The sequence below is a fragment of the Mesorhizobium sp. NPDC059054 genome (genome assembly GCF_042739215.1).
Lineage (GTDB): Bacteria > Pseudomonadota > Alphaproteobacteria > Rhizobiales > Rhizobiaceae > Mesorhizobium.
Genome location: NZ_JBHYHV010000003.1, coordinates 1 through 228,159, shown reverse-complemented (window position 1 = coordinate 228,159; position 228,159 = coordinate 1). Strand labels below are relative to the sequence as shown.

The window sequence follows — 228,159 nt, the reverse complement described above, 5'->3', positions numbered from 1 at the left end:
TATAGCGGTACCGACGCGAGAAGCGCGACGCGACCACGCCTGAGGACTGGCCGAAGGACAGCCCGAGCAGGATGAAGCCCAGCACCATGAAGGCGATCTCACCCGCTGTGCCGGCGTCGAGGAGCTGCGGCGCGAAGCCGCTGAAGGCGGCGATCGCGATGGCCGTGCTGAACAGCAGCGACCGTCTGCCGATGCGATCGGCGATCAGGCCGGACGCGACGATGGCCAGCAGGCCGAACACGGCACTGCCGGCCTCGATCATAAGGAAACGTCCGGGCCCCTCCTTCGTGAACAGGAAGACCCACGACAACGGGAACACCGTCACCATATGGAAAAGGGCGAAACTCGCCAGCGGTGCGAACGCGCCGACGACGACAAGGCCTCCTTCCGCCTTGATCGTCTCGCGCACCCGTGTCGGCTGGAGCTCGCCATTTTCGAAAAGGCGCGCGAACTCCGGCGTCACGACAAGGCGCAGCCTCGCGAAGAGAGCGACGACGTTGATGGCGAAGGCGACGAAGAACGGATAGCGCCAGCCCCAGCCGAAGAAATCCTCGGCCGACAGGTTGACGACGAAGAAGGCGAACAGCGTGCTTGCCACGATCAGCCCGATCGGGGCGCCGAGCTGAGGCACCATCGCATAGAGCCCGCGCCGATGCTCGGGCGCGTTGAGCGACAGGAGCGACGGCAGGCCGTCCCAGGTGCCGCCCCAGGCGATACCCTGGCCGATGCGCGCCAGCGCCAGCAGCCAGGCGGAGGCAGCGCCGATCGTCGCATAGCCCGGCAGGAAGGCGATGGCCACGGTCGAGGTGCCGAGCAAAAGAAGGGCGACGGTCAGTTTGGCGCTGCGGCCATAGCGCCGGTCGACGGCCATGAACAGGATCGTTCCCAGTGGCCTCGTCAGGAAGGCGAGTGCGAAGATGGCGAAGGAGTAGGCGGTGGCCGTCAGCGGGTCGGTGTTCGGAAACACCAGCTTCGGGAAGACGATCACCGAGGCGATGGCGTAGACGAAGAAGTCGAAGAACTCCGAGGTCCGGCCGATGACGACGCCAACGGCGATGTCGCCCGGATTGACGTCATGGTGATCGTCGCGTGTGTCGCGTTCGGCTTGTGTGGCTTCAGTCATCTCTACGGTGCCGGCCGGCACCCCCAATGCTAGAGCATGATCTCGAACCGAAGGTCAGCGCGGTAAAAAGTTGCTGACTTTTCAGACAGGGACCATACAGTAAAACCAAAGAGAAGGAGCGGAATTCGTTCCGCTCCATCGGCCCCGGAGATTTTGCCGCGGTGCACATAAAGTCTTGATGCATCGCACTCGGCGGGGGGATTGGACAAATTGTCCAATGTCGTGGCCGCGTCCGGCTCGGTTACTCCATGGCATATCTTGCAGTGCACAATGACGGGCGGACGTTTGTATGTCCACACATTGGTTCTCTTTGCGGTTCTCTTCGCGCAGGTTCGGCCGCTGGCTCGGATGCCTGCTGATCCTGCCTCTGGCAGTCATGCTCAGCGGTTGCGATTTCGTGGTCCTTGCGCCTTCGGGCGATATCGCCGCGCAGCAGCGGGACCTGCTCGTGGTGTCGACGGTGCTGATGCTGGTGATCATCCTCCCTGTGATGGCGCTGACGGTGTTTTTCGCCTGGCGATACCGACAGTCCAATGCATCGGCCACCTATAAGCCCGACTGGGACCATTCCACCAAGCTGGAGCTCGTCATCTGGGCGGCGCCGCTGCTCATCATCATCTGCCTTGGCGCGCTGACGTGGCTCGGCACTCACCTGCTCGACCCGTATCGCCGTCTCGACAGGATTGCACCCGGCCAGCCTGTGACGGAAGAACATCGGCCTCTCAAGGTCGAGGTCGTGGCGCTCGACTGGAAGTGGCTCTTCATCTATCCCGAATACGGCATCGCCACCGTCAACGAGGCGGCGGCACCTGTCGGCCGGCCGATCGATTTCCGCATCACCTCGTCCGGCGTGATGAATTCCTTCTACGTCCCGGCGCTCGCCGGCATGATCTATTCCATGGCCGGCATGGAGACCAAGCTGCATGCCGTGATCAATCACGAGGGCAGCTATACGGGCTTCTCCGCGAACTACAGCGGTGCCGGCTTCTCCGGCATGCGCTTTGCCTTCCACGGCCAGTCCGAGGCCAACTTCGACCAGTGGGTGGCGAAGGCAAAGGCGGCCGGCCAGACGCTCGACAGGGCGAACTACCTGGAGCTTGAACGGCCGAGCGAGAATGAGCCGGTCCGCCGCTATGCCACGGTCGATCCCAACCTCTTCCAGGCCATCCTCAACATGTGCGTCGATCGCGGCAAGATGTGCATGAACGAGATGATGGCGATCGACGCCAAGGGCGGGCTCGGCCTGGAGGGCGCCTACAACACCTTGCCGCTCGAATACGACAAGTTCGCCCGGCGCGGCTCGATTCTCGGCCCGAGGCCATCTTATGTCGCATCGATCTGCACGGCCGAGGAAGCGGAAGCGGCATTCCGCGCGGCGCAAGCTGCGGGCGACGACAGCATCGGTCCCAGGGACCATTCTCCGCTCCGCGGCGCCGGCCTGCTTCGGCCGTGGACGCGCCCCGGACTGCCCGGCGTGATGTCGCAACTGGACGTCCCCGCTCTCTCTTCAAGGCTTTGACGTAATGGCTGTTCCCCAACAGGTGGAAACCACATTCCTTTTCGGACGCCTGACCTGGCAGGCATTCCCGCTGCATGAGCCCATCGTCGTCGCGACCTTCGCGGTCGTGGCGCTCGGCGGCGTCGCGGTCCTCGCCGCGCTCACCTGGTTCCGCCTCTGGGGCTATCTGTGGCGGGAGTGGTTCACCTCGGTCGACCACAAGAAGATCGGCATCATGTACATGGTACTGGGCCTCATCATGCTGCTGCGCGGCTTCGCCGACGCGGTCATGATGCGCCTGCAGCAGGCGATGGCCTTCAACGGCTCCGAGGGCTATCTCAACGCCCATCACTACGACCAGATCTTCACCGCGCACGGCGTCATCATGATCTTCTTCGTGGCGATGCCGCTCGTCACCGGGCTGATGAACTACGTGGTGCCGCTGCAGATCGGCGCACGCGACGTGTCGTTCCCCTTCCTCAACAATTTCAGCTTCTGGATGACGGTCGGCGGCGCGGTCCTGGTGATGGCGTCGCTGTTCCTCGGCGAGTTCGCGCAGACCGGCTGGCTCGCCTATCCGCCGCTCTCCAACATCGGCTACAGTCCCTGGGTCGGCGTCGACTATTACATCTGGGGGCTTCAGGTCGCCGGTGTCGGAACGACGCTGTCGGGCATCAACCTGATCTGCACCATCATCAAGATGCGCGCGCCCGGCATGTCGCTGATGAAGATGCCCGTCTTCACCTGGACCTCGCTCTGCACCAACGTGCTGATCGTGGCGTCCTTCCCGGTGCTGACGGCGGTGCTGGCGCTGCTTTCCCTCGACCGCTACGTCGGCACGAACTTCTTCACCAACGACTTCGGCGGCAATCCGATGATGTATGTGAACCTCATCTGGATATGGGGTCACCCGGAGGTCTACATCCTCATCCTGCCGCTGTTCGGGGTCTTCTCGGAAGTGACATCGACCTTCTCCGGCAAGAAGCTCTTCGGCTACACCTCGATGGTCTACGCCACGGTCGTCATCACCGTGCTGTCCTATCTGGTGTGGCTGCACCACTTCTTCACCATGGGCTCGGGCGCCAGCGTCAACTCGTTCTTCGGCATCACCACGATGATCATCTCGATCCCGACGGGCGCCAAGATATTCAACTGGCTCTTCACCATGTATCGCGGCCGCATCCGTTTCGAGCTGCCGATGATGTGGACGGTGGCCTTCATGCTGACCTTCACGGTCGGCGGCATGACGGGCGTGCTTCTGGCGGTTCCCCCGGCCGACTTCGTGCTGCACAACAGCCTCTTCCTTGTCGCGCATTTCCACAATGTCATCATCGGCGGCGTGCTGTTCGGCCTGTTCGCCGGCATCGCCTACTGGTGGCCGAAGGCGTTCGGCTTCAAGCTCGACCCGTTCTGGGGCAAGGTGTCGTTCTGGTGCTGGGTGGTCGGCTTCTGGCTCGCCTTCATGCCGCTCTACATCCTCGGCCTGATGGGCGTCACCCGCCGCATGCGTGTCTTCGACGATCCGTCGCTGCAGATCTGGTTCATCATCGCCGGTCTGGGTGCCGCCCTGATCGCCGTCGGCATTGCCGCCATGCTCATCCAGATGTTCGTCTCCGTCATGCGGCGCGAAAAGCTCGTCGATGAAACCGGCGACCCCTGGGATGGCCGCACGCTCGAATGGTCGACCTCGTCGCCGCCGCCGGCCTACAACTTCGCCTTCACGCCGGTAATTCACGACAACGACGCCTGGTGGGACATGAAGAAGCGCGGCTACAGCCGGCCGCTCTCCGGCTATCGTCCGATCCACATGCCGAAGAACACCGGCACCGGCGTCATCCTGGCCGGCCTCAGTACCGTCGTCGGCTTCGCCCTTATCTGGTACATCTGGTGGCTGGCGGCACTGGGCTTCGTCGCCCTGCTGGCCACCGCCATCGGCCATACCTTCAACTACCACCGCGACTTCCACATCCCCGTCGAGGAAGTCACGCGCACCGAGGAGGCGAGGACTGAGCTCCTCGCGGCAAGGTCGTGAGCGCCGTCGTGGCGACGGCCGCCGAAAAGGCCGTTCCGACCTTCTATGTGAAGGACGAGCACGACCACGCCGAGGGCGGCAGCACCATGCTCGGCTTCTGGATCTACCTGATGAGCGACTGCCTCATCTTCGCGATCCTGTTTGCCGTCTACGGTGTGCTCGGCACCAACTATGCCGCCGGTCCGGCGCCGAAGGACCTGTTCGACCTGTCGTTGGTGGCGGTCAACACGACGATGCTTCTGTTGTCTTCCATCACCTACGGCTTCGCCATGCTGACGATGGAGAAGAACCGCGTCGCCGCGACACAGGCCTGGCTCGCGGTGACGGGTCTCTTCGGCCTCGCCTTCCTCGGCATCGAACTCTATGAATTTGCCCACATGATCCACGAGGGCGCCACCCCGCAGCGCAGCGGCTTCCTGTCGGCTTTCTTCACCCTGGTCGGCACGCACGGGCTGCACGTCACCTTCGGCACCGTCTGGCTGGTGACGCTGATGATCCAGGTCGGCAAGCGTGGCCTGATCGCGGCCAACCGCCGCCGCCTGATGTGCCTCTCGATGTTCTGGCACTTCCTCGACGTGGTCTGGATCGGCGTCTTCACCTTCGTCTACCTGATGGGAATGCTGCGATGAGCGCAAACCACGATACCGCCGCCACCCACGACAAGCATGACGCCCACCACGCGCACGCGGATGGCCATGGGCACGCCACGCTGAAGGGCTACCTGACCGGCTTCGTCCTGTCCGTCATCCTGACGGCGATCCCGTTCTGGCTGGTCATGACCGGCGCGATCGAGAACAAGCAGGCCGCCGCCATCGTCGTCATGGTCTTCGCCGTCGTGCAGATCGTGGTGCACATGGTCTATTTCCTGCACATGAACTCGTCGTCCGAAGGCGGCTGGTCTATGCTGGCGATGATGTTCACCATCATTCTTGTGGTGATCGTGCTGACCGGCTCGCTGTGGGTGATGTACCATCTCAACACGAACATGATGCCTGGGCTCCACGATATGAGCGAGATGCCGTGAGCGCCCGCGAGGGCGCAGGGAGAACCAACGCAGAAGACATCGGATCGGGCGGAGAGAGCCGCACTCGCCGCTCGCCGGTCGTCCGTTTCGTGCTCTTCGCGCTTTCGCTGTTCTGTATCGCCATCCTGGTCGGGCTCGGCGTCTGGCAGGTCGAGCGGCGCGAGTGGAAACTCGACCTCATCGCCCGTGTCGAACAGCGCATCCATGCGCCGGCGACGGCGGTGCCGGGACCTTCCGAATGGCTCGGCGTCACCGCGCAAACGCATGAATACAAGCGGGTGCGCCTGAGCGGCTCCTATATCAACGACCGCGAGACGTTCGTGCAGGCGGTGACAGCCCTCGGCGGCGGTTTCTGGGTGATTACGCCATTCAGGACCGACGAAGGCTTCGTCGTCCTGGTGAACCGCGGTTTCGTGCCGCCCGATCGCAAGGCCCCGGCGACCCGGCAGCCCGACCTCATCGAAGGCGCCACGACAGTCACCGGCCTGTTGCGTATCGACGAGCCGGGCGGCGGCTTCCTGCGCGAAAACGACCCGGCCAACGATCGCTGGTATTCGCGTGACGTGACGGCCATCGCCACTGCGCGCGGCCTGACCGATGCCGCGCCCTTCTTCGTGGACGCGGACGCGCTGCCCAACAACGCAGCCTCGCCGCGCGGTGGCCTGACGGTCGTCTCCTTCCGCAACAGTCATCTCGTCTATGCGCTGACCTGGTTCGGCCTTGCCGCCATGCTCTCGGCCGCACTGGGATTTGTCCTGTTTCGCCACCGGCAAAGCGCCGGGGGCTGGAAGCACCGATGACCTTGACGCAGCAGCCGCGCTGGAAGACACACGCCTCGACCGGGCCCGGTCGAGGGAGAGAGATCATTTTCAATCCGGACGCCACCAACAGGAAGAATCTTCTTCTGCTGATCCAACTGCGCTGGCTCGCGGTCGCCGGGCAGGTGATCACGATCGCGGCGATAGAATGGGGGTTCGGCATCACGCTGCCGCTGGCACAGATGGCTGCCGTCGTGCTTTCGCTGGTCGGCCTCAACCTGGCGAGTCTCTGGTTCCTGCGCATCGCCAGGCCGGTGTCCAATGCCGTTCTGTTCGTGTCGCTGCTGCTCGACATGACCGCGCTGACGGCGCAGCTTTATCTCAGCGGTGGCGCGTCCAACCCCTTCGTCTCGCTTTACCTGCTGCAGATCACGCTCGGCGCCGTTCTGCTGGCGCCCTGGTCGACCTGGATGCTCGTCGCCGCCGCCTCCCTCTGTTTCGTGTTTCTGACGATGGCGTTCCTGCCGATCGAGATGTCGCATCACGGCGGCAATCTCTTCGACCTGCACATCCGCGGCATGTTCGTCTGTTTCGTGCTGGCGGCCGGGCTGATCGTGCTGTTCATGACGCGTATCAACCGCAACCTGCGCGAACGGGATGCCTATCTGGCGGACCTACGCCAGCAGTCGGCCGAGGAGGATCATATCGTGCGCATGGGCCTTCTCGCCTCAGGCGCCGCGCATGAGCTCGGCACGCCGCTCGCCACCATCTCCGTGCTGCTTGGCGACTGGCGCCGTTCCGACGCCATCACGCGCAATCCGGAGCTGCTCGAGGATGTCGGCGAGATGCAGGCGCAGCTCGACCGCTGCAAGCGTATCGTCTCCGGCATATTGATGTCGTCCGGCGAGGCCCGCGGCGAAGGCAGCGTCCATACGACGGTGCGCACCTTTCTCGACGGGGTGGTCACCGAGTGGCGCGATCACAGCTCGCCGGCGCTGCTCGACTACGTCAACGATTTCGATCCGGACGAACCGATCGTCTCGGACGCGGCGCTCCAGCAGGTCATCTTCAACGTGCTGGACAATGCGCTGGAGGCATCCCCGGACTGGGTCGGCATCACCGTCAAGCGACAGGCGCAGGATTTGGTGCTGATGGTTCGCGATCGTGGCAAGGGTTTCGACAAGGAGATACTCGCCGCACTCGGAAAGCCCTATATGTCGAGCAAGGGACGCGAGGGTGGAGGGCTCGGACTGTTCCTGGTCGTCAACGTGATCAGGAAGCTCGGCGGAACCGTCACCGCGCGCAACACCGGCCGTGGCGCCTGCGTGACGCTGACGCTGCCTCTCGATGCCCTCAGAGCATGATCCCAAAAAGTGGGAACCGGTTTTTGGACAAGATCATGCTCCAGCAAAGAATGAGATCAGGATGACGGTTCAACCGAACACCGTCCTGATCCAGGAGATGAAGATGGTGCCTGATCGTTCGCTCGTGATCGTCGAAGACGATGCCGCCTTTGCGCGCACGCTGGCGCGCTCGTTCGAGAAACGCGGTTACGATGTTCATGTCTGCGACAGCGTGCCGGCTCTCACGGACTTTCTCGAACATGACACGCCGGCCTTTGCGGTGGTGGACCTGAAACTCGGCACGGGCTCAGGCCTCGAATGCGTCAAGGCGCTGAGCGCCCGTGACCCGTCGATCCGCATCGTCGTGCTCACCGGCTTCGCCAGCATCGCGACGGCCGTCGAGGCGATCAAGCTCGGCGCCAGCCACTATCTCGCCAAGCCGGCCAACACCGACGACATCGAAGCCGCCTTCGGCAAGGCGGAAGGCGACGTCGACGTGCCGCTCTCGCAGCGCCCGACCTCGATCAAGAACCTGGAATGGGAACGCATCCACGAAACGCTGGTCGACACCGATTTCAACATCTCGGAAACGGCGCGGCGGCTCGGCATGCACCGCCGCACTTTGGCAAGGAAGCTGGAGAAGCGGCCGGTGAAATGAGCCGGCAGCGTCTACCGGGTTGCCCACGCCGCCGAGAGCGTAACGCTGTCCCCTGGCTGCCGTGCCAAGGGACAAGCTCCATCGTCTGCTTCTGGAATTGATTGGCTATCCGTGTAGGCTGTTGTGAGCACGGCCCGGTCCGTGAAGCCGCTGGCGGAGGTGACCCAATGGACGACGACAAAAGGGAATTCGAGAGTGAGATTGCCGGTTATCGACAGCCGATGGTCACGTCCGTCGGCATCGTCCTCGGCTTCCTGCTGGCGTTCCTGGCCAATTGGGCCTCACAGGCCGACGCGTCGTCTCCCGCACTGTATAGCGCTTCCGATTTCATCATCGCACTGACGCTGTTCGGCAGTGCCGTACTCTTCACGATCGTGCTTTTCCGGATGCTCAACAATCGTATCCACGCGGATGCAGCGGCCCGGTATCAGACCACGTTCCGCATCTACATCTGCGGGTTCCTGCTGGCTTTTTCAGGCCTGGCCGTAGCCTTGGTTGTTTGAATGCGTGAAGTCTGACGAGGAAACCATAGCGGTTCCCTCGGCTGGTCGGGGACAGCTACGTCCGCAGATTCAATGACCCGAGAGGACGAGCGTCCGCACCGGCGCCATGACGGCCTGCATGCGCAGGATCATGGCATGCACCATTGCCGTTGCATCGACGGCATGGAGGAAAAGTCCTCTCAGGGTGCCGGCCTTGCCCGAAGCGAGCTCGTCATGATTGGACGTGTAGACGTTGGCGATGCAATTGCTGCCGGGCAAAATATTACCGTACTGGCCGGGATAGAGCGGCTCGAGGACCGCGGTGACGGTGCCGGGCGTCATGAGCTGCTGCGTGTCGATCAACTGGTCGCTGGCCCGCACCTGGCCGCCGGCGATCACAGTCTGCACCTCGGTTACGACCATGGGAATGATGGTGAAGGGTCTCGCGATGCAAGTGACTTCAGAGATCATGCCCACTTTCAGCACCTGCGTTTCGATCTGGCCGAAGCCGGCGATCAGGCGCTCGCGTCCGGCGTCCTCCGGCACCAGCACGCCCGCCGGACGCAGCAGCGGGTTGACGACCTCCCCGACACGCAGTGTGAACTGTTGCAGCGTGCCATCGATGCCAGCCTTCACAAGCGTCTTGTCGATGGCATTCTGCGCCTCGGCAGCCTGCGCCTCTGCGCTCGACTTTTCCGCAGGCAGCAAAGTCGCGATGCGTGTTTCCAGTGTCTGCTTCTGTGCGGCAACCGCCGCAAGCTCGCTTTCCCGACCTGAGACAACGCTCTGCAGACGGTCGATCTCGCGGCGGGCGACGCCGCCGGGATTGCGTCGCTGCAAGTCGAGCTGGGTATTCAGGTCGTCCTTCGCCTGGCCAAGCGCGGTCTCGACCTGCCTGATCTGCGCATCCGCCGTCACCAGCTCGGATTTTGCGACAACAGTCTGCGCGTCGACCTCGGCAATGCGTTTGCGCGCAGTCTCAAGCGTGGCCTGCTGCTTGCTGCTGTCCAGGCGGAACAGACGGTCGCCCGCCTTCACTTTCTGATAGGGCTGGACGTAGACCTCCTCAACCCTGCCGACGATCTCCGGGATAACCGCCACCGTACGATAAGCAGCGGTCACATTCGTCGTCGAGGGATGGAAATAGAAGATCGTGGTGATCAGCGAAACCGTAAGCAGCAGGCAGGCGGTGATGCCCCAGCGCAGCTCGAACCAAACCGAATAGAGCGTGATTTCCTTGCCGATCCGCTTACCCTGGCCGTAGCGCCGGTAAAGATAGTCGGGAAGGATGGTGATCAGGGAACAGAGCAGCGTTTCAAACATCAGTTTGCTCCCTCGCGTGGGGCTGCATCCTTTGGCGGCGCTGGCGGTTCGGTGGTCCTCTCGGGAAGCGTGGGTTCGGCGGCAACTTCAGCCTTGAAGGGCACCTCTGACGCTATCGTCTCGGCTGGAGCTGCATGGGGCTCGGAAGGAGACACAGGCCCTCGGGCCATCCTGCGCAGCGAAGCCGACATGGAGCGCAGCGGCGACAGGAAATCCGGCAGGTCGATCATTGCAAGCAGCAGTGCCGCAATCCAGAAAAGCCTGCTGTGTGTGAACAAGGCGATCAGCGCCAGAACCGCGACGATCTCGAGCTGAACTTTCTGGGTGCGGTGCGCCAGGTGTTCCGGCAATGCGTGCAGCCGCATGTACAGCACACCGGTCGCCAGGACGGCGACCACCATGAAGACGATCACGAAGTTGAACAATACGTCCGTCTGCCCGGGAGCAGTGATAAACGACGGCAGATGATCGATCGCAAGCGGATGGGCAGAAACTTCGGGGGCGTCCATTTTGATCCTTTGGCAAGACACCATGCAAACCGCACAGCATCGCGAGGTGTGGTCGTTTCGCACTCCCAAACCAGGAGATCCGCCCAGCGATCGACCAACCGAAACAAGCCGACAGTTACACCCCAATCCTTGCATCGTCTATCGTGAAAGCGAAGTGCGGGGGTTACGTTGGAGCACTTTGACAAAGCCCGGCGCGTGGTCACACTAAACGCCGGGATATTCGCGGAGGTGACGGTCTTTTGGCAGCGCAGTTTTCCTGGCTCAACGAGCCAAAATCATGGTCCGGCGATGCAGCCGCGCTGAAGCTCAGGACCGAGCCGGATACGGATTTCTGGCGCGAGACCTTCTACGGTTTCATCCGCGACAGCGGCCATGCCTACACCTGCCCTGTCGCCGGGGATTTCTCGGCGGAAGCGACGGTGCTCGGGGCCTATGCCGATCTCTATGACCAGGCCGGTCTTTTCCTGCGTCTGGACGAGCAGCACTGGATCAAGGCCGGCATCGAATACACCGACGGGATGATGCATTTTTCGGTCGTCGTCACGCGTGGCGTTTCGGACTGGTCGGTAATCCCGTTGCCTTCCGCGAGGCCGGCCGATCCGGTCCGTGTCCGGCTGACCCGGCATGACGATGCCGTGCGCGTGCAATATGCGGTCGGCGACATGGCCTGGCAGATGGCGCGACTTTGCCCGTTCCCGGCGGCCGAGGCGCATATCGGCGTCATGGCCTGCTCGCCGCAAGGGCCGGGCTTTGACGTGTCGTTCTCAGGGTTTGCAGTCGGTGAAGCGATCCCGCGCGATCTGCATGCGGCGGACTAGTCCCGTTGACAATCCAGCAACCACGCAGCCATCATGTAACCGTTGCAGTAGGGCGCATCGGCTGAGGCTGAAAGGGCAATGCCCACCTACGATACATGAACCGTAGCTGCGCCCATGCCGAACCTCGAAAACCTCAAGAAACAGGCCAAGCGGTATTTACGCTGGCATCGCGAGCGGTACTATCCAGTCGCTGCCGAGATCAAGGCTGTGCTACCTCGTTTCCAGCATCTTGCCGACGATGCTCAGGTGCTGGAGGCGGAATTCAAGCTCAGCGATGCGCAGGAGCTTGTTGCCCGTAAGCAGGGCTTCGACGGATGGCAGGCGCTTAAGGCAGGAATCCCAGCCATGAGCACCCAACTCAAACCGGCAATGACGGCCCCGTTCCTCAGCGGGACGGCGGCTCTCCTTTACGTCGCAGACGTGGAGGGATCATGCAAATTCTTCACGTCCAAGCTCGGCTTTGAAGTCGACTTTGTCTATGGCGATCCACCATTTTACGGCGCCGTCAAACGCGATCGTGCGCAGCTTTGTTTGCGTCTCGTGTGCGAGCCGGTCTTTGTGGGAGACATCCGCCAGCGTGAACATCTTTTGTCGGCTTCGATCACCGTCGATACGGCGGCGGAGATCAAGCAGCTCTTCCTGGAGTTCCAGGCGGCGGGGGTGAGTTTCCACCAGGACTTGAGGAAAGAACCCTGGGGATCTCGGGACTTCATCGTGCTCGATCCCGATGGCAATCTCATCCTGTTCGCGGGACCCGGCGACTGATCATGCCACCGAAGCGGTTGTATTGGCCCCCGCCTGCAGCGGCCGGCAGGAGTTGCGCACCATCAGCCGGCCTTTCAGCACCAGCCGGCGCGACGGCGCTTCGCGATTGCCGTTCAGGCGGTCGAGCAGCAAGCTGGCGGTCTGTTCGCCGATCGCCTGCACCGGCTGCGCGATCGTGGTCAGCTGCGGGTTGAAGACGTCGGCCCAGGGGAAATCGTCGAAGCAGATGACGGAGACGTCCTCCGGGCAGGATAGGCCGAGGTCGCGGATCGCCTTCATGGCGCCGACCACCATCGGATTGTTGGCGGAGAAGATCGCGGTCGGGCGGTCATGCAGCGAAAGCAGCTGCATGGCGGCGGTATAGCCGTCGGCCTCATGCAGGTCGCCGGAGCGCACCAGGCTCTGGTCGAAGGCGAGCCCCGCGTTGAGCAACGCCTCATGATACCCCGTCATGCGGTCGCGCATCGGCGTGATGTTGAAGGCGCCGGTGATGTAGCCGATGCGCCTGTGGCCGAGATCGAGAAGATAGGTGATCGCGTCGAGGACGGCCTGATGGTTGTCGAGCACCACCCTGTCGCTGTCGACGTCGTCGACCTCGCGGTCGAGCAGCACCACCGGCACATTGGCGCGTTCGACCGTCTCTTTCAGGTAGGCGCCGTCGCCGACGCGGGCGATGATCAGGCCGTCGACCATGCGGTCGAGCAGCAGCCGGATCTGCTCATCCTGGTTGTTCAGGTCCTCGTCGGTACAGCACAGCATCACCGCATAGCCGGCGCGGTCGAAGGCCTGCTGGATGACGGAGACGACGTCGGTGAAAAAGGGATTGGTGATGTGCGGCACCGTCAGCCCGATGGTGCGGGTGGTGCCGATCTTGAGGCTGCGCGCGATGGCGTTGCGCTTGTAGCCGATCTCGCGGATCGCCTGTTCGATGCGGCCGGAAAGTTCCCGGCTCACCGTGGTGGTTCCATTGATATAGGCCGAGACCGTCGCCACCGAAACACGCGCGGCCTCGGCCACATGCAGCATGGTGGGCGCGCCGCTCTTTCGGGATTTTCTGGCACTCGGATCGGTCATTTTCGAAACGTTTTGAAGCGCATCAATTGTCAATACCTATGGAATTCTCCTGTTTTTAGCAAGAATCAAAAAAACATCGCCTCGATCCATCAACTCCAATCTTGACTAATTCGAAACGTTTAGATTAGCTTTTTGCATGACTGGCAGCACGGTAGGGAGGCCGTTCCTGTCATGGCCGACCGCGAAATTCCGTCTGCGCCGGATCATGGCGCCTCATCCTCGGGGCAGCCCGTGCTTGCCGCAAGCAACGTCTCGAAGGCGTTCGGCGGCGTCGTGGCGCTGAGCGACGTCAACTTCGATCTCAGGCGCGGCGAAATCCACGCATTGATGGGTGAGAACGGCGCCGGCAAGTCGACGCTGATGAAGATCGTTTCCGGCGTCTACACCGATTACGACGGAACCATCTCCGTTGCCGGTGAGCCGGTGCGATTCTCCGGCGTGCGCGACGCCGAGGATGCCGGCATCGCCATCATCCATCAGGAATTGAACCTCGTGCCCGAACTCACCGTGGCCGAGAACATCTTCCTAGGTCGCGAAAAGCGGATCGCCGGCCTGATCGTCGACCGCAGGGCAAGCCTTGCCGCATCACGCACTCTGCTCACGTCGCTGGGCATCGACCTCGATCCGGAGGCGCGTGTCGGTGGCCTGCGTGTCGGCGAACAGCAACTGGTCGAGATCGCCAAGGCGCTGTCGAAGAATGCGCGCATCCTGATCATGGACGAACCGACTTCGGCGCTCTCGCCGGCGGAATGCCAGCGGCTTTTCCGCATCATGCGCCAGCTGGCCGCGCAGGGCGTCGCCATCGTCTACATCTCGCACCGCATCGACGAGGTCATGCACCTTGTCGATCGCACCACGGTCTTCCGCGACGGACGCCACGTGCTGACCCGCGCGATGAGCGAGCTGAACGAAGACAGGCTGATTGCAGCCATGGTTGGGCGCACCTTGCTCGACGCGTCCACGGCGATGCGCGCCGCCCATTACGACACGCCGATCCTGACGGTGCGCGATCTTTCCTTCGACAGGGCCGATCGAAGTGGCTGGCGGCAGGTGATCTCCGGCGTCAGCTTCGACCTCGGCCGCGGCGAGATTCTGGGCATCGGCGGCCTGCTCGGTTCCGGCCGCACCGAGATCCTGCAATCGATCTTCGGCAGCGCTCAAGGGCGCGTCGACGGCGACATCCGGCTGGACGGGAAACCGGTGGCGATCCATTCGCCGCGCGATGCCCGCCATCTCGGCATTGCGCTGGTCACCGAGGACCGCAAGGCGGAAGGCCTCTATCTCAAGGCCTCGATCGTCGACAATGTCGCGCTGCCGCTGGTCAGCGCGCTGTCGCGTTTCGGCCTGCGCTCGGTCTCCGCTGAAAAGGCCCTTGCCAATGAGGCGGTCAAGGCGCTGGGCATCCGCTGCAGCGGCATCGACCAGATCGCCAACACCTTGTCCGGCGGCAACCAGCAGAAGGTGGTGATCGGCAAGTGGCTGGCCACCAAACCGCGCGTGCTGCTGCTCGATGAACCGACGCGCGGCATCGACATCGGCGCCAAGCGCGAGATCTATGATCTCGTCTTCAAGCTGGCCGACGAGGGCCTGGCCATCATCGTGGTGAGTTCGGAGATGCCGGAGCTCCTGCATCTGTCGGATCGCATCCTGGTGATGGCCGAAGGCCGCCAGACCGGCATTCTCCCCCGCAACCAAGCCAGCGAGGAACGCATCATGCAACTGGCAGCACCTCGGCATGCCAACGGACGGACGGCGGCATGAACGCGCTGAGGCTCGTGTCGCGCACCAAGCTTTACTGGGGGCTGATCGCCATCTTCCTGATCGGCGTGTTCTCGTCGCCGGTCACCTCCAAGGGCAGCAACATCTTTTTGTCCTATGGCAACCTGCTCGACGTGCTGCGCCAGGTGTCCACCACCGGCCTCATCGCCACCGGCATGACGGCGGTCATCATCACCGGCGGCATCGATCTTTCGGTCGGCTCGCTGATGGCGATCTGCACGGTTGTGACGGCGATGCTTTTGACGATGCCCGGCGCCACGCCTGCCGCCGTCATGGGCGTCCCCGCGGTGGGCTTTGTCGCGCTGTTCATCGGCGTGACCGTCACCCGATTCCTGTTCACCAACCTCGCCAAGTCGGCTGCCGGCGCGCCGCATCGCGCCGCCCAGCTCGATCCGGTGCGCGGCGTGGCCGTGCCCGCCGTCGTCGGTGTCATCCTCTGCGCCCTGGCGCTGTGGTTCCTGCTGCCGCAGGTCGGCTCGAAATTCGGCGTGCTCGGCGTGCTGATCGTGGCGCCTTGCGTCGGCCTGCTGTTCGGTGCCTTGAACGGCGTCATCATCGTCGCGGGCCGGCTGCAGCCCTTCATCGTCACACTGGCCATGATGGTGACGGCGCTCGGCATCGCGCGCCTGACCGCCGGGCAGAACAATGCCGTGCTGCCGGTCTATACCGGGTCCAACGCGACGGAGGAGTTCGAGGTCCTGCGCTCGCTCGCCTTCGGCATCATCCCGATGCCTGGACTGTTCTTCCTCGGCGCCATCATCATCTACGGTGCCGTGCTGCGCTTCACGCCCTTTGGCCGCTACGTCTATGCCATCGGCGGCAATGAGGAGGCGGCGAGGCTATCCGGCATCGCCGCCGGCCGCGTCAAAATCGCGACCTATGCCATGTCGGGCTTGCTCGCCGGCATCGCCGCCGTGCTCTATGTGGCGCAATACCGCCAGGGCAAGCCGGACGCCGGTGCCGGGCTGGAGCTGGACGCCATCGCCGCCGTGGTCATCGGCGGCACCAGCCTGATGGGCGGCCGCGGCAGCCTCGCCGGCACATTCTGCGGCGTGCTGATCTTCGGGCTGCTCTCCAACATCCTGCAGCTGCACAACATCAATTCGAACCTGCAGCTGGTGCTCAAAGGCCTGATCATCATCGGCACCGTGCTCGTGCAGGAGCGCAACGCCACCGACCTCTTTTCCCATTTGCGACTTTCGCGAAAGCGATCGGCGCACACGCCAACGCCCGCGGAGGAGCGGACGACAAAAGAGACGCAGTCTCGAACAATCGGAGGAAACGCAAATGAAACGCCGTGAATTCCTGGGGCTGGCAGCCCTGACGACAGTGCTTGCCGCAACCACAGTGCTGATGCCGGGTCAGAAGGCCTTCGCCGAAGACAAGAAATGGACCATCGGCTTCAGCCAGGTCACCACCATCGAACCCTGGCGCGCGCAGTTCAACAAGGACATCCTTGCCGAAGCCGCCAAGCATCCGAACGTCAATCTCATCATCACCGACGGCGAGGACAAGACAGAGAAGCAGGTCGCCGATGTCGAGAACCTGATCCGCCAGCAGGTCGACGCGCTGCTGATCTCGCCGAAGGAATCGGCAGGCCTCACCGGCGTCGTGCAGAAGGCGATCGAGGCCAAGATCCCGGTCTTCGTGCTCGACCGCAATGTCGAGACCAAGGATTTCACGCAATTCGTCGGCGGCGACAATAAGCTGATCGGCCGCGCGGCGGGCGAATACGCCGTCGAGCTTCTCGGCGGCAAGGGCAAGGCCACCGGCAATGTCGTCGAGATCTGGGGCGGCATGGGCACCGAGCCCGCGCATGACCGCCATGACGGCTTCCATGAATTCACCGACAAGGAGCCGGGCATCAAATACCTGCTCGACAAGCAGTCGGGCGACTGGAAGCAGGACCAGGCCTACAACATCATGGCGACCGCCTTGCGCAACAACGAGAAGATCGACCTGGTCTACGGCCACAACGATCCGATGGCTTACGGCGCCTATCTCGCCGCCAAGGATGTCGGCCGTGAAAAGGACATCAAGTTCGTCGGCATCGACGCCCTGCCCAATGAAGGCGTGCAACTCGTCAACAAGGGCGAGCTGACGGCGACCTTCCTCTACGCCACACCGGGCGCCGAAGGCCTGCGCCAGGCCCTGAAGTTCTTGGGCGGCGAGAAGGTCGAAAAGACCGTCATCCTGCCCACCTTGAAGATCACCAAGGAAAACGCGCCGCAGATATTGAAGGACAACGGCCTGTAATCAGGGGCGACATCGGACAACAGCGGCCGGCAGATGATTGCCGGCCGCTGTTGTGTTTCAGCCTGTTTCGCGGTCATTCGGCTGAGTTCGCGCCTGCTGAAGCCGACTTCCTCCAGCGTTCCGGAATGGATCCCCGACACTCTTCGGTCGCTGCGCTCCCTACGAGGTCGAGGATGACGGAGTTTCTATGCCTCGCGCAAATTGCGAACGCTGGTGCGCATCAGCATTGGTGTCCGCAACGTTGGAGATTGGCCGAAACGTCCCTCAGACCGTCATCCTCGACCTCGTGAGCGACCAAAGGGAGCGGCGAGTGTCGGGGATCCATTCCGGAACGTCAGAGATATGATGCGGTCCAGAACCGGCTATGCGTGCCGAGCAGAATATGCGAGCCGGCCCGACGACATCATGGCGACCACGTCGCAATTCGGCATTGAGTTTTCCCTTCATGTCGAGTAGGTGAGGTCCACCAGGCCGGGCCCCTCTGGCAGCCATCCAGGCTGTGATGTCGGACTGGGATTTCAATCCGGTGGCCTGGCTGAGACGTCCCTGAATTCTGGCAATATGTGTTGATACGCTAGCGCGATCGCGCCAGAGCAGCTCTGAAAGCTACGCCGCCCTGCAGATACAAAGGGTGCCGTATGACTGAAATTCTCCATTCCTTTCTCACGCCCGAAGCGATGACAGCGCTGTTGCAGGTCATCATGATCGATCTGGTGCTGGCCGGCGACAATGCCGTCGTCATCGGGCTTGCCGCCGCGGGCCTGCCCAAGCATCAGCGCGCCAAGGCGATCCTGATCGGGATCATCGCCGCGACCGTCCTGCGCATCGGCTTTGCCGCCGCCACCACTCAGCTTCTCCAGATCGTCGGCCTGCTCTTCGTCGGTGGCCTGCTTCTGCTCTGGGTATGCTGGAAGATGTGGAGCGAGCTGCAGCAGGGGCATGGCCAGGAAGCGCTGGCGCTTGAGGGCGCAGCCGCCGGCGAGGGTTCACATGGTGCCACGACCACCGTGCCGAACAAGACCTTTGCGCAGGCTGCCTGGCAGATCGTCATCGCCGACGTTTCCATGTCGCTCGACAATGTGCTGGCCGTTGCCGGTGCGGCGCGCGAACATCCGGGTGTCCTGGTGTTCGGGCTCGTCCTGTCGATCGCGCTGATGGGCATTGCCGCGAATTTCATCGCCAATCTGCTGCAGAAGTATCGCTGGATCGCTTATGTCGGCCTCGTCGTCATTCTCTATGTCGCCGGCCACATGATCTACCGCGGTTCGCTCGAACTGCTGCCTTATGTGACAGGGGCGTAAGCTTCTCCCGGCGACTGGCGTCAAACGATGCCAGTCGCCGGGCTTGGCATTGTCCTGGAGTGCCTCTCAGCGCGTGAAGCTCTGGGCGTTGCCGGCGTCGACATTGATGATGTTGCCGGTCGACTTCGCCGACATGTCGGATGCCAGGAAATACACCGCCTCGGCGATGTCTTCCGGGAACACCGAGCGTTTCAGCATCGAGCGTTTGCGGTAGTGCTCTTCCAGCTCGTCCGGCTGCATGGAATAGGCAGCCGCGCGCTGCTCGCGCCATTCGCCGGTCCAGATCTTTGAACCGCGCAGCACCGCGTCCGGGTTCACCGTGTTGACGCGGATCTGATGATCCGCGCCTTCCAGCGCCAGGCAGCGGGCAAGGTGGATCTCGGCCGCCTTGGCGGTGCAGTAGGCCGCCGCATTGGGCGAGGCGGCCAGCCCGTTCTTGGAAGCGATGAAGACGATGTTGCCGCCGAGCTTCTGCTGCTTGAAGGTGCGGAAGGCCTCGCGCGACACCAGGAAATAGCCCTTGGCGAGGATGTCCATGTTGCGGTTCCACATCGACAGTTCGGTGTCCTCGATCGGCGCCGAGGAGGAAATGCCGGCATTGGAGACCAGGATGTCGACGCCGCCGAATTCGACCGCGCTGCTTGCATAGGCGGCCGCGACGCCGGTTTCGTCCGTCACGTCGAGCTTGACGGTGCGCAGGAAATCCTTGCCGAAGACCTTGGCCAGGTCATCCTGCGCCATGCCGAGCGCCGGCTTATCGATGTCGGCAAGCACCACGCAGGCGCCTTCGCGCAGAAGACGGATGGCGGTTGCCTTGCCGATGCCGCCGGCGCCGCCGGTGACGAAGGCGATCTGGCCGGCCAGCGATTTCGGTTTCGGCAGGCGCTGCAGCTTGGCTTCCTCGAGCAGCCAGTATTCGATGTCGAAGGCTTCCTGTTCCGGCAGGCCGGCATAGGAGGAGACGGCCGCCGCACCCCGCATGACGTTGATGGCGTTGACGTAGAACTCGGCCGAGATGCGGGCGGTGGCCTTGTCGGCGGCGAAGGTGAACATACCGACGCCCGGCATCAGGTAGACCACGGCGTTGGGATCGCGCATGGCGGGCGAGTCGGCATGTTTGCAGCGTTCGTAATAGGCCTGGTAGTCGGCACGATAGGCATCGAGCGCGGCAGGCAGGGCCGTGGCAACCGCATCGATATCCGGCTTGGCCGGATCGAAACCGATCACCAGCGGCCTGATCTTGGTGCGCAGAAAATGGTCGGGACAGGAGGTCCCGAGCGGCGCGAGCGCCGGCAGTTCGGCCGAGTTGACGAAGTCGAGCACTGCGTCGGAATCGTCGAAATGACCGATTTTCATCGCGCCGGGTTTCGAGATCATGCCGCGCACGATCGGCATCAGCCGTGCCGCGATGGTGCGCCGCTCGGCCGCCGGCAAGGATTGGGTGACAGCCCCGCCGAAGGCCGATTTGTCCTTTGTCTCACGCTCGAACCAGTCGATGGCCTGGTTGATGACGTCGACGGTGGTCGTGTAGCAGTCCTTCGGCGTGTCGCCCCAGGTGAACAGGCCGTGGCTCTCCAGGATGACGCCGCGGGCTTCAGGGTTCTCCGCGCAGAATTTCGCCAGCCACAGGCCCAGTTCGAAGCCCGGCCGTTTCCACGGCAGCCAGCCGATCGTGTCGCCGAAGATCGTCTTCGTCAGCGTCTTGGAGTTCCTGGCGGCAGCGACCGCGATGATCGCGTCGGGATGCATGTGATCGACGAAGGGCTTGGGCACATAGGCGTGCAGGGGCGTGTCGATGGAGGCCGCGCGCGGGTTGAGGTTGAAGGTGCAGTGCGGCAGGTAGCCGACCATCTCGTCTTCATGCGCAACGCCGCGATAGAGGTTCTTCAGCGCATTGAGCTTGTCCATGTAGAGCGTGGCAAAGCCGTCGAGCTTGATCGAGGCGCTGTCGCCGCCCGAACCTTTCACCCACAGCACCTCGACGTCCTCGCCGGTCAGGGGATCTTTCTGCCGGACCTTCGATGACGTGTTGCCGCCGCCGTAATTGGTGATGCGCTTGTCGGAACCCAGCAGATTGGAGCGATAGACGAGCCGTTCCGGCTCGCTCATCGTTGCCGCCTTCCCATCGTTCCACAGATTGGCGAGCCGCGCCGGCTGTTTGTCGAGCATGTCGAAATCCTCCCGCCGGCCTCTCGGGCGCGGCATGAGCGTTAAAATCAGGCCAAGGCATGCAGTTTGTCAATCATGAAAGATTGAAGTCGATCATATTGCAAGTGCTAACTGCTTTATATGCAATGCGATATGAGCGAAGTTTTGCACAAATGGCTTGCGTGATCGTCTATTTTGCGTAACTTGGATCATGACGCTTGGTTTTCGAGCCGTCACGGGAGGATTCTGGCTTGAACGATTTGGTCCGCCATCGGCAGATCATCGAATTGCTGCGCGACCGGCCCTTCGCGTCGGTGCGCGAGCTACAGGAGCGCCTTGGCGTTTCCGCTGCCACCATCCGGCGCGACATCGATAAGATCGACCAGTCCGGCGGCGCCCGGAAGGTCTATGGCGGCATCTCCGCGCTTGACGGCGCCGCCTCGCAGGCCACCGCCTTCGCCCGGCCCTATGACGAGAACCGCGACCTCGCCGTCGATGCGAAACGCCAGATCGCCGAATTGGCCTCGACCATGGTGCTGGATGGCGATGCCGTCATCGTCAATGGCGGTTCGACCTGCTACCACCTCGGCGTCAAGCTGGCCGAACGCAACGTCCGCCTGTTCACCAACTCGATGCCGCTGGCCGCCTATCTCGGCGAGCATGGCAAATGCAGCCTGACCATCGCCGGCGGCGAACTGCATCGCGAGCCGCGCGTCATCTATTCGCCGTCGCAGCCGGCAAACTTTTTCGCCTCGAAGTTCTTTCTCGGCGCGCAGGGCATCAGCCCCGACGGGCTGCTGGAGTCGCATCCGCTGATGGTGCGCGCCATCCAGGAATTGAGCCGCAATGTCGACCAGGTGATCGTGCTGGCCGACAGCCGCAAATTCTCCATCCATGCGCGCCACGTGGCATTGCCGCTTGCGCGTGTCGGCGTCCTGATCACCGACGACGGGCTGTCGGACCAGCATGCCAAGATGCTGGAAGCGGCCGGTGTCGCCCTGCGCATCGCTCCGAACGGGGGGCTAGGATGAGCGGGGCACTCGCAGTTTTCGATCTCGGCAAGACCAATTCGAAGCTGTTTGTGTTCGCGCCCGACGGCGCCCTGCTCGACGAACGCCGCACCAGGCCGGTGTGGAAGGATTTCCGGGGCCGACATGTGCTGGACGACGAGCGCCTCTTTGCCTGGATGAGCCGCGAGCTCGCCGAGGTCGTTGCCATGCATGATGTCGTCGGGCTGATGGTCTCCGCCCATGGCTGTGCTTTCGCGCTGGTGCGCGGCGACGAGCTTCTCCATCCGGTGCTGGACTACGAACAGGAGATCCCACCGTCGATCGCGCGCGAGATCGATCCGATGCTGCCGGATTTCTCGGAGACCTACACGCCCTGGCTGCCGCTCGGTTTCTCGATCGCCCGCCACATCTATTGGCTGAGGCAGGAAGAGCCGGCCGCCTTTGCCGATACCGAGTGGATCCTCTGCTATCCGCAATACTGGGGCTGGCGGTTTTCGGGCCGCCCGCTGGCGGAATGGTCCTATCTCGGCGCGCACAGCCAGCTGTGGGCACCATTGAAACGCGATTTCTCCTCGCTTGTCGACCGGCTGGGCTGGCGCCAGAAATTCCCGGAGATACAGCCCGCCGGCGCGGTCATCGGCGAGACGCACGTTGCCCTGTCCGATGGTTCCAGCCGTTCGATCCGCGTCCACAACGGCGTGCACGATTCCAATGCCGCGCTTGCCTATTACCGCATGACCGGCCTGTCCGGCTTCACGCTGGTATCAACCGGCACCTGGGTCATCATCATCAATCTCGACTGCCCGCTCGACGCGCTCGACCGCGAGCGCGACATGATCGCCAATGTCACGGTCGATGGCGAGCCGGCGCCTTCGCTGCGCTTCATGGGCGGGCGCGAATACGACCTGATCAGCGAAAGCTGGAACCGGCCGATCTCGCAGCAGGCGGTCGAACGCGTGATGGCGCGCGGCGTCTTCGCCCTGCCGTCATGGGCTGCCGGCGGACCGTTTCCGGAAACCAGCGGGCAGATCGTCGGCGGCGATGTCGAGGGTGAGGATCGCGCCGCGGTTGCCGCGCTCTACGTGCTGATGATGACGGACCTGTCGCTGGACCTGATCCGCTCCGACAACCTTCTGGTCGTCGATGGCGGCCTCGCCAAGATCGAATTGCTGACAGCGATGCTCGCGCAACTGCGCCCTGGCCAGACGGTCATCCATTCCGAGATGAGCGAAGGCTCCGCCACCGGCGCCGCTGCTCTTGCCTTCAAGGCGCTCGGAATGATGCCGTTTCGCGACGAGACGGTACCTGTTGCCGCAAGCAGCGTTCCCGGGCTCGAAGCTTATCGCGATCGCTGGCGCGAGCTGGCCGGCAATGCCCGCGATGCCGCACGTGCGGACAATGCCCGCGATGCCGCACGTGCGGACAATGCCCGCGATGCCGCGCGTGCGGACAAAGCCGCGAAGGAGGCGAGCCGATGACCGCCGCCCCCTATGTCAGCCTCGCCGGCATGTCGAAATCCTTCGTCGGCGTGAAGGCGTTGAAGGACGTCAGCTTCGACGTGCGCCCCGGCGAGGTGCATGCGCTGCTCGGCGAGAACGGCGCCGGCAAGTCGACGCTGATCAAGATGATGTCCGGCCTCTATGCGCCGGATGCCGGCACCATCACCGTCGACGGCAAGGAGGTGAAGTTCGCCTCGACGCGCGATGCGTCGGCCGCCGGGATTGCGACCGTCTATCAGGAACTGCTGCTGTTTCCCGAGCTGACCGTCGCGGAGAACGTCTTCCTCGGCAATTATCCGCGCAAGCCGGGCGGCTGGATCGACTGGAGCGAGGTGCGGGCACGCACGCGCGCCCTGCTCGACCAGCTTGACACCTTCGATCTCGATGTCGACGCCAAGGTGCTGACGCTGTCGGTGGCGCAGCGCCAGCGCGTCGAGATCGCCAAGGCGCTTTCCAAGAATGCGCGCATCCTGATCATGGACGAGCCGACCGCCTCGCTCGTGGAATCGGACGTGCAGCGCCTGATGGCGGTGGTGCGGCAGTTGCGCGAGCGCGGCGTCGGTATCGTCTATGTCAGCCACCGCATGCCGGAGATCTTCGCGCTGGCCGATCGCGTCACCGTGCTGCGCGACGGCGGTTATGTCGGCACCCGCGACATCGGCGAGGTCGACGAGGCGCAACTCGTTTCCATGATGGTCGGCCGGTCGATCGACAGCCTGTTCCCGAAGGCCGACGCCGCCATCGGCGACACGGTGCTGGAGGTGAAGAACCTCAATCACGGCCGTCATGTGCAGGACATCTCCTTTTCCCTGCGGCGTGGAGAGATCCTCGGCGTCGCCGGCCTGGTCGGCAGCGGGCGCACGGAACTCGCGCTCACTCTGTTCGGCATGACGCCGGCGACCTCGGGCGAGATCGCGCTCGAAGGCAGGACGGTCGCCATCACCTCGCCGCGCCAGGCGCGCGACCTCGGCATCGCCTATGTGCCGGAGGATCGCGGCCAGCAGGGCCTGGTGAAGCAGATGGCGATCCGCAAGAACGTGTCGATGGCCTCGATCGAACGCTTCTCGTCCGGCATCTTCATCAAGGCGGGCGAAGAAGCGCAGCGCGCTCTCGACGCCGTCAAGCGACTCAGGGTGCGTTGCCGCAACATCGGCCAACCGGTCGGTGAATTGTCGGGTGGCAACCAGCAGAAGGTGGTGATCGCCAAATGGCTGGAGACCAATCCCAAGGTGCTGATCCTCGATGAGCCGACGCGCGGCGTCGACGTCGGTGCCAAGGCCGAGATCCACACCATCATGGGTGAACTGGTGAAGCAGGGTGTCGCCATCCTGATGATCTCCAGCGAACTGCCGGAAGTGCTCGGCATGAGCGACCGCATCCTGGTGATCAGCGGCGGCCGCCTCACCGGTGAGATCGACAGGGCGGACGCAACGCCCGAACGCGTCGGCATGGCGATGACCACGCATCAGAGCGGGGAGGCGGCCTGATGAGTGCGGTCGTCGATCTCCCGCCAACCCGTCCCGCATCGACCGCACAACGGCCCGGCTTCCTCCGGCGGCTGTTTGCCGATTACGGCCAGGAACTGGTCGTGCTGGCCGCGATCATAGCGCTGTTCGTAGTGGTGACGATGGTCAACCCGCGTTTCATCAGCGCCAACAACCTGACCACGATCTTCTCCGGCAACGCCTATATCGCCGTTGCCGCCATCGGCATGGCCATGGTCATCATCACCGGCCATATCGACGTATCGGTCGGCGCGCTGATCGGCGTGCTGGCGACGATCTCGGGTACGCTGGCGGTCGCCGGCTATCCGGTCTGGATCGCCTGGCTGGCGCCGGTGCTGGTCGGCATGGCGATCAACGCCTGTATCGGCGTCCTCGTCGCCTACGCGCGCATTCCGTCCATCGTGGTGACTTTAGGCGCCTTGTCGATCATGCGTGGCGGGCTGATCAGCGTCACCGGCGGCACCTGGATCACCAATCTGCCGCCCGATTTCCTGATCGCCCAGAAGAGCGTCCTCGGCCTGCCGGTACCGCTGGTCTTCATGGTGGTGCTGACCGTGCTTGCAGCACTTTGGATGCGCTACTCGGCCTTCGGGCGTTCGCTTTATGCCATTGGCGGCAATGCGGAAGCGGCACTTGCCACCGGTATCCCGGTCGAGCGCCGCACCGTCGCGGTGTTCGTCATCCACGGCGCCTTCGCGGGGCTGGCGACCATCCTCTTCGCCACACAGCTGCAGGTGATCCAGTCCACGGTGCCGCCCAATCTCGAGCTTACCGTCATCACCGCTGCCGTCATCGGCGGCGTGTCGATCCTCGGCGGTTCGGGCACGGTCATCGGCTCGACGCTGGCGACGATCCTGTTCGCCACGATCGGTTCAGCGCTGATCTTCGTCAACGTCTCGGCCTACTGGCTGCGCGCGGTCATCGGCCTGCTGATCCTGGCGACGGTGCTTGCCGACATGCTGCGCCGGCGCGGCAGGATTTGAAGGAGCAAGGATGAACTGGAAATCCCTGCTCCGTCACGAAACCTTCCTGGCCTTGCTGCTGGTCGCCGTGCTGATCGTGCTGTCGTTCCAGTCCGACCGTTTCTTTACTGTCTCCAACCTGCTCAACCAGGGTCGGCTGATGACGGAGATCGGCCTCATCGCCATCGCCATGACCTTTGTCATCGCGACCGGCGGCATCGATCTCTCCGTGGGTTCGATCCTCGGCCTGACCGCGATCCTGACCGGCGTGTTCTGGCAGAAGCTTGGCCTGCCGCTGCCGGCGGCCGCCGCTGGCGCGATCGCCGTCGGCACGTTTGCCGGTTTCGCCAATGGCGCGATCATCACGCGGTTTAGCGTGCCGCCGCTGATCGCGACGCTGGCGACGCTGGCGCTCTATCGCGGCCTGGCCGAAGGCATCAGCCAGGCGCGTTCGGTGCGCGGCTATCCGGACTGGTTCTACGTGCTCGGCCAGGGCGAGGTGCTGGGCGTGCCGACGCAGCTCTGGATCCTGGCAGCTGCGGCGATCATCGCTTCGATCATCCTTGCCTACACGCGTTGGGGCCGCACGGTCTATGCCATAGGCTCCAACGAGGTCGCCAGCCGCTTTTCCGGGCTTTCGGTCGAGAAGACCAAGCTTGCCCTCTACACCGCCTCGGGTTTCGCGGCAGCTCTGGCCGGCGTCATCTTTGTCTCGCGCGTCTCGACCACGCGCTCCGACATGGGCACCGGCATCGAACTCGACGCCATCACCGCGGTGGTGCTTGGCGGCACCTCGATCTTCGGCGGCCGCGGCACGATCGCCGGCACCATGATCGGCCTTTGCCTCATCCAGGCGCTGAAGAACGGTCTGTCGCTCGCCGGTGTGAAGGGCGACGGCACCATCATGCTCATCGGCGCGGTACTCATCCTGGCGATCCTCGCCAGCAACCTCTTCGAGAGGAGCGGCACTCGATAACAAGGGAGAAGCGTCCTTCACTGCCGCTCATCAGTGTCCGGACGAATAATTGGAGGATGAAAATGCGTAATAGAGTGCTCAGCGCACTGCTGGCCTTGTCCTTCTCGACAAGCCTCAGCCATGCCCAATCCGCCGCCTGGACCGGCGGTGACGAATTGCCGACCAACCCGCTCGCCTGCGATGCCACGCCGGCGACGGTCGCGGCCAAGCCTTATGACGGCGGGTCGCCGACCAACGCGCCCGACCGCAAGGGCAAGACGCTGAAGGTCGTCGATGTGCCCAAGCTGGTCGGCATCGGCTATTTCAACGCCACGTCCAAGGGCATTGCCGATGCCGCCAAGGAAATCGGCACGATGGATGCCAAGACCGACGGTCCGAGCAAGGCCAACATCGACGACCAGATCACACTGATCGACAACTACATCACCAGCGGCGTCGACGGCATCCTGTTCGCCGCCAACGATCCGGTCGCGATCGCGCCGGTGCTGAAGAAGGCGCTTGCCGCCGGCATCAATGTCGTCGGCTATGACGCCAATTCGACGCCGGACGCACGCCAGTGGTTCGTCAACCAGGCCGAGTTCAACGGCATCGCCAAGGCGATGGTCGATTCCATGGCCAAGGAAACCGGCGAGGATGGTGCTTTCGCCATCGTCACCTCGACCTTCACGACGCCGAACCAGGCGCGCTGGATCTCCGAAATGGCGGCCTACCAGGCCAAGTGTCATCCGAAGATGAAGTGGCTGGAGACGGTGGAAGCGCAGGAGGACAACATCCTCTCCTTCAACCAGACCAACACGCTGCTCAACAAATATGGCGACGAGCTGAAGGGTGTCTTCGGCATGACCAGCGTTGCCACGCCGGCAGCAGCGGATGCGGTCACGCAGGCCAAGAAGTGCGGCAAGGTCGCGGTCGTCGGCCTCGCCACGCCGAACGCCATGAAGCCCTATGTCGCGGCGGACTGCGTGAAGTCGGTGGTGCTGTGGAACCCGGTCGATCTCGGTTACGCCGCTGCCCATGTGCTGCGCGCCGTCGCCGACGGTACGCTGGCGCCGGGGGCGACCTCGGTGAAGGCCGGCAAGCTTGGCGATCTCTCCGTCATCAACGGCTCGGAGATCCTGCTCGGCGCGCCGACCGTCTTCAGCAAGGACAACATCAACAACTTCGATTTCTAGGGGTTGGGGGGACGGGGAGGGCTATTGGATATGAGGCCCCCCTCTCCGTCTCGCCCCTTGGGCGATCCACCTCTCCCCCATTTCATGGGGGAGAGGAACCCAAGCTGGAGATGGCGCCGGCATAACAACCGCGATTCCTCGCTCCTGCCGAAGGCGGGGGAGAGGTGGCTCGGGCAAAGCCCGAGACGGAGAAGGGGCAACCCGGCATGCACGATTGCCCCGAAGTCGATTGGCTTCGACACTGAACTGGAAAGGATCGCGACATGCCTGCGGTCGATTGGCAAGCCGAGCTTGCCGCGCTGAAGACCCTGTCGGCCGATATCGGCAACGACCCCTTGCTGACGCAGGGAGCCGGCGGCAACACGTCGCTGAAAGTCGACGGCACGCTGTGGATCAAGGCGTCCGGAACCTGGCTCGCCCATGCGACCGAGCGCGACATCATGGTGCCCGTCGAGATGGCGCCGCTGGTCGCGGCGGTCGAGGCCGTCGATCCCGCCGCCGAACAGGCGCAGCAATTCGTCGTCACGGAACTCAACGGCTCGGGCCTGCGCCCGTCGATCGAAACCACCGTGCATGCGCTGATGCCGCATCGTGTCGTGCTGCATGTCCATTGCGTCGACACGATCGCTTTTGCGGTGCGCAGCGACTGCGCCGAACAGGTCGGTCCCCGCCTTAAGGGCCTCAACTGGTCCTGTGTGCCCTATGCGCGGCCGGGCCTGCCGTTGGCGCTCGCCATTGCCGAGCACAGCGGCAACCGGCCCGACGTGCTGGTCCTGGCCAATCACGGCCTGGTTGTCGGCGGCGAAACGGTGAAGGAGGCTGCGGCGCTGCTGGCCGATGTCAAGGCGAGGTTGCGCATCGTCCCGCGCATGGCAACCACACCCGATCTTGATGAATTGGCCCGGCTGACGGCCGGCTCCGATTACCGGCTGCCGCACTCCGAGGTTGCTCATGGGGTGGCGACCGATGCGCAGAGCACCGCGCTGGCAGCTCAAGGCAGCCTCTATCCCGACCATGTGATTTTCCTCGGCGCCGGTTCAGTCATCGCGAAAGGGAATGAAGATGCCGCTGCGGTGGTGAAGCGTATGGGCACAGCGCCCGTCGCGATTGTGTTCCCCGGGATTGGTATTCTCATGCGCGGCGATGCCGTGCCGGGCGCCGACGCCATGGCGCGCTGCCTCGCCGACGTCTTGGCACGCATTCCCGCCGATGCGCCGGTTCGTATGCTGACCGAAGAGGAACATCGGCAGCTGACCGGCTGGGACGCCGAAAAATACCGGCAGGAGCTTGCCCGCAGGGCTCAGAAGAAGATCGCCTGATGGATACGCCACTCGCCATTGGCATCGATCTCGGCACGTCCGGCGCTCGCGCCGTGGCGATGACGCCGTCCTTCGATATCGTGGCGCAGGGTGTTGCCCGCCTCACGGAATTCGGGCCCGATCCACGCGATCCGGCGATCTGGTGGAAGGCGGTGGAGCGCGCGCTGGGCGCGGCTCTTGCCGGGATCGATCGGGCCAGCGTGCACGCCATCGCGGTGGATGCGACCTCGGGAACGCTTTTGCCCGTCAGCGGCGACGGCGAGCCGCTCGCGACGCCGCTGATGTACAATGACAGGGTCGAGGATGATAGGTTGCTGGCGCGCATCCGCGCCGTCATTCCGGCCGAGAGCGGTGCTCATGGCGCCACCTCCGGGCTTGCCAAGGCGCTGCGCTTCCAGTCCGTATCGGGCATCGCCAAGGTCCTGCACCAGGCCGACTGGATCGCCGGGCGGCTGGCCGGTCATTTCGGCACCACCGATGAGAACAACGCGCTGAAGACCGGCTATGATCCGGTCGAAAGGCTCTGGCCGGAATGGATCGCCGCGACGGGCCTCGACACCAATCTGCTGCCGCGCGTGGTGGCACCCGGCGCACCGGTGGAGACCATCGCACCGGCGATGGCCGAGGCATTCGGGCTTGGCGAAGAGGTGGTGATCGTTGCCGGTACGACGGATGGCTGTGCTTCCTTCCTGGCGACCGGCGCGGACCAGCCGGGCGATGGCGTCACCGCGCTCGGTTCCACGCTGACGCTGAAGCTGCTTTGCGATCGGCCGATCTTCGCGCCGGATTACGGCGTCTACAGCCATCGCATCAACGGCATGTGGCTGGCTGGCGGCGCCTCCAACAGTGGCGGCAAGGTGCTGTCGCATTTCTTCTCCGCTGACGAGATCGTGCGGCTGTCGGCCAGGATCGATCCGACGGTTCCGACCGGGCTGGATTTTTATCCATTGCTGGAGCCGGGCGAACGCTTCCCCGTCTTCGATCCCGCCTTTGCGCCAAGGCTGACGCCACGACCCAAAGACGATGCCGATTTCCTGAAAGTGATGTTCGAAGGCATGGCGGCCATCGAAAGACTTGGCTTCGCCCGCCTTGCCGAGCTTGGCGCCGACCCGCTCCGTTCGGTGCGCAGCGTCGGCGGCGGCGCTGCCAATCCGCAATGGAACGCGATAAGGCAACGCGAACTGCAGGTTCCGTTCCTGCCCGCCCAGTCCACCGAAGCGGCGGCGGGTGCCGCACGGCTTGCTCTGGGCGGGCTTCAGGCCGTGGGGGATCTGTGATGGAGCTTTGCGGCATCCGCGAGCTCGCCGAGCGGTTCGATGTCTTCATCCTCGACCAGTTCGGCGTGCTGCATGACGGCACAGCACCCTATCCCGGCGCGGTCGAGACGCTGGTGCGGCTGAAACAGGCCGGCAAGTCGACTTTGCTCTTATCCAATTCCGGCAAGCGCTCGGCGCCCAATGAAGCGCGGCTGGAAAAGCTTGGTTTCATTCCCGGAAGCTGGGGGCATTTCCTGTCCTCCGGCGAGGTCGCCTGGCAGAGCCTGCGCGGCTCGCTTGCCGATGGGAAGACGGTGCGCTGCCTGCTTGTGGCGCGCGACGGCGATCGTTCCGCGGTCGAAGGATTGCCGCTGACGCTGGTCGACAACGGCGGGGAAGCCGACATCGTCCTGCTCGCTGCCAGCGAGGGCGACCGCTTCGACCTCGACCACTACCGCCGCCTGCTGGAACCCGCGGCGGCGCGCAGCGTGGTGTGTCTTTGCACCAATCCCGACAAGATCATGCTGACCTCGGTCGGTCCGCGCTTCGGTGCGGGGGCGATCGCCGAGCTCTATGTCGAACTCGGCGGCCCGATAACCTGGATCGGCAAGCCGTTTGCCGAGATCTATGCGGTCGCGCTGAAGCTGCTGGGCAATCCCGATCGTGCACGCGTCATCTGCGTGGGCGACAGCATCGAGCACGACATCGCCGGCGGGCGAGGCGCTGGGCTCAGCACCGCGCTGGTGACGACGGGCATTCTCGAGACCGCGACCGCCGCCGAGAAACAACAGCTTTATGCTGAACACGGCGCGACGCCCGATTTCCTGCTGCGCGCTTTCGTATGGTGAGGCTGATGTACGCACTCAATTGTTTTGGATCGTCGACGCTGCCCCTCACCTGCCTGCCGGCATCCTCTCCCCGTGAACGGGGAGAGGGACGCTTCCACCGAGGGTTTCGCCAATTGCCTGCGTTGCAGGACGAGCACCGTCGCTGCGGCCAGCCTCCTTCTCCCCGTTTACGGGGAGAAGTGCCCGGCAGGGCGATGAGGGGCAGCGCCGACGATCGCGCAAAAAAATGCGCACGCTGAGGTGAGGAGGAGGAAGACGAGATGGAAACGGTGATCGCGGGGGATGTCGTCGAACAGGGTAACGCCGCGCGCAGGAAAGCGCTCGACGCAGACTATGCGGTCCTCGGCGAACAGCTCGACCGGCGCGGCATCGCCATCGATGCGATCCTGAAGAAAGTCGAGGCCTTCGGCGTGGCGATCCCGTCCTGGGGTGTCGGGACCGGCGGCACGCGCTTTGCCCGTTTCCCAGGACCCGGCGAGCCGCGCGATGTCTTCGACAAGATCGAGGACTGCGCCGTGATCAGCCAATTGACGCGGGCGACGCCGACGGTCTCGTTGCACATCCCCTGGGACAAGGCCGATCCGAACCGCCTCAAGCAGGCGGCCTCGCGTTTCGGTCTCGGCTTCGACGCGATGAATTCCAACACCTTCTCCGATGCGATCGACCAGAAGCTCTCCTACAAGTTCGGCTCGCTGTCGCATGCCGATGCTGGCGCGCGCCGTCAGGCCGTCGAGCACAATCTCGAATGCATCGAGATCGGCAGGACCATCGGTTCCAAGGCGCTGACGGTGTGGATCGGCGACGGTTCGAACTTCCCCGGCCAGGTCAATTTCGCCCGCGCCTTCGAACGCTATCTCGATGCCATGAAGCAAATCTATGCCGAGCTGCCGCAGGACTGGCGCCTGTTCACCGAGCACAAGATGTATGAGCCTGCCTTCTATTCCACCGTCGTGCAGGACTGGGGCACCAACTACATCATCGCCCGGGAACTCGGCGACAAAGCCTATTGCCTTGTCGATCTCGGCCACCATGCGCCCAATGTGAACATCGAGATGATCGTCTCCCGGCTGACCCAGTTCGGCAAACTGGGCGGCTTCCACTTCAACGATTCCAAATATGGCGACGACGACCTCGATGCCGGCTCGATTGATCCCTACCGGCTGTTCCTCGTCTTCAACGAACTGGTCGACGCCGAGCTTGCCGGTGCCAAGGATTTCCAGCCGGCACATATGCTCGACCAGAGCCACAACGTCACCGATCCGATCGAGAGCCTGATGCTGTCGGCGATCGAGGTGCAGCGTGCTTATGCGGCGGCACTGTTGGTCGACCGCAAGGCGCTGGAAGGTTTCCAGGAAGCGAACGATGCGCTGATGGCGACGCAGACGCTGAAGGTTGCCTACCGCACCGATGTCGAGCCGATCCTGGCCATGGCGCGCCTGAACCGGGGCGGCGCCATCGATCCTGTTTCGGCCTACCGCGCCAGTGGCTATCGGGCGAAGGTCGCGGCGGAGCGGCCGGCCGTATCCGCCGCCGGCGGCGGTATCGTCTGAGCGGAGAGGTCGCTATGCCCGAACGCATCGCCTTTCGAATGGTGCTCAATCCCGGCCAGGCGGCCGAGTACAGGAAGCGGCACGACGCGATCTGGCCGGAATTGCAACAGGCGCTGCGCAAGGCCGGCATCTCCGACTACTCGATCTGGCTGGATCCCGAGACCAACCATCTCTTCGCGACGCTGGTGCGGGCCGACAATCACGACATGGACGCGCTGCCGCAGACCGAGGTCAACCGCCGCTGGTGGGACTTCATGGCCGACATCATGCAGGTCACCGACCGCAACGAGCCGCTGGTGGTGCCGCTGCAGCAGGTTTTTCATCTGGAGTAGACAATGAGCGACAAGACGCTGCGCAAGGAGATGGTGTCGATCTGCCGTCGCATGAATTCCAGCGGCATCAACCAGGGCACGGCGGGCAATCTCTCGGTGCGCTCAGGCGACGGGTTCCTGATCACCCCGTCCGGTCTGCCCTACGAAACCATGGAGGCCGACGACATCGTGTCGATGGATTTCGACGGCGGTTATGTCGGCCGCATGCCGTCCTCGGAATGGCGTTTCCATCGCGATATCCTCACCCACCGCCAGGACATCAATGTCGTGCTGCATTGTCATTCGGTGCATGCCACCACTCTGGCCTGCCATCACAAGACGATCCCGGCCTTCCACTACATGACCGGCGTTGCCGGCGGCTCGACCATACGCTGCGCAAAATATGCCACCTTCGGCACGCAGGCGCTGTCCGACCATGCGCTGGTTGCGCTCGAGGATCGCCTCGCCTGTCTGCTCGGGCAGCACGGGCAGATCTCGCTCGGCAAGACACTGGACGCGGCGCTGTGGCTGGCGATCGAGGTGGAGACGCTGTCGCACATGTATATCCAGGCGCTCCTGCTCGGCGAGCCGCCGATCCTGCCCGAGGACGAGATGGAACGCGTCATCGAACAGATGCGCCGCATGAGCTACGGCCTGGCGCCCAATGAGGAAGGCAAAGGCGGCAACGCGCATAGGCGTTAGTGAGTAGCGAGAGTTTCATTCACTACTCACTACTTCTGCTCATTTCGGCGGTTTCAGAAACCTCGCCACCATCGTGGTGATAAGCGTGCGGCTTTGCTCGAAGTCGATGTCGGAGGCCATAAGCGGCAGCATGGGCGCGGCGTCGAGGATCGCCACCAGCATGGCGCTCGTATGTCCCGGATCGAGGCCGGGATCGACCTCGCCGCGTGCCTGTCCCGCCTCGAGGGTCTTTGTCAGAAGCGCGCGGATGCCGTCGGTGTTCTCCTTCAGGATCGCGTGGATTTTCTCGTTGCGGCCTGCTTCGGCCAGCAGCTCGAACAGGATGCGGCACTCGGAAAGAGCATCCCAGTCCTTCATGCTCCAGAGTTCCGAGAGCAGCACGGTCGCCGTGCTTGCGCCGCCCTCGTGGCCGTTGAAATGGCCATGGAGTTGGGCCAGGTAGTCGTTGGCCATCGCCTCGACGATGGCCTCCTTGCTTGGAAAATAGTGATAGAGATGGCCGGGGCTCATCCCCGCCTCCTTGCAGATCATCGAGATCGACGCGCCCTGCAGCCCGTAGCGCAGGAAGCAGCGATGCGCCGCCGCCAGGATTTCCTGCCGTTTCCCTTCATGCTGTTCGTGAACGAGCTTGCGTGCCATCGGCTCCCCGAAAAATCTTAGAACGATCGCTCTATTATATCTTGACGTCGTCGCGATGATAAATAGAGTGATCGCTCAATCTATTATGGAAAAGCTGCCGCGTCCAGTTCCTGACGAGGCGACGCCAGCCTTTTTCACGAGGTGTGAATGAAGAGAAGGCTTCCATTCCGACGGCGCTGAGCCGCAGATTTCCAGGAGACATTGTCCATGAATGATCCCGTTGCATCGGCCGGTTCGGCCGAACCCTTTGATACGTCCGTAGGGCAGACGGACAGCTGGTCCGACCTTCTATCCGGCAGGCATCTAGCCATCGTGCTGGTGATGGCCAGCGGCGTTCTGCTTTACGCGATGAACATCTACTTCACCGCCGCACTCATGCCTTCTATCGTCGCCGATATCGGTGGGCAGCAGTATTATGCCTGGGTGACGACGACCTTTGTCATCGCCGCCATCATTGCCTCGCTTTTCGTCAGCCGCATTCTCGACAGCAAGGGCCCGGCACTGGCCTATGTGATCGCCTTCGTCATCTTTGCCGTCGGCGGTGCAGCCAACGCTGCAAGCCCGACGATGGAGCTGCTGCTCGTCGCGCGGGTCATGCAGGGTCTGGGTGGCGGCCTGCTGGCGGGGCTCGGTTATGCGGTCATCCGCGCGGCGCTGCCGGATCGGCACTGGGCGCGGGCGACCGGCGTCGTCTCGGCCATGTGGGGCGTGGGCACCCTGGTCGGTCCGGTGCTTGGTGGCGTCTTCGCAGAGTTCGGGCTCTGGCGCTGGTCCTATGGCGCGCTGGCGGTGTTCGCGCTGCTGTTTGCGATCGTCGCGCAACGCTCGTTCGCCGGCAAAGCGGGCTCCGGCCAGCATGCGCCCGTGCCCGTCGCCTCGCTCATTCCCTTGATCCTGGCCATCGTCGCCATCAGCCTCAGCGCCATCGTGCCGATCGGTTTGCCGACCTTCGCGACGATCGCGCTCGGCCTTGTCCTGCTCTTCCTGTTCGTCGTGGTCGAGCGACGCTCGCACAACACGCTGCTGCCGCGCCTGACCTATCGTCGTGGCAACACGCTGAAATGGGTCTATCTCACCGTCGCGGCGCTCAGTGCCGGCGTGATGGTGGAGAACTTCATCCCGTTCTTCGGCCAGCAGCTTGCCGGATTGAGCCCGGTGGTCGCCGGACTGCTCGGCGCGGTGCTCTCGCTGGCCTGGGTCATCGCCCAGCTTTTCATCGTCTCGGTCTCGTCCGAAACGGCACGCCGTCGCGCCATCCGGTTCGGTCCGCTGCTTTTGACGGCAGGGCTGATCGCATACGGCCTGCTGCAGGCGGAAGGGGCCGACCTGACGACGGCCGCCATCTGGGCGGCGGTCCTTGCGCTGGCCGGCATCGGCATCGGCCTTGCCTGGCCGCTGCTCGGCGTTGCCGCCATGAGCAGCACCACCGATCCCGCCGAAGGCGGCAAGGCGGCTGCTGCGATCACCATCACGCAGCTCATCGCCTTCTCGATCACCTCGGCACTCGCCGGCACGCTGATGGCGGCGGGCGGAGATTCGGTCGTCGATGCCGCGCGCTATGTCAGCTTCGGCATCGCGCTGCTCACGCTTCTCGGCATCTTCGCCGCCGGTATCGCGACGCGAAAGCATCGATGAGGCGAAGTCCCGCAATGGCAGCACCGGTCGCCGTTCATCTCCGGCGACCGGCTTTCTTATTCGCGGGAGGCTGGCCGCTCCGCCGCATGAAGACACCTGCCGACATCCGAAAGGGCCGAGCCACTACGAAAAACAGACTGGAAAAACAGGTCGCATAGGGCCAAAACAAACCCGAGGCCTTTGCGAAAACCGCAGGGAAGTGAAACTCGGGTCGAGGACGGCAGTTGCACTGTTCGGTATTGCGATCGTTTCGACTGCTGGGATTTTTTCTCATACTGCTGCGGTTCACCGTCGGCGCGCAGGCCGAGGAGCCGAGCAAGCTCACGATCGTGACATCCTACCCTCCCGCATTTTTCGAGCCGTTCCAGAAGGCGTTCGAACAGAAAAATCGCGACGTAAGCATCTCGATAATCCAGCGGAACACTGCAAGCGCCAGCCGGTTCGTCATCGAAAAGAAGGAGCAGCCGGCGGACATGTTCTGGGCGTCCGCGGCCGATGCGTTCGAGCTGCTCAAGCGGCACGGTAGCTTAAGAAAAGTCCATCCCCGTTCCACGGGTGCGCCCGAAAAGGTGCTTGGCTACCCTTTGAATGACCCGGACGGCTATTATCTCGGTTTTGCCCTGTCGGGATACGGCATCGTCTACAATGGAGCCTACCTGGCACAGTATGGACTGGCACCCCCGCGCGAATGGCAACAGCTGCTGGAGCCCGCCTATTCCGGTCACATCGGCATCACGACGCCGTCGCGTTCCGGCACTACGCATCTGATGGTGGAAGCGCTGCTGCAGACCTACGGATGGGAAAAGGGCTGGGCGATGCTTTCGAACCTTGGCGGCAATCTCTCCACGGTCACCGCGCGCAGCTTCGGCGTTGCTTCCGGCGTGGCGCAACGCCGGTTCGGCATCGGCATCACGATCGACTTTCTCGCCCGAACGCCCAGCATCGGCGCCAATGACGCGGTTTTTGTCATGCCGTCGGATACGGTCTTCGTGCCTGCCAGCATCGGCATTCTGTCGCGTGCCCGAAATGTCGATGCCGCGGAACGCTTCATCGAGTTCATTTTGTCGGAAGAGGGCCAGCGCATCCTGCTTACGCCGGCTGTCGGGCGCATTCCGGTCATTCCGTCGCTCAATCGCGACCTGCTGCCCGGTAACGATGCCGGGTTGCTCAAGGACACAACCTTTGACGCGGGCCTGTCGGCCGAACGATACGGCCTCGTCAATCTCATGTTCGACGACTATATCGTCCGCCGCCGCGCGGTCCTGGCGCGTCTGTGGAAACGCCTTGCCGAATTCGAGGCGATGGACATCGCGTCACCAAAGACCCAGAGCCTGCTGTCACGCGCGCGGCACGATCTCGAGGCACCACCGATCTCGGAAGCAGAAGCGGGTCGGCTCGATAGCGCCTTGAAGGCCGAGTGGCCCCGGCGCATCGCGTGGTCGCCGTTGCAGGTCGAGTTCGCCGCCCGCTTGCGCGGCAATATTGAGCGCAAGCTCGCCGACGCGGAGGCCCTGATCGCCGAGATTTCCGGCGAGCAGGGGGCTCGATGGCGGCAGTAACGCATACGGTCCCGGCGCATGGCATGCCGCGCCGCTGGCGTTTTGGCATCGGCACACGGCTGTTCGCAGCCTTCGTGACCATTGTCGGGCTGGCGGTTGGTGCCTGCGTCGTCGGCTGGCTTTCCTATGCCAGGCTTTCCGGGGAGCTTTCCGCAATTGCCGAGGCCCAGATGCCGCGTCTCGCTTTCGCCTCGCGCCTGTCCAAGGCGGGGGCGGATATCGGCTCCGCGACAGCGGTGCTGACCGGCGCCGCTACGCGCGCCGAATATGACGAAATGCGCGGCGTCTATGGCGAACGCCTGAAGGTTTTGCAGGATCTGCTCGCCCAGCCCGATGCCGTGCGTGACGTTGCCCAGATCGGTCCGGTCGCCCGCGCCATCGGCGAGAACCTGAGCCGGATCGATATCGCGGCCGGCAAGCGTTTCACGCTCCTGGAGGCGATGCGTTCCGACATCGACGAACTGCGATGGCTGCAGGCGGATCTGATCGAGGAAGCCGATCCGCTCGTCGATGACATCCGGTTCAACATCGAGGCCGAGGCACGAAAGTTGGGCGGGTCGAATGCACTCGCCGAGCAGCGCAAGAGCGAGGCGCTTCTGACCGCGATTGCCCAGGCGAACCTCGCCACAGGTCTGATCGGCCGGCTGGTCAACGCGACCACCGTTGCGGAGATCCAGGAGACCAACGCCTTCCTCGGCGACAGCGTCGACGAGCTGGCCACGCGGCTGGATATGCTTTCGGGATGGCCCGACAGCATCACGCTGCGGCAGCTTGCCCGGCGCATACTCGAGCAGGCGGATGTGCGCACCGGAATTCCGAACCGCAAGAATTCCGAGATGTCGCAGGCCGCCCAGCTGAGCGGTTTGGCGCAGGAAAACGCACGTCTGGTGGAGACCCTGGGTCGCAACATCGAAGCCGAGGTCACGGCCATCGAAGCAAACGCCAATGCCGCCAGCCTGCGCGCCGCGCAGGCCATCGATACCGGCCGCAAGATGCTGGCCGCGATCGCGTTGTCGTCGATCGTCCTGGCAATCGCGATCGGCTACTTCTACGTGCACCGCAATGTGCTGTCGCGTATCCGCCTGCTGGCGGCGGCCGCGGGCAGCATCGGCGAAGGGCGGCATTCGGTCCAGCTTCCACCTGCCGAACCGGATGAGCTCGGCGATCTTGCGCATGCGCTGGCCCTGTTTCGCCAGACCCGGGACGAACTGATCCAATCTGCCAAGCTGGCGGCCCTTGGCCAGATGGCGGCGGGGATCGGTCACGAACTCAACCAGCCGCTGGCGGCGATCCGCGCCCAGATCCATAGCGGCTCCACACTCATCAATCGTGGCAACAGTGAGCAGGCGTTGGTCAACCTGGAGAAGATCAGGGCGCTCACGGCGCGCATGGCTGACCAGATCAGCCACATCCGCCGCTTCGCCCGGCGCCCGGATGCCCAATTGCGGCCGGTCGATCTCAACACTGCGGTTGGTGACGCCGTCAGTCTGCTCGAGCACCGTTTCGACGAGGAACAGGCGGAGCTCCAGATGGATCTCGCCGAAGGACCGATGCTGGTGATGGCCGAGCCGATCAGGCTGGAGCAGGTTGTCGTCAATCTCGTGGCCAATGCGCTCGATGCCGTGAAAGAAACGGCACGGCGCCGCGTGACGGTAACCACCAGGCCGAGCGCCGATGGCGCGAGCCTGGTCATCGCAGACACCGGGCCCGGCATCGCCGCAGGGGATCTGCAGGCGGTGTTCGATCCGTTCTTCACCACCAAGCCGGCAGGGTCGGGCCTCGGTCTCGGGCTTTCCATCTCCTACAACATCATCAAGGACTTCGGCGCCGACATCACGGTGCTTGAGAGCGGGCCGGACGGCACTCGTTTTCAGATCCTGCTGAAAGGACCCGAAAGATGACCGATGTCATCCTCGTCGATGACGACGCCAGCGTGCTCGACGGTTACCGCGAGGTGCTGGAACTCGAAGGCCTCGAAGTCGCCGCGCATGGCTCCGTCGCCGCAGCCATCGCTGACCTCAGGGCCGATACCGGGGCCGTCATCGTCTCGGATGTGCGTATGCCCAGGCATGACGGCTTTGACCTGATCGCCGCGGTGCGTGGCATCGATCCCGATATCCCGATCGTGCTGGTAACCGGTCATGGCGACGTCCCGATGGCTTTGCGGGCCATGCGTGAAGGCGCCTGGGATTTCATCGAAAAGCCGGCCGATCCGCTGTATCTCATCGAGACGATCAGGAAAGCGCGCGCGCACCGGCAACTTCTGTTGGAGAACCGGCAACTGCGTCTGACGGCTGACACCGACGGTTGGGAAACGCGCCTTATCGGCCATTCGGCACCGGTCGTGGCGCTGCGCGAGAAGTTGAAGCGCATCGCCGGCGTTGCCACCGATATCCTCGTCATAGGCGAGACCGGGACCGGCAAGGAGGTCGTGGCCCGCGCCCTGCACGACTTCGGCGATCGCAAGGGCAATTTCGTCGCCGTGAATTGCGGCGCCATCCCGGAAACCATGCTGGAATCCGAACTCTTCGGTCACGAGGCCGGCGCCTTCACGGGCGCGCGCGAAAAACGCGTCGGCAAGATCGAGCACGCCGATGGCGGCACGCTGTTCCTCGATGAGATCGAATCCATGCCGACGGCCGCTCAGGTCCGCCTGCTGCGTGTCCTGCAGGAACGTGTCATCGAACGGCTCGGCTCGAACACGGAACGGTCCGTCGATCTGCAGGTGGTGGCGGCCACGAAAGCCGACCTGCATCAATTGGCCAAGCAAGGGCAGTTTCGCGAGGACCTGGCCTATCGGCTCGATATCGCGCGGATAGAGTTGCCCCCGCTCAGTGTCCGCAAGGGCGATGTCGGCCTGTTGTTCCGGCATTTCCTGGCGCTCGCCGCAAAACGCCAGGGACGAACTCCGCCCAAGGTGGATACTGCCTTCCTGGCAGATCTCGACCGCAGGCCATGGCCAGGCAATGTGCGCGAATTGCGCAATGTCGCCGAACGCTTCGTTCTCGGCCTGGAGGATGTCGGGGAGGGCAGGAATTTCGATGGATCGTTGACGCTGGAAGAGCAGATGGATCGCGTGGAACGCACCATCATCCTCGACAGCCTGTCCGCCCAGGAGGGACGCGTCGGAGCCACCGCCGACCAGCTCGGCATTTCACGCAAGACGCTCTACCTCAAGATGCGCAAGCACGGCATAGCCGCGCGCGCGGAGGACGGTGACGTTACCTGAATTACCCATGCCGCAGCGCGGCAATGTTACCGTTTTTACCCAATCTCCGCTGAAGAGAGCCGGAATCGCGGGATTTCCGCGATTGGCACGCGGCTTGCTCCGTCTTTGGCGACCGCCGAAGCCTGGCGGTGATTGGGAGGAGCTATCTCATGTTGAAGACCATTGCCGCGGCGATGCTGATTTCGGCTGCCGCCATCGTTGCCGCTCACGCTGAAGAAGGCGGCAAGGTGACCATCGTCACATCCTTCTCCAAGGATGTGACCGACCCATTCAAGGCCGGCTTCGAGGCGGCCAATCCAGGGTACACGCTGGACGTCCAGAACAAGAGCACCAGTTCCGGCGTCAAATATGTCGACGAGACCAAGGGCAACAACCAGACCGACCTGTTCTGGGCCTCCGCGCCCGATGCTTTCGACAGCCTGAAGAGCCGAAAGCTGTTGACCAAATTCAAGCCGTCCGTCACCGGCCTGCCCGAGAAAGTCGGCTCCTACCCGGTCAATGATCCCGACGGCTTCTACTTCGGCTTCGCGGCGTCCGGTTACGGCATCATGTCGAACGACCGCTACCTCGAGGCCAACGAAATCCCCAAGCCCGCCGAATGGGGCGACCTGACGAAGCCGCAATACTACGATCATGTCGCGATCGCGGCGCCCTCCCGCTCCGGCACCACCCACCTGACCATCGAAACGATCCTTCAGGGCGAAGGCTGGGACAAGGGCTGGGGTACGCTCAAAGGCATCGGCGGCAATCTGCAGCAGGTCACCGAGCGCTCGTTCGGTGTGCCGGATGCGGTGAATTCGGGCCAGACGGGCATCGGTATCGTCATCGATTTCTTTGCCTTCTCGGCGCAGGCCAGCGGCTTCCCGGTCAGTTTCGCCTACCCGTCGGTGACGACGGTGGTTCCAGCCAATGTCGGCATCGTCGCCAATGCTCCGAACCAGAAAGGAGCCGAGGCCTTCGTCAACTACCTGCTTTCGGAAAAAGGCCAGACCGTCCTGCTCGAACCGACGATCCGCCGCTTGCCGATCAATCCTGCGCTTTATGAGAAGGCACCCGAGGGTTTCCCGAACCCGTTCAAGGATCAGCGTTTCCAGTCGATGATCACCTTCGACGCCGATGTCTCGAAGAAGCGCACCGATGTCGTCGACACCCTGTTCGATCAGCTGATCTCGTTCCAGCTCGACAAGCTGAAGGGCGCGACGAAGGCAATCCACGCGACCGAGGAAGCATTGGCCAAAAGTGACAATGCGGAAGCGCGCGGTTTGCTCCAGGAGGCCCGTTCGCTGATCGCGGCGATGCCGATCACCGCTGAGCAGGCGGCAAGCCAGGAAATCCGGGACGCCTTCACCGGCGGCGAACAGAAGACCGCTCGCCAGGCCGAGCTCGAGCAGCAATGGGCGGCATTCGCCGCGGAGAAATACGCTGCCGCACAGACCAAGGCGGAAGCCGCGCTGGGCCTCATCGACTGAGCGAACCGGCGTGCAGGCCGTCTGCGCAAGCAGGCGGCCATTTCCGATCATCCATGCTTCTGTACCCGGCACGCTGACAGCCGGGCACGATGAACTCATCCGGAGTCCGCCATGGCATCCGTTGCCGCAATCCCGATAAACCGTATCTCAGCCAAGCCCGGGCAGGTCGCCGCGGTCGCCTTGATCGCCCTGTTCCTTGCCGTCTTCCTGGTGATCCCGGCGGGAACCGTGATCTACACGGCCTTCACGGAGAAAGGCACGGGCGCACTGACCATTGTCAATTTCCTGGACTTCTTCCGCACCAAGCTGTTCCAGCAATCCTTCTTCAACTCGGTCTATGTGTCGGCCATGTCGGTGGTCTGGGGTACGTTGATCGCCCTGCCCCTGGCGGTGCTCACCACACGCTTCGAGTTCCGTGGCTCGCTTCTGATCCAGACGCTGGGGTTCATTCCGTTGATCATGCCGCCCTTCGTCGGTGCGGTCGCCATGCAATTGCTGTTTGGCCGCAACGGCACCGTCAATCTCCTGCTCAACGATTGGTTCGGTTTCCGCATTCCTTTCATGGAGGGGCTGAACGGCGTCATCTTCGTGCAGTCGCTGCACTATTTCCCCTTCATCCTGATCAACCTTTCGACCAGCCTGAGAAATATCGACCGATCGATGGAGGAAGCTGCCCAGAATCTGGGTTCTTCGGGTTTCCGCCTGTTCCGCCGCATCGTCTTCCCGCTGGCGATGCCCGGCTATCTCGCGGGAGCATCGCTGGTTTTCGTCAAGGTTTTCGATGACCTCGCCACGCCGCTGCTGCTCAACGTCAAGGACATGCTGGCGCCGCAGGCCTATCTGCGCGTCACGTCGGTCGGCCTCACGGACCCGATGGGTTATGTGATCTCGGTCATCCTGATCGTGGTCTCGATCTTTGCCATGTGGCTGTCGGCGGTGGCGATGCGCGGCAAGGACTATTCGACCGTCCAGCGCGGTGGCGGTGGCCTGTCCAAGCGCCCGCTCAGCCGTGGCGAAGCAGTCCTGGCTTACGGTGTGGTCGGCCTGATCCTGCTTCTGGTGCTGTCGCCGCATATCGGGCTTTTGCTGTTGTCGCTGGCCACTGTGTGGTCCTTCAGCCCTCTGCCCGATGGTTTCACCGTCGCCCACTACACCCGCGTCTTCGGCGAGAGTTCGCTCTACATCAAGAACACGCTGATCTACGCCAGCCTGGCCGGTCTCATCGATGTCATTGTCGGTGGCGCCATCGCCTATCTGGTGCTGCGCACCAAGGTGATCGGTCGGCATTGGCTCGACTGGGCTGCGACCGCGGCCCTGGCAATCCCGGGCGTCGTGCTCGGCATCGGCTATCTTCGTACTTTCTACGGCATCAGTTTGCCCGACGGGACCCCGCTTGCGACACTGTGGGTGATGGTTGTGATGGCGCTTGCCATCCGCCGACTGCCCTATGCGTTGCGGGCCTGCTACGCGGCGTTGCAGCAAGTTTCGCAATCGCTCGAGGAGGCTGCGGAGAACCTCGGCGCCACCAAGCAGCGCACCATCCGGCGCATTGTCCTGCCGCTGATGACCGGCGGTCTGCTTGCGGGCTTCGTCACGTCCTTCTCGACCGCGGCCGTCGAGCTTTCGGCAACACTGATGCTCATCCAGAGCAATTCCGACGCGCCCATAGCCTACGGCCTCTACGTCTTCATGCAATCACCTGCGGGGCGCGGACCGGGGGCGGCGCTCGGCGTCATCGCCGTCATCATGGTCGCGGCTTGCACGCTGCTGTCCCACTACGTGGTCGAGCGCCGTCAGAAGACGCTCGGCATGAACAAATAGAATTCCAGGGAGTGAACGATGAATGTGGAAGTCAGGAATGAAGCGCGCTCCCGGGGAGCCGCCAAGGCTATCAGCATCAGCGACGTCAATCTCTATTACGGCCAGCAGCATGTGCTGAAGGATATCAACCTGGAGATCAAACCCGGGGAGTTCTTCGCCTTCCTCGGCCCCTCAGGATGCGGAAAGACGACATTGCTCAGGCTGATCGCCGGTTTCAACCAGGCCCGCCAGGGAAAGGTGGTGATCGGCGGGGACGATGTCCTCGACATGCCGCCCTGGAAACGCGAGATCGGCATGGTGTTCCAATCCTACGCGCTTTGGCCGCATATGACGGTGGCGCACAATGTCGCCTTCGGCCTGGAAGAACGGCGCCTGCGCAAAGCCGAAGTCGAGCGCAGGGTAAACGCAGCACTCGATCTGGTTGGCCTCAAGCACCTGGCGGAGCGTCGTCCCGCGCAACTTTCGGGTGGCCAGCAGCAGCGCGTGGCGCTCGCCCGTACCATCGCGATCGAGCCCAAAGTGCTTCTGCTCGATGAGCCCCTCTCCAATCTCGACGCCAAGATGCGTGTCGAGGTCCGTCGCGAACTCAGGGATCTCCAGCAGCGGCTGCAATTGACGACGATCTTCGTCACGCATGACCAGGAAGAGGCAAACACCGTGTGCGATCGCATCGCCGTGTTCAACGAAGGCCGCATCCAGCAGGTCGGCACGCCGATGGGCCTCTACGAGAGGCCGGCAAATCTGTTCGTTGCCAATTTCCTTGGCACGGCGAACATCCTCGAGGGAAAGATCAGGGGTGAAGGGAACGCGCGCAGTTTCGAAGTGGCCGGCGCGGGCTCCATCCCGATCCCGGCGGGCGTGGATGTGCCCGAAGGCGCCAAGCTGGTGCTGCGTCCGCAATACGCCACGATCGGCCTTGATGCGGCGGATTCGGTATCGTTGCCGGGCAGGATCGTTCACCGCGAATTCCTGGGGGCCACAGTCCGCTATGGCGTGCAGGTCGGCGGCGCGATGGTGCTGATCGACGCGCCATTCCATTCTGGCGATTCATTGCTCGAGCCCGGCGGGTCGACCACCGTGGGCTTCAAGCCGAAGTCGGCGCTCTGGCTGGCGAACTGAGTGTCCCGCGTCGGGCTTCACATCCGCCGCGGCCGGCTTATTGCTCCGCCGTGTAGAGCAGACGCGCCGTGGAGCCGGTGGGGTTCAGCGCCCGCTGCAGCAGCGCCTCGGCATGGGCATTGCGCTGGCGCGCCGTGTCCGCGCCCATGACAACCACCACGAAGCGTTTTCCGCCGGCGTCGTAGGAGGTGACGATGTTGAAGCCGGAAGCGCGGATGTAGCCGGTCTTGATGCCGTCGACGCCATACACGTTCTTGAGCATCTCGTTGTGGCCGCGTATCAGCCTGCCCCGGAACATGAAGTCTGTGTCCGAGAAATAATGGTAGTGCTGCGGGAAGCGCGCTCTCAGCGCCAGGCCGAGCACGGCCATGTCGCGTGCCGTCGTCTGCTGCCCATCGTCGGGCAGGCCGGATGCATTGCGGAAAGTTGTCGAGCGCATGCCGATCTGGCGCGCCTTGGACGTCATCGTGGCGGCGAAACCCTCTTCGGAGCCGCTGAGATATTCCCCGACCGCGACGGCGACGTCATTGGCGGACTTCACAACCAGCGCACGGATGGCGGAATCGACGTCGATCGTCTCGCCGGGCCGGAACCGCAATTTGGTCGGCGGCTGCGAGGCGGCGTTGGCGGAGACCGGGATCTGGGTGTCCTTGCCGATGCGGCCGCTCTCCAGCGCCTCGAACAGGAGATAGAGCGTCATCATCTTGGTGAGTGACGCGGGATAACGCAGCGAAGTCGAATTGACCTCGAACACCTGCGCGCCCGTCCTGGCGTCGACGACGATGGCTGCGTATTTCTGTTCCTTTGCCGGCACCGAAAGCACCTGCTCGGGCGGAGTCGCGGTCGTACAGCCGGCCACGAAGGCCACTGCGGCAAGGGCGACGAGACTTCTGCGGGCGAAGGCGAACAGGTGCGAGACTGGCAGGATGGGCATTCCGAGGTGGACTAACAAGATGCGCTGAGATGGGCGGACCCTAGCCGAGCCGGCATACGCAGTCCATTCGCCTTGTCCGTTTCTCTCGGCCCGAATGGTGGTTCAGGGGCATTTTCGGACGATTTCTGTGCAAAACAGCGGCGGAACCGGCTTGCAGAGTCCGGATGCGGGTTCAGGCTCATCGCCCCGGACGCCTTTTTGACAGGCCATTTTCAACAAGTGATCGGTGGGCAGCTAAAGGATGATTGGCAGTGGAAAAGCGGAAGCGCAGAATGCTTGCGTGCCGCGCGGCCTGTTCTTATATACGCCGCAACCGTGCGGGCCGCCTTGAAAAAGCAGCCTGGCGCGGAATTTCTGTGAACAGGGGCTTTCGCCGGAACGCCTGACAGGGTCCTTGAAAGCCTGCTTAGTGGAGAGACTAGATGGCAAAAGTAATCGGTATCGACCTCGGGACGACCAATTCCTGCGTCGCTGTCATGGACGGCAAGGACGCGAAGGTCATTGAAAACGCGGAAGGCGCGCGCACCACGCCTTCGATCGTCGCCTTCAGCGGCGACGGCGAACGCCTCGTCGGCCAGCCGGCCAAGCGCCAGGCGGTCACCAATCCTGAAAACACGGTCTTCGCGGTCAAGCGCCTCATCGGCCGCCGCTATGACGATCCGGTGACGGAGAAGGACAAGAAGCTCGTCCCCTACAAGATCGTCAATGGCGACAATGGCGATGCCTGGGTGGAAGCCGGCGGCAAGAAGCAGTCGCCCTCCCAGATCTCGGCCATGATCCTGCAGAAGATGAAGGAAACGGCGGAAGCCTATCTCGGCGAGAAGGTCGAGAAGGCGGTCATCACCGTTCCGGCCTATTTCAACGACGCCCAGCGCCAGGCCACCAAGGATGCCGGCAAGATCGCCGGCCTCGAAGTGCTGCGCATCATCAACGAGCCGACCGCGGCCGCGCTCGCCTACGGGCTCGACAAGAAGGATGGCAAGACCATTGCCGTCTATGACCTTGGCGGCGGCACCTTCGACATCTCGGTTCTCGAAATCGGCGACGGCGTCTTCGAGGTGAAGTCGACCAATGGCGACACCTTCCTGGGCGGCGAGGACTTCGACATGCGCCTGGTCGAGTACCTGGCGGCCGAGTTCAAGAAGGAACAGGGCATCGACCTGAAGAACGACAAGCTTGCCCTGCAGCGCCTCAAGGAAGCTGCCGAAAAGGCCAAGATCGAGCTGTCGTCCTCGGCGCAGACCGAAATCAACCTGCCTTTCATCACCGCCGATGCTTCCGGCCCGAAGCACCTGACGCTGAAACTCACCCGCGCCAAGTTCGAATCGCTGGTCGATGACCTCATCCAGCGCACCATCGAGCCGTGCAAGGCAGCGCTCAAGGATGCCGGCCTCAAGGCTGGCGAGATCGACGAAGTCGTTCTGGTCGGCGGCATGACCCGCATGCCGAAGGTCCAGGAAGTGGTGAAGCAGTTCTTCGGCAAGGAGCCGCACAAGGGCGTGAATCCTGACGAAGTCGTCGCACTCGGCGCCGCCATCCAGGCAGGCGTGCTGCAGGGCGACGTCAAGGACGTGCTGCTGCTCGACGTGACCCCGCTTTCGCTGGGCATCGAGACGCTGGGTGGCGTGTTCACCCGCCTGATCGAGCGCAACACCACGATCCCGACCAAGAAGAGCCAGGTGTTCTCGACCGCCGAGGATTCGCAGAGCGCGGTGACCATCCGCGTCTTCCAGGGCGAGCGCGAAATGGCGGCCGACAACAAGATGCTCGGCCAGTTCGACCTGGTCGGTATTCCGCCGGCTCCGCGTGGCGTGCCGCAGATCGAGGTCACCTTCGACATCGACGCCAACGGCATCGTCAACGTCTCGGCCAAGGACAAGGGCACCGGCAAGGAACACCAGATCCGCATCCAGGCGTCTGGCGGCCTGTCGGACGCCGACATCGAGAAGATGGTGAAGGACGCCGAGGCCAATGCCGAGGCCGACAAGCAGCGCCGCGGACTGGTCGAGGCCCGCAACCAGGCCGAGGCTCTGGCGCATTCGGCGGAGAAGTCGCTGAAGGACTATGGCGACAAGGTCTCCGAAGCCGACCGCACCGCGATCGCCGACGCGATCGCCGCGCTGAAGACGGCTGCCGAAGGCGACGATGCCGCTGAGATCGAGGCCAAGAGCCAGGCGCTGACCGAAGCTTCGATGAAGCTCGGCCAGGCCATGTACGAGGCTTCGCAGAAGGAGGCCGCCGAGGCCGACGCCAAGGCGGATGCCGCCAAGGATTCCGATGTGGTCGACGCCGATTTCGAGGAAATCGACGAGAACGACGACAAGAAGAAGTCCGCTTAAGTGGCCTGAGGGTCAAAAATCCAGAAAAGCCCGGCGCCAAGCCGGGCTTTTTTGCAACCATGCACAGGAAAATGCAGTGTTTCTTGCTGGGACTGGCCTCTGTACTGGCCCAGGTACTGGCATTGACGCGGCATCGTTACTAAATCGGAGACCAGTCTTTTTGGACGACTGGTCGAAACAATGCGCTTCAGACGTTGGCCGTTGCTTGAGCCTTCGGTCGGCGGGATTGGAACAGGCTCTCGATGAAAGCTGATTTCTACGAAACGCTCGGCGTGCAAAAGGGCGCCGACGAGAAGGAGCTCAAAAGCGCCTTCCGCAAGCTGGCCATGCAGTTCCATCCCGACCGCAATCCCGGCGACGCCTCTTGCGAGCACAAGTTCAAGGAAATCAACGAAGCCTACGAGACGCTGAAGGACCCGCAGAAGCGCGCGGCCTATGATCGCTTCGGCCACGCCGCCTTCGAGAATGGCGGCATGAATGGCGGCGGCGCCGGTTTCGCGGCGGGCGGCTTTGCCGACATCTTCGAGGACATCTTCGGCGAGATGATGGGCGGCGGACGCCGCCGCAGTTCCGGTGGGCGCGAACGCGGCGCCGACCTGCGCTACAACATGGAAATCAGCCTCGAGGAGGCCTATGCCGGCAAGACCGCCCAAATCCATGTGCCGGCATCGCTTTCCTGCGACGAATGCTCGGGTTCCGGCGCCAAATCAGGCACGCAACCGGTCACCTGCTCGATGTGCCATGGTCACGGCAAGGTTCGGGCCAGCCAGGGCTTCTTCTCGATAGAGCGCACCTGTCCGCAGTGCCAGGGCCGCGGCCAGACGATCAAGGATCCGTGCCCGAAATGCGCCGGCCAGGGCCGTGTCACCGAGGAGCGTTCGCTCTCCGTCAACATTCCTGCCGGCATCGAGGACGGCACCCGCATCCGCCTGGCCGGCGAGGGCGAGGCCGGGCTGCGCGGCGGCCCATCGGGCGATCTCTACATCTTCCTGGCCATCAAGCCGCACGAATTCTTCCAGCGTGACGGCGCCGACCTTTATTGCAAGGTGCCGATCTCGATGACGACAGCCGCTCTCGGTGGTTCCTTCGAGGTGACGACGCTGGATGGCAGCCAGACCCGCGTGAAGGTGCCGGAAGGCACGCAGAACGGCCGGCAATTCCGCATGAAGGGCAAGGGCATGCCGGTGCTGCGCCAGCCGCAGATCGGCGATCTCTACATCCAGACCGCGGTCGAGACGCCGCAGAACCTGACGCGGCGCCAGCGCGAGCTTCTGGAAGAGTTCGAACAGCTTTCGTCGAAGGAAAACAGCCCGCAGTCGAGCGGCTTCTTCTCGCGCATGAAGGACTTTTTCGAGTCGTTCGGCGAACGCTGAAGCATGATTCCGAAAAGTTGCAGACTTTTCGGACAAAGATCATGCGATGAACAAGAAGCTGAAGCACGACTTGCAGGGGCGCGCACGCCACTCCTCGGTGGCGACAAAATCTATCTTGTCCACGACATTGGTGGACGTTTGCCTTGCCTACCCCTACGTAACTGGTAAGTAGCGTACGCAGTGGGTCCGGGGGGAGCCGGTCAGGAGAGCTTGATGGGACGTGGTCCGGGACTGAGGAAGTCGCTCGCGGAGAAATTCGACGACGAGCTGAAGTTCTTCAAGGGATGGATCGACAAGCCGAAGGCTGTCGGCTCCATCGTGCCGACCAGTTCGATCACTGCACGCAAGATGGCTTCGGTCATCAATCTCGACTCCGGTCTGCCCGTGCTCGAAGTCGGCCCGGGTACCGGCGTCATCACCCGCGCTATACTGGAGCGCGGCGTGAAGCCTGAGAACCTTTATGCGGTCGAATATTCCGCCGATTTCGTGCAGCATCTGCGCCGCCTCTATCCTGGCGTCAATGTCATCGAAGGCGATGCCTTCAATCTCACCGAAGCGCTTGGCGAGCACAGTGGCTTGACGTTCGATTCGGTGGTGACGGGCGTTCCGCTGCTCAATTTCCCGGTCGCTCAGCGCATCAGCTATCTCGAAAGCCTGCTCGACCGTATTCCAGCCGGCCGTCCCGTCGTGCAATTAACCTACGGACCGATGTCGCCCATCCCGCCTGGGCGCGGTAGCTATACGGTGGAGCATTTCCAGTTCGTGCTGCGCAACATCCCGCCGACGCGGCTGTGGATCTACCGGCGGCCGGCGCGGAACTGAGGCACTCAGCGCCTTATCTCCTCCATCAGACAGAAGAGCGGCGTTGCTGACGCAGCGTGAGGCATTTTCGCCGTCTCGGCGTGCGGCGTTCGAGACGCTGCCCTGATCCGTGCTTTGCCCCCAATCCGTAGAACTTGTCCCGCAGCTTCCCGGATAGCCGACATTGCCTTGCGGAGGACGTGGGCGAGCCAGCATGCTCATGAGCAAGCTTGACTCAAGTAGAACGATCGTTCTACTTTTCTGGCATGGGTACGAAGCGTGAAGACATCATCGACGCGGCAAATCGCGCCTTCTATCGGGACGGTTTCGCGGAAGTTGGCATCGATCGTGTCGTGGGCGAGGCCAATGTCGCGCTGGGAACGCTCTATCGGCATTTCAAAACCCGATCCGAGGTGATCACCGCTGCGTTGCAGCGGCGACATGGCGACTTCCTTCATGCGCTGGAAGGAGCAGGCGAAGCTGGAAAGGGCGCAGATTGTGTCCTTGAACTGTTCGACGTCCTGGAAGCGTGGAGCACGCAACAGGGCGGAAATGGTTGCTTCTTTCTGCGGGCGGCAGCCGACTATCCGGCTGACGACAGCATTCAGAACGCGGCACGAAGTCACAAACGGGAATATCTTGCCGTGATCGAGCAGCGACTGCTGCAAGGCCGCTGGTCGAAAGGTCAGGCGGAGCAACTCGGCTCCACGATCTTCGTTCTCCTGGAGGGTGCGGTCGCGGCGGCGTTCACCCTTGGCGACGGCGCCGCGGTCACGACGGCCAGGAACGCGGCCGCACGCATTCTCGGAAGCGCAAAGCCGGAATCAGGATGAAAGCGAGCGCGCTTTCCCTGGGAGCACTGGAAGCCGGCCTGATCGTTGCCTGGAGTTCCGGGTTCATCGGCGCGCGGCTGGCTGCTGATGTCGGGTCCGTATTCCTCGTGCTGTTCTGGCGTTTTGTCCTCGTCTCGCTCATCCTGCTGCCGTTCTTGTTCCGCGCGGTGCGGCAGGGCCTGACGGCCAAATCGTTGATCCTCCAATCGATGCTGGGGGCCTTCGCGATGTTCGGGTATCTGGCGCTGGGGGTGAAGGCGATCGATCTTGGCGTTCCCGTCGGCACGGCCGCGCTGGTCTCCGCTCTGCAGCCCATCGCGACGGCCGCTCTCGCCGGTTCTGTCCTGCATGAGCCGGTGAACCGCCTCCAATGGGCAGGATTGACCCTCGGCCTCGCGGGCGTCTCGCTTGCTGTCGGTGGTTCGCTTGGCGGAGCATCCTTTCTGGCCTATGCCTTGGCGGGGGCGTCGACGCTTAGCCTGGTCATCGCGACAATCATCGCCAAGGGCGTGTCGGACAACACCCCTCTGTTGCCGTCGCTGGCCATACAAAGTCTTGTCGCTGCAGTCCTGTTTGCCCCGCTGGCGCTTCTGGAGGGTGAAATAGCGCCGATACCCGATCCACGCTTCCTCGCAGCCGTGGCATGGTTCATCTTCTTCTCCACGCTCGGCGGCTACGGTTTGTACTGGCTCTGCCTCCGAAGAAGCACGGCAACCCGCGTTGGAAGCCTGATCTACCTGACCCCTCCCGTCACCATGATCTGGGGCTGGCTGATGTTCTCCGAAGCGATCACCGCCGGGGCGGTGATCGGCTTCGTCATCTGCATCATCGGCGTTTTTCTGACACGGCCGGCAACATCGACGCGAAGAGCTTGAAGGTTTTCAAACCTTCCGAGCTTTGCACTTGATTCAGCTGCGTCATCGCCTATAGCTGCCGGACGGCAAAGGAGCGCTGTGCCGTGATTCCCAAGATCCTCGTCTTCGCGGGTTCGATCCGCAGCGGTGCCTTCAGCGGCAGGACGGCCAATGCCGCGCAGAAGGCGCTGGCCATGCAGGGCGCGGATGTGACCCGCATTTCGCTCGCCGATTACCCGATGCCGATCTTCGACGAGGATGTCGAGAAGGAAACCGGCATCCCTGAAAACGTCATGAAGCTGGCGCGCCTGCTCGGCGCCCATGACGGACTGCTGCTGGTCACGCCGGAATACAACGGCTCCGTTTCGCCGCTGCTCAAGAATGCCATCGATTGGGTGAGCATCGTGCGCCATGACGGCGGCCGGCAATTGAAACCGATGGCCGGCAAGGCGGTCGCGCTGTGTTCGTCGTCGAAGGGCCATTTCGCAGGCGTACGCGCCATCAACCATCTGCGCGCCATCCTGCTGCGCTGCCACATGGACATCGTCACGCCGGAATGCTCGGTGCCGAACGGCGCCGGCGCTTTCGACGCGGACGGCAATTTTGTCGACGAACGGCTTCGTCACGCGATGGATCTGGTGGCGCAGGCGCTGATCGAACGAGCCCGCATGCTGTCAACGAGGTGAGGGATTTGGAAGACATGAACGATATGCGCGAAAGACTGATCGTCGGCCTCGATATTCCAACTGTCGCTGAAGCCGAGAAGGCGGTGAAGGAGCTTGGTGATACGGTCTCCTTCTACAAGATCGGCTATCAGCTCGCCTTTGCCGGCGGGCTGGAATTCGCGCGCGACCTTGCCGCCGACGGCAAGAAGATCTTCCTCGACATGAAGCTGCTCGACATCGACAACACCGTCGCCAAGGGCGTCGAGAACATCGTCAAGATGGGCATGACCATGCTCACCCTGCACGCCTATCCAAAGACGATGCGCGCGGCGGTGGAAGCGGCCAGGGGCAGCAATCTCTGCCTGCTCGCCGTCACCGTGCTCACCTCGATGGACGAGCAGGATGTCATCGATGCCGGTTACGAGTACGATCCGCACACGCTGGTGCTGCGGCGCGCCGAACAGGCATTGTCCGCCGGCATGGGCGGCATCGTCTGCTCGGCCGAGGAAGCGTCGGCCGTGCGCAAGGTTGTCGGTCCCGACATGGCGGTGGTGACCCCCGGCATCCGCCCCGCCGGTGCGGATCGCGGCGACCAGAAGCGTGTCGTCACGCCGGCGGACGCGATCCGCAACGGCTCGAGCCATCTCGTCGTCGCACGGCCGATCGTCGGCGCGGTTGACAGGCGCGCCGCCGCGCAGGCTATCCTGGACGAGATGGCGGCGGCCTGAGCCGCAACACTTTTGAATCTGCGCCTCGTCTTGGCACGAGGCGCCAGTACGGAGACTGCTCATGCCCAAGGCATATTGGATCGCCCGTGTCGATGTGCGCGATGCGGAAGGCTACAAAGCCTATGTCGAAGCCGCGAAACCTGCCTTCGAGCGCTTTGGCGCGAAGTTCCTTGCCCGCGGCGGCGAACACGAGAAGGCAGAAGGGCCGGGTCGCGGCCGCAACGTCATCATCGAGTTCGAGAGTCTTCAGGCCGCGCGCGACTGCTACCATTCGCCCGAATACCAGCGCGCCGTTGCCATCCGCCAGAAGGTGGCCGACGGCGAAATCGTGCTCGTCGAAGGGGTCTGAGCGCCTGAGGCAAGTGCATGAGGCAAGCCTGCTCTAGGCAACAAGATCCGGCACAGGTCCGATGTAACGCGACTGTGGCCGCATCAGCCGGCCCGTCGCCTGCTGTTCGCGCGCATGCGCGATCCACCCTACTATGCGTCCTGCCGCGAAGACGCAGGTGAAGGCTTCTTCGGGGAAGCCTGCCGCTTCCAGCAGAAGTGCCGTGTAGAACTCGACATTGGTCTGCAGTACGCGGCCGGGCTTGGCCCCCTTCAAGATTTCAAGCGCGGCCTGTTCCACCGTCTCGGCGAAAGCCAGCCGGCGGCCAGCCGCGCCATCGGGGCCGATGCGGCGGACAACGGCCTTCAGCACATCGGCGCGTGGGTCACGCACGCGGTAGATGCGGTGGCCGAAGCCCATGATGCGGCGGCCTTCGGCCAGTTCCTTTTCAAGCCAACCTTTTGCATCTCCGGTTGCCGCAATCGTATCGAGCATCGCGATCACCGGTCCCGGAGCGCCGCCATGCAGTGGGCCTTTCAAGGCCCCGAGCCCGGCCAGCGCTGCCGAAGTCAGACCGGCCTGGGTCGAGGCGACCACGCGTGCGGCGAAGGTCGAGGCGTTGAGGCCGTGGTCGCAGACGGTGACGAGATAGGTGTCGAGCGCGGCAGCCAGGTCCCTGCTGGCATCCGTGCCGGTGAGCATGGTGAGCATGTCGGCGGCATGGTCGGCCTTGGCAACCGGAGCAATGGCCTCGAGGCCTTTGCGCATGCGTATGAGGGCAGGCGTCAGCACGGCGGGCGCCGCAATCAGACGCAGCCCATCGTCGAGCGTGTCGCCATCGGGCATCAGCGCAGTACCGGCGCGCATGCCGTCATAGACGGAGAGCCCGGCCAACGTCGGCAGCAGCGCCTGCATCCTTTCGAACACCTCGACCCGTGCTTGACCGAGCCTTGCCGTCAGCTCCTTCTCATCCGGCAGGTCGGCAAAGAAACCGTCGAAAAGCAGATGTGTGACGCCGGCGAAATCGCGTCGTCCGGCAAGGTCACGCAAAGCATGGCCTCGGATCGTCAGGTGCCCGCCGAAACCGTCCACTTCCGAAAGCACGGTTTCGGCGGCAATCACATCATCCAGTCCGCTCGTCATCATCTTGCTCCTTGACCAATTTTCGATCCGAGATAATGCTGTTGTTGATTGCCATCAATCTTGATCAATAGAATCAATATACGAGTTGATATGAGCTCCTGGCTGACACGGGACGAAGCGCTGGACAGGCTGGGCGTGCGTGCGCAGACGCTTTACGCCTATGTCAGCCGCGGCCAGATCGGCATGCAGCCGGACCCTGCCGACCCACGCCGCAGTCTCTACCGGTTGGAGGATATCGAAGCGCTCACCACGCGCCGGGCGCGTGGCCGCCGCGTCGCTGCGATTGCCGAAAGCGCCGTTTCGTGGGGCGAGCCGGTTTTCGCCACCGAACTGTCCACCGTCATCCATGGCAGGCTGATCTATCGCGGCGAGGATGCGGTGGCCTTTTCACAAACCGCCACCCTGGAGGACACGGCACGGCTGTTGTGGGCCAGCGCTGCTTCTCCGCGTTTTGCAACATCGGGTGTGCCGGCAGAGACAGGCATCGCACAGGCGTTTTCGGTCCTCGCCAGCCTGGCGGCAAGGGGGCAGCCTTCGCTGGGCCGCAACGCTTCCGTGCTGCAGGCGGATGCGATGCCGGCCATCGCGGCTCTTGCCGGTGCGCTGGGGGCAGCACCCGGTGTGGAACCCGTGCATCTGCGGCTGGCGAAAGGCTGGCGGGTCGACCGGGCTGCGGAGGTGTTGCGCCGCGTCATGGTTCTGGTGGCTGACCACGAGCTCAACGCCTCGGCCTTCGCCGCGCGCGTGGCGGCCTCCACCGGCGCGCCGCTCGTCGCCTGCCTGCTGGCGGGCTTGTCGACGCTCTATGGTCCGCGCCACGGCACGGCCGCCGACGCCGTCGCCATGCTGGTGGACGACGCCGTTCGGATCGGCGTACGCGCCGCAATGGCGCGCTGGATCGATCATGACCGGCCATTGCCCGGCTTCGGCCATCCGCTCTATCCCGGCGGCGATCCGCGGGGGGCAGCGTTGCTGGCGGACATGAAGCTGGACGACGACATCCGCGAGTTGCGCCAGGCGGCGTTCGATGCCACCGGCGCCGAACCGACGGTCGACTTCGCGCTGGTGGCGCTGACCCGGTCCTACCGCTTGCCGGCCGATGCGCCGATCCGACTGTTCGCGCTGGGCCGCAGTGTCGGTTGGACAGCGCATGCCATCGAACAGGTCATGTCGGGCAAGCTGATCCGCCCGCGCGCACGCTACGAAGGGCCGCTGCCGGCCGATATTTGAGATGTCTTTATCCTAAAGCGTTTCCGTTTTTCACGGAAACGCTCTAACTCTTTGTTTTTACGCAATTCCGGACGGAAAAGCGCTACACTCTTTTCCTGAAATTGCTCTAGAACAGCTTGAAGGGAATGCCGCTCAGCAGTGCCTTCACGTAACGCCGCCTCTGGTAGTGACCGTTGAGCGAGACGCGCGGCAGCTCCGTCGGCCTGTCGAAGCTGTCCGCCGTCAGCATTCCGGGGCGTGTGGTGACCGCCAGCTTGATGCCGGCCTTGGCAACGGCATCGAATTCGCGCGGCGATACCGCAACCTTGGTTCCATAAGGATAGGCGAAGGTGGTCGGCCTGTAGCCGACATAAGCCTCGACGGCATCCATGGAGCCGGTGATTTCCTCGGCAAGCCGCGCATCATCGACTCTTGCCATAGCGATATGGGTTTGCGTGTGCGCCCCGAAGCGCACCAGCGGGTCTGCGGAAAGCGCCTTCAACTCTTCCGCGGTCATGACCAACTGATCGACGATGGCGAGCGGGTCGATCATGCGTGACCGTGCTGCGCGTTCGACTTCCGCAACGGCTGCGTCCTCGTTGTTCGAATGCACGAAATGGACGATCCGCTCATAGGCGTCCTGTTTCTGGCTCAGCGTTTGCGTGGAGACGATTTCGGCACCCTGGCCGAAATCGAACTCGAACCGGTCCTTGGAGCGCGTCAGTATCTTAGCTGTTTCCCACCACATCGAGCGGGTGCGTTCGACAAAACCCCTGGCGATGAAGATGGTGTAAGGCACGTCGTGCCGGCGAAACACCGGGGCGGCGTGCTCGGCGTTGTCGCGGAGGCCGTCATCCAGCGTGAAGGCGGCAAAACGGCGCTTGTCCCTGGGGTCGGCAAGCAGGCGTGGCAGATCTTCCAGCGCCACCGGTGTCAGGCCAGTCTCAGTGCAGACGCGGATTGCCTCGTCCAGGAATTCCGGCGTCACCGAAAGTGTCGCGATGGGATCGAAGCCACCGCGTCGCGCCGGGCGCACGTGATGCAAGGTGAAGATCACGCCGCGCCCTGCCGCTGCCGGCCAGAGTACGCCGGCACGCGTCAGCGCGACGCCTTCCAGGCCCGCACGGATCGCGCCGTGCTTGAGGAACCTCTTGGCCGAGCCCTTCAAAGACATGCCGGCGCCTCGATGCCGATGGCATCAGCAAGGCGGCCTTCCAATCGGGGATGGCGATGCGCGGACATTCCTCGGCTCCGATACACGCCCGCAGGATGCGGGCGGTGGCCGACGCGACGGCCGAAAGGAACTTATTGCAGCGCCAGTTAATAAACTGCCCGCGCAGGCGCTGATTTCGGGCGCAATTCCAGGAAAAGCGTGCAACGGTTTTCCGTTCGGAATTGCGTAAAAACAAAGAGCTAGAGCGTTTCCGTGAAAAACGGAAACGCTCTAACGGCGATCGCCCTGTTCCTGTCAACGGTATTTCATGTAGCCGACAAAGCCGGTGATGCGCCAGCGGTCACCGTCGTTGCGGCAGAAATAGAGGGTCTGCCAGTTTAGCCGGTCGACACCGCCATCGGCCAGCGGCACGGTGCCGTCGAACTTCTTGTGCGCCACGGCGACATTGCCGTTGATATCGATGCGGTTGAGCGTCACTGCCTTGAGCAGCGCCGACGGCAATGGCTCGGCATAGGCGACCGAAGCGGATTCAGCGGCCTGGCGCAGCCATTCTTCGCGATAGGCCTGCAAGGTCGGGAAGGCGGCGTTCCAGTCGTCCTGGTTCGGCGAGTTGTGGGCGTGGATGCCGAGGAAACGCATCTCGTCGAAATCACCGGCCACCATGGACCAGTCCTGCGAGGCGAAGGCTTCGAAGTCACGCGGCATCAGCATGTCCCAGATGAAGGCGCGGTCCGCGTCGCCGGCAAATGGGTTCTTGGTTTCGGTCATGGTGGCTCCGTTCGTCTGGAGAAAGGGTTCAGGAAAGCTTGCCGCGCGCGGCGACCGGCAGCACGTCGACGACGCGGTCGCCGGAAACGAGATAAACCTCGTCGAACAGGTTGGTGACGACGCAGGCATGATCCGGCAAGACGCGCACGCGGTTGCCGACCGAGAGCGTCGCGCCGCCGGTCAGCTCGACCTTGCCGTGCTCTTCGCTCAGGCCGGTTACACGAGCACCTGGAATGCCGACCAGTTCGCCGTGGTCGGGCAAGCCGAGCAGGTCGCTGGACAGTGCCTTGGAGCCGCTGTCCAGGATGGCGCGGGTCGGTGTTGGAGCGGAAACCACAGTAGCGAGTACGGTGAGCGCGCAATCGTCAGCACTCGCGGCACCCTTTTCGACCTGATAGCGGTCCATGTAGATATAGGTGCCGGGCCGGTATTCGGTGACGATGGCCGCGTCCTGCTTGCGCCACATGTCAGGCGTGCCGCCGCTGGTCACGGTCTCGCAGGAAAGCCCTTCTTTTCCAAGCAGGTCGCGCGTTGCAGCGAGCCAGGCTTCCGCCGCTTCAGGCGCGCCGGCCGCCGGATAGGTCATCAGGCCACCGAAGGCGAGGCCGGGCGCCGCGTCGACCTGCCTGGCCAGCGTCAGTGCCTCCTCGGCCGTCTGGACGCCGCAGCGGGCCGCACCCGTATCGCATTCGACCAGGACTTTGAGCGGCCGGGCCGGATCGGTGAAGGTCCCGGCGAGACCGGCAATCGTGGTTGAACTGTCGGCGGTCACCGAAAGCGTGATGCGCTTGTGAAGCGCCAGAAGTCGCTCCAGCTTCGCCTTGCCGATGATGTTGTAGGGCAGGAAGATGTCGGTCAGCCCGGCATCGGCCATCACTTCCGCCTCGCCGATCTTCTGGCAGGTGATGCCGGCCGCACCCGCCTCGACCTGCATTTTGGCGAAGAAAGGCAATTTGTGCGTCTTGATGTGGGGCCTCAGCTTCACGCCAGCCGCATCGGCCGCCTTCTGTGCGTTGGCGATGTTGCGTTCGGCGCGGTCAAGGTCGATCAGCACGGCGGGCGTGTCGATTTCAGCAATGGTCTTGGGGCGCGATGTCATGAGGTCACCTGTAAGGGCTAAGGTCAGTCGCCGAGCGGCAGGCGCGGGTCGGCCACTTTCAGCGTGTACACGCTTTGCTTGATCCGGCGCAGATTTTCCAGTGCCTTCGGTCCGCGCGCTTCGGCGGTTGCCGTGGCGATGATGTCGACAATGGCCAGCAGCGCAAAACGCGAGGAGGTCGGCTTGTAGATGTTGCCATCCTCGAGCGACTGGAACGGGATCAGCGTTTCCGCCGCCCTGGCCAGCACGGAATCCGGCGCGGTGACGGCAACGGTGGTGGCGCCGTACTGGCGGGCGACCTGCACGGCCTCGACCACAGAACGCGCATAGCCGGAAACCGAGAAGGCAAGCACCGTGGTCTCAGGCGTCGCCACCGAGGCATACATGCGCTGCAGCTGTCCATCGACCTGCGCCAGCGCGGAGAGCCCGAGCCGGAACAGCCGGTTTTGCATCTCTGTCGCCATCATCGAGGAGATGCCGCCGGAGCCGATGCACAGGATGTTGCCGGAAACCGCGATGCGTTCGGCGATCTCGATCAGTTTTGGCATCGGCAGCATGCCGCTGGCGCGTTGGATCGCAGCGATAGCCGCTTCGGTGATGGCGGCGGCGATACGCTGGTCGCGCACGTCACTGCCGGGCGGTTCGGCCGAAAGATATTGGCCGCCGATGGCGATCGCCTGGGCGAGATAGAATTTGAAATCGCGGAGCCCTTCGCAGCCGAGATTGCGGCAGAAGCGTGTGACGGTCGGTTCGCTGATGCCGGCGCGCGCGGCGATCTCGGAGATCGCTGCCTTCGAGACGAAGTCGGGATCGGACAGCACCATGCCTGCCAGCCGACGGTCCGACTTGGTGCCGTCCTGGGCCATCATCTGCAAGCGGGTGATGATGTCCGCCGGTGTCTTCACAGCGGCAGGCCCGTTGCCGTGTCGAACAAATGGATGTTGGCGGGCGCGACGCTGACCGGCAGCCGGTCGCCGGGCTTCACCGCAACGCGGTCACGGAACACCGCGCGGATGGTGTCGTTGCCGATCGCGCCATAGACATGGGTTTCAGAGCCGGTCGGCTCGACCACGTCGACGCGCAGGCTGACAGAACCGTCACCGTCGACGACAAAATGTTCCGGGCGGATGCCGGCTTCTATGGTGCCCGAGGCCGCGTGATCGTTGCCGAGTTTCAGCTTGCCGCCACCCGATGGTTCGAACCAGGCGCCGTCCGATGCCGATTTGAGCGCGCCTGAAACGAAGCTCATCGACGGCGAGCCGATGAAGGAGGCGACGAACTTGTTTGCCGGCTTGTCATAAAGGTCCAGCGGCTTCCCGACCTGCTGGATGCGGCCCTTGTCCATCACCACGATGCGGTCAGCCATGGTCATCGCTTCGATCTGGTCGTGCGTGACATAGACGATGGTGGATTTGAGCCGCTGGTGCAGCGCCTTGATCTCGGTGCGCATCTGCACGCGCAACTGCGCGTCGAGATTGGAAAGCGGTTCGTCGAACAGGAACACGGAAGGCTCGCGTACGATGGCGCGACCCATGGCGACGCGCTGGCGCTGGCCACCGGACAGTTGCCGCGGATAGCGGTCGAGATAGGAGAACAGGTTGAGGATGCCGGAGGCCTTCTTCACTTTCTCCTCGACCACCGGCGCGCTTTCGCCGCGGATCTTCGGGCCGAAACCGATATTCTGCGAAGCCTTCAGATGCGGGAAAAGCGCGTAGGACTGGAACACCATGGCGATGTTGCGCTTCTGCGGCGGCAGGTCGTTGGAACGCACGCCGCCGACCAGCAGGTCACCGGAGGTGATCGTTTCCAGCCCCGCCAGCATGCGCAGCAACGTGGACTTGCCGCAGCCGGAAGGGCCGACCAGCACGACGAACTCGCCGCTGGCGATCTCCAGGTCGATGTCCTCGAGGATCTTGTGTTGCCCGAACGATTTCGACAGGCCTCGAAACGAGACATCGGTCATGGTTAGCCTCCCAATATATCGTCGATGAAAGGCAGAAAGCCTGCCGTCAAGCCGGCATCGACCGGCATCACCACGCCGGTTATGCCGGAGGCGCGAGGCGATGCCAGAAACACGACGGCCTCAGCCACTTCGCGGGCCTCGACGATGCGGCCGAGCGGGTAAAGCCGCTTCAGCTTGCCGAGAACCTCGGGGTTCTTTTCCAATCGGTGATCCCAGGCAGCGGTGCGGATCGAGCCGGGACAGACGACATTGGCGCGGATGCCGCTGCGGCCGAGCTCGACCGCGAGCGCCTTGGCATAGGCGTTGATGCCGGCCTTGGCGGCGGCATAGGCCGGGTTGCCGAAATGCGCGATGGCGTTGACCGACGAAACGAAGACGACGCTGCCGCTGCCGCGCCGCGCCATTGCCTTGGTCAGCGGATCGGCGAAGGTCATGACGCCTGTGAGGTTGAGGTCGAGCTCGCGTTCGATGGTGGCTGCGTTGAGTGCTACAAGCGTTTCGGCGCGTGTCCAGCCGGCGTTGTTGATCAGGATGTCGGGCACGCCATCCCGCGCAACGATCGCGCCTGCCGCGGCCTCCATCTCCTCACGCCGGGTCAGGTCGAAGACATGGCGCGAAGCGATCGCCTCGCTGCTCAGGGTATCGAGCGACTGGTCGCAGCCGACCACCCGTGCGCCACGTTCGGCAAACAGTGCCACCAGCGCAGAGCCTAGCCCGCCGCCGGCCCCGGTGATCACCACGGTCTTGCCCTGGAATTCCGTATTGGACATTGCCCGCGCCGTCTCCTCCTGACTGGGGACCCACTCAAGGGTAGCGCAAAAAATGTAATCAAAAATGTAATTAAGCAACAGAAAAATCAGCTTGAAAGGTGGATTTTCAGCGATAATGTAGGAAAGTAACATGAAGGCAAAGCCGCATGTTGCTGCTCGGGAGCATCGGGGACGATGGTCCCGCAATGACAATGGGAGAGAGTTTATGAAACTGGCACGATGGACTGCCGGCCTTCTGGCCGGGTTGAGCATGTTGGCGGTAGCCGCGCAGGCCGATGCGGGCGAAGTGCGCGTGACCGTCGCGGAATACTCTTCGAAGACCGGCCCTTATTTCGAGGAGGTCAAGAAGGAGTTCGAAGCCGCCAATCCCGGCACGACGCTGAAGTTCGAAGTGGTGCCGTGGGATGTGCTCCTGCAGAAGCTGACCACCGATATCACCGCCGGCACCAATGCGGATCTCTCGATCATCGGCACGCGCTGGCTGATTGATTTCGTGCAGCAGGATGTTGCCGAGCCGCTCGACAGCTACATGACGCCCGATTTCAAGGGCCGTTTCATCGAGACGTTCCTGTCGCCGTCGATCATGGAGGGCAAGACCTATGGCCTGCCGATCGCCGCTTCCGCGCGCGCCATGTATTACAACAAGGACCTGTTCGAGAAGGCCGGCATCGCCAATCCGCCGTCGACCTGGACGGAGCTGCAGGAGGATGCCCGCAAGATCAAGGCAGCCGGCGCCTTCGGCTACGGCATCCAGGGCAAGGAGATCGAGACCGACGTCTACTATTACTACGGGATGTGGTCGTTCGGCACCGAGATCCTGAACAAGGACGGCACATCGGGCCTGAGCACGCCGGGCGCGCTGGAGGCGGCCAAGCTCTACAAGTCGATGATCGACGAAGGCCTGACCCAACCGGGCGTCACCTCGATGAACCGCGAGGATGTCATGGCCCTGTTCAAGCAGGGCAAGGTCGGCATGATGATCACCGCTCCCTTCATGATGAACCAGATCAAGGAAGAAGCGCCCAGCCTGAAATATGGTGTGGCGGCGATCCCGGCCGGGCCGACCGGCGCGCGCGGCACCTATGGCGTCACCGACTCCATCATCATGTTCAAGAATTCCAAGAACAAGGAAGAAGCCTGGAAGCTGCTCGACTTCCTCTTCTCGACCGAACAGCGCGCCAAGTTCACCCAGAATGAAGGCCTGCTGCCGGTGAACAAGGAAGAGGCGAAGATGGATTATTACACCAAGGACGCAGGGCTAGCCGCCTTCACCGCACTGCTGCCCGAGGCCCGCTTCGCGCCGGTCATCCCGGGTTGGGAAGAGATCGCGCAGATCACCTCCGACGCCGTCCAGAAGATCTATCTCGGCCAGGGCGAGCCGGAAGCGACGCTGAAGGATGCTGCCGCCAAGGCAAACGGCGTCCTGAAGAAGTAAGCTCGGGAGAAGTCGGACCGTTGGCGCTGCCCCTCATCGCCCTGCCGGGCAGGTGAGGGGCGGCGCACATATCAAAATTTGAGGTCTTTCCGTTGATGATGTCCCTGATCGGCCCGCATGCATAATCGGGCGCTGCCTTATCTGCTCATCCTGCCCAGCCTGTTCCTGGCGGCGGTGGTGATCTTCTGGCCGGTTTACGACCTGGTGCAGATCTCGACCCATGACGTCAGCCGTTTCGGTCAATTGCGCGATTTCATCGGGCTGGCCAATTTCGCGGCACTTGCCGACGATCCCGATTTCATGGCGGCGCTCTGGCGCACGGGCCTGTGGACGCTTTCGGTCGTCGCCGGCGCGCTGATCCTCTCCATCCCCGTGGCGATGATCCTCAATTCGGATTTTTATGGCCGCAGTGCCGCCCGCGTCATCATCCTGTTGCCCTGGGCGGTTTCGCTGACCATGACGGCCGTGGTCTGGCGCTGGGCGCTCAACGGCGAAAGCGGCATGTTGAATTCGGCGCTGATGGGGCTCGGCCTCATCGACCAGAACATCCAATGGCTGGCCAGCGCCGGAACGGCCTTCCCGATGCAGGTGCTGATCGGAATCCTGGTGACCGTGCCGTTCACCGTGACCATCTTCCTCGGCGGACTCTCCTCGATCCCGGAAGATCTTTATGAGGCGGCAGCCCTTGAAGGCGCTTCCGCCTGGCAGCAGTTCCGCACCATCACGCTGCCGCTTCTGAAGCCGTTCATCAACATCGCCATCGTGCTGAACATGATCTACGTCTTCAATTCCTTCCCGATCATCTGGGTGATGACGCAGGGCGGGCCGGCCAACTCCACCGACATCCTGGTGACCTATCTCTACAAGCTGGCCTTCCGCGTCGGAAAACTCGGCGAAGCCTCGGCCGTTTCGCTCGTCATGTTTGCGATCCTGCTCGTCTTCACCATGATCTATGTGCGTCTGGCCATGCGGGAGCGGGAAGCATGAGGAAAAGCAAGCTCGTCCGTTCCGTCATCGCCTGGCTGCTTCTGTCGCCGCTGATCGTGGTGACGCTGTTTCCCTTCGCGGTGATGTTCCTGACCGCCGTCAAGCCGCGTCCCGAAGTTCTGTCGCCGACCTGGTGGCCGAGCGAGTTTCGCTGGTCGAATTTCGCCGAGATGTGGGTGGCGACCGGCTTCGGCCGTGCCCTGCTCAATTCGCTCTATGTCTCGGTGTTGGCAACAGTCGGCGCCATCATCGTCGCCATTCCGGCAGCCTATGCCATGTCGCGCTTCCGCTTTGCCGGTTATGGCGCGATGCGGCAGTTCCTGCTCATCTCGCAGATGATCTCCTCGATCGTGCTGGTGCTCGGCCTGTTCCGGCTGATCGCCGCCTGGGGGCTGATCGAAAGCACGACCGCCGTCGGCGTCGTCTACATGGCCTTCAACGTCGCCTTCAATGTGTGGATGCTGCAGAGCTATTTCGACACCATTCCGCGCGATCTCGAAGAGGCCGCCTGGATGGAAGGCGCCGGCCGCTGGCTGACCCTGCGCAAGGTGTTCCTGCCGCTGTGCCTGCCGGCGATCGCGGTGACCGCCATCTTCACCTTCATCAATGCCTGGAACGAGTTCATCATCGCATTGACCATCCTGCGCAGCCAGGAGAACTACACGCTGCCCATCCAGGTGTTCGCGCTGGTTGCCGGTCGCTACACGATCGAATGGCACCATGTCATGGCGGCCGCCTTGTTGGCGACCTTGCCGGTGGCGGTGCTGTTCGCCTGGCTGCAGCGCTATCTCGTCCGGGGTCTCGCCCTCGGCGCCGTCAAATAACAGGAGAGTTTTGAGATCATGTCACGCAAGCAGGTTTTCGGAACGTCGCATGTGCCGCTGTCGCCGGCTGTGCGCGCCGGCGATTTTGTCTTCGTTTCCGGCCAGGTGCCGGTGCGCCCGGACGGTACGGTGGTCGACGGCGGCATCGAGCCGCAGACCCGTCAGGTGCTGGAGAACGTCAAGACCGCGCTGGCGCTCGCGGGGGCCACGATGGACGACGTCGTCAAGACCACGGTGTGGATCGAGGATGCGCGCGATTTCGGCGGCATGAACAAGGTCTATGGCTCCTTCTTCACCAAGGAGCCGCCGGCCCGCACCACTGTGGAATCGCGGCTGATGATCGACATCAAGGTCGAGATCGAAGCGGTTGCCTACGCGCCGGTGAAGTGAGCGTTTGATGCCTTCCGCCGAGGATCGGCGGAAGGCGATCTCCCGACGGATCAATCGAGTAAAGCGCATGCGTATCTTCACCGCCTCGCTGGCGACCGAGACCAACACCTTCTCGCCGGTGCCGACCGACCGCGCCTCTTTCGAAATGGCTTTCTATGCTGGCCCGGGCGAGCATCCGGAAACGCCGACGCTGTGCTCTTCGCCGATCGTCGCTCTGCGGCGGCGTGCGGTCGCCGAAGGGCTGACCGTCATCGAGGGCACCGCGACCTGGGCGGAACCCGGCGGGCTGGTGCAGCGCCAGACCTTCGAGGGACTGCGTGACGAAATCCTCGGCCAGTTGCGGACAGCCCTTCCGGTCGATGCCGTCATCCTCGGCCTGCACGGCGCGATGGTGGCGCAGGGCTATGACGACTGTGAGGGCGATCTTCTCGCCCGCGTCCGCGAAATCGTCGGGCCTGATATCGTGATTGCCTCGGAGCTCGATCCGCACAGCCATTTGACGCCGAAGCGTGTGGCCGCGGCCAACGTGCTTGCCGCCTTCCTCGAATTCCCCCACACCGATTTCTATGAGCGCGGCGAACATGTCGTCGACCTCGGCCTTGCCGCTGCGCGCGGCGAGATCAAGCCGGTGATCTCGACCTTCGACTGCCGCATGATCGAGGTGATGCCGACCAGCCGCCAGCCGATGCGCGGCTTCGTTGACCGCATCAAGGCGCTGCATGGCAGGGACGGCATTCTTTCGGTCTCCGTCATCCACGGCTTCATGGCCGCCGACGTGCCGGAAATGGGCGCCCGCATCATGGTCGTCACCAACAACGACAAGGCCAGGGGCGATGCCCTGGCCGAGCAACTGGGGCGCGAGCTTTACGCGCTGCGCGGCCAGCTTGCCATGCCGATGCTGACGGCCGATCAGGGTATCGACCGCGCGCTGGACGTGCGCGCCGCCAGCAAGGCAAGGCCGGTGGTGATTGCCGATGTCTGGGACAATCCCGGCGGCGGTGTCGCCGGCGATGGCACCTCGCTGCTGCGCGCGATGCTGGCGCGAGGCCTGAACAACATCGGCGTCGCCACCATCTGGGATCCGCTTGCCGTCACCTTCTGCCATGCGGCGGGTGAGGGTGCGGTCATCGACCTGCGCTTCGGCGGCAAAGCCGGCCCGCTCGCCGGCGAGCCGATCGACGCCCGGGTGCGCGTGGTGAAGGCCGTTGCGGAGAGCTGGCAGAGCTTCGGGCCGAGCCGGGTCACCTTGGGCGCTTCAGCGCTGGTGCGGCTGGAGGGCACCGAGATCGACGTCATCCTGAACACCAACCGTACCCAGACCTTCGAGCCGGACATCTTCTCCAATCTCGGCGTCGATCCGCTGTCGAAGGATGTGCTGCTGATCAAGTCGACCAATCATTTCTACGCCGGCTTCGAGCCGATCGCGGCCGAAATCATCTATGTCTCGGCGCCGAGCTCTTATCCGAGCGATCCAGCGGGCACGGCTTATGAAAAGCTGGTGCGTCCGGTTTGGCCACGCGTAGCGGAGCCTTGGGCCTGAGCCCACGCGCGCCGCACAACTCCATACGACACGGCGCGCGTTCCCCGGCCCATCGGGTCACCCCAGAGCTTGGAGTCTATCCAGGAAGTTACGATTGGCGAGCCTGGAGTGCGAAACACCCAAAAATAGTCACCAGGTCACGAATGATCGGGATCGCAAAATATCGGCCTTTCTGGTGGACCGCACTTTGCGGGCGATACGCGCTGGTATAGAAATCGCGCCGACAGAGATGGGGATAATCACATGGTATCGGGCTGGTTCGGTAGCGCGCGTTCGGTGACGAAAACTGGCGCGATGTGTCTCGCCTTGGCTGTCGTCACCTCATCCGGGTTTGCTCAGGAGGCAAAACCCGAAGTGAAAGCCGCCGAGGCCAAGCAACCAGAGGCGGCTTCCTGGGTCGTCAACTGCAGCAGCGGCGGTGCAACGACCGACCTCGAATGCCAGGTTTCGCAGAACCTGACCGAGGCCAAGACCGGTCAGCGCGTGCTGACGCTGACCGTGCGACGCCAAGAGGAAAAAGGTGAGCTCGTCCTGCTGCTGGCGCTGCCGCACGGTCTCTTCCTGCCTTCGGGAGTGTCCTATCAGATCGACGGTGGCGAGAAAGCGACGGCAGCTGTTCAGACCAGCGACCAGAACGGAGCCTATGCGGCGGTTCCGCTGTCACCTGCTCTGCTGGGAGGGCTGAAATCCGGCACCACGCTCAACATCGGCATGGAGGCCGTGACGCGCAAGCCCCTCACCATCCCCGTTCCCCTGAAGGGCTTTACCGCCGCGGTCGACAAGATGCAGGCGACGAAATAGCCGGTTGCACATTTGCAACCTGCATCAATGCCCGGGCGCTTCCTCCTCGACGCTGTCGGAAGTCTCCGGATCAAGCTGATCGAAGGTCATCTGCCAGGTGGTAACAATGCCGGCCCGCCTGAGGTCTGCGTTATGGGTGGCTAATCTCGCTTCCTGGCGCAGCGCTATGCGCGCTGCCGTCTTGGCGGCGCGGCTGACAGGCGGCGTCCAGCTTTGCGGCGCCACGCCGGCGTTGAGCGCCGTACTGACCGCCTGTTTTGCCATGCGCGCTTCCGCGGTCCCGTAACGGGTCAGCAGGCTCTGGAATGCGTCGTGCAGGTCGACGTCGAAGGGCTGGTCCTCGCCCATCGGACCGATCACCGGATTGCCCGGGTGCAGGAAGGCAAGCGGCAGCAGGCCCTGCGGTATCGGCGTGTTGGCCGAATGGGTGGGCCGCTGGCGAGCAGCTTGGGCAAAAGGTGCGTATGGGGTCCGGCCGGCGAAACGCCGCCGGTGTCCGGGCCGCCGATCTTCTGGTAAACCTCGACACGACCCAGCGCGGTCAGTGCCACGCGATGTGGATGCGCGGCCATGATGGCAACGGTCGCGCCATTGCCGGGCTCGAAAAGCGAACGGCCGAGATTGGCGCGCAATTCACCCAGCAGTTTCGGATCGCTGGTGCGGATGCAGAAATCGCATTGCGGCAGGCCGAGACCCATGTCGAACAGGATGCCGGTGCGGTCGATGCCGCGGATGGCATCGTCATCCGGGCCGACCTCGGTCAGCACCTTGTGCTCGTCTCGCCGCGCACGCGCTTCCGGCAGGCATAGCGCAACCGCGTGGCTCCAGCGGTGGCGCTTCGGGCTCAGCGTTTCATATGCGACAGCTGTCGCCCCGGCGAGGCGGCGGCGCTCCAGCCGGATAGCGCCACGACGGGTTGCGCGGGTCAGGTCGAGCGGCTCGTCGATCACCGGCTGCTCGGCTGCGTCCTGGTGGAATTCAGCGATGGCGCCGAAGGAGCCCATGCTCCAGCCCGACCGCCAGTCACCAAGGTGTTTCTGCAGCAGCGGCTCAAGTTCGGTCATGGTTGTCTTCCGGTTTGTCTTGGGTAGGAGATGCGATCAGGTCCAGCGGCTGGATGACGGGACGCCCGGCCGCGGTGCCGAAATAGGCATCGACGCCGTAGACGCTGCCAAGACTTTCCACTGTCAGCACGGTGTCGGGTGGCCCGTCTGCGACAATCCGGCCCTGGTCGATCAGAATGAGCCTGCTGCACCAGCGTGCTGCCAGGCCAAGGTCGTGCAGCGAAGCGACGACGCTGCGGCCCTGTTTCGCCAGGCTGGCAAACAGGCGCATCAACGTGATCTGGTGCGACGGATCGAGGCCCGCCGTCGGCTCGTCGGCCAGGAGCAAGGGTGTTTCCTGAGCAAGCGCGCGCGCAATCAGCACGCGCGCCTTCTCACCGCCCGAAAGGTCGGTGGCGGCACGGTCGCGGAAAGCGTCGACCTCCATGCGTCGCATCGCCTGTTCGACTGCGGTGTGATCGGCCGACGACGCCGCGGCGAAACCCGGCCGATGCGGCGTGCGTCCAAGCGCGACGACGGCTTCGACCGGGATCGCCCAGGCGATTTCGTGCTCCTGCGCGACGTAGGCGATGTTGCTCGCCCGCTCACGCGCACTGATCATGGCTGCATCGCGTCCGGCGATCGAAATTCCGCCTTGTGATGCCACGAGGCCGAGGGCCGCCTTCAGCAAGGTCGACTTTCCGGCACCGTTCGGTCCGATCAACCCGACGAACTCGCTAGGACCGATGGTGAAGGACACATCGCTCAGCACGCGCCGCCGGCCGAGCGAGGCCGAAAGGTTGGAAACGGCAAGCAGGCTCATGCCAGCCTCCGCCGTTCGCGATAGACGAGCCACAGGAAGAACGGTGCGCCGACGATCGCCGTCAGCACGCCGAGCTTCAGATCCCGGCCGGGTGCGATGAGGCGCACCAGTATGTCGGCGGCCAGCACCACCGCGGCACCACCGAGCGCCGAGGCCGGCAACAGCCGCGATGGTCTCGCGCCGACCAATGGCCTGAGCAGATGCGGCACCACGAGCCCGACGAAGCCGATGGCGCCGGCGACGGCGGTTGCGGCACCCACCGAGGCAGCGGTGCCGAGCACGGCCAGTTGTTGCACGCGGCGCATATCGATGCCCATCGAGGCGGCGGTGTCGGCCCCCAGCGTCAGCGCATCGAGCGCGCGGCCGAGCATCAGCAGAAGCACCCAGCCGACAAGCATGAAGGGGGCGGCCAGCCATACATGCGTCATCGAACGGTCGGTCAACGAGCCGAGCATCCAGAACATGATCTCGAGCGCGGCAAAGGGATTGGGCGACAGGTTGAGCGCCAGCGAGGTCATGGCTCCGGCAAGGCTGGAGACGGCGACACCGGCAAGGATGATGGTGAGTGTGTTGCCGCGCCGCCCGGCAAGCGCCTGCACGACGAGCACGGCAATCATCGCTGCCAGCAGAGCCGACAACGGCAGCGCCAATGGGAAGGCGATCGTCAGGCCGCTGTAGATGGCAAGCACGGCGCCAAGCGACGCCGAGGCGCTGACGCCGATCAGGCCGGGCTCAGCCAGCGGATTGCGCAGATAGCCTTGCAGCGCGGCACCCGACAGGCCGAGTGTCGCGCCGATCATCAGCCCGAGCAACGCGCGTGGCAGGCGAATCTCACGCATGATCAGCGCGATGGCGTCCGCCTTGCCGGAGAACAGCGCCTTGATACTGTCGCCGAAAGCGATCGCCGCTGGGCCAATGGTCAGCGACAGCACGAAGAGCACGGCAACCAATAGGCTGAGCACGGCGAGCAGGGCGCGATAGCGGGCTGTGTCGGTCACGGTTGCGTGCCTCCTGTCTGGCCGCTTACTGAGTGATTGGTGGCCGCGTCGGTCAGCATCTCCACCGCTGTGGCCGTAAAGGGTGCGCCGCAGATGGTATATTTAGCGGGCACGGAAACGCGCCCGGTTTCTTGGGCGAGTGTCCTGTAGGCAGGATGGACGAAGGTCTGCTGCGCCAGGGCCGGCGTCGCGTAGCGCGCCTCGCTGTCGACCAGCATGTCCGGCTTGGCCATCACAAGCAGCTCGAGCGGCAATTGCTGGGTGCCGGACAGGCCGAGTTTCGTGGCCAGATTGGTCAGCCCGGATGCAGCCACCACGGCATCGACCAGCGTGCCGGCACCTGATGTATAGGAATTGGCGTAGTAGGTCGCGATGGTGATGTTGTGATGGGGCTTTGCCTTCGCCTCGGCAAGCTTGCGGTCGAGCTCGGCCACCAGAGTGTCTGCGCGCTCCCGCCGATCGAGGATATCGCCCATGCGTCTCAGGCTTGCTCGCACGTCGTCAAATGAGTTTTCAGGCTGGAATTCTTCGACGCGAATGCCGAGTTGCCTGAGCAGGCCGACGGTCGCACGTGTCGTATAGCTGCCGGCAAGGACGAGGTCCGGCTGCATCAGGAAGATCTCTTCTGCCTGGCCATGATTGACCGCGAAGCGCCGAGCCTCCTCGGCCAGCACCGATGTTGACGGATCGGTAGCGAGATAGGAGACGGAATGGAGCTGGTCGTCCCCGGCAATCAGCATCGCCATCTGGTCGGTGCAGACATTCATGGAGACCACGCGCTTCGGCGTTTCTGCCGCCGTTGCGCTGCCGGGCGCCAGACACACGGCCGCCAGGGTGATGAACAGCCAGGAGCAACCGGGCTTCTTGAAAGCCCCGTCGCTCGATCTTGCTGCCCTGGTTTCCTGCATTGCCATCTCCCGGTCCTCAGAATGTCCGGGTGAAGCTCAGATTGAAAGTGCGGCCGGGCGCGCGATAGTCGGCGACCGTCGAATAGTCCGCGTCGAACAGGTTCTCGACGGCGAACTTCACCTGCGATGCGGCGTCCAGCGCATAAAGTGCAGTGAAATCCACCGTGACATAGTCGGGCAGCTTTACCGTGTTGGCGGCATTGGCATAACGTGCCGCGCCGTAAAGCACGCGTGTCGTCAGGTCCAATTGCTCGGTCGGACTATAGGTCACTTCCGCCGCAGCCTTGAGGCGATCGCGATAGGGGATGTATTTGCCGGTGTCCTGGTTGAGCGGTTCGCGGATATCGACGCTCACCTTGCCGCTCCATTCTGTGCTGAAGCGATGCGCAAGGACTGCCTCGAAACCGGTGATGCGCGCCTTGGCCACGTTGAAGGGCAGGTAGGTCGGCGGATTGGAGGCGATCGCGTCGGTCAGCCAGGTTTGATAGAAGGCGACATCGAGATTGGTGTCGGCGCCCGCCTGCCAGCTCAGCCCGACCTCATAGGACTTGGACTTCTCCGGCTTGAGATTTGGATTGGAGTAGTTCGGATAATAAAGTTCGTTGAAACTCGGCGCCCGGAAGCCGGTGGTATAGGATGAGCGCAGTGTGAGGTCAGGCAGGATCTCGTAGCTTGCGCCGACATTGTAGGTGGTGGCGCCGCCGAACTGTCCATTGTGGTCGTAGCGAATGCCGCTGTCGACGGTGAGTGCCTCGTAGGAAAGCGAATACTGGCTGAACACCGCCGTCAGCGTGCGCGCCGTCACGTCGAAATCGACGGTCGAATCGACCTGCTCGCGATAGATTTCAGCGCCGCCGGTCAGCACATGTGAAACGGCGCCGGTGTCGAAGTTCTTTTGTGTCGAAGCAAAGAGACCGTAGCGGCTGGAATTGAAGCGGTCGTCGCCGACGATGCCATCGCGGAAATTGCGTGAGCGATCGACCGAACTCGACAGTTCGACAGTCGAGGACCAGTCCGCGGAGTGTTTGATCTCGGTGCCGAGTTTGCCGGCAAAGCTTGTCGTGTCGACCTCGTCGGCGAGCGGAAAGGAGGCGTCATACTGGCCGCGGCTGCGGGCGATCAAGGCATCGCCATAGATCCGGCCCCAGTCGAACTGCCTGGACAGCGAGGCATTGATCGAGCCGAGCAGGAAACCGTCATCGTCCGGCTCGTGACCGAAAGCGGTTGGCAGCGTGAAGTCGTAGCCGCGCGTGCCGATCAGGCTGCCGCCGAGCGAATAGTCGACGCCGCTTGCGCTCTGGCCCCGCACATTGCCGGACAAGGTGCCGCCCCACGGATGGCTGACGCCGGCCGTGACCGAGCCGCAGCTGTTGCGGCCGTCGGCGCAGGGGCCGCCCTGTTTGGTGATGATGTTGACGCCGCCGCCCATGGCGTCGGAGCCGTATTGCGCGGAATGCGCACCCTTGGCGATCTCGATGCGCTCGATCGAATCGAGCGGGATGTTGCCGAGCGAGGCTGTACCGGTGGTGACGGAGCTTGCCCTCACGCCGTTGACCAGCACCAGCGTCTGGCTGGCCGACATGCCGCGCAGGTAGAGATTGGTCGAAGCGCCCTGGCCGCCATAGGAAACGATCGAAACGCCGGTATAGGATTTGAGCAGAGACGGCAGGTCTGGCGCGGCCGAATGTTCGATGCTCTGGCGATCGATCACCGTCACCGATGAGGTCGAGCGCGCCAGAGTGGTCGCGCGCCTGAGCGGTGTCGTGATCACGATGCGATCGAGCATCGTGGCGTTGCCGGGAATGCTGTCGTCTTGAGCGACAACATGGCTTATGAAAGCCAGCGTGACAGCGCCGGCAAGCAATGGAGTTTTCTTCACTTCCGTCCCCAAAAGGATCAACGGCGCAACAGCGCCGCGAGGTTCATTTCGAACCGCAGACGGACTTGGCTGGGGGCAGGTTGGCGGACAGTCGCATCTCACCCCTGGCCGTTCCGGCATGCGGCAACACTTCACGTGTCACCGCCACGGACGACCGCGCCTGACCACCCCTCGTGATCAAGCATGGGTGACTGGAACAGGCAGGTCTCCTGACTTCCGTGTCATCGCCCTTTTCCGCCTTCCCGGTCGCGCGAGGCGGCCAGTGGCATCGTGGAAGAAGGCTCAACGGTTACAGTTGCGGGGGCAGTCGCGGCTTTGACCGATTGCTCGGCCGCACCGTGTTCCCTTTTCATCCGCCTTCCGGCGGAACCAATTCCGAATCCGAAGCTAACCACAGCAGTGCGCAGCGTCAACCAAGGCCTCTTGAGATTCGCCCGATGTCCGCAAACGGCAACTTGCTCCCCGGAAGGGCTCTCAGCATGCCTTGGTCAGGACAAGCGAAAGCACGGCAAGAATGGAGCACCGTAACGAATGGTCAGGCTCAGCCGTAGTGGAAGCGGGGCTTCGGTCCCGTACCGGTGAACTGCACGCCGACACGGTCGTTGCGGCGCCAGCGCACCAGGGCCTCGTAGGCAACACCGTCGACAGGCACATAAAGGCTGAACCGTTCGGGAATGATGGCATCGGCGGCCACCTTGAGTTCGGCGCCGCCGGTATGCTGGTTGCGCACGACGCAGGCGATTTCCGAATTGTGGATGCTGGTGATGATCGTCGCCCCTTTGAGCACCCGTTGCCGGTGCTCGCGTTCGCGATGGTTCGCTTCCTGCTCGGACATGGCGATGGACTCACGCTGCAGTCCAAATAGTTTAGGGAGGGCGCAGGTAACCATCAATGCCGTCATGGACGGTGTAGGCGATTTGACGCGAGTGATGGCTAACCGTCCGTCAAGATCCACGCGATCCTGAGCCGTCTGCGAAAGCTGTTGAGCTTCGACAAGCTTGGTGCGATTGAAGGGCAGGTACTGGCGAGGGCCTGTCGTGAAACTCAGGGATGTGCTTGCCGCGCTTGGCTTTCGCAAAGGCCCGAAAACCTATGGTTACACCATAAAAGAGTTCGAACTGACGAACAGGGAGTTGGTGCGGTTTGCCGTTTGGCTGCATCCCAAATGCAGTGCGCCGGATATCGGTCAGGGCGCGATCGACGAATTGAGAAAATATCTTTCGCCGGGCGATGCCGTCATCGATATCGGCGCGCATGTCGGCGACACGAGCGTGCTTTATGCGCTGGCCGTCGGGTCGGGCGGCAAGGTCTTTGCCGTGGAGCCCAACCGATACCTCTGGCCGGTTCTGGAGGCCAATGCCTCGCTAAACCGGCAGGCGGCGCCGATCGAGATCATGCATTTTGCCGCGACCGGGCAGCCGACAAAGCTGGTCTTCAACTACAGTGATCCCGGTTACTGCAATGGCGGTGACCTCGATCGCTTCGGCCGGCTTGCCCATGGTCATATGTACCCGCTCGAAGTCGAGGGACGTAATGTACTTGCCGAACTGCGCGCCACCAGCCCCGATTGGCTGTCCCGAATCCGTCTGATCAAGACAGACGCCGAAGGCAACGACCATGCCGTGCTTGAAACGATGCGCGAATTGATCGTCTCGGTGAGGCCCTTCATCCTGTGCGAGGTCTACAAACGCACATCGATCGAACAGAGAACCGCATTTCTCGATTTCCTGAACGAGCTTGGCTACGACTGCCACCGTTCATGGCCATACGCCGAGTTGAAGGGGCAGTTGCTCAATGCCGCGGACATGGAGCGTTGGCCGCATTTCGACATGTTCTGTGTGCCGCGATAGCCCGCTGTTTCATGGCGATCAGCACGACCAGTTTCCGTAACATGGCTGCAATATTGCGATCTGAAAAATCCTAAGCGCTTGCAAGTCGGAGCACAAAATGCGGAGGTCATTTTGGCGGCAGCAGCGCCTGAACTCCATTCCACAACAGCCACAGCAGGCCTGAGACAATCGACAGGATCACCGCCGCGCCGACCTTGCTGGAAATGCCGGCAAGCGCTTGGCGGAGGTTGCGGAGAAACCGGAAATCCTCGCGCGCTTCGAACTGGTGTTCGGGCTCGTCGATGCGCAGGCCGGCGGCGGACAGTTCCTCGCGCACCGCTTCCTTGACGATGCGCTTCAATTCGTCGGGGTCGACGGAGATATGCCTTGTCATGGCTTCCATCCGCACCACGCAACGCCCTGGGCGTTGTGCCTGTTGATCTCGTCCAGATCGGTGCGTGGCGTGTCCGATCTGGCATCCCGGCGCGGAAAATTGTGCGTGCACCAGACGGAGCGAGGATTGGAAGGAAAGGAGCCATCCGGTCTCGAACTGCAGCCGGCGAGCGCCAGTGCTGCGACAAGGATCAGTGCCTTGACCATCGCATGGCCTCCTTTCGCGCCTCGTCGTCGGACATGCCAGCTGTGCGCCGCTCAATTGCGGTAGCCTCGCGGTCCATTTCCAGCTGGTCTTCGACGGCAACCAGCTTCTCCCTCATTTGCCGTGCACGTTCGGCATCGACGCCGGATTGCCTAAATTTCCAGCCGGCAACGATGGCGGCGGCGACCCCGACGATGTAGGGCCAGAACTGCAGCAGAAGGGCGGTCACAGGCTGTCCTCGCGGCGGCGGCGCAGATATTCGGTGAGGATGCCGTTCGCGACCAGCAGCCAAGGGAAATATTGAGCCGGGATGATCGGCTGGAGCACGGACGGATCGACATAAGTCAGGGCCACGACGACGAAGCCGAGCGCGGTTTGAAGCCGCGCCCAGAAGATCGTTTCGCTGTCTTTGAAGAAACGTTTGATACGCTGCCACATGGTCAGGTTCCTTTGAAAATTCTGCCGAAGACGATGGCGAACAGCGTTCCGATCACGTTCCAGATGCCGACCTTTGCCAACGGCGTGGCTTCCGGCGCAACTTGCTGAGCTGGTGTGTGATGAGCCGCGGAAACGGACGAAGGTGCGTCGCCGGACTTCTCCGTCGGGATGGGGAGCATTCTCGGTGCCTGCCCGATATAGCCGGCGTTGCGTAGCGCGGTTTCGTACGCCTTGGCGTAACCAGCGATCAGTTTGCCGTTGGCCCGAACGTCGACGTTGATGATCGATCGCGCAGCCACATAGTCGTAGGTTGTTGAATTGGTTGCCTCGAAGTCAGCCAGCTTCTTGCCGGTGAACATGCCGGCGCGCATCCCTTCGATGAGGATATGCGCCGAAATGTCGGTGTCGTTCGCGGCGTCCGGGTCGCTGACAAGATCGACCCCCACCAGCTTGGATGCCTTCTCATAGTTTTCCCGGCCGGTGAGCTGCGGCAGGGCGCGGCCGCGATAACGCCAGCCGTCGCCGGAAGCCTCATCGCCATTGCCTATGCGGTTGGCATAGACGCGGTTGGCGAGGCCCTGCGGGTTGCGGACATAAGGAATGGTAGCGGCAACACTGGTGAAGCGCTTCGGCCAGACCTCGCGAATGCGTGCAGCGCTGCTGTAGGAGAGGTTTTCGTTGACGGGCCGCATCTTGCTGCCGGTCTCATGGTAGGCGGTAGCCAAGGCATAGGCGAGATGCCGGAGCGGCAGGCCGGCATTTTGCCCGGCCTCGAGGATGACCTCCAGCCCATCCACCTGGCTTTGAGACAAAGACATGCCGAAAACGCCAGACGTGCGCAAGCGCAGCGCCGCGTAGAAACGCGAACGGTCCATGGTTTGTCCTTTTGAATATGTCGCTGTTTTGGCTGCTTACTGCCTATGCGGCAATCAAATCATCACATGCTTGCGAAAGCAGCGTCGACCTGTGGCACCGTTGTAATTTCGCCCGCGGCGATCTTCTGAACGACAAGCTGCTCGGTGTCGAAGCACTTCTTGATATGCAGTAAAACCGCGTTGCTTGCGGCCAGGATCGCTGAGGCGTTCAAAATGCGCCATGTACCATCCGGGCATTTCCAGTTGACCGTAAGGTTTGGGTCTTGGTCGACCTGGTAGCGCGCTGCGAAGACCTTCACTTGTGAGTCTCGGTCTGTTGCGATCGGGATAGAGATATTCTCGAACAGCATGCCTGTGCCGCCAGTTTCCAAGCGCCAGCGCAGGTCGCCGGCATAGCCGACAAGATCGACCGGCTGCGGCGTGCCGGTTCCCGCGTCCATGACAATGGGGACGACTGTCCAGTGGTCGTTTTCCCATTTTGCTGCCTCGTTTGGGACAAGCGTCGGCGGCGCCATCGGTGTCGCGAAAGCCGGAATAAGGAATTCGCCTTCCCGCATAGGGTTAGGGTGCGCTTCTGAGCTGCCAGTCAGAAGCTTTGTGCCGATGTCGTAGTGATAGACTTGCATGATGGCCTCAATATTTGACGCAGACGAGGAGCGGGATGTGAGCCGGACGGGTTTCTGCTGAACCTGCGTATCCGACTGTACCGGTGTGATAGTGAGCGCCATTGTAGTCAGTCTGCGCATAAGCGTTCAGAGAGGTTGCGAGGTTGGATGCGGCATATGTTCCGGAATCGGACCACCCGCGATACACTGCCTGGCCGTGATTGTGGCTGCCGGCTGCGTCGATGGTCAGCGGGTGATTGTGCGACCTGATGGTGTCAACGTACCTAACGCCGATAGCCCCGCCACTCGGATCAATGCCGGAGCCACCGTCATAGCCGCGAACGAAGGAGCCGTTGATCAGAGGAACGCGGAACACGCCCGAATTATAGTCGCTGTATCGGCCGTAGTAGCCGGCCTGCCACGAGGCCTCTGAAACAGTCAGGCCGGAGGAGACCGCCGCCGCCCAGAGGTCCGGGTAGTCCGCCTTGTTGACACCAGCGCCATTTGCTGGGAGCCAACCACTCGGCGTGCTGCCAAGAGCGAAAAACCCAATCATGCCGGCTGGGATGTTCCAGACTTGGCGATATCGACCACTCTGTTCGTTCTCGAAATAGAATCCGCGAAGCACCTGGTTACCTGCTTCGTTGATGCGACCCAGCGTGACGGCGTCTTTGTTCAAGCCGTTTGGCACTCCGAAGAACTCAAGCGCGTTACCCCCCAGATTGCGGATGCCGATACCCCGAGCCGTGCCGTATGCATTCCATTTACCAGCGGTGTCTGAAGCGTCGCCGCCGAAAAACATGTGGCCGTATCCGGCAGCATCTGCGCCGAGCGAATTCACGAAACTCCTGGCTGGACCGGAGGGATAGCCCCACTCCATGGCGCGGCGCGGAGAGTACGTTACAAACTGAGCGGCTGTCGCGATATTGGTTGGATCGCTTCCGGCGTAGCCCGAGAGGAACCGTTGTGCCTTTACATCACCACTGAACGCCGCTCCTGTCAGTTTGGCGACGTCACCTTCGTATGCCAGCTTCTTCCAGGCCGACCATGCGCCGGAGTAGCGGCCGCGAATGTAGATATTGGTCAGGGGCGAGGCGTATGGCCACGCGACCTGGGTGATCTGCCCGCCGCTATATTCGAAATTCCACACATAAAGATAGGACCCATCCCCCGGTCCATTGGGTGAGGTGCCCGTGAACAGCGTTGGTGCCAGGCCGGGCGAGACCAGCGTGTTCCAATCCGTGATGGTATCCGTCCCGCTGGCCGTCATCACCACCCCAGCGGTATTTTGCGCAGCTGGCAGCCGGCCCTTTGTCAGATTGGCAGCATCATCGGCACCAATGGCGGCGCGGAAGAGAGCGTCCGTCGTCTTGCCAACCAGTGATTTGACGAATGCCGAAAAGCCGAGATTGGTCAGCGCCTCGCCCGGCGTCTGCGCTCCCGTGCCGCCGGCCGTCACTGGGCGCGGGTCGTTGGCGTCTTTCGCCAGGTCGTCCAGCTGGCTGTTGTAGGGTGCGGAGGCGATCGGCTCGTTCGGCACGCCGTAGACGCCGGGCAAGAGTTGGTAGACGCCGTTCACGCGAGGCATGGGCGGTCCTCCTATGCGAATTTATGATGATGGTTGGCCCGGAAGGCCGGGATGAATGCCTTGGGGGGATCAAGGCGACGGCAACCGGTCTCACTAGGTTGGTATGTAGGCGCGCAGTTCGTTTATCATTGTCGCCCCGATTAGCTGGCCCTTAACGACCGCTCAGGAATGCGCTATGGTTCATTGAGGGTTGGAGGGGAGCGAAAGAATGAGCGTCGCTGCACGGGTTTGGGGAGCGGCCGCCAAGTCGGCCGCGGTAATGCCATGAAGAAAACAAACCCATTCATTTGGGGTGCCGTCGCGGCCGTGATTACCTCTGGCCTCTGGTTCTTCAACTATCTGATTGGAACGCCGCAATCCGAAAACACACTGCTTCAGAACCCGATTACGACCGCCGTCGTTTTCTTCTTCTGGGGGTGCGTGGCCGGCTATGCCAAGAACTGGTACGGCGACCGGCTCAATCGCCGGTAGTCGCCGGCCAGCCGGCCGTCAGTGCGTCCCATATGCGATTCCCGCTTCCGCCTCTCTTGGCGCGCGCTTTTGTCGGTGGGCCTTCCATCACGGGGCGACCCTTGAAGGCCCGCCTTGCATATTCCACTGCGGCCGGCGCGGACAGGGAGGCGAGATCGCCGGCTTTTTCGTACATCGCTTCAAGCAATGCCTGTCGCCTCTCAAGCTCCGGAACGGCTCCGTTGAGCTGATTGGCGGCGCGGCGGCCCATTTCGAGTGGTCCGCTCGCGATCCGTCCCCCAAGGGACTTGGCGAAAAGCTCGGCATAGGGGTTGTCGGGCGCAAAACGGTTTGCGATGGCGCCACCGACGCCGCTTCCAATCCCGCTAAGGGCGATCTTGCCTATTTCGGAAAGTATGGCAGGGGCCTTTGCCAGGGCCCCTGAACTCGTAATGGCGGTGCCGCCGATCTCCTCCATTATCCCGCGGCCAAATTGCTTGGCCGGATCATCGCTCGGTGGTTTGATCGATCCGAAATCCTGCAGGCTACGTGCCAGGCCAACACTACCACCGAGAGGTTCTTGCGATGGCTGGATATTCGTTCCCGCGATAGCGTTTATGCCATGTATTGCCGGGGTGACGATGACGTCGTTCACCACATCGATGGGCCCTCCCAGCGACTTGGCCACCCCTTTATTCAGACCGGACGTAAGCTGGGCGAACCAGCTGTCGGCATAGTCATCGGCCGGTGCAGGGTGGCCACTCTGTTGCGCGCGCTCGAGTTCACGGCGTGCCAGCTCGCGCCGGGCTTCGTCAGCGGTTACCATTTGCGATTGCCTCCAATTCTTCGTGGCTCATTTTCAGGATTTCCTGGGCTTCTGGACGTTTCGGGACGTCGAGCAAGGTGGGTTCGCGTGGTCGCTCCTGCTGGCGCCCTCCGGTCAGGCGTTCGATCTCGCGCTTGGCCAACCCGCGCTGCGTTTCATTCAGCCAGGGGTTCTGCAGCGCGTTGAGGAGCATCGGCAGCGTCGGGCCTTTGGAGGCGTCGAACGTGTCTGCCATGCCGCCCGCGGCGGCAGGCAGCCGTGAGAGGTCGAACTGCTCGGCCGGTGCACCTTGTGCGCGCAGGGTGCCTTGTGCTGCAGGCTGTCCTGCCTGCGAAACTTCGGAGATCGGATGGTCCTGTCTCGCCCCGGCTGTCGGCGAAGCGAGCGGGGCCTGCGTGGTGGGCATTCCGATTGGCGGGTCTGCGATCTGCCTGTCGGTGGCAGGGGCCGTGCGGGCGCCGATGCCCTGGAGAGGGCTGATGCCCACGGCCTTCGAGCCGTACCATTGCCCCCAGCCGTGCTTTCCGGCGGTATCGAGTGCAAAGTCGATACCCTGCTGCCAGTTGGCGGGGTCGGCCGGATCGAGGCCGGTGGCATCGATGAAGCGATTGCCGACGCCTTCGGGGTAACCTGTCCCCTTGCCGCCGACGAGAAGCTGAAAAGGTCCATAGCTTGGCTCGCGGGCGCCGTTCCTGGTGACGTTCGATTGCCACGTTCCACGCTGAAGTCCTTCCGAGCGTGCCACGCGTACGGCGACATCGGGGTCAATGCCACGCTGCGTGGCAGACTGTCGGATGTAGCTTTCCATCGTCGGTACGTCGGGCAATCCGCTGGCAGTCCTCGCTTCATCCGCCCTGGCAAAATCGAGCCGGCTCGGCAGGTTCGGATCGTCGGCTCTCAACGCAGGCTTGCCGGTCAGCGCGGCGGCGACCTTTGGCGATCCGCCTGGGGGCGGCGGGAAGGCGCCGGGGCCGCCGAGCGCTGCAACGATCGGATTTATCGCGGCTTCGGCCGAATTCCTGCCTTTCGCTTCTGCCGCGTCGGCATTCGCCATCAGCGAGCGGTAGAGGATTGCCCGGCCGATGGCGTTCAGCCCCGAACCGAGATCGGTCGGCGTCGGCTGGTCGGCCAACAGGCTGTTGGCAGCGGCTCGCGCTTTCGCCAGCTCTTCCGGCGTTTCGTATTGCTGGCCTTTGCCGAAGATGAAGGAAAGCGGCATCAGAGGGGGATCCTTGCGCTGCGCGTGGCGCCAAGGCCGAAAAGCCCTGAAAGCGGGCCGGCACCCGGCGCCGGTGGGAAACTGCCGTCGCTGTTCTGGCGGTACATCAGCGCCTGGCCGATGGCAGAAAGGCCGCCGCCGATATCGGTCGGCATGTTCATGGCGAGAGCCATCTGTGCTTGCCGCTGCTCTTCCGGCGTCATCGGTGGGCGCGGCTTGTTGCCGTCGAAAATGAAGCTTTTCATAATGCCTGCCCCAGTCCGAACAGGCCGGGCAGCGCCTTGGTGTAGTCGACATGCTTGACGCCGCCGATCTCGATCACCGCGTCGGGCCGCGTCTTTTCCACCTCCTGCGCCATCACGCCGACATGCTTGGGCGCTTCGCGGTCCTCGCCGCGATAGCGGAACTCGTAGATGTTGGTTCCGTCGATGCGGCCGCGCTTCCGGATGTCCTTCTTGGCCCTGCGGTCGGACTTCATGATCGCCGATGCGCCGAGACCGAAAAGGCCGCCGAATAGGCTGTTCTGCGCCGCCACCTGCTGGTTGTAGATGCCGAGCTTCTGGTTGTAGTTCTGGTTGACCAGGCCGGCATAATCCACGGTCGGAATGTTCGGCATGTTGGTGTTGACGAAATTCGGGTTCTGCACCTGTGCGCCCGACAGCAGCGAGGTGATTTCGTTGATTGGCTGGGCGCGCCGCGCATAGGCCTCCTGCAGGGCCATCTGCCGCTGCTGGTTGGCGGCGTTGAACTGAGCGAGCTGGGCATTCATGCGCTGGTCCTGCAGCGCGTTGTTCTGCCCGGTCACGCTGTTCTGGTTCTGGAACATCTGCTGTCTGGCCGTATTGCCGAATTCGCCCTGGGCGCTGTTCTGCATGAACTGCTGCTGTTGCGCGGCGTTCTGGAAGCCGGCGCGCTGCGCGTCGAGATTGGCGAGCCGGCTCTGTTCCTGGCCGGACGCCAGCAGCACCGATGTGCGCTGGTCGTTCACGCCCTGGTTGAACTGGTTCATCGCCGTGTCATAGGCGGTCGAGCCGATGCGGATGCCCTGGTTGGCCAGCGAGGTTTCCAGCGAGGCGCGTTGCCGGTCGAGCTCCGGGTTGAGGCGCGAGAACATCGCGTCCCGCACCTCCTGCGTGTTGCTGGCGTAACCGTCCTTCGGCCCGTAGTCCTTGGTGATCTGCCCGGCGTCGGCGATCTGCGTGTCCAACTGCGGGCCGGACTGGAATTGCTGGTATTGCTGCATCCCGATCTTGGAGGCATCGCCGCCGGCGGGCAGGTTGCTGAAGTCCATCGGCTTGTTCAGGTAGTCGGCAAGGAAAGCGGATTGCTGGTTGCCGATCTTCGCCAGATTGCCTTGTGCCTGCTGCGACTGGTCGAAGATCGCCTGCTGCGAGGGGCTCAGCGTCTGCGTCGCCGTGTAGGTGGGGACATCGATGGTCTTGCCCGTGGTCGGGTCGGTGAACTTGTGTGTCCCCGACTGGTTGTAGGTCAGATTGCCGTAGGGCGTGACCTGGTTGACGTTGCCCAGCGCCGCATTGGCGATGGAGGTCGACACATTGGTGCCCGTTTGCGCTGCCGCCGTTTCCTTCGGGTCGGGCGGCGTCGGTGCTTTCGGCTTACCCATTGGCAGCAAGCTCCTTCCTGTGAAATCGGTTGGCCCGCCAGGCGTCGTCGGTCAGGGTGAAAACGAGCCCGTTTTCGTGCCGGCCGTAGAGGCGGGGAATGGTGTGTTTGTCGAAGCCGTAGGCTTTCAGCAGGCGCGGCAGCCCGCGGCCGTTCCACTGTTCGTTGCGCTCGGAAACGCGCATCACCACCATCTGGCAGGCAATGCCGAGGAAGGGGTACGCAAACATCTGCCAGAGCACGGGCCGGGTCAGCCAGCACGGCGTGGTGGCAGCCCCCGATATCTCGATGACACCATGCTCCGGCGCCCAGTCGTGATAGACCATGCCGGCGACGAGCCTGTCGCCATTGAGCACGCCCATGGCGCGGCAATTGCCGAATCCGCGCGCGCAGCCGGGTATGTGCCGGGCAACCCATGTTGCCACAGCCTCGTCATGTCCCCAGAAGGCTTGCATGAGATCTAGAGCGCTTGTCCGCCCGTCTCGAACGACACGTCCACGCTGACCAGTTCGACGACTGGCGCCGACGACTGTGCGCCCGTCACCTGCAATTGCCACTGGAAGACGAAGCCGGTCAGGCCGATGCTGGTCTTGACGATGTCGGTGAGGGCGCTTGCCATCGTGGCATCCCACAGCGCCTGGTCCCAGCGGCCGGATCCCCAGATGCCGGTTGACGGAACGTCGGCAGCGGGATTGGGCGGTGCCGGCAGCTTGACGCGGTAGTCCGTCGAACCGGACAGCAGGCTTTCGTTCGGCGTCGCCATCTTCAGCCTCGCCTGCGCCCGCAGGATCGTCTTCAGAACCCCGGATGTCTCGAGGTGGTCGGGGTTGGCTACGCAGGTGTAATAGATCGGTACGCCGTCATCGGTGCCGGTGATCTCGGTGTCCTTGACCTTGCCCTTGGCGGTACCGAACAGCACTTCGCCATTGTGGAAGATCAGGCAACGCGCGTCCCAGCCCGTATAGGTGCACCAGGCGCCGGTTTCGGTGTTCAGCACATAGCACAGGCCCTGCTGGCTGCCATTGGTCACCGGCAGGCTGACGAGCGCATAGGCACGTTCCGGCCATTTGACGATTTCCCAGGGCAGCGCCCGCCGCGCCTTGGCCTCCCGCCGCCAGTCCGGCGAGATCGCGCGGCTGACGGAGGATTGGTCGAGCACGGAAATGTCCTTTGCGATCGCCTGGGAAATCGGCAACAGGCCCATTTCGGTTGCGATCAGAAGGTCCCCGCCCACGCGCATCGTCGCGCGCGACCCGAGCGGCCGGGCAAGGTCGTAGCGGCCGACGAGCCGCCAGTCGGTGACCGAGGCCGGATCGCCGCCCTGGTAGACGGCGATCTCGCCCTGGTTGGTGACGAAGACGCATTTGTCGTCCAGCCCGTCGCCGGCATCGACCGACCATGAGGAACCGAACATCAGCGTGCCGCCGCGCTGGAACACGCCGTTGAGGTCGATCGTGCCGAGGGCGCCGCCAATGCTGCCGACGGGCAGATAGCGCGCCCTGAGGCCGCCGCCTTCGATGAAGAACTGGCGGTTGCGGTACACCCACACGAAGGAGAGCGTCGCGGTCACGCCGCCGGTGATGGCGGGGCTCGACGTGTCGGTGATCTTCTTCCAGCCGCTGTCTGGATGGTAGAGCAGAAGGGAATCGGTGCCGTTGACGGCGGTCAGATACTCGTCGCCCGAGGTGGTGAAGTTGACGAAGGAATAGTAGCCGCTGGTCTGGCCCGATACGGCGGCCGGCGGCGGCACGTTCGGATCGGCCACCGTCGTCACGTCGAAGATGTCCGTGCGCGTTGCCGCAAACAGCTTCTTCTGCGTGGCGTTGTAGGAAATGAAGCTTTCGACCGGCCCGTCCGAAATGGTCGCGCGCGTCTTGCTGCCGCCGCGCTGCACGATGCCGGTGTTGGTCGGGCGCCAGTTCTCGAGCCGCATGGCGGTGCCCTGCGGCATCGAGGCCAGGTTGCCGGCCGTGAACCAGCCGGCCATCGGCGCGGGCAGCGTGGTCATCCGCGCGCGGCGGCCGCGGGCGGGCTGTGAAAGGCGAGCAAGAGTGGCGCTTTTCATCGTGAGAGCATGTCCTGAATTGAGGGATCGCGGCGTGTGGGCCGGGCAAATGGGGAAACTTGGCGACAAGTGTACCCCCACCCCTAACCCCTCCCCTCAAGGGGGAGGGGGATTTGGATCGCGGCAGCTTCCCCTCTCCCTTGAGGGGAGGGGTTAGGGGTGGGGGTATTCCTGAAATGAGGGGTGGGATGACTGGCTATGCGACGGCCCGAACGCAGCCTGAGCCCGCACGCTACCCCGTCACCGTGCCCGGCCATGTACGGCCGTGCCACCCGGCCGCCACATTGCCCGACAGCACCGGTTTCGAGCCGCCGTCGCTGTCGCTCGCCTGGTCGAAGGCGATTTCGTAGTCGGCGAGTTCCGCCGCGAAGTCCTGCGCCTGCAGCTGCTTCCACAGATAGATGATCGCCAGCCGCAGCAGGCGCTCGTCGAGAAGGAACGTGTCTTCGTCCGCCGTGAAGGCGGCTTTCAGCGTGCCGTCGCTTGCCCGCACGATCTGGCTGGAGATGTAGAAGAACTTGGCCTTTTCCCCCGATACCATCACCGGCTGGATGTGCATCTGCCCGCCATGCATCGTCCACACGCCGAACAGCGGAGCGACCGTCGTGAACTCGAACGACAGCCAGTCGTCGCTGTCGACGATATGGGTCATGTCCCAGCGATAGCGCGAAGACCACAGGCTCGCTCTCTTCAGCATGCGCGAAAAATTCGCCGGCAAATCGAAGCCTTCGGTCGTGCCGTTGCCGCTGATCTCGGCGACCTTGCGCAGCACCTGCCAGTCGAAGCCCCCGGCGATCTGCCGGGCGGCCTCATTGGCCAGCAGCTGCAGCTGCTGCCACGTCCTGGAAGTGCCTGCCGAGGTGGAGAAGAAGGCGGGCGGAATAGCTTCGCCCACCGCCACGCAGACCTGCCTCAGAACATCGCCGATCGCCATGGTCAGGCAGCCTCGGCGAGAGCCGCGCGCAGCTTCGGCGCCGCCCAGCGCTTGTCATAGGCGATGCCGCGCGTATCGAGCTCGGCGCGCAGGCTGGCCAGCTCCTCGCTCGCCGGCGGCTCGGTGGTCGTCGCGACCGGCTTGGCGCGGCCGTCCAGCAGCTTCTCCAGCTCCGCCAGGCGCTCCTTCAGGTCGCTGATCTCCTCGTCCTTCTTGGCTTCGCGCTCGGCCATGGCGGACGAGTCCAGATTGCCCAGGAACACGCCGGCCTGTTTGATCAGCTCGCGCATGTTGGGCAGCGGCACGCGTCCGATCTGCGTTTCGGCGAGATCGCGGATCTCCTCGACCGACTGGATGCCGACCTGCCGCAAGATCCTGACCTGCTCCTCGTTGAGCGCCGGCCAGGCCGTCAGCGGCGTGCCGGAGGCAGGCAACTCCTTGCCGGCCTTCCAGGCTTCGTAGGCCGGCCGGATCTTCTCCCAGCGCGCGGTCATGAAGGCGAGCTTGGTGCCGTCGAGGTCGTCGCCATGGCGGTCGGGATCGGGAACGAGGTGTTTGACGCGCTCCACCGTGTGCGTGCCCAGCGGGCTGTGGCCGGGCGCATAGATCGCCCAGTCGACCTCCTGCGGCTCGATCAGGCGCTTGCCGGCCTCGTTCAGCAGGAAGCCCTGCGCATCGACCTTGTCCTTGAGCGGATCGGTGCCGCGCACCGGCAGTTTTTCGTATGTGGTCCTGAAACCGATCAGTCGAATGACCGGCTTGTCGTTCTCAGCCATGATGGCCTCCTTGGAAGGTGAGCGGATGCAAAGGGGAGGTGACCCTGAAGGCTCGTCTTGCTTTCTTGTGAGCGTCAGCCCCCTCTCCGTCTCGCCCTGCGGGCGAGCCACCTCTCCCCCGCCTCCGGCAGGGGCGAGGAACCGGAGCTCAAGCGGCGGCGCTTTTCCAGCTTGGGTTCCTCGCCCCCATGAAATGGGGGAGAGGTGGCTTGCCCACGGCGGCTTTGCCGCCGCTAGGGCGAGACGGAGAGGGGGCCTTCGTGCCCCCGGTGCCGTGCCCAGCTTGGGGGCGATGGGTCGGCGGAGGCGAAGCGGCGACAGTGTGAGGCTACGGTCGAAGACCGCAAGCACGACCGTGCGCCGCGCCTTTCGGCGCGCCCCGTCCGGAGCGAGCCGCGAAGCGGCGACAGCGTGAGGACGAAAGTCTCCCCCTAGACCACGGTCTTCCTGAACCAGGCGCGGTCGCCCGTGACGAGCGCCGCGTTGGTGTTGGTCCAGGCGCCGGCGCCGATGGCGACGGTCATCGCCGGTTCGGTCAGGATCACGGCCGCCGCATTGGCGATCGCATCCGTGGCCTTGGCCAGGATGTAGTCGTGGCCGTCATTGCCGGTCACGACGGTGCCGAGAGCCGCGGCATCCTCGCCGGCCTTGATCACCTCGCCGAGACGCAGGCCGACGATCGGGGTAACGGAATAAACCATCTCGTTCTCCTTGTTTTCTCGCATGTTTTGAGGACGCTGCCAGACCAACGGTCATGCATGACCGTTGGAGCGCGCGCCAATTGACTGTGTTCTTGGGCGCCGCGCCTGCTGGCGCGTAAGCTGGAGCGTTTCCGTTTTTCGCGGAAACGCTCCAATTCCTTGGTTTGCCCAGGTGAGCCCTCGGCGCTTGAGGGGTCTTACCAACGGTCATTCGACCGTTGGAGCGCGCGACCGCGCGCCGCGCCCGTTGGCGCGTAAGCCAAGCGGCCCGGATGGGCCGCGCCCGGCGTTTGAGGGAACTAACTCACATCGAGCAGGACACCCTGCAGCGAACGGTTCGAGCAGGCGACGTTGCCCATCCAGTAATAGGGGATGACCACGGCGTCCTGGTTGACCGGTTTCTTCTCCTCGTCCTGCGACCACTGCGCTTCCTTGTGCTGGAAGATGTAGAGGTAGTCGGTGTTGAGGAAGTTGGCCCGCTCCGCATTGGTGGCGAAGTTGGTGTTGTCGTCGAAGATCACGTCGGCGGTCTTGTACTTGTAGGACAGGAAGCCGGTCTGGGCGAGGTCGGCATCCTGGTAACGCTGGAACTGCTGCTGCGAGGCTTCGTAGACGGAGAACAGGTCATGGCTGAACGTGATCAGGTCCGGCGTGTCGGTGCCGCGCGTCAGCGCCATCCACAGCCGGTTCATCTCACCCAGGATGGTGTCCTTGGTGTAGGCGTCCGTGCCGGGGATCTCGCGGAACTTGTTGCGCCAGAACGGCCACAGCGAACTGTCGATGCCGCCGACCGTGCCCTGGCCGTTCGACTGGATGATGTTGGCGAGACCGGCGATCTGGTTCGGCAGCGAACCGTCCGAATAGAGGTCGATCGAGAAGTTGTTCGCCGCCGTGTGCAGGGCGTTCTTCTTCTTGGTCTTCACCAGGTTGATCATCGCCGACTTGCCGGAATTCTGGCGCAGTTCCCGCCCGCTCGACACGACATGCAGCGCGATCTGCGCCCAGTCGTATTTCGCCGACGTCACCACGTCCGAGGCGCTGGTGTTCAACGTCTCGTATCCGCCATAGCGCTGGTAGGTGCCGTTTTCGCCATATTCGAGCGGAACCTGGATTTCGGTGCCGCCGTCGAGATTGCGGATATTGCCTTTTTTCTTGAGGCGGGCGAGCAAGGCATTGTTCTTGCTCACATTGTCCGCAACCTCGGTTGCGGCGTTACGCAGCGTGGTCGAAACCATCTGCGTGAACACAGTGGATGGTCCTGCCATCTTGATCACCTTGAATTCTGAGCTTCGTCATAGGCCTGGCCGAGCAGTTCGTCTTCGCTGAACTGGCGCGACTGGCCGGTGGAGGTCGAGGTCACGTTGACGGATGTCGCACGGCGTGCGTCGGCCATTCTCCTCGGGTCGGCGGCGGCGGCCCTTGCGGCGGCGGCTGCCTTCACCCTGAGATCGGGGTCGGCGTTCACGGCCATGTCATAGGCAAGGTCGAACACGGCTTCGTGGGAAGCGGTGTCGCCAAGCCTGGCACGTGCCTTGTGGATCGCATGCACCATGTCGTCTTCGGCGAGCGCGGAATAGAGCGGCTTGTCCTTGGCCAGGCGGCTCACTTCCTCGTTGGCGGATCGCGCCATGGCGTCTTCCTGCTGGATTTCCCTGATCACCCAGGCAATGTCCGCCGGCGTCATGGCGGGCGGTTGCGGGTCGGCGGGGATGTCGATCTGGCCGCTCAGCGCCGCGGCCAGGTGCTGGCGCACGCCGTAGCGGTCGGCGATGTCGATCAGGCCGGCGATGGGGTTCTCGTCGAGCCGGCGCTGGGCGCTGAACAGGAAGTCGACCGCTTGCGTCATCGACGGCGCGGAACCATCCGGCATCGTCCGCCCGGCCAGCAGGTCGGCATTGCGTTCGAAGATCTCGTTGTATTGGCGCATGGCGCCGATCTGCCGGCCCTGTTCCGACATGCGCGTGTGCAGTTCGGCGTCGCGCTGGGCGATCCTCGCCTGCACCTCCGCCGGGATCTTGCCCCACTCGCCTTCCATGCCGCGCCAGTTGGCCGGGAGGGGCACGACCGAGGGCGAGGAAACCTCGGCCGCCCCTCCCGTTCCCTCACCTTCCAGTGGGGAATTTTTGGCCAGTGGGGGATTCCTGGCCGGCGAAGAACCGTCGCGCCGACTGGCGCTGGTGAGGTCGGCACCGGCGTCTGCCTTGCTGCTCTCGATCTGGTCCCAGACGGCGCCCAGCGCCGCGTCGTCATTGACGCTCTCGGCCGACGCAGCGCCGAAATCCGAAGCCGCATCCGCAACACCAGAACCCGCCATACCCATGGCTTCGCCATTCACTGCGCTCATCTGTAGTCCTCGCTGACTTTGAGGCCCCGCTTGGCGGCGAAGGCCTTGTTCCTGATTTTGCCACCGGTGGGCGAAGGCATGTCGCCGGCCTCCACGCAGTTGTTGCGCTTCATGTCCTCGCGGCGCTCATGCCGGGTGCTGATCATGCGGCCATCGATCGGGCTGGCATATTCCGGCATCGGCCTGGCAATGCCGGGCATCGCCGGCGGCCCCGTCGGTATGTCCATGGGCGCACCGGTGTCACGGTCGCGAAAGCGACCGTCCCGGAAGACATAACGTGTCACGGTTGAACCTCTTGGATTTGCCTGGATTGATGCGTCGCGTGCGGCACACCCCCACCCCTAACCCCTCCCCTCAAGGGGGAGGGGAATTGGTTGGCGTTGCGCTTGGCAGAAGTCACGGCCGGTTAGCGCCAACAGAGTCCCCCTCCCCCTTGAGGGGAGGGGTTAGGGGTGGGGGTTCTTCAGCGCCTCAGCCTACCCCGCCACCCCCAACTGCTGCATCTGCAACTGCCTTTGCACCGCTGCAAGCTGCCCGTTCTTGATCTGCAGCTCGGCGTTCTTGATCTGCAAATCCAGCGTGGCGTTCTCGCGCTTGATCTGCCGCTCCAGCTCCGCGTTCTGCACCTTGATCTGCTGGTCAAGCTGCGCCGCCTCCTGCTTGCGTTTCTCGGCGGCCACCGCGGCATCTCCCTGGCCATCCCCCTGCGGCGGCCCGCCCTGCTGCACCTTGGCGATCATCTCGTCCAGAACGTCCTCGATCGCCTTGCCGAGGTTGAACAGCCGGGCGAACGATCCGTAGATGGTGATCGCCGCATTGGCCGGCATCACGCCTTGCTGCACCAGCGGGCCGACCGCGCCGAAGAAGGCGCTGGAGGCGGTCATGAACTCGGTTGCTTCCTGCTTCTTCCTTGAGACATCGGCGCGCACCGTGCTGTCGGTCTCGACATCGATGCGGTAGCCGGCGGTGACGCGCTCATGGATCAGCCCGTTCAGCGCGGCCAGGTGCTGCAGCTTCTTCTGCCGCGCCGCCTCGGCCTGGCTCGCCTCCTGCGCCGCCGCCTGCTGCGCCTGCGCCATCGCCTGCGGCGGCAGTCCTTCCGGCAGCGGTTTCGGTGCCACCGGCGTCAGATCCTGCGCGGTCGGCAGCAACTGCACATCGGTCATGGTCTGCAGCGTCTGCGGCGAAAACTTCGCCGGGATCACCTCCGCCATCATCACGAACAGGTCGCGCGAGGCGCGCTCGATCATGCGCTGCATCTTGTGGATGCGCAGCGAACCCCACTGGCTCTTGATCTGCTGCGCGCCATAGGTCTCGGCGGCATTGGAAGCGCCGCGCACGATGTCGGAAATGCCGGTGATCTCGTAGATCGCCTGCTTGGTCTGGTCGCGGGAGCCGTAGAGCTGCGACAGCACCACGATCAGCCTTTCCACCGGCCAGAACAGCACGGCACCCTGCAGCCCGCCATTCTTGGCCCACACCTCCGCATCGGCGATCGGCACGAACTCGTTGTCGTCGGCCTCCAGCACCGCCTGCACGTCGGTCGGGCTCACCCCGTACCAGCCCTTCACCTTGAGCTGCCTTGTGATGATGCGGATGCGCTTGGTGGTGGTGTCCAGCTCGTCGGCCAGCTTGCGGTAGATCGAGAACGGATTGACTGGCTCCAGATTGCCGTTGACCTCGATCGGCTGCACCGGCGTCGCCGTCGGGAAGAAGCCGGACCAGCCCAGCGGATCGGCCACCTGTTTCAGCACCTTGCCGTCGCCGGCACTGAGGAACAGCACCATGCGCGATTTCCGGTCCCACACCTCCCACACCTCGTGGTCGGCATCGTCCTTGTCTTGCGTGTCGTCGGCCTGCAGCGACACTCGCGTGTCGTCGGCCTGCAACGCCACCAGTGCGCCGTCGACGAACTGGTCGTAGTCGTCGCAGGCGATCGTATGCCGGAACGCTTCCCAAGGCCGCTGGTCCCAGCGCTTGGCCTTGCCGTGGCGATAGTCGCGCCAGCTCACCGCCTCGAACACGATGCGTTCATTGGCAAGGCGCTCGCCGCCCCCATCGGTGGCGTTTGCAGCACCGCTCCCGGTGGCGTTTATGGCACCGCTCTCATTGCCGGCCCCGCCAGCGCTGTCTCCTGCGCCATATCCGCTGGCCCGTGCGGCTCCGGTGCCGCCGGCACTGTTTCTAGTGTCATGGTCGCTGCGGTCGGCGTCGTCCACCCCAGCCTCCGCACCCCCATCGCTGCCGTCGGCCTCCGCAATCGCCCTCAGCGCGTCATCGCTTGTCTCGCCGCCGATGAAGTCGCTCATGAAGCGCAGCCGCACGACGCCGCGCCCGGCCAGGAAGCCGTCCTGCGCCATCGCCTCCAGCTCGCTCTGCAGCCGGCTGTCGTCGATCTGCACGGAGATCGCCCGCTCCAGCAACTGCGCGAAGTCGCGCGCCACCGGATCGTCGGCACCGAAGCGACGGCGGATATCCGGCGCCGGCGCCGAGTTGATCACCGCCGGCACGATGGTTTCGACATTCGAGAACAGGATGTTGAAATCGAACGGCGCGGTGTCCGAAGAGCCATCGCTCTTCGGCGCCGCCTTGCCGCGATAGACGGCGCTCGCCACCGCCGCGTCGTCAAGAAACGTCTTCTCGTCGGCCTCGGCCGCCTTGATGCGCTCCAGCCATTTCCGGCCGGTCTCCCGCAGCGCCGCACCCTTGCCGGCATCGGTCTTCTTCGTCATGTCAGAATGCTCCTGCGTCGGCAGTAACCATCGCATGGGGTCGCGCCAAAACCCCCTCTCCGTCGCCGCTTCGCGGCGCCACCTCTCCCCCGCCTTCGGCAGGGGCGAGGAACCCAAGCTGGCAAAGCGCCGCACTGGAAAACAATTCCTCGCCCTGCCGAAGGCGGGGAGAGGTGCCGAACCCCGGCGGCGGAGCCGCAGGGGGTGAGGCGGAGAGGGGAATGGCACACGCGCTCGCCGCGAAGCGTGACGTCACGACCTCCCTGAACCCAAACCCCCCGCATCACCCATCCATCCTCTTCTTCCGCCGCACCATCGCCTCCACCGCGGCCTTCACCCCGATGTCGGCGCGCACCACGCCCGTAGCGGTCACCTGATACGTCGGCCCGTCCACCTGCCGCTTCGCCACATAGGCTGGCGCCACGTCGCGCCAGGCGAGGCCGAGATAGCGGAAGCTCGATCCGATATGTTCGGCCCAGTCCTTCACCGGGCTCTCGACAAAACTCTTCCGATCATCGTCCCAGGCACGCCGGTACATCTTCAGCCCGTCCAGGCCGTGCTGCATGCGCTGCCCGCGCTCGTCGGGGCCGAGATGGAACTCGGCCAGCTTGATCGTCTCGCGCCCGGCATTGATGCCGTCGGCGACGCTGGCCATCGTCACGATCTTCGGCTTGCGCCCATGGCTTTTGAGCGTCTCGACGCGGGTGCGCTTGTCGCCCCAGTTCTTCACCACCGCGTCATGCGGCACGTAGTCGTTGCCGTGATAGCCGCGCGCGTCCAGCCACCGGCACCAGTCTTCCAGATCGTCCGTTTCGGGCCTATGGAAATCGACGATGCGCGGCCGTCCGTCGATCACCTGGAAACACCAGATCGGGTTGTTCGCCGCCTTGCCGAGATCCCAGGCCGTGTGCACCGGCTGGCTCCAGTCCACCGGCACCACGCCGATGCGCCCCTGCACGTCGGCGGCGGCGATCTCCGCGCCCCAATAGGCGCCGACAGTGGCGCCGGCAAACGAGCAGAAGAATTCCTGCTCCACCAGAAGGTCGGCGACGGTCTTGCCGAACAGCGCCTCATATTCCGCCCGCTGCGCCTCGATCGCGGCGTCGCTGATCGCGCCGGTGTCGCGCGCGGTCAGCACCTGCGTGAACCATGCCGCATCGTTGCGGAAGCGGTCCAGCATCGACTTCAGGTGGTTGTTGCCGCGCGGCGTCGAGATGAACGAGGCCCAGCCGCCGTTTTCGGCAAGGATCGGCGCCAGATACGCCCATGCCATCGGGTTGGCCAGCGCCCATTCCGAAGCGGTGAGGCCGACCGGCGGCGTGCCGATCAGCGCGTTGAAATTGTCGGAGCCCACCACCTGCCATGTCGATCCGTTCTTGAAGCGGATGAACATGTCGGATTCGCGTGTGTTCTCTCGCAGCGCCTTGGGGAAAGCCTCGTCGATGCGCCTTTTGCCGGTGTTGGGGTTGACGGCGTCCCAGATCGCTTTGCGCGCCTGCGAATATTCCGGCAGCATGTGCCAGTAGGTGCCGACGCGGTTGAACGCGCCGACCGAATGCATGCGCAGGTTGATGTCGTCCTTGCCGGCCCGGCGGTGCCACACCAGCAGTTGCCGGTTGCAGCCGTTGAGCCAGGATCGCCAGGCAGGCTCCTGATACGCGCGCGGCGTCCACTCATTCGGAAGATTGATGCGCGGCACGCTGGATCACGTTCACGGTAAGCAGCCCGCCATCGGCATCGGTCAGCGCGACCTTGTTGCCGTATTTCTTCGGCTTCAGCTTCTCGGCGATCCACTGCCGGGTGGTGAGCCGTAGCGCCGAGCGTTTCAGGGCCTCGCCATTCTCCTTCCAGCCGGTTACCTCGCCGTCGCGGCCGTGCCGCTCCATCCAGTCGTTGGAACCGTCATCGGCAATGTCGAGCATCTCGTCCACCAGCGCATCCACCTGGGCGTCGCGCGCATAAGCATAACGTTTGGCGAAATCCTCATTCGCCGCCAGCCAGCGGAACACTGTAGAGTTGCCGGGCATGTCCTCGTCGCGGCAGATCGAGCGCATGCTCCGCCCCTCCGCGATCCGGTCGCAGATCATATCGGCCACTTTCTGTGAGTATCTGATCGGTGGCGTCATGGTGTCGGTGCTCCGAAAGCAGGAAGGGAGATGAGCCGGTCGAAACCGGCCGCAATGGGAATGAAAGGAAGCCGCGCGCTCCGTGTTCCGGAACGTCGCAAGCAACCGCCACGTTTTGAAATTTAGCCGGCTTTGATCGGTCGGGGCATAGCTTCCCCTTTGTCGGCGGTGAGAACCGACACTGCTCCGGCAGGTGGCGCTAAGGCCCCGCTCATGACGAGCAAATCACCATTCACAGTGAAGATAACGCGGCGGGTTGGGTTGGCCTAGGGCCGCGGCGGCCTGCGTTAACAGGATATGATTCACCATTGTCACGACGAATTTCGATCTGCTGCTCGAAAAAGCATCTCAGCGGCTTCGATCGCCCGTCCGGACCTATGCATTGGGTTCGATCCCCCGACCTTCTAGGCAGACGGATTTCCCGGGTGCGCTTCACAGCTTTGATGAACCGTGATCAACCGGTCGTGGTCGCTGCTATGGCGTTTGAACGTCGGATGATTCCGAAAGCGTTCGCGCTGTATCGATAATGGCCGCTCGGAGCCACCTGTGCGCGGGATCATGACGATATCGCACATGCCAGGCCAGTTCGACCGGAAAGGTTCCGAGATCGACCGGAGAGGGCAGCACCTTCAGGCGTGGATCGCGCTCAAGAGCTCGGCAGATCAGTGTTGGCAATGTCGCGCAGTAGTCGGTGACGGCAATCATCTCGGGAACCGCCAGAAAGTGCGTTACGGAGACGGCAACCTCTCGATTGAGGTTTTGCTTTCTCAACGCCTGGAATAGACCGGCGCGGATTCGGCCAGGCGGAAGCACATTCACGTGCTTCAATCTCTCGAACTGGTCCCGGGAAAGATTTTCGCCGACGTCTGGATGGTCTCGCCGCACGATGCAGGCAAGGCTCTCGTCCATCAGATGCTGAACAACGAGATTGTCCGGGGGGTCGACGACCCTCCCCAGCACCATTGCGGTTGTCCCTGAAATGACGCCGGTCTCGGCGAGATCGTTGCCGAATGGCATCATTCGAAGTTTGATGCCAGGCGCTTTTTCCCGCAGCCTCGCGACCAGTGCTGGCATCAGGATCAGTTCTGCGTAGCTGTTCGGCGCGATCAGAAACTCGCGCTCGGCGCGCGCCGGTTCAAAATCCTGCTGGTGGACGACAACCTCGTCCAACTGTGCCAGTGCGGTTTGAACCGTTGGAGCGATCTCCTCGGCAAGCTGCGTCGGTTTGATGCCGTACCTTTCGCGGATGAACAATGGATCGCGGAGCATCTCGCGAAGGCGATTGAGCGAGTTGGAGAGTGCCGGCTGCGTTATTCCGAGCCGGCTGGCGGCGCGTGTGACGCTTCTTTCCTCCATGAGAGCCACGAAGACCGGCAGCAGGTTGAGATCGTATTTCATCGAGATATGCTTTGCGTGAATATCTAAAATCAAACAAGTAAATTTCTTAAATATCTCGGCCAGTGCCATGTTCTCTTCATCGAAAGGCCGATGCGGCTGATCGAAATCGGCCCAACCCGGCCGCGGTCAAAGAACCGCGACGTCATTAGAGCGTTTCCGTTTTTTCACGGAAACGCGGAAGCGCTATAAGTTTTTGTTTTCAATGCGTTTTTGTAACGCCAAGTGATCCCGCTTGGCTGCAAAATGCACCAAAGGATACGACGATGAAAGTTCTCATGGTATTGACTTCTCACGACAAGCTCGGTGACACCGGCAAGAAGACCGGTTTCTGGCTGGAAGAGCTTGCAGCCCCCTACTACGTCCTCAAGGATGCTGGGGTCGAAATCACGCTCGCTTCGCCAAAGGGCGGCCAGCCTCCGCTCGATCCAAAGAGCGACGAGCCTGATTTCCAAACCGACCTGACGCGGCGCTTCAAAGCCGACGAAGCTGCCAACGCTCAGCTTGCTGAAACCCTGCGCCTGGATAGCGTCGACCAGAAAGATTTCGACGCGGTCTTCTACCCCGGTGGACACGGACCGCTGTGGGACCTGGCCGAAGATCCGAACTCGATCAGCCTGATCGAATCCTTTGTCGCAGCCGGCAAGCCGCTTGCTCTGGTTTGTCATGCACCGGGCGCTCTGCATCGGGTGACCAATCCCGATGGCACGCCGTTCGTCCAGGGTCGCTACGTCACCGGGTTCACCAATGGCGAGGAAGCGGCTGTCGGTCTTACCGACGTCGTGCCGTTCCTGGTCGAGGACGAGCTCATCAGCCTCGGCGCAGTTTTTTCCAAGGTCGCGAACTGGGGTGTGCACACCGTGGTCGATGGTCAGCTCATCACCGGTCAGAGCCCCCATTCCTCAGCCGAAGCGGCGGAAGCTCTTGTGATCGCCTTGAGCCAGACGCGGAACCGGGCTTCCTGAGCGGTCCCGACCGGAAAGTGTCCGGGGGTGACGCAGCAGGCATCGCCCCTGGTCCGCGACAGCCAATCGACGCCAGTCCTTCAGGCGCCCGATCTTCTGTCGTCAGGCGCAGCCCTCCCGAAAGGGTTATCAGAGGAGCAAGTCATGAAAGTTCTTATCATAGGCGCAAGTGGTGGCGTCGGTCACAGGGTTGCCTCCCGACTGGTCGCCGCAGGTCATCGGGCAACAGCCCTGGTCCGCCGCAGCGAGCAGGCGGAGACGTTCTCCGCTCAGGGCATCGATGCGATGGTTGGCGATGTCGCCAGGGACACGGTCGAGGCCCTCGCAGATATCATCCGGGGACATGACGCGGTCGTCTTTACGGCAGGCGCCGGTGGCCGGGATGGTCCTGAGGCCACGACGGCCGTCGATGGCGAGGGACCGGGGAAGGTCGCGCAGGCGATGAAGATCGCCGACGTGAACCGCTTCTACCTCGTCTCCGTCTTTCCGGAAGCTTGGCGCGAACGCCGGATGGACGACGATTTCGAGCATTATATGGTCGAGAAGAAGAACGCTGAAACCCGGATCGTTCTCACCGATCTCGACTGGGTCATCTTGCGGCCGTCTGCCCTGACCAATGAGCACGGCGTCGGAACGGTTGATCTGGGACTTGCCAAGATCCACCGGGAAATCCGACGCGACGATGTCGCCGACACGTTGATCGCACTGATGGATCGCCCGGAAATTTGTCGCTCGATACTGGAAGTTACGGGAGGAGATATCCCGATCGCAAATGCGGTCGATGCCCTGACCCGATCGCACGGGCAAGCATGAGCATGACCCCGTCCAGTCTCGATCTCACCCGCCGCGACACGCTGGCCCTCGGCGCTGCGTTTGCGACCCTGTTTCTCACCAACCCGCTAACCGGAACTGCATCTGCAGAACTATCAATGAAAGGAAACCTCATCATGACCACTGTAACCACGAAAGACGGAACGAAAATCTTCTACAAGGACTGGGGCGCGCGCGACGGCCAGCCCATCGTATTCGCCCACGGCTGGCCGCTGTCTTCGGACGCCTGGGATGCCCAGATGCTGTATTTCGGCCAGAAGGGGTTTCGCGTCATCGCTCATGACCGCCGTGGACACGGGCGCTCCGACCAGCCTTGGGATGGCAACAATATGGACCAGTATGCCGACGATCTGGCCGAGGTCATCAAGGCGCTTGACCTGAGAAATGCGGTGCTGATCGGCCATTCGACCGGCGGCGGCGAGGTGGCCCACTACATCGGCCGCCATGGTTCGGATCGGGTTGCAAAGGTCGTGCTGGTGGGGGCCGTGCCGCCGCTGATGCTGAAGACCGCGGACAATCCCGAAGGCACGCCGATCGAGGCCTTCGACGGCATCCGGGCGGGCGTTGCGTCCAATCGCTCGCAATTCTACTACGATCTGACGATCCCCTTCTACGGCTTCAACCGTGACGGCGTGGCGGTGAACGAGGGGTTCCGCGAGAGCTTCCGGCTTCAGGGCCTGGCCGGCGGCATCAAGGGCCAATACGACTCCATCCACGAATTCTCCGAGGTCGACTACACCGAAGATCTGAAGAAGATCGACCGGCCGACGCTGATCATCCATGGTGATGACGACCAGATCGTGCCGATCGCTGCTTCAGGCGACAAGGCAGCAAAGCTCGTCGCGGGCTCCACATACAAGGTCTATGAGGGCAGCTCGCACGGTCTCGCCCAAACCGAGGCCCACCGCTTCAACGCCGACGTCCTCGAATTCATCAAGGCCTGACCACCAGACAAGCGCAGAGGCCTTCCGAGCCTCTGCGCTTGAAGGCCGGCGAGCTTGAGGAAGAGCGGATCGCAGCGGAAATGAGAGAAACGATAAGCCGCGTGCCCCGTGTTCCGGAGCTACTACGCTTTAAAATTAGCCGGCTTCGTTCAAGCGAGCTATTCTTACGAACTGGCAAAGTTCGATTTCCGCGGATTCAGGAAAAACCGTATTGGCGTTGCAAAATCATCTCTTAGTTTCGCATGATTTGGATCAAATTGCAGAACGTCGTTTGCATAATGCATTGCGTCTGACGAGCTAAGGGGATCGTTAGCGCCCTGAAGACCATTCCTTCGAGCATCGAAGACGACTAGATAGCCTCGTGTAGAGGTGCTTCCGGTGTGTCGGACTTCGCGGTCAAGATAATCAGCAAGCTGATTAGCGCCCTTCTGAGCCCTATTGGCGTCGTAGTCAGTGTACGTAATCTTGGAAGTTGATTTTCGGGAAATGGCCGTCGACCGGCCCAGCCATTTTACCTCGATAAGCGCAGCTGCTCCAGATGCGAACCATTCAACGCGGATATCAACTGGCTTTGTCTCGTCAGTGTTGTGCTCGGGACGAGCGTTAGCATCTCGCAAAACCAACTGCAGTGCTTGAACCAGCGAGTCTCGCATAATCGCTTCAGGTCGATTAACAAGAACCAGTCGGGGACCGTCTACACCACCTTCCCAGGCATTCGCCAATATTCGGCATTTCGTTTCACGAACGAACTCTGCATACCGAGAGAAAGCCTCTTCGAGATTATTCAGGGTCGCACTAGCAAAGTTGCTGCTTAGAAGAGGCGAGACCTTCTGAACATAATCATCATGGCTCTTTGCTAGAATTCGGTCTACGCCATGATCATGTCGGTAAACTAATGCGTCGCTCGCAGCTGCCTTGAGATCGATATCCGCCGTTAATTCGAGAAAACGGAAGGTCGCATCCGGAACTAACTCTACCACACTATGCGCTCCGAAGCTCGCACTGGCGAGTGCGGCTCCAAGTTGCTCATATTGTTGAAGTACAATCGGTGTCCCCCAGGTGCAAGTTATTGGGGCGCCGGGCGTCGTATTCATTCCGATGATTACTGTCAGTGTCCCGCGCAAACTTTCGGGGGGAAAGCGCTGGAAGATTAACCTCACTGAGTCCAGCAAGGTAGTAATTGCTCGCGCTCCCTGGTCACCGAAGGCCTCCCGGGCGTGGGGTAGATATGCCATCCTCACGAGTGTTTGAATGTTTTCGAGATTAATCAACGGGTTGTTCCTCCGTTCGGAGGATACGCGCTGACAGCCAGATAACCGCTGGCGACAAAAGATCCCGAGCGTCCGCGCCAAGCACGGAACTTACAATTTTATACTCACTATAGAGCAACTCGATATCACCGGGTAGGAGCAGTTGACGGCGCTGCCGCAATCGGATCGATGCTGCCATACCTGGTGTTTGACTAATGGCATGCCGAATTGAGCCGACTGGAAGCGCAAGCGCGCATTCCGTTGCTGCCCTGAGCCAAAGACGTCGCTCTGACCAAGGGCCAAAAGTGAGCAGATTTTCTATCTCCTCCGAAATATCACTGCGATGTACGGTGAGCATTCCTTTGTCGTCTTCGACAGCAAGCCCCTGGGCGATGGCAGTCGAGCGAGCATGATCAAATTGAGCGCTGTATGGGAAGCCTTCCGACGTTACAGCAAAAGGGTATCCCCAATCACCAACAGCTTGTCCCCTGAAGAGTCCAAGAATACAGCCCAGGTATGCATAGAGGTGGGCCTCGATAACGGTCATCGGCATCGTTGAAGCTGGTGCGTCACATAGAACCGCTACAGCGTCGAAATATGCTTCGGGAATTATGTCTGTTGCCGAGTTCAATTGAGCGCCGCGTCGATCGAGTTGTACGCTTCGGTGAATAGCGCTTCTTCGCTCCGCTGCACCTCGCTGAGATCTGTCCAGTCGGTCATACGAACAATCTGCATGCCCGAATGCTTCTGGAGCTGAGCTAGACGTAGAACTAGATGCGAACTACGCAGGTTTGCGGTCATTAGCAGGCGATTACCCTCAAGAACGAACTTGGAGAACATAGACCCCGCGCGCGCCTCATAGGCGATATCTAGGGAGCCCTCTGGGGTGTCGATGAGGAGAGTTGCGGAATCTTCTGCCATAAACTCTGAAAGCGCCATGCGAAGGGCGATGTCGATAAAGAAGCGTTGACTTTCAGACACCGTGTCGGGTTGAAGACGTAGCTGATCGCCCATACGGAGACGAAGTCCGAAGCCCGAGTCGTTGGCACCTTGGCGATGCTCTAGTTCGACGTCGATGGGCAGTCCGATAAAATCTTCTGCAAGTTCACGAAACCGAGGGACGAAACGTTCGGAGCCGGCTTCATATTGAACCTTTAGCGCCTTCTCATAAGATCGAAGCTGTTCGCGAAGCTCGTCGCGCTTTTTATAATGTGCCTCGCTTTGCGAAAGGAACTGTTGACGCTCCATTTCTAATTTGTCGATTTCCTTCTGGATTGCTGAGAAGTTCGAGCCGGTTTGGACTCTTGCAAGCGCTGATGCTTCCTTCTCTTCAAATTGCTTAAGCCCTATAGCTGCCGCTTCCTCGCTTGCCTGTGCGGCGATGAACTCGTCGCTGATACGCGAGCGACTTTCGAGGATTGTTGCGAGCTCGTTGCGAATATGTGCAATCTCGCGATCTAGGCGCTGCAATGCCGGGATAGCAGTGTCATCTGTGCTGGAGCGGTCGAGTACGCTCTCGCACAAAGGACAATGGCCTTTATCCAGGTGAGATTGGACTTTCGGCGCTGCGTGAACCATGCCGCACAGAGCGCATCGATCCTCGGACAAAGTGGCTCGCACGATTGGATGGTGTTCAACCGAGGAAGATTGCTGTAGTCGGCTCGAAAACAAGCGACGATACTCTAGCTGCGTTTCCGTCAGCGAGGCGCTGAGATCGGTCCATTTCAAGTCTGCGTCGCGTAGCTCCGCCTGCTTGCGTCGCATCCTCTGCTCGGTCTGAGATTGGTGAGCGATCAACGCGTCATGCCGAGCTTGTAGGTCCGCTCGTGTCGCATGATCATCTGTTTCTGCGTCGTTGAGAAGATCGGCGAGTTGTTTGATCCGGTCGGCGACGTGCCTAGCAGAGAAGCGTACGTTACGGCCGCGCGAGCTTTCACGGTCCATGTCACGTTGCAATTTGTCGGCGGCTCTGGCGGCTATCGGATCTGCCCCAAATGCGAGATAAAGCGCATTAGTTAGTGCGGCATCATCCCACATTAGAAGGTGACGGCCCTCGTCAAACGTGGCGACGAAATGAACTAGAAAGACGAACTGGGCGAATTCCTCAAGGCCAGATAGTTTAAGGATTTCGTTCTGATAAGCACTAGAAAGGTCACCGCCACTTTCGTCCGTCGACCGGCGCTCGTCAATTTCGCCAGTCGTCAGATCACAAATGGTCAGTCGAGTTACACCGGCGGTGCCAAACAAATCTCGGGTCACGCTGAGTTTGGTCGTTGGCCATACCAAGCCCACGGTCACGCTTGAGATCGAGCGTGCATGCTCGGTAATTCGGCCACTGAAATAGTCGTCAGATCGCTCCGCCCGCCCAGCATTACGGAAGTAGTCCTCTGCGGATTGAAATTTACGATTGGGATCGGGAATAACACCCGTGATCGCGAAATTGACAGTATTGAGGAAAGTAGATTTTCCTAAACCGTTTGCGCCAATTAGACAAAAAACGGGCCGCTTAATAATGGTCGTGGCGTTTGGCTCGTGCGAATAAAGATCGAAATTCTCAAGTGCGACGCGTTCGATCGTCGGCAAGGAGATCTTCCGGTCCATTGTGCCCCCCAATCAGCCATCTAGAGTCTATGCACGCTCAAAGACAAGACAGTGTTCCGACAGCTCGAGTCCGCCACCATGCTGAGAACTATTTCGCATTGAACGAATAGCGCCTTGCTCGACTACACGAAATCCCAAGTTTGCAACACATTCTTCAAGAATGGACGCGACATCCACATGAATACCGGCATACTGGCTATCACCAACTGCAATGATAGCATGATGTCCAGGGGCAAGAATCCGTCGTAGGTGTCCGAAGACCGTAACGAGATCATCGAAATAAAAGCCGATCATCTCAGGAATATGAGGATTCCAGAGATCGGTTCTCGCACGGCGTAGGGCCTCCAATGTTCCCTCAAGAGAAACCGAGGACGCCAATTGCTGTGTATTTTGCCATTTCATTTGCACATGAGAGCGGAGTGTCTGATGGCGAAGTGTCCGATTGTCTGGGCCTGACTTAAGATAGCCGAGCATCCAGAGTTCGAGATTATATACATCGGTGTAGTCAAACGAATTTGGGTAGGGTGGCGAGAAGATTGCTACGTCGGCTTGATCAACGCCGGCGAGGGCAGTTCGGGCATCTCCACGATGGACAACGTGCTCTCCACTAGGCAGATTCGAGTATAGCGTCAGATCGTCCGTCGCCATATCGACGGCATCATCGAGACTTGAAATCAAGTCGCTTGCAGTTCGCTGTCGGCTTTCCCAACCCCGCCGATAACGCCGGCCCTTCCCATTTATAGTCACATTGCTGTTGATGACGAGCACTGATCCAAGCAGCACGCGGAGCAATCGAGCCTGCCCCGCCTCAAGGCGAGAGGATGCGCGCAGGATCGCTCGCACAGTTGTGTAGACATCGGCGGAAAAGACAAAGCGCCCGTTGACTCCTGGCTCTGTCATGGTAGCCGGCATACCTTCGACCAGGGCTTTGTCGCCGGGCTCAATCACAATTTCCGAAAGAAGCTGTTCGTAGGATGCACGGAAATTTGCCGCTGATATCGGCGCAAGCTTAGCCTCAATAAGGTCAGCAAGAAACGGATTGACTTCAACGATGGCGGAAGAGATGCCAAGCATGCGGCAGGTAACGGCAGTGGTGCCGCTGCCTCCGAAAGGATCCAGGCATCTTTCAGCCTTGTAAGGGAGCGCGCTGAGAGTATCGGCAACGAATTTGGGCGAGAAGGCTTCTTTGAAATGAAACCATCGCTGAAAAGGTACCTCTGCTGTGCCTTGGTTTGAAGACGTTGGGGCGGCCTCAGTATATCTTGCTAGCCAGCGACCTAGGTCAGCGAATTGGGTAGCGCTGCGCGTAAGCCGTTGCGAATTTTGAACCGTCTCGATGAGTGAAGTCTGCCAGAACTCTGTCATGCGAGCGCTCCCAGCGATCGTCCACGAACCAATCGATTGGCAAAGTCCGGCTCGATATCTGAGGATTGGATAAGGGCAGCTAACACCGCGCGGCGCTCGACCGCGGGTAACTGCGCAAGCTTGTTTACCCATCGTGCAGTTTTGCGACGAATGCGCTCGCGTTCGCGGAAGCTGCCGCCGATTGATGTATAGTCGTGAAGGTCGGCCGAGAAGGGGAAGTTTGCCCAGATGTTCTCGCGACGTAGCCCGCCGTGGGTCACATTCACCAATTCTTTGACATCCCAGCCATCCAGCGCTCTCTCGTAGAGGGGCGAGGAATAGCCAGATATCATTACTCGACACTTAAGTTTTAGAAGTAGGCTTAGAAGCCTTTGATGGTCTTCATCAGAGTACTCGAATCTATAATATTTACGGTTCTTTTTTGTCGATGCTAAGTACGGCGGGTCAGAATAAACCAATTCCTTCCCGGTAAAATTATACTTTGAAAGAAATTCAAAAGCATCTATATTATAAAGTTCGAGATTTTTAATATTCCATCCACATGCTTTTGATATAACTCTATGATCTATATCTATTCCTATGCTTAATGCGGATTCGCGCTTGTTCCTCATTATTGAGCCACCGCCAAGGTGTGTCTCGATGTAGACTTCATGTGGGGGCATTAAGGAGACGATGTCCTGCCAAAGCCTTCCTTTGCCGCCTGCGTAACTCATGCTTTGTTCATCGTCATTTTTGACGATGAAGTCAAGTGCCGAATTCAGGCGTCTGTTCACACCGGTGTGCGCCAAAGACGCTGTGCAATCGCATCGGCGCGCACACGGCGAACAGGGAGGATCTGCCGGCCAAACAGCATGTCGGCCGCTATGCCGAGCGCGCCCTCAATGAACCTCGTCGCCGGCGATCTCCTCGCGGATGGATCTCAGCACACGCGCTTGCAGTTCCAGCAACTCGGGGTCGTGCCCTTCGCCGTTGGCGCGCGGTCGCGCGAAGGTGACCGGGATGGTTTCCTTGATGCGCCCCGGGTTGAGGCCCATGACGAAGATGCGGTCGGAGAGATAGACCGCTTCGCTCACATCGTGCGTGACGAAGATCACGGTCAGTCTGTGCTCCTGCCAGATCTGCATCAGCAGTTCCTGCATCTGGCCACGCGTCAGTGCGTCGAGCGCACCGAACGGCTCATCCATCAAAAGAATCTTGGGCCGGTAGGAAAGCGCGCGCGCGATCGCCACGCGCTGCTTCATGCCGCCCGAAAGCTGGCCGGGAAAGCTGTCGGCGAAGCGCGAGAGCTTCACCAGTTCCAGATGCCGGCGGGCGATGTCGGTGATTTCCTTCGGATCGTAGCGGGCCTCGCGCAGCGCGAACTCCACGTTCTGCTGCGCCGTCAGCCAGGGCAGCAGCGTGTAGGACTGGAACACCACGCCGCGGTCGATGCCGGGGCCGGAAATGGGCGCACCGTCGACGAGCACGTCGCCGCTGTCGCTCTCCTGCAGCCCGGCGATGGTGGCGAGCAGCGTGCTCTTGCCACAGCCCGAGGCGCCCACCAGCGAGACGAACTCGTTGTCGGCGACCTCCAGATTGATGTCGGAAAGCACCTTGACCGCGCCGTCGCGGAACGACTTGTTCAGGCCGGAGATGCTGAGTTTGGGATGCGGCGCCATCTCAGGTCCTCTTCTCGTATTTGAAGAATTGCCGGCCGAGGAAGCGCATGATCTGGTCCGTGGCGAGGCCCAGCACACCCAGCACGAGGATATAGCCGATGGCCATGTCGGTCTGCAGGTATCGCTGGGCAACGGTGATGCGATAGCCCAGGCCCGAATTGGCGGCGACGAGTTCGGCCAGCGTCACCCAGGTCCAGGCCCAGCCGAGCGAGATGCGCAGCGTGTCCCAGATCTGCGGCAGGGCGGAAGGCACCACGATGCGCATCAGCACGCGCAGGTCGCTCATGCCGAGCGTCCGGCCGAAGCCGACGAAGTCGGCGGGCACGCGCTTGATGTTGTCCTTGAACATCAGGGTCTGCTGGAAATAGGTGCCGATCCAGATGATCAGGAACTTCTGCACGTCGCTGGTGCCGCTCCACAGGATCGAAAGCGGGACGAAAGCCACCACCGGCATGTAGCGGACGAAATCGAGGACCGGCTCGATCGCCGCCTCCCAAAAGCGGTAGGCGCCGATGAGGATCGCAGTGCCGAGCGCCATCACCGAGGCGATGAGGAAGCCGATGCTGATGCGGTAGATGCTGATGGCGACGTCGTTGCCCAGGGTACCGTCCCGCGCGAGCTTGATCAGCTTGGCGACCACGGCATACGGGGAGGGCAGGAAGATCGGCTGCACCAGGCCGATCGCCGCCACGATCGTCCAGGCTGCAAGCAGCAGCAGGAAGGCGCAGACGGCGATGGCGACATAGGTTGCCGTCGGAAACTCCGCGCCCATGGAGAACAGGGATTTGCGGCGGCGGCGGACAGGCCTTGAAGGCGGGCTATTCACGGTTGGATCGCTCATGTCTTTGTCACCGAATTGCAGCCGAGGACAGTATGTCGTCCCGGATTTCCGATACGGCGTTCTCGTGCGCCCGGAAGCCTTCGTAATGCGCGAAGGCCCGGGCGGCCGGCGCCAGGCGTTCGTAAGCGGCGCGCGAGATATAGGCTATCGAGGAGCGTTTCAGGAAATCGAACACCGAAAGCGGGGATGCGGTAGCAGCACGGCCGCCTGTCGGCAACACATGGCTCGGGCCCAGCACGAAATTCGCGATCGGGATCGCCGAGTGCGGGCCAAGCAGGATTTCGCCGGCATTGCGGATCAGCGGCAAGAGGTCGAATGCGCCGGTCGAGAGCACGGCCAGATGCTCGGCGGCATAGTCGTTGACGAAATCGAAGGCGGCTTCGATCGATGGGGCGAGCACGATGCCGCCCTTGTCGCCGCCGAGAACGGCGCGTGAGAAACCGGCCCGGTATTCGCCCATCTTCTCCCAGAGGCCGGGTATCGCGGCGGCCACCGCGCGGGCGACGTCGGGGTCGGCCGTCACCAGGAAGGCGGACGAATCCGGTCCGTGCTCGGATTCGACCAGCAGATCCAGCGCGGCGAGTTCCGCCGGCACGGTGTTGTCGGCATAGACGATCAATTCGCTCGGGCCGGCCGGGCTGCCGGGGTCGATGCGGCTCGACAGCATCTGGCGGGCAGCGCTCAGCCAGGGGCTGCCGGGTCCGACGATCTTGGCGCAGCGCGGCACGGTCTGTGTCCCGAAGGCTGCCGCCGCCACGGCCTGCGCGCCGCCGCACAGGTAGATCTCCTCGATGCCGATGAGCGAGGCGATGAAGCGGGTTGCCGCATCGGCCGTACCGTCCGGTCCGGGCGGCGTCACGATGACGACGCGGCCGGCGCCGGCCACCTTGGCCGGCACGGCGGTCATGATGGCGCTGGAGGGAAAGAAACCCTTGCCGCGCGGCACGTAGCAGGCGACCGAGTCGATCGGCGTCCAGCGATCGCCGATCATGGCCCCCCGCGTCTGCTCGGAAAGCCACAGCTCCTCGGGCATCTGCGCCTCGTGGAAGCGCCGGACCTGCTCGACCGAAAGTTTGATCGCGTCGACCAGCCGGGGATCCAGCTCTTTCTCGGCAGCGCTGATCGCTTCCGCCGAAACCTTCAGCGTGGTGAGCGCCACGCCGTCGAAGCGCCGCGCGCAGTCGATGAGCGCGGCATCGCCGTCTTCGCGCACGGCGCGGATGATCGGCTCGACATCGCGCATATAGGTCGAGAGGTCTGCTTCGGTGCGCTCCAGCAATGCCGCGCGCCGTGCCGGCGAAAGCTTGCTCAGATCGTGGATTGCAATGGCGTCCATGGATTTTCTCGATTCGTGTTGCTCGTATGGCCGGCCCGACCGCGTTCTCCCCGCCGGGCGAGGCGGTGGTCGGCGCTGGCCGATCCTCTCCCCCTTCGAGGCAGGGCAATTGCATTTGGCGCATTACCCCCTCTCCGTCTCGGGCTCCGCCCGATCCACCTCTCCCCCGCCTTCGGCAGGGGCGAGGAACCGCAGTTGCCGCGCAGGCGCCTATCCAGCTTGGGTTCCTCGCCCCTTGAGGCAGGGCAATTGCATATGGCGCATTGCCCCTCTCCGTCTCGCCCTGCGCCGGCGGCAAAAGCCGCCGTGGGCGATCCACCTCTCCCCCGCCTTCGGCAGGGGCGAGGAACCGCAGTTGCAACGCCGGCGCCTATCCAGCTTGGGTTCCTCGCCCCCGTGAAGCGGGGGAGAGGTGGATCGGGCGAAGCCCGAGACGGAGAGGGGGAAACCTCATATGCGATTGCCCTGCCCTTTGAGGAGAAGTGCCGGGCGACGCTGGGTTGATGCGTTTATCCTGCGGGGAGGCGGCTGGCCAGGCACCCGACTATCGGGTGCCCAGCCAACCACGGGTCATTTCGCTACCGAAACGTTCGCGTCGACCGCGTTTTCGTAAGGGATCTCCTTCTCGATCATCTTGGCGGCGAGGGCTGCCTTCACGATGCTCGGATAGGTCTGCGTCTTGAAGACGCCGTTCAGCGCTTCCTGGCTTTCCGCGACCGAGTAGTAGGACACGCCATCGAAGGCGCTGGCGAGTTCCGAGGGCTCGGCTCCGACGCCCTTGGCGATGATGGCGCGGCCTTCTTCGGTGTGGGTGCGGTAGAAATCGAGCGCCTGGTCCCAGCTCTTCAGCAGCGCGCGCACCTGGCCGGGCTTGTTCTTGAGCACATCCTCCGGAAGGGTCAGCATGTCGCTGATCAGGCCGGGGGCCTCGCCTGCCTCGGCAAGCACCTTGATGCTCTTGTCGGCGTTCAGTGCCGTCGAGATGTAGGGCTCATAGGTGACGGCGGCGCCGACGGTTCCCGAGATGATGGCGGTGCCGGCGTTGGCGGCGGGCATCGGCAGTTCGCTGATGTCGGCGATCGTCATGCCGTTCTTCTCGAGGATGTAGTTCAGCAGGAGATCGCTGGTGGCGCCCTTCTCGAAAGCCACCTGCTTGCCCTTGAGGTCGGCCGGCGTCTTGATGTCGTCGCCCTTGACGAGGATTGCATCCGCCTTGGTCGAGGCGTCCATCAGAAGCACGCCCTTCAGCGGAACGCCGGCCTGCACCTTCACCAGCAGCTGCTGGATGGATTCGTTGTCGCCGTTGACCTGGCCGGAAGCGATCGCCGCGCCCATGTCCTTGTCCTCGACGAAGTTGACGAGCTCCACGTCTTCGAGGCCGTTGGCTTTGAAGAAGCCCTTTTCCTTGGCGATGTACCACATGCCGTAGCCGAGCCAGGGCTGGATCGCCAGCTTGAACACGCCGGGCTCCACGGCCGGATCCTCGGCGAAGGCCGGGCGCGGCGCCGTCAGCGCGCCGACGGCAAGTGCGGCGACCGCGACGGCGCCGAATGCGTATTTGCGGAAAGTCTTCATCGTTCTGTCCAATGCTCCCATTGTGGTTGTTGTCATCTATTGCGCCCGTCATGGGCGCCCAGCCGGTTCAGCAGGTTGAGCGTTATCCGGCCGACGTCGTTCATCCCCGAGGCCGGCAGCGCGCCCAGCCAGGCGACGGAGCTGGCTGAAAAGATCATGCCGCCCGAGGCCAGGTGGCGCAGCGTCATCTCTGCGCAGCGCCGTCCCTCGAGCTCGGGCTCGCCGCCTTCGTACCAGCGGGTGGCGTCGTGCACGAAGCTGTCGGGAAAGCCGTCGGCGCGCGCGATCACCATCGTGTCGGGATGGGTGCCGAGATGCGCGTCGGTGGCGTCGACCTCATAGCCGGCGGCAGCGCCGAGCACGATGCCGCTATCCCCGAACGTGTCCTGGCCGACGCCCTCGAACAGCCAGGCGGCGGCCGGCTCGCGGCTTGCCGGCGTGCGGGTGAAGGGCCTGCCCTGGTCGAAACCCATCAGCGAGATCGCGACGCCGGTCAGGCTGAATTCGCCGCGTCCGCTGGCGCGCAGATGCCCGCCCGGCTCGTTGGTGATGGCGAGCGACTGTTCGGCGATCGGGCCGTCCCAGGTGCGGCCGGCTTCCAGCGGCGAACGGCGCAATTCCATGAGGTCGTCCTTGAAGGCGACCTTGCCGGCGAAGCCGTTTCCGCCGAGATAGGCAATGCTGCCCCCTGCGGCCGCGAAACGCCGCAGCGCGTCCTCGATCTCGACCGACATGTATTCGGGATGGCTGCCGGTCATCACCGCCGCGTAGCCCTCGAGGCCGGCAAGCCCGCGCTCATGCAGCGCATGGTCGGTCGTGAGGTCGAAGGCGATGCCGCTGGCGTGGCAGAACCGCAGGAAGTGCAGGTCGACCGGCAGGTTGTGCGGGCCGCCGCACAGCGGATAGTTGTAGTCCGGGCGAAGCGTCGCCTTCGGCTTCCTGTAGGAGCAGATCGAAACGCCGCTGGCGTCGCTGTGGTAGTCGTAGAGCGAGCGCAGATTGTTATCGATCGCGAACTGCTGGCCGCGGTCCGGGCATTTCCACTCGTAGAGATGCTCGGGCAGGAATTCGTCGGCATAGGCGAGGTAGGTGGCGGTCGGCACCAGGAACAGGAGCCGGTTGCGCGGCGCCGCGGCCACGACGAAGAAGACGATCTGTTCGCTGCCGCGCTCGTGCTCGATCTCGAAGGCGTAGACGCCGGAGGCGGCGTCGCGCGGCAGCTCGGCGCGAAAGCATGCCGGCCAGTCCAGCGGGCCGAGGTCGTCGTCATGGCAATGGATCGCGTCGTAGTGGGAAGGCTCGAGCCGGGGATCGAAGCTCGATCCGTTCCAGCGCGACGAGGTCGTGCAGAAGGTGGGCAGGTTGACCGCTTCGAGTTCCAGCACTGCTGCGCCGGACGATAGCAGCGGCGTGGCGGTCAGGCGCGTCGGGAACGTCCAGGAGACGCTGCCGGACGACAGGCGCAGCGCGATTGAGGCGAATTTGGCGTTGAGCGTCGGACGGTCATGCGCAAGGCTGGCGCCGAACAGCAGGTCCTGTCCCGGGGCTTTCCAGGCGGCATCGAATTCGCGATGCAGCTTGAAGGGGGCCAGCAGGTCGCTGCCGGTGATGTCGAGCGCGACGCCGGAGCCGGTCGACGCGATATCGATGCGCAGCCAGTCGCGCGCGGGCAGCGCTTCGCCCGACAGCAGCAGCCTGTCACCCAGGCGGAACCGCAGGCCGTCATCGGCCAGCGTCAGCGCGAAGCTGTCGGTTTCGACGATGGCGCGCTCGCCGTGATTGCGGGTCAGGAAGACCTCGAAGGAGACGCCTTCGACAGGGCCGGCGCCTGCCAGCTGCGCCGCGCCGACGCGCAGGAAGGAACCGAGGTCGATGCTCTCGTGGCCGGGGGCGGCGCCAAGGCGCTCGACGGGCCAATCCGTTGCCATGGGCTCAGGTACGTCGAGGCGCATGACGCGCACGTCCCGCACGGCCGCCGCCGTGGACAGATGCAGCTCGACCGCGCTGCCGGCCGGCGCGTGCCAGGGGGCCGTATAGCCGGCCGCCGCCATGGCGTCATGGTTCACTTTCTTCTTCACGCTCGCGGACATCCTCTCCGCGGCAGCCGTTGCGGGCCGCCGAATTCCCGGGTACTGGATATACCCCTGTTTTTTTGATCTAATCTATTAGTACCAAGTGGAAGGGGGTATATACCCCCATCGGGGTATTCTCGGTGACAAAGACGGTCTTCGGCAGTCTGGCGCAAGCGATCGACAGGGTCGGAAGCGACGATTTTTACCCGGCGATGGCTGAATACCTGCGTTCCTGCATGGACTACGACAACATCATCGTCATCGTTTTCGTCGGCACCAACGCGCCCGACATACGCTACAGGAGCGTGCGGGGGCCGGACGTGTTCCGCTTCGTCGCCAGGCAATATCTGCCGGGCGCCTATCTTCTCGATCCGGTCTACCACTTCCATCTCACGCGCGGCGCGCCCGGCCTCTATCGCCTGCTCGACATCGCGCCGGACCAGTTCCGCCGCAGCCGCTACTTCAAATGGTATTACGGCCGCATCGGCATCATCGACGAGATATCGGTGCTGCTGCCGGTCGGCGACAACACGACCATCACCGTCTCGCTCGGCAAGGACAGCTCCTCCGACCAGCTTTTCTCGTCGAAGGCGGAAGACCAGCTTCGGCAGCACGAACCCGTCGTGATGTCGCTGCTGCGCGCGCATTTCAGCGCCTCGGAGGTCCACCCGGCCGGCGAGCGCAGGCCGACATCGGTCATCGACAACCTGATCGCTTCCATGAAGAGCCATCATGGCGTCGGGCTGAGCCGACGCCAGGCGGAGGTGGCGCTGCTGATCCTGCAGGGCCACTCTTCCCCTTCGATCGGTCTTCATCTCGGCGTCAGCCCGCAGACGGTGAAGGTCTTCCGCAAGCAGCTCTATGCGCGCTGCGGCATCTCCTCCCAGGCCGAGCTCTTCGCACTGTTGATGCCGCTGCTGGGCAATGACGGCATCGCGCTCGATTGATACGCGCCATATTGGCCGATTGCCCTGGCTCGGTTGCCTCCAGCTCAACCAGCGAAGAATTTCGTTCACATTGACGGCCAGCCTCGATTGTTCGTCCATGGCACACGAAGCGGGTACCGGCGCGCATTGCTCCAGGGAGGCAACCATGTCCGAATTCAAGCGGCTGTTCACGCCGGTCGCGTTGCGCGGAAAGACGCTGCGCAACCGCATCGTCTTCGGCGCGCACACCGCGAACATGGCGGCCGACGGCCTGCCGACCGAACAGCATGTCGGCTATTATGCCGAGCGCGCCATCGGCGGCGCCGGCATGGTCGTCGTCGAGCCGATGCCCGTGCACCGGGCGGCGGTGCTGACCCGCGGCAATTTCCGTCCATCCGACGACAGCGTCGTCCCGCATTTCCGTAAAGTGACCGAGGCGATCAAGGGCAATGGCGCCGTCGCCATCCAGCAGCTCTACCATGTCGGCCAGCACGCCGATGCCGACAACTCCTTCCATGCCGGCTGGTCGCCGTCGGGCCTGCCGAGCTACCACGATTCCGACGGCTCGCACCGCATGACCGAGGCCGACATAGAGGAAACGATCGACGGCTTCGTCCAGGCCGCGCGGCGCTGCCGCGAGGCCGGCTTCGACGGGGTCGAAGTCTGGGCCGCCTATCATTCGATGCTCGACCAGTTCTGGACGCCGTGGTCGAACCGGCGCGACGACCGCTGGGGCGGCAGTCTCGAGAACCGCACCCGCATGAGCCGTGAGGTGATGAGCCGCATCCGCCGCGAATGCGGCGACGATTTCATCGTCGGCCTCGCCATCAACGACGACCCGGACGTCGAGGTGGCGCTGCAGCGCGAGGCGCTGGCCGAGATCGTCGACCGGCACGACCGCGACCATCTCATGGACTATGTCACCTGCGGGTCCGGCAGCTATTTCGACTTCTACAAGATCATCCCGACCTTCCTCTATCCGGAGAGGCTCGGCGCTGACCTCGCGGCGGTGCTGAAATCCACCGTGCGCCATGCCCTGGTCACGGCCGAGAGCCATATCCGCACGCCGCAGAACGCCGAGAGCGTGCTCAGCGAAGGGCGTGCGGATCTCGTTTCCATCGTGCGCGGCCAGATCGCCGATCCGCACCTTGCCAACAAGGCTGCCGCGGGAAGGGCCGAAGACATTCGCGGCTGCCTGTCCTGCAACCAGATGTGCTGGGGCCGGCGCTCGCGCGACTACTGGATCAGCTGCGTCATCAACCCGTCGGCCGGCCGCGAATGGGAGTGGGGCGGCGATCGCTTCACGCCGGCCGCGAGGCCCAGGCGCGTGCTGGTCGTGGGCGGCGGCCCGGCCGGGCTGGAGGCCGCGCGCGTGGCCGCCGAGCGCGGCCACCAGGTGGCGCTCGCCGAAGCCTCGGATCGTCTCGGCGGGCAGTTCCGGCTTGCCGGCATGCAGCCGCGCCGCGCCCAGATCATCGACCTGATCGACTGGTACCAGCGCCAGCTCGCAAAGCTCCAGGTCGACGTCCGCTACGGCCAGTATGTCGAGGCGGACGATGTCGCGCGGGAAGGCGTCGACCACGTCATCGTCGCCACCGGCTCGCAGCCGCAGGACGGCGCCTTCCAGAGGGCGCTGCCGCAGTTCGACGCCATACCCGGCGACGGCACGGTGCTTTCGGCCGAAGCCGTGATGGCGCGCGAGGCGCGGCCCGGAAAGCGCGTCATCGTGCTCGACGATGGCGGCAACTGGAAGGGCTGCGGCACCGCCTGGCGGCTGGCCGAGGACGGCCACGAGGTCACGCTGGTGACGCCTGATCCACTCGTCGGCAAGGAGCTGCAGCGCATGGCAGCCGACGGCCCGCTGCGGCGTGCGCTGGCCAGGCTCGGCGTGCGCTTCCTCACCGAGAGCGCCGTCGTCCACTGGGATGGCAAGACGGCCGCGATCGCATCGCTGCTCACCGGCGTGAGCGAAGAGCACCCGGCGGACGCGCTGGTCTTCGCCGGCACCAACATGGCCGAGGACAGCCTTGCCGCCGAACTCGACGCGCGCGGCATCGCCTTCACCGCGATCGGCGACTGCACCGCGCCGCGCCAGGCCGCCTTCGCCATCCACGACGGGCGCAAGGCCGCGCTGGGACTGTAGCGTTTCCAGCGGGGGCGGGCGCCGGGACCGCAAGTCTGCGGACAAGACCGCAGGGTAGTCGCATATGGCGCGCAATCCCCCTCTCCGTCTCGCCCTGCGGGCGATCCACCTCTCCCCCGCCTCCGGCAGGGGCGAGGAACCGCAGTTGCAGCGCCGGCGCTCATCCAGCTTGGGTTCCTCGCCCCCGTGAAGCGGGGGAGAGGTGGATCGCCCACGGCGGCTTTTGCCGCCGGCGCAGGGCGAGACGGAGAGGGGGAGCTCGTATGCAATCGCCCTGCGACAAAACCGGGTTGACCGCCGCTCCCGAGCGTCCACTATGCGAGAGGGACGGGGCAGGCAGGAGAACCTTCATGCCCAGACTCCGTTTCGCCCTTCTTGTCGTGACGTCGGCCCTCTCGTTCGCAGGCAACGCCCCCGTATCGGCCAACGAGCCGACCGCCGCCCAGCGCATGTCGGAACCCGGCCCCCTGGAAGAGATGCTCGCCAAGCAGACCGGCTCATGGGATGTCGTCGCAAGCCTGTGGCCGGCGCCGGGAGCGGAGCCGATCGTCGCCCGCGGGCTGGTGGCCGAACGCACCATGATCGGGCCGATCCTGCAGGAGATCATGAAGCCGGCGCCGGGCGGCAAACAGCCCGATTTCACCCGCATCGACTATCTCAATTTCGACAGGGTCGAGGGGCGCTGGAAATATGTCTCCATGGACACGCGCTTTCCCGTTTCCATCATGCCGGCGCGCAGCTTCGGCCCGGCGACGGACGGCAAGATCGACGTCCAGTTCGAACCGCAGGGCTTTGTCGGCTTCGGCACCGAAGTCGAAGGCCGCTTCATGGTCTCCGACATGGCGATTTCCAGTTCCGACGTCGACCACATGCTGAAGGAACAGCACGTCATGATGGCCAACGGCACCGGCAAATCCTGGCTGTTCGTGCGCTACGAATACACCCGCCGCCACTGAGTGCTGAAGGACATCGTCCCTGGGTGCGCGTTACGCCTGGCGGCCGGGTAGCGCGATCGCATATGGCGCATTGCCCCCTCTCCGTCTCGGGCTTCGCCCGATCCACCTCTCCCTCGCCTCCGGCAGGGGCGAGGAACCGCAGTTGCAGCGCTGGCGCTCATCCAGCTTGGGTTCCTCGCCCGCAGGGCGAGACGGAGAGGGGGAGTCTCATATGCGATTCCTCCGGGTGGCGAGTGGCTCCCCTTCAGCGCGTCTTGCTCCCGCCGGCCATCTCCCCGAAAGTGACCAGCCCCCTCGGCGGCGGGCTGAACAGGCGTCGCATCGGCGTGTCGAGCGTCGCGGAGATCGCGGCGATCAGGATCGAAACGCCGATCATGACAGGCAGCGAGACCGAGCCCAGCACGCCGCTGCTGGCCAGCACCATGACGATCAACCCGTGCACCAGATAGATCGACAGCGAGCGCTCGCCGAACCAGGCAAGCACCGTCGAACGGCTCGGCACCAGGGCGCAGAAGCCCAGCACGGCGGCCAGGCTCAACGACAGCACCAGCAGCCGGCCGAGCCCGGGATAAGCCGAGAAGGGAGCAGCGCTGGAGTAGTCGCGGCTTCCGGTCAGCGCCGAGCCGTCGAGGCCGTTCAGCCACCACACCGTCACCACCAGCATGGACAGCCCGAACAGGCAGGAGAAGGCGAGGCGATGGCGTCCGGCCAATGCCACCAGCTGCGCGCCGTAGAGATGGCCGAGCACGAAGAAAGGCAGGAAATAGATGGTCCGGGCAGCGCTCAGCGCATAGCCGACGGCATCGTCGTAGCCGACGAAGATGGCGCCGAGAAGCGCCACAGACAGCCCGACCGGGGAGGCGAACAGCGGCAGCAGCAGGCGCCAGCCGATCATGCTGGCGATGAACCAGAGCAGCCAGTAGGGCGTCAGCGGCGAATAGCTGTACCAGTCGGTCAGCCGGCCGGCGCCCAGATAGATGAGCTGGAAGACGACGAGCGGGAAGAACAGCGTCCATCCGATCTTCTGGTAGTCGCTGCTCTTCAGCGTGTCGCGCGCGAAGATGCCGGACAGGAAGACGAACAGCGGCATGTGGAAGGCGTAGATATCGGTATAGAGCGTCTGCAGCAGGATCGATTGCGCGGATGGCTTCTCGATCAGGTGGCCGAAGACGACGAGCAGGATCCCTGCTCCCTTCAATGCATCGATAGCGCCGTTTCGGCCACTCTTGGCTGTGTTCATGCGGTACCCGTTCCGTGAGCTCAGCCGTTCGAGTTAGTGCGTCGCTCCGCGATTTGAACCCCGCTCAACTGCTGAGCCGGCTACCGGTCTCCCAGTCCGGCGGCCGCGAATTGCCGCAACCCCCGGTCATTTCAGGTGTTGCGGCATTCCGGAGCGCCGGCAAACGATGCGATCAAAAACGATGAAGCGCGGTCCCCGAATGTTACCGGCCGCCAGGGATGGGGCAGATACCGTGCGGTCGCCAAACGTCGAATCCGCGGAAAGCACCCCGGCCTGTCTGCGCAAGGGCGTCCACCGTCCAGCAACCTGTCAGTGCGCGCGACAGTCGTAGTGCAAGGCTGCTATATCCGAGCCTGCGAGCCGGCGCTGGCCCAGCAGCCTGAACGGTGCGCTCGAGCCAGGCTGGAATGTGCGCACGCCTCCGCCCAGGACGACGTTGCCCACCAGAAGGTGAAACTCGTCAACCAGGCCATGCGCAAGCAGGTCGTTGAAAAGAACGCTGCTGCCGAAGATCAGCAGGTCGGCACCGGCCTGGGCCTTGAGTTCGGTGATCCGCGCATGCACGCGTGTCCTTTTCACCACCTCGGCGCCGGCCCAGGGAGACGTTTTCGCCACAACCAGCGTGTCGCTGGCGACGAGCTTGTGGGCAGCGTCGGCACGCTCGGCGATCTCGCGTTGCACCGGGTCGCTGGCCGGACCGCGATCGACATTCGGCCAGTAGCCTTCGAACATGGGGAATGTGGTGGCACCAAAGAGCAGCGTGCCCGCGCTGCGCATGAGTTCAAGGTTGTGGGCGTCGAACGCCGGCCCCATTGGCAGCATATCGAGCCGGCCACCTGGGCCGGCGCAGTAGTTGTCGAGTGCGCTCAGAATGCTGACGACGAGCTTGGCCATTGCAAATGTCCTTCTGCGGAATGCAGCCCCGGACCTTCCGGGCCTGTCATTGCCTTAGAGACACTGCGATGCGGAAACTCATCGCTCCGCGGTGAAAAATTTTCAGAGCGGTTGTTTTTTCAGGAGACGTGGACCTGCTCTGCTGATTGAAGCCGGCTCTGAACCGTGTCGAATTTTCAATGTTCCGGAATGGATCCCCGACACTCTCCGCTCCCTGCGGTCGCTCCGAGGTCGAGGATGACGGATTGCATTTATGATCGATGCTAACTGTGACCGTTGGCACTTGGCATCGACGCTGGTGATGAGCGAAGACGACCAGGGAACTCCGTCATCCTCGACCTCGTAGGGAGCGAAGCGACTGAAGAGTGTCGGGGATCCATTCCGGAACGCTGGAGAATGGGATCGATCTCGCCTCAGAAGCCCGCCAGCCACATCGATGGCCCATGGAAGAAAGCGAATTGAAGCCGGGTCTGGACCATGCCGAATTTTAAGCGTTACGACGGCACTCTCCGCTCCCTGCGGTCGTTCCGAGGTCGAGGATGACGGAGTCCCGGCTCGCCCTACTGAAACTCGTCGTGCATCCCGAACCGACGGCAGACCGCAGGGTCCAGAAAGCTGTCGATGGCGGTGATGTGGCCGTTGGCGACGCTCAGCAGCACGACGCCGCCCGGCCGGAAGCGGTCGTCGCCAGCCTGCTTCAGATAGCAGGCGAATCCGGGCTGGCCGTTGCCGCGCAGCGGTTGCAGCCGCCAGGGGGTCTCGAACACGCGCTCGGCGAAGAATTTTCCGACAAACGCGCGGCCACTGAACCATGCCGGCAGCGGCGGCATGGTGAAGCGGACATCCTCGGCCAGCAGGTCTATCATTGCCGTGAGGTCGCGACTTTCCCAGGCGGATACGAAGGAGTGCAGCAGCGGTTCGAGCCCCTGCGCATCGACATGCGGCATCTCGCCGGACTGCACGGTTGCGGGTGTCTTCGCCCTCATCGTTTGTCGGGAGCGCTGCAACGCACTGTTGGCCGAGGCCACGGTGGTTCCAAGGATATCGGCTGTTTCTGCGGCCGAGTAGCCAAGCACCTCGCGCAGCAGCAGCACGGCGCGCTGCATGCCGGGCAGGTGCTGCAACAGGGCAATGAAGGCCAGTCCGATATGTTCGCGGCGCAGCAGGATCGCTGCCGGGTCTTCGCTGGCCGCCAATTCGCTCTCCGGCATCGGTTCCAGCCACACGGCCCCCGGCACCGGCTCGCCCAGTTCGGCCGTGGACCGAAGCGGCGCGGCGAGATCGCCTGAAGTGAGACGCCGTGGGCGTTTCGAAATCATGCGCAGGCAAATGCGGGTGGCGATGCTGTTGAGCCATGTGGCGAGCGAACTGCGTGCCTCGAAAGACCCCAGGCCACGCCACGCCGCGAGCAGTGTCTCCTGCAGGGCATCGTCGGCATCGAAGGGTGAGCCGAGCATGCGGTAGCAATGCGTGTGCAGCGGCTTGCGATAGGCTTTCATGAGCTGGTCGAATGCCGATGCGTCGCCAGCTCTTGCTTGCTGAAGCCACTCGCTTTCGGCTGGGTTGGCAGGTTTCTTGACTGCCGCTTGTCGCGCCGCATGTTGGGACATGTCGAAATCCGTGAGTTGGGAGGCCAGAATGTCCGCTCTCCGGGCGGTACCTTAGAGCGTTTCCGTTTTTCACGGAAACGCGGAAACGCGCCAAGTCCGGGCGCCGCACGCTTTCAGGCGGGCCCCGAGACGGAGGGCTCAACGGGAACGAAAAACAGCAGCTGCCGTTATCGAAACAAGCTCGAAAATGGTCACTACGGAGGCGCGCCTGTGCCGAGCCCTTATGCGGTTCTCGAAGCCCCTTCCACGCTGGGTCTGGCGACCGACGGTGTGGAGCGCTTGTCCGGTCGTCTCCTCGACCTTGGCCTTGCGCAGCGCATCCATGCGCGCCACGCCGGGCGGCTGGCTGTGCCCCCGAAGGACCCAACGCCCGATCCCGAGACCGGTATCCTGAACGCCAGGGCAATTGCGGCTTGGTCGCCCCAGCTCGCCGATGCGGTGGAAGCGGTGCTTGGCGCAGGCGCGTTTCCGGTGGTGCTGGGCGGCGACTGCACGATTTTGCTGGGCTCGATGCTCGCGTTTCGACGGCGCGGCCGCTACGGCCTGTACTTCATCGACGGCCATGCCGATTTCTTCCAGCCCGAGGCGGAACCCAATGGCGAGGGTGCCTCGATGGACCTCGCCTTCGTCACCGGCTACGGCCCGTCGCTCCTGGCCGACATCGAAGGTCGCGGTCCGCTGGTCCGCCCTGAAGACGCCGTCGCGTTCGCTTATCGCGATCACGAGGACCAGGAGGAGTACGGAGGCCAGCCGCTGCCCGAAGAACTTAAGGTGCTTGACCTCCCCGCTGTGCGCGCGAAGGGTATCGAGGCGACTGCGCGCGAAGCGGTCGATCACCTGACGCGAGCGGAACTGGACGGCTTCTTCATCCATCTCGACGCCGACTGTCTCGACGACGCCATCATGCCCGCTGTCGATTTTCGCGTGCCGGGCGGATTGTCGTGGGACGAGTTGACGGCCGCGCTTCGGATTGCCTTGGCGAGCGGCAAGGCAGTCGGCCTCGAGATCACCATCTACAATCCGCGCCTTGATGAGGACGGCAGCGCCGGGCGCGGCCTGGCCGACGTACTGGCCGCGGCGCTCGAAACGGCAGCGCCATGAAGACGACGAACTGCCCTCGCAGCCGATGCGATGCTTCTTCTGGAAGCGTCGCATGTTCGCACTGGACCCGCACTTCGCATTGAACCAAATCCCAACCGCCGCTATCAGCGGGCATGAAGTCCGCAATCATCCTCATGATCGTCGGCGCGATCATCTTCGGCGTTACCTTCGCCGGCTGGTATCTGCTCAATGCCTTCGCCTGCGGCATGAGCCCGACGGGATGCACCGGTTTTTCGCTGAAATGGCGTGACTGGGAGGCACTGCAGCTCTTCGTGCCCACCTTCGTCATCGGCGGAGCGGTCTTCCTGTTCGGCCTGTGGCGCGCAGTCAGGGCGAAGGCCGCCGGACCGGGCATCGACAGGGGGCGCGGCGATGCCTGAGGTTGCAATCCGGTTCATGCGAGCGATCTTCTTACCAGCGTTCCTCTGCGCTGCTCTGTTGGCGCCGGCTGGGTCACTCGAGGCTGAAGACATGAATGCCGATTGGCTGATCTCTCCGCATCATGGCATCGGTCGTCTCGCCTTCGGTCTCTCGCCGGAGGCAGTCGCCGCGCTGGCGTCGCTTTATGGCGAGCCCGGCCCGCTGATGTCGCAGGCCGATGTCGCCGACGATGTCGAAGCGGTGATCGCCCAGCAGGGTGCATCCATGTCGGAAGAAACCATTGCAGCCGTGCGCCGCGCCGCACGGGAGCTGGCCAATTTCGCGACGCAGAATCTGACGAAGGGGCAGATCCCGATTCTGCTCGAATACCGGGACGACCGGCTCGATGGCGTCACGGTCGAGGCCCGGCATAAGCAGGCGCGTTACGACGGCAAGCTCGTTTTTGCGCTCGGTGCCCGCGAGGTGCTGTCCTTGTTCGAACGCGCCAACGGGGCTCCGGGCCGCTACCGATCCAGCGAGGCGGCTTTCGACAACATTGCGGTGTCGCTCTTCAACTTCACTGCGACGTCGCCACGGGGCGAGGTGCGAGCCTTGGCAGAGGCGGATGCCGATTTCCGGGATCGTTCCGTGACGCTGCGCCGCCAGCCTTACCGGCCGGCCGACGAACTCGACCAGTTCGTGACGTTTTCGTTCAATTGAGGGGCCATAACCGGCGGCGACAGTTGGCGCCGAACCGAGGTCTGCACCGCTGTGCCTTCCTCCACGTTCCGGAATGGATCCCCGACACTCTCCGCGCCCTGCGGTCGCTCCGAGGTCGAGGATGACGGCATTCCTATGTTTCGCGCCAACCACCAACGCTGGCGTCACCATCAGCGTTGGAGAATAGTCGACGCACCCCCACCACCGTCATCCTCGACCTCGCAGGGAGCGAAGCGACTGGAGAGTGTCGGGGATCCATTCCGGAACGTTGGTGGAATGGAACCGATGCTTGGTCTGGGCGCTGTGTCTTGTCCACTTTCGGCCCCGACACTCGCCCTTCGGTCGCTCCGAGAAGAAGAAACGCTCCAACGCTTCTCGCGCCGCTCTCCTTGCCCGCGCCAGGCGACTCTGCTCTATCTTCGCTTGTGGAGGCGACGATGCCAGCGATCGATCCGAAGCGTGCGGACGGCGGCGAACACCCCGGCAAGCCGGGTTGGCCGGAAGGCGTCGAACCGGTCTCGCTCGAGGATATAGGCAAGCTCGGCATCCATCGTGGCACCCGGCAGTTGCACTGGAACGGAGCCCCGGTCGTCACGAAGCACGAACTCGGTCCTCGCACCTATATTCTCGCTCACCTGGTGGCCTGGGCGACGGTCGCAAGTGCGTTGATCGGGGCGGTGGCCTTGCTCCACCAGGTCTACGTCAACCTGCCATAGCCTTTCGCCCGGCGCCGCTCCGCCGCTTCAGACAGTGCACATTTTTCGGAACGGCAGGTCCGTTCGCCGGTTGGGGTTGTCTGACCTGAAAAGCATGGGCCGCGTTGCCGATTTTCCGGACGGGGTCATGCACAACAGACGGAGACAACCATGGACCACACCGATCACGTGCGCCTCACACCGGCCGAACTCAACTCCGCCACCTTGGCCGGCGCCACCGTCTATGGCCCGAACGACGACACGATCGGTTCGGTCGCCCATGTTCACGGCATCGGCGCCGAAAGCCAGGTCATCGTCGATGTCGGCGGCTTCCTCGGCCTCGGCACCAAGCCGGTGGCGCTGCGCGCAAGCCAGATGGATTTCATGCGCGATGAAGACGGCGAGGTTCATGCCGTCACCGCCTTCACCGAAGACCAGCTGAAATCGATGCCTGAGCATCGCGAACCCGGCGGCGATCTGCCCTGGCCGGCATCGTGACCGCCGATATCTATCTTTCGGCTACGGCGCGGCGGCGGCTATCTGTTTCAGCAGTTTGAGGAAATCGCTCGTCTTGATCCCTTCGGGAGTCTGCTTGAGGTCCACCATCTGCACCACGACCAGTTTCTTGGATGGAACATAGGCGATGACCTGGCCACCGAAGCCGGCGGCATAGGCGGCGTTCGGTCCCCATTCTTCGGGCGACAGAACCCACCACATATAGCCGTAGCCCTGCCGCCCGCGTTTGGTCCATGAGTAGGCGGTGGTCGATTCCTTCACCCAGGCGGCCGGCACGATCTGCTTGCCGGCCCAGCTGCCGCCGTTGAGGTAGAGCTGGCCGAAGCGAGCGGCGTCGCGGGCGCTGAGCCTGAACGGATAGGCTGGATGTTCGGAAGCGGCTTCGGTGGCATAGCGGCCATCCGCGGGCGAAAAGTCTTCCATGCCGAGCGGCCGTGCGATCCGCGTCCCGAAGCTCTGGAAAATATCCTCGCCCGTCAGCTGGCGGTAGATGGTGCCCAGCGCGTTGAAATCCCAATTGTTGTAGAACCAGAAAGAGCCGGGCGCATGGCTGCCGCGCTCCGGGCGCTTGCGTTTTATCGCCTTGGTCTCATGCGCGGCCGGGTGGTAGATGCCCGAGCGCGCCATCAGTAGGTCGCGCACGGTCGCTGTCTTCTCGGTATCCGTCAGGGCAGGCGCCTTGTCGTCGATGCCGAGGCTGGCCAGGCTTTTCGACAGGTCGATGCGCCCTTTGGAAACCGCGATGCCATAAAGCGCGCTGAGCAGGCTCTTGCGCACGGAGGCGACGTTGATCTTGGCGGTCACGTCGCCCCAGCTGGCGATCGCCTTGCCGTCCTGCACGATGAGGAAAGCCGCCGGCTTCAGCGCCTTGGAGGCCTCTTCCACCGCCGCGAGTTTTGGCATCGACCAGCCGGCGGCCTTGGGATCGGCGGTCGGCCATGGTTCCGCGGCGGCGTGGCCGTGCAGGAACAGCGCAATGACAAAGGCAAGCATCCAGGGTCGCATCGACACTCTCCAATCGGACCGGATTTGCGGCGGACAATCCGGTGAATTTTTGACCGGCGCAAACAGACCTGGCTTGTCGGGCCCGTATTGTCGCGTCGGTTACCATGTCCACAAATCGCACCTTGCAGTTGCGATAAAGTGGAAGTCTGCTGGCGCGATCTTGGGGGTTACGATGCAGATCGTATTGTGGGCGCTTCTCGGGCTGCCGATGTGGTACGTTTCGATGGTCCGCGCGGCATCGTTCACCGGCGATATCGCGGCGTATCTCACCCTCACCGGCGCATTCACGTTCTGGCTGGCGGTCATTCTGGTGCTGGTCCGGAGAAAGCTACCAGATTTGACGACGGCTGCGCTGACGATCGTCCTTTCTCACGCTCTCGTCGTGCTTGCCACCATCCTGCGCGGTCAGGTGATGGAGCCGGGCTGGATTCTGCTGACCTTCGCCGGCCTGCAACTTCTGGTCATCGCGGTGCTGATCTGGCGCTCGCATGCCAACCGGCTTGCCGGTGTCCTGTTCGGCTGGTTCGCAGCCACCTACGGAGGCGTGGCGTGGATTCTCGCAGCGATGTCATTCACGAACAGTTGGCTGTAGCGTATCGGCTTGAGACGCCGGGCTAAAGCACCGCCTGCCTGAACACCTCCGCCACCCAGTCCAGGAAAACCCGCAGGCGCGGCGCGACCTGGCGGTTCTGCGGATAGAGCGCCGACAGCGGCGTGGGCGGCGGCGGCGTGGCGCCAAGGATCTCCACCAGCACGTCGCTCGCCAGATCCTGCGTGAAGCGATAGCGCGGCGCCTGGATGATCCCGAGGCCGAGCCGGGCGAGACCCGCCACCGTGTCCGAATTGTTGCTGGTCGCGCGGCTGGGCAGCACGATCTTGCGCACGCTGCCATCCACCATGAACTCCAGCGGCATCACCTCGCCGGTGCGCGACGACACGAAGCCTGCCATGCGGTGTCCGTCCAGATCATCCGGGCTTTGCGGCGTGCCGTGCTGCGCGAGATAGGCCGGGCTGGCGGCCGTGATTTCCTCGATCGTTCCCAGCCTGCGCAGGATCATGCCGCTGCTCGCCGGCTCCCCCGCGCGGATCGCGCAATGGATGCCTTCCCGCACCAGGTCGACCAGCCGGTCGCCTTGCCCCAGATGCAGGTCGATCAGCGGATAGCGCGCCAGGAATTCGGGCAGGCGCGGCAACAGGAAGGTGTGGGTCAAAAGGCCGGGGGCATCCACCCTGAGCTGTCCGCGCGGCTGGCCGCCGCGCAGGTCGCTTTCGGCTTCATCGAGCTGCGCGAGGATGTCCAGGCAACGCCGGTAATAATCCTCGCCGTCCGGCGTCGGCGCCACATGCCGCGTCGTCCGCTCCAGCAGGCGGGCGCCGAGATTGGCTTCCAGGCTCTTCAGCGCCTCGGTGGCGGTGGAGCGCGGCAGGCCGAGATCCGCCGCTGCCGCCGTGAAGCTGCGCCGTTCCACCACCTGCACGAACAGGCGCATCTGCTCGAGGCGATCCATTCCAGCTCCCTGCCGTTTTGATTGTTCAGAATATTCGAATAGTGATGACGAGAACAGGGCGATTATCCCGGGCGCATCGATCGCTATCTCCTGACCACAACACAGGAGATCGATCATGCAAGAGCAACGTGTCGCCATCGTCACCGGCGCATCCAGGGGCATCGGCGCCTCCGTGGCGCAACAGCTTGCCCGCGAGGGTTTCGCCGTCATCGTCAATTATGCGCGTGGACGCGCGGAAGCCGAGCAGGTCGTCGCCGCCATCGAGCGGGAAGGCGGCCGCGCCGTCGCCGTCCAGGCCGATATCGGCGAGGCCGCCGGCATGCCGACGCTGTTCGATGTAGCCGAACAGGCATTCGGTGGCGTTGATGTGCTGGTCAACAACGCCGGCACCATGAAGCTCGGCACGCTCGCCGAGGTCGAGGATGTCGATTTCGACCGCCAGGTCGCGCTCAACCTCGGCGGCGTCTTCCGCGGCATGCGCGAAGCGTCGCGGCGGCTGCGCGATGGCGGCAGCATCGTCTCCTTCTCGTCCAGCGTCGTCGGGCTCTACCAGCCGGGCTACGGCGTCTACGCCGCCACCAAGGCGGCGGTGGAAGCGATGACGCATATCCTGGCCAAGGAGCTCGGGCCGCGCGGCATCACCGTCAACGCGGTCGCGCCCGGCCCGGTCGAAACACAGTTCTTCCTTGAGGGCAAGAGCGAGGACCAGATCCGCGCCATTGCCGGCATGAACCCGTTCAAGCGCCTCGGCCAGCCGGACGACATCGCCCGCGTCGTCGCCTTCCTCGCCTCACCGCAAGCCGGCTGGATCAACGGCCAGGTCATCCGCGCCAATGGCGGCGTGATCTGAGGGCGGACGACAAGCTCAAGCGCTGTCCCCTCTCCGTCTTGCCCTGGCGGCGGCAAAGCCACCTCTCCCCCATTTCATGGGGGCGAGGAACCCAAGCTGGAAGAGCGCCGGCTTTGCAACTGCGGTTCCTCGCCCCTGCCGAAGGCGGTGGGGTGAGAGCCCGGTTCGCCAACGGCGAATTGAAAGGTCCAGTGGACCTTTCAAAGGGGTCGAACGCCCGAGGCCATAGCCGAGGGCCGGAGGTGGCTCGGCGAAGCCGAGACGGAGAGGGGGCGATAGCGCCATGCCCCCCATGATAGCCCGCCATCCACTTGGCCCAGCTCGATCCTTGCCGCAACTTCTTCCCCGCCACCCAATCAACCCAAGGAGAACCCGTCATGCCCTTCGCCAACATCAAGGTGCCGCAGGCGGCCCTGTCGAAAGTCCAGAAGGAAGAGATCGTCCATCGCGTCACGTCGCTGTTCGTCGACTATTTCAGCGAGGCCGTTCGTCCGCACACCATGGTGCTGATCGAGGAGGTGCCGGACGGCGGATATGGCCGTGCCGACGAGGTCTATGTCATTCCCGAAGCGTACCGGGCGAAGGATCAGGTGCCGAAATAACAGCCGGCAAACGACTGCTCGCCTCCCCGGCCGCAACTTGCCCGTCCGCGCCATGTGTGGTTCCCTGAACCTCCCGTGCGGAGATTGCTATGCGGATTTTCTGGGCAGTCGTTGTGGGATCGGTCGCTCACTTCATCATCTCGTTCGCGGTCAGTTTTCCCTTCGGATTTTTCGAAGGGGTCACGAATTCGACTGTGAACCTGCCAGACTGGCTTACCCTGACGATCTACCAGCTCGAAGTCGCGGCGGCGATCGCCGTCGCGGTCTACTGGTTCAGCCGCCAGAAATCCGCATAGCCCATCGCGGCCCTGGTAGGGGCCGCGCGCCGGCGGCTCTCCATTCCTTTGTCAGGCGAGCTGCATTTACCACTTTGGCGGCCTTGGCTTGTCGGCGCGGATCGCCTGTGTTCTTCTAAATTAGACGAGCCTTATGGGCGTGGGGCCTCTGCTGCAAGACGACAGAAGGAGCGCGCCATCCGTCAACATCCCTATTGATCTCGACACTTTTCAATCGGCCCGCCCGGCGGGTACCCGACATATGTTTGGAGACCATGATGAAGAAATTTGTTTGCGCGTCTGTCGCTTTCTTCGCCCTCGGATCGGCAGCATCTGCCGAGGAGTTGACCGAAAGAAACATCTCGCTGGCAACGGCGACCGAACTCGCCCAGGAGGGCGTCGCCGCTTGCGCCGCCAAGGGCTACAATGTCTCGGTCGCGGTCGTCGACCGCGCCGGCCTGCTCCGGGCTCTCATGCGCGCCGACGCAGCCGGCCCCCACACCATCGGCGCCGCGCAGGCAAAGGCCTTCACCTCCGCGTCTTCCCGCTCGCCGACGAGCGGGATCGCGAAAACCGTGCAGGAGAATCCGGGAGCCGCCGGTGTGGCCGACATCCCCGGCTATCTGGCCCTGGCCGGCGGCGTGCCCATCAAGCTCGGCGAGGAAACCATCGGCGCGATCGGCATTGGCGGCGCCCCAGGCGGCAACCTCGACGAGGAATGCGCCATGGCGGCCCTGGACAAGGTCAAGGACAAGCTGAAATAGGCCAGTGCTGCCGACAGCCTTTCCGCCGCCGAGCTTCACGCCGGCGGCGATTTGCTTTTTCGCCCCCGCCTTTCGTCGTTCTCCGCTATCGGCTCTGTCCCTTCAGAACCTCACACTCAGATCGGCCCTGAAGCCGTGATCCCGCGATTGGGTGCCAATCTGCCCCTGATAGGAGACGCCGAGGCTTGCAGCCGGTGCGATGGCGAAGTCGAGCCCGGCTTCGAGCACGGCCGCATCCCTGGCGATCGGCGCGCCGGCCACCGTGAAGGCATCGGAGCCGGCCAGAGCCTGGGAGACGGTCGGGGTGACATCGCCATAGCCATGCCGCCAGCCGATCGTGCCGCGCGCGGTTGCCTTCATCGTGCCGACGTCGAAGTCGGTCGAAGCACGCAGGCCGAGCGTCGAAAAGGTGACGGCGTTGGAGCCGCCATGGACGGTCAGCGCCGCTTCGCCCTGTTCGGTGAAGCCGCTGGCGTGGACGTTCACATAGGCCAGATTGGCGAAGGGCTCGAGGGCGACGCTGCCTGCCTTCATGCCGTAGCCCAGTTCGCCGAACAGCTGCGTGGTGCCGGCGCGGTAGTCACTGCTTTCGCTGCCGGCGAAATCTCCCAGGGCGAGCTGGCGGCCGCTTTCGATCCTGCTCCATGTGTGGGTCAGGCCGGAACGGAAGGAAAGCGCACCCCATTGCGTGCCGCCATAGACGCCGAGATGGTAATTCTCGCTGGAAGCCGATGATTTCCTGTCATCGATCTTGAGGCTGGAATGGCTGTAGCCGGTGAGGAAGCCGAGGCGCCAGTCGCCAAGCTGCCCGCCATTGCCGACGAGGCCGTCGACGCCGGTGACGAAGCCGCCGGCGGAGCGCGACAGTTTGCCGGCGTTGCCGTCGCTATCCGTCGAGCCCCAGGAACCGAAGGCAGAGCCCCAGGCACTGTGGCGTTCTGCGGTCCGGACCGAGGCGGTCGTGATGTCTTTTGCGTCGTCGTCATAGGCCAGCATTGGCGGCGGCTGGGCGCCCACTGTCTCGAAGGCCGAGCGCAGCCGGTCGTTCATCTGGGTGCCGATCAACTGGCTGTTCTCGATCAGGCCGGTGACGGTCGAGCCATGGACCTCGCCGGGCAACTGCCCGAACAGGTCGGCTGCGTCGTCGCCGCTCAGGGTCACGGCAAGATCGTAGAACGGCTGTCCGATGCCGAGCTTCTCGACGGCGGCGGCGACGGCTGCGCCGTTGCGGCTCGCCGCCCTGTCGGCAAAGGCGACCGTGTTGCGGGCGACGTCGAGATGGACCGCGGTCGGGTCGTAGGAGAGCTTGAGGTCGAGGAAGGCATAGCAGCCGCAATCGTCCTCGAAGCGCCCGCTGATGCCGCCGAGCGCGGTGAGCACGGTGTAACGGGCGTCGCCCCGATAGCCACCCATCGGCACCAGTGCGTCGACCCAGCCGCTGACGTTGGCGGAGCCGGTCACGTCGACCCGACTGGTGCCTTGCGGCGCGCCGACCATCACCATCAGCCCGGCATCGGGCGACTGCGTGTAGTTGCCGTCGATGGTCAGGGTGCCGCCCTGGCTGCCGAGCCCGCCATAGACGGCGCCGTCGTTCAGCACATCGCCGTGCACGGTGCCGCCGCCGGAAAGCACGCCTTCGGGTTCGATCAACGTGTCCGACCGGATGCTGCCGTCGACGGCCAGCACGCCTTGCGCGATGCGCGTATCGCCGCGATAGCTGCTGTCACCCGTCAGGATCAGCGCGCCATAGCCGGCCTTGACCAGCCCGCCATTGCCGGTGATGTCGTTTTCCCAGGTGCTGCGGCCGGAGGGAACGTCAGCGACGAAATCGCCCCAGTCGAATTTGCCCGGTCCACGCACCGCCTTGCCGACGTCGAGCAGGCCGTAGCCGAACACCGGATCGACGCCGGGAGCGCCGACATCCCATGCTGTGCCGAGCAGCACCTGCCGCACCTGGTCCATGGTCATATAGGGGAACGCCTGCGCGACGAGTGCGGCGGCACCGGATACATGTGGCGCGGCGAAGGACGTTCCCAGGGTTTTCTCATAATCACCGCCGGGCTTGGCGACCAGTATTCCGTCCTCGAGCCCTCTCCAGACATAGTCGTTTATGTTTGGATCCCATTCCCATCCGGGGCCACCACCGGGTGCTACCAGGCACCAGTTCATGGCCACGCCGCACCGATTGGAATAGCCGGGCATATAGTTTGGGCCGGTTGCGGCGACCGCCAGCCAACCTCGCTCCAGTTCCGGGAAGAGATAAGGAAGTCCGGCCAGATCCGCCGGTTGTGTGGCGCCCTCGTTCCCCGTGCCAAAGATCAGCAGCGCCCCGCTGGAAACAGCGTAACGCGACGTCGCCAGATAGTCCGGGGCATCGTTTTCAAATTCTCCGGCTGTGGTACTGGTGACGGGATAGCCGCCATAGCTGTTGTTGATGATCCGCACGCCCTGGCGGATGAGGGTGTGGATTCCGTGGGTCGCAGCTTCCAGATCGATAAAAACGCCGCCGGTGTCGTGATTGGCCATGACGATTGTTGCCCCGGGCGCCACACCATGCATGCCGTTGCCGTCGCGGTTGGCGGCAATCACGGAGGCTACCGCTGTGCCGTGCCCGTTTTTGTCGGCATTCCACGGCATTTCAGGATTGAAGGTAATCCCTTCAGCATATCGACCAGCAAACTCGGGATGGTCGACGTCCAGACCGGTATCGACGACCCCCACTTTCACACCGGTACCGTCGAGCCCTTTCGCGTAAGCGAAATCGGCACCGATCCAGTAGAGCCCCCACTGCGCCATGAATTCCGGCGTACGCCAGGTCGCGGGATCGGTCGGGTCACCAATGCTCTGCGCAGCGGTAAGAGACGGCAGTGCCGTCGAGATCAGAAGCGCGGCAAGAACTGTCCGGTACGATTTTGCTAAGGCATTCCCCCAATGCCCGCAGCGCATCCGCGGTGCGCCATGCTGAAAGAGACGGAGATTCATACGCGGGCGAGGGGAAACTACCCGCGCGTTCAAAACGAAAAAATACGGCATATGCCGTATATCGACGCAAGGCTGAAGCGCGGATGCCCACCCCGCAGCAGTTCAGATCTCAGAATTTCTTTCCCACTCGAAGGCCGAAAGCGTGGTTGCGGTTACCCGTTCCAACGGCCGTGCGGTAGTCGAGGTTCGCTGTCCAGTCGTAGTTGAGCGCGGCATCGAGCGATGCGCCGAGCGTCACGTAGTCACTGCCGCTGCCTCCGGTGACCTGTTCGTAGGGCAGGCCTTCGACATCGGCATAGCCCAGCTTCACTCGGCTCGAACCTTCGAAATCATGTGTGTATTCGACGCGCGCGCCCGGTTTCAGCACGCCCCAATCCATCGGGATCGCGTACTCCAGGCGCAAGCCGGCTACGCCGGAAAGTGTATCGACGGTCTGGCTGCCATATTTCAGCGTGTAGGCATCGACACCTCTCTCGGAGAAGCTATCGAGCCACGATCGCGAGAAATCGAGCCGCCCGTATGGAGACACCAGCCAGGCCTCGTTTCGCTGTTCATAGCTGGCCGTGATCGATCCAAAAAGCTGGCGCCCATTTCGGTCGCCAAGGGCGAAGTTTCCCGTCGGCGTCTCATGGCGCCGGCTGGCGAAGTCGAGCCAGCTGCCGCCGATCAGCCCGTCGAGGAACACCGACTTCACGGGGGAATAGCTGGCGTAGATGGCGGCGCTATAGGCATGCGCCCGGCTCTCGGTGCCGTTCGATCCGATATCCGTTGCATCCCGGCCGTAGCCGAAGCCGAAGCCCGCCACCAGAGACTTCGAGAAACGATAATCCACGCCGGCGCTCAAACCGGCTGTCGTATAATCGAGGCTGATGTTGCCGCCGTTCTGTTTGCCGAAATTGACGTAGCCGCCCGTCCACACGGCAAAGCTGCCGAGGTCGACATCGGCGGGTTTGCTGCGCGGCTTATGCTCTTTTCCATCCGCGGCGTAATTCTGCATGGCAAAGTCCGGGACGCCGCTCGACGATGTACCGGCGGGATTGTTGCGCAGGACATCCGCGAAGCGATCGTCCGCCGCCTCCTGCCGGCCCGTCGCATAGCCGAGCTCGATCGCCATGCTGTTGCGGCGGCGGTCGCCTTCGTCATGCAGTTGCTCCAGCCGGGAATTGAAGTTTCGCGTCTGGTTGCCGGCAAAGCGTTTGGCGCTGTCGACCTGGGCCGAAAGCAGGCCGATGACTTCAGTGTCCCGGGAGGGGTCGGGTCTGCCCGTCACGTCGAAATGGATCGTGGCCGGCAGCGAGGTCGCGAAGGCATTGCTCAATGTGAAGACGATCGCCATGCTTCCTTCGAATGTCACGGAAGGCGTGAATGTCAGCTTCAGATTGGAGATGGAGGATGGACCTGCCGACGATGGCGAGGCCGAGACGAGTGCCGCGGTCGTGAACGGGCCGCCGGTCGCCCCATCCGTCAGATCGATGACCACCTGCTTGCCCGCTTCCACGCTGACATGCCGTGTGATCGCGACGGGACGCGCCGCGACTTCGATTGTCACCAGTGCGAGCGCCGACGTGCCGCCCGGTCCGGTTGCCGTATACCGCAAGGTGTCCGTACCCGAGAAATCCGGCGCCGGCGTATAGACGATCATGGTTCCGTCTACCGACGCGGTGCCCTTGGCGGGCGCTGTAGCGATCGCGACGGACGAGATGGCGCCCGTGTCGTTTTCGATGACGCGGATTGAGACAGGCTGCCCGGCAATGGCCGTTGCCTTGTCCGGCATGGCGGCAGGCGCGGCCTCGCCGACTGCGATTGTCACCAGGGCGGGCGCGGACGTGCCGCCCGGCCCGGTTGCCGTGTAGCGTAAGGTGTCCGTGCCCGAAAAATCCGGGGCGGGCGTATAGACGATCGTGGTTCCGCTCACCGACACGGTGCCCCTGGCGGGCGCTGTAGCGATGGCGATGGACGAGATGATGCCCGTGTCGTTTTCGGTGACGCGAATGGAGGCAGGCTGCCCGGCAATGGCCGTTGCATTGTCCGGCATGGCGGTGGGCACTGCCTCGTTGACCGCGAGGGTATAGTTCGCATCTTTGGCGAGCTGGGAGGCATCGGTCGCCGTAATGGTGAAATTGTAGCTGTCGGCACGGGTCGGCGTGCCTGACAGCACTCCGGTGACGGGGTCGAGTTTGATCTCGGCCGGCAGCGCCCCGACGGTGACTCGGTAGCTGTATGGCCGGGTGCCGCCGCTCGCCGCTATTGTCTGGCTGAACACCGTGCCCACGACGGCGGACGGCAAGGTCGGCGGCGAAATGGTCAGGGTGGAAACGGTGTCGATTGCGTAACTTGCCGAATTGGTCGTTCCGGTGCCGGCATTGCCGGCCTGATCCGTCACGCCCAGCACGTTCAGTATGATCACATTGGTCGGAGCAATTATACCCTCGACGGGCGTGAGCATTGCCGTGAAGACAATGTTGTTGGAGGTCGACAAGTTCGACAAGGCGGCATTTGATGTCGCTACATCAGCGAGGCTGAAGCCGGTGACCGCTTCCGAGAAGGTAAAGGTCACCGTCGCTGTCTGGCCTGCGTGAACTATGGCTTGGGAGAGGGTGATGGTTGCGGTCGGTCGCTGGCTGTCCAACGCGTAGGCATTCGATTGAACGGTACCGGCACCTGTATTGCCGGCCACGTCCGCCACGCCGTTCAAGTTCAATGTGATGACGTTACCCGACTGTGTAACGCCGGCCGTTGGCGTGAGTGTTGCCATCCAGGTGATACCGCCATCCGATGATGATAGGCCCGACAGCGTCCCATTGGCCGTTGTCAGGTCGGCATTGGTAAAACCGGTTACCGCTTCGGAGAAAGTGATCGTCACCTCTGATGTTTGCCCGATGCCGAGATGGGTATTGGCAACGACGACCGTCGCTGTCGGCCGTGCTGTATCGATGGCGTAGTTGTTCGAATCGGTTGTCCCTACGCCGCTTTCGCCGCCGGCGTTGCTCACACCGGTATTGTCCAGGATGATGGCATTGCTGGAAACGGTGATCCTGGCCCCGGGTGTGAAGGTCGCCGTCCAAGTGATGCCGCCATCCGATGACGACACGGCCGACAGCCACCCATTGGGCACAGACAGGTCGGCATTCGTAAAGCCGGTTACCTGCTCGGAGAAAGTGATTGTCACCAGCGTCGTTTCGCCGATCGTGAGGCTGTCGTCCGCAACGACGATGCTTGCTGTCGGGGGCGCCGCCTGCGCTGCTGTGGAAGCCGCAAGCAGTCCAAAGACAACCACGGCGGTTGCTTGGATGAAGCCTGCGATTCCGCCGCCGCCGATGCGACGCATGCGTCGTTGCGGCAGGCTGGAGAGCACCAGCCATAGATCCACCCACATCCGATAACGCATGCGCACGGCTGCCCCGCACGCATATCGCGCGATATTCTTCCCCAACTTAACTGCCCCCGTACCCCTGTAGCCCGCGGCACACCGCATTGTGCCCGTTTGATGCGGCCCGGTCGTTTGAACCGATGAACCGCCGGTAGACTCTCTTGCCCCGACCAATGGGGCATTCTTCGAAACTATTCAATATGTTACTGGTTGGTGCCCGTGATGCCACGGGTCCCGATCCTGGCCCGTTCCATCTCCCTCGCGAAATGGCCGCCAGCCGATCTTTTCCTGTCCCGGAATTTGTGCCGCCACGCATCCTGTCCGGCTGCCGTTTTCCAAGTTCAAAACTTCATACCGAGATCCACCCTGAACTTCGGGCACGGGCGGTGGAAACCTAACGTGGCGTCCGGCGCATAAAAATACGGCAAATGCCGTAGATCGCAGGCTGCGTTCGCCGTGCTATGGCGGGCATGGCAATGTTGGGGGACAGCGGATGGCAAACCACGCTGATCGACACCGCCAGAGAGATCGCCGCTTCTCTGCAGGAAGGCGAAGTGTTCATCTACATGCTGGATCTGGCGAAGTCCGAGGTGCTGGTCCTCGCGGAGAGGTCCCAGAGCAATTCAAGGAAAAGTGTGTAACGGTTTTCCGTCCGGATGGCGCAAAAACAAAGGGCTAGAGCGTGAAAAACGGAAACGCCCTAGCTGGCAGCCTGCATCCTGCCGCGCCACCACAGCAATGCCGATTTGGCGACAACGCCTGCGACGCAGCCGGCAACCCACGGAAGGACGGTGAAAAAGAGGAAGACGATCTCAAACGAGTCTCCGCCGGCCTGGTAATATCCCCATGCCCAATAAGCTGCCGCAATCAGGGCCAGAACGGCCGCGACCGCGCAGAGCGAGCGCCACCCCGGCATCGCAAGGATCAGGACAAACGGAACGAGGAACAGGATAGCAGAAGCGATGTACATGATGTGGCCTCCTTCCACAGGCACACCTCATCGCTATTGATCGACGCGGTCTGTTAAGCGTTCCACACACACCGCACTGTACCGCCTCAGGGTTCGGCCCTCGGAAATCCGCCACGGCCCGTGGGGACCACGGCCTGGCAAAGCCGGCGATCACGTCTCCAGCCACACCTCTTCGAAGACCGTCTCCTGCATGGGATGTGTGTTGTAGTTCTTCACTGCCTGCGCCGAATGGTTGAAGATCTTGCGCCAGTAAGCCTGCACGAGCACACCGGACTCCTGCAGGATTGTCTCGACATCCTTCATGATGGCGCGCCGCTTCTCCACGTCCGGCGTCGCCATTGCCAGCGCCAGCTTCTCGTCGAACTCCTTGCTCGAGAAACCGGACTCGTTCCAGGCCTCGCCGGACCGGTAGGCGACAGCCAGCACCTGCACGCCGAGCGGGCGCATCGACCACACGGTCAGCGAGAAGGGGTATTTGGTCCAGTCGTTCCAGAAGGTCGAACCCGGCAGCACCGTGCGCTTCACCTTGAAACCGGCTTCGCGCATCTGCGCGGCAATCGCGTCGCCGGTGTTCTTCTGCCAGTCCTCGTCGACGGTGATGATCTCGTGCTCGAAGTCGGCCTGGCCGGCCTCGGTCATCAGCGCCTTGGCCTTTTCGATGTTCCTTTCCACCTTCGGCAGCGGCGCATAGTCCGGATGGATGCCGCAGACATGGTGGTTTTCCGCCACTTCGCCGAGACCGTTGTAGCCGAGGCTGAGAACGGCGCCATTGTCGACCGAGAGCTGCACGGCGTTGCGCACGCGCTGGTCGTCATACGGCTTGTTCTTGACGTTCATGCGGGCCGTCACCGTACCGGCGGTCAGGATCTCGCTGCGCACCAGGCCCATCTTGTCGAGGATCGCCACATAGTCCCCGGTGGACTCGTAGTTGGTATGGACCTCGCCCGCCTCGAAGGCGCTGATCATGGCGTTGGGGTCGTTGCCATAGTCGATGAACTCGACGCCGTCGAGATGGACCTCGCCACCCCACCAGGCGCCGCCGTTCTCGCGGCGCCTGTAGGTAGCCTTCACAGCCGTTTCATAAGAGACGAGTTCGAAGGGACCGGTGCCGATCGGGTTCTTCACGAAGTCCGAACCCATCTTCTCGAAGCCGCGGTGCACGATGAGCGCCGGATAGTCGGAGAAGGCCGGAATGATCGAAATGTCCGGCACCGAGGGTTTCAGCCTTACGGTGTGATCGTCGACTTTTGTGATGGCGCCGTCGTGCGCCTTGCCGGTCGCCGGGTCGATCAGGCTCGCCATGCGCCCGGCCATGGAATTGCCTTCGGCCGATTTCTCGCACCAGCGGTTCAGGTTGAAGACGACGTCGTCGGCGTTGAAATCGTCGCCATTGTTCCACTTCACGCCCTTGCGCAGATGGAGCACATATTCGGTCGCGTCGTCGTTCACCTCCCATCGTTCGAGCAGCATGGGCTTGAAGGTGAAGTCCCTGGTGTAGCGCACCAGTGGTTCCAGGACCTGCCGGGCGATGTTGCCCATTTCGCCCCAGTCGAGGCTGCGGATGTCCTTCATCTCCTTGACCAGCATGGCGACCTTGATGACGCCGCCCTTTTTGGGTTGTTCGGCCGCCATGGCCGCAGGCGCGGGAAGTCCGATCAGGCCGTAGGCCGTGGCGGTGGAAAGGCCGAACACGCTCGCCAGCGCCAGGAACTCACGGCGATCCATACGTCCAGCCGAAGCCTCCTTGGCCATCTTGTATACGGTATCGGGAACCTGCCTTTCAGCGCCCGCCGAGAAACTCATCTGCTCCTCCCTGGTTATAGCCGGCCTTATGATTTGTTTTGCCGGCCCATCATCATGAAACGGGCTCCGCGCCCCCTTGCTCTGTTCGGCGCGCAATGAACGCGTCGAGAATTTCGCCGCAGGCGACCGCTGATGCCGGCGCCTCGAATTCGGTGAGCCTGCGTTTCCAGATGCCGTTGGCGCGCTCGGTCGCGGTGCGCGAGCCGGCTTCGCTCCACGAGCCGAAATTGGAAAGGTCGGCGACCAGCGGCTCGTAGAAAGCCGTGCGATAGCGCGCCATGGTGTGCTGCGCGGCGAAGAAGTGACCGCCTGGCTGCACTTCGGCGATCGCGTCGAAGCCGATCGCATCCGCATCGCCAGGCACGGCAGTGCACAGTTCGGCGATGGTCTGCAGCGCCTCGATGTCGGTGATCAGCTTTTCGAAGGAAACGCTCAGGCCTCCTTCCAGCCAGCCTGCGGCGTGGATGCACACGGTCGCCCCCGCAAGCACGGTGCCCCACAGCGAGAACTGCGTCTCATGCGCGGCCTGCACGTCGGAGATGTTGGCGGCGCTGCCGCCGCCGGAGCGCCAGGGCAGGCCGGTGAACCGCGCCAGCTGGCCGGCGCCGAGCGTCGCCTTGACATGTTCCGGCGTGCCGAAGGCAGGCGCACCGGACTTCATGTCGACATTGGAGGAGAAGCTGCCATAGACCACCGGCGCGCCTGCGCGACTGATCTGTGCCAGCGCCAGGCCGGCCAGCGCCTCGGCATGCTGCAGCGTCAGTGCGCCGGCAACCGTGATCGGCGCCATGGCGCCGGCAAGGCAGAAGGGCGTGATGATCGACACCTGGCCGGCGCGCGCGAAGTCGATGATGCCCTGCGCCATCGGGATGTCGAGCTGGCGCGGCGAGTTGCTGTTGATGACGGTGTAGCAGTGCACGTTCGACAGGAAGGCATCGTCGGAAAGCCCGCGTGCCAGGCGAAGCATCTCGAAACTGTCTTCGACCTGCGGCGTGCCGCGCGCATAGACGAAGGGCAGCTTGTCCGAGAGCGTCAACTGTGCCCGGTTGACCGCATAGTGGCGAAACCGGTTCTCGACATCCTGAGCCTCGATGAACGGACCGATCATGTGCAGTACGTCGAAGCTCTGCACGATGCGCACGAGGTTCTCGAAATCGGCAAGGTTGCCGGGACGGCGGCCCCGCTCGATATCGGTCACGTTGGGGGCGCCGGAACCGGCCAGGAAAGAGAGCGCGCCGAGCTCCAGCACAAGATCCCTGGAACGGTCGCCGGCAAGGGCGTGGATCGATCGCGGTGCGGAGGCAAGCGCTGCCGTGACGATGTCGCGGCCGATGCGCACCATCTGGGTGTCTTCGTCGACGATGGCGCCGGCGGCCCGGTAGAGCTCGCGCGCTTCCGCCAGCAGCACCTTGATGCCCAGCTCTTCGAGGACGCGCAGTGCGGTGTCGTGGATCGCCGCGACCTGGTCGTCGGAGAACACCGGCTGCGGCAGGAAAGGGTTGCGCAGCGTGCGGTAGTCGGGCTTGCGGTGTCCCGCCGCTTCGCTACCTCTGGCGCGGCGCCTTTCGCGGCGGCTTTCCCTGGCGACTTCATCGATCATTTTGCTTCCTCCTCGAGCGTGATGCCCAAAAGTCGCAGACTTTTCAGACGAAGATCGTGCGGTAAAACGAACGGATAGAGCAGAATCTCGACCATCTCGGCTCCCTCGCTTATGCCCGCATCGCCAGCCCGCCCGGATCGTAGGGCGAGGCGGCAATGACCCGCACCGGGCGTTCCACGCCGACGATGTGCGCGGACAGCGCGGTGCCTTCCGTGGCGAAGTCCCTCTCGACCAGTGCCAGCGCGAGGCTTTTTCCGATCGTATGGCCGTAGCCGCCCGATGTGACGAAGCCGACCCTGCGGCCCGCGTGCCAGACAGGCTCGAAGCCGCTGGCGTCGGCGTCGATGGCGTCGACCTCGAGCGTGACCAGGATGTTGGTCGCGCCGCCGCGGTCGCGCTCCGCAAGCGCTGCCTGCCTGCCGATGAAGTCGCCCTTGTCGAAGGCGATCCAGCGGTCGAGGCCGCTCATGTCGGCCGTATAGCCCTGCGTGAATTCTCGCGACCAGATGCCGAAGCTTTTTTCGAGCCGCAGCGAATTCAGCGCATAGTAGCCGACCTCGACGAGGCCAAGCTCCCGCCCGGCCGACAGCAGCGTCTGGCGCAGGGTCGCATGTTCGGCCGCCGCGCAATTGATCTCGAAGCCCAGTTCGCCGGCGATCGACAGGCGGGCCGCCTGCGCCCGCACCAGACCGATGTCGAGGGCCCGGCAGGCCATGAACGGAAAGGCTTTCGCTGAAACATCCTGATGGGTGGTAAGGCCAAGGATGTCGCGCGCCTTCGGACCCGTCAGCAGGAAGCCGCCCGTCGCATCGGAAATGTCGGCGATGGCGACGTGGGGCGACGAATGGTCCGCGAACCAGCGCAGATGGAATTCACGCAGATAGTAGGAGCCCATCAGCCAGTAGCGGCCGTCGCCCCAGTTGAAACAGGTGAGGTCGCCCTTCAGCCGGCCGTCATGGCCGAGCATCGGCGCCAGCCGTGCCTGGCCGGGTTTCGGCAACCTGGCCGCGAGCAGCCTGTCCAGCCAGGCGGCGGCACCTGTGCCAGTGATCTCGTAGCGCGAAAAGCCCGACGTATCGACGAGCCCGGCTGTCCGGCGTACCGCGCGTGCTTCCGCGCCGACGAGATCGAAGGCGTTCGACCGCTTCAGCGTCGGCGTCTCCTCGAACCCTGCCGGCGCGAAATAGACCGGCAGCTCCAATCCCCAGGAGCCCGTCCACTGGCATCCGGCCTCGCTCATTTCGCGATAGGCGCCGGGGCGTCGCAAGGGCCGGCCGGCCGGCAGGCGTTCATTCGGGAAGGTCATGACGAAACGGCGGGAGTAGAACTGGCGTGTCGTCTGTTTGAGATATTCGCGGTTGGCGGCAAAGGCGCCGTAGCGGGCGATGTCCATGCCGAACACATCGGCCTGCGGCTCGCCCTCGATCATCCACTCCGCCAGCGACTTGCCGACACCGCCGCCCTGGCTGAAACCGGCCATCACGCCGCAGGCGACCCAGTAGTTCTTAAGGCCGCGCACCGGTCCGACAATTGGATTGCCGTCAGGTGTGAAGGTGAAGGCGCCGTTGACCCATTTGCGGATGCCGGCGGTCTGCAGGCACGGGAACCGCTCATAGGCCTTGGCGAGTTCCGGTGCGATGCGATCGACATCCTCGGGGATCAGCTCGATGCCGTAGTCCCATGGCGCGCCGTCCATGTTCCAGTGGCGGGCATCCTGTTCATAGACGCCGATCAGCACACCCTTGCGCTCCTGCCTGAGATAGGAGAATCCGTCGAGATCGACCGCGATGCCGATCTCGCGGTCGAGCGCCGCGATTTCCGGGATGTCCTCGGTGATGAGGTAGTGGTGCTCCATAGGCGTCACCGGCAGGTCGACGCCGGCCATCAGGCCGAGCTGCTTGGCCCACAGGCCGCCGGCATTGACGACGTGGTCGGCAACGATGCTGCCTTTCTCGGTAACGACGTTCCAGCTTCCATCCGGCCGTGGTGACAACTGGATCACCCGGTTGCGCAGGATGACATCGGCACCGCGCTTGCGCGCCGCACCGGCATAGGCGTGGGTGGTGCCGTAAGGATCGAGGTGGCCTTCGTTGGAATCGTGGAGGCCGCCCAGCACGCCGGTGGTGTCGACGATCGGGCAGAGCGCCTTGATCTCCTCGGGCGTCACCAGCCGGGCCGTCTCGATGCCGACCGACTGGAACACCGCCCAGGCCGATTTCAGCCATTCCCAGCGGCTGGGATCGGAGGCGATGTTGACGCCGCCGGTCATGTGCAGGCCGACATCCTGGCCGGATTCGGCCTCGATCTCGCGATAGAGGCCGATCGTGTAGTCCTGCAATGCCGCGACATTGGGATCGGCGTTGAGCGCGTGGAAACCGGCGGCGGCATGCCAGGTCGAGCCGGCGGTCAGTTCGGCGCGTTCGATCAGCGCGACATCGCTCCAGCCATACCGCGTCAGGTGGTAGAGCACCGAGGCGCCGACAACGCCGCCTCCGATCACGACGGCGCGGTAATGAGACTTCATCGAACCTCCCATGATGGTCTCCATCGTTATTGGACATATGTGTACAGTGATTGGACATATATGTCTAGTGCTGCTTGCCGAGACGCTTGCGCTGTGTCATTCGTCAGCCATGATCAAGATGGCTCCACAGGAAGAACCGGCCCCCGGCAACGTCAAGGTGACGCGCTGGGACTGGATCAACCTGGCCCTGGACGTTCTGGTGACCGATGGGGTGGAGAGCGTCCGCATCCTGCCGCTCGGTGAGAGGCTCGGCGTGTCGCGGTCGAGCTTCTATCACTATTTCAACAGCCGGCAGGACCTGCTCGACCGGCTGCTGGACCATTGGCGCGACACCAACACCAAGGCGATCGTGGAGCGGGCGAGCCGCCCCTCCGAAACCATCGTGCGCGGTGTCATGAATGTCTTCGAATGCTGGGCCGACGAGCGCCTGTTCGACCCGCGCTTCGATTTCGCGGTGCGTGAATGGGCGCGCCGGTCACCTCAGGTGCGTGGCATCATCGATGCGGCCGACGAGCAGAGGCTCGGCGCCATCCGCGACATGTACCGGCGCCATGGCTACAGCGACGAGGATGCTTTCATCCGCGCGCGCGTGCTCTACTACATGCAGATCGGGTATTACGTGCTGGACCTCAAGGAACCGCTCGAAGCCCGTCTCAGCCACCTGGCCGCCTATCTGCGCAGCTTCACCGGCCTGGAGCCGACCGAAGCCGATGTCGCCCATTTTTCGGCCTTTGTCGGGAAGTCGGGGAAACGAAGCGGCACGGCGGGTTAGCGCAGCAGAAGTGCGCAGCTTTTTGCGTCCGGAATTGCGTAGAAACAGAGAGTTGGAGCGGCTCAGCTTCTGAAGGGTGTTGCGCCGATCGCGGCATTGAGCAGCTTGGCCACGCGCCAGGGCTTCTCGGCGAGGGTAATGCGCGTGCGAACGGACGGATCGCCCGTCAGTTGCTCGACCTGCGCCTTGCCGTCGAACTGACGGATTTCCATCACCTTGGCCGGATCCAATTCGACGACGGTGCCGTCCGCTGCTTTCAGCTGCACGCGCGACATTGAGCAGAAATCCTCGTTTGGAAGCGGCTATGCTAGCCCACCCGCCTTTGACCGGGAAGCAAACCGTCATGGTGAGTTGCCGGAAAGATGGAAAAATCATCCGGATAAAGGACCATCGTGGGCATGGGAATCCACGCCCTTGCGGAATGCGAGCATCGGAGCGGGCGATCCCGTTCCGGAACAAAGACAAAGGCGCAGCGATCCAGGTACGGTTACGGTTGGCCGTTGACGTAAGTACCGGGGTTTCTTGGAGCGACGTCGGTTCCATTCCCCCATCGTTCCGGAATGGATCCCCGACACTCTCCACTCCCTTCGGTCGTTCACGAGGTCGAGGATAACGAAGTTTCGATGCCCTGCACAAATGCCGAAAGCCGATATTTCCACCCGCATCGGCGACTAGCCAAAGCGCCCCTCACAACCGTCATCCTCGACCTCGAAAGGAGCGAAGCGACTGGAGAGTGTCGGGGATCCATTCCGGAACGGTGGAGGACCGGCGCGGATATCCTGCGAGCCCCATCAACGGCTTCGCCGTCCCGCGCTCATCACTAGAACTTCACGCTCAGATCCGCCCGCACCCCATGGTCGCTTGCCCTGGAGCCGACCTGGCCGTGATAGGACACACCAAGGGTCGCGGCCGGTGCGATGGCGAAGTCGAGCCCGGCTTCGAGGACTGCGGCATCCCTGGCGATCGGCGCACCGGCGATCGAGAAGGCGTTGCTGCCGGTGAAGGCCTGACTGATGGTGGGCGTGACATCGCCATAGGCGTGGCGCCAGCCGATCGTGCCACGTGCCGTGGCCTTGGCTGAGCCGATGTCGAAATCGGTCGAGGCACGAAGCCCAAGCGTTGTGAAGGTGATGTCGTTGGAGCCGCCGTATACGCTCAGCGCCGAAATGCCGCCCTGCTCGGTGAAGCCGTTGGTGTGGACATTGACATAGGCCAGGTTGGCGAAGGGCTCGAAGGCAAGATTGCCTGCCTTCATGCCATAACCCAGCTCACCGAACACCTGCGTGGTGCCGGCGCGGTGGTCGCCGGTCAGGCTGTCGGTGAAGCCGGGGAAGATGACTTGCCGGCTCGAGTCGATCTGGCTCCAGGTGTAGGCAAGGCCGGAGCGCAATGACAGTGCATCCCACTGCGTCCCGCCATAGATGCCGAGATGGTAGTTATCGGTGGAGGCGGAAGAGCGCCTGTCGTCGACCTTGAGCGAGGAATGGCTGTAGCCGGCGAGGAAGCCGAGGCGAACCTCGTCGGTGACAAGACCATCGACGCCGGTGACGAAACCGCCGACGGAACGCGACAGCCTGGCGGCATTGCCGTCGCTGCCGAAATGGCCCCAGGAACCGAACACCGAGCCCCAGGCACCATAGCGCTCGGCAGCCACCGCACCCGTGGTCATGTCCTTCGCATCCTCGCCATAACCCAACAACAGCAATGGCTCTGTACCGACCGTTTCGAAGGCGGAACGAAGGCGATCGTTCATCGCTTCGCGCACGAAGCGGCTGTCTTCGAGCATGCCGGTCACCGTCGAGGCGTTGATCTCGCCCGACAGGCCGTCGAAGGCGGCGAGGGCCTCGTCGGCGGAGAGAACCAGCAGCTTGTTGTAGAGCTCCAGCGGCGTGCCGCTCTGCTGCAGCGTGTCGAGCGCGCCGGCCGTCTGCTTCTGGTTGTAGGTGTCGGCGACCTTGACGAACCCGGTTCCCTTGAGCGCGATCTTCAGGTCGACCGCGTTGGCGCTTTGGGCAAGCGTCGCATCGAGGAAAGCCGAGCGCGACAGCACGGACGGATCGAAGCCGCCGGTGACGCCGCCGGCCGCTGTCAGGATCGTGTAGGTCTGGCCATCCTGGTAGCTGGTCCGCGGGTCCAGCGCGGTCACGCCGACCTTGCCGCCGCCCAGCGTCGCCTTGCCGGTGGCGGCGATGCGGTCGCTGGTGCCGTTGCCGGCGATCTCGACTTCGTAGGTCGAGCCTGCGGCCAACGACACATCGCCCGCCACGTTCAGCGTGCCGATCGAATTGCCCGGCGCGACAACGGCGCCGTTCTCCGCCACGAGAGCGCCCACCGTGCCGATGCCGCCGAGCGCGGCACCCGATTTCAGGGTCACCGTGCTCGCCAGGCTGGCGCCAGGGTGGGAACTGTCGCCGACGACCAGCTTGCCGGCATCGACCGTGGTCGCGCCCGTATAGGTGCTGGCCCCGTTCAGCACGAGGGTGCCGCTGCCCTGCTTCGCCAGCGTGCCGGTGCCTGCGATGTCGGCGTCCAGCGTGGCCGTGTCGGTGAAGTTGGCGTGGATCAGCCCGTCATTGGCGATGGACGGTGCAACCAGGGAACCCGACAGGTTCCCATCGCCGATGGCGAGCAGCGAGCCCTGGTCGATCATGACCGGTTCCGAGGCAACCACGGAGCCGCCGTCGGCAACGATCAATTGGCCGGGCAGGGGGCCGCAAGCGCAGGGCGGCAGGCCGACAATCAGCGTCTTGGTCGTCAGTTTCGACCCCGCGCCGGTCACCATGACCATCGAAGGATCGAGGCCGGTGGAAGCAGTCTCTGCGGCGATGACCGTGGTGTCTCCGACATTGACGACACCGCCGGCTGCCACCGTTAGCTTTCCGGTTCCGCCGCCGAGCATGTTGCCGACGCCGAGGAAGGTCGAGACGTTCCAGGTGGACCCTTGCCCCGTCACGACGGCGCTCGCCGCCACGAGCGGATTTTCGATGACGGCCCCGAACAGGCTGTCGACCACGCCGCCGTTCTGGATAGTCAAAGTAGCGGCCGTCGGCATGATGCCGACGAAGGTTAGTTGCGAGACCTTTGCGTTCGTGTCTTTTCCGTCGACGAGCATTGCACCGCCGACCAGAAGATTGTCGGTGGTCAGTTTCGCGCCGGCAAACATGTCGAGTGAACCGCCGCCCCCGACTCCCTGTCCCCCAGCGGCGGTGAAGGATGCGTTCGGACCGAGCAGGGTGAGCGCCGCATCGGGGCTGATGAAGAGGTCGCCACCAATGTCGCTGGCTCCGCGTAGCGTCAGGGCGCCCTGGTCGAGTTCCAGCGATCCCGCGCCCGTGATCTGCCCGCTGAAGTCGCTGGTGCCGGGACCGTTGGCGCCGATGGATAGAACCGTGGTGTCGTCCAAGGTGCCGATATTGACCACCCCGCCGCCCGATGAACCGTCGAGAAGGCCTTTGATATCGGTCTCGACGCCGTCGGCGATGTCGAGCATGCCGCCCACGTTCACGACTGCCACCGAGTTGGCCGAAAACGCGGTGTTCGCCCCTGCCGTCAATGTGCCGGCGTTGACGACCGTGTCACCGCTATAATCGTTGTTGCCCATCAGCGTGACGGTTCCCGTACCCGCCTGCTTCAGTCCGCCGGTGCCGGTGATGTTGTTCGCGAAGATGAACCCGTCACTGCGGTCGAAGGCCAGCATGCCGTCGTTGAACACGGCGCCGCCGCCGATCGACCCGGCATTGCCGCCGTCGCCCAGTTGCAGGGTGCCGCCCTGGATGGACGTCGTGCCGGTATAGGTGTTGGCTCCCGTCAGGATCAGCGTGCCGTTGCCGGCCTTGATGAAATCCGTGGCTGTCGTCCCGTCGGTCAGGACGGAATCGACGAAGGCCGTGACGCCACCATCGACCGCGATCGTGCCCGCCGAACCCGATGCGGGGTTGAAAGCCAGGCTGCCGCCGGCCAGGTGATAGCCGTCGGTCACGAACTGCAGTGTGTCGAAATTCTGCGTTCCTGCGACGGTGACGGTACCGGCGCTGCCGCCAAACACGCCGACCGATTGCATCCAGGGCACATTGACCGCGCCGTTCACATCCGTCCAGTTGAAGGCGGCACCATCCCATGTGCCGCTGCCGCCATCGACGAAGTTGGGCGTGGCATTGCCGCCGTCCCAGAACTGGATGGTCTGTCCGGCGCCGAGCGCGATCAGGTAAACCTGGCCGGGAACATCGAGGCCGACGGTGTGGTTCGCCACGGTGAAGTTGCTCGAGGTCACCGTCTCGGTGTCGAACGTGCTGCCTGGCGTCAGCGTTCCATATTCGAAGAGCCGGTAGTAGCCGGCGGAGGCCACCGTGGCTTCCAGATTGCCGCCGAGCGTCAGATTGCCGCCGACCTTGACGAGGTCATTGGAGGCGTTGGCGATGACGTTCGGCGTGCCGAGCTCGAATTTCGAGGTCGAACCGGTATCGAGCGTCAGGTCCCCGGCAATGGTCAGCGTGCCGGGGCTGGCGCCGGGCGAGAGCGTGCCGCCGCTTTGTACCGTCACGTCGCCATGGATCGTTCCCGTACCCCCAAGCGTTGCGTTGCCGGCAACGGTGATGCCGGCTGTGTTGCCAACGGTGTCGCCGAACGCGCCATCGATGCGCAGGGTGCCCTGGCCGACGATCGCCGTGCCGAGGAACTGATTGCCGACGGAATTCGAGCCGTCGAGGATCAGCGTGCCCGTGCCGTTCTTGGTGAAGCCGCTGCTGCCGGTACCGGAGATGATGCCGGAATAGGTCTTTGCACTGTTGTTGGTCGTCGTCAGCGCCTGGCCGTTCAGAACGATCGCGCCGCTGCCTTCCAGCGACCCGATTATTTCAGGATCGGAAAGTTCCAGCTGTCCGGACGCGCCGATGATCACCGCGCTGGCATCGGGAATGGCTGAGCCGTTTCTGACCTCCAGCACGCCGCGGCCGATCGTCGTCGTGCCCTGATAGGTGTTGGTGCCCGTCAGGGTCAGCCGGCCGGCGCCGTTTGCGCTCTTCGCAAATCCGCCGACGCCCGACAATGTGCCGGTCAACGTCAGGTCGTGGTCATTGGCGACGTTCAACCCGGTCCCGAGAAGGCTGAAATTGTTCCCGATCGTCAGCCCGGGAGCCCCGGTGAACAATGTGGCCAGCGCGTTGACCGTTACATTGCCAAAGCCGAACGCGTTGTTGTTGCCGACAGACACGCGCCCGCCGTTCAACGTCGTGCCGCCGGCATAGATATTGTTGCCGAACAGCGCCACCGAGCTGAGGCTGGCGTTGTTGATCGCCACGCCGCCCGGGCCGGAGATCTGGCCGTCAAGCCGCAGGTCGCCGCCGGCCCCCGCGCCGACGCCCGAGGTCAGCGTCAGTGTCTGGCCGGGATTGAGGATGCCGATGTTGTTGGCGAGCGCGACCGACACATTGTTCGCGTTCGACAGCGACGCGTTGCCGCTCACCGTGACATTGCCGGATCCAAGCGCTGTATTGCTACCGGCCGCGAGCCCGCCCTGCGCCAGCGTCGTGCCGCCGGTATAAAGGTTGTTTCCAGTCAGTGTGAGTACACCCGTGCCCGTCTTGACGAGCTTGCCGCCACCGATGCCGGCATTCAGAATGACGCCCGAGTAGGTCGTCGAGGTGTTGTCGCCGCCAACGCCCAAGGTGTTGCCGTTGTACAACCATACATAGGTCCCGGCGTCGCCATCCAGCGAACCGATGGTTTCGTTTTCAGCGACGAGGAGCTGTCCTGCATTCAAGCTGACAGCGCTTGTGTCGCCGATTGCGGAGTTTACTGGTCCGCCGGTGAAGCTCAGTTGCAGGTCGCCGCCATTGACGGTCACCGGCCCGGTGAAAGTGTTGACACTGTTGAGTGCGAGACGGCCACTGCCATCCTTGATAAGCGCGCCCGGCCCGGTATTGAGACCGCCGTCGAAAACGACAGTGCCGGCGCCTCCTACCGTCAGCGTCTGGCCAGCGCCGCCGATCGCGCCGGTGATGGACAAGGTTCCGGAATCCGAATTGATCCGCGCGCCTAGGCCCAGCACAATAAGACCGCTGTAGCCATTGTCCCCGGAAATATTTCGCAGCGCGCCGCCGTTCGACATGCCCGATCCGTTGAGCGCCAACACGTTGTTGACCGTCAGGCCATTTCCCTGCACTTCAAGCGCGCCGCCGGGAAAGACGGTGACCCCGCTGGTGCCGAGTGCCAAACTGTTCTGGACGTTGATCCGGCCGGCGCCGATCGACGTGAGGCCGGTGTAGCTGTTGGCGCCCGTCAACGTCAGGTGGGCACTGCCGGTTTTCGTCAGCGATCCGCCAACGCCGGAGATTGTGCCGGCGAAGGTCATGCCGGAGTTCAGGTGCCCGACGGCCAGCGTATTCGCGCCTAGATCGACGGTGGTTCCGGTGGCGGTACTTGTGAGCGCGCTGAGCGTGATCGTTCCCGCATCGTGCGCGGAGATATGGAGCGACGCCGTCTCGGCAAGCGTGATACTCGCGTTCGCGCCCTGAGAAGCACCTTCGAACGAGACGATCGTGCCAATCCTCGCGAAGATGCCCGTGGATTCAGCCGAAGAGTTGTCCCTGAAGGTGACGGCTCCCCCCGTCGCGGTGATCCTCGAGGTTCCGGCTTTCGCGCCGTCCTGGAACAGGACTTGCCCGCCCGAGAGGATCACTGCGGCGCCTGCGGTCGCGTTCTGCTGGAAGCGCAATATGCTGCTGTTGCTGATCTCGAAGGTTGCGCTGGAGCCTGTCGCGATGGCCAAGCCACTGCCGCCGGCGGTTGCGCCGAAGACGAAAACGCCGCCGTCGTTCTGGACGAACGTATAGGTTTTGTCGTCCTGGACGTTGAACGTATCGACGCTGGTCCCCGCGTTGAGCGTCACCGTCGTGTTCGCGCCGCCGGCTGCTCCAAACGTGGCGATGCCGGTGGCCGGCGCGCCGGCAAGCCAGTTGCCGCCATTGTTGTAATTCGTATTGGGGGCTGCTCCGCCGGTCCAGGTGGCGTCCTGCGCCATCGCCGTTGGCGCCATCAATGCCATCACGCCGGCGAGCGCGGTTCCGCAAAGCAGGGCGCAGCGCTGGCCCGGCCTGCGGTCGATGATACCCAACCCTGTCATATGCCCCCCGGCGAATTGTGCGCGGTCGCCATTGGCGAGCGCACGAAACGCGATATCCCTAATATTAGAAAATACATCTCCGCGATTGTCCCGGCAACTGGGCAGCGGTCGTCATTCCTGGGTGGAATATTGCGCAACGGTGGCTCAACCGATCGAGAGCTCCCGCAGACGGATGCGTTCGTCCCCCTCGCGCTCTTCCCAACCCGTCCCGTTTTGTTGCCAAGCGTGGCTAACAATCCTAGTCTGCCCAAGCTTGACATCATATCGAACGCAATGACCGGGCACCAAATCGTGGACAATCGTTGATGGACGATCGGACCGAGTTCGATTTCGTCAACCGCCAGGTGCATGCCGACGCCGAGGCGAAAATCGATGTCGGTTCGGTCAGCCGTATCGGCTCGCGCCTTGCGGCATGGCGCGACTATCTCAATGCCTATTATTACCCGCTTGATCTTTCCACGCCCGCCAGCCTGTTCGAAGTCGGGCGGCTCACCGTGCAGGATGTGGCCTCCATCCGGATCGGGGTGCTGCACAGCGACCCGATGACGGTCGAAAGGCATCCCACCCATATCGGCCGCTATGGCGAGGACTTCTTCATGATGCCGATGCCCGGATCGGCCAGCCTGCAGCTTGTCCAGCGCGGGCGCGAATGCGAGGTCCGGCCGGGCGATCTCGCCTTCATCGGCACCGGCGATCCGTACGTCTACAAGCAGCCGACCCGCAATTCCGTCGCGGCCATCCGGCTGCCCGCCGACATGGTGCGGGCGCGCATTCCCTGGATCGACGACATGACGGCGCTGCAATGCCCGAAGGAGCAGCCGCTGGTCAGCCTGTTCCAGGACTTCCTCAGATCGGTCGTGCGCAACAGCACGACGCTGTCCGATCCACAGGCCGGCTTCCTGCGCAGCTCCCTGTTCGATCTCCTCGCGCTCGCGCTGACCGTGCCCGGAACGGTCGCGTCCGACGAGACGTCGGTCCGCTTCGCCCACCGCCAGCGCATCCTGCGGTTCATCGAGGAACATGTCTGCGACCCTGGCCTGACCAGCGCCACCATCGCCCGCGATCTCGGCCTGTCGCCGCGCTACATACAGAAGATCTTCGCCGCGAGAGGCGAGACCCTGACCGAGGTCATTCGCCGCCGCCGCGTCGCCGAGGCGCAGCGGATGCTCAGCAGCGGCAATTTCGCCAGGCGCTCGATCGAGGAGATTTCCTACTCGGCGGGTTTCCTGGACGCGGCCTATTTCAGCCGCGTCTTCCGCCAGGAAACCGGCATGTCACCCGGCGAGTACCGCAGGCTTCATGCCGGATAGCGGCAGTCGGCCATTCCGCTCAAGGCCCAGGCAATCGCATATGGTGCTACGGACCGCGGTGCCATCTCCGATGTTCCGGAATGGATCCCCGACACTCTCCGGTCGCTTCGCTCCCTGCGAGGTCGAGGATGACGGAGTTCCTATGCCTTGCGCAAACGGCGAACGCCAGTGCTTCCACCGGCGTCGGCGATGAGCCGAAGCGCCCCTCACAACCGTCATCCTCGACCTCGTGAGCGACCGGAGGGAGCGGAGAGTGTCGGGGATCCATTCCGGAACGTCTGAGAAGGAACCTCAGTCGATGTGATGGCCTTGCCCATTCCATGGGGGCGAGGAACGTCACGCGGCGCGTTTTGAACGCAACTCCGACCGCCGGGCCCGGGTTGCGGCATCGTCGATCTTCATCGCCTCCGCATCCGCGCCCGAGAACACCACGCCATAGATATCGCGGGCGCGGTCGGGGGTTTCGTAGCGTTCGAGCACGTCGGTCAGCACACGTCTCGGATCGCGCTCCAGCGGATCGCCGTAACCGCCACCGCCGGCCTGGTTGCCCTTGACGTACTCGTCCTTGCGCACGGTGAGCACGGCGATGTTGGGCAGTTCCTCTTCCTGGCCGTTGGCGCCGACCTTCCAGTGCTGGCAGCGCAGGCCGTCATGGCCGCCGCGAACACCCTTGGGCGCATAGACCGTTCCATCGCACGGCCAGATCACCTCCATGGGCCGTTCCTTCGGACCATAGGCGACCTCCATGGCCGGCGCGCCGCGATATTTTCCGGCCCCGCCGGTGCCCGGCATCAGGCGCAGGAAGCGGATGGCGATCGGATGCTTGAGTTCGTCGATCTCGACGGAATCCCGGTACATCAGCCCGGCGGCGACCGGCAGGCCGTAGGTGATCCAGCCGTCGGCGAGCGGTGAGCCCGGGCCGCCGGCATTGGCCAGGAACAGCTGGTTGACATAGGCCGCATTGTCGACCCGGTGATCCTTTCCCGAGACCACGGCGCAGCCCGCGCCCATGCCCAGCCCGCCCTCGGCCAGCCCCCAGCCGTCGCCGAGTTCGGCAAAGGCCGATTGCACGATGTTCACCAGCCGGTCGGCGATGTTGGTCGTCGCCACCGAGCAGCTGTGCGGGAATTGCGGACGTCCGGCGACACAGCCGTCGCGCAGCTTCAGGCGGATGCGGCGGAACGAACCGGAATTGCGCGGCACCGAGGTGTCCAGCGCGTTGAAGATGCCGGTGATCGTCGACGCCGAGGTACACGCCTCGCTTTCGTTGAAGCCGCATTCGACATTGTCGACATTGTCGGTGAGGTCGATCTCGATCATCGCTTCGTCGGGATCGATGTCGATGGAGACGTTCAGCGGGATGCCGTCCGGCAAAAGGTCGCCGAAGGGGTCATGGGCGCCGGAATTGCGCAGCGTCACGCGCGGCAGGTTGCGGATCGCCTGGACCATGCGCTGTTCGGAATAGGCGAACCAGTGGCGCACGAACGCCTTGATCTGGTCCTTGCCGTATTTGGCGCAGAGTTCCTTCAGCCGCCGCTCGGCAATGCGCGCCGAGCCGATGCCGGCCAGGAAATCGCCATACCACTGGTCGGGAACGCGGATGCGCGAGCGGCACATCCTGACCACATCCTCGACCATCTGGTAGTCTTTCTGGATCCGCACCGCCGGGAAGATCAAGGCCCCTTCCGCATACTGGTCCTTGGCGCCGGCCATGTAGGTCGTGGGCAGCGCGTTGCCGATATCGGCCTGGTGAGCCTTGGCGACGGCGGTGAACAGATGCTCGCCGTCGACGAACACCGGCACCAGATAGGTGTGGTCGCCGGCATGGGTGTTGCCCGAATAGGGGTCGTTGTGCAGATAGCAGTCGCCCTCGCGCAACTCGTCGCCGGCGAAGTCGCACATCGCCTTGGTTTGCATATGGCTGCCGAAGATGTGGATCGGCAGGCCCTCGGCCGAGGCTAGCAGCCGGTTGTCGCCGGTGCAGATCGAGCAGCTGAAATCGCGCGCGCCGTTGATGACGCCCGAACGCGCGGCGCGCAGCAGGGTGTTGGTCATCTCGCGGATGATGCCGTCGATGCGGTTGGCGATGATCGCCGTCATGTAGGGATCGAAATCGGCTTCGGTGGTGTTGGTCATGGCATGGTCCTCAAATGGAAAACTCGAGCGTCGCCTGATCCTTCCGGATCAGGTTTCAGGCGATCTCGAGCAGGTAGTGGCCGTTGCCGCTGATCGAGACGGCCATCTCCGGATAGACGACCAGGGTCGTCGTCGTTTCCTCGATGATGGCAGGGCCCTCGATGCGGCTGCCGCGGACAAGGTCTTCGGCCTTGAAGATCGGAACCTCGGCAGGCGTGCTGTCGCCGAAGAAGCAGGGGCGGTTCGCAGCACTCGGCTTCGCCGCGCGGGCTTCCGCCGGCGGCGAAGGCGTCAGCGGCTCCGACAGGGCCACCATCAGGCGCGCCTTCCAGCTCACCGTCTCGATCGGACTGTTGGCGTCGCGCACCGCGAAGACCCGCTCATGCACGTCGTGGAAGGCATCGAGATAGGCCGGGACATCGCCGTTGCCGGCGAAGCGTTCGGTCGCCAGCGGCGTGTCGAGCTCCCAGATCTGGCCGAGATAGCGGGCCTCGCCGAAGCGCTCGATCGTGTAGGCATCGCCGCGCCCGGGGAGCCGGCGCCGGAAGGCGTGCAGCTTCTCGTCGAGCCTGTCCAGCACCTCGTTGACCCGCTCGCTGTCGAAGCGGTTCGACGGCATCACCAGGCTCTGCGCCTCTTCCGCCACGATGTGCGCGAACTGCATGCCGGCGGCCGAAAGCGCGGAAGCGCTGTTGGGCAGCACGACATTGCGGCAGCCGAGCTCCTTGGCGATCAGCATGATGTTGACGCCCGCCGCGCCGCCGCCGGCAACGATCGTGCTTTCGCGCGGATTGACGCCTTCATTGATGGTGACGTCGCCGATGGCGCGCACCATCAGGTCGCTGGCGAGGCTCAGGATGCGGAAGGCGGTTTCCTCGACCGACAGGCCGATCTGGACCGCCACCTCGTTGACGGCGCGGCGCGCCGCATCGACGTCGAGCTGCATGCGTCCGCCCAGGAAATAGTCCGGATCGAAATAGCCCAGCACCACCGCCGCGTCGGAAACCGTCGGCCTGGTGCCGCCCTGCCCGTAGCAGGCCGGACCGGGCACCGAGCCCGCCGACATCGGCCCGACGCGCATCAGCCCGCCATCGTCGATCCAGGCGATCGAGCCGCCGCCGGCGCCGATGGAGCGCATGTCGACGGCCGAGATGCCGAGCAGGTCGCCGGTGTAGCGCGGGCCGAGCCAGGTATCGCGGCTGAACGTCAGGTGGCCGTCGCGCACCACCCCGACATCGAAGGTCGTGCCGCCGGTGTCGCAGACGATCACATCCTCGCCCATCTGTTCCAGGCGTGAGTAGTTGATTGCCGCGACCGGCGCCATGGCCGGGCCTGAACCCACCGTATAGATCGGTTTCTCGATCAGGCCGTCGATGCTGGAGCAGCCGCCGGCCGCGGTGCTGACCAGGATCTCGCCCTGATAACCGGCCAGGCGCAGGTCGTTTTCGAGGTCGCGCAGATGCGCCTGCATCAGCGGCTTCAGCGAAGCGTCGATCGCGGTCGCCGACGCCCGGCGGTATTCGCGCACCACCGGGATCAGCTGATGCGACAGCGTATAGGGCACGCCCGGCAGCACCTCCTCGATCAGGCTGCCGACCTGCAGCTCATGGGCGGGGTTCGCGATCGACCACAGGAAGCAGACGGCGATGGCCTCGAACCCCTCTTCGCCGAGCCCCGCGATCGTCTTGCGGGCTTCGGCCACGTTGAGCGGGATGACCACCTGACCTTCGGAATCGATGCGTTCCTCGATCTCGAACGTGTGCCGGCGCGGAATGTAGGGATGCGGATAGTCCTGCGAGAAATCATGCGGGTTGAACTTGCCGCCTTCCTTCAGCACCAGCACGTCGGGGAAACCCGCCGTGGTGAGAAGCGCCGTCCTGGCCGCGCTCTTGGTGACGATGGCGTTGGTCGCCCGCGTCGTGCCGTAGATCAAAAGCGCGGTGTCGCTGAGCAGGTCTTCGAGCGTGATGCCCAGATGCTCCGCCGCATGCGCGATGGCATTGCGCATGCCTTCGAAGATGCGGTTGGGCGTGGTCAGCGACTTGCCGATGGTGAAGGTGCCGGCACTGTCGCTGACGACGACGTCGGTGAAGGTCCCGCCGGTGTCGACAGAAATGCGGTAGGTCATGGGCAAAGAACTCCGTAGGCGATTTCAAAAGGAAGAAAGGGTGCCTGACCCGAAGGTCAGGCTGCGCCCTTGACGAACCAGCCGGGCTTGGCCCGCGTCAGCAACCCGCCATAGATGGTGGCGGCGACGAGAGCGGTGGCTGGGGCCGAGAAGCTGGCGGTCAGCCCACCCATCTGCTGCAGGGCGAGGCCGATGGCGGCGGCGCCGAACCATGCGGAGATGCCGCAGGGGTTGAAGGCCGGGATATGGTCGCTGCGGTATTCGAGCACGCCGCCGAACAGCCTGTCATAGCGCGAGGACAGGATATGGGTCAGCGCGATCGCCACCCAGGCGACGACGAAGATGCCCTGATAGGCGAGCGCCTGGAGCAGATAGGCAAAGACATCCGCCAGCATCAGTGCATAGACGATGGCGCCGACGACGATCGCCCAGACGATCTTGCCGACCCGCCTTCCGGTCAGCTGCGCGAAGAACGTCTCCATGTTGACGGTGGCGAGGTAGAAGTTGGCGCTGTTGATGCGCGTCTGCGTCACCCAGACGAACAGCAGCCCGGCGATGCCCATCAGCTTCAGCAAAGCGAGCAGGACCGACACTTCGGACAGGGGACCGTCCATCGGCACGGTACCGACCAGGAAGATGCCGAACAGCCCGTTGACGATCAGCGCCATCAGGTAGAACGGCATGCCGAAATTGATCCGGGAGTGGTAGTCGATGTCCTCTTCGCGGCCGAAGCGGGAATAGTCGAAGGTGTACATCATGAGGATCCACACCCCCATGAAGTAGACGAAGCAGTGCCACCAGCCGTCGGCGGGGGCGCCACCTGCCGGCCCGACCGACAGCCAGGCATTGGAATAGCCATATTCGGCGATCGCCATCACCACGGCGGCGACGAGGCCGAGGAGATAGAGCGGCAAAAGCACGCCGTTCAGCTTGTCCAGCCAGTGCTGGATCGAGCCGAGGATCATCGGCACGCTGTAGAGCACCACGATGAGCGCCGCCCATTCGTAGCTGATGCCGGGCAGCACGGTCTGGATGCCGACCGCGATGACCGACCCCTCGAACACGGCATAGTAGATCGCCGTCACGAAGAAGATCAGCGTGGCAAGTGCAGCCCCCGCATTGCCGAACAGGATGCGCGAGAACAGCGCGACGGAAAGCCCGGTCCTGATCGCAAACCGGGAAATGACGAAATTGACGACGCTGTAGACGACGACGGACAGCAGCATGCCGATGATGGCATTCCTGGCGCCGAAGCCCTGCGCAAGCGCCGCCGCGACGACGAAGTAGAACACGGCGCTCGATACCGCCCACCAGGCCATCGTCAGCGATCCCTTCGACATGCGGTGTTCGGGCGGTACGGGCCGTGTCGAGAAATCCAGATTTTCAGTGTTGTCTTCGGTGCTCACAGAGCCAGCCATTTGTGCCTCCTCTCCCTGAAGCGTGGCAAACCAAGCTCCCCGATGGGACCTGGTGCAGAGGCTGAAGCTGGCTGCGGTGAGTTGTTTGCGGCTCTTTTTGTGCGGCCGGCTTGCCCCTGCGACGTACAGATTAGGCAGATCGCCCGGTGGCTGTGTTGGACTGGAGCGTACGATCTCTTGGACACGAACGCGCAGGATTGGGCCGGAAAAATCACCTCTGCCAGGACGAGGCCTTCTTCCATATCTGCGCGAGCGGTAGCATTTCGCTCGATGAAGCGTACGATGCCGGCAAACGGAGAACGTGGAATGGCGATGAAGCCTAACTATCGATACGAACGCAGCCAGCGCGACAAGGCCAAGGCGCAGAAGAAAGAGGCGAAGCTCGCGGCCAAGGCGGCAAAGGGCAAGGATTCGCCGGCGGAGCAGGAAGAATCGCAGGAACCCGAGACGAAGCGTGAATGAGGCCCGACCGACCCCGGGACGTCGGTGACAACGGACCGGTCGGACGACGTCGAAATCGATGTTCAACGTCCCCGGTGTTGCCACCGGGTCAAACGAGCGGCGATGTCATAGATATCGAAAGCAGGTGTTCCGGGTCAGGCTCCTGGAGCGTTTCCGGTTTTGTCGGAAACGCTCCAGCTCTTTGTGTTTACGCAATTCCGGACGCAAAACGGCTGCGCACTTTTGCTGTAACTGCTCCTAGGATGTCACCAGGATGCCAGCTTCTCGCGCCGCGGCAATGAAAGCCTTGCGGGCAAAGGAAGCTGGCCGGCGTCCGCTGTCCGCGTCTGAACAAGCCTGCAGTGCGGCACGGTGCTTGTCGCTGCGCTTGCCGGGCCATCTTTTAAGCACGAAATCCAGGCAGCCGGTCGCGTCGCTGATTGTCTCCTGGCCGCCGGAAGGACCAGCGAGAACTGTCACCGGCGGATCGAATTTTTGTTTTTCCATCGCTGCACCTACGCTTTCGAACAGAAGGTAACAAGCGGCAGGGCCGTAGTGGTCCTGTGCCGTTGCCGGTTGCGGGCAATGCCTTAGAGCATTTTGTAGCCAAGTGGGATCACTTGGCGTTACAAAAATGCGGTGAAAACAAAAACTTAGAGCGCTTCCGCGTTTCCGTGAAAAACGGAAACGCTCTAGGTCAAGGTCATCGCAACAAAAAAGCCGCTGGGGATATCGCCCAACGGCTCTGCTGCCTCTTTCGAGAGGTCCCTTCAACGATCAACTCGCCAGTACATCCGTGGTCGGACGAAGGTGGAAGGGAAAACGCATCAACCTCTGACGGGGACGCGCTTACCGCCCCTATATGGAGGGCGATTGCGGTTTAATCAAGACGCCGGCCGTCCCCCATGAATCGCCCGCCTGCCTACCACTTGACCCGGAAGCCCAGTGTTCCCTTGATCGCGTTGCTGTCGCCGAAGCTCGCCAGGCTGGTGGCAACCGACCCTTCGCCATAGATCGAATATTTGTCGTCGTTCCAGTTGTAGGAGCCGCCGATGCCGACCTCGCCCCAGAACCGGTCGGTCCTGTTCGAGAAATCGACCGTGGCGACATCCACACGCGTGCCCTGCAGGAATTCGTAGCGCAGATTGGCCAGGCCATAGAGATGGCTGCGGGTGAGTGTGCCGTTGGCGGCGCTCCAGGAATTCTCCCGGTCGAGCGAGACGCCGAGCCGGCCGAGCAGGCTGTCGCCGTCTTCCAATCCGACACCGGCCCCGAACGGATCGACGAAACTGTCGAACTTGACGCGCGAGTAGGCCAGTTGCGCCTGCGGCGTCAGCGTCAGCCCTTCGCCGACCGCGAAGCGCTTGCCGGTTTCCAGCGACAGCGCGTAGCCGAAGCCGTTGTTGCCTGAAGCGAGCGCGCGGCCGGCTGTGCCCGATGCCAGGTCGCTGTCGTACCAGGTCAGCTGGGCCTGGCCGTCGAGATAGAGCCCGTCATTGCCGTACCAGGTCAACGTGCCGGCAAGACCGTAGCCATCGCTCGAAATGCTGCCGTCCCCGCTGGGGGCCGTCACATCGGTCTTGCCGTGCACATAGTGCATGGCGATGCCGCCGAGCAGGCGGCCGGCCTCGTTCTCGGTCAGCAGCAGGTCCAGGCCGCTCTGCAAGCGGAAGATGTTCTGGTCGTAGGTGGTGCCGCTGCTCGAGAAGGCGGGATCGATGCTGTTGTGCGCGCCCTCGATCCGGCCCCAGATGCCGCGACCCTCCTGCGAGGTTGGCGTGACGCCGTCCGGCACCGGGTTCTCGGCAGGCGCGTCGGCGCCCTCGGCCACCACATTGGCGCCGCCTCCGCTCCAGTAGCGGTTGCCGGTGCGCTGCTGCAGCGTCGGCAGGCCGTTCATGCCGAGCAGATGCTGCGGATAGGCCTCAAAGATGGGCACGCCCGGATTGAGCTGCGGCTCCTCCGGTTCCCCCGGCTCCGGCGGCGTCGGCTTCAGCTGCGAGCGCAGGTACCAGTCGCCGTCCGCCGGTGTCGAAACACCGCCCTGGAACAGGCGGTAGGCGTAGGCGCCGGCAACGATGGAGGGGTCGCCGTTGAAGGTGAAGTCGCCGACCAGCGAGAACGCGCCGGCCGAAGCGCCATCCACCTGGATCACCTTGATGCCCTGCGCCGTCGGCGCGCCGATGCCGCCCGCATTGACGACCTTCAGCAGGCTGGAGCCGGCCGTGTCGCCATTGATCACGAGCTTGTCGGTTGGCGAGTTGTCGCCGCCGAGAGCGGTGGCAAGCTGGACCGTGCCGCCATTGCCGGCATAGGCGCCGGAAACGGTGAGCGTCGTCCCCGGCTTGGTGCCGCCGAGGTCGACCAGGCCGGCATTGGACAGTGAAGCCACGGTCTGGTCGAAATCGTTGAGCGCCAGCGTGCCACCCGAAAGCACCGAGAAAGCGGAGGTCGGGCTGAAGATATCGGCGGCACCGGGCGCCAGCGTGCCGTTCTCGACGACCGTGGCGCCGGTATAGATGCTGGCGCCGGTCAGCGTCGTTACGCCGGAGCCGATCTGGTTCACGCCGCCCGATCCGGAAATGCCGTTGGAGAAGCTGAAGGCGTCCGAACGGTTGAAGGCGAGGATGCCGTTGTTGACGACGTCGCCGGTGATCGAACCCGAAGTGCCGCCATCGCCGAGCTGCAGGGTGCCGGCGTTGATCGTGGTGCCGCCGGTGTAGCTGTTGGTCCCGGTCAGCACCGTGGTGCCGGTGCCGTTCTGCTGCACGGCGCCGCTGCCGGAGATCACGCCGGCAAGCGTGAGCGTGTCGGAACGGTCGAAGGCCAGGACGCCCTCGTTGGCGACATCGCCGGTGATGGACCCGGAGGTGCCGCCATTGCCGAGTTGCAGCATGCCGGCCGAGATCGTGGTGCCGCCGCCATAGGTGCTGGCGCCGGTCAGCGTCAATGTGCCGGTTCCCGTCTTGGTGAGCGCGCCGGCGCCGGTGATGCCCTGGCTGAGCGTCGACTGGAAGCCCTGCGTGTCGATGGTGCCGCCGCCAGCATCGAGCGTGACGGCACGGGCCGCACCGACATCGAAGCTCGCGCCGAGGCGCAGTGTGCCGCCGTTGAAGGCGAGGGCGCCGGAAGCGGCGCCGAGATTGCCGTCGCTCGACGCCTGTACGGTGCCGCCATTGATGGCGGTACCGCCGGTGTAGCTGTTGGCGCCGTTGAGCACCAGCGTGCCGAGGTCGCTCTTGACGAGCTGGCTGTCGCCGGCAAGCACGGCATCGATCGTGGCCGTGTAGCCGGCGCCTGCCGCGGTGCCGTCGCCGACGCGGATGGTCGAGGATGGCGCGCCGGCCAGGGTCAGCGTGTCGCCCTGGATGACATAGCCGTCACTGGCGAACTGCATGCCGACGGTCCGCACCGCGCCGTTGCCGTTGTCGACCGTCACCGTGCCGGGCGTCGCCATGAACACGGCGAAGCCGCTGTCCTGCCAGGCCGCGTTGAGCGCGCCGCTCTGCTCGGTCCAGTTGTCCGAGGCGCCGGCGTTCTGCCAGGTGCCGTTGCCGCCATTGACCGCACCGTCATTCTTCGGACCGGCGTCGCCGTCCCAGAATGTGAGCTGAAGTCCGGTGGTGTTGACGAGGTTTACCTGCTTGTCGACCGAGGTCTGCACGAAGAAGGTGCCCGGCGGCGTGCCGGGCGGCAGGCTGGCGATGTCCAGCGTGTTGTTGGTCAGCGTGCCGCCATAGCTGATCACCCGGTAGATGCCGGGATCGAAGGAGCCGCCCGGCGTCAGGTTGACGTTGAGCTTGCCGTCGAGAGTGAGGTTGCCGCCGACCGTGGTCAGGTCGTTGAAGGCGCCGCCCACCGTGTTGGCCTGGCCGAAATTGTAGTTGAGGTTCGAGGTGTCGTTCAGCGCGAGCGCGCCGTTGATGGTCAGCGCGCCCGGCGTCGTGCCGACGTCGCCAGGGGCGAGCGTGCCGCCATTGGCGATGGTGACGTCGCCGCCGATCGTGCCGGTGCCGCCGATGGTGGCGCCTGCGTTGACAATCGTTGCGCCGGTCGCTGCCGTCTGGTTGCCGTTGACGATCAGCGTGCCCGCGCCGACCGTGGTTGTGCCGGTATAGCTGTTGGACCCGGTCAGCGTGGTGATGCCGGAGCCGATCTGCTGGACCGCGCCCGTTCCCGAAATCAGCCCGCCGAAGCTGATGGCGTCGGAACGGTCGAAGGCGAGCGTGCCGTTGTTGGTGACGTCGCCGGTGATCGAGCCTGACGTGCCGCCATCGCCGAGCTGCAGCGTGCCGGCGTTGATCGTGGTGCCGCCCGTGTAGCTGCTGGCGGCGGTCAGCACCGTCGTGCCGGTGCCGTTCTGCTGGACAGCACCCGTACCGGAGATCACGCCCGCGAAGGTGGCGGTGTCGGAACGGTTGAAGGCGAGCGTGCCGTTGTTGGTGACGTCGCCGGCAATGGAGCCGGAGGTACCGCCATCGCCGAGCTGAAGCGTGCCGGCTGAAATCGTCGTGCCGCCGGTATAGGCGTTGGCTCCGGTCAGTGTCAGCGTGCCGGTTCCCGTCTTGGTGAGAGCCCCGGCGCCGGTGATGCCCTGGCTGACCGTGGTCTGGAAACCTTGCGTGTCGACGGTGCCTCCGCCGGCATTGAGCGTGATGGCGCGGCCGGCATTGAGGTTGAAGCTGGCGCCGAGCTGCAGCGTGCCGCCGTCGATGGTCAGCCCGCCTGCCGCGGCGCCCAGATTGCCGTCGCTCGACGCCTGCACGGTGCCGCCATTGATGGCGGTGCCGCCGGTGTAGGTGTTGGCGCCGTTGAGCACCAGCGTGCCGAGGTCGGTCTTGACCACTTGCGTCGCCCCGGCGAGCACGGAGTTGACGGTGGCGGTATAGGCCGCGCCGCCGCTGGTGCCGTCGCCCACCTTGATGATCGATGTCGGCGCGCCGACCAGCGTCAGCGTGCCCCCCTCGATGACGTAGCCGTCGCTGGCAAACTGCATGCCGGCGGCGCGCACCGCGCCGTTGCCATTGTCGACGGTCACCGTGCCCGGCGTCGCCATGAAGATGGCGAAGCCGCTGTCGGCCCAGGGGGCGTTGACCGCGCCGGACTGGTCGGCCCAGTTGTCCGCCGCGCCGGCATTCTGCCAGGTACCGGTGCCGCCATTGACTGCGCCATTGTTCTTCGGGCCGACATCCCAGAAGGTGAGCTGCAGGCCGGCGGTGTTGACGAGGTTCACCTGGTTTGCCACCGAGGTCTGCACGAAGAAGGTGTTCGGCGGCGTGCCGGGCGGCAGGCTCGCGATATCCAGCGTGTTGTTCTGCAGCGCGCCGCCATAGTTGATGATGCGGTAGACGCCCGGATCGAAGGAACCGCCCGGTGTCAGGTTGACGTTGAGCTTGCCGTCGAGGGTGAGGCTGCCGGCGACATTGGTGAGGTCGTTGAAGGGCCCGCCCGCCACATTGGCCTGGCCGAAATTGTAGTTGAGGTTCGTGGTGTCGTTGAGCGCGAGCGCGCCGTTGACGGTGAGCGTTCCTGGCGTTGTGCCGACATTGCCCGGGGCAAGCGTGCCGCCGTTCGCAACCGTCATGCTGCCGCCGATGGTGCCGGTGCCGCCGATGGTGGCACCGGCATTGACGTTCGTGTCGCCCGTCGCGGCAGCCTGATTGCCGTTGACGATCAGCGTGCCGGCGCCGACCGTTGTCGCGCCCGCATAGCTGTTGGCGCCGGTGAGTGTCGTGATCCCGGAACCGATCTGCTGGACAGCACCCGTTCCCGAAATCAGTCCGCCGAAGCTGACCGCATCGGAGCGGTTGAAGGTGAGCGTGCCATTGTTCGTCACATTTCCGAGGATCGAGCCGGAGGTGCCGCCATTGCCGAGCTGCAGCGTGCCGCCGGCAATCGTCGTGCCGCCGCCATAGCTGCTGGCGCCGGTCAGCGTGAGTGTGCCGCTGCCTGCCTTGGTGAGTGCGCCGGCGCCGGTGATGCCCTGGCTGATCGTCGACTGGAAGCCTTGCGTGTCGATGGTGCCGCCGGCCGCGTTGAGGGTGAGGGCACGGCCGCCATTGAGGTCGAAGCTGCTGTTGAGCTGCAGCGTGCCGCCGTTGAAGGTGACGCCGCCGGAGGCCGCGCCGAGATTACCGTCATTCGAGACCCGGACCGTGCCGCCATTGATCACCGTGCCGCCGGCATAGCTGTTGGCGCCGTTGAGCACCAGCGTGCCGGAACCGGCCTTGGTGAGCGCACCGGAACCGGTGATGCCCTGTCCGATCGTGGACTGGAAACCTTGCGTGTCGATGGTGCCGCCGGCCGAATTGAGCGTGACGGCGCGACCGCCGGCAAGGTCGAAGCTGCTGTTGAGGCGCAGTGTGCCGCCATTGAAGGTCAGCGCGCCGGTGGCGCCGCCGAGCGCATTGTCGGCTGCCGCGGCCACGGTTCCCTGGTTGATCGACAGGCCGCCGAGGAAGGTGTTTCCGGCAGGAGCTGCCGGCGTCAGCGTCAGCACGCCGGCTCCCAGCTTGACCACCGACCCCGAACCGGTGATCTGCCCCGTATAGATGCCGTCGTCGCCCTGTGTGAAGCGCACCAGGCCGTTGTTCTGGACATTGTTGACGTTGGCCGAGGCCGGCGTTTTCGTCGGCAGGCTCTGGGCGCGCGCCTCCAATATGCCGGTCGGATCGACGATGAGATTGCCGGTATAGCCGGCATTGTTGCCGGTGAGCGCCAGCACCCCGTTCTTCACGGTGACGATGGTGAAGCCGCTGAGGCTGCCCGACACGGTCCACTGGCCCTGCCCGTCCTTGGTCAGGGTGGTGAAGTTGGTGATGCTACCGGGCAGCGTGTCGTTCGATCCGGCCGCTCCCTGCAGTGTCAGGTTGTTGGTTCCGCCGCCGCCGTTGATGGCGCCGGAAGCCGTCGAGGCCGCTTCGAAGATGAGGTCGTCATTGCCGCCGCTGAAGCTCAGATTGCCGAGGATCTTCGCCCCGGTGCGGTTGTAGAAGGTGATGCCGGAGCTGCCGCTGCTGCCCATCACATTGCCGCCGCCGACCTTTTCGATGGTGCCGTAATTGTCGACGACGTTCTTCCCGCCCGTGACCCGGTCCTCGAACCAGATGGCGGCGCTGTTGGTGGCCTGGATCAGCCCGTAGTTCAGGATGGTGTTGCCGAAACCGGTCGGGTTGATCGCTTCCGAATTGGTGGAGGTGCCCGACGCGATGATGCTGCCGCCGGCATTGATCGTCAGCGTGCTGTTGCTTCCGAATTCAACCGTATTGTTGCCGGTGTTCGAAGTGCCGGCCCCGTTCGGCGTGCCGGCGTTGTTGCGGACGGTGCCGTCGATTGTGATGGCGGCCCCATTGCCAAGGCTGATGGCGTTGTTGCCGGTGACATTGATCGTCGCGCCGCTGCCGACGTTGACAGTCCGGTTGTTGTCGCTCGGACCGGTGCCGACGCGGGTCGTATAGGGATTGGGGGCAGAGGTGTTGCAAGTCGTGACGCCGCCCGTGGTCGTGCAGTTGGCCAGGACGTTGGTCGGCAAAAGCAGAAGGCCCGATGACAATCCGGCAAGGCCACTCAGGAAGGTCGTCGACCGGATGAAGCCATATCGAGCCTGCCGCATGCGCGCCTCTTGCAACCTAGGGTAATGCCGATTCGGTTGTAGACAGCAGATTTTACGGAGGCAACTATTATTGGAAATAAAATCCAGTATTACCGAGTATCATTATATTAGAAAACTTCTAACTTATGAAATTTAGTTTGCAACTATAGTAATTCATGCCGATGATTGAAATGATATTTGAGATCATTATTATTTTATGATGTGCGAATCTTCTTGATTTCGGGAGATGGATTGGAGCCGCATTCATCTCGAGTGTCTTCGAGCGCGAGCGTGCTGCTTAGAGCATCTTGTAGCCAAGTGGGATCACTTGGCGTTGCAAAAATGCGGTGAAAACAAAAACTTAGAGCGTTTCCGTGAAAAATGGAAACGCTCTAGTGGTCGCGGCGGGCTCGTTTTCCGCCAGCGCTGCCGCGACGACGAAGTAGAAGACGGCGCTCGATACCGCCCGTCAGGCCATCGTCAGCGACACAAGGCCAAGGCGCAGAAGAAAGAGGCCAAGCTCGTGGCGAAGGCAGCAAAGGGCAAGGAATCGCCGGCAGAGCAGGGGGAAGCGCAGGATTCCCAGACGGAGTGTCAATGAGGCCTGATTGGCCTTGGGGAAACCTTGATGACGAAGGACAGCTCGGACCTGGCGAGCGCTTCGCCGGTGGTGATCGAAACGAGACGCCTTCTTGCGCTGCCACTACCGGCATTTGAACTTCAGCTTGGCCTGCAGCCTGACCTTCAACGAAGCCTCCAGCTCGCCGGCCTTCGCCAGCTTCTTCTGGTAATCCGCGAGAGCCTTGCATTCCTTCGTCGTGTCCTTCGACCCGGCCTTGGCAACCTGATCCGCCTTTTTGACCGGCGCGGCGCGCGCCGCCCTTTGCTTGCGCTGGCACACGTCCGCTCTGGCGGACGCTGCCTTTGCCAGCCTGTCGGCCTTTGTTTCCCGAATCGAATCCCCCATTAGCCTGAATGCCTCGGCGGCTTGCGAAAACCGCCCCGCTGCGGTCATTTGGTCGGCATAGGTGCAATATCGCGCAGCTGCGGCGCCTGCCGTCAGGAACGACCGCGCATCCTTCTCCCGTGCCGCGCGCTTCTTCTTCGCGTCGAGTCTGGAATAATCCGGCTCCGGGTCCTTTCCCGGATTTGGCGACTGGCTGGTTCGGATGCCCGTTCGCAGACTGGCATCCCAGTTGCAGATTTCCGACGTCGTACCCTGGCTGTAGGTCCCGCTCATGTCGTCACCGACGATCGTGCCGGTGAAATTGCTCACATTCCCGAAAGCGTTGGTCGTGCTGAACCGCACCGACCGTCCTCTCGCCGAGCCTGACGTGACCGTTCCGTTGGTGACGCCCCCGGAGATGCTCCCATCCCTGCCGACGGTGATGTTCAGGCTACCACTTCCCCAGGAACATCTGATCGCCCCTTTCCAGATGCCGGAGATATCGACGGCGTGCGCGTCGAGAGCGCCGAGCACCGACGCGCCGATGAATGCTATGCCCCCAAGCAATCGCATGATGATCTCCCGAAACCCGCTCAGGATTGCTGGAGGTGGAGCCCGATTGCACGCCCCATTTGGGGCGGGCCGCTCTGGTCGTTATCCGATATACGAAACCGGCGAACGGCTAGCTGAAGCGTGACAGCAGAAGCATCAGATGGCTTTGGCGCGGCGAGTCCGTCTTGTGCAGGATCGATTTCATCCTCGTCCTGGCCGTCTCGACCGAGAGCTTCTGGCCGTTGGCGATTTCGCTCACGCTTTCGCCAGCCAGCAGCTTCCGGCAGAAGGCGATCTCCGCCTTGGTCAGTCCGAACAGCGGCGCGAGATTGGACAGCTCCGGCACCTCCTGCGCGGCGGGCTTGAGTTCCGTCACCAGGACCAGCACAAGCCGCCGTGGCGGCAGCAGAGTGAGGATGCCGCTTGTCTCCCCGCCCGCGTGCAGCGGTGCCAGCAGCACTTCCCAGGCGCTGCCGGCATCCCGGAAGGCAACGACCGAATGCCCGCTTTCGGCAGCGTTCCCGATTGCGCGCAGCATCTGTCCGAAGCGCGCATCGGCCTCCTTGTCGGAAAGCGAGACGCGGCCCCGAAGCGCCGAAACCGGGCTGCCCCGGGAGAACAGTTCGGCCGCCAGGGCGTTGGCATCGCGCACCGCACGATTGGTGTCCATCACGAAGGCGGCGCATCGCGGCCTCTCCAGCAGCGCCGCGCCCGACAAGGCCATTTCAGACCGTTTCCTGAGCAGCCGGGCCAGCGAGATCGACCTGTCCACGCTGCCTCTGACGCGGCTCAGCACCTCGACGGCGGCGGCTTCATAGCGATCCGACTTGGACAGCGGATAGTGCATCAGGAATGTCACGATCTCGCCTTGGCCGCCGACGAGCTTCAGGCCCGCGGCCGCCTCGACATCCTTCTGCGGCTTCAGCCAGTCGTTGTAGAATTCGGTGCGGTCGAAGGAGCGGGCCGGCGCCACCACTTCCGAGGCAGCAACCGTGCCGTTCCTGATGTTTTCCCAATAGGCCGTCCAGGGATTGATGAAGGCGAAGTGCTCCGCATAGGATTTGAGGAAATCGGGAGCGATGTTGTGCGTCGCCAGGAAGTTCAGGTCTGTCCGGCGATAGTTGATGTTCCAGAAAGCACCGAACGAGCCGGGAAAGGCCTGTGCCAAGGCTGTGGGAACATCGTTCCAGTCACCATCATCGAAAGCCGCCCGGTCGATGGCTTCGGAAACATCGCGCGCAATCGCAACGATGCGCGCTTCGTCGTAGTCGACAACAGCCCTCATCAAGCAGCGCCCCTTCGCTGCAACTTGCCCGTGTCTGATCTTGCCTGCTTTCGGTTGTTTTGACCACCCCCATTTGGAGGAGGCGCATCGGGCCCGCAACGTTTGAAGCCGCCGCTCTGATCGATTTTCTTGCCCTTCCGTTCGTGCTAAGGAGGAACGGTCAGGAGCGCTCCGCGGGGAAGCATGGGCGTACCATCGGGCAATGACCAGTGGTTGATCGGGGAACTCGAGCGGGCGGCGGACAATCTCGCCGACCTCGAGCCACACGACATCGCGATCCTGCTGCGGCGGGCCGCCTTGCAGCTTCAGATCAGGCCGACGGCATTCGATGTCGACAAGGCGCTCCAGTCGATGATGGACAATCTGGACCGCGCCTACGACGCGCAGCTGCGCGCGAAATAGCCGGGGCTTCAGCAGGCATCGGATACGCCTGACCGTCAAAGTCACTGCGCCGGAAGCCGAGGTCCTGCAGTTCCCTGTCGGTCAGGTCGCGCAAGTCCAGGCGGCTGCATCTTCTCGCTGCTTGTCGGTGGAACCAGTCCAGGATTCTCGGCAGATATCGTCGAGCCGTTTTCATCGGGTCGCTCCGACGCGTTGGGTATCCGGCGTGCGGTGTTCGGATGAGCCGAGACACATCAAAGGATCTCATGGACTTCATATTCCACACCGCCGGGACGCCTTCCGCCCGTGGCGACCGAGACGATCCTGTTCAGCCATTCATGGGTGGGTGCCGCGGTTTCGAAATAGGGCGTGGTCCGCAGGTAGTATTCGGCCGGGTCGACCGGTTCGTTGCGCCGCAGCCGCGCGTCGACCTCATGGGATGCGTGCCGGACGCCACGATAGGTCATCAGCACCAGGCCGCCATCGTCCGCCACAAGCAGCAGCCTGACGTCCTGCTGGAACGTGCCGTCAGGGCGGGCGAGAAGCAGGTCGGAACCGATCAGCGGAGAGACCTCGCCGCGGATACGCTCGCCGCGAAAATGGCCGCCCGAAACGGGGAAGATGCGTCGGCCGCCGGCCGGTGTCTGGCCGAGATCCAGGGTCGGGTGAAGCGAGATGAAAAGCGTGAACAGGTGCCGTGATTGCAGGGACATGCCCGATCTCCTATTTTGAATTCCGGGCCGACATCTGCGCTCAGGCTCTCCGCTTTCAAAACGCGCATTGCTTGTCAGCCTCACAAGAGAAACTGATCATGCGGCCATCGCTGGAGTCTCTGAGGGTCCTTGAAGCCTGCGTGTCGGCAGGCAGTTTCGCGCGTGCGGCCGAACGCCTGTTCCTGACGCCGGCGGCGGTCAGCCTGCGCATCCGCACCCTGGAGGCCGAGCTTGGACAGCCGCTGTTCGAACGCGTCGGCCGGCGCGTCGTGCCAACGGCTGCCGCCGCCACGCTGGCTGGCAGAGTCCAGGGAGCATTGTCCGGCATCACCGATGCGCTCGCTGAGTTTCAAGCTGCGACGCCGCCGCTTCGGCTGACGGCGCCGCCGACATTTGCATCACGCTGGCTCGCCCCGCGTCTGGCACGTTATGTTGCCCCGATACCATCCAGCATCGAGATCGATGTCTCGGCCGATGTGCGCGACCCTCATGCATTCGACGTCGCGATCAGAACGGGCCGCGGTGGTTGGGCCGGGCTCGAAGAGTACCGGCTTACCCCCGTCGACGTGACACCGATGGTGGCGCCATCCCTGCTGGGCAACCGAACCCTGAACGACGCACGGACGCTGGCTGATTTCGACCTCCTGCCGCACCCCGACTGGGAACGATGGTTTGCGGCAGCACAAAGCAAAACGCCGCCCGGCCTTCGCTTCGCCGCGGTCGACTATCCAACCCATGAGCTGGACGCCAACGCCGCCGTTGCCGGATTAGGCGTGGCGCTGCTGTCGCCGTCGCTGTTCAGGCCGCTTTTGACCTCCGGGCAGTTGATAGCGCCATTCTCCTGCGTATTAAGCGGACCGGCATGGCATTTCGCCCTGATGCGCGCGAATGATGCCCGACTGGCACCCCGGCAGCTCTGTGCCTGGCTGTACGATGAGGCGCAGAACGCTGCCTGAGACGGGCAACTGCCCTCGATGGAGAATTTCGCGGCCGCTATGCCCGGTGAATTCCGCGAACGGCAAATGCGCGTGCGCTCAGCCGGATCGAGCCGTCGTGCCCGATGGGCAACGTGGCGTGGAGCCGGTCGCGCAGCGCCGTCCGCCCCTCGTCGGAAAGCGTGCCGCAATAGGTCGGCGCCGGACCCTGCCCACCGAGAAAAGGCGACCAGTAGTCGTCGAAGGTCTTGAACACGCTCGGCACCTCGATGGCCCGACACTCCACCTGTTCGAAGCCGCAATCGCGAAACAGCGAAAGCAGGGATGCCGGGTTGCAGTTCGGGAAACGCCGCGCCTCGTCGAGCTGTTCCGCGGCAGGATCGAGAGCAGTCGCCGCGTCCCAGAAATGCCGTATCAACTGCATCCCTTCGGCGTAGTCCCAGACGTAAGCGGCCGCTGTCCCGCCGGGACGCAGCACGCGCTTCATTTCAGCCACCGCCAGTGCCGGAATCGGAATGAAGTTGAGCACAAGCGCTGCGGCCACGGCCTCGAATGCGCCATCGGCGAACGGCAATGCCTGTGCATCTCCCAGGCGAAACGTCGCACGCGGATCTTTCGTCCGGTCCTGGGCGTAACCGAGGAAGCCGTCGGACGGGTCGAGGCCCGTGACGCCGGCAGGCGCCGCGCGTGAGAGAATGGTTTGCGTCAAGGCTCCGGTGCCGCAGCCCACGTCCAGCCATTGCATCCCGGCGGGCAGCGCCAGCCAGTCCATGAATTCATTGGCGACGAGCCGGCTCCAGCGGCCGACAAAGGGTTCGTAGGCATCTCCGATCGCCCAGACATCGGAGCGACCTACGGGTGCCGTGGTTGCGGAATTCCCCATATGTGTTCTCCACCAGAGCAATTCCAGGAAAAGTGCGTAGCGGTTTTCCGTCCGGAATTGCGTAAAACAAAGAGTCAGAGCGTTTCCGCGTTTCCGTGAAAAACGGAAACGCTCTGGGTGCACGCAGGTTGGCTGGAAGCACAGCGTCTCACATGCGCCGCCGACCTGATGTGATCTTTCTCACGCTGCACTGACCGCATCAGTTCTATTCGGACCGTATGGCGATGCCCGCATAATGGCTGCCCAGCAGCCAGAAGGCGGGCGGAAATCGCTCCTGCCATGGGTCTCGAATGTCGAAGCGGGCACTCGTGACAAGCTGAAACGGATCGCGATTGAGATTGCAGCCCCCGGCAAGAGCACCCCAGGGGCGGTTCAGTCGATCCTGCAGCCTTCTGCGCCAGTTGGCATTCGCCTGCCCGTGTTCGAGGAAGATCAGCCGCCCATCGGGCTTCAGGATGCGCCGGATCTCCGCCAGCGCCGCCTCCGGCTCTGGAACGGTACAGAAGGCGTAGGCGACGACCACCGTGTCGGCGAAGCCATCCGCCAGCGGCATGCTTTCGCCGCCGGCCTGAACGCATTCGACATCGAACGCCAGGACGCGGTTCCGCCGTTTGGCCAAAGCGAGCATGGTCGCGTCGGGATCGACGCCGACGAGCCGCGTCACCTTGGCGGTATCGTAATGGGGAAGGTTCAGGCCCGATCCGAAGCCGACTTCGACCACCACGCCCTTCGCATGCGGCACCATGCGCCGCCGCATGCGCGAGAAGGCGTCCGACGAGCAGCCCGCGTGGACGAGATACGGCGCAATGCGTTGTCCGTACCAGGAGAGACAAGACCGGCACATGGCTCAGCTCCCTTCCGTGGTGCGGGCGCCGACACGCCGCAGGAATTCGTCGACCGCCGGCACGATCGTCTCGGCATCCAGAAAGGCCGTCACATGATTCTTGCCCGCCAGGGGCAGGAATTCGCCGCTTGCCAGTTCCGCGAAATTCCGGACGCCCTCCCAGCGTGGATCGAGCAGACCGGTGATCGCCAGTGCGGGGATGTCGAGCTTCGCAAGGGCCATCGAGAAATCCGGCCTGTCGCTGGCAAGGCTTGCCTGAACGGCGGCGAGATCGTTGGCCCGGATGCGCCGGCAGCTGTTCGGCGAAAGGTCCGGCACAAGTTGCTTCAGGAAGGCGAGCCAGGTCTCGAAGTCATCTGCGAGAGCGGCCCGCAAGCGGCTAAGGTCCTCCGCGAAGGGATGTGCTCCGTTGACGATCAGCGCGTTGACGCGATCCGGATGGTACGCGGCGGTGGCGAGTGCGACTGTGCCGCCCATGGAATGCCCCATGAGCGCGGCACGTTGGATGCCCGCGAAGTCGAGGACGGCAGCGACATCCGCGGCCTGCCTGCGACCCGAATAGGCGGCAGGGTCATGCGGCTTGCCGCTGCGTCCATGACCACGGCAGTCGATGAGGATCAGCCGCCATCCGCGCCTCAGGAACTGCTCGACGTAGCCTGCCTCGTGCCAGGACTCGCGGCTCTCGGTGACGCCGTGCAACAGCACGAGCGGCTCGCCGTGGCCGAGGTCTTCATAGGCTATCGGGACGCCATCTTCGGCAACGGCCTCGGAAAGGCGGTGAGGGTTGAGAGTATTGACCGGTGACATTTCTCGCTCCAGAAAATCTTCGGGGCGCGCGATCGGCCCGAAGTCGTGGGGAGCCAATAGACGGCCGGCGTCCCCTCGGCGTCCCCTGCCAGAGCAATTCCAGGAAAAGTGCGCAGCGGTTTTCCGTCCGGAATTGCGTAAAAACAAAAAGTTGGAGCGTTTCCGACAAAATAGGAAACGCTCTGGAGTGCGGATCGATGGAGCGATTGGAATTTCGGCTTCTGGGCTTTCCGGAATTCCGCATGAACGGGCGGCGGGTGTCGCTTGCCTTGCGCAAGGCAGCCGCGCTCCTCATCTTCCTCGCCGAGGCCGGTGGATCCGTCTCGCGCGAGACCGCGGCCACGCTGCTGTGGCCCGACGCCGACGAAGAGACCGCCCGGGCGCGCCTTCGGCGCACGCTTTACAAAATCCGCGGCGCCTTCGGCAGCGAACTCGTCGCTGCAAGCAGCACCACGCTCAACCTGCAACCGGCGCTTTCGGTGGAGGTCGACACCAGGACCTTCGAGCGCGCCTGCGACCGCGGCTCTCTTGAAACCGCCGTCAATACGTACACCGGCGACTTTCTCGCAGGCTTCGCCCTGGAGGGCTGTCAGGAATTCGAGGAATGGGCGTTCTTCAGGCGCGAGGCTCTGCGCAGCCGCCTGACACAGGCGCTGGAGCGCCTGATCGAAACCCGGCTCGCTGCCGGCGATGCTCGCACGGCGATCGTGCATGCGACGCGACTGGTGGGACTGGATCCGCTGAGCGAAAGCGCGCACCGTCATCTGATCCGCGCCCACCTGGCCGCCGGAGACAGGGCGGCCGCCGAGCGCCAGCTCGAAGCATGCGCCCGGCACTTGCGGGATGAGCTCGGCGTGCCCCTCGACCCTGCCACCGCTGCCTTGCTGCAGGAGCCGCGCAAGGCCACCGAAGCGCCGCGAACGCGTTACGTCGAAGTGGAAGGTATCCACCTCGCATACCAGACCGTCGGCAATGGTCCGCTGGATATCGTACTCGTTCCCGGCTTCGTTTCGCATGTGGAACGGATATGGGAGGACAGCCGCTGCCGTTCGTGGATCGCGGCGGTTTCGCGTATCGGTCGCCTCATCCTGTTCGACCGGCGCGGCGTCGGTCTGTCCGACCGCGTCGGCGCGCGTCCCACCGTCGACGCGACCGCGAAGGACATATTGGCGGTGATGGACGCGGCCGGAAGCCGCCGCGCTCTCCTCGTCGGGTCTTCGGAAGGTGGACCCGGCTGCATCCGCTTTGCAGTCGACCATCCCGATCGTCTCGTTGGGCTCGTCCTCTGGGGTTCCCTGGCCAAGGGCAGCCGCACACGCGACTACACCTGCGCCTTGACCCATGAACAGTACGACCTCTGGAGGCGCCGCCTGATCGCCAACTGGGGTGGACCGGCCGAGATCGAGACCTTTGCCCCGAGCCTGGTCGGAGACCGCCAGGCGGAAGCCTGGTGGGCCGGGTTGCTGCGGGCGGCGTCCAGCCCGGGCGCCGTGACGGGCGTGCTCGAAGCGCTGCGCGACACCGACGTCCGCCACCTGCTTGCAAGGGTCTCGGTCCCGACAACGGTTCTGCATCGCTCGGGCGACCGCGCGGTCCACGCGGAGTCGGGCCGGTTCCTTGCCGCGAAGATCCCCGGTGGACGGTTCGTGGAAGTGGCCGGCGACGACCACTGGTTCTGGGTCGGCGACCAGACCCCGCTCCTGCGTGCTATCGGCGAGTTTGCGGGACGCCGCTGACGGCTCGGGTTGCGCAAAATCAGGCTTCGCTTGCATCCTGTCTGCCGACTGGATCTGGCAGGACGCGAAGCTATGCGCGAAGCCACCCCCACCCCTAACCCCTCCCCTCAAGGGGGAGGGGAATTGGCGGGCGTTTGCACTTGGCAAAAATCGTTGCCGGTTTCGCTTGGCGCGACCCAGTCCCCCTCCCCCTTGAGGGGAGGGGTTAGGGGTGGGGGTACCTTCATGGAAAGGGGTGGGAGTACGCCCGTGCCGATGGGGGTATTGCCCGCGCCCGCTACCGCGAGTGCTTCAATGCTCGTGGCCGACGATCGGAACCGGCTTGCCGGTCGAATCGTAGAGCTTGCCGTCGAGGAAATAGTCGCCCTCGTGCAGGCAGGCGATGTCCTGGTAGCGCAAGGTGCGTTCCATGCCGGCGACGAACACCGATTGCTGGTCGGAATTGCCGGTACGGAAATGGTTGAACAACAGGTTCATGGCGATCGCCATCACCGCCGAGGAGCTGATCCCGGAATGGAAGATGGTGGCGAACCAGGCCGGGAAATGTTCGTAGAACTGCGGCGCGGCGATCGGGATCATGCCGAAGCCGAGCGAAGTCGCCACGATGATCAGGTTCATGTTGTTGTTGTAGTCGACCTTGGAGAGGGTGCGGATACCGCTTGCGGCCACCGTTCCGAACAGCACGACACCGGCGCCGCCGAGCACGGAAGGCGGCACCGCCGCGATGATCCTGCCCATCACCGGCAGCAGCCCGAGCGCGATCAGGATCGCACCGGCGCAGGCCACCACATAGCGGCTCTTCACGCCGGTGACGGCGACAAGCCCGACATTCTGCGCGAAGGCGCTCTGCGTGAAGGAGCCGAACAGCGGCGCCAGCGAGCTCGACAGCATGTCGGCGCGCAGCCCGTCGCCGAGGCGGCGGGAATCGACCTTGGTGCCGATGATCTCGCCGACCGCCAGCACGTCCGCCGATGTCTCGACCAGCGTCACGATGATGACGATGAGCATCGAGATCGTCGCCGCCACGCCGAACACCGGCAGGCCGAAATGGAAGATCGTCGGCAGGGCGAAGAACGGCCCGTCCGCGACCTTGGAGAAGTCCGTCATGCCGAGTGCCGCGGCGACGATCGTCCCGATGATCATCGACAACAGGATCGAAAGCCTGGAGATCGCGGCACTCCCCAGTTTGCTGAGCAGCAGCACGATCAGCAGCGTCAGTGCCGCCAGGCCGATATTGGCCATGCTGCCGAATTCCGGAGAGGCGCTGTTGCCGCCCATCGCCCAGCGCGCCGCGACAGGCATCAGCGTCAGCCCGATCGTGGTGATGACGATGCCGGTCACCAGCGGCGGGAAGAATTTGGTGATGCGGGAAAACACCGGCGTGATCAGGAGGCCGATCAGGGAGGCCACGATCACCGCTCCGAACACCTGAGGCAGTCCTCCGCCGCCGGTCACGATGGCCGTCATCGTGGCGACGCCCGCAAAGGATACGCCCTGCACCAGCGGCAAGCGGCAGCCGAAGAAGGGCACTCCAAGGGTTTGCAGCATCGTGGCGAGCCCGCCCGCAAACAGCGAGGCGGTGATCAGGAGCCCGATGTCGTTCGGCGAAAGGCCGGCAGCCTGGCCGACGATCAGCGGCACCGCGACGATGCCGCCATACATCGTCAGCACATGCTGGAAGCCGTAGGCAAGGTTGGCGAAGAGGCCGAGATGCTCGTCCTCCGGCCGGTGCAGTTCCTGCACCTGCGATAACGTTGCGGTCAAACTGGTCTCCTCCCCTGCTTGAACGAAATACGCAGCTTTATCTTCGAGGACATGGGGACAGGAGAGTAGGCCTGCTTTCGGCGAAGCAATTTAAAGCTGAGGGCGGTAATCGGGCCGGGGATCGGGGCTGCCTGAGTGCCAATATGGAGGCTGGGGGATGACCGGGATGGGGTGGAAAGCGGTCAGGCAGCTTTCCAATTGGCTGGCCAAGATCGTCCGATGGTTTTAACGCCGCACGTTTCATCCCCGTCATCGGCTTTCCGGACCGTCAGTATCCCTGAACGGCACCGAGGATTCGTGGACGCTGCCGGTGTTCTCGTTATCGGTTAATTTCCGAGGCTCGGACGCAGTTCGCCGACCTGTCAGCGCCGTCGATAACGACCGCAATAGGTCATAGTTGCAGTCGTGCGAAACGTGAAATCAAAGCCTCCGAGCGCTCTTTCATCGATCACGATCAGGGTGTTCGAACGCGCCGGAGCCAAGTCGTTGCATCTGCCGACGTCATCAGCATCGAGCAGTGAGGCAAGATAGCCCCAGTTCACTTCGGAACCAGTTGGCCCGGTGCCCCATATCGTCTCCACGAAATCTCCATCGAGATAAGTAAAGCCCTGTTCGGCTCTCATCGGCCACGATGGATTGCGAGCCTCCCAAGCCGCGTACTCCTCGTCTGATGCATCTTCGCCCGGCTCCGGCTCCCATTGCTTCTGCGAGAAAGCCAAAGCATCCGCTTCACTCGGGAAGACCGCGAGAAAAATATGCAGGTGACCACCTTCAGCTTCCATTGGCACGGGCCCATGCGAGTGCTTCGATCGTCTGCTGCGGGTTCTTCAACTTGGCGATGCGCTTCAGCTCCTTGTCCTTGAACGGATTGCCGGAAATATGGAGGCCGAACGGGCCACTTCCTGCTTTTTCTTCGAGCATGGTGAGCTTTCCGAGTTCCTTCGGCAGCGTCTCCAGCTTGCAGTTCCGAAGTTGGAGACTGAGCAGTTTGGTGAGCCGCCCTATATGCGGGGAGAGCGCCTTGAGCGAATTCCCCTCAAAATCGAGTTGAATGAGTTCGGCCAGGCCAAAAACCTCATCCGGGATATTGTGCCGGAACGAATGTCCAAGCAACAAGCTTCGAAGGTTCGGGAAATTGGCAAGGTAGTCTTCGGGGATCTCCAGCCATTCGGTGCGCTCCAGGCCAAGCGTCCTGATGCTGGTTGACGGTCGGTCAAGATACGGCAGTCTGGTAAGTGCGCTGCGACCGAGATAGAGGCCCTTGAGACCTTCCATTAACAGGAGCGATGCTGGCACCTCGCGCAGAGGATTTCCAAAAAGCGACAACTCTTCAAGCCGAAGCACCTCCACAAACTGCTCGGGAATGGTCTCGATCCGGTTGTCCATCAGGAACAGAAACGTAACGCCGTCCGATTGGTAGAGTTCATCGGGAACCTTGCGCAGCTTCAGACTGTTGAGGTCGAGCGTATCGTGCGAATGCCGGCTGAGCAGGTAATCGAGATCATTATCGTCCGGCCAGTCATCCAGCGTCGCAGGGTCAGGCCGACCTGCCGCGCGCCAGGCGATGCGGTCAAGTGCGAGTTGATAGCCCTGAGCAGGCGTCAGATCATCGGGGAGTTCGGTTTCCCATGGCGCAATCCGCTTCATCGCATTTTACCCCGCGTAAAGGTTGGTCGTGGCTCATGGGTTGAAGGCAGGTGCTTGTAGAATCCACGCTCGCCGCGTTTTAGGACGGTCTACCCAAAACCTGCGACAGATATGATCCAAGACAACAGCGACCTGCAAGGTCCGCTCCAAGCGTTCTCGCCTCCTGCCATGAACGGCCGAAATGAGGGTCGGTTGCCGAATGGCGGCTTTCTCGCAGGAGGCGTGCCAAGTCGTAGGACGCGCCCCTGGAAGCCAACCCGCTGATCCCTGGCCTGCCGAGATGCGCGATCCATGTCCCTACTGCGCCGTCTGCCACCGGATTTTCGACCAGGTCTCGCGCCGTGGCCTGGTCATTGTGATAGGCCCAGCCGACCATCGGGTCGGCAAGTTGCCGCGCCGGAATATGCCCGACATCTCAGAAGAACAGGTAGTCACCTTCATCGGTCCTGAGGGCGTAGCCTTGCCTTGCGGATTGTCCGCTTTCGAGCCGAAGCTTCTGAAGCTGAAGCCGGGTTCAGTTCGCCTTGGAGAAGCGCCACGGAGAGAGCACGCAGGTGTCGCACAGGAAAGCCTCCGGTTAAACGGCCCGAACCTCGGCAAGCCGCCTGACGGAAAAGTCGTCCTTCCAGCAAACCGCGGCCTCCCAGGCGGCTGAGGCCTGATGGGCGATATCCCATGCGTCCGGGTCAAGATCGGCGGCATTGTGGGGCAGTTCAAGGTCGAGATCGGGAACGTCGACATGGGACTCGTCCCAGTCGATGAGCGCGACCCGATCCTCCGTCATGAGGATGTTGCGTGGGTTGGCATCGCCGTGGACGACGCATGTCGGGCGGCCTGCAAGCCGCGCCCAGGCCGCCCGGCATCGGGCAACGCCCTCGGCCGGCATCGCGGTGAGATCGATGCGCGTTCCCCGGTCGGCTTTCAGCAGGTCGGTGGAGGATCGCCAGCCCGGGCGCTGCGGCCAGTCCTGCGTGAGCCGGTGCAGCTCCCGCAGCGTGTCGGCCACGCGGCGCCAGTCGCGCTCCGTCTCGGGCGGCCCGCCTTCCAGGTATCGCATCACCACCAGGCCATCGACGAACAGCCGGCCGTCCACCGTCGGGATGGGGATCGGTACCGTCATGCCGTTTCGGTCAAGGTGTTGGAGAAGATCCATTTCCCAACCGAGATCAGCGTCGCTCCGTGTGCCGAGGCGTGCGATGGCAAGCCGCCCGTCGATCCGCACGCTCCAGACGTCGTTGGCGACCCCACCCGTCAGCCGCTTCAGTCGGGTGGCGTCTTTCCCCCAATATGCGAGTGCTTCCCATCCCATTCGCAACCTCTAGCCGGCCGGCTCGTAGGTATAAGCCCCATCCCTGGAGGTCAGCCGGCCGATCCCCGGCCTGCCGAGATGCGCTCCGGCGATCCATGTTCCCTGGCTTGCTGCCTGTCGCAGGATTTTCGACCGCGTCTCGCGCGCCGTCGGCTGGTCGTGGTCATAGGCCCAGCTGACCGTCGGATCGGCAAACTGCTTTGCCGGGACATGTACGACATCCCCGAAGAACAGGAAGTCATCCTCATCGGTCTTGAGGGCGTAGCCCGTGTGGCCAGGGGCATGGCCCGGCAGCGCGACCGCCTGCAATCCTTCTTCCAGTTTCTCGCCATCTCGAACAGGTTTCACCAGAGGCCGGAATGGTTCGAGATGCGCTTTGGCAAAAAAGCCCTCGACCGCCGCTTCGTTTATCACGATCGTCTTCAGCTTCGGCAAAAGCCCGCGGCCGTCGGGCGTCAGCAGCCCGCTGACGTGGTCTTCATGGGTGTGCGTCAGCGCCATGGTTGTGATCGAAGCCGGATCGATCCCGGCCTCTTCCATCGCCTTCTCGAGGTTGCCCATGCTGGGCTCCCAACTCCCGCCGGCGCCGCAGTCGACAAGAATGCTCTGCACGGTTGGCCCCGTGACGACGAAACAATTGACGGACAGACGAACCAGATCGTCGGCCTTGACGGTCGCCGGGAAGGGATTGTCGTCGGCGTCCCTCAACAGGCTCGCTTCCATGTCGACATGGCCATCCGAGAGCGACCAGATGCGCCATCCTCCGGATGTCGCGGCTAACACGTCAACGCTGTGGGAGAGGACTTTCATGCTGCACCTGTCACGGTTCTTCTGCCTTGGCTTCTACAACATCCTTGCACGAATTTCAGTGCGCCGGCGATGCGCGGCGGGTTGGACGGTCTTGCTGCGCGAGGCCTTGCAATAGCGCGTCCCTCACGCCAGACTGGGAGCGATGGGAATGGAGTTCTCCCGAAACCGCCGCTGATGGCTGATGACTCCTGCTGCGCAACGACGCGGTGGGAGTCTGTCTCGATCCTGCCGCATGGAAGGATCGAAAATGTCGTTCACCAATTGCCTCGTGGTCATGCTCGGCGGCGCGCTCGGAACACTGGCGCGCTATCTGGTGTCCTGGCTGGCCCTGCCGATCAGCGGTCAACTGCCCTGGGGCACCATCATCATCAATGTGACCGGCTCGCTGCTGATCGGTTTCTTCGGCACGCTCACCCTTGCGCAGGGGCGCTACCCGGTGTCCGAGGGGTTGCGGCTGTTCGTCATGATCGGCATCTGTGGCGGCTACACCACCTTTTCCTCCTTCAGCCTGCAGACCCTGGATCTGCTCAGGTCCGGCGCGGTCTTTCGAGCGGCAATCAACATTGCCGCCTCGGTCGCGCTGTGCACCGCGGCTGTGGCGGCCGGGCATCTGATCGCCTCATATCTCAACCTCGGCGAGGTCCGGATCGCGCAGACGGTTCTCGAGGAAGATGCCTGAACGGTACGGCGAGCGGATCCACGCCAGTCTTTCGCAAGACAAAACACTAAGGATTTGACCTAAGTATATTGCCGGGTTATGACGCTGCCCCGATCGCAGGTCTCTTGCAGGTTTCGAAGGGTTAGGACATGACACCGCAAACGCGCGGCGGCTCGCAGCCGCAGATGCCCAATCCAGCCGTCGTGGACAGCATCTTTCGCGCTTTGTCCGATCCGACACGCCGCAGTGTCCTGGAACGGCTCTCCGCACGCCCCGCTTCGGTGAGCGAACTTGCCGCTCCCTACGGCATGGCACTGCCGTCTTTCGTCGAGCACCTGAAGGTTCTGGAAGGGAGCGGCCTGGTGCGCTCGCACAAGGCCGGGCGGGTGAGAACCTACGAACTGGCTCCCGATCAGCTCAAACTTGCCGAAGACTGGCTCGGACGCCAGCGACGGTTCTGGGAGCGCCGGCTCGACCGGCTGGACAGCTATCTGCTTAAACTGAAGGAGGAAGGTACCCAATGACATTGCCCAAGATCACGATCGATCCGAAACTCGACCTCGTGCTGGAACGCGAACTCGACGTGCCGGTGGAACTCGTCTGGCGTGCCTGGACGACGCCCGAACATCTGCGCCACTGGTTCGTCCCGAAACCCTGGACGATCACGGCCTGCGAGCTGGACGTGCGTCCGGGCGGAGCGATGAACTTCACGATGCGCTCGCCCGAAGGCGATGAATTTCCCAACAGCGGCTGCTATCTCGAGGTGAAGCCGTTCGAACGCCTGGTCACCACCGACACGCTGCTCGGCGGTTATCGGCCGTCGCCCAATCCGTTCTTCACCGCCGTGCTGGATTTCGCCAAGAACGGTGAAGGCACGCGCTATCGCGCCGTCGCCATCCATGGCGAGGAAGCCAGCCGCCAGAAGCACGAGGAAATGGGCTTCCACGACGGCTGGGGCACCGTCATTTCGCAGATGGTGGAATACATCAAGGCCGGCCGCATGGCCGGCTGACCGCGGCTCGAACGTCCGCTTATACCAACGGTCATCCTGGATGACCGTTGGAGCGCGCGCCAATTGACTGTGTTCTTGGGCACGGCGCCCGTTGGCGCGAAAGCCAAGCGGCCGGATGAGCCGTGCCGGCGATTGAGGTGTCTGGAATTACGCCTTGTGCCGGCGGTTGATGGACGACGGCCGCCCGGCGATGTTCAGCGCCGTGTCGCGCTTCGGCCGCTCAGCCACCACCTTGCCCTTCGCGATCACGCACAGCCTTTCGGCGCGGAGCCGAATGGCCTCGATCGGGTTGCCGGCATCCAGCATCACCATCGAGGCGGTCTTGCCGACTTCCATGCCGAGGTGGTCCAATCCCATGATGGCGGCGTTGACGTTGGTGACCATGTCGAAGCAACGCGCCATGTCGGCGGGCGATGACATCTGCGCCACATGCAGGCCCATGAAGGCGACGTCCAGCATGTCGGCGGTGCCCAGCGAATACCATGGGTCGAGCACGCAATCCTGGCCCCAGCCGACGCGGATGCCGGCCTTCAGCATTTCCGGCACGCGCGTCATGCCGCGGCGTTTCGGATAGCTGTCGTGGCGGCCCTGCAGCATGATGTTGATCAGCGGATTGGGGATCGCCGACACCTGCGCTTCGGCGATCAGCGGGATCAGCTTCGAGACGTAATAATTGTCCATCGAATGCATCGAGGTCAGGTGCGAGCCGGCGACGCGCCCCTGCAGGCCGAGCCGCTGCGTCTCGTAAGCAAGCTGTTCGATATGGCGCGACAGCGGATCGTCGGTCTCGTCGCAATGGATGTCGACCATCAGCCCGCGCTGGGCGGCGATCTCGCAGAGTTCCGTCAGCGAGCGCCTGCCGTCTTCCATGGTGCGCTCGAAATGCGGAATGCCGCCGACGATGTCGGCGCCGAGGTCGAGCGCGCGGATGGTGTTTTCGCGTGCGTTGGGCGCGCGGTAGAGTCCGTCCTGCGGGAAGGCGACGAGCTGCAGGTCGATGTAGGGCGCAACCTCCTTCTTCACCTCGAGCAGGGCCTCGACCGCCAGCAGGCGGTCGTCGCAGGTATCGACATGGGTGCGGATGGCGAGCAGGCCCATCGACACGGCCCAGTCGCAATAGGCGAGCGCGCGCTGCTTCACCGCCTCATGCGTCAAAAGCGGCTTCAACTCGCCCCATAGCGCGATGCCTTCCAGCAGCGTGCCCGAGGCGTTGATGCGCGGAATGCCGTAGGACAGCGTGGCATCCATGTGGAAATGCGGGTCGACGAAAGGCGCCGACACCAGGTTGCCCGTCGCATCGATGACGCGGCCGGCTTCAGCCTCGATCTTCGGCTCGATGGCGGCGATCCTGTCGCCTTTGATGCCGATATCCGCGATGCGGCCGTCGGCCAGCGTTGCCGTCTTGACGATCAGGTCGAAATTCATCGCTCGCCTTTCTGGTAGGGGACCATGAGGGCCTTTGGATAGGTCGCCCGTCTTGCAACCACAATGAGGGCAAGGATCGAAAGCGCATAGGGCAGCATCAGGAAGACCTGGTAGGGCACCACGCCGCCGGAGAGCTGCTGCAGCCGGATCTGGTAGGCGTCAAAGGCGGCGAACAGGATCGCGCCGAGCAGCGCCTTGCCGGGCCGCCAGGAGCCGAACACCACCAGCGCGATGCAGACCCAGCCGCGCCCGTTGATCATGTTGAAGAAGAACGAGTTGAAGGCCGACATGGTCAGGAACGCGCCGCCGATCGCCATCAGCGCGCTGCCGGCCATCACCGCGCCCATGCGCATGGCGGTCACCGAAATGCCTTGCGCCTCGACGGCGCCCGGGTTCTCGCCGACCGCGCGTACGGCAAGGCCGAGCGGCGTGCGGTAGAGCCCCCAGGCCACCAGGATGACCAGAATGAAGGCGAGGTAGGTCAGCGGCGTCTGCGTGAACAGCGCCTCGCCGACGACAGGCAGCTTCGACAGGCCGGGCACGGCCCAGGGCTGGAACGGCTCGATCTTCGGTGGCGAGGTCACTTCCGGCAGGGCCAGCCGGTAGACATAATAGGTCAGGCTCGTCGCCAGCAGCGTCACGCCGATGCCGACGACATGCTGCGACAGGCCGAGCGGCACGGTGAGCAGGGAGTGCAGCAGGCCGAAGGCCATGCCGACGAGCGCAGCCACCAGTACGCCGGTCCACAGGTCCCCACCCATATAGACGGTGAACCATCCCGCGAAGGCGCCGGCGGTCATGATGCCTTCGATGCCGAGATTGAGGACGCCGGCACGCTCGCAGATGAGTTCGCCCATGGTGGCGAAGATCAAAGGCGAAGCGATGCGGATCGCGGCGACCCAGAAACTCGCGGTGAAGAGGATCTCGACGGCGTCCATCATTTCCACTTCACCCGGTATCTCGACAGCATGATCGCGGTCACCATGGTCAGCAGCGAGGTCGCCACCATGACGTCGGCAATGTAGCTCGGCACGCCGGCGCTGCGGCTCATGGCGGCCGCGCCCACGAAGATGCCGGCGACGAAGATCGCGGAGAACACCACGCCGATCGGGTTCAGCATGGCCAGCATGGCAACGACGATGCCGGTGTAGCCGAAGCCCGGCGACAGATCGAGCGTCAAGCTGCCCTTCAGCCCGGCGACCTCGGAGAAGCCGCCGAGTGCCGCGATGCCGCCGGACAGCAGCGCCGTCTTCATCAGCACGCCGTTGACCGGCATGCCGAGGAAGCGCGCGGCCTCGGCATTGTGGCCGACGGCGCGCATCTCGTAGCCGAGCACGGTCTTCTTCATCACGAACCACAGGCCGACCGCCAGTGCGACGGCGATGACGAAACCATAATGCAGGCGCTTGCCGGTGATGACGCGCGGCAGCTGTGCTTCTGCGATGATCTTGGGCGACTGCGGCCAGCCGAGCGCCATCGGGTCCTTGAGCACGCCTTCCAGCAGCATCGAGACGAACAAAAGCACGATGAAGTTGAGCAGCAGCGTCGTCACCACCTCGTCGACGCCGAAGCGCAGCTTTAGCCAGGCCGGCCCGGCCAGCAGCAGCGCGCCGCCGATGAGTGCGGCCAGCATCACCAGCGGCACCAGGATGATCGCCGGCAGCGGCAGCGCACCGGTGCCCAGCACCACGGTGATGATCGCGCCCATGTAGAGCTGTGCCTCCGCGCCGATGTTCCAGAGCTTGGCGCGGAAGGCGACAGCTACGGCAAGGCCGGTGAAGATCAGCGGCGTGGCGCGTGTCAGCGTTTCAAGGATCGCGAACTGCGAACCGGCCGCACCTTTCAGCACCAGCCGGAAGACCGAGAACGGATTGGCGCCGGCAAGCATCACCAGCACGCCGGCGATGACGAATGTCACGACGATCGCCGCGACCGGATAGAGGATCGACATCGCCAGCGACGGCGCTGGTTTCGGTTCAAGCCGCATGGTGTGGTCCGATGGGTAAGTGCGCCGGGTGCGAAGCGGCGAAGGGTGTACCCCCACCCCTAACCCCTCCCCTCAAGGGGGAGGGGGACTGGTCCACACCAAGCGAAACCGGCAACGATTTTTGCCTGGTGCAAACGCCCGCCAATCCCCCTCCCCCTTGAGGGGAGGGGTTAGGGGTGGGGGTACTCTCTGCAAAAAACGTGGAGATATTTTCGCCGCGCCGGACCACTGGAAAAGCACCCATCACGCCGCCTCGTGTCCGGCCATCATCGCCCCGATCTGGCTGATCGTCAGTTCGCCGCGTGCCGAGGGTTTCGACAGCCGCCCTTCCGAGATCACCACGATGCGATCGGACAGCGCCAGCAGTTCCTCCAGGTCCTCCGAGATCAACAGCACTGCCGCACCACGCGCACGCGCTTCGAGCAGCCTGGAATGCACATAGGCGACGGCACCGACATCGAGGCCACGCGAGGGCTGGTTGGCGAGGATCACGGACGGGTTGGGGTCGAGCGCGCGGCCGAGGATCAGCTTCTGCATGTTGCCGCCCGAAAGCAGCCGGATGCGTGCCTCGGGCGAGGGGCATTTCACCTCGTAGTCGTCGATGATCGACTGCGCGAAGGTCCGCGCCGCCACCCAATCGACAAGCCCGCCGCGGCTGAAGCGGCGGTCGCGGTAACGCTCGGCAATCACGTTCTCGCTGACGCTCATGTCGGCGATGGCGCCCTGCCTGTGGCGGTCCTCCGGCACGCGGGCGATGCCGGCGTTCAGGGCCGCCAGCGGCGACCATGCCGTCACCGCGGCGTCCTTGATACGCACCGTGCCCGAGACCGGCGCTTCCATGCCGGCGAGCAGCCCGGCGAGCGCAGCCTGGCCGTTGCCGGAGACACCGGCCACGCCGGTGATCTCGCCGCCATGCAGCGCAAGCTCGATCTCCTTCAGCGCTGTGCCATGCGCGCGCCGCGCGGTCGAAACGCCTTTCAGCTCGTAGAGCAAAGCGCCACGTTCGACCTTGGCCACGACCGGCGGCGTGACTTCGCGCCCTACCATCAGGGCAGCCAGTTCGTGGCGGTTTGTATCGGCGGTGCGGCGCTCGCCGGACAGCTTACCCGCGCGCAGCACCAGCACGCGATCGCTCGCCATCATCACCTCGTTCAGCTTGTGCGAGATGAAGATCACCGACAGGCCCTTGGCGACCAGCAGCTTCAAGGTCCTGAACAGCGCCTCGGTTTCGGTCGGCGTCAGCACCGCCGTTGGCTCGTCGAGGATCAGCACCCGCGCGTCGCGGTAGAGCGCCTTGAGGATTTCGACGCGCTGGCGTTCGCCGACGGAAAGATCGGCGACCAGAGCATCCGCCTTGACGGCCAGCCCGAAATCCCGGGCCAGCTGGTCGATTTTGGCACGCGCCGCCGAGCGGTCGAGTTTCAGCCGGAAGAGAGGCTGGGTGCCGAGCGCGATATTGTCGATCACACTCATATTGTCGGCCAACGTGAAATGCTGGTGCACCATGCCGACGCCGGCAGCCAGCGCCGCCTTCGGGTCACCCGGCGCCAGCGCCTTGCCGAACACCTCGACGCTGCCTTCGTCGGCCACATAGTGGCCGAACAGGATGTTCATCAGCGTCGTCTTGCCGGCGCCGTTTTCGCCCAGCAGGGCGATGACCTCGCCCTGCCGAAGCTCGAACGAAATGCCGTCGTTCGCGGTCAGCGCACCGAAATGCTTGGTGATGCCCGAAAGACGGAGAGCCGGGGGAAGCGGCGCGTTCATAACCTGCCGCTTAGCTCGACTTCGGCTCCTTGTCATCGATCTCGATCGTCAGGCTGCCGTCCTTGATCGCCTTTTCCTTCTCGGCGACCTTGGCCATCACCTCGGCCGGCACCTTGCCGTCGAAGGAACCGAGCGGCGCCAGCGAGCAGCCGCCGTTCTTCATGAAGGAATAGACGCCGTAGTCCTCGGCCTTGAAGGCGCCGGCCTTCACCTGGGCGATCGCGTGGTCGAGCGTCGGCTCGAAGTGCCACAGCGCCGAAGCGACCACCGTGTCGGGATAGTCCTTCTGCGTGTCGATGACGTTGCCCACCGCCAGCACCTTGCGCTCCTTGGCTGCGTCCGAAACGCCGAAACGCTCGGCGTAGAGCAGGTCGGCGCCCGCGTCGATCTGCGCGAAGGCGGTTTCCTTCGCCTTGGGCGGATCGAACCACGAGCCGATGAAGGCGACCTGGAACTTGGTGTCGGGCGCGCTTTCCTTCACGCCGGCGATGAAGGCGTTCATCAGCCGGTTCACTTCCGGGATCGGATAGCCGCCGACCATGCCGATGTTCTTCGACTTGGTCATTGCGCCGGCGATCAGCCCGGTGAGGTAGGAGGCGTCCTGGATGTAGTTGTCGAAGGTCGCGAAATTCGGCAGCTTCTCCGCATCGGGCTTGAAGCTGGAACCAGCCAGGAAGGCGACGTCCGGATAGTCGGTGGCGACGGCGCGCGCCGCGTCCTCGACGCCGAAGACCTCGCCCAGGATCAGCTTGTGGCCGGCCTCGCAATATTCACGAAGCACGCGCTCGTAATCGGTGTTGGCGGTGTTTTCCGAGAAGACATATTCGATGTCGCCGCGTTCCTTGGCGGCATTGGCCGCCTTGTGGATGCGGCTCACCCACTGCTGCTCGACCGGCACCGTATAGACGGCCGCGACCTTGATCGGATCGGCGGCGAAGGCGCGGCCGGCGAAACCGCCGGTCATGGCAAGTGCGGCGCCGGCACCGACGCCTTTCAGGACGGTGCGGCGGGACGGCGTAAAAGAGCTGGAAGTCGACATGTTGCTTGGTTCCCCTGGCTGGCTTTTTTATCTTTTGGTCAAAACTACCAAGAGACTCGCGCGAGCACAATGCGCCGTGGCGATGCCACAGGATGCCGGGCGAGGCAATTTCCAGATGGCGGAAGCCCACAAGAAGCTGGTCGTCGCACCGGCGTTGTTATCGTGCGTGTATCGCCCTGGCGACATCGATGAAGGCGCGCAGCTTCGGCTGGCTCTGCATCGCCGTCGGGAAATAGAGGAAGATACCGTCATCCTTGCCGATCTGGTCGGCAAACAGCAGTTGCAGTTCGCCGCGTTCGACCTCTTCCTGGACCTCCGGCTCCTGGACATAGCCAAGCCCGATCCCGGCTTTCACAAGACGGACGAGCGCCAGCCGGTCGTCGACGATCACCTGCTGGGGCATCTTCACACGGATCGTTCTTCCACGGCGCTCGAACTCCCAGATGTGAAGCGTCCGCGAGGCCTGGAACCGGAACAGGATGGCCTTGTGTTGCGACAGGTCCTCGAGTCGTTTCGGCGTTCCCGAACGGGCGAGGTAGTCGGGGCTCGCGGCGATGGCCCATCTGTTCCCGGGCGTCAGCCGTACCGCGATCATGTCCTTGTCGATGGCTTCGCCCAGGCGGATGCCGGCGTCGTAGCCATCGGCGACAAGATCGACGAGCGCGTCGTTCAACGATATGTCGAGCACCACCCTCGGATACAGCTCCTGAAAACGCTCGATGATCGGCAGGACCGGATAGCGCATGGCGCTTCGCGGGATGGTGAGGCGCAGCGTGCCTGCCGGCACCGACTGGGCCGCGCTCAGTGTGGCCAGCGCATCGCTGATCTCGTTGGCCGCGCGGTCGAGGCGCTGGAACAGCTCCGCGCCGGCATCGGTCAGCCGCACATGCCGGGTCGTGCGCTGGAAGAGTTTGGTCTGGTAGCGCGTCTCGAGCGCCCTGATCGCCTTGCTCATCGCTGTCGGGCTGATGTCGAGCGCTTCCGCGGCGGCGGTGAAGCTGCCATGGCGCGCGACAGCCAGGAAGTGCGGCAATCCGTCGAACAGGTCGCGATTCATGGAATTGAGCCGGTCAGGATCATCGTTGCATGTCTGCACGGCAGTTTACGACTATGAACTTCAGGTTCAAGACCCTTATCGTTGGCGGCAGATTATCTTCATAATCAGAATTGCTACATGCCACTTCATCGCAGTGATGGCCCAAATCCCTGGGCTGCGGAAAAGAGCCTGCCGCATGCCGGTGGGCGAAGGAGTGAGCATGTCACAGACAGTTCTCATAACAGGCGCGTCGACCGGGATCGGCCGGGAGACGGCCAGGCTGTTCCAGGCCCGTGGCTGGAACGTCGTCGCCACCATGCGGGCGCCGGAAAGCGAAACCGAGCTCAACCGGCTCGACAATGTCCGCGTCCTGCGCCTCGATGTGACGGACGAAGCGAGCATTCGCGATGCCGTCGCCGAAGGCGTGCAGGCGTTCGGCCCGATCGATGTTCTGGTCAACAACGCCGGTTTCGGCGCCTATGGCCCGCTCGAGGCGACGTCGCTCGAAACCATCCGCAGGCAGTTCGACACCAATGTCGTCGGCCTGCTCGCGGTCACCAGGGCGGTGCTTCCTCATATGCGCAGCCGCGGCCGCGGCACGATCGTCAACATCAGCTCGATGGGCGGTCGCGTCGCGTTCCCGCTGGGCTCGCTTTATCATGGCAGCAAGTTCGCGGTGGAAGGTCTCACCGAGGCGCTCTCCTACGAGCTCGGCGCGATCGGTGTGCGGGTGAAGCTGGTCGAGCCGGGCATGACCAAGTCCGATTTCGGCAGCCGCTCGCTCGTCTTCAGCTCCGACGATTCCATGCCCGAATATGCCGCGCTGGTGAAGGGCACGGTGGAGGCCTTCGCCACCCTGCAGGCGGCGGAAACATCGGACGTCGCCGAGACGATCTTCGTTGCCGCGACCGACGATACGGACCGCCTGCGTTATCCGACCGGCAACGACGCGAAGATGTTCATCGACATGCGCCGCGAGCAGGACGATGCGACTTTCGGGCAATCGCTGCGACGCATGTTCAACATGTGATGCGCCTGTTCCCGCGAAGGCTGCACGACAGCCTTCGCGGGGTCAGGCGGTCGATCCCGCGCGGCGGAAGCTGGAGGGCGTCATGCCGGCCAGCCTGCGGAAGGATTTGTTGAAGGCGCTCAGCGAGCCGAAGCCGCTTTCCATGGCGATGTGCAGGACGTTGGCGTCCTCCCGCATCAGCATCGCCTGCGCATAGCTGAGGCGCAGAAGGTTCAGATATTCATTGAGGGTCATGCCGGTGGAACGCCGGAAGACGCTCATCGCATATTTGGGATGGATGGCGAATTCGGCGGCGATGTCGGTGATGCTGATATCGTCGCGGAAATTGTCGGCGATGTAGGCGCAGATGCGCAACGCCAAGGGCAGCGCGCGCTGGTCGAACGCGTCGGCGGTGTCTGTTGCGATCGCCGCGCCGGGCAGCAGTTCATAGGGTTCGAAACGCATGCGCTCGATGCGCAGCAGCAATTCGTTCACGGCATGTGCGGCCTTGGCGGCATCGCCCGAGCGGGCATAGAGGTTCCAGCGCTCGAAATTGCAGCCGTCGGCCGGATCGGTCGCGCGCAGGATCAGCACCTGGCCCGCCATCAGATGCTGCTGGATGCCGGTGGGCAGGTTCAGCCTGAAGAAATGCACCAATGGCAGATGTGCGCCGGCATAGATCGTATCGTCGCTGCGCCAATCCATCTGGTGCGGGATGCCGCCCCAGAACAGGCAGAGATCGCCCTTGGTCAGCACCAGTTCGCGATCAGCCATCAGGTAATGGACCTTGCCTTCCACGATGAAGTTCACCTCGACCTGGGCGTGCCAGTGCGGCGCCTCCATGACCGTGGGATGGGTGTGGAACATCTGCAATTGCATGGGGAAGGCTTCAACCGTGCTTGCGCCGGTACGCCAGTAAGAACCGCCTGCACTCTTGCTGTCCACCAAGCCGGGAGCTCCTGTTTTAGCAAGCGAAGAACCGCGTCCAGTGTAGCGCGGTCCTTTCCAGGCGCAAATGGAAGCGCCGTCGGCGGAACCTTCGTGCCCTACGAGTACCCCCACCCCTAACCCCTCCCCTCAAGGGGGAGGGGAATTTGGGCGCGCGGCAGCTCTCCCTCCCCCTTGAGGGGAGGGGTTAGGGGTGGGGGTCTCTTCCTTCACTTGATTATCTTGCACCCGGGTGAGCCACCCTGACGGACAATGCCGCCCGCCACCTTACCATTCGGCAAATTCATGTTCCGTTTGCGGGAGACCGGCCGTTTCCAGCCGCTAATCTCGGCATGCTCCGGGAGAGAGCAATCGAAATGGGAGGAACAGGATGCGTACCACACTCGTGTGCGCGGCGATGGCGCTTGCGCTCAGTCAGGGACCGGCGCTCGCCCAGTCCGGCGAGATCACCATCTGGAGCTGGAACATCGCCGCTTCGTCGCTGAAGGAGACGATCGCGGGCTTCAACAAGAAGCACCCCGATGTGAAGGTGACCGTGCAGGATCTCGGCAACCAGCAGGTGTTCGACAAGACCCTGGCCGGCTGTGCCGCCGGCGGCGCCGGGCTGCCCGACATCATCTCGATTGAAAACCAGGAAGCCGAGATCTTCTGGAACCAGTTTCCCGATTGCTTCGCCGACCTGAAGACGCTCGGCTATACCGACGCTACGGCGCAGCTGTTTCCCGAATTCAAGCGCGTCGAGCTGGAGGCGAACGGCAAGGTCTACGCCATGCCCTGGGACTCCGGCCCGGTCACGGTGTTCTACCGCCGCGATTACTACGAGAAGGCAGGCGTCGATCCCGCCTCCATCAAGACGTGGGACGATTTCGTCGCCGCCGGCAAGAAGATCATGGAGGCCAATCCCGGTGTCATCATGACCCAGGCCGACCTCAACGGCGACGACGAGTTCTTCCGCATGATCTCGAACGAGCAGGGCTGCGGCTACTTCTCGCAGGACGGCTCCGCGATCACCGTCACCCAACCCGGCTGCGTCACCGCGCTGGATGCCGTCAAGAAGATGAAGGACGCCAACCTCGTCAGCGCCGGCAACTGGGACGAGAAGATCCAGGCCACCAAGGCCGGCAAGGTCGCCACGCATATCTTCGGCGGCTGGTATGAAGGCACGATCCGTTCCAATGCTCCGGATCTCGCCGGCAAATGGGGCGTCTATCCCTTGCCCAGTGCCTCTGCCGACGGCCCGCATGCGGCCAATCTCGGCGGTTCGTCGCTGGCGATCACCGAGACCTCCCAGAACAAGGAAGCCGCCTACGCCTTCACCAGCTACGCGCTGGGCACCGTCGAAGGGCAGGTCACCATGCTGAAAGCCTATGGGCTGGTGCCGTCGCTTCTGAGCGCGCTCGATGACCCTTACGTGCAATCGGGCCAGCCCTATTGGGGCGATCAGAAGGTGTGGGTCGACGTCCTGTCGACCTTGCCCAAGGTCAAGCCCAGCCGCGGCACGACCTATTTCACCGACGCCAACAAGATCCTCACCGCCACGCAGCTGAAATACATCGAAGGCGGCTATCCGGATGCCAAGGCGGCCCTCGAGGACGCTGCCAAGCAGATCGAATTGGCAACAGGTCTGCCCCTGTCCCAGTAACCTCCCAAGGGCGTGATCCTGAAAAGTTGCAGACTTTTCGGACAAAGATCACGCGCAAACAAGGACAGCGCCGGCAGAGGGCTAGAGCGTCCAATCGGACGCGCAGCGGACGCTCTAGCCCCTCGAACCTGCGCTCGTCGCCGGTGTCTCATGTCTCGTGGAGTTGGAATGCGGCCCCGCACACTCACAGCCTACGGTTTCCTGACGCCGTATCTGCTGATCTTCCTCGCCTTCTGGGTGTGGCCGATCGTCAGCTCGTTCTGGATGTCGTTCCTCAACACGCGCCGCCTGCCGTGGACATTCGCGCCGCAGGCCAATTGGGGCCGCCTGCTGGTCGATCCGGCCTTCGCCAACGCGCTGAAGAACACGCTGATCATCCTCGTCGTGCAGGTGCCGGTGATGATTACGCTGGCAACCGTGCTGGCCGTGCTGCTGCACTCGCCTCTGCTCAAGGCGCGCGGCCTGTTCCGCTTTGCCTTCTTCGCACCCGTCGTGGTCGGCGAGGTCGCCTATGCCGCCGTCTTCCGGCTGATGTTCAACTACGAGTTCGGCATCATCAACAAGCTGCTGGCCCTGATCGGCATCGCGCCTGTGTCCTGGACCTCGAACCCGACCGCGGCCATGGCGCTGATCATCATTGCCGTCACCTGGCGCTGGGCCGGCTACAACGCCATCCTGATCCTGGCCGGCCTGCAGTCCATCCCTCAGGACCTCTACGAGGCCGCGACCCTCGACAAGGTTTCCAAGACGCGCCAGTTCCTGTTCATCACCGTGCCGCTCCTGCGGCCAATCATCCTGTTTTGCATCGTGCTGTCGATCATCGGCACCATGCAGCTGTTCACCGAGCCGTTCCTCATCACCAATCGCGGCGGCCCCGGCGGCGCCACCGAAACGCTCGGCATGCTGCTCTACCGGCAGGGCTTCCTGTCGTTCAACTTCGGCTATGCGTCGGCCATTGCCTACACCATCGCGGCAATCGCCATGGCGCTCTCGCTGCTCAACATGTGGGCCGGAAAGGAGCGCCGCTGATGTTCACCGCCCGAACGGGTCGTGCCCTGGCACTCCACGCCGTGCTTCTGCCGCTGGCGCTGATCTGGCTGTTCCCGCTGTGGACGATGTTCGTCTTCGCCACACTGCCCGACGACGGCATCTTCGGCTCGTCCATACGATTGCTGCCGTCGACAGCCTTCGCCGACAATTTCGCCAATCTGCAGCACGACACCAATTTCATCCGCGCCATGTCGATCTCGATCGTCGTGGCTTTGGTCTACACGCTGATTTCGGTGGCACTCACATCGATGGCCGGCTGGGCGCTGGCGCGCTATCGCTTCGTCGGCCGCACGGCGGTGATCGGCATCATCTTCGGCACGATCACCTTGCCCTATTTCGTCGTCGTCATTCCACAGTTCATCATGGTGGCGCGCGACTTCAACATGGCCAACAGCTGGTTCGCGCTGATCGTGCCGCCGCTGTTCAATTCGCTCGGCGTGCTGTTCATGCGCCAGTCCTTCACCATGCTGCCGGAAGAGGTCTTCGATGCGGCGCGGGTCGAGGGCATCGGCGAATGGCGCACCTTCTTCCACATCGCGCTGCCGATGACGCGGCCGACGCTGGCCGCGCTGTCGATCATCCTCTTCCTGCACAGCTGGAACAACTACCTGTGGCCGCTGCTGGTCAACAGCCGGCCGGAGATGATGACCGCGCCGGTGGCGCTGGGCAGCCTGATCGGCCTCACCAAAGTGTCCTGGGGCGGCATCATGGTCGGGGCAGTGGTGCTCACCGCACCGATGCTCGTCCTGTTCGTCGCCCTGCAACGCCATTTCATCGCCGGAATCTCGGCGGGAGCGGTCAAGTGACCGTTTCAGCCCACTGCCAATCCAGGAGACCATCATGAGCACGTCGAACAAGATCCGCTGGGGCATCGTAGGGCCCGGCACCATCGCCAAAGCTTTTGCAGGCGGTGTCGCGCATTCGCGCAGCGGCGTGCTGGAGGCGATCGCCACGCGCGATCCCGGCAAGCCAGGCCTCGCCGACGCTTTCCCCGGCGCTCGCATCCTGCGGGGCTACGACGCGCTGCTCGCCGACCCGGCGGTCGATGCCGTCTACATCGCCACGCCGCACCCCGGCCATGCCGAATGGGCGATCAAGGCGCTCGAAGCCGGCAAGCACGTGCTGGTCGAGAAGCCGATGGGGCTGACGGCCTTCGAGGCGGATGCGATGATGCATGCCGCCCGCAAGGCCGGCCGGTTTCTCGGCGAAGCCTATATGTACCGCCTGCATCCGCAGACCCTGAAGCTGGTCGAGCTGATCAAGGCCGGCGCTATCGGCGAGGTGCGGCTGATCCGCTCCACCTTTGGCTATGCGATGCCGTCCGTGATGCCCGAGCATCGCCTCTACGCCAATGACCTCGCCGGTGGCGCCATTCTCGATGTCGGCGGCTATCCGGTTTCCATCGCCCGCCTGATCGCCGGTGCTGCGGCGGGCAAGCCGTTCCTCGATCCCGAAAGCGTCGCCGGTGCCGGCCATCTCGGTACGACCGGCGTCGACGAATGGGCTTCGGCGCTGCTCAGATTCGCCGGCGGGATCGTCGCGGAGGTTTCCTGCTCCATCTCGCTCACCCAGGACAACGTGCTGCGCATCTTCGGCACGAAAGGGCGCATCGAGGTCGCCGACTTCTGGTTCGCCTCAGGCAAGCAGGGCGGTACCGGCCATATCGACGTCATCACCGCCGACGGCAGGCAGGTCGTTGAGGTCCGCGAGGAGGGCTGGCTCTATTCCTTCGAAGTCGATGCGGCCGGCGACGCCATCCTGGCGGGCGGGCAGGAATTCGCATGGCCAGGCATGGGCTGGGCCGACAGCCTGGGCAATCTGCGCGTCATGGACAGATGGCGTGCCGCGATCGGCCTCGAATATGGCATCGAGAAAGCCGGCGGCCGCCCGAACACGATCTCGGGTCGCAAGCTTGCCAGGAACAGCACGCGCATCCCGAAGCGCCAGGTCCCGGGTGTGGCCAAGCCCTCTTCCGTGCTCGCTCTGGGCTTCGAGGATTTCCGCACCTTCTCGTCCGGCGCGATCCTGCTCGATGCCTTCTTCGAGGCCGGCGGCAATCTCTTCGACACGGCCTTCGTCTATGGCGGCGGCTATACCGAGAAACTGTTCGGCGAATGGCACCGCAATCGCGGCACGCGCGACGAAGCGGTCGTCATCGGCAAGGGTGCGCACACGCCATTCTGCACGCCCGACGCGATCGGCAGGCAGCTGGCGTTATCGCTCGACCGGCTGCAGACCGATCATGTCGATATCTATTTCATGCATCGCGACAACCCGGATGTGCCGGTCGGCGAGTTCGTCGATGCGATGGATGCCGAGGTGCAAGCGGGCCGCATCCGTGGTCCGTTCGGCGGCTCCAACTGGACGCGAGAGCGCATGGCTGAGGCAATCGACTATGCCGAAAAGAACGGCAGGCAGGCTCCCGGCGCGCTTTCGAACAATTTCTCGCTGGCCGAGATGCTGGTGCCGATCTGGGACGGTTGCGTCGCTTCCTCTGACACCGCCTGGAGGCACTGGCTGATCGAGCGGCAGATGCCGAATTTTGCCTGGTCGAGCCAGGGGCGCGGCTTCTTCACCGAACGTGCCGGCCGCGACAGGCGCGACAGCGAGGAATTGGTGCGGGTCTGGTATTCCGAGGACAATTTCGCCCGACGCGACAGGGCGATCGAACTGGCCGGCCGCCTCGGCAAGAGCCCGATCCATGTGGCGCTGGCCTATGTGCTCGCGCAGCCTTTCCCTTCCGTTCCGCTGATCGGCCCAAGGACATTGGCCGAGCTGGACGACAGCCTGCAGGCGCTCGACATAACGCTGTCGGAGGCGGATCTCGACTGGCTGGTCAATGGGCCCGCGCCGCAGCGCAAGGCCGGATGAATTCCTCTAAAAGCATCTGTCGAGCAGGGAGAGCCATGCATTGAGCGCAATCGAGCTGAAGACGGTCAGGAAATCCTTTGGCGTGGTCGACGTCATCAACGGCGTCGATCTCGCCATAGAATCCGGAGAGTTCTGCGTTTTTGTCGGCCCGTCCGGCTGTGGCAAGTCCACCTTGCTGCGCATGATCGCCGGCCTGGAAGACGTCACCTCCGGTGATGTCCTCATCGGCGACAAGAGGGTCAACGCGATCGAGCCCGGCGATCGCGAGCTCGCCATGGTCTTCCAGTCCTACGCGCTCTACCCGCACATGACTGTCGAGCGGAACATGGGTTTCGGCCTCTCCATGAACGGCATGGCCAAGGCCGAGGTCGAGAAGCGCGTCACCGAGGCCGCGGCCGCGCTGCAGCTGCAGCCGCTGCTCAAGCGCAAGCCCTCTCAGCTTTCCGGCGGGCAGCGCCAGCGCGTCGCCATCGGCCGCGCCATCGTGCGTCACCCGAAGGCGTTTCTGTTCGACGAGCCGCTGTCCAATCTCGACGCGGAACTGAGAGTCCAAATGCGTGTCGAGATCACCAAGCTGCACCGGCAGCTCGGCGCCACCATGATCTATGTCACCCATGACCAGGTCGAAGCGATGACCATGGCCGATCGCATCGTGGTGTTGCGCCGCGGCGTCATCGAACAGCAGGGCCGTCCGATCGATCTCTACCGCGATCCCGACAACGCCTTCGTCGCCGGCTTCATCGGCTCGCCGAAGATGAATTTCTTCAAGGGCACCATGCGCCCCGATGGCACGATCGGCCTGGCTGAAACCGCATTCGCGCCCGCCCCGTCGTCCGTGCCCGGCAGCGACCGGGAGGTGACGGTCGGCCTGCGGCCGGAGCATTTCGAGATCGGGGCCGAAGCCGGCGTCGCGCTCACGATGGAGATCGACCTGATCGAGAACCTGGGCGGCAATTCGATCTGGCACGGCCGCTTGTCCAGCGGCGAAAAACTCCTGGTCGAACGCCGCGGCTATCACGATCAGGGCCCGGGCGCTTCCGTGCAGGTTTCCTTCCGGCCTGATGACGCGCTCATCTTCGACCGGGACGGCAGGAGGCTGCGCTAGCATCGCCGGCTCAGCCGGGAACCTTAGCCCAGGGCAGGAAACAGCCAGCCGAGGATCGCCGTCACGGTGAACCCCGCCGCTATGATGACGAGTGCAAATCTGAGGAACGAAGAGCGCTCGTCCTCGCGGGCAGATCGTGGAGCCAGGGCTGCACGGCTTTGAGCGATCATAAGTGATACTCCCCAACATCACTCCTGCACTGAACGCTAGCAACCAAACCCTAACATTGCATTAGACCGCGCTCAGATGAGCGTGCCAATCCGGCCGAGATGTCCGAGGGAGCTGGCGGGGACATAAGGCCCCCGCCAGCTTGCTTGCCCTGGGCTCAGTGCTTCAGCCGGTCGCGCATGGCGTACCACAGCATGCCGAGCACATAGAGCGGTCCGCGCAGCGCCGCTCCGCCCGGGAAGGGCATCGGGTTCAGCCCTTCGAACAGCGCGAAGCGGCTGGTTTCGCCCGATATCGCCTCGACCAGCAGCTTGCCGGCCAGCGTCGACAGGATGACGCCCTTGCCGGAATAGCCATGCGCGAAATAGACCTCGCCGTCGCGGCCGACATGCGGAAAGCGCGACGTGGTCACCGACACCAGGCCGCCCCAGGCATAGTCGATCCGGCGGCCTTTGAGCTGCGGGAAGGTCTGTTCCATATGCGGGCGCACGAAGGCCTGGATGTCGGCGGGCGGGCTCGGCGTGTAGCGCTCGCCGCCGCCGAACAGCAGGCGCCCGTCGGCCGAGAGCCTGTAGTAGTTGACGACGAAACGCGAGTCCGAAACGGCAGCGTTGCTGGGGATGATCTCCCCGGCGTCGGCCAGCGGCTCGGTGGCGACGATATAGTTGCCGACCGGCATGATGCGGCTTTCCACACGCGCATCGATGCCGGCGAGCAGGGAATCGCCGGCCAGCACGGCATGGCGGGCGCGCACCGCGCCCTTTGCCGTCTCGACCCTGATGCCGCCGCGTCGGTCGAGCCGCAGCGCCGGTGAGCCCTCATGGATCGTCACCCCCGCGGCGGCTGCCGCGCGGGCCAGCCCCAGCGTGTAGTTGAGCGGGTGCATGTGGCCGCCCAACGCGTCGAAGAACGCCCCCTTGTAGCGCGAGGCGACCGCGTCGAAGGATTCCGACGCGGACAGGATGCTGGCATGCGGATAGTCCATGACCGTGGCCAGGCATTCGACCTCGCGCTCGAACCAGGCCATGTCGCCGTCGCTGACCGCGCAGACGAGGTGGCCGGTTTTCCTGAGGTCGCAGTCGATGGCATGGCGCTCGATCATCTCGAGCACCAGCCCCCACGCCTCGAAGGCGAGGTCGAACAACGCCTTGGCGCGCTCGCGGCCGTAGAGCTTGACCAGCTCTTCCGCCCCCTTGCGCAGGCCGACGATCATCTGCCCGCCATTGCGCCCGGAGGCGCCCCAGCCGACGCGCCCGCCTTCCAGCAGCACCACCTTCAGTCCGCGCTCCGCTGCGTGCAACGCGGCAGAGAGCCCGGTGCAGCCGCCGCCGACCACGACGAGGTCGGCGTCGACCTCGCCGGCAAGCGCCGCATGCCGTGGCGCCGGGCTGGCCGTCGCCGCGTAATAGGATCGCTCCATATCCAGTCCGGAATTGAAGCCCATGATCACACCCTCCCGAAGAGGTGATCGCGCTCCCAGGTGGTGATGACGCCCTGGAAGTTGTCGAGCTCGACCTGCTTCAGGCGCAGGTAAGCGTCGGTGAAGGCCTTACCGAGCAACCGGCGCACCGGTTCGCAACCATCGAGGCGCGCCAGCGCATCCTCCAGCGTGCGCGGCAGATCGGGCTTGATCGTGTAGGCATTGGCCGGCGCTTCCGCCCGCCGTTCCAGCCCCTCTTCGATGCCGAGATAGCCGCACAGCAACGATCCGGCCATGGCGAGATAGGGATTGGCGTCGGCGCCCGGCAGCCGGTTCTCGACGCGCCGGCCGATGCGTTTCGAGCCCGGTACGCGCAGTCCGCAGGTGCGGTTGTCGCGCGCCCATTCGACATTGTTCGGTGCGCTGAACCCCGGCTTCAGCCGGCGAAACGAATTCACATTGGGTGCGAACAGCGGCATGGCCTGCGGCACATAGGCCTGCAGCCCGCCGATGAACTGCGAGAACAGCGCGCTGTCGCGGTCATCCGCGTCGGCGAACAGGTTGAGACCGCTGGCAGCATCGACCACCGACATGTGCAGGTGCATCGAGCTGCTGGCCTGCTCGGCGATGGGCTTGGCCATGAAGGTCGCCGCCAGCCCGTGCTCGCGCGCCGCCTGGCGCACCAGCCGCTTGAACAGCAGCACCTGGTCGGCCAGCCGCAGCGGATCGCCATGCTTGAAGTTGATCTCGAGCTGGCCGGCGCCGGTTTCGTGGATCATCGTGTCCAGCGGCAGCGCCATCATCTCCGCCCGCTGATAGATCGCGTCGATGACCGGCTGGAATTCGCCGAGCGCTTCCATGTCGTAAGGCGCGGCCGAAGTCTCGGCACGGCCGGAAACACCGACGGGTGCGCCGGGCGGCACATTCGGGTCCGGGTTGGGCGCGGTGAGATAAAATTCCAGTTCCGGCGCCATCACCGGCCGCCAGCCGCGCGTCTCGTAGAGCGCGATCACCGACTTCAGCACCTGTCGCGGCGACGACGGCCACGGCGTGCCGTCCTGGGCAAAGGCATCGCAGAAGACATAAGCTCTTGTTGGGGTTTGGCCGGGTCGGGTTCCCGCCGCCAGGCAAAGGCTGGCGAGGTCGGGCTGGAGCCGCATGTCGGCATCCTGGTAGGCGCTTTCGTCGTCGATGGCGCCGGTGTAGTGGCCGGTCACCGCCACCATGAAGGCGCTGTTCGGCAGCATGATCGCGGCATCGTCGGGCGCCGCCAGCAGTTTCGGTGCAGGCACGATCTTGCCGCGCAGCACACCGTTCATATCAGGTACAAGGCACTCGACTTCCGAGATCGCCTGTTGTTCGAGCCAATTCGCCGTATCAGTCATGTCCCACCACTTCTATGCGCCAATCTGAAATCTTGTCCGAGATCGCGAGCAGGTCGGTGGGCAGAGGGCCGGAGCGGGGGCGCAGGTTGTCGAAGTGCATTGTGCTCTCCTGGGTTGGGTCGGGTTTTGAGATATGCCGGAATCGGTAGCGCGAACTGCGCCGGGATTTGTTGCCATGCCTGCCGCATAGGCCGCAAGCCATGCGCGCATGGCATCGTATGGTGCAGGCGAGCGTCAGCTTCCGGTGATCGGGCTAAAGCAATTCCAGGAAAAGTGTGCAGCGGGTTTCCGTCGGGAATTGCGTAGAAATAAAGAGCTGGAGCGTTCCCGTCAAAAACGGAAACGCTCCAAAGATCGGTGCTTTTGCATCCGCCTTCGTGTCGCCCGCGTTCGAGTAATCGAAACATGAACGGGTGCAGTTCGACGCAACGATGCAGCCTTTCAGGCCGCCACCGGCAGTTCAGGACCCCTTCACGGCCAGGAAGGATATCCATTCTTCGCCATTGCCGGTGTTGACGGCAAACTCGTCCCAGACAACGGCCATGCCGGCGTCTTCGAGGAGCCGCGCGAAGTCGTCGCGGCGCCAAAGGACGGTCTGGTACTCGCCGTTCTTCTCGCCATCGCCGTGGCGCATCGAGACCAGGAAGACGCCGCCGGGCCGCAGGGACTGCGCGACCTTGCCGAGAACCGCTTCGATCTCGGCGCGACGGACATAGAACAGGACGCAGAGCGCGACCACCGCATCATAGGGGCCGCCCAGTTCGTCGGCGACGACGTCGAGAAGATCGGCTTGCTTGCCGCGTGCCGCCTGGATCTCGAGGAAGCGTCGCGTCGCATCGGTGCGCCTTACATGCAGGCCTAGATCTTCCAGAAAGTCTGCTTCGCGTCCGGCGCCGGAACCGATTTCCAGGATCTGACTGTCCGTGCCGACTTCAGCCGCGAGACGCTTCAGCGCTGCCTGGACGCGTTCGATCGGCTCGCTGCCGACGATCTCGTCATACCGGTCCGCGTAGGCTTCATACATATCGATGACCTGGCGGCTCTGCTTCAAGGCTTCCGCGGCGATGGTCATGATGGATACTCCCTCTCAGGCAACAGTTCAGAAAGCGGCGTCGCCGTCGAGCAGGCCGATATCGCGCTTGAGGTAATCCGGCAGGTCGCTGCGGGCGAGCAGGTCCTGTGGGCGTGGCTTGAACGGGGCGAGCAACAGGCGGGCGAGGTGACGGCGAGGCGAAAGGTGCAAGAGCGTGGTCATGGCTAGTTCCTTTCTGTGATCTGATGAAAGGATATTGCTCCTGGCCGCGCTTCATTTCCAATCGAACGTCGCGTATCATGCATGAGGAGGATTGATGCGTCATGAGCTGGAAGCTGCCCCCTCTCGGAGCCGTCCGGGTGTTCGAAGCCGCGGCCAGGCTCGGAAGTTTCACCAAGGCTGCCGACGAGCTCGGCATGACGCAGTCTGCGGCGAGCCACCAGATCAAGCTCCTGGAGGAACGCGCCGGAACGCCGCTTTTCATACGGAAAACAAGGCAGATAGAGCTTACCGAGGCCGGCGCGCGGCTGGCACCCGAGGCCTCGTCGGCCTTCGCGACGCTGGCCGATGCCTGGCTGGCGACGAAGGGTGGGGCGGGCGGCGTTCTCTCCGTCTCGACGATGCAGACCTTCGCGTCGAACTGGCTCGCAGTTCGCCTTGGAACATTCCAGCTGATGCATCCCGAACTTGCCGTGAAGGTCGAGACGTCGCCCCGGCTTGTCGATTTCACCCGCGAGGCGACCGATGTCGGCATCCGCACCGGAAGCGGCAGCTGGCCGGGCCTCACCGCGCACTATCTCTTCAAGGCGGACTATTGTCCGATGATCAGCCCACGCCTTGCGGAAAGTGTCGGCGGCATCCACACGCCGGAAGACCTCTACAAGGTGCCGCTCTGCTGCGCCGACGATCCGTGGTGGAAGATCTGGTTCGAAGCGGCGGGCGTGCCATATGATATCGATCGGGCTATCCATGGGCCGGACCTTGGGTCGCAAGTCTATGACGCGATGGCGGCGATCACCGATCAGGGTGCGGCGATCCTCACGCGGAATCTCTACGGTGCGCTCGTCGCGAAGGGCCAGCTGATCCAGCCTTTCGAGGCGATGGGTTCGGACGGCGACGGCTACTGGCTGGTCTATCTCGAGAGCCGCCGCAACAGCGCACGCATCAAGGTTTTCCGCGACTGGATCCTCAACCAGACCGAGGAAGCCCGAAAGCTGGAAAGCCGTCTGCCTTCTTCCCGTTGATTCTGGCGTCCGTCAGAACCGCGGGTACAGGCCGGTGCTGATCGCCTTCGCCACTGCCGCGGCGCGCGTCTCCACTTCCAGGAACCGCAGCACCGCCGAGACATGGATGCGAACGGTGAAGGGCGAAATGTTGAGCGCGCGGCCGATTTCCTTGTTTGACCGGCCTTCCGCCATCAGGTCGAGTATCTCGCGCTGGCGCGATGTCAACTCGCCCCGGTTGCGGGACGAAGGCGCAGTCGGCCGTCCGGCCGGAGCGCCGGCGACGATCGCCTGCAACGCCTCGGCGATCTCCTCCGGCGTGGCCGACTTGCCGATATGCCCGTCGGCGCCATTGGCGACGACATTGCCGATCATCCTGCGGTCGTCGAGGGAGGAGACGAAGATGATCGAGGCGTACGGAAATTCGCCGCGCAGCCAGCGCGCCGAAAAGACCGGATCGTAATCCGGGCACAGGAAGTCCAGGACGATCAGCTCGGGGTCGACCTCGCGCCGCGCCATCAGGCTTTCCAGGTCGCTGGCAACATAAAGCTCTGCCTGGGGGAACGTGCCTCGCACGATCCGCAGCATCGCTTCCCTGAAGATCGGTTGTCCGTCAGCGACGACTATTCTTTTTGGCGAGGAACGCGCAGAACCCATCATGCTTCTTGATACACCTGCCGGTTCGTCGGAGCTGTTCAATTGACCGACCAGCGGTATCAGACTGCCGTCCCGGCGCGAAGCATTCTCGACTAGCACATGTGGACTAGTCCTGCGCCCCGCAGGGGCCCGCTGCCGGCGTCGGCTTTGGAGTCGGGTGTCCATGTGCGGGTGAAGCCCTGTTCCCGGCACGGGCAATGGTCCGCGCCGTTGAAGCCGATGACAAAGGCCGCTACACCCGCTGCTGCACAGGCATGGCGCCGTCGCTGGCAAGGCTACCGGATGAAGATCGAAGTCACCGACACACCCGATCCTTTGGCGCTCGCGCTGGTCGGCGACAACCTCTCGGCGTTCAATGTCCAGGATGTTGGTCCGGCGGAAAGGCGTGCCCTGGCCGTTCTGGTCCGCGACCGGGGCAAGGTGGCGGCCGGCATCTCGGGCTACACAGCCTGGGGCTGGCTTTACGTGCAGTGGCTGTGGGTGGATGAGAGCCTGCGCGGCCAGAACATGGCTGCGAGGATGCTGCAGGCGGCGGAAGACGAGGCCACGGCGCGCGGCTGCCATGGCGCCTATATCGATACCTTCAATCCGACTGCCCTGAAGGTCTATCAGCGCCAGGGCTATCAACCATTCGGAACGTTGCCGGATTTCCCGAAGGGCCGGACGCGGACGTTCCTGGCGAAGGGGCTCAACCCACTGGAAGCTTAGGCCGCTTCCCCGTCCTACGGAAACGGCTCATTGCTGAATGGGTTAAGCTTGGAGACAGCGGCTCAGGAATTCGGTCATCCCCGACACTCTCCGCTCCCTGTGGTCGCTTCGAGGTCGAGGATGACGGATTTACGCCTTGGCCAGCGATGCGTCCGCGGCCATCAATTCCGGCACGTTCAAGTGTTGCTGGAATCCGAAGCCGTGGGGAATCGGCGGGCGAATTCCTTTTCGTTGCCGGCTGCCAGAAGCTTGGCCTGCTCGACCCAGCGCTCACGCGCGATGCGCCCGTCGAACTGGAGATAATCCTCCACCCGTTTGATGTCGGCCGCCGTCCAGCCCGCGATCTGGGCAAAGGTGGTGATGCCGTGTTCCTTCAGGCGGCGTTGATTGACAGGCCCGATGCCGATCAGGCGACGCAGGTCATCCGGCTTGGCTGATGTCGCCTTTGCCGTCTTGGGTGCGGCCGCTTTTGCGGGGGCTGCTGCCTTGGCCGGCTTGGATGTCGCCGTCTTGGCTGCTGGCGCCTTGGCCGGCTTGGAGGCAACCGCCGCGGCTGGCTTCGCCGCAGCTGCCTTGGCTTGCGCCGGCTTGCTGGAGGTCGCGGCCTTCGTCGGCTGCGACGCCGCCGCCTTGGCTGGCTTGGATGCTACCGCTGTGCTCGGTTTCGACGCGGCTGCCTTCGCCGGTTTAGCCGGGGCTGCGGTCGCCACTTTTGATGCGGCTGCCGTGGCCGGCTTGGATGCTACCGCAGTGGCCGGCTTTGACGCCGCGGCTGGCTTGGATGCTGCCGTCTTGGGTGCAGCCGCTTTTGCCGGCTTGGCTGCAGCTGCCGTGGCTGGCTTCGCCGCTTTGGCTTGCGCCGGCTTGGCGGGGGCCGCGGAAACCGTTGCCGACGAGGCCCGCAGCGGAGCCGCAGAAGACGAGGCGGATTTCGCCTCGCGCAATTGGCGCTCCAGATCGGCGCGCGCGTTGGCGCAGGTTTCCAGATCGCCGGTCAGGCGTTTCGCGTCGGATTTCAACCTGTCGCGCTCGTTGCGGATGCTTTCGAGATCGCCTCGTGCACGCGCAAGCTCATCACGCAGACGCCCCCACAAAAACCAGCCGATCAACAAGCCGACAATGAAAGCCAAGAGCACATAGAAAAAAGTCATTACTTCTCTCCTGCGAGTAATCGTTCCTCAAAAAAGATCTTTGGCACGTCATCCTGCGGCAGAGTGGCCGCAAAAGGAAAGGCGTCCATACTAAAATCTATCAAACCAGAAACTTATAAACCGGAAACTTGGTTCATGTACACGCATGCCTGTTCCTCGGTGTTGCGATGCGGGTTCCCGGCCCTCTTCACTTTCTGCGACTCGATGATCCCGCCGCCATCCACTCGGCTCCGATCGTGCGTGGCTGTCTCTCCGGATCCCTGGAATTCGTGTGAGGCGCGGGCCAGATTAAAACATGATAATTTTACTCCAGTTTGTATTCCCAGAACCGGATTTGCGTTGTAAGGTCGGTGATGTCGCGCAGGTGTGATCCCACCGCGACATCAACGCTCAGCACCTGGCAGTGTCGGTCGCTGTCTTGGGCGGGATCGCCATCGTCCTCAAGGAGATCGGCCGGGCGACGTGGCTATGCATGGATAGGAATGGGCGGCATGATCAACTACAGGCCCTCCGGCGCTCCGGGCGCGCCCTTCGAACACGGCGGATTGACTGGAGAAGCGAGCCACCTCCGCGAGTCCATCGCGGCCCTGGAGACCTCGTTGTCCCGGCTTCACCAGGCCAAGCGCGTCGCCGATGAAAGCTTGCGCCGCGCGCAGGATGCGCCAGGCCCCCATACCTCCGAAAACTCGATCTTCGTGGCGCTGTGGGAATCGCATCTCGGCGACCGGGAGATGCTGTTCTCGGCAATGCGGCAACTCGACCATGCGCGCCAGGCGCTGGACAGCACCGGGATCAGCGAGCGCGACAGGGCCGATTGACCGACAGCAGTTCAACACAAGCGCATCGCAGCCCATCGCCACGTCCGCTTCCCGCAATCCAGACAGTGAGTACGTGATGCATACGGAAACCGAACGTCGACAGGACGAAGCCGAGGCGCGGCTCCGCGCGATGATCCTGAAGGAACTGTGCGAGGCCATGCACGCCACCAATCTGCCGCCGCTGTCGGTGCTGCGGCTGGCGGCGCGCTCGATCGGCTCGATCTACCGGGAGATGGCGGATGCTCATCTCGGCTTCGACCGTTGCGCATGCGGCTGGCGACCGCACACGACGGATGTGGAGCTTCTCTGCATGGCGTTGATGACTGCCTGCACGCAGCGTCGAACGGCCGATCTGCGGCTGATGCGCGTCGAGGGCAATGCGTGAGGATGGAGCTATCGACTCTCCAAGCAACGAACCCCCACCCCTAACCCCTCCCCTCAAGGGGGAGGGGAACTTGGCGTGCGGCAGCTCTCCCTCCCCCTTGAGGGGAGGGGTTAGGGGTGGGGGTACTCGACGGGCTCGATGTCGCAGAACTCAGCCGCCCCCGACCGCTTCCCTTCGATCGCTCCGCGCCCGAGGATGACGGCGCTCCTGGTCTAGCCGGCGATGCGGCCGCCGGTCATCGGTTGGGGTACGCCGGTGGTGCTGGGGAAGCTGATCGGCAGGCCGCGCAGCGCCCGCACCGCCAGGAAGGCGAAACACTCGGCCTCGACGGCATCGCCGCGCCAGCCGAGCGTGTCGGCGGAAACCGCATCGACGCCCGCCCTTTGTTTCAGCATGGCCATGAATGTCGGATTGTGGCGCCCGCCGCCCGACACGAACAGCGACTTCGGCCGCCGTGGCAGAAGGTCCAGCGCCTTGCCGACACAGGCCGCGCTGAAGGCGGTGAGCAGGGCGGCGCCGTCTTCGTTGCCCAGGCCGTCGGCCATGGCGGCGGTGAAGTCGAAACGGTCGAGCGACTTCGGATAGGGTGCGGCGAGATAAGGATGCTCGAGCAGCTTCGCAAGCCGCGCCTCGTCCACCTTGCCTTTGGCGGCAAGCGCGCCGTCGCGGTCCATCTCGCCCAGCCCGCGTGCCTTGATGAAATCGTTGATCGGCGCATTGGCCGGCCCGGTGTCGAAGGCGACGATATCGCCCTTGCCGTCCCACCAGGTGACATTGCCGACACCGCCGAGATTGAGGATGGCGCTGTCGCCGCTGGCGCCGGCCGTACCTAACAAGGCCGCGTGGTAGGCGGCTGCCAGCGGTGCGCCCTGGCCACCGGCACGGACGTCGGTGGTGCGGAAATCATGGACCACCTTGGTGCCGAGGATGGCGTGCATCAGGGCGCCGTCGCCAAGCTGGCGCGTATCGCCGAGGCGGCCCTTTTGCGGACCGCGATGCAGCACGGTCTGGCCATGGAAGCCGACCGCGCCGATATCGGCCATGTCCATGCCTGCCTGCTCAACCACCTGCTTCACCGCGGCCGACTGGGCGCGGGTGAGCGCTTCTTCGGCCTCGGCAAAGATGGCAGGTTCCGGTCCTTCGAAATTCCAGACGCGGGCGGCGGCCTGCGCTTCCTCCAGCATGGTGCGGATCGACGGCGCATAGGGGACCAGCGCATAGGCGCCGAAGGTCTCGATCGTCTCACCGTCGGTCTTGAGCAGCGCAACGTCGATATTGCCGTCGAGCACGGTTCCGGTCATCAGCCCGACCGACCAGAGAGGGGTCATTCTTGTGCTCCATTTATGAAGTCGCCGACGTGGCGGCGAAGGTCTGCGATGCCGCTGTCGAAATGGCGGGTGGGGTGGATGCGGTTGGTTAGCAGGGTCCAGGCGTGACCGGCGTCGAAATCGATCCACAGTCCGGTTCCGGTGAAGCCGGTGTGCCCGATGGTGGCGGCGCTGCAATGCTCGCCGCCCGACCAGCCGTCATAGGCATGTTCCCAGCCATGCGTGCGCTTGTCGGAGAGCGGCGCGCGCATCAGGGTGATGGCTTCGTGCGAAGCGCCGGTGCCGTCGAGCAGGCCCTGCGCGAAGTCGAGCACGGCGGCGGCGGTGCCGAACAGCCCGGCATGGCCGGCCCCCTGCAGTGCCGAACAATTGTCGTCATGCACCTCGCCGCTCAGGACGCGGTGGCGCCAGGTGCAGTCCTCGGTCGCGGCCGACTGTTCGGGGGCGGCCGAGAAGGCGAAGCCCGGGCCGGCGTCCATCGCGCGGATCGTCTGGCCCGACAGGCGCTCCATGGCGAAGCCCAGCAGGATGAAGTTGATGTCGGAATAGACCGATGCGCTCCTGTGCCATTCGCGCTGCAGCACGAAAGCCCGCAAAAGGTCCGGGTCGCGGCCATAGGTGTAGATCGGCGCCACGGCGGGGAAGGGCGTCTGGTGCCCGAGGCATTGGCGAAAGGTGACCTGCCGCTCCCAGCAATCGGCATCGTATTGGCGCAGGTCCGGCAGGGCCGTGGTCAACGGCGCATCGAGGTCGATGATGCCGGTCTCCGCGAGCGCCAATATGCGCGGCGTGGTGAAGATGACCTTGGTGAGCGAGGCGAGGTCGAACCAGGTGTCCTCGCGCATCGCGCGTTCGGACGGCACGCGCTGCGCGAGCCCCGTGGCGCGGGTGAGCCGCTGGCCGTTGCGCGTCACCAGCCCCAGCACGCCTCCCGGGATGTGGTTCGTTTCCACCGCCTGCCGCAGCGGGCCAAAGGCCCGGTCGAAACGCCGCTGGAGGTCGTCGGTCCTCATCCTTGCAATTCTCCCTCGGCGCGCACCTTGTGGTCGTGCCCGAACTGAAGCCAGTTCGCCGGCGCCGGTTCATAACCGAGCGGCCGGACCAGCGAAGGCACCTGCCTTGTGTCCAGCTCGAAATGCTGCCGGCGCCGGTCGATCGTCGGCACCGCCTCGATCAGCTTCCTGGTGTAGGGATGCCGGGGGTTCGACAGCACCGATCTGGCGTCGCCGATCTCGACGATCTGGCCGGCGAACATCACGGCGACACGATGTGCGATCCGTTCCACCACCGCCATGTCGTGCGAAATGAACAGATAGGCAAGACCGTATTCGCGCTGCAGGTCGACCAGAAGTTCGAGCACGCGCGCCTGCACCGACACGTCGAGCGCCGATACCGCCTCGTCCAGCACCACGACGGAAGGGTTCAGCATCAGCGAGCGCGCAATGCACAGCCGCTGGCGCTGGCCGCCGGAGAACTGGTGCGGGTAGCGCGTCAGGCTGTCCTGCGGCAGGCCGACGCGCTTCAGCAGCGCCGCCATCCTGTCGCGCACCGTGGCGTCGATACGCTGGCCGGCGGCGATCACCGGCTCGGCCAGGATCTGCTCGACGCTAAGGCGTGGGTTGAGCGAGGCATAGGGGTTCTGGAACACCATCTGCACCGGCAGGCGGCTTTGCCTGGCCGCATGCGCGTCGACGGTGAAGGCGCCGCGCGTCGGCGAGACGAGGCCGAGAACGGCGCGCGCCGTGGTCGATTTGCCCGAACCGCTTTCGCCGACGATCGCCAGCGTCTCGCCCGCCATCAGCTCGAAGCCGACGCCGTCCACCGCATGCACCGCGCCGAAGGGCCGGCCGAGCCAGCCGCTCTTCATGGGGTAGCGCACGACGAGGTCGTCGACCTTTAGCGTCGGTTTGGGCAGCGTCGGCCTGGCCGCTTCGGATTTCTCCTCGGCTTGCGTGCGCGTGCCATCCGTCCGCGCCGCGCTGCCGCCGGAAAAATGCGGCACGGCGTGTAGCAGATGTTTCGTATAAGGGTGCTGGGGATGGTCGAGGATCTGGCTCAACTCGCCCTGTTCGACGGCGCGGCCATCCTGCATCACCATCACGCGGTCGGCGATGCCGGCCACCAGCCCGATATCGTGGCTGATGAAGATCATCGACATGCCGGTTTCGCGTCTGAGCTCCGCCAGCAGCGCCATGATCTGCGCCTGCACCGTGACGTCGAGCGCGGTGGTCGGTTCGTCGGCGATCAGCAGGCGCGGGTTGCAGGCCAGCGCCATGGCAATCATCACCCGCTGCAGCATGCCGCCGGAAAGCTGGTCCGGCGTCGCCGCCAGCCGGCGCTCGGCATCGGGGATGCGGACACGCTCCAGCGCTTCACGCGCCGCTTCCTTGGCCTGCCTGCCGGTCAGGCCGCGATGCAGCTGGAACGCCTCCTCGATCTGGCTGCCGATGGTGAGCACAGGGTTCAGCGAGGTCATCGGCTCCTGGAAAATGACGCCGATTTCGGCGCCGCGGATCCTGGTCAATTCGCGCGTGTCGGCGGTGCCGATATCGATGACGCTGCCGTCGGCGCGCGTGAGCTCGATCGAGCCGCTGGCGATGCGCCCGCCGGCATAGTCGATCAGCCGGTTGGTCGAGAGCGCGGTGACGGATTTGCCCGAGCCGCTTTCACCGACGATGGCCAGCACTTCGCCTACACCGAGCTCGAAGCTAACGCCGTGCACGACTTCCTTGGCATCGCTGCCGCGGCCGAAACTCACATGCAGGTCGCGGACCGAAAGGATCGGTTTCGTCTGCGCCATCCTCACGCCCTCCTCGTCTTGGGGTCGAGGATGTCGCGCAGCGCGTCCCCCAGCAGGTTGAAGCCGAGGATGGAGAGCATGATCGCCAGCGCCGGGAAGGCGAGCAGCCAGGGCGCCTGCTCCATCAGGTTGCGGCTGTCGCTCAGCATCAGGCCGAGCGACGAGGTTGGCGGCTGGGTGCCGAGGCCGAGGAAGGAGAGGCCGGCCTCGGTCAGCAGCGCCCAGGCCAGCGCCAGCGTCACCTGCACGGTCAGCGGCGCGACGAGATTGAGCAGCAGGTGCCGGGTTAGGATGTAGAAGCGGCTCGAGCCGAAGGTGCGCGCCGCGTCGACGAAGTCGCGTGTCTTGAGCGACAAAGCGGGGCCGCGCACGACGCGCGTGAAGATCGGCGTATAGACGATGGCGATCGCCATCACGCTGGTCCAGGTGCCGGGGCCGATGATCGTCACCACCAGCAGCGCCAGCAGGATCGCCGGGAAAGCCAGCAGCACATCCATCAGCCGCATCAGGATCGTGTCCCAGCGCCTGCCGTACCAGGCTGCCGTCAGGCCGAGCACGGTGCCGGCGAGCGCAGCCGCGGCGACCGAGAAGAAGGCGACGGTGAAGGACTGGCCGACGCCTTTCATGAGACGGCTGGCGACGTCGCGGCCGAACAAATCTGTACCCATCCAGTGCGAGGCCGAGGGTCCGTGCAGCCGCACGATGCGGTACTGCATCAGCGGATCGTGCGGGGTGAGGCCGAACGCGCCGAGCAGGGCGATGACGAGATAGACGAGCACGATCACGCCGCCGATGCGGCCGCTCGGATGGGCGAAGACGGCCTTGACCATGCCCATCACCGGCCCTCCAGGCGGATGCGTGGGTCAAGCGCCACATAGGCGAGGTCGACCAGAAGGTTCACGATCATGAAGTTGAGGGCGACGAACAGCACCGAACCCTGCACCAGCGCATAGTCGCGCTGCTGGATCGCCTCCAGCACCATGCGGCCGAGGCCGGGCAGCGCGTAGATCTGTTCGACGATGACCGCCCCACCGAGCAGGTAGCCGAATTCGATGCCGCTCAGCGTCACCACCGGCACCAGCGCATTCGGCAAGGCGTGCCGCCAGATCACGCGCCGCTCCGGCGTGCCCTTGGCGCGTGCCGTGCGTACATAGTCGTCGCTCAGCACGTCGAGCATGGCCGAACGCGACACGCGTGTCACCGACGCCGCGAAGGCGCAGCCCAGCGTGATCGCCGGCAGGATCATCTGGCCGAGGTTCTGCAGCGGATCCTGCCACAGCGGCGTGAAGGCGCCCATCGTCGGCAGCACGCCGAAGCCCGCCGACAGGATGTAGATGAGCACCAGGCCGACGACGAAGCTCGGCGTCGACTGGCCGATCATCGCGGCGACGCGCACCGAAAGATCGGCCGGGCGCTCGTTGCGCGTGGCCGCGAAGACGCCGGCCGGCACGCCGATCGCCAGCGCGATCAGCATCGACAGCAGCGCCAGCTCCAGCGTCAGCGGAAAATGCTCGAGGATGACCCCCAGCACCGGCTTGCCGTAGGTCGCCGAGATGCCGAGGTTGCCGGAGAACAGGCCGGTGAACCAGTGCCAGTACTGCACCGGCCAGGGTTGGTCGATGCCGAAATAGACGGCGAGCGATTCACGCTGCTGCGGCGTCAGCAGGCCGGCCTCGGTGCCCAGCATCGCCGTGATTGCATCGCCCGGCACGAGGCGGATGGCGACGAAGACCACGATCGAGACCCCGATCAGGACCAGGGGAAAGGCTGCAAGGCGCCGTATCAGATAGTTCACGGGATGCCCCTGTATCGACTTTGGAACCGGGCCCCTTTGCCGGGAGCATCGGTGTCGAGGTGGTGGATGCCTCTGGGGCGGTCGCGGGGGAGGGCTGTCGCATGTGGCGTTGCAACACCCCCTCTCCGTCTCGGGCTTCGCCCGATCCACCTCTCCCCCGCTTCACGGGGGCGAGGAACCCCAAGCTGGATAGATGCCGGCGCCGCAACTGCGGTTCCTCGCCCCTGCCGAAGGCGGGGGAGAGGTGGATCGCCCGCAGGGCGAGACGGAGAGGGGGAACTCATACGCGATTGCCTTGATGAAATGGGGAGAGGTGCGTCGCCCACGGCGGCTTCACCGCCGCCAGTGCGAGGCGGAGAGGGCAAAGGAGAGGAGGTACGCGCCTCCTCACCCGATTGCCCTTCCCGCTGCCGGCGATCATTCTCCGATGGTCACCTTGCCGAGACTGGCCAGCGAGCCGGTCGGCATCGGCACGAAGCCCTTCACGTTCTTCTGCTGCGCCGTGTAGCCATAGGAGGTGTAGAGCCATACCCAGGGCGACTTCTCGGCGAGCTGCTTCTCGAAGTCGGTGAAGATCGCCTTGCGCTTGTCGCGGTCGGTCTCGGCCCGGCCTTCCTGCAGCGCCTTGTCCAGCGCATCGTCGGCGAAGTTGGAGACCTTCTGCAGATTGCCGTTCTTCGTCCAGTAGCGGTTGTACATGGTGTAGGGGTCGGGCCGTCCGCCGTTCAGCGCCACGGCCATGTCGAAGTCGCCCTTCAGCCAGGTGTCGACATAGACGTTGAGCTCCATCATCTTGATGTCGAGCTTCACGCCGATTTCGGCGAGCTGCGACTGCAGCACCTGCGCTTCGGCCGCTGCCGTCGGCGGCTCGCCTGTGGCGGCGATCACCGTCGCGGTGAAGCCATCGGCCATGCCAGCGTCGGCCATCAGCTTCTTGGCCTTCTCGACGTCGCGCTGGTAGCAGAACAGCGAGTTCGGGTCGGACGCGAAGAAGGGCATGGTCAGCGGGCCGGTCACCTTGCCTTCGCCGAGCGAGGCCGTGTCGAGCACCGCCTGCCGGTCGATGGCGCAGGAGATCGCCTGGCGCACGGCAAGCTCGTTCATCGGCTTGCGCGCCGGGTTGAGCTGCAGCACGTGATAGGCCAGCACCGGCGCGCGGTTGAGCTGGAGCTTGGGCTCGTTCGGCACCAGCGTGGCGATCAGCGGGTCGTTGAGCAGCGCGAAGTCGATCTGTCCGGTGCGCATCGCCGCCAGGATGGCGGTCTCGTCCGGCAGCACGCTGATCTCGATGCCTTCGAGCCCCGTCGGGCCGCCGGCCCAATCCTTGTTGGCCACCAGCACTTCCTTGGAGTTCGGGTCCCAGCGTTCCAGCTTGAACGGACCGGAACCGACCGCCTTGGTGCCGATGGTACCGGCCTGGATTTCGCTGGCCGGGACGATCGCCGAATTGGTGTCGGTCATCGCCGTCAGGATCGGCGCATCGGGCTGCGACAGCTTGAAGACGACGGTCTCGGCATCCGGCGTTTCGATGCTGGCGATCGACAGATAGTTGGCGCGGTTGGCCGCGCCCGTCTTCTCGTCGAGGATGCGCTCGAAGGATGCCTTCACATCCGCCGGCGTGACGGCTGCGCCGTTCTGGAATTTCGCCTTGGGGTCGAGCTTGAACGTCAGCTCCTTGGCGTCGGCGGAGAATTGCCAGCTCTTGGCGATGCCCGGCACGATCTGCAGGTCGGCATCGAGCCGCACCAGCGGCTCGTAGATGAGTTCGAGCAGGCGCAACGACGAGAACGCGGTCTGCTTGTGCGGGTCGAGCCCGGTCGCATCCTGCGCCCAGGCCATGCGCAGCTTGGCCGCGTCGGCGGTGCCGGCAAGAGCCGTCGCGCTCAGCATTGCAGCCATGGCCAGACCTGTGAGGCGCGTTAGAGCGGAACCGACATTCAGCTCTAACGCTTTGTTTTGCCGCATGATCTTTGTCCGAAAAGTCTGCAACTTTTCGGGATCATGCGTTAGTCGATTGCTCATGTCATCCTCCCTTGTCGTTCTTGTTGGCCGATCTTCTTGCCCGCCCCTACATGGGCGAGACCCCGTTGTGCTCGATCGCTTTTCGCAGGAAGCCCCCCGCACCTTCCAGCGCAAACCGCGCCTCGGCAGGGTTCATCCCCGTCATTGTGACGAGGATCGCCAGTTTCACGTCATTGTGGGTCTGGGCAAGGGCTGCTTCGGCCTCTTCCAGCGTACAGTCGGTCGCCTGCATGACGATGCGCGCGGCACGCGCCACCAGCTTCTTGTTGGACGCTTTGAGGTCGACCATCAGGTTCTGGTAGGTCTTGCCGATCTTCACCATGCTGGCGGTGGTCAGCATGTTCAGCACCAGCTTTTCGGCGGTGCCGGATTTCATGCGGGTGGAACCCGTCAGCACTTCCGGGCCGACGACCGGCGAGATGGCGATGTCGGCGATCGCCGCGATCGCCGAATGCGGATTGCAGGACAGCGCGACGGTGGTCGCGCCGACTTTCCGGGCATGGTTCAGCCCGCCGATGACGTAGGGCGTGCGCCCGCTCGCGGCGATGCCCACCACGACATCCTTGTCGGTGAGGCCGATCTCGGCGAGCGCCTCGGCCCCCCTGGCCTGGCTGTCCTCCGCGCCCTCGGTTGCCTTCAGCAGAGCGTCGTAGCCGCCGGCGATCAGCCCGACCACCATGGTCGGCGGCACGCGGAAGGTGGGCGGGCATTCGGAAGCGTCCAGCACGCCGATGCGGCCGCTGGTGCCGGCGCCCATATAGACGAGGCGGCCGCCCTTGGCGAAGGCTTCGGCGATGCGGTCCACGCAGGCGGCGATCTCGGGGATCACCTTCTCGACCGCGTAGGCCACGCCCTTGTCTTCGTCATTGATCCTGCGCAGGATCTCGGCCGTCGGTAGGAGATCCATGTCCATGGTGCGTGGGTTCCGTTCCTCGGAAACCAGCCGCTCCAGCTCCGTTATCAAGCCTTTTTCAGACACGGCTTTCACCCTTGCATTGCTCATATCGGGAAATACCGGTCCGGTAGCATCCCGTTAACCATTTAGAATGCATTATTCCTTTGTGTCAATGCGGATTGGAATTGAATATTCCTATCTTGGAGCCGGCTTGGCTCGCAGCGCGTTCACCAGCGCAGACAGTGCTGCAGGCTGATGGTGGCGACTGGGATAATACATGAAGAAACCGGGAATTGGCGGCGTCCAGTCTTCCAGGACGCGGACAAGCCGGCCGTCGGCGATGTCTTCAGCGACCTGCTCCTCATAGACGAGACCGAGACCGACGCCGGCAAGCGCCGCCTGGATCACCAGATGGGTGTCGTCGATGACAAGCGGTCCGTTCACGCCGATCGTCACCGACTTTCGCCCGCGCTCGAACTCCCATCGATATGGACCGCCGGGAAGACGCAGGGTGATGCATCGATGATCGTCGAGATCCTTCGGCTCCCGCGGAATGGAACGGGACGAGAAATAGCCGGGCGATCCTACCACGGCCAATCGCAAATCCGGCGAGACACGCACTGCGATCATGTCCTTTTGGATGTATTCGCCGAGCTGGATGCCGGCATCGAACTCGCCGGCAACGAGGTCGACGGGGCCGGTGACGGTGACCACATCCAGAACGACGTCGGGATAGGCCTCGGCAAATGACGCAAGCCGCGGCAACATCACCATCACGGCGGCCGAGCGCGACATCACAATCCGAAGGCGGCCGGCGGGCCGGTGCCGAACGCTTTGGGCCCTGTGCAGGGCTTCGGCGATTTGCTCCAGCGCCGGAGACAGATCCTGGAGGAGCGCTGACCCGGCGGCGGTCGGGGCAACGCTCTTCGTCGTCCGGGCGAGAAGCCGCAATTCGAGCCGCTGCTCTAGTCCCCGGATCGTGTGGCTGAGGGCAGACTGGGAGACACCCAGCTTTGCCGCAGCCCGGGTGAAGCTTCGTTCGCGGGCGACCATCGCAAATGCGGCGAGTTCGTTCAGTTCGTTTCTCATGATTTATGAATATCGCTCATGAAGTTATCTCAAACAACATGGCTACACTCATAAATTGCCCTGTCCTAGATTGGTGGACAACGAGACGCTAACCGCGATCGGCGAGCACGCCCGACGCGCCGCACGGGATGGCTGGGGTCGCGTGGATCAATTCAACAGTTCATCAGGAAAACCATGGATACGGATGTCTCCGCATTGCGCGCGCTGGCGCAGACCTACTTCGACGCCGCTTATGAAATGGATGCCGAGAAATTCGCATCCATACTTCATCCCTCGAGCTCCGTGACGAAGATCGGCGAAGACGGCGGCGTGAGCGTGACGCCGATCGCGACGTGGCTGGCAGCCGTCCGCGGCGCGAAAGCTCCAAAAGAACAGGGCTTCGATCGCGACGACCACATATTGTCGATCGATGTCGAGAACGAGCTCGCGCTGATGAAGGTGAAATTGCAGGTCCCGCCCCGCGTCTTCACGGATATGCTGTCATGCCTGAAGGTTCACGGAACGTGGAAGATCGTCCAGAAAGTGATGACTTCGAACGTTTGAACAAAGTGCCAATTGTCAACGTCTGGCGCGCTGCCTCGCCAGGATGATGGCGCCCGATACGGCGTCGCCGTCCGCCGGCTTCAGCCGCCGCCGCACATCCGGCGCCAGCCAGGGCTCCAGCGGACTGGAGAGGCCGCCTAGCAGCGTCACACGCGGGGCGCCCTTCTCGAACAGCGCGCGCACCAGCGTGTCGATATGTTCGGCCGCTGCCTGCACGATGCGCCGCCCGGCGGCATCGCCCTGGTCGGCGTGGCGCATCACCGTCGGGGCGAGGGCGGCGTAGTCGGTGGCGGTGGCGCGGTCCATCCAGGCCACCGCTTCCATCGGATCGTCCTGGAACCGATGCATGATCTCGGAGAGCAGTGCGGAACGGTCATGTCGCCCGTCATGCGCGCGCAGCGCAAGCTGCACCGCCTTCAGTCCGAGATCGGCGCCGCTGCCTTCGTCCGAGATCGGAAAGCCGTAGCCGCCGACGCGCAAAGGCTGACCCTCGACGAAGCCGAGGCCGATCGACCCGGTGCCGGCGATGACGATGGCGCCGTCGAGACCGGAATGCGCGCCGAGGCAGGCACCCATGCCGTCGCTGGTGAAGTCGATGTCGAGAAAGGGGTGTTCGATCGCCTGCAAGGCTTCGAGCGCTCCCTTGCGGCCGATGCCGGCCAGGCCGATGCCGGCTGCTGTGCGCTTGAATTCGGCAGCGCCGAAGCCGGCTTCCTCCGCGGCCGCCTCGTAGGCACGGGTGATCGACGCCCAGGCCGTGTCGATGCCGAGACGCGTCGTCGCGGGCCCGGAAAGACCCTGGCCGAGGATAGTGCCGGCCTCGTCCTCGATGCGGGCACGGCAGCCGGTGCCGCCGCCGTCGACGCCGAGATAGAAGAGCGGGGCGGTTTTCATTCGCGGAACCGCTCGATGGTGGCGCCGCACATGCGCAGCTTGCGGTCGAGGCTCTCATAGCCGCGGTCGAGATGGTAGACGCGGTTGACGATGCTTTCGCCCTCGGCGACCAGCGCCGCCAGCACCAGCGAAACCGAGGCGCGCAGGTCGGTCGCCATCACCTGCGCGCCGCGCAGGGGCGTGCCGCCGCGCACCAGCGCCGAGGTTCCCTGCAAGGTGATGTTGGCGCCCAGCCGCATCAGCTCCGGCACATGCATGAAGCGGTTTTCGAACACGGTCTCGCGCAGCAGCGAAGCACCCGGCGCGCAGCACATCAGCGCCATGAACTGCGCCTGCAAATCGGTCGGAAAGCCGGGATAGGGCTCGGTCGTGGCATCGACGGCGCGCAGCGGTCCGTCGCGCGAGACGATCAGGCCGCGGTCGCCGGGCCAGACGCTGACGCCGGTCGCTTCGAGGATCTGCACCACCGAGGCGAGATGCTCCAGCCGCGCATGCGTCAGCTCCAGCTGACCGCCGGTGATCGCGGCGGCAATGGCATAGGTGCCCGCTTCGATGCGGTCTGGGATGGTGTGATGCGTCGTCGCGCGCCAGGCCGTGCCGCCCTGGACCAGGATGCGATGGGTTCCGGCGCCCTCGATCGTCGCGCCCATCGCGTTCAGGCAGGCCGCGAGGTCGGCCACTTCCGGTTCGCGGGCGGCATTGACGATCTCGGTTTCGCCTTTGGCTGCCGTTGCCGCCATCATCGCCGTCTCGGTGGCGCCAACGGAGGGCGAGCCCAGCACGATGCGCGCGCCGGTCAGGCCGCTTGGCGCGTTGGCGACGATCGAGCCGCCCTGGATGCCGATGTCGGCGCCGAGCTGAGCGAGCGCCTTGATATGCATGTCGACCGGCCGTGCACCGATGGCGCAGCCGCCCGGAAGCGACACCTGCGCCTGGCCGAAACGCGCCAGCAGCGGCCCCAGCACCAGCACCGTGGCGCGCATCTTGCGCACCGTGTCATAGGTCGTCTCCCTGGAGACCACGGCACCTGTCTCGATCGTCACGGCATGCGCCGAGCGGCTGATCTCGGCGCCGTGCTGGGTGATCACGCTCAGCATGTTGTCGACGTCGCTGACTGCCGGCAGGTTGGTCAGTTCGAGCGGATGGGGGCTGAGCAGCGATGCCGCGATCTGCGGCAGCGCCGCATTCTTCGCGCCGGAGATCGCGACCGCGCCCTGCAGCCGCTGCCCGCCGACGATGCGCAATCTGTCCATGGTTCAGGATCCATTCCGGCCGCCGTCGAACCGGCAGGGCCGATGCGAGAGTTGACCCGGATATTCTTCCCTGTCAACCTGCATTGGAATATTCTATTCCTGATCCAGATCGGGCGAAACATGTCCGGATCGGGACGGAAGAGGCAGGTCCTATGTCGGTTCTCACGAAGATCCACGCCACGCTCGACACCATGGCGCCGGCCGACCGGCAGATCGGCCAGTTCATCGTCGACAATCCCGACGAGATGCTGCAGCTGTCGTCCGCCGCGCTCGCCGAACAGACCGGCCGCAGCCAATCCAGCGTGGTCAAGTTCTCGCAGAAACTCGGCTATGCCACCTACCAGCAGCTGAAGCTGGCCGTCAGCGAGGCCAAGACCAAGCAATGGCAGGCCCCCGTCGGCATGGTGCATGGCTCGATCGAGCGCGGCGACGGCTACATGACCGTCCTGCAGAAGCTGGTCGCCAGCAAGTTCGCCTCCATGCAGCAGACCACGTCGATCAACACCGAACAGACCATCGGCGAAGTGCTCGACCGGCTGGACAAGGCCGATCGCATCCACCTCGCCGGCGTCAGTGCTTCAGCCCTGGTGGCGCGCGACTTCGCCATCAAGCTGATGAAGCTCGGCCGCAACGTGCTGCATGACAGCGACAGCCATGTGCAACTGGCCAGCGCTTCGTCGCTCGGCCCGAGAGACGTCCTGTTCGCGCTCTCCCACTCCGGCACCAGCATCGAGACGCTGCGCATCGCCGAGCAGGCCAGGGCGCGGGGTGCTGCGGTCGTCGTCATGACATCGCTGAAAAACAATCCCCTCAGCCGTATCGCCGACCTCGTGCTTTATTCGGTGGGCGACGATGACGGCGTGCGCTCCTCCGCCATCTCGGCGCGCGATGCCCAGCTGGCGCTGACCGACCTGCTGTTCATTCTGCTGGTGCAGCGCCAGCCGGACGCCAACGAGCACATCCGCGACAGCGAGGCTGCCGTATCGGCATTGAAGCAGGCCTAGCGAAAACGGCCGGGCTCGGCAAAAAAAAGCGCCGTTCGGATGACCGAACGGCGCAGTCGGGAGTATTTCAATGAAGACCCATACCAACGGCCCTGGCCGAGGTTGGTTCAAAAATCCCGCTTCGCGTGCCCGACCGCACGGTCATGTCTCGATCGCCTTCGCACGCGATCGCATCGGCGGTCATGCTGGATCTGGACCGTTTCGCCTTTGTCAGCGTTCCGGAATGGATCCCCGACACTCTTCGGTCGCTCCGCTCCCTGCGAGGTCGAGGATGACGAAGTTCCTATGCCTGGCCCAAATCGCGGACGCTGGCGTCAGCAACACCTGGAAACGCAGACGCGCACCAACACCGGCTAGGAACGTCGGCGTCGTCATCAATGTTGGAGATTGGCCGAGTCGCCCCTCACAACCGTCATCCTCGACCTCGTGAGCGACCGAAGGGAGCGGAGAGTGTCGGGGATCCATTCCGGAACGCTGAAGGAATGGCATGAACGCCGGTGCCGGCTACAGCCCGGGCGGCCGCCACAGAAGCGCGGACAGCGTCGCGAGGCAGAGAGCGGCAAAGACCAGGACGGTGTTGACCGCGTGCGAATACTCCCATTGCCGCCTGAGCAGTTGCCAGTTCGCTGGAACGGTCGTCCAGTTCTGCGTGGCCTGATTGGCGGGCAATGTCCAAAGCACGAAGATGACGAGCATCAGCACAAAGCAGAGCGCTGCCAGGAGCGCCGCCCAGAATGGCCCGCCTTGCGAGCGGACACAGATCGCGAGCAGGACGTTCATGGCAAGCGCGCCAGGCCAGAGTAGGCCGAGAATCGCCCATCCGTAATAAATGCCCTGGACGGTGAAATACGCGGTCTGCGGCAGGCCGATCTTGTTCGGCAGCGCGGCGAGGTGTGCTCCGGCGGGGACGAGTGCAAGGGCCGAAAGGACGATGGCAAGAAACTGGATGATCTTGGTCACGGTGATCATCTCGGCACCACCGTCGCACGGATGGCGAACTGTGCCAGATCGCGCATCGTTTCTCTATCCGGATTTCTCTATCTGGCCAGCGCGGCGAATTCCCGGGCACGGGCGCGAAGCGACATCTTCATGCGTCGCTCGCCCCGCACGCCGGCGGCGTACAGGGCCATCACCGAATGAGCGAGATTGGCGCCTTCCTCGGAGTGCTTGGATACGCCTTGCCGCCGGCACGCCTCGTCATAGACATGCGAAAGAAACGCCAGGTCTTCAGGGTACGCAATGCCACGCCGTGTCCCGTGATGAATGCCCATCCTGGGCTCCTCGGGTTGGGGGTCTGTTCTCGGATTCCCTGAACTGCAGGATAACCCCGCCGGGGTGGTTGCCCGCCCTCACGATATGTTGCGGCCTACGGCTTTCGTGAGCCTCACAGCGAATTTGGCTGCACAAGCAGCAACTAACGCGCTGGAAAAGAGTGATTGAGCCTTGGTCAGGAGCAGCGCCGTTTGTTGAAAACCGCAGGCCGCTTGGCCGTCAGCGGCGCGAAGGCGGCAAATTAAGCAAAGATGGACATCCGGAGAAAAACACCTTTCCGCGACGGGCCTTGGGTGTTATTTTAGAGACAACGAATTTATCGCAAGGACCTCATAATAGAGGACTTATGATGTCTTCCGAGAGTAAGGATATCGTTCTGTGTGATGCAATCGAACATGTATTGCATAGAAAAGTATCAGCTCAGGAAAATGCGTTAAACTGCCTTAATATCAACAAGCTTCTTCATGTCATCTCCGAGTATCATGAAAGAACCGGGATCGAGATCGACGTCAACTCCGTCTATATGACGCCGGAGATAGGCAAATTCGCCAATGCCGGGCGTCGAAACGAGCCGGCACGACTTCCCAAGATCATAAAGCTCCGCGACGGCGATCCATCCTGTCCGGTCTTCTTTTTCGCCGGCGGAGCAAGCTGCCTGTTCGAGATCAAGGATGTGTTGCAGGGCTTCCTGCACCACGGCGCGCTTTACGGGATTCGCCTGTCCGACTTCCCGGCGGCAAATCCTGCACGGGTCTCCGATGAGGTCGACTCGTGCATCACGGCATTGGCCGAGAGAGGGTTCAGGCCCCCGTTCCGGCTTGTCGGATATTCCTTTGGCGGGGTTTTCGCCCTGGAACTCGCCCGCGCGCTCACCCGGCGAGGTCAGGCCGTCGACTTCGTGGCCATGATCGATACGCCGACGAGCGAACACGCGTGGCCGCTGTCCGTCTGGTTCGACTATCACGTCGACAGGCTGACCCGTCGCCTGAAGCGGCCTCCCGGGCCCGCCGCGCAGCGAGGCGGTGGGCATCAGCCGGGCCGGTCGCCGGTGGCAAGGCTGTGGAAGCCGTTCAACAGGCTGCTGTTCCGCTTCAGAAGCCCGCTCGCGGAGCACTATCCGACAATGGCGCCGCAATGGGCCGGAAATTATCCGCCAGTCTATGATCGCGCCGCACGGCAGCTTTTGCGCATGAAGGGGCTTTATCGGCCGACGCGGTACTCGGGGCCGGTGCATTTCTTTCGTGCCACCGGAGGCTCCACGCTGGATTGCGACCCGCGTCTGATCTGGCGGCCGTTCTTGCCGGGCGCGGAATGGTTCGACATGCCGGGAACGCACCAGAGCGTGGTCGTGGGGCGCCACGGACAGCATCTGGGAATGACCATTTCCGGGCTGATGTCGCGAAGGCGCGCGCAAATGGCCTCGCCCTGAAGGCGATCTTTCAGGGGGGCGCGAGCAGAACTCGACCCACGCTGTCGCCGCGGTGCCCGCAAAGAAGCGCCTTCCTGTAGCGCAGCAGATCGGGATTTGCCTCCTGAAAAGGAACGCCAGGCGACTTCCCGGGTTGAGGAATGTCGGGCAGCGTGTGCAGGCGGTTACAATCGCGTATCGTCATCATTGGCTCCGCCGAGCCCAACCCCTGTGCCCGGATTCCATGGCGCAACACTTCGGCAGATGAGGAAATGGAGCGAGACCATGACCAGCAACGTACCGCAGCTCGAGATGATGGACCGGTACTGGCGGGCGGCGAACTATCTCTCGGTCGGCCAGATCTATCTGATGGACAATCCGCTGCTGCGGGAACCCTTGCGGGCCGAACATGTGAAGCCGAGACTGCTGGGGCATTGGGGAACCACGCCGGGGCTCAATTTCATCTATGTCCATCTGAACCGCCTGATCCGCGAGCATGATCTCGACGTGCTTTTCATCTGCGGTCCCGGCCATGGCGGCCCGGCCATGGTTGCCAACACATGGCTGGAAGGAAGCTACAGCGAAATCTATCCCGATATCGGCAGCGATGCCGAAGGCATGAAGAAGCTGTTCAAGCAGTTTTCTTTCCCCGGTGGGGTACCGAGCCATGTCGCACCGGAGACACCGGGTTCGATCCACGAGGGCGGTGAACTTGGCTATGCCCTGGTCCATGCCTACGGCGCGGCCTTCGACAATCCGGATCTGGTGGTTGCCTGTGTCATCGGCGACGGCGAAGCCGAGACGGGGCCTCTGGCCGCCGCATGGCATTCGAACAAATTCCTGAACCCCCAGGTGGATGGCGCGGTTCTGCCGATCCTCCATCTCAATGGCTACAAGATCGCAAATCCCACGCTGCTGGCGCGAATGGACGACGATGAACTGAGAAGCCTTTTCATGGGCTACGGCTACGAACCTTTCTTTGTCGAAGGCAGCGATCCGAAAGCCATGCACGCCCTCATGGCCGCGGCCCTCGACGAAGTCATGGATCGCATCCGCGTCATTCAATCGGCTGCCCGCACGGCGAAGACGAAAGCCATCGGGGTGCCGCGCTGGCCGATGATCGTCCTGCGCAGCCCGAAAGGATGGACCGGGCCGAAGGAAGTCGACGGCGAAAAGGTCGAGGGCTTCTGGCGCTCGCATCAGGTGCCGGTTTCCAATGCCCGCGGCGATGCCGCGCATCGCCGGATCCTCGAGGACTGGATGCGCAGCTACGAGCCGGACCGACTGTTCGACGCGTCCGGTCGCCTGCTGCCTGAAATCGCCGCTCTCGCTCCCAGTGGCACCAAGCGCATGGGGGCATCGCCCTATGCCAATGGCGGGTTGCTGAAGAAGGATCTGGTGCTGCCCGACTGGAAGCGCTTTGCCGTCGACGTGCCGATGCCCGGCGGCCGCATGGGAGAGGCGACGCGCACCATGGGCGCCTATTTGCGGGACGTCATCGGCGCGAACGCTTCGTCACGCAATTTTCGATTGATGGGCCCCGACGAGACGTCGTCGAACCGGCTCGATGCCGTTTTCGAGGTGACGGATCGGGTCTGGATGGAAGATATCGAGCCCTATGACGTCCATCTTGCCCCGGAAGGGCGGGTCATGGAGGTGCTCTCCGAACATCTCTGCCAGGGCTGGCTGGAAGGCTATCTGCTGACGGGCAGGCACGGGCTGTTCTCCTGCTACGAAGCTTTCATCCACATCGTGGATTCCATGGTCAACCAGCATGCCAAATGGCTGAAGACATCTGCGGAACTGCCGTGGCGCAAGCCGATCGCGTCGCTCAACTATCTTCTGACGTCCCATGTCTGGCGGCAGGATCACAACGGGTTCAGCCACCAGGATCCTGGGTTTTCCGATTTCGTGGCGAACAAGAAAGCCGACACTGTGCGGCTGTACTTCCCGCCGGATGCCAATACGCTCCTGTGGGTCACCGACCATTGCCTGCGGACATGGAACCGCATCAACGTGATCACCGCGGGCAAGCAGCCTGCACCGCAGTGGCTGGCGGCCGACGAGGCGGAGGCCCACTGCAAGGCAGGGGCCGGCATATGGCAATGGGCCTCGACATGTCCTGCCGGCGAGCATCCCGATCTCGTGATGGCGTGCGCGGGCGACGTCCCCACCATGGAGACGCTTGCCGCCGTCGATCTTCTCACCGGGGAGTTTCCGGATCTGCGGATCCGGGTCGTCAACGTGGTGGATCTGATGACGCTGCAAGCCAACAGCGAACATCCGCACGGCTTCACCGACGAAACCTTCGACGCGCTCTTCTCGCGGGAAAGGCCGGTCATCTTCGCCTATCACGGATATCCATACCTCATTCACAGGCTGACCTACCGACGCGCCAACCACGACAATTTCCATGTCCATGGTTTTCGCGAGGAAGGAACGACGACCACGCCCTTCGACATGGCGGTCATGAATGGGATCGATCGCTTCCATCTCGCCCTGGCGGCCTTGCGCTGGCTTCCGCGACTATCGGAGCGGTCGGCTGGGTTCTCGGCTGCTCTCGAAGGAAAGATCGAGGACCACAAGGCCTATGTTCGCGAACATGGCGAGGACATGCCGGAGATCCGCGACTGGACCTGGCATCATCGTGCGGGCGAGGCCGGAGCGTGATGAACAAGACGATCCTGGCGTTGAACGCTGGTTCGTCCAGCGTCAAGTTCGGTATCTGCGACATCGATCATGCGGGCGGGCCGACGATGGCGGCCCGGGGGTCCCTGGAGTTCGGCCCTTCGGCCCGCATCAAGGCAAAGGCGGAAGACGGAAAGTCTCTTGTCGACCGGGCTATCCCGCATGGCGACCGGGAGGGCGTGATCGGCGCGCTGCTGGACTGGATCGAGACCGAATTCGATGGACGTGAAATCTCCGCCTGCGGTCACCGCATCGTCCATGGCGGGACGTCGTTTTTCGATCCTGTCCTGTTGACGCCAGAGCACATCGACGCCGTCGAGGCGCTCGCGCCGCTTTCGCCACTGCATCAACCGGGCAGCGTCGCGCCGATCCGCGCGATCGCGAAACTGAGACCGCAACTTCGGCAGATCGGGTGTTTCGATACGGCCTTTCATCGAACGATCGATCCTCCCGCGAGCCGCTTCGCCTTGCCAAGAGGCTATGAGGAGAGGGGCATCCGCCGCTATGGCTTCCACGGGCTCTCCTTCGAATCCATCGCAAGCCGGCTTGCCGCCGAGGGGAAGGCGGACCGGCGCACCGTCGTCGCCCATCTCGGCAATGGTGCCAGCCTGTGCGCCATGCGGTACGGTCGCAGCCTCGATACGACCATGGGGTTTTCCGCATTGGACGGGCTGGTCATGGGAACGCGTTGCGGCACGCTGGATCCCGGCGTGCTGCTTCATCTGCTGCAGCACGACAAGATGACTCCGGATGACCTTCAGCAGATGCTCTACGAGAAATCCGGCCTGCTGGGCGTTTCGGGAATTTCCGCCGACATGCGCGAACTGGAGGCAAGCGCCGATCCCAGGGCGCGCGAAGCGATCGAGCTTTTCGTCTTCCGGGCCGCGCGCGAGATTGCCGCGCTTGCCAACACATTGGGTGGGCTCGACGGTCTCGTCTTCACGGCCGGCATCGGTGAAAAGTCCAGCGCCGTCCGAAAGGCGATCTGCGACAGGCTGAGCTGGCTGGGCATCGCCCTCGACGAAAACGCAAACCTCGCTCACGCCCCCCTCGTCAGCGCTGCGGCCAGCACGATCGAAGTCAAAGTCATGCCGGCCGACGAGGAGATCGTGATTTCCCGCCATGTGCTCGAGGTGATCGGCGCGATCTAATTCACCGTTCCACGCTAGGCCAGGATGGCGACTACCTCGTAGGTGTCCGGATCCAGGATCACGATGCGACCATCGGCGAGAAGGAAATACACATAGCCTTCATAGTCCGGCACGATCTTGATGATGCGGGGCGGAAGCCGGTGCACCTCGATGGTCCTCGGGATCGCCACGCCCACCGAGATCTCGACGTCGATGTCACGTGCCGGCGCAACCTTCGTCTCTCTTATCACTTGCGTGATCTCGGTTTTCTGTTCCGTGGTGACGTTCACGGTCGTGGAGGACTTGCCCGAAGGCTGGCTCTGCTGCGTCGTGTCGGAACCCGGTTCGGATTTCGGCTCACCGCTTCCTTCCGTTTTCGGCCGATCCGCTTTCTGATCGGTCGTCGTACCCTGCGTACCTTGCGCTCCCTGGCCCGCGGGCTGCTCGCTGCCTTTCTGCTCGCCGGACTTCATCGTGCCCGTGCCGCCTTGTTCACCGGCTGGCTGATTTTGGCTGGGAGCCTGCTGCTGTTCGGCCGGCGCCTGCTCCGATGGATTGACGGGCGCCTCCATGCCGGCCCCTCCACCCTGCTCGGCGTCACCGGGCGGTATCTCCTTGGTCGGCTGTTGCTGGCTTGGGTCCTTCTTGAGGATTTCGGGCTGTTCGGTCTGTGCCATCGCCGTGGTGAAGCCGGTGCTCAGGCAAAGCGCCAGGGTCGTTTTCAGGATGATGCCTTTCATCGGAAAGCTCCTCCGATCGGATAGTCCCTTCATGCGCTAACTCTTCCCGATAGCCATCGTTCCTTTTTCCTCGGTCCCGCCGTCCTCTGCATCGCAGCTGGCTTTCGGGCCGCAGATTTTCGGAACGGAGCACCGGTTCGGTGGTTGGGGTTGTCTAAACGCAGAGGAGACAACCATGGACCACACCAATCATGTCCGCCTGACCGAGGCCGAATTGATCCCCGACATCATCGAGGGTGCGACGGTCTACGGTCTCGACGATGACAATGTGGGCTCGGTTTCGCATGTCCACGGCACGGGTCCGACCAGCGAGATCATCGTCGATGTCGGCGGCTTTCTCGGTATCGGCACGAAGCCCGTGGCCTTGCAGGCAAACCAGCTGGAATTCATGCGTGACGAAGACGGCGAGGTTCACGCCGTCACCGCATTCACCGAGGAGCAGCTGAAATCGATGCCCGAATACAAGGACGGCGACGATCCGCTGCCATGGCCTCCGGCATAGTCCGAAGCTCCAGGGCCTGGCTATTGCGGCGTATGGCCGGGGATGATCAACGCGCCAGGCCCGCCCGTGGAGAACAGGAACCCGATGTAGAACATCGCCAGCAGGACGGCGACGATCAGCGCAACCTTCATGACCGTTGGCATCGCGACAGCCCTTTGCGACCCCATGGCGGGATAACAGTCGAGGCAGCGTTGCCGTTCCCGGAAACTGGTCGCCGAACCGAGGAGTGAGCGCATGACCGTCGCCAGCGTCCTGACCCATCTCGGCACGGCTACCGCGCGGCCGTGGGCGTTCCTGATCCTGATCGGCTACGCCGCCCTGTGGCTCGTCTTCGAACGGCAGACCTTCGACTGGCACGGCTTTGCCACAATGGCGACCTGGGCCATGACGCTGTTCATACAGCGGGCGGAACATCGGGACACGCAGGCGCTGCAAGCCAAGCTGGACGAGTTGCTGCGCGCGAACGCCCGTGCACAGGACGAGCTCACCACCATCGACGAGAAGGAGCCCGAAGAAATCGAACGCCGCCGCAAAGCCGAAGACGGCTAGATCGTTTTGGTCATGCCAGCAGCGGCAGGGCAATCGCATTTGGCCGTGCTCCGGCCGCGGCCATCCTTTTCTGCGTTCCGGAATGGCAACTGTGTTCAAGCGAAGCGGCTTTTGTCTCGGATCATGGCGTTGAGCGAGACGAGGAGCTTCCTTGCGACAGCGATGATG

At 63.6% G+C, this 228,159-nt stretch carries 204 protein-coding genes, 1 pseudogene and 2 riboswitches (1 of these 207 only partly in view); of the genes and pseudogenes, 94 read left to right on the top strand and 111 right to left on the bottom strand.

Annotated features, from left to right (window positions below; all coding sequences use genetic code 11):
* On the bottom strand, nt 1-1,123 hold the 5' portion of the coding sequence (locus ACFWXH_RS14520; RefSeq protein ID WP_379121333.1) for an MFS transporter. Its footprint begins 200 nt before the window's first position; only the first 1,123 of its 1,323 coding nucleotides appear in the window; it begins with the start codon at nt 1,121-1,123; the stop codon falls past the left edge of the window.
* Between the two features lie 289 nt (nt 1,124-1,412).
* On the opposite strand from ACFWXH_RS14520, the gene cyoA reads away from it, so the two are divergent.
* The 8 genes from cyoA (at nt 1,413) to ACFWXH_RS14480 (ending at nt 8,939) form a co-directional block, all read left to right on the top strand.
* Nucleotides 1,413-2,642, top strand: a complete 1,230-nt coding sequence (gene cyoA, locus ACFWXH_RS14515; RefSeq protein ID WP_379121331.1) for a ubiquinol oxidase subunit II — start codon at nt 1,413-1,415, stop codon at nt 2,640-2,642.
* Nucleotides 2,643-2,646: 4 nt separating this feature from the next.
* Nucleotides 2,647-4,653, top strand: coding sequence for a cytochrome o ubiquinol oxidase subunit I (gene cyoB, locus ACFWXH_RS14510; protein ID WP_379121329.1), 2,007 nt, complete (start codon nt 2,647-2,649; stop codon nt 4,651-4,653).
* Nucleotides 4,650-5,282, top strand: a complete 633-nt coding sequence (gene cyoC, locus ACFWXH_RS14505; RefSeq protein WP_054312355.1) for a cytochrome o ubiquinol oxidase subunit III — start codon at nt 4,650-4,652, stop codon at nt 5,280-5,282. Before cyoB ends, cyoC begins: the two co-directional genes overlap by 4 nt.
* Nucleotides 5,279-5,677 (top strand): cytochrome o ubiquinol oxidase subunit IV, encoded by a 399-nt coding sequence (gene cyoD / locus ACFWXH_RS14500; RefSeq protein WP_379121326.1) that lies wholly within the window; start codon nt 5,279-5,281, stop codon nt 5,675-5,677. Before cyoC ends, cyoD begins: the two co-directional genes overlap by 4 nt.
* Entirely contained in the window at nt 5,674-6,477 is an 804-nt protein-coding gene (locus ACFWXH_RS14495) for an SURF1 family protein (protein ID WP_379121323.1), read from the top strand. The genes cyoD and ACFWXH_RS14495 overlap by 4 nt, the downstream gene beginning before the upstream one ends.
* A complete protein-coding gene (locus ACFWXH_RS14490) occupies nt 6,474-7,799 on the top strand; it encodes an ATP-binding protein (protein WP_379121320.1) in 1,326 nt (441 codons plus the stop codon). Before ACFWXH_RS14495 ends, ACFWXH_RS14490 begins: the two co-directional genes overlap by 4 nt.
* A gap of 103 nt (nt 7,800-7,902) precedes the next feature.
* Nucleotides 7,903-8,436, top strand: coding sequence for a response regulator transcription factor (locus ACFWXH_RS14485; RefSeq protein ID WP_379122215.1), 534 nt, complete (start codon nt 7,903-7,905; stop codon nt 8,434-8,436).
* Between the two features lie 167 nt (nt 8,437-8,603).
* The gene (locus ACFWXH_RS14480) at nt 8,604-8,939 is read left to right on the top strand and encodes a hypothetical protein (RefSeq protein WP_054312353.1); all 336 of its coding nucleotides are present in this window, start codon (nt 8,604-8,606) and stop codon (nt 8,937-8,939) included.
* Between the two features lie 69 nt (nt 8,940-9,008).
* Here the strand turns inward: ACFWXH_RS14480 and ACFWXH_RS14475 are convergent, their stop codons facing one another.
* Nucleotides 9,009-10,241 (bottom strand): HlyD family secretion protein, encoded by a 1,233-nt coding sequence (locus ACFWXH_RS14475; protein ID WP_379121318.1) that lies wholly within the window; start codon nt 10,239-10,241, stop codon nt 9,009-9,011.
* A complete protein-coding gene (locus ACFWXH_RS14470) occupies nt 10,241-10,750 on the bottom strand; it encodes a hypothetical protein (RefSeq protein ID WP_054312351.1) in 510 nt (169 codons plus the stop codon). Before ACFWXH_RS14470 ends, ACFWXH_RS14475 begins: the two co-directional genes overlap by 1 nt.
* Nucleotides 10,751-10,989: 239 nt before the next feature.
* Here ACFWXH_RS14470 and ACFWXH_RS14465 point away from each other — a divergent pair, with 239 nt between their 5' ends.
* Nucleotides 10,990-11,568 (top strand): DUF1349 domain-containing protein, encoded by a 579-nt coding sequence (locus ACFWXH_RS14465; protein WP_054312350.1) that lies wholly within the window; start codon nt 10,990-10,992, stop codon nt 11,566-11,568.
* Nucleotides 11,569-11,682: 114 nt separating this feature from the next.
* Nucleotides 11,683-12,333: a VOC family protein gene (locus ACFWXH_RS14460; RefSeq protein WP_379121315.1), complete on the top strand. Its 651-nt coding sequence runs from the start codon at nt 11,683-11,685 to the stop codon at nt 12,331-12,333.
* Here ACFWXH_RS14460 and ACFWXH_RS14455 read toward each other — a convergent pair whose 3' ends face one another.
* Nucleotides 12,334-13,359: a LacI family DNA-binding transcriptional regulator gene (locus ACFWXH_RS14455; protein WP_379122213.1), complete on the bottom strand. Its 1,026-nt coding sequence runs from the start codon at nt 13,357-13,359 to the stop codon at nt 12,334-12,336. It abuts the gene before it with no gap.
* A 219-nt stretch (nt 13,360-13,578) separates the two neighbouring features.
* Between ACFWXH_RS14455 and ACFWXH_RS14450 the strand changes: the two genes are divergently transcribed.
* From ACFWXH_RS14450 to ACFWXH_RS14435, 4 genes are all read left to right on the top strand, one after another.
* Entirely contained in the window at nt 13,579-15,168 is a 1,590-nt protein-coding gene (locus ACFWXH_RS14450; RefSeq protein ID WP_379121313.1) for a sugar ABC transporter ATP-binding protein, read from the top strand.
* Complete coding sequence (locus ACFWXH_RS14445; RefSeq protein WP_379121310.1) at nt 15,165-16,487, top strand: ABC transporter permease; 1,323 nt, start codon at nt 15,165-15,167, stop codon at nt 16,485-16,487. Before ACFWXH_RS14450 ends, ACFWXH_RS14445 begins: the two co-directional genes overlap by 4 nt.
* The gene (locus tag ACFWXH_RS14440) at nt 16,474-17,442 is read left to right on the top strand and encodes a substrate-binding domain-containing protein (protein WP_379121308.1); all 969 of its coding nucleotides are present in this window, start codon (nt 16,474-16,476) and stop codon (nt 17,440-17,442) included. Before ACFWXH_RS14445 ends, ACFWXH_RS14440 begins: the two co-directional genes overlap by 14 nt.
* A 638-nt stretch (nt 17,443-18,080) precedes the next feature.
* Nucleotides 18,081-18,743: a TerC family protein gene (locus ACFWXH_RS14435; protein ID WP_379121306.1), complete on the top strand. Its 663-nt coding sequence runs from the start codon at nt 18,081-18,083 to the stop codon at nt 18,741-18,743.
* Between the two features lie 66 nt (nt 18,744-18,809).
* On the opposite strand, the gene ACFWXH_RS14430 is transcribed toward ACFWXH_RS14435, so the two are convergent.
* Nucleotides 18,810-20,912: a bifunctional rhamnulose-1-phosphate aldolase/short-chain dehydrogenase gene (locus ACFWXH_RS14430; RefSeq protein ID WP_379121304.1), complete on the bottom strand. Its 2,103-nt coding sequence runs from the start codon at nt 20,910-20,912 to the stop codon at nt 18,810-18,812.
* Between the two features lie 230 nt (nt 20,913-21,142).
* On the opposite strand from ACFWXH_RS14430, the gene ACFWXH_RS14425 reads away from it, so the two are divergent.
* From ACFWXH_RS14425 to ACFWXH_RS14370, 12 genes are all read left to right on the top strand, one after another.
* A complete protein-coding gene (locus ACFWXH_RS14425) occupies nt 21,143-21,922 on the top strand; it encodes a DeoR/GlpR family DNA-binding transcription regulator (protein ID WP_379121302.1) in 780 nt (259 codons plus the stop codon).
* Nucleotides 21,919-23,379, top strand: a complete 1,461-nt coding sequence (locus tag ACFWXH_RS14420) for an FGGY-family carbohydrate kinase (protein ID WP_379121300.1) — start codon at nt 21,919-21,921, stop codon at nt 23,377-23,379. The genes ACFWXH_RS14425 and ACFWXH_RS14420 overlap by 4 nt, the downstream gene beginning before the upstream one ends.
* Nucleotides 23,376-24,887, top strand: a complete 1,512-nt coding sequence (locus ACFWXH_RS14415; protein WP_379121298.1) for a sugar ABC transporter ATP-binding protein — start codon at nt 23,376-23,378, stop codon at nt 24,885-24,887. Before ACFWXH_RS14420 ends, ACFWXH_RS14415 begins: the two co-directional genes overlap by 4 nt.
* Nucleotides 24,887-25,888 carry an ABC transporter permease gene (locus ACFWXH_RS14410; RefSeq protein WP_379121296.1) on the top strand — a complete coding sequence of 334 codons (1,002 nt, stop codon included), beginning with the start codon at nt 24,887-24,889 and terminating at the stop codon, nt 25,886-25,888. The genes ACFWXH_RS14415 and ACFWXH_RS14410 overlap by 1 nt, the downstream gene beginning before the upstream one ends.
* A 10-nt stretch (nt 25,889-25,898) precedes the next feature.
* Nucleotides 25,899-26,843 carry an ABC transporter permease gene (locus ACFWXH_RS14405; RefSeq protein WP_054312339.1) on the top strand — a complete coding sequence of 315 codons (945 nt, stop codon included), beginning with the start codon at nt 25,899-25,901 and terminating at the stop codon, nt 26,841-26,843.
* 62 nt (nt 26,844-26,905) lie between these two features.
* Nucleotides 26,906-28,015, top strand: a complete 1,110-nt coding sequence (locus tag ACFWXH_RS14400) for a substrate-binding domain-containing protein (protein WP_054312338.1) — start codon at nt 26,906-26,908, stop codon at nt 28,013-28,015.
* A 263-nt stretch (nt 28,016-28,278) separates the two neighbouring features.
* Nucleotides 28,279-29,334: a class II aldolase/adducin family protein gene (locus tag ACFWXH_RS14395; RefSeq protein WP_379121293.1), complete on the top strand. Its 1,056-nt coding sequence runs from the start codon at nt 28,279-28,281 to the stop codon at nt 29,332-29,334.
* Nucleotides 29,334-30,611 (top strand): FGGY-family carbohydrate kinase, encoded by a 1,278-nt coding sequence (locus ACFWXH_RS14390; protein ID WP_379121291.1) that lies wholly within the window; start codon nt 29,334-29,336, stop codon nt 30,609-30,611. The genes ACFWXH_RS14395 and ACFWXH_RS14390 overlap by 1 nt, the downstream gene beginning before the upstream one ends.
* Complete coding sequence (locus ACFWXH_RS14385; protein WP_379121289.1) at nt 30,611-31,438, top strand: TIGR01459 family HAD-type hydrolase; 828 nt, start codon at nt 30,611-30,613, stop codon at nt 31,436-31,438. Before ACFWXH_RS14390 ends, ACFWXH_RS14385 begins: the two co-directional genes overlap by 1 nt.
* A 260-nt stretch (nt 31,439-31,698) precedes the next feature.
* Nucleotides 31,699-32,988: an L-rhamnose catabolism isomerase gene (gene rhaI, locus ACFWXH_RS14380; protein ID WP_379121287.1), complete on the top strand. Its 1,290-nt coding sequence runs from the start codon at nt 31,699-31,701 to the stop codon at nt 32,986-32,988.
* A 14-nt stretch (nt 32,989-33,002) separates the two neighbouring features.
* Entirely contained in the window at nt 33,003-33,320 is a 318-nt protein-coding gene (gene rhaM, locus ACFWXH_RS14375) for an L-rhamnose mutarotase (protein WP_379121284.1), read from the top strand.
* 3 nt (nt 33,321-33,323) lie between these two features.
* The gene (locus ACFWXH_RS14370; RefSeq protein ID WP_379121281.1) at nt 33,324-34,001 is read left to right on the top strand and encodes a class II aldolase/adducin family protein; all 678 of its coding nucleotides are present in this window, start codon (nt 33,324-33,326) and stop codon (nt 33,999-34,001) included.
* A gap of 39 nt (nt 34,002-34,040) precedes the next feature.
* On the opposite strand, the gene ACFWXH_RS14365 is transcribed toward ACFWXH_RS14370, so the two are convergent.
* On the bottom strand, nt 34,041-34,640 hold the full coding sequence (locus ACFWXH_RS14365; RefSeq protein ID WP_379121279.1) for a TetR/AcrR family transcriptional regulator: 600 nt from the start codon (nt 34,638-34,640) through the stop codon (nt 34,041-34,043).
* A gap of 207 nt (nt 34,641-34,847) precedes the next feature.
* Here ACFWXH_RS14365 and ACFWXH_RS14360 point away from each other — a divergent pair, with 207 nt between their 5' ends.
* The 7 genes from ACFWXH_RS14360 (at nt 34,848) to ACFWXH_RS14330 (ending at nt 45,472) form a co-directional block, all read left to right on the top strand.
* Nucleotides 34,848-36,275: an MFS transporter gene (locus tag ACFWXH_RS14360; protein WP_379121276.1), complete on the top strand. Its 1,428-nt coding sequence runs from the start codon at nt 34,848-34,850 to the stop codon at nt 36,273-36,275.
* 329 nt (nt 36,276-36,604) lie between these two features.
* The gene (locus ACFWXH_RS14355) at nt 36,605-37,834 is read left to right on the top strand and encodes an ABC transporter substrate-binding protein (protein ID WP_379121274.1); all 1,230 of its coding nucleotides are present in this window, start codon (nt 36,605-36,607) and stop codon (nt 37,832-37,834) included.
* Entirely contained in the window at nt 37,822-39,735 is a 1,914-nt protein-coding gene (locus tag ACFWXH_RS14350) for an ATP-binding protein (RefSeq protein ID WP_379121272.1), read from the top strand. Before ACFWXH_RS14355 ends, ACFWXH_RS14350 begins: the two co-directional genes overlap by 13 nt.
* Nucleotides 39,732-41,063: a sigma-54-dependent transcriptional regulator gene (locus ACFWXH_RS14345; protein ID WP_379121270.1), complete on the top strand. Its 1,332-nt coding sequence runs from the start codon at nt 39,732-39,734 to the stop codon at nt 41,061-41,063. Before ACFWXH_RS14350 ends, ACFWXH_RS14345 begins: the two co-directional genes overlap by 4 nt.
* A 149-nt stretch (nt 41,064-41,212) precedes the next feature.
* The gene (locus tag ACFWXH_RS14340) at nt 41,213-42,532 is read left to right on the top strand and encodes an ABC transporter substrate-binding protein (protein WP_379121268.1); all 1,320 of its coding nucleotides are present in this window, start codon (nt 41,213-41,215) and stop codon (nt 42,530-42,532) included.
* Between the two features lie 111 nt (nt 42,533-42,643).
* Complete coding sequence (locus tag ACFWXH_RS14335; protein WP_379121266.1) at nt 42,644-44,353, top strand: ABC transporter permease; 1,710 nt, start codon at nt 42,644-42,646, stop codon at nt 44,351-44,353.
* 18 nt (nt 44,354-44,371) lie between these two features.
* Complete coding sequence (locus tag ACFWXH_RS14330) at nt 44,372-45,472, top strand: ABC transporter ATP-binding protein (protein WP_379121264.1); 1,101 nt, start codon at nt 44,372-44,374, stop codon at nt 45,470-45,472.
* A 37-nt stretch (nt 45,473-45,509) separates the two neighbouring features.
* On the opposite strand, the gene ACFWXH_RS14325 is transcribed toward ACFWXH_RS14330, so the two are convergent.
* A complete protein-coding gene (locus ACFWXH_RS14325) occupies nt 45,510-46,406 on the bottom strand; it encodes a D-alanyl-D-alanine carboxypeptidase family protein (protein WP_054312323.1) in 897 nt (298 codons plus the stop codon).
* A gap of 422 nt (nt 46,407-46,828) precedes the next feature.
* Here ACFWXH_RS14325 and dnaK point away from each other — a divergent pair, with 422 nt between their 5' ends.
* The 8 genes from dnaK (at nt 46,829) to ACFWXH_RS14285 (ending at nt 54,348) form a co-directional block, all read left to right on the top strand.
* The gene (gene dnaK / locus ACFWXH_RS14320; protein ID WP_054312322.1) at nt 46,829-48,745 is read left to right on the top strand and encodes a molecular chaperone DnaK; all 1,917 of its coding nucleotides are present in this window, start codon (nt 46,829-46,831) and stop codon (nt 48,743-48,745) included.
* 242 nt (nt 48,746-48,987) lie between these two features.
* Complete coding sequence (dnaJ, locus tag ACFWXH_RS14315; RefSeq protein WP_054312321.1) at nt 48,988-50,118, top strand: molecular chaperone DnaJ; 1,131 nt, start codon at nt 48,988-48,990, stop codon at nt 50,116-50,118.
* A 213-nt stretch (nt 50,119-50,331) separates the two neighbouring features.
* Complete coding sequence (pmtA, locus tag ACFWXH_RS14310) at nt 50,332-50,940, top strand: phospholipid N-methyltransferase PmtA (RefSeq protein ID WP_054312320.1); 609 nt, start codon at nt 50,332-50,334, stop codon at nt 50,938-50,940.
* A gap of 245 nt (nt 50,941-51,185) precedes the next feature.
* On the top strand, nt 51,186-51,752 hold the full coding sequence (locus tag ACFWXH_RS14305; protein WP_379122211.1) for a TetR/AcrR family transcriptional regulator: 567 nt from the start codon (nt 51,186-51,188) through the stop codon (nt 51,750-51,752).
* Complete coding sequence (locus ACFWXH_RS14300; RefSeq protein ID WP_054312318.1) at nt 51,749-52,627, top strand: DMT family transporter; 879 nt, start codon at nt 51,749-51,751, stop codon at nt 52,625-52,627. Before ACFWXH_RS14305 ends, ACFWXH_RS14300 begins: the two co-directional genes overlap by 4 nt.
* 83 nt (nt 52,628-52,710) lie before the next feature.
* A complete protein-coding gene (locus ACFWXH_RS14295; RefSeq protein WP_379121260.1) occupies nt 52,711-53,292 on the top strand; it encodes an NADPH-dependent FMN reductase in 582 nt (193 codons plus the stop codon).
* Between the two features lie 14 nt (nt 53,293-53,306).
* A complete protein-coding gene (gene pyrF, locus ACFWXH_RS14290) occupies nt 53,307-53,999 on the top strand; it encodes an orotidine-5'-phosphate decarboxylase (protein WP_379121257.1) in 693 nt (230 codons plus the stop codon).
* Between the two features lie 61 nt (nt 54,000-54,060).
* Nucleotides 54,061-54,348 (top strand): DUF1330 domain-containing protein, encoded by a 288-nt coding sequence (locus tag ACFWXH_RS14285; RefSeq protein WP_054312315.1) that lies wholly within the window; start codon nt 54,061-54,063, stop codon nt 54,346-54,348.
* Between the two features lie 33 nt (nt 54,349-54,381).
* Here ACFWXH_RS14285 and ACFWXH_RS14280 read toward each other — a convergent pair whose 3' ends face one another.
* Nucleotides 54,382-55,470 (bottom strand): citrate synthase/methylcitrate synthase, encoded by a 1,089-nt coding sequence (locus ACFWXH_RS14280; RefSeq protein WP_379121255.1) that lies wholly within the window; start codon nt 55,468-55,470, stop codon nt 54,382-54,384.
* A gap of 90 nt (nt 55,471-55,560) precedes the next feature.
* On the opposite strand from ACFWXH_RS14280, the gene ACFWXH_RS14275 reads away from it, so the two are divergent.
* Entirely contained in the window at nt 55,561-56,700 is a 1,140-nt protein-coding gene (locus ACFWXH_RS14275) for a citrate/2-methylcitrate synthase (RefSeq protein ID WP_379121253.1), read from the top strand.
* A 106-nt stretch (nt 56,701-56,806) separates the two neighbouring features.
* Here the strand turns inward: ACFWXH_RS14275 and ACFWXH_RS14270 are convergent, their stop codons facing one another.
* The 6 genes from ACFWXH_RS14270 to ACFWXH_RS14245 form a co-directional block, all read right to left on the bottom strand.
* Nucleotides 56,807-57,853, bottom strand: coding sequence for a polysaccharide deacetylase family protein (locus tag ACFWXH_RS14270; RefSeq protein ID WP_379121251.1), 1,047 nt, complete (start codon nt 57,851-57,853; stop codon nt 56,807-56,809).
* Between the two features lie 294 nt (nt 57,854-58,147).
* Nucleotides 58,148-58,621 carry a hypothetical protein gene (locus ACFWXH_RS14265; RefSeq protein WP_379121249.1) on the bottom strand — a complete coding sequence of 158 codons (474 nt, stop codon included), beginning with the start codon at nt 58,619-58,621 and terminating at the stop codon, nt 58,148-58,150.
* A 28-nt stretch (nt 58,622-58,649) separates the two neighbouring features.
* Entirely contained in the window at nt 58,650-59,720 is a 1,071-nt protein-coding gene (locus ACFWXH_RS14260) for a D-TA family PLP-dependent enzyme (RefSeq protein ID WP_379121247.1), read from the bottom strand.
* Nucleotides 59,721-59,743: 23 nt separating this feature from the next.
* Complete coding sequence (locus ACFWXH_RS14255; RefSeq protein ID WP_379121245.1) at nt 59,744-60,625, bottom strand: MurR/RpiR family transcriptional regulator; 882 nt, start codon at nt 60,623-60,625, stop codon at nt 59,744-59,746.
* Nucleotides 60,622-61,683 carry an ABC transporter ATP-binding protein gene (locus ACFWXH_RS14250; protein WP_379121243.1) on the bottom strand — a complete coding sequence of 354 codons (1,062 nt, stop codon included), beginning with the start codon at nt 61,681-61,683 and terminating at the stop codon, nt 60,622-60,624. Before ACFWXH_RS14250 ends, ACFWXH_RS14255 begins: the two co-directional genes overlap by 4 nt.
* Before the next feature lie 2 nt (nt 61,684-61,685).
* Nucleotides 61,686-62,453: an SDR family oxidoreductase gene (locus ACFWXH_RS14245; protein ID WP_379121241.1), complete on the bottom strand. Its 768-nt coding sequence runs from the start codon at nt 62,451-62,453 to the stop codon at nt 61,686-61,688.
* Nucleotides 62,454-62,658: 205 nt separating this feature from the next.
* On the opposite strand from ACFWXH_RS14245, the gene ACFWXH_RS14240 reads away from it, so the two are divergent.
* The 6 genes from ACFWXH_RS14240 (at nt 62,659) to ACFWXH_RS14215 (ending at nt 68,430) form a co-directional block, all read left to right on the top strand.
* Nucleotides 62,659-63,888, top strand: coding sequence for an ABC transporter substrate-binding protein (locus ACFWXH_RS14240; RefSeq protein ID WP_379121239.1), 1,230 nt, complete (start codon nt 62,659-62,661; stop codon nt 63,886-63,888).
* A gap of 117 nt (nt 63,889-64,005) precedes the next feature.
* Nucleotides 64,006-64,875 carry a carbohydrate ABC transporter permease gene (locus ACFWXH_RS14235; protein ID WP_379121237.1) on the top strand — a complete coding sequence of 290 codons (870 nt, stop codon included), beginning with the start codon at nt 64,006-64,008 and terminating at the stop codon, nt 64,873-64,875.
* Nucleotides 64,872-65,699, top strand: a complete 828-nt coding sequence (locus tag ACFWXH_RS14230; RefSeq protein ID WP_379121235.1) for a carbohydrate ABC transporter permease — start codon at nt 64,872-64,874, stop codon at nt 65,697-65,699. Before ACFWXH_RS14235 ends, ACFWXH_RS14230 begins: the two co-directional genes overlap by 4 nt.
* An 18-nt stretch (nt 65,700-65,717) precedes the next feature.
* Entirely contained in the window at nt 65,718-66,089 is a 372-nt protein-coding gene (locus ACFWXH_RS14225) for a RidA family protein (RefSeq protein WP_379121233.1), read from the top strand.
* A gap of 67 nt (nt 66,090-66,156) precedes the next feature.
* Nucleotides 66,157-67,629: a M81 family metallopeptidase gene (locus ACFWXH_RS14220; RefSeq protein WP_379121231.1), complete on the top strand. Its 1,473-nt coding sequence runs from the start codon at nt 66,157-66,159 to the stop codon at nt 67,627-67,629.
* Nucleotides 67,630-67,872: 243 nt separating this feature from the next.
* Nucleotides 67,873-68,430: an invasion associated locus B family protein gene (locus tag ACFWXH_RS14215; protein WP_379121229.1), complete on the top strand. Its 558-nt coding sequence runs from the start codon at nt 67,873-67,875 to the stop codon at nt 68,428-68,430.
* Nucleotides 68,431-68,454: 24 nt separating this feature from the next.
* Here the strand turns inward: ACFWXH_RS14215 and ACFWXH_RS14210 are convergent.
* The 6 genes and pseudogenes from ACFWXH_RS14210 to ACFWXH_RS14185 form a co-directional block, all read right to left on the bottom strand.
* Nucleotides 68,455-69,434 (bottom strand): annotated as a pseudogene (locus ACFWXH_RS14210) (DUF6925 family protein).
* 46 nt (nt 69,435-69,480) lie between these two features.
* A complete protein-coding gene (locus ACFWXH_RS14205; protein ID WP_379121227.1) occupies nt 69,481-70,296 on the bottom strand; it encodes an ABC transporter ATP-binding protein in 816 nt (271 codons plus the stop codon).
* Nucleotides 70,293-71,294 carry a FecCD family ABC transporter permease gene (locus tag ACFWXH_RS14200; protein ID WP_379121225.1) on the bottom strand — a complete coding sequence of 334 codons (1,002 nt, stop codon included), beginning with the start codon at nt 71,292-71,294 and terminating at the stop codon, nt 70,293-70,295. Before ACFWXH_RS14200 ends, ACFWXH_RS14205 begins: the two co-directional genes overlap by 4 nt.
* Complete coding sequence (locus ACFWXH_RS14195; protein ID WP_379121223.1) at nt 71,291-72,202, bottom strand: ABC transporter substrate-binding protein; 912 nt, start codon at nt 72,200-72,202, stop codon at nt 71,291-71,293. The genes ACFWXH_RS14200 and ACFWXH_RS14195 overlap by 4 nt, the downstream gene beginning before the upstream one ends.
* Nucleotides 72,203-72,218: 16 nt before the next feature.
* A complete protein-coding gene (locus ACFWXH_RS14190) occupies nt 72,219-73,988 on the bottom strand; it encodes a TonB-dependent receptor domain-containing protein (RefSeq protein WP_379122209.1) in 1,770 nt (589 codons plus the stop codon).
* A gap of 274 nt (nt 73,989-74,262) precedes the next feature.
* Nucleotides 74,263-74,470: riboswitch (cobalamin riboswitch) on the bottom strand.
* Between the two features lie 152 nt (nt 74,471-74,622).
* Complete coding sequence (locus tag ACFWXH_RS14185; RefSeq protein WP_379121221.1) at nt 74,623-74,916, bottom strand: PilZ domain-containing protein; 294 nt, start codon at nt 74,914-74,916, stop codon at nt 74,623-74,625.
* 202 nt (nt 74,917-75,118) lie between these two features.
* Here ACFWXH_RS14185 and ACFWXH_RS14180 point away from each other — a divergent pair, with 202 nt between their 5' ends.
* Nucleotides 75,119-75,931 (top strand): FkbM family methyltransferase, encoded by an 813-nt coding sequence (locus ACFWXH_RS14180; RefSeq protein ID WP_379121219.1) that lies wholly within the window; start codon nt 75,119-75,121, stop codon nt 75,929-75,931.
* 106 nt (nt 75,932-76,037) lie between these two features.
* On the opposite strand, the gene ACFWXH_RS14175 is transcribed toward ACFWXH_RS14180, so the two are convergent.
* The 7 genes from ACFWXH_RS14175 to ACFWXH_RS14145 form a co-directional block, all read right to left on the bottom strand.
* Nucleotides 76,038-76,304, bottom strand: coding sequence for a hypothetical protein (locus ACFWXH_RS14175; RefSeq protein WP_054312293.1), 267 nt, complete (start codon nt 76,302-76,304; stop codon nt 76,038-76,040).
* Nucleotides 76,301-76,510, bottom strand: coding sequence for a hypothetical protein (locus tag ACFWXH_RS14170; protein WP_379121217.1), 210 nt, complete (start codon nt 76,508-76,510; stop codon nt 76,301-76,303). The genes ACFWXH_RS14175 and ACFWXH_RS14170 overlap by 4 nt, the downstream gene beginning before the upstream one ends.
* A complete protein-coding gene (locus ACFWXH_RS14165; RefSeq protein WP_379121215.1) occupies nt 76,495-76,737 on the bottom strand; it encodes a hypothetical protein in 243 nt (80 codons plus the stop codon). The genes ACFWXH_RS14170 and ACFWXH_RS14165 overlap by 16 nt, the downstream gene beginning before the upstream one ends.
* Complete coding sequence (locus tag ACFWXH_RS14160) at nt 76,734-76,946, bottom strand: hypothetical protein (RefSeq protein WP_379121213.1); 213 nt, start codon at nt 76,944-76,946, stop codon at nt 76,734-76,736. Before ACFWXH_RS14160 ends, ACFWXH_RS14165 begins: the two co-directional genes overlap by 4 nt.
* A 2-nt stretch (nt 76,947-76,948) precedes the next feature.
* Complete coding sequence (locus ACFWXH_RS14155) at nt 76,949-77,821, bottom strand: hypothetical protein (protein WP_379121211.1); 873 nt, start codon at nt 77,819-77,821, stop codon at nt 76,949-76,951.
* Between the two features lie 62 nt (nt 77,822-77,883).
* The gene (locus tag ACFWXH_RS14150) at nt 77,884-78,447 is read right to left on the bottom strand and encodes a hypothetical protein (RefSeq protein ID WP_379121209.1); all 564 of its coding nucleotides are present in this window, start codon (nt 78,445-78,447) and stop codon (nt 77,884-77,886) included.
* Nucleotides 78,448-78,454: 7 nt separating this feature from the next.
* Nucleotides 78,455-80,014, bottom strand: a complete 1,560-nt coding sequence (locus ACFWXH_RS14145; protein ID WP_379121207.1) for a tail fiber protein — start codon at nt 80,012-80,014, stop codon at nt 78,455-78,457.
* Between the two features lie 264 nt (nt 80,015-80,278).
* Here ACFWXH_RS14145 and ACFWXH_RS14140 point away from each other — a divergent pair, with 264 nt between their 5' ends.
* Nucleotides 80,279-80,485, top strand: coding sequence for a hypothetical protein (locus ACFWXH_RS14140; protein WP_379121205.1), 207 nt, complete (start codon nt 80,279-80,281; stop codon nt 80,483-80,485).
* Here ACFWXH_RS14140 and ACFWXH_RS14135 read toward each other — a convergent pair.
* The 16 genes from ACFWXH_RS14135 to ACFWXH_RS14060 form a co-directional block, all read right to left on the bottom strand.
* Nucleotides 80,472-81,290, bottom strand: a complete 819-nt coding sequence (locus tag ACFWXH_RS14135) for a hypothetical protein (RefSeq protein WP_379121203.1) — start codon at nt 81,288-81,290, stop codon at nt 80,472-80,474. The two genes, ACFWXH_RS14140 and ACFWXH_RS14135, sit on opposite strands and share 14 nt — an antisense overlap.
* Nucleotides 81,277-82,509: a hypothetical protein gene (locus ACFWXH_RS14130; protein WP_379121201.1), complete on the bottom strand. Its 1,233-nt coding sequence runs from the start codon at nt 82,507-82,509 to the stop codon at nt 81,277-81,279. The genes ACFWXH_RS14135 and ACFWXH_RS14130 overlap by 14 nt, the downstream gene beginning before the upstream one ends.
* Entirely contained in the window at nt 82,509-82,754 is a 246-nt protein-coding gene (locus ACFWXH_RS14125) for a hypothetical protein (RefSeq protein ID WP_379121199.1), read from the bottom strand. The genes ACFWXH_RS14130 and ACFWXH_RS14125 overlap by 1 nt, the downstream gene beginning before the upstream one ends.
* Nucleotides 82,751-84,133 (bottom strand): tail fiber domain-containing protein, encoded by a 1,383-nt coding sequence (locus tag ACFWXH_RS14120; protein WP_379121197.1) that lies wholly within the window; start codon nt 84,131-84,133, stop codon nt 82,751-82,753. The genes ACFWXH_RS14125 and ACFWXH_RS14120 overlap by 4 nt, the downstream gene beginning before the upstream one ends.
* Nucleotides 84,126-84,557, bottom strand: a complete 432-nt coding sequence (locus ACFWXH_RS14115) for an N-acetyltransferase (RefSeq protein ID WP_379121195.1) — start codon at nt 84,555-84,557, stop codon at nt 84,126-84,128. The genes ACFWXH_RS14120 and ACFWXH_RS14115 overlap by 8 nt, the downstream gene beginning before the upstream one ends.
* Nucleotides 84,558-84,592: 35 nt before the next feature.
* On the bottom strand, nt 84,593-86,197 hold the full coding sequence (locus ACFWXH_RS14110) for a hypothetical protein (protein WP_379121193.1): 1,605 nt from the start codon (nt 86,195-86,197) through the stop codon (nt 84,593-84,595).
* Between the two features lie 232 nt (nt 86,198-86,429).
* Nucleotides 86,430-87,131 (bottom strand): hypothetical protein, encoded by a 702-nt coding sequence (locus ACFWXH_RS14105; protein ID WP_379121190.1) that lies wholly within the window; start codon nt 87,129-87,131, stop codon nt 86,430-86,432.
* 2 nt (nt 87,132-87,133) lie between these two features.
* Nucleotides 87,134-87,907, bottom strand: coding sequence for a hypothetical protein (locus tag ACFWXH_RS14100; protein WP_379121187.1), 774 nt, complete (start codon nt 87,905-87,907; stop codon nt 87,134-87,136).
* A 431-nt stretch (nt 87,908-88,338) separates the two neighbouring features.
* Nucleotides 88,339-88,608, bottom strand: a complete 270-nt coding sequence (locus ACFWXH_RS14095; RefSeq protein ID WP_379121185.1) for a hypothetical protein — start codon at nt 88,606-88,608, stop codon at nt 88,339-88,341.
* 299 nt (nt 88,609-88,907) lie between these two features.
* Nucleotides 88,908-89,873 carry a phage major capsid protein gene (locus tag ACFWXH_RS14090; RefSeq protein WP_379121183.1) on the bottom strand — a complete coding sequence of 322 codons (966 nt, stop codon included), beginning with the start codon at nt 89,871-89,873 and terminating at the stop codon, nt 88,908-88,910.
* A 5-nt stretch (nt 89,874-89,878) separates the two neighbouring features.
* The gene (locus ACFWXH_RS14085; protein ID WP_379121181.1) at nt 89,879-90,952 is read right to left on the bottom strand and encodes a hypothetical protein; all 1,074 of its coding nucleotides are present in this window, start codon (nt 90,950-90,952) and stop codon (nt 89,879-89,881) included.
* Nucleotides 90,949-91,236, bottom strand: a complete 288-nt coding sequence (locus ACFWXH_RS14080) for a hypothetical protein (RefSeq protein ID WP_379121179.1) — start codon at nt 91,234-91,236, stop codon at nt 90,949-90,951. Before ACFWXH_RS14080 ends, ACFWXH_RS14085 begins: the two co-directional genes overlap by 4 nt.
* Nucleotides 91,237-91,428: 192 nt before the next feature.
* Complete coding sequence (locus ACFWXH_RS14075) at nt 91,429-93,684, bottom strand: hypothetical protein (RefSeq protein ID WP_379121177.1); 2,256 nt, start codon at nt 93,682-93,684, stop codon at nt 91,429-91,431.
* A 283-nt stretch (nt 93,685-93,967) separates the two neighbouring features.
* Nucleotides 93,968-95,383, bottom strand: a complete 1,416-nt coding sequence (locus ACFWXH_RS14070; protein WP_379121174.1) for a hypothetical protein — start codon at nt 95,381-95,383, stop codon at nt 93,968-93,970.
* Nucleotides 95,358-95,810, bottom strand: coding sequence for a terminase small subunit protein (locus ACFWXH_RS14065; RefSeq protein ID WP_379121172.1), 453 nt, complete (start codon nt 95,808-95,810; stop codon nt 95,358-95,360). Before ACFWXH_RS14065 ends, ACFWXH_RS14070 begins: the two co-directional genes overlap by 26 nt.
* 474 nt (nt 95,811-96,284) lie before the next feature.
* Nucleotides 96,285-97,208: a LysR substrate-binding domain-containing protein gene (locus tag ACFWXH_RS14060; RefSeq protein WP_379122207.1), complete on the bottom strand. Its 924-nt coding sequence runs from the start codon at nt 97,206-97,208 to the stop codon at nt 96,285-96,287.
* A gap of 263 nt (nt 97,209-97,471) precedes the next feature.
* Here ACFWXH_RS14060 and ACFWXH_RS14055 point away from each other — a divergent pair, with 263 nt between their 5' ends.
* From ACFWXH_RS14055 to ACFWXH_RS14045, 3 genes are all read left to right on the top strand, one after another.
* Nucleotides 97,472-98,170 (top strand): type 1 glutamine amidotransferase domain-containing protein, encoded by a 699-nt coding sequence (locus tag ACFWXH_RS14055; RefSeq protein WP_379121170.1) that lies wholly within the window; start codon nt 97,472-97,474, stop codon nt 98,168-98,170.
* 144 nt (nt 98,171-98,314) lie between these two features.
* Nucleotides 98,315-98,983, top strand: coding sequence for an NAD(P)H-binding protein (locus ACFWXH_RS14050; protein WP_379121168.1), 669 nt, complete (start codon nt 98,315-98,317; stop codon nt 98,981-98,983).
* Nucleotides 98,984-99,117: 134 nt separating this feature from the next.
* Nucleotides 99,118-99,945 (top strand): alpha/beta fold hydrolase, encoded by an 828-nt coding sequence (locus ACFWXH_RS14045; RefSeq protein WP_379121166.1) that lies wholly within the window; start codon nt 99,118-99,120, stop codon nt 99,943-99,945.
* A gap of 164 nt (nt 99,946-100,109) precedes the next feature.
* Here the strand turns inward: ACFWXH_RS14045 and ACFWXH_RS14040 are convergent, their stop codons facing one another.
* The 10 genes from ACFWXH_RS14040 to ACFWXH_RS13995 form a co-directional block, all read right to left on the bottom strand.
* Nucleotides 100,110-101,216 carry a hypothetical protein gene (locus ACFWXH_RS14040; protein WP_379121164.1) on the bottom strand — a complete coding sequence of 369 codons (1,107 nt, stop codon included), beginning with the start codon at nt 101,214-101,216 and terminating at the stop codon, nt 100,110-100,112.
* The gene (locus tag ACFWXH_RS14035; protein ID WP_379121162.1) at nt 101,209-101,742 is read right to left on the bottom strand and encodes a hypothetical protein; all 534 of its coding nucleotides are present in this window, start codon (nt 101,740-101,742) and stop codon (nt 101,209-101,211) included. Before ACFWXH_RS14035 ends, ACFWXH_RS14040 begins: the two co-directional genes overlap by 8 nt.
* An 80-nt stretch (nt 101,743-101,822) precedes the next feature.
* A complete protein-coding gene (locus ACFWXH_RS14030; RefSeq protein ID WP_379121160.1) occupies nt 101,823-103,796 on the bottom strand; it encodes an AAA family ATPase in 1,974 nt (657 codons plus the stop codon).
* A gap of 27 nt (nt 103,797-103,823) precedes the next feature.
* Nucleotides 103,824-105,161 (bottom strand): hypothetical protein, encoded by a 1,338-nt coding sequence (locus ACFWXH_RS14025; RefSeq protein WP_379121158.1) that lies wholly within the window; start codon nt 105,159-105,161, stop codon nt 103,824-103,826.
* Nucleotides 105,158-105,934 (bottom strand): DNA adenine methylase, encoded by a 777-nt coding sequence (locus tag ACFWXH_RS14020; RefSeq protein WP_379121156.1) that lies wholly within the window; start codon nt 105,932-105,934, stop codon nt 105,158-105,160. The genes ACFWXH_RS14025 and ACFWXH_RS14020 overlap by 4 nt, the downstream gene beginning before the upstream one ends.
* Before the next feature lie 105 nt (nt 105,935-106,039).
* The gene (locus tag ACFWXH_RS14015; protein ID WP_379121154.1) at nt 106,040-106,819 is read right to left on the bottom strand and encodes an ABC transporter ATP-binding protein; all 780 of its coding nucleotides are present in this window, start codon (nt 106,817-106,819) and stop codon (nt 106,040-106,042) included.
* Nucleotide 106,820: 1 nt separating this feature from the next.
* Entirely contained in the window at nt 106,821-107,660 is an 840-nt protein-coding gene (locus ACFWXH_RS14010; protein ID WP_379121152.1) for an ABC transporter permease, read from the bottom strand.
* Between the two features lie 7 nt (nt 107,661-107,667).
* Entirely contained in the window at nt 107,668-108,996 is a 1,329-nt protein-coding gene (hisD, locus tag ACFWXH_RS14005; protein ID WP_379121150.1) for a histidinol dehydrogenase, read from the bottom strand.
* A gap of 570 nt (nt 108,997-109,566) precedes the next feature.
* Nucleotides 109,567-110,571, bottom strand: coding sequence for an ABC transporter substrate-binding protein (locus tag ACFWXH_RS14000; protein WP_379121148.1), 1,005 nt, complete (start codon nt 110,569-110,571; stop codon nt 109,567-109,569).
* A 32-nt stretch (nt 110,572-110,603) separates the two neighbouring features.
* Entirely contained in the window at nt 110,604-112,649 is a 2,046-nt protein-coding gene (locus ACFWXH_RS13995; protein ID WP_379121146.1) for a N,N-dimethylformamidase beta subunit family domain-containing protein, read from the bottom strand.
* Between the two features lie 134 nt (nt 112,650-112,783).
* On the opposite strand from ACFWXH_RS13995, the gene ACFWXH_RS13990 reads away from it, so the two are divergent.
* From ACFWXH_RS13990 to ACFWXH_RS13980, 3 genes are all read left to right on the top strand, one after another.
* Nucleotides 112,784-113,590, top strand: a complete 807-nt coding sequence (locus tag ACFWXH_RS13990; RefSeq protein ID WP_054312265.1) for a helix-turn-helix transcriptional regulator — start codon at nt 112,784-112,786, stop codon at nt 113,588-113,590.
* A 145-nt stretch (nt 113,591-113,735) separates the two neighbouring features.
* Entirely contained in the window at nt 113,736-115,712 is a 1,977-nt protein-coding gene (locus ACFWXH_RS13985) for an FAD-dependent oxidoreductase (protein ID WP_379121144.1), read from the top strand.
* 350 nt (nt 115,713-116,062) lie between these two features.
* Entirely contained in the window at nt 116,063-116,668 is a 606-nt protein-coding gene (locus ACFWXH_RS13980; protein WP_379121142.1) for a hypothetical protein, read from the top strand.
* A 244-nt stretch (nt 116,669-116,912) separates the two neighbouring features.
* Here ACFWXH_RS13980 and ACFWXH_RS13975 read toward each other — a convergent pair whose 3' ends face one another.
* The 3 genes from ACFWXH_RS13975 to ACFWXH_RS13965 form a co-directional block, all read right to left on the bottom strand.
* Nucleotides 116,913-117,908: an acyltransferase family protein gene (locus ACFWXH_RS13975; RefSeq protein ID WP_379121140.1), complete on the bottom strand. Its 996-nt coding sequence runs from the start codon at nt 117,906-117,908 to the stop codon at nt 116,913-116,915.
* A 309-nt stretch (nt 117,909-118,217) separates the two neighbouring features.
* Nucleotides 118,218-118,802 carry a dihydrofolate reductase family protein gene (locus ACFWXH_RS13970; RefSeq protein WP_379121138.1) on the bottom strand — a complete coding sequence of 195 codons (585 nt, stop codon included), beginning with the start codon at nt 118,800-118,802 and terminating at the stop codon, nt 118,218-118,220.
* 560 nt (nt 118,803-119,362) lie between these two features.
* Nucleotides 119,363-120,412, bottom strand: a complete 1,050-nt coding sequence (locus ACFWXH_RS13965; protein ID WP_379121136.1) for an RNA polymerase subunit sigma-70 — start codon at nt 120,410-120,412, stop codon at nt 119,363-119,365.
* Nucleotides 120,413-120,622: 210 nt separating this feature from the next.
* Between ACFWXH_RS13965 and ACFWXH_RS13960 the strand changes: the two genes are divergently transcribed.
* From ACFWXH_RS13960 to ACFWXH_RS13940, 5 genes are all read left to right on the top strand, one after another.
* Nucleotides 120,623-121,513, top strand: a complete 891-nt coding sequence (locus ACFWXH_RS13960; RefSeq protein WP_379121134.1) for an arginase family protein — start codon at nt 120,623-120,625, stop codon at nt 121,511-121,513.
* A gap of 113 nt (nt 121,514-121,626) precedes the next feature.
* Complete coding sequence (locus ACFWXH_RS13955; RefSeq protein WP_054312257.1) at nt 121,627-121,893, top strand: hypothetical protein; 267 nt, start codon at nt 121,627-121,629, stop codon at nt 121,891-121,893.
* A 91-nt stretch (nt 121,894-121,984) separates the two neighbouring features.
* Nucleotides 121,985-122,593, top strand: coding sequence for a hypothetical protein (locus ACFWXH_RS13950; protein ID WP_379121132.1), 609 nt, complete (start codon nt 121,985-121,987; stop codon nt 122,591-122,593).
* A gap of 437 nt (nt 122,594-123,030) precedes the next feature.
* Nucleotides 123,031-123,309 (top strand): hypothetical protein, encoded by a 279-nt coding sequence (locus ACFWXH_RS13945; RefSeq protein ID WP_379121130.1) that lies wholly within the window; start codon nt 123,031-123,033, stop codon nt 123,307-123,309.
* A 150-nt stretch (nt 123,310-123,459) separates the two neighbouring features.
* On the top strand, nt 123,460-123,786 hold the full coding sequence (locus ACFWXH_RS13940) for a PRC-barrel domain containing protein (protein ID WP_379121128.1): 327 nt from the start codon (nt 123,460-123,462) through the stop codon (nt 123,784-123,786).
* 21 nt (nt 123,787-123,807) lie between these two features.
* On the opposite strand, the gene ACFWXH_RS13935 is transcribed toward ACFWXH_RS13940, so the two are convergent.
* Nucleotides 123,808-124,809, bottom strand: coding sequence for a serine hydrolase domain-containing protein (locus ACFWXH_RS13935; protein ID WP_379121126.1), 1,002 nt, complete (start codon nt 124,807-124,809; stop codon nt 123,808-123,810).
* A gap of 172 nt (nt 124,810-124,981) precedes the next feature.
* Here ACFWXH_RS13935 and ACFWXH_RS13930 point away from each other — a divergent pair, with 172 nt between their 5' ends.
* A complete protein-coding gene (locus tag ACFWXH_RS13930; RefSeq protein WP_379121123.1) occupies nt 124,982-125,401 on the top strand; it encodes a hypothetical protein in 420 nt (139 codons plus the stop codon).
* A gap of 22 nt (nt 125,402-125,423) precedes the next feature.
* On the opposite strand, the gene ACFWXH_RS13925 is transcribed toward ACFWXH_RS13930, so the two are convergent.
* Nucleotides 125,424-126,317: a LysR family transcriptional regulator gene (locus ACFWXH_RS13925; RefSeq protein ID WP_379121120.1), complete on the bottom strand. Its 894-nt coding sequence runs from the start codon at nt 126,315-126,317 to the stop codon at nt 125,424-125,426.
* Nucleotides 126,318-126,432: 115 nt separating this feature from the next.
* Here ACFWXH_RS13925 and ACFWXH_RS13920 point away from each other — a divergent pair, with 115 nt between their 5' ends.
* The 4 genes from ACFWXH_RS13920 (at nt 126,433) to ACFWXH_RS13905 (ending at nt 128,808) form a co-directional block, all read left to right on the top strand.
* On the top strand, nt 126,433-127,167 hold the full coding sequence (locus ACFWXH_RS13920; protein ID WP_379121118.1) for an SDR family oxidoreductase: 735 nt from the start codon (nt 126,433-126,435) through the stop codon (nt 127,165-127,167).
* A 377-nt stretch (nt 127,168-127,544) separates the two neighbouring features.
* Nucleotides 127,545-127,769, top strand: a complete 225-nt coding sequence (locus ACFWXH_RS13915) for a 4-oxalocrotonate tautomerase family protein (protein WP_379121116.1) — start codon at nt 127,545-127,547, stop codon at nt 127,767-127,769.
* 89 nt (nt 127,770-127,858) lie between these two features.
* Complete coding sequence (locus ACFWXH_RS13910) at nt 127,859-128,065, top strand: hypothetical protein (RefSeq protein WP_054312248.1); 207 nt, start codon at nt 127,859-127,861, stop codon at nt 128,063-128,065.
* Between the two features lie 257 nt (nt 128,066-128,322).
* Complete coding sequence (locus tag ACFWXH_RS13905) at nt 128,323-128,808, top strand: heme-binding protein (RefSeq protein WP_379121114.1); 486 nt, start codon at nt 128,323-128,325, stop codon at nt 128,806-128,808.
* A gap of 102 nt (nt 128,809-128,910) precedes the next feature.
* Here ACFWXH_RS13905 and ACFWXH_RS13900 read toward each other — a convergent pair whose 3' ends face one another.
* Both ACFWXH_RS13900 and ACFWXH_RS13895 read right to left on the bottom strand, forming a co-directional pair.
* Entirely contained in the window at nt 128,911-131,754 is a 2,844-nt protein-coding gene (locus ACFWXH_RS13900; protein ID WP_379121112.1) for an autotransporter domain-containing protein, read from the bottom strand.
* 145 nt (nt 131,755-131,899) lie between these two features.
* On the bottom strand, nt 131,900-135,178 hold the full coding sequence (locus ACFWXH_RS13895) for an Ig-like domain-containing protein (RefSeq protein WP_379121110.1): 3,279 nt from the start codon (nt 135,176-135,178) through the stop codon (nt 131,900-131,902).
* Nucleotides 135,179-135,636: 458 nt separating this feature from the next.
* Here ACFWXH_RS13895 and ACFWXH_RS13890 point away from each other — a divergent pair, with 458 nt between their 5' ends.
* Complete coding sequence (locus tag ACFWXH_RS13890) at nt 135,637-135,801, top strand: hypothetical protein (RefSeq protein WP_379121108.1); 165 nt, start codon at nt 135,637-135,639, stop codon at nt 135,799-135,801.
* A 59-nt stretch (nt 135,802-135,860) separates the two neighbouring features.
* On the opposite strand, the gene ACFWXH_RS13885 is transcribed toward ACFWXH_RS13890, so the two are convergent.
* The 4 genes from ACFWXH_RS13885 to ACFWXH_RS13870 all read right to left on the bottom strand — a co-directional run bounded on the left by ACFWXH_RS13885 (nt 135,861) and on the right by ACFWXH_RS13870 (nt 142,057).
* Nucleotides 135,861-136,130, bottom strand: coding sequence for a hypothetical protein (locus tag ACFWXH_RS13885; protein WP_379121107.1), 270 nt, complete (start codon nt 136,128-136,130; stop codon nt 135,861-135,863).
* Between the two features lie 150 nt (nt 136,131-136,280).
* A complete protein-coding gene (locus ACFWXH_RS13880) occupies nt 136,281-137,933 on the bottom strand; it encodes an ABC transporter substrate-binding protein (RefSeq protein WP_379121105.1) in 1,653 nt (550 codons plus the stop codon).
* A 52-nt stretch (nt 137,934-137,985) separates the two neighbouring features.
* Nucleotides 137,986-139,533: a trimethylamine methyltransferase family protein gene (locus ACFWXH_RS13875; protein ID WP_379121103.1), complete on the bottom strand. Its 1,548-nt coding sequence runs from the start codon at nt 139,531-139,533 to the stop codon at nt 137,986-137,988.
* A gap of 109 nt (nt 139,534-139,642) precedes the next feature.
* Nucleotides 139,643-142,057, bottom strand: coding sequence for an FAD-dependent oxidoreductase (locus ACFWXH_RS13870; protein WP_379121101.1), 2,415 nt, complete (start codon nt 142,055-142,057; stop codon nt 139,643-139,645).
* Between the two features lie 109 nt (nt 142,058-142,166).
* Between ACFWXH_RS13870 and ACFWXH_RS13865 the strand changes: the two genes are divergently transcribed.
* Nucleotides 142,167-142,829 carry a TetR/AcrR family transcriptional regulator gene (locus tag ACFWXH_RS13865; RefSeq protein WP_379122205.1) on the top strand — a complete coding sequence of 221 codons (663 nt, stop codon included), beginning with the start codon at nt 142,167-142,169 and terminating at the stop codon, nt 142,827-142,829.
* A gap of 62 nt (nt 142,830-142,891) precedes the next feature.
* Here ACFWXH_RS13865 and ACFWXH_RS13860 read toward each other — a convergent pair whose 3' ends face one another.
* Both ACFWXH_RS13860 and ACFWXH_RS13855 read right to left on the bottom strand, forming a co-directional pair.
* A complete protein-coding gene (locus ACFWXH_RS13860) occupies nt 142,892-143,104 on the bottom strand; it encodes a hypothetical protein (RefSeq protein ID WP_379121099.1) in 213 nt (70 codons plus the stop codon).
* A gap of 545 nt (nt 143,105-143,649) precedes the next feature.
* Nucleotides 143,650-149,949 carry an autotransporter domain-containing protein gene (locus tag ACFWXH_RS13855; RefSeq protein WP_379121097.1) on the bottom strand — a complete coding sequence of 2,100 codons (6,300 nt, stop codon included), beginning with the start codon at nt 149,947-149,949 and terminating at the stop codon, nt 143,650-143,652.
* Between the two features lie 305 nt (nt 149,950-150,254).
* Between ACFWXH_RS13855 and ACFWXH_RS13850 the strand changes: the two genes are divergently transcribed.
* The gene (locus ACFWXH_RS13850; RefSeq protein ID WP_379121095.1) at nt 150,255-151,259 is read left to right on the top strand and encodes a helix-turn-helix domain-containing protein; all 1,005 of its coding nucleotides are present in this window, start codon (nt 150,255-150,257) and stop codon (nt 151,257-151,259) included.
* 336 nt (nt 151,260-151,595) lie between these two features.
* On the opposite strand, the gene ACFWXH_RS13845 is transcribed toward ACFWXH_RS13850, so the two are convergent.
* From ACFWXH_RS13845 to ACFWXH_RS13835, 3 genes are read right to left on the bottom strand one after another with little or no spacing between them, the layout of a single operon-like run.
* Nucleotides 151,596-153,395, bottom strand: coding sequence for a hydantoinase B/oxoprolinase family protein (locus ACFWXH_RS13845; RefSeq protein WP_379121093.1), 1,800 nt, complete (start codon nt 153,393-153,395; stop codon nt 151,596-151,598).
* Nucleotides 153,396-153,450: 55 nt separating this feature from the next.
* On the bottom strand, nt 153,451-155,523 hold the full coding sequence (locus ACFWXH_RS13840; RefSeq protein ID WP_379121091.1) for a hydantoinase/oxoprolinase family protein: 2,073 nt from the start codon (nt 155,521-155,523) through the stop codon (nt 153,451-153,453).
* 56 nt (nt 155,524-155,579) lie between these two features.
* The gene (locus ACFWXH_RS13835; RefSeq protein WP_379121089.1) at nt 155,580-156,941 is read right to left on the bottom strand and encodes a purine-cytosine permease family protein; all 1,362 of its coding nucleotides are present in this window, start codon (nt 156,939-156,941) and stop codon (nt 155,580-155,582) included.
* Between the two features lie 306 nt (nt 156,942-157,247).
* Between ACFWXH_RS13835 and ACFWXH_RS13830 the strand changes: the two genes are divergently transcribed.
* Entirely contained in the window at nt 157,248-157,403 is a 156-nt protein-coding gene (locus tag ACFWXH_RS13830) for a hypothetical protein (protein WP_379121087.1), read from the top strand.
* A 237-nt stretch (nt 157,404-157,640) separates the two neighbouring features.
* Here the strand turns inward: ACFWXH_RS13830 and ACFWXH_RS13825 are convergent, their stop codons facing one another.
* Together ACFWXH_RS13825 and ACFWXH_RS13820 are read right to left on the bottom strand one after the other, a co-directional pair.
* Nucleotides 157,641-157,889 (bottom strand): DUF982 domain-containing protein, encoded by a 249-nt coding sequence (locus ACFWXH_RS13825; protein ID WP_379121085.1) that lies wholly within the window; start codon nt 157,887-157,889, stop codon nt 157,641-157,643.
* Nucleotides 157,890-158,304: 415 nt separating this feature from the next.
* Nucleotides 158,305-164,994: an autotransporter outer membrane beta-barrel domain-containing protein gene (locus ACFWXH_RS13820; RefSeq protein WP_379121083.1), complete on the bottom strand. Its 6,690-nt coding sequence runs from the start codon at nt 164,992-164,994 to the stop codon at nt 158,305-158,307.
* Between the two features lie 307 nt (nt 164,995-165,301).
* On the opposite strand from ACFWXH_RS13820, the gene ACFWXH_RS13815 reads away from it, so the two are divergent.
* Complete coding sequence (locus ACFWXH_RS13815; RefSeq protein WP_379121081.1) at nt 165,302-165,574, top strand: hypothetical protein; 273 nt, start codon at nt 165,302-165,304, stop codon at nt 165,572-165,574.
* Nucleotides 165,575-165,676: 102 nt separating this feature from the next.
* Here the strand turns inward: ACFWXH_RS13815 and ACFWXH_RS13810 are convergent, their stop codons facing one another.
* Together ACFWXH_RS13810 and ACFWXH_RS13805 are read right to left on the bottom strand one after the other, a co-directional pair.
* Nucleotides 165,677-166,492, bottom strand: coding sequence for a hypothetical protein (locus ACFWXH_RS13810; protein ID WP_379121079.1), 816 nt, complete (start codon nt 166,490-166,492; stop codon nt 165,677-165,679).
* Nucleotides 166,493-166,601: 109 nt separating this feature from the next.
* The gene (locus ACFWXH_RS13805; RefSeq protein ID WP_379121077.1) at nt 166,602-167,756 is read right to left on the bottom strand and encodes a helix-turn-helix transcriptional regulator; all 1,155 of its coding nucleotides are present in this window, start codon (nt 167,754-167,756) and stop codon (nt 166,602-166,604) included.
* A 183-nt stretch (nt 167,757-167,939) separates the two neighbouring features.
* Between ACFWXH_RS13805 and ACFWXH_RS13800 the strand changes: the two genes are divergently transcribed.
* Entirely contained in the window at nt 167,940-168,158 is a 219-nt protein-coding gene (locus ACFWXH_RS13800; RefSeq protein ID WP_379122251.1) for a hypothetical protein, read from the top strand.
* On the opposite strand, the gene ACFWXH_RS13795 is transcribed toward ACFWXH_RS13800, so the two are convergent.
* The gene (locus ACFWXH_RS13795; RefSeq protein WP_379121075.1) at nt 168,067-168,333 is read right to left on the bottom strand and encodes a DUF1127 domain-containing protein; all 267 of its coding nucleotides are present in this window, start codon (nt 168,331-168,333) and stop codon (nt 168,067-168,069) included. The genes ACFWXH_RS13800 and ACFWXH_RS13795 overlap by 92 nt on opposite strands.
* Before the next feature lie 58 nt (nt 168,334-168,391).
* Nucleotides 168,392-168,850 carry a DUF3237 domain-containing protein gene (locus ACFWXH_RS13790; RefSeq protein ID WP_379121073.1) on the bottom strand — a complete coding sequence of 153 codons (459 nt, stop codon included), beginning with the start codon at nt 168,848-168,850 and terminating at the stop codon, nt 168,392-168,394.
* Nucleotides 168,851-168,948: 98 nt separating this feature from the next.
* Between ACFWXH_RS13790 and ACFWXH_RS13785 the strand changes: the two genes are divergently transcribed.
* Nucleotides 168,949-169,806: a LysR family transcriptional regulator gene (locus ACFWXH_RS13785; RefSeq protein WP_379121070.1), complete on the top strand. Its 858-nt coding sequence runs from the start codon at nt 168,949-168,951 to the stop codon at nt 169,804-169,806.
* A 37-nt stretch (nt 169,807-169,843) separates the two neighbouring features.
* Here the strand turns inward: ACFWXH_RS13785 and ACFWXH_RS13780 are convergent, their stop codons facing one another.
* From ACFWXH_RS13780 to ACFWXH_RS13770, 3 genes are all read right to left on the bottom strand, one after another.
* Entirely contained in the window at nt 169,844-170,668 is an 825-nt protein-coding gene (locus ACFWXH_RS13780; protein ID WP_379121068.1) for a class I SAM-dependent methyltransferase, read from the bottom strand.
* Between the two features lie 205 nt (nt 170,669-170,873).
* Nucleotides 170,874-171,512, bottom strand: coding sequence for a class I SAM-dependent methyltransferase (locus ACFWXH_RS13775; protein ID WP_379121066.1), 639 nt, complete (start codon nt 171,510-171,512; stop codon nt 170,874-170,876).
* A 3-nt stretch (nt 171,513-171,515) separates the two neighbouring features.
* The gene (locus tag ACFWXH_RS13770) at nt 171,516-172,319 is read right to left on the bottom strand and encodes an alpha/beta fold hydrolase (RefSeq protein ID WP_379121064.1); all 804 of its coding nucleotides are present in this window, start codon (nt 172,317-172,319) and stop codon (nt 171,516-171,518) included.
* A gap of 197 nt (nt 172,320-172,516) precedes the next feature.
* On the opposite strand from ACFWXH_RS13770, the gene ACFWXH_RS13765 reads away from it, so the two are divergent.
* Nucleotides 172,517-174,055: an alpha/beta fold hydrolase gene (locus ACFWXH_RS13765; protein WP_379121062.1), complete on the top strand. Its 1,539-nt coding sequence runs from the start codon at nt 172,517-172,519 to the stop codon at nt 174,053-174,055.
* Nucleotides 174,056-174,346: 291 nt separating this feature from the next.
* Here the strand turns inward: ACFWXH_RS13765 and ACFWXH_RS13760 are convergent, their stop codons facing one another.
* The 5 genes from ACFWXH_RS13760 to ACFWXH_RS13740 form a co-directional block, all read right to left on the bottom strand.
* Nucleotides 174,347-175,819: a nucleobase:cation symporter-2 family protein gene (locus ACFWXH_RS13760; RefSeq protein WP_379121060.1), complete on the bottom strand. Its 1,473-nt coding sequence runs from the start codon at nt 175,817-175,819 to the stop codon at nt 174,347-174,349.
* Nucleotides 175,820-176,181: 362 nt separating this feature from the next.
* Entirely contained in the window at nt 176,182-176,601 is a 420-nt protein-coding gene (locus ACFWXH_RS13755) for a hypothetical protein (RefSeq protein WP_379121058.1), read from the bottom strand.
* Nucleotides 176,591-177,466 carry a leucine-rich repeat domain-containing protein gene (locus tag ACFWXH_RS13750; protein ID WP_379121056.1) on the bottom strand — a complete coding sequence of 292 codons (876 nt, stop codon included), beginning with the start codon at nt 177,464-177,466 and terminating at the stop codon, nt 176,591-176,593. Before ACFWXH_RS13750 ends, ACFWXH_RS13755 begins: the two co-directional genes overlap by 11 nt.
* Nucleotides 177,467-178,043: 577 nt before the next feature.
* Nucleotides 178,044-178,775, bottom strand: coding sequence for a phosphotransferase enzyme family protein (locus ACFWXH_RS13745; protein ID WP_379121054.1), 732 nt, complete (start codon nt 178,773-178,775; stop codon nt 178,044-178,046).
* A gap of 9 nt (nt 178,776-178,784) precedes the next feature.
* Complete coding sequence (locus ACFWXH_RS13740; protein WP_379121052.1) at nt 178,785-179,585, bottom strand: MBL fold metallo-hydrolase; 801 nt, start codon at nt 179,583-179,585, stop codon at nt 178,785-178,787.
* A gap of 135 nt (nt 179,586-179,720) precedes the next feature.
* Nucleotides 179,721-179,783: riboswitch (Fluoride riboswitch) on the top strand.
* A gap of 49 nt (nt 179,784-179,832) precedes the next feature.
* Between ACFWXH_RS13740 and crcB the strand changes: the two genes are divergently transcribed.
* From crcB to ACFWXH_RS13725, 3 genes are all read left to right on the top strand, one after another.
* A complete protein-coding gene (crcB, locus tag ACFWXH_RS13735; RefSeq protein WP_379121050.1) occupies nt 179,833-180,264 on the top strand; it encodes a fluoride efflux transporter CrcB in 432 nt (143 codons plus the stop codon).
* Nucleotides 180,265-180,392: 128 nt separating this feature from the next.
* Nucleotides 180,393-180,767 carry an ArsR/SmtB family transcription factor gene (locus ACFWXH_RS13730; RefSeq protein ID WP_379121048.1) on the top strand — a complete coding sequence of 125 codons (375 nt, stop codon included), beginning with the start codon at nt 180,393-180,395 and terminating at the stop codon, nt 180,765-180,767.
* Nucleotides 180,764-181,255, top strand: coding sequence for an SRPBCC family protein (locus tag ACFWXH_RS13725; RefSeq protein WP_379121045.1), 492 nt, complete (start codon nt 180,764-180,766; stop codon nt 181,253-181,255). Before ACFWXH_RS13730 ends, ACFWXH_RS13725 begins: the two co-directional genes overlap by 4 nt.
* 147 nt (nt 181,256-181,402) lie before the next feature.
* On the opposite strand, the gene ACFWXH_RS13720 is transcribed toward ACFWXH_RS13725, so the two are convergent.
* From ACFWXH_RS13720 to ACFWXH_RS13695, 6 genes are all read right to left on the bottom strand, one after another.
* A complete protein-coding gene (locus ACFWXH_RS13720; protein ID WP_379121043.1) occupies nt 181,403-182,680 on the bottom strand; it encodes an amidohydrolase family protein in 1,278 nt (425 codons plus the stop codon).
* Nucleotides 182,677-183,618 (bottom strand): ABC transporter permease, encoded by a 942-nt coding sequence (locus ACFWXH_RS13715; RefSeq protein WP_379122203.1) that lies wholly within the window; start codon nt 183,616-183,618, stop codon nt 182,677-182,679. Before ACFWXH_RS13715 ends, ACFWXH_RS13720 begins: the two co-directional genes overlap by 4 nt.
* Nucleotides 183,618-184,667, bottom strand: coding sequence for an ABC transporter permease (locus tag ACFWXH_RS13710; protein ID WP_379121041.1), 1,050 nt, complete (start codon nt 184,665-184,667; stop codon nt 183,618-183,620). The genes ACFWXH_RS13715 and ACFWXH_RS13710 overlap by 1 nt, the downstream gene beginning before the upstream one ends.
* 243 nt (nt 184,668-184,910) lie before the next feature.
* Nucleotides 184,911-186,431 (bottom strand): ABC transporter ATP-binding protein, encoded by a 1,521-nt coding sequence (locus tag ACFWXH_RS13705; RefSeq protein ID WP_379121038.1) that lies wholly within the window; start codon nt 186,429-186,431, stop codon nt 184,911-184,913.
* Between the two features lie 10 nt (nt 186,432-186,441).
* Nucleotides 186,442-187,470 (bottom strand): BMP family protein, encoded by a 1,029-nt coding sequence (locus ACFWXH_RS13700; RefSeq protein WP_379121036.1) that lies wholly within the window; start codon nt 187,468-187,470, stop codon nt 186,442-186,444.
* A 157-nt stretch (nt 187,471-187,627) separates the two neighbouring features.
* Nucleotides 187,628-188,527: a LysR substrate-binding domain-containing protein gene (locus tag ACFWXH_RS13695; RefSeq protein WP_379121034.1), complete on the bottom strand. Its 900-nt coding sequence runs from the start codon at nt 188,525-188,527 to the stop codon at nt 187,628-187,630.
* 199 nt (nt 188,528-188,726) lie between these two features.
* Here ACFWXH_RS13695 and ACFWXH_RS13690 point away from each other — a divergent pair, with 199 nt between their 5' ends.
* The gene (locus ACFWXH_RS13690) at nt 188,727-189,536 is read left to right on the top strand and encodes an SDR family oxidoreductase (protein WP_379121032.1); all 810 of its coding nucleotides are present in this window, start codon (nt 188,727-188,729) and stop codon (nt 189,534-189,536) included.
* Between the two features lie 42 nt (nt 189,537-189,578).
* On the opposite strand, the gene ACFWXH_RS13685 is transcribed toward ACFWXH_RS13690, so the two are convergent.
* Nucleotides 189,579-190,463, bottom strand: a complete 885-nt coding sequence (locus ACFWXH_RS13685; protein WP_379121030.1) for a helix-turn-helix domain-containing protein — start codon at nt 190,461-190,463, stop codon at nt 189,579-189,581.
* A 370-nt stretch (nt 190,464-190,833) separates the two neighbouring features.
* Here ACFWXH_RS13685 and ACFWXH_RS13680 point away from each other — a divergent pair, with 370 nt between their 5' ends.
* The 5 genes from ACFWXH_RS13680 to ACFWXH_RS13660 all read left to right on the top strand — a co-directional run bounded on the left by ACFWXH_RS13680 (nt 190,834) and on the right by ACFWXH_RS13660 (nt 197,131).
* Complete coding sequence (locus tag ACFWXH_RS13680; RefSeq protein ID WP_379121028.1) at nt 190,834-192,105, top strand: ABC transporter substrate-binding protein; 1,272 nt, start codon at nt 190,834-190,836, stop codon at nt 192,103-192,105.
* Between the two features lie 168 nt (nt 192,106-192,273).
* Nucleotides 192,274-193,134 carry a carbohydrate ABC transporter permease gene (locus tag ACFWXH_RS13675; RefSeq protein WP_379121026.1) on the top strand — a complete coding sequence of 287 codons (861 nt, stop codon included), beginning with the start codon at nt 192,274-192,276 and terminating at the stop codon, nt 193,132-193,134.
* Nucleotides 193,134-193,961, top strand: a complete 828-nt coding sequence (locus ACFWXH_RS13670) for a carbohydrate ABC transporter permease (RefSeq protein WP_379121024.1) — start codon at nt 193,134-193,136, stop codon at nt 193,959-193,961. Before ACFWXH_RS13675 ends, ACFWXH_RS13670 begins: the two co-directional genes overlap by 1 nt.
* Before the next feature lie 34 nt (nt 193,962-193,995).
* Nucleotides 193,996-196,026 (top strand): aldo/keto reductase, encoded by a 2,031-nt coding sequence (locus tag ACFWXH_RS13665; RefSeq protein ID WP_379121022.1) that lies wholly within the window; start codon nt 193,996-193,998, stop codon nt 196,024-196,026.
* 40 nt (nt 196,027-196,066) lie between these two features.
* The gene (locus ACFWXH_RS13660) at nt 196,067-197,131 is read left to right on the top strand and encodes an ABC transporter ATP-binding protein (RefSeq protein ID WP_379121020.1); all 1,065 of its coding nucleotides are present in this window, start codon (nt 196,067-196,069) and stop codon (nt 197,129-197,131) included.
* 23 nt (nt 197,132-197,154) lie between these two features.
* On the opposite strand, the gene ACFWXH_RS13655 is transcribed toward ACFWXH_RS13660, so the two are convergent.
* The 5 genes from ACFWXH_RS13655 to ACFWXH_RS13635 all read right to left on the bottom strand — a co-directional run bounded on the left by ACFWXH_RS13655 (nt 197,155) and on the right by ACFWXH_RS13635 (nt 201,359).
* Nucleotides 197,155-197,301 carry a hypothetical protein gene (locus ACFWXH_RS13655; RefSeq protein WP_379121017.1) on the bottom strand — a complete coding sequence of 49 codons (147 nt, stop codon included), beginning with the start codon at nt 197,299-197,301 and terminating at the stop codon, nt 197,155-197,157.
* Between the two features lie 155 nt (nt 197,302-197,456).
* A complete protein-coding gene (locus ACFWXH_RS13650; RefSeq protein ID WP_379121015.1) occupies nt 197,457-198,743 on the bottom strand; it encodes an NAD(P)/FAD-dependent oxidoreductase in 1,287 nt (428 codons plus the stop codon).
* 2 nt (nt 198,744-198,745) lie between these two features.
* Nucleotides 198,746-200,104 (bottom strand): glutamine synthetase family protein, encoded by a 1,359-nt coding sequence (locus ACFWXH_RS13645; protein ID WP_379121013.1) that lies wholly within the window; start codon nt 200,102-200,104, stop codon nt 198,746-198,748.
* A gap of 460 nt (nt 200,105-200,564) precedes the next feature.
* Nucleotides 200,565-201,176 carry a class I SAM-dependent DNA methyltransferase gene (locus tag ACFWXH_RS13640; protein ID WP_379121011.1) on the bottom strand — a complete coding sequence of 204 codons (612 nt, stop codon included), beginning with the start codon at nt 201,174-201,176 and terminating at the stop codon, nt 200,565-200,567.
* Nucleotides 201,177-201,203: 27 nt separating this feature from the next.
* Nucleotides 201,204-201,359 carry a hypothetical protein gene (locus ACFWXH_RS13635; protein WP_379121009.1) on the bottom strand — a complete coding sequence of 52 codons (156 nt, stop codon included), beginning with the start codon at nt 201,357-201,359 and terminating at the stop codon, nt 201,204-201,206.
* Nucleotides 201,360-201,460: 101 nt separating this feature from the next.
* Between ACFWXH_RS13635 and ACFWXH_RS13630 the strand changes: the two genes are divergently transcribed.
* A complete protein-coding gene (locus ACFWXH_RS13630) occupies nt 201,461-202,381 on the top strand; it encodes a LysR substrate-binding domain-containing protein (RefSeq protein ID WP_379121007.1) in 921 nt (306 codons plus the stop codon).
* Between the two features lie 12 nt (nt 202,382-202,393).
* Here ACFWXH_RS13630 and ACFWXH_RS13625 read toward each other — a convergent pair whose 3' ends face one another.
* On the bottom strand, nt 202,394-202,948 hold the full coding sequence (locus tag ACFWXH_RS13625; protein WP_379121005.1) for a LuxR C-terminal-related transcriptional regulator: 555 nt from the start codon (nt 202,946-202,948) through the stop codon (nt 202,394-202,396).
* Nucleotides 202,949-203,299: 351 nt separating this feature from the next.
* Here ACFWXH_RS13625 and ACFWXH_RS13620 point away from each other — a divergent pair, with 351 nt between their 5' ends.
* Nucleotides 203,300-203,725 (top strand): GNAT family N-acetyltransferase, encoded by a 426-nt coding sequence (locus tag ACFWXH_RS13620; protein WP_379122201.1) that lies wholly within the window; start codon nt 203,300-203,302, stop codon nt 203,723-203,725.
* A 176-nt stretch (nt 203,726-203,901) separates the two neighbouring features.
* Here the strand turns inward: ACFWXH_RS13620 and ACFWXH_RS13615 are convergent, their stop codons facing one another.
* Nucleotides 203,902-204,876, bottom strand: a complete 975-nt coding sequence (locus ACFWXH_RS13615) for a proton-conducting membrane transporter (protein ID WP_379121003.1) — start codon at nt 204,874-204,876, stop codon at nt 203,902-203,904.
* A 491-nt stretch (nt 204,877-205,367) separates the two neighbouring features.
* Between ACFWXH_RS13615 and ACFWXH_RS13610 the strand changes: the two genes are divergently transcribed.
* Nucleotides 205,368-205,694, top strand: coding sequence for a hypothetical protein (locus ACFWXH_RS13610; RefSeq protein WP_379121001.1), 327 nt, complete (start codon nt 205,368-205,370; stop codon nt 205,692-205,694).
* 76 nt (nt 205,695-205,770) lie between these two features.
* On the top strand, nt 205,771-206,079 hold the full coding sequence (locus ACFWXH_RS13605; RefSeq protein WP_379120999.1) for a hypothetical protein: 309 nt from the start codon (nt 205,771-205,773) through the stop codon (nt 206,077-206,079).
* Nucleotides 206,080-206,291: 212 nt separating this feature from the next.
* Here ACFWXH_RS13605 and ACFWXH_RS13600 read toward each other — a convergent pair whose 3' ends face one another.
* From ACFWXH_RS13600 to ACFWXH_RS13565, 8 genes are all read right to left on the bottom strand, one after another.
* Nucleotides 206,292-207,407: an anhydro-N-acetylmuramic acid kinase gene (locus tag ACFWXH_RS13600; protein ID WP_379120997.1), complete on the bottom strand. Its 1,116-nt coding sequence runs from the start codon at nt 207,405-207,407 to the stop codon at nt 206,292-206,294.
* Complete coding sequence (locus tag ACFWXH_RS13595) at nt 207,404-208,420, bottom strand: serine hydrolase domain-containing protein (RefSeq protein ID WP_379120995.1); 1,017 nt, start codon at nt 208,418-208,420, stop codon at nt 207,404-207,406. The genes ACFWXH_RS13600 and ACFWXH_RS13595 overlap by 4 nt, the downstream gene beginning before the upstream one ends.
* The gene (locus ACFWXH_RS13590; RefSeq protein WP_379120993.1) at nt 208,417-210,207 is read right to left on the bottom strand and encodes an ABC transporter ATP-binding protein; all 1,791 of its coding nucleotides are present in this window, start codon (nt 210,205-210,207) and stop codon (nt 208,417-208,419) included. The genes ACFWXH_RS13595 and ACFWXH_RS13590 overlap by 4 nt, the downstream gene beginning before the upstream one ends.
* 2 nt (nt 210,208-210,209) lie before the next feature.
* On the bottom strand, nt 210,210-211,043 hold the full coding sequence (locus tag ACFWXH_RS13585) for an ABC transporter permease (RefSeq protein WP_379120991.1): 834 nt from the start codon (nt 211,041-211,043) through the stop codon (nt 210,210-210,212).
* Nucleotides 211,043-212,002 carry an ABC transporter permease gene (locus ACFWXH_RS13580; RefSeq protein WP_379120989.1) on the bottom strand — a complete coding sequence of 320 codons (960 nt, stop codon included), beginning with the start codon at nt 212,000-212,002 and terminating at the stop codon, nt 211,043-211,045. Before ACFWXH_RS13580 ends, ACFWXH_RS13585 begins: the two co-directional genes overlap by 1 nt.
* Nucleotides 212,003-212,419: 417 nt before the next feature.
* Nucleotides 212,420-213,901 carry an ABC transporter substrate-binding protein gene (locus ACFWXH_RS13575; protein ID WP_379122199.1) on the bottom strand — a complete coding sequence of 494 codons (1,482 nt, stop codon included), beginning with the start codon at nt 213,899-213,901 and terminating at the stop codon, nt 212,420-212,422.
* A gap of 169 nt (nt 213,902-214,070) precedes the next feature.
* Nucleotides 214,071-215,003 (bottom strand): N-acetylmuramic acid 6-phosphate etherase, encoded by a 933-nt coding sequence (gene murQ / locus ACFWXH_RS13570; protein ID WP_379120987.1) that lies wholly within the window; start codon nt 215,001-215,003, stop codon nt 214,071-214,073.
* A 111-nt stretch (nt 215,004-215,114) separates the two neighbouring features.
* A complete protein-coding gene (locus tag ACFWXH_RS13565; protein ID WP_379122197.1) occupies nt 215,115-216,011 on the bottom strand; it encodes a LysR substrate-binding domain-containing protein in 897 nt (298 codons plus the stop codon).
* A 192-nt stretch (nt 216,012-216,203) separates the two neighbouring features.
* Here ACFWXH_RS13565 and ACFWXH_RS13560 point away from each other — a divergent pair, with 192 nt between their 5' ends.
* Entirely contained in the window at nt 216,204-216,551 is a 348-nt protein-coding gene (locus ACFWXH_RS13560; RefSeq protein WP_379120985.1) for a nuclear transport factor 2 family protein, read from the top strand.
* Nucleotides 216,552-216,566: 15 nt separating this feature from the next.
* Here the strand turns inward: ACFWXH_RS13560 and ACFWXH_RS13555 are convergent, their stop codons facing one another.
* Nucleotides 216,567-217,445, bottom strand: a complete 879-nt coding sequence (locus tag ACFWXH_RS13555; RefSeq protein ID WP_379120983.1) for a BadF/BadG/BcrA/BcrD ATPase family protein — start codon at nt 217,443-217,445, stop codon at nt 216,567-216,569.
* A complete protein-coding gene (gene murA, locus ACFWXH_RS13550; protein ID WP_379120981.1) occupies nt 217,442-218,698 on the bottom strand; it encodes a UDP-N-acetylglucosamine 1-carboxyvinyltransferase in 1,257 nt (418 codons plus the stop codon). The genes ACFWXH_RS13555 and murA overlap by 4 nt, the downstream gene beginning before the upstream one ends.
* Nucleotides 218,699-218,850: 152 nt before the next feature.
* Between murA and ACFWXH_RS13545 the strand changes: the two genes are divergently transcribed.
* Nucleotides 218,851-219,702, top strand: a complete 852-nt coding sequence (locus ACFWXH_RS13545; RefSeq protein WP_379120979.1) for a MurR/RpiR family transcriptional regulator — start codon at nt 218,851-218,853, stop codon at nt 219,700-219,702.
* 504 nt (nt 219,703-220,206) lie between these two features.
* Here ACFWXH_RS13545 and ACFWXH_RS13540 read toward each other — a convergent pair.
* Together ACFWXH_RS13540 and ACFWXH_RS13535 are read right to left on the bottom strand one after the other, a co-directional pair.
* Nucleotides 220,207-220,671 (bottom strand): DUF1772 domain-containing protein, encoded by a 465-nt coding sequence (locus tag ACFWXH_RS13540; RefSeq protein WP_379120977.1) that lies wholly within the window; start codon nt 220,669-220,671, stop codon nt 220,207-220,209.
* A 68-nt stretch (nt 220,672-220,739) separates the two neighbouring features.
* Nucleotides 220,740-220,973, bottom strand: a complete 234-nt coding sequence (locus ACFWXH_RS13535; protein ID WP_054312186.1) for a hypothetical protein — start codon at nt 220,971-220,973, stop codon at nt 220,740-220,742.
* Nucleotides 220,974-221,134: 161 nt separating this feature from the next.
* Between ACFWXH_RS13535 and ACFWXH_RS13530 the strand changes: the two genes are divergently transcribed.
* From ACFWXH_RS13530 to ACFWXH_RS13520, 3 genes are all read left to right on the top strand, one after another.
* A complete protein-coding gene (locus ACFWXH_RS13530; protein WP_379120975.1) occupies nt 221,135-222,403 on the top strand; it encodes a thioesterase domain-containing protein in 1,269 nt (422 codons plus the stop codon).
* Between the two features lie 264 nt (nt 222,404-222,667).
* Nucleotides 222,668-225,052, top strand: coding sequence for a phosphoketolase (locus tag ACFWXH_RS13525; protein ID WP_379120973.1), 2,385 nt, complete (start codon nt 222,668-222,670; stop codon nt 225,050-225,052).
* Nucleotides 225,052-226,221, top strand: coding sequence for an acetate/propionate family kinase (locus ACFWXH_RS13520; protein WP_379120971.1), 1,170 nt, complete (start codon nt 225,052-225,054; stop codon nt 226,219-226,221). The genes ACFWXH_RS13525 and ACFWXH_RS13520 overlap by 1 nt, the downstream gene beginning before the upstream one ends.
* A gap of 14 nt (nt 226,222-226,235) precedes the next feature.
* On the opposite strand, the gene ACFWXH_RS13515 is transcribed toward ACFWXH_RS13520, so the two are convergent.
* Nucleotides 226,236-226,940: a DUF1236 domain-containing protein gene (locus tag ACFWXH_RS13515; protein ID WP_379120969.1), complete on the bottom strand. Its 705-nt coding sequence runs from the start codon at nt 226,938-226,940 to the stop codon at nt 226,236-226,238.
* Nucleotides 226,941-227,115: 175 nt separating this feature from the next.
* Here ACFWXH_RS13515 and ACFWXH_RS13510 point away from each other — a divergent pair, with 175 nt between their 5' ends.
* Nucleotides 227,116-227,442 (top strand): PRC-barrel domain-containing protein, encoded by a 327-nt coding sequence (locus ACFWXH_RS13510; protein WP_054312180.1) that lies wholly within the window; start codon nt 227,116-227,118, stop codon nt 227,440-227,442.
* Nucleotides 227,443-227,462: 20 nt separating this feature from the next.
* Here the strand turns inward: ACFWXH_RS13510 and ACFWXH_RS13505 are convergent, their stop codons facing one another.
* Complete coding sequence (locus tag ACFWXH_RS13505) at nt 227,463-227,678, bottom strand: hypothetical protein (protein WP_379120966.1); 216 nt, start codon at nt 227,676-227,678, stop codon at nt 227,463-227,465.
* On the opposite strand from ACFWXH_RS13505, the gene ACFWXH_RS13500 reads away from it, so the two are divergent.
* Nucleotides 227,677-227,991 carry a low affinity iron permease family protein gene (locus tag ACFWXH_RS13500; protein WP_379120964.1) on the top strand — a complete coding sequence of 105 codons (315 nt, stop codon included), beginning with the start codon at nt 227,677-227,679 and terminating at the stop codon, nt 227,989-227,991. The two genes, ACFWXH_RS13505 and ACFWXH_RS13500, sit on opposite strands and share 2 nt — an antisense overlap.
* Nucleotides 227,992-228,159: the final 168 nt, after the last annotated feature.

Bases quoted from the DNA above. Each gene is read 5' to 3' on its own strand.
- ACFWXH_RS14150 (WP_379121209.1), bottom strand. From the start codon at position 78,447: ATGCAAGTCTATCACTACGACATCGGCACAAAGCTTCTGACTGGCAGC.
- ACFWXH_RS13670 (WP_379121024.1), top strand. From the start codon at position 193,134: ATGTTCACCGCCCGAACGGGTCGTGCCCTGGCACTCCACGCCGTGCTT.
- ACFWXH_RS14325 (WP_054312323.1), bottom strand. From the start codon at position 46,406: ATGCCCATCCTGCCAGTCTCGCACCTGTTCGCCTTCGCCCGCAGAAGT.
- ACFWXH_RS14185 (WP_379121221.1), bottom strand. From the start codon at position 74,916: ATGTCCGAGCAGGAAGCGAACCATCGCGAACGCGAGCACCGGCAACGG.
- ACFWXH_RS14360 (WP_379121276.1), top strand. From the start codon at position 34,848: ATGAATGATCCCGTTGCATCGGCCGGTTCGGCCGAACCCTTTGATACG.
- ACFWXH_RS13755 (WP_379121058.1), bottom strand. From the start codon at position 176,601: ATGGAAGCTGAAGGTGGTCACCTGCATATTTTTCTCGCGGTCTTCCCG.
- ACFWXH_RS14010 (WP_379121152.1), bottom strand. From the start codon at position 107,660: ATGAGCGATCCAACCGTGAATAGCCCGCCTTCAAGGCCTGTCCGCCGC.
- ACFWXH_RS13850 (WP_379121095.1), top strand. From the start codon at position 150,255: ATGGACGATCGGACCGAGTTCGATTTCGTCAACCGCCAGGTGCATGCC.
- ACFWXH_RS13900 (WP_379121112.1), bottom strand. From the start codon at position 131,754: ATGCGCTGCGGGCATTGGGGGAATGCCTTAGCAAAATCGTACCGGACA.
- ACFWXH_RS14475 (WP_379121318.1), bottom strand. From the start codon at position 10,241: ATGTTTGAAACGCTGCTCTGTTCCCTGATCACCATCCTTCCCGACTAT.
- ACFWXH_RS13745 (WP_379121054.1), bottom strand. From the start codon at position 178,775: ATGGGATGGGAAGCACTCGCATATTGGGGGAAAGACGCCACCCGACTG.
- ACFWXH_RS13635 (WP_379121009.1), bottom strand. From the start codon at position 201,359: ATGACCACGCTCTTGCACCTTTCGCCTCGCCGTCACCTCGCCCGCCTG.
- ACFWXH_RS13590 (WP_379120993.1), bottom strand. From the start codon at position 210,207: ATGGCGCAGACGAAACCGATCCTTTCGGTCCGCGACCTGCATGTGAGT.
- ACFWXH_RS13930 (WP_379121123.1), top strand. From the start codon at position 124,982: ATGCAGATCGTATTGTGGGCGCTTCTCGGGCTGCCGATGTGGTACGTT.
- ACFWXH_RS13675 (WP_379121026.1), top strand. From the start codon at position 192,274: ATGCGGCCCCGCACACTCACAGCCTACGGTTTCCTGACGCCGTATCTG.
- ACFWXH_RS14155 (WP_379121211.1), bottom strand. From the start codon at position 77,821: ATGGACCGTTCGCGTTTCTACGCGGCGCTGCGCTTGCGCACGTCTGGC.
- ACFWXH_RS14000 (WP_379121148.1), bottom strand. From the start codon at position 110,571: ATGAAGACTTTCCGCAAATACGCATTCGGCGCCGTCGCGGTCGCCGCA.
- ACFWXH_RS14235 (WP_379121237.1), top strand. From the start codon at position 64,006: ATGCATAATCGGGCGCTGCCTTATCTGCTCATCCTGCCCAGCCTGTTC.
- ACFWXH_RS14205 (WP_379121227.1), bottom strand. From the start codon at position 70,296: ATGAGCCTGCTTGCCGTTTCCAACCTTTCGGCCTCGCTCGGCCGGCGG.
- ACFWXH_RS14175 (WP_054312293.1), bottom strand. From the start codon at position 76,304: ATGACAAGGCATATCTCCGTCGACCCCGACGAATTGAAGCGCATCGTC.
- ACFWXH_RS14220 (WP_379121231.1), top strand. From the start codon at position 66,157: ATGCGTATCTTCACCGCCTCGCTGGCGACCGAGACCAACACCTTCTCG.
- ACFWXH_RS13870 (WP_379121101.1), bottom strand. From the start codon at position 142,057: ATGAAGTCTCATTACCGCGCCGTCGTGATCGGAGGCGGCGTTGTCGGC.
- rhaM (WP_379121284.1), top strand. From the start codon at position 33,003: ATGCCCGAACGCATCGCCTTTCGAATGGTGCTCAATCCCGGCCAGGCG.
- ACFWXH_RS14275 (WP_379121253.1), top strand. From the start codon at position 55,561: ATGAGCTCCTGGCTGACACGGGACGAAGCGCTGGACAGGCTGGGCGTG.
- ACFWXH_RS13720 (WP_379121043.1), bottom strand. From the start codon at position 182,680: ATGAATTTCGACCTGATCGTCAAGACGGCAACGCTGGCCGACGGCCGC.
- ACFWXH_RS13765 (WP_379121062.1), top strand. From the start codon at position 172,517: ATGGAGCGATTGGAATTTCGGCTTCTGGGCTTTCCGGAATTCCGCATG.
- ACFWXH_RS13655 (WP_379121017.1), bottom strand. From the start codon at position 197,301: ATGATCGCTCAAAGCCGTGCAGCCCTGGCTCCACGATCTGCCCGCGAG.
- murA (WP_379120981.1), bottom strand. From the start codon at position 218,698: ATGGACAGATTGCGCATCGTCGGCGGGCAGCGGCTGCAGGGCGCGGTC.
- ACFWXH_RS13800 (WP_379122251.1), top strand. From the start codon at position 167,940: ATGGGCGTACCATCGGGCAATGACCAGTGGTTGATCGGGGAACTCGAG.
- ACFWXH_RS13860 (WP_379121099.1), bottom strand. From the start codon at position 143,104: ATGTCGCGCGTGCAGCTGAAAGCAGCGGACGGCACCGTCGTCGAATTG.
- ACFWXH_RS13540 (WP_379120977.1), bottom strand. From the start codon at position 220,671: ATGATCACCGTGACCAAGATCATCCAGTTTCTTGCCATCGTCCTTTCG.
- ACFWXH_RS14025 (WP_379121158.1), bottom strand. From the start codon at position 105,161: ATGACAGAGTTCTGGCAGACTTCACTCATCGAGACGGTTCAAAATTCG.
- ACFWXH_RS14280 (WP_379121255.1), bottom strand. From the start codon at position 55,470: ATGACGAGCGGACTGGATGATGTGATTGCCGCCGAAACCGTGCTTTCG.
- ACFWXH_RS14410 (WP_379121296.1), top strand. From the start codon at position 24,887: ATGAGTGCGGTCGTCGATCTCCCGCCAACCCGTCCCGCATCGACCGCA.
- ACFWXH_RS13940 (WP_379121128.1), top strand. From the start codon at position 123,460: ATGGACCACACCGATCACGTGCGCCTCACACCGGCCGAACTCAACTCC.
- ACFWXH_RS13925 (WP_379121120.1), bottom strand. From the start codon at position 126,317: ATGGATCGCCTCGAGCAGATGCGCCTGTTCGTGCAGGTGGTGGAACGG.
- ACFWXH_RS13605 (WP_379120999.1), top strand. From the start codon at position 205,771: ATGCATACGGAAACCGAACGTCGACAGGACGAAGCCGAGGCGCGGCTC.
- ACFWXH_RS14125 (WP_379121199.1), bottom strand. From the start codon at position 82,754: ATGAAAAGCTTCATTTTCGACGGCAACAAGCCGCGCCCACCGATGACG.
- ACFWXH_RS13620 (WP_379122201.1), top strand. From the start codon at position 203,300: ATGAAGATCGAAGTCACCGACACACCCGATCCTTTGGCGCTCGCGCTG.
- ACFWXH_RS13630 (WP_379121007.1), top strand. From the start codon at position 201,461: ATGAGCTGGAAGCTGCCCCCTCTCGGAGCCGTCCGGGTGTTCGAAGCC.
- ACFWXH_RS13845 (WP_379121093.1), bottom strand. From the start codon at position 153,395: ATGACCAACACCACCGAAGCCGATTTCGATCCCTACATGACGGCGATC.
- ACFWXH_RS13700 (WP_379121036.1), bottom strand. From the start codon at position 187,470: ATGTCGACTTCCAGCTCTTTTACGCCGTCCCGCCGCACCGTCCTGAAA.
- ACFWXH_RS14385 (WP_379121289.1), top strand. From the start codon at position 30,611: ATGGAGCTTTGCGGCATCCGCGAGCTCGCCGAGCGGTTCGATGTCTTC.
- ACFWXH_RS14270 (WP_379121251.1), bottom strand. From the start codon at position 57,853: ATGTCTTTGAAGGGCTCGGCCAAGAGGTTCCTCAAGCACGGCGCGATC.
- ACFWXH_RS13885 (WP_379121107.1), bottom strand. From the start codon at position 136,130: ATGTACATCGCTTCTGCTATCCTGTTCCTCGTTCCGTTTGTCCTGATC.
- ACFWXH_RS13820 (WP_379121083.1), bottom strand. From the start codon at position 164,994: ATGCGGCAGGCTCGATATGGCTTCATCCGGTCGACGACCTTCCTGAGT.
- ACFWXH_RS14170 (WP_379121217.1), bottom strand. From the start codon at position 76,510: ATGGTCAAGGCACTGATCCTTGTCGCAGCACTGGCGCTCGCCGGCTGC.
- ACFWXH_RS13680 (WP_379121028.1), top strand. From the start codon at position 190,834: ATGCGTACCACACTCGTGTGCGCGGCGATGGCGCTTGCGCTCAGTCAG.
- ACFWXH_RS13510 (WP_054312180.1), top strand. From the start codon at position 227,116: ATGGACCACACCAATCATGTCCGCCTGACCGAGGCCGAATTGATCCCC.
- ACFWXH_RS13650 (WP_379121015.1), bottom strand. From the start codon at position 198,743: ATGGGCTTCAATTCCGGACTGGATATGGAGCGATCCTATTACGCGGCG.
- ACFWXH_RS14415 (WP_379121298.1), top strand. From the start codon at position 23,376: ATGACCGCCGCCCCCTATGTCAGCCTCGCCGGCATGTCGAAATCCTTC.
- cyoD (WP_379121326.1), top strand. From the start codon at position 5,279: ATGAGCGCAAACCACGATACCGCCGCCACCCACGACAAGCATGACGCC.
- cyoA (WP_379121331.1), top strand. From the start codon at position 1,413: ATGTCCACACATTGGTTCTCTTTGCGGTTCTCTTCGCGCAGGTTCGGC.
- ACFWXH_RS13585 (WP_379120991.1), bottom strand. From the start codon at position 211,043: ATGGGCATGGTCAAGGCCGTCTTCGCCCATCCGAGCGGCCGCATCGGC.
- ACFWXH_RS14450 (WP_379121313.1), top strand. From the start codon at position 13,579: ATGGCCGACCGCGAAATTCCGTCTGCGCCGGATCATGGCGCCTCATCC.
- ACFWXH_RS13970 (WP_379121138.1), bottom strand. From the start codon at position 118,802: ATGGCCAAGCTCGTCGTCAGCATTCTGAGCGCACTCGACAACTACTGC.
- ACFWXH_RS14305 (WP_379122211.1), top strand. From the start codon at position 51,186: ATGGGTACGAAGCGTGAAGACATCATCGACGCGGCAAATCGCGCCTTC.
- ACFWXH_RS13595 (WP_379120995.1), bottom strand. From the start codon at position 208,420: ATGAGGACCGACGACCTCCAGCGGCGTTTCGACCGGGCCTTTGGCCCG.
- hisD (WP_379121150.1), bottom strand. From the start codon at position 108,996: ATGGACGCCATTGCAATCCACGATCTGAGCAAGCTTTCGCCGGCACGG.
- ACFWXH_RS14265 (WP_379121249.1), bottom strand. From the start codon at position 58,621: ATGACCGAAACCAAGAACCCATTTGCCGGCGACGCGGACCGCGCCTTC.
- ACFWXH_RS13890 (WP_379121108.1), top strand. From the start codon at position 135,637: ATGTTGGGGGACAGCGGATGGCAAACCACGCTGATCGACACCGCCAGA.
- ACFWXH_RS13830 (WP_379121087.1), top strand. From the start codon at position 157,248: ATGGCGATGAAGCCTAACTATCGATACGAACGCAGCCAGCGCGACAAG.
- ACFWXH_RS13795 (WP_379121075.1), bottom strand. From the start codon at position 168,333: ATGAAAACGGCTCGACGATATCTGCCGAGAATCCTGGACTGGTTCCAC.
- ACFWXH_RS14400 (WP_054312338.1), top strand. From the start codon at position 26,906: ATGCGTAATAGAGTGCTCAGCGCACTGCTGGCCTTGTCCTTCTCGACA.
- ACFWXH_RS13500 (WP_379120964.1), top strand. From the start codon at position 227,677: ATGACCGTCGCCAGCGTCCTGACCCATCTCGGCACGGCTACCGCGCGG.
- ACFWXH_RS14285 (WP_054312315.1), top strand. From the start codon at position 54,061: ATGCCCAAGGCATATTGGATCGCCCGTGTCGATGTGCGCGATGCGGAA.
- ACFWXH_RS13520 (WP_379120971.1), top strand. From the start codon at position 225,052: ATGAACAAGACGATCCTGGCGTTGAACGCTGGTTCGTCCAGCGTCAAG.
- ACFWXH_RS14140 (WP_379121205.1), top strand. From the start codon at position 80,279: ATGAAGAAAACAAACCCATTCATTTGGGGTGCCGTCGCGGCCGTGATT.
- ACFWXH_RS13665 (WP_379121022.1), top strand. From the start codon at position 193,996: ATGAGCACGTCGAACAAGATCCGCTGGGGCATCGTAGGGCCCGGCACC.
- ACFWXH_RS14440 (WP_379121308.1), top strand. From the start codon at position 16,474: ATGAAACGCCGTGAATTCCTGGGGCTGGCAGCCCTGACGACAGTGCTT.
- ACFWXH_RS14030 (WP_379121160.1), bottom strand. From the start codon at position 103,796: ATGGACCGGAAGATCTCCTTGCCGACGATCGAACGCGTCGCACTTGAG.
- ACFWXH_RS14455 (WP_379122213.1), bottom strand. From the start codon at position 13,359: ATGCTGCATGTGGCCGAGGCCGCGCGTGTTTCGGTGGCGACGGTCTCG.
- ACFWXH_RS14340 (WP_379121268.1), top strand. From the start codon at position 41,213: ATGTTGAAGACCATTGCCGCGGCGATGCTGATTTCGGCTGCCGCCATC.
- ACFWXH_RS14215 (WP_379121229.1), top strand. From the start codon at position 67,873: ATGGTATCGGGCTGGTTCGGTAGCGCGCGTTCGGTGACGAAAACTGGC.
- ACFWXH_RS13725 (WP_379121045.1), top strand. From the start codon at position 180,764: ATGACATTGCCCAAGATCACGATCGATCCGAAACTCGACCTCGTGCTG.
- ACFWXH_RS13805 (WP_379121077.1), bottom strand. From the start codon at position 167,756: ATGAGGGCTGTTGTCGACTACGACGAAGCGCGCATCGTTGCGATTGCG.
- ACFWXH_RS14230 (WP_379121235.1), top strand. From the start codon at position 64,872: ATGAGGAAAAGCAAGCTCGTCCGTTCCGTCATCGCCTGGCTGCTTCTG.
- ACFWXH_RS13855 (WP_379121097.1), bottom strand. From the start codon at position 149,949: ATGACAGGGTTGGGTATCATCGACCGCAGGCCGGGCCAGCGCTGCGCC.
- ACFWXH_RS13780 (WP_379121068.1), bottom strand. From the start codon at position 170,668: ATGGGGAATTCCGCAACCACGGCACCCGTAGGTCGCTCCGATGTCTGG.
- ACFWXH_RS14085 (WP_379121181.1), bottom strand. From the start codon at position 90,952: ATGAGCGCAGTGAATGGCGAAGCCATGGGTATGGCGGGTTCTGGTGTT.
- ACFWXH_RS14050 (WP_379121168.1), top strand. From the start codon at position 98,315: ATGAAAGTTCTTATCATAGGCGCAAGTGGTGGCGTCGGTCACAGGGTT.
- ACFWXH_RS14345 (WP_379121270.1), top strand. From the start codon at position 39,732: ATGACCGATGTCATCCTCGTCGATGACGACGCCAGCGTGCTCGACGGT.
- ACFWXH_RS14435 (WP_379121306.1), top strand. From the start codon at position 18,081: ATGACTGAAATTCTCCATTCCTTTCTCACGCCCGAAGCGATGACAGCG.
- ACFWXH_RS13810 (WP_379121079.1), bottom strand. From the start codon at position 166,492: ATGCGATTGCTTGGGGGCATAGCATTCATCGGCGCGTCGGTGCTCGGC.
- ACFWXH_RS13575 (WP_379122199.1), bottom strand. From the start codon at position 213,901: ATGGCTGCAATGCTGAGCGCGACGGCTCTTGCCGGCACCGCCGACGCG.
- ACFWXH_RS13875 (WP_379121103.1), bottom strand. From the start codon at position 139,533: ATGATCGATGAAGTCGCCAGGGAAAGCCGCCGCGAAAGGCGCCGCGCC.
- ACFWXH_RS14145 (WP_379121207.1), bottom strand. From the start codon at position 80,014: ATGCCTCGCGTGAACGGCGTCTACCAACTCTTGCCCGGCGTCTACGGC.
- ACFWXH_RS14480 (WP_054312353.1), top strand. From the start codon at position 8,604: ATGGACGACGACAAAAGGGAATTCGAGAGTGAGATTGCCGGTTATCGA.
- ACFWXH_RS13600 (WP_379120997.1), bottom strand. From the start codon at position 207,407: ATGACCCCTCTCTGGTCGGTCGGGCTGATGACCGGAACCGTGCTCGAC.
- ACFWXH_RS13840 (WP_379121091.1), bottom strand. From the start codon at position 155,523: ATGACCTACCGCATTTCTGTCGACACCGGCGGGACCTTCACCGACGTC.
- ACFWXH_RS13610 (WP_379121001.1), top strand. From the start codon at position 205,368: ATGATCAACTACAGGCCCTCCGGCGCTCCGGGCGCGCCCTTCGAACAC.
- ACFWXH_RS14060 (WP_379122207.1), bottom strand. From the start codon at position 97,208: ATGAAATACGATCTCAACCTGCTGCCGGTCTTCGTGGCTCTCATGGAG.
- ACFWXH_RS13910 (WP_054312248.1), top strand. From the start codon at position 127,859: ATGCGGATTTTCTGGGCAGTCGTTGTGGGATCGGTCGCTCACTTCATC.
- ACFWXH_RS13880 (WP_379121105.1), bottom strand. From the start codon at position 137,933: ATGAGTTTCTCGGCGGGCGCTGAAAGGCAGGTTCCCGATACCGTATAC.
- pyrF (WP_379121257.1), top strand. From the start codon at position 53,307: ATGAACGATATGCGCGAAAGACTGATCGTCGGCCTCGATATTCCAACT.
- ACFWXH_RS13730 (WP_379121048.1), top strand. From the start codon at position 180,393: ATGACACCGCAAACGCGCGGCGGCTCGCAGCCGCAGATGCCCAATCCA.
- ACFWXH_RS13980 (WP_379121142.1), top strand. From the start codon at position 116,063: ATGCCCAGACTCCGTTTCGCCCTTCTTGTCGTGACGTCGGCCCTCTCG.
- ACFWXH_RS14195 (WP_379121223.1), bottom strand. From the start codon at position 72,202: ATGCAGGAAACCAGGGCAGCAAGATCGAGCGACGGGGCTTTCAAGAAG.
- ACFWXH_RS14405 (WP_054312339.1), top strand. From the start codon at position 25,899: ATGAACTGGAAATCCCTGCTCCGTCACGAAACCTTCCTGGCCTTGCTG.
- ACFWXH_RS14225 (WP_379121233.1), top strand. From the start codon at position 65,718: ATGTCACGCAAGCAGGTTTTCGGAACGTCGCATGTGCCGCTGTCGCCG.
- cyoB (WP_379121329.1), top strand. From the start codon at position 2,647: ATGGCTGTTCCCCAACAGGTGGAAACCACATTCCTTTTCGGACGCCTG.
- ACFWXH_RS14240 (WP_379121239.1), top strand. From the start codon at position 62,659: ATGAAACTGGCACGATGGACTGCCGGCCTTCTGGCCGGGTTGAGCATG.
- ACFWXH_RS14100 (WP_379121187.1), bottom strand. From the start codon at position 87,907: ATGGCTGAGAACGACAAGCCGGTCATTCGACTGATCGGTTTCAGGACC.
- ACFWXH_RS14470 (WP_054312351.1), bottom strand. From the start codon at position 10,750: ATGGACGCCCCCGAAGTTTCTGCCCATCCGCTTGCGATCGATCATCTG.
- ACFWXH_RS14365 (WP_379121279.1), bottom strand. From the start codon at position 34,640: ATGGCACGCAAGCTCGTTCACGAACAGCATGAAGGGAAACGGCAGGAA.
- ACFWXH_RS13555 (WP_379120983.1), bottom strand. From the start codon at position 217,445: ATGAAAACCGCCCCGCTCTTCTATCTCGGCGTCGACGGCGGCGGCACC.
- ACFWXH_RS13750 (WP_379121056.1), bottom strand. From the start codon at position 177,466: ATGAAGCGGATTGCGCCATGGGAAACCGAACTCCCCGATGATCTGACG.
- ACFWXH_RS14130 (WP_379121201.1), bottom strand. From the start codon at position 82,509: ATGCCGCTTTCCTTCATCTTCGGCAAAGGCCAGCAATACGAAACGCCG.
- ACFWXH_RS14245 (WP_379121241.1), bottom strand. From the start codon at position 62,453: ATGTCCAATACGGAATTCCAGGGCAAGACCGTGGTGATCACCGGGGCC.
- ACFWXH_RS13835 (WP_379121089.1), bottom strand. From the start codon at position 156,941: ATGGCTGGCTCTGTGAGCACCGAAGACAACACTGAAAATCTGGATTTC.
- ACFWXH_RS13645 (WP_379121013.1), bottom strand. From the start codon at position 200,104: ATGACTGATACGGCGAATTGGCTCGAACAACAGGCGATCTCGGAAGTC.
- ACFWXH_RS13920 (WP_379121118.1), top strand. From the start codon at position 126,433: ATGCAAGAGCAACGTGTCGCCATCGTCACCGGCGCATCCAGGGGCATC.
- ACFWXH_RS14090 (WP_379121183.1), bottom strand. From the start codon at position 89,873: ATGGCAGGACCATCCACTGTGTTCACGCAGATGGTTTCGACCACGCTG.
- ACFWXH_RS13690 (WP_379121032.1), top strand. From the start codon at position 188,727: ATGTCACAGACAGTTCTCATAACAGGCGCGTCGACCGGGATCGGCCGG.
- ACFWXH_RS14045 (WP_379121166.1), top strand. From the start codon at position 99,118: ATGACCACTGTAACCACGAAAGACGGAACGAAAATCTTCTACAAGGAC.
- ACFWXH_RS13525 (WP_379120973.1), top strand. From the start codon at position 222,668: ATGACCAGCAACGTACCGCAGCTCGAGATGATGGACCGGTACTGGCGG.
- ACFWXH_RS13790 (WP_379121073.1), bottom strand. From the start codon at position 168,850: ATGTCCCTGCAATCACGGCACCTGTTCACGCTTTTCATCTCGCTTCAC.
- ACFWXH_RS13785 (WP_379121070.1), top strand. From the start codon at position 168,949: ATGCGGCCATCGCTGGAGTCTCTGAGGGTCCTTGAAGCCTGCGTGTCG.
- ACFWXH_RS13865 (WP_379122205.1), top strand. From the start codon at position 142,167: ATGATCAAGATGGCTCCACAGGAAGAACCGGCCCCCGGCAACGTCAAG.
- ACFWXH_RS13740 (WP_379121052.1), bottom strand. From the start codon at position 179,585: ATGAAAGTCCTCTCCCACAGCGTTGACGTGTTAGCCGCGACATCCGGA.
- ACFWXH_RS14430 (WP_379121304.1), bottom strand. From the start codon at position 20,912: ATGCTCGACAAACAGCCGGCGCGGCTCGCCAATCTGTGGAACGATGGG.
- ACFWXH_RS14190 (WP_379122209.1), bottom strand. From the start codon at position 73,988: ATGCTCGATCGCATCGTGATCACGACACCGCTCAGGCGCGCGACCACT.
- ACFWXH_RS14035 (WP_379121162.1), bottom strand. From the start codon at position 101,742: ATGACCGTTATCGAGGCCCACCTCTATGCATACCTGGGCTGTATTCTT.
- ACFWXH_RS13955 (WP_054312257.1), top strand. From the start codon at position 121,627: ATGAAGTCCGCAATCATCCTCATGATCGTCGGCGCGATCATCTTCGGC.
- ACFWXH_RS13705 (WP_379121038.1), bottom strand. From the start codon at position 186,431: ATGAACGCGCCGCTTCCCCCGGCTCTCCGTCTTTCGGGCATCACCAAG.
- dnaJ (WP_054312321.1), top strand. From the start codon at position 48,988: ATGAAAGCTGATTTCTACGAAACGCTCGGCGTGCAAAAGGGCGCCGAC.
- ACFWXH_RS13615 (WP_379121003.1), bottom strand. From the start codon at position 204,876: ATGACTTTTTTCTATGTGCTCTTGGCTTTCATTGTCGGCTTGTTGATC.
- ACFWXH_RS14420 (WP_379121300.1), top strand. From the start codon at position 21,919: ATGAGCGGGGCACTCGCAGTTTTCGATCTCGGCAAGACCAATTCGAAG.
- ACFWXH_RS13545 (WP_379120979.1), top strand. From the start codon at position 218,851: ATGTCGGTTCTCACGAAGATCCACGCCACGCTCGACACCATGGCGCCG.
- ACFWXH_RS13640 (WP_379121011.1), bottom strand. From the start codon at position 201,176: ATGACCATCGCCGCGGAAGCCTTGAAGCAGAGCCGCCAGGTCATCGAT.
- ACFWXH_RS14350 (WP_379121272.1), top strand. From the start codon at position 37,822: ATGGCGGCAGTAACGCATACGGTCCCGGCGCATGGCATGCCGCGCCGC.
- ACFWXH_RS14055 (WP_379121170.1), top strand. From the start codon at position 97,472: ATGAAAGTTCTCATGGTATTGACTTCTCACGACAAGCTCGGTGACACC.
- ACFWXH_RS14250 (WP_379121243.1), bottom strand. From the start codon at position 61,683: ATGACCGATGTCTCGTTTCGAGGCCTGTCGAAATCGTTCGGGCAACAC.
- ACFWXH_RS13945 (WP_379121130.1), top strand. From the start codon at position 123,031: ATGCCAGCGATCGATCCGAAGCGTGCGGACGGCGGCGAACACCCCGGC.
- ACFWXH_RS13770 (WP_379121064.1), bottom strand. From the start codon at position 172,319: ATGTCACCGGTCAATACTCTCAACCCTCACCGCCTTTCCGAGGCCGTT.
- ACFWXH_RS14120 (WP_379121197.1), bottom strand. From the start codon at position 84,133: ATGGGTAAGCCGAAAGCACCGACGCCGCCCGACCCGAAGGAAACGGCG.
- ACFWXH_RS13985 (WP_379121144.1), top strand. From the start codon at position 113,736: ATGTCCGAATTCAAGCGGCTGTTCACGCCGGTCGCGTTGCGCGGAAAG.
- ACFWXH_RS13975 (WP_379121140.1), bottom strand. From the start codon at position 117,908: ATGAACACAGCCAAGAGTGGCCGAAACGGCGCTATCGATGCATTGAAG.
- ACFWXH_RS14460 (WP_379121315.1), top strand. From the start codon at position 11,683: ATGCCGAACCTCGAAAACCTCAAGAAACAGGCCAAGCGGTATTTACGC.
- ACFWXH_RS14015 (WP_379121154.1), bottom strand. From the start codon at position 106,819: ATGGCGCCGCATCCCAAACTCAGCATCTCCGGCCTGAACAAGTCGTTC.
- ACFWXH_RS14095 (WP_379121185.1), bottom strand. From the start codon at position 88,608: ATGGTTTATTCCGTTACCCCGATCGTCGGCCTGCGTCTCGGCGAGGTG.
- ACFWXH_RS14390 (WP_379121291.1), top strand. From the start codon at position 29,334: ATGGATACGCCACTCGCCATTGGCATCGATCTCGGCACGTCCGGCGCT.
- ACFWXH_RS13505 (WP_379120966.1), bottom strand. From the start codon at position 227,678: ATGCGCTCACTCCTCGGTTCGGCGACCAGTTTCCGGGAACGGCAACGC.
- dnaK (WP_054312322.1), top strand. From the start codon at position 46,829: ATGGCAAAAGTAATCGGTATCGACCTCGGGACGACCAATTCCTGCGTC.
- ACFWXH_RS14065 (WP_379121172.1), bottom strand. From the start codon at position 95,810: ATGACGCCACCGATCAGATACTCACAGAAAGTGGCCGATATGATCTGC.
- ACFWXH_RS14330 (WP_379121264.1), top strand. From the start codon at position 44,372: ATGAATGTGGAAGTCAGGAATGAAGCGCGCTCCCGGGGAGCCGCCAAG.
- ACFWXH_RS14105 (WP_379121190.1), bottom strand. From the start codon at position 87,131: ATGGCGATCGGCGATGTTCTGAGGCAGGTCTGCGTGGCGGTGGGCGAA.
- ACFWXH_RS13710 (WP_379121041.1), bottom strand. From the start codon at position 184,667: ATGCGGCTTGAACCGAAACCAGCGCCGTCGCTGGCGATGTCGATCCTC.
- pmtA (WP_054312320.1), top strand. From the start codon at position 50,332: ATGGGACGTGGTCCGGGACTGAGGAAGTCGCTCGCGGAGAAATTCGAC.
- ACFWXH_RS13950 (WP_379121132.1), top strand. From the start codon at position 121,985: ATGAATGCCGATTGGCTGATCTCTCCGCATCATGGCATCGGTCGTCTC.
- crcB (WP_379121050.1), top strand. From the start codon at position 179,833: ATGTCGTTCACCAATTGCCTCGTGGTCATGCTCGGCGGCGCGCTCGGA.
- ACFWXH_RS14260 (WP_379121247.1), bottom strand. From the start codon at position 59,720: ATGACATCGCGCCCCAAGACCATTGCTGAAATCGACACGCCCGCCGTG.
- ACFWXH_RS13965 (WP_379121136.1), bottom strand. From the start codon at position 120,412: ATGTCCCAACATGCGGCGCGACAAGCGGCAGTCAAGAAACCTGCCAAC.
- ACFWXH_RS13715 (WP_379122203.1), bottom strand. From the start codon at position 183,618: ATGGACGCCGTCGAGATCCTCTTCACCGCGAGTTTCTGGGTCGCCGCG.
- rhaI (WP_379121287.1), top strand. From the start codon at position 31,699: ATGGAAACGGTGATCGCGGGGGATGTCGTCGAACAGGGTAACGCCGCG.
- ACFWXH_RS14395 (WP_379121293.1), top strand. From the start codon at position 28,279: ATGCCTGCGGTCGATTGGCAAGCCGAGCTTGCCGCGCTGAAGACCCTG.
- ACFWXH_RS13515 (WP_379120969.1), bottom strand. From the start codon at position 226,940: ATGAAAGGCATCATCCTGAAAACGACCCTGGCGCTTTGCCTGAGCACC.
- ACFWXH_RS14135 (WP_379121203.1), bottom strand. From the start codon at position 81,290: ATGGTAACCGCTGACGAAGCCCGGCGCGAGCTGGCACGCCGTGAACTC.
- ACFWXH_RS13895 (WP_379121110.1), bottom strand. From the start codon at position 135,178: ATGCGTTATCGGATGTGGGTGGATCTATGGCTGGTGCTCTCCAGCCTG.
- ACFWXH_RS14370 (WP_379121281.1), top strand. From the start codon at position 33,324: ATGAGCGACAAGACGCTGCGCAAGGAGATGGTGTCGATCTGCCGTCGC.
- ACFWXH_RS14485 (WP_379122215.1), top strand. From the start codon at position 7,903: ATGGTGCCTGATCGTTCGCTCGTGATCGTCGAAGACGATGCCGCCTTT.
- ACFWXH_RS14300 (WP_054312318.1), top strand. From the start codon at position 51,749: ATGAAAGCGAGCGCGCTTTCCCTGGGAGCACTGGAAGCCGGCCTGATC.
- ACFWXH_RS14075 (WP_379121177.1), bottom strand. From the start codon at position 93,684: ATGACGAAGAAGACCGATGCCGGCAAGGGTGCGGCGCTGCGGGAGACC.
- ACFWXH_RS13915 (WP_379121116.1), top strand. From the start codon at position 127,545: ATGCCCTTCGCCAACATCAAGGTGCCGCAGGCGGCCCTGTCGAAAGTC.
- ACFWXH_RS14445 (WP_379121310.1), top strand. From the start codon at position 15,165: ATGAACGCGCTGAGGCTCGTGTCGCGCACCAAGCTTTACTGGGGGCTG.
- ACFWXH_RS13935 (WP_379121126.1), bottom strand. From the start codon at position 124,809: ATGCGACCCTGGATGCTTGCCTTTGTCATTGCGCTGTTCCTGCACGGC.
- ACFWXH_RS13825 (WP_379121085.1), bottom strand. From the start codon at position 157,889: ATGGAAAAACAAAAATTCGATCCGCCGGTGACAGTTCTCGCTGGTCCT.
- ACFWXH_RS14490 (WP_379121320.1), top strand. From the start codon at position 6,474: ATGACCTTGACGCAGCAGCCGCGCTGGAAGACACACGCCTCGACCGGG.
- ACFWXH_RS14110 (WP_379121193.1), bottom strand. From the start codon at position 86,197: ATGAAAAGCGCCACTCTTGCTCGCCTTTCACAGCCCGCCCGCGGCCGC.
- ACFWXH_RS14335 (WP_379121266.1), top strand. From the start codon at position 42,644: ATGGCATCCGTTGCCGCAATCCCGATAAACCGTATCTCAGCCAAGCCC.
- ACFWXH_RS13535 (WP_054312186.1), bottom strand. From the start codon at position 220,973: ATGGGCATTCATCACGGGACACGGCGTGGCATTGCGTACCCTGAAGAC.
- ACFWXH_RS13775 (WP_379121066.1), bottom strand. From the start codon at position 171,512: ATGTGCCGGTCTTGTCTCTCCTGGTACGGACAACGCATTGCGCCGTAT.
- ACFWXH_RS14160 (WP_379121213.1), bottom strand. From the start codon at position 76,946: ATGTGGCAGCGTATCAAACGTTTCTTCAAAGACAGCGAAACGATCTTC.
- ACFWXH_RS13905 (WP_379121114.1), top strand. From the start codon at position 128,323: ATGAAGAAATTTGTTTGCGCGTCTGTCGCTTTCTTCGCCCTCGGATCG.
- ACFWXH_RS13695 (WP_379121034.1), bottom strand. From the start codon at position 188,527: ATGAATCGCGACCTGTTCGACGGATTGCCGCACTTCCTGGCTGTCGCG.
- ACFWXH_RS13625 (WP_379121005.1), bottom strand. From the start codon at position 202,948: ATGCTGCGGATCGTGCGAGGCACGTTCCCCCAGGCAGAGCTTTATGTT.